At 67.6% G+C, this 215,449-nt stretch carries 232 protein-coding genes, 4 tRNA genes and 1 pseudogene (2 of these 237 cut by a window edge); 92 read left to right on the top strand and 145 right to left on the bottom strand.

The window, feature by feature from the left end; genetic code table 11:
- The 3 genes in view from MUG96_RS12415 to MUG96_RS12405 are tightly spaced (each overlapping or abutting the next) and all read right to left on the bottom strand, a layout consistent with a single transcriptional unit that may run on beyond the window.
- Positions 1 to 214 carry the 5' portion of a YeaH/YhbH family protein gene (locus MUG96_RS12415; protein WP_246983242.1) on the bottom strand. 1,100 nt of this gene lie to the left of the window's left edge, so 214 of the gene's 1,314 nt are visible here — the first part of the coding sequence; its start codon is at positions 212 to 214; its stop codon lies off the left edge, out of view.
- Entirely contained in the window at positions 205 to 2,487 is a 2,283-nt protein-coding gene (locus MUG96_RS12410; RefSeq protein WP_246983240.1) for a PrkA family serine protein kinase, read from the bottom strand. The genes MUG96_RS12415 and MUG96_RS12410 overlap by 10 nt, the downstream gene beginning before the upstream one ends.
- On the bottom strand, positions 2,487 to 4,556 hold the full coding sequence (locus tag MUG96_RS12405; RefSeq protein WP_246983238.1) for a PrkA family serine protein kinase: 2,070 nt from the start codon (positions 4,554 to 4,556) through the stop codon (positions 2,487 to 2,489). The genes MUG96_RS12410 and MUG96_RS12405 overlap by 1 nt, the downstream gene beginning before the upstream one ends.
- A 579-nt stretch (positions 4,557 to 5,135) precedes the next feature.
- On the opposite strand from MUG96_RS12405, the gene MUG96_RS12400 reads away from it, so the two are divergent.
- From MUG96_RS12400 to MUG96_RS12390, 3 genes are read left to right on the top strand one after another with little or no spacing between them, the layout of a single operon-like run.
- Positions 5,136 to 5,522, top strand: coding sequence for a DUF5820 family protein (locus MUG96_RS12400; protein WP_246983237.1), 387 nt, complete (start codon positions 5,136 to 5,138; stop codon positions 5,520 to 5,522).
- A 25-nt stretch (positions 5,523 to 5,547) separates the two neighbouring features.
- Positions 5,548 to 6,000 (top strand): UPF0179 family protein, encoded by a 453-nt coding sequence (locus MUG96_RS12395; RefSeq protein WP_246983235.1) that lies wholly within the window; start codon positions 5,548 to 5,550, stop codon positions 5,998 to 6,000.
- A 28-nt stretch (positions 6,001 to 6,028) separates the two neighbouring features.
- Positions 6,029 to 6,613 (top strand): cupin domain-containing protein, encoded by a 585-nt coding sequence (locus MUG96_RS12390; protein ID WP_246983234.1) that lies wholly within the window; start codon positions 6,029 to 6,031, stop codon positions 6,611 to 6,613.
- 41 nt (positions 6,614 to 6,654) lie between these two features.
- On the opposite strand, the gene MUG96_RS12385 is transcribed toward MUG96_RS12390, so the two are convergent.
- A complete protein-coding gene (locus MUG96_RS12385; RefSeq protein ID WP_246983233.1) occupies positions 6,655 to 7,443 on the bottom strand; it encodes a M14 family metallopeptidase in 789 nt (262 codons plus the stop codon).
- Between the two features lie 67 nt (positions 7,444 to 7,510).
- Positions 7,511 to 8,041, bottom strand: a complete 531-nt coding sequence (locus MUG96_RS12380; protein WP_246983232.1) for a DUF309 domain-containing protein — start codon at positions 8,039 to 8,041, stop codon at positions 7,511 to 7,513.
- Between the two features lie 347 nt (positions 8,042 to 8,388).
- On the opposite strand from MUG96_RS12380, the gene MUG96_RS12375 reads away from it, so the two are divergent.
- Positions 8,389 to 8,874 (top strand): hypothetical protein, encoded by a 486-nt coding sequence (locus tag MUG96_RS12375; protein WP_246983231.1) that lies wholly within the window; start codon positions 8,389 to 8,391, stop codon positions 8,872 to 8,874.
- Positions 8,875 to 8,888: 14 nt separating this feature from the next.
- Here MUG96_RS12375 and MUG96_RS12370 read toward each other — a convergent pair whose 3' ends face one another.
- The 5 genes from MUG96_RS12370 to MUG96_RS12350 form a co-directional block, all read right to left on the bottom strand.
- Positions 8,889 to 9,038, bottom strand: coding sequence for a hypothetical protein (locus tag MUG96_RS12370; RefSeq protein WP_246983230.1), 150 nt, complete (start codon positions 9,036 to 9,038; stop codon positions 8,889 to 8,891).
- On the bottom strand, positions 9,035 to 9,322 hold the full coding sequence (locus MUG96_RS12365) for a HalOD1 output domain-containing protein (protein WP_256465383.1): 288 nt from the start codon (positions 9,320 to 9,322) through the stop codon (positions 9,035 to 9,037). The genes MUG96_RS12370 and MUG96_RS12365 overlap by 4 nt, the downstream gene beginning before the upstream one ends.
- 99 nt (positions 9,323 to 9,421) lie before the next feature.
- Positions 9,422 to 13,093, bottom strand: a complete 3,672-nt coding sequence (locus tag MUG96_RS12360; protein WP_246983228.1) for a PAS domain S-box protein — start codon at positions 13,091 to 13,093, stop codon at positions 9,422 to 9,424.
- Between the two features lie 93 nt (positions 13,094 to 13,186).
- The gene (locus tag MUG96_RS12355; protein ID WP_246983226.1) at positions 13,187 to 13,345 is read right to left on the bottom strand and encodes a DUF7576 family protein; all 159 of its coding nucleotides are present in this window, start codon (positions 13,343 to 13,345) and stop codon (positions 13,187 to 13,189) included.
- Between the two features lie 9 nt (positions 13,346 to 13,354).
- Positions 13,355 to 13,966, bottom strand: coding sequence for a MaoC family dehydratase (locus MUG96_RS12350; RefSeq protein WP_246983224.1), 612 nt, complete (start codon positions 13,964 to 13,966; stop codon positions 13,355 to 13,357).
- Between the two features lie 252 nt (positions 13,967 to 14,218).
- Here MUG96_RS12350 and MUG96_RS12345 point away from each other — a divergent pair, with 252 nt between their 5' ends.
- Positions 14,219 to 15,112 (top strand): bifunctional methylenetetrahydrofolate dehydrogenase/methenyltetrahydrofolate cyclohydrolase, encoded by an 894-nt coding sequence (locus tag MUG96_RS12345; RefSeq protein ID WP_246983222.1) that lies wholly within the window; start codon positions 14,219 to 14,221, stop codon positions 15,110 to 15,112.
- Positions 15,113 to 15,625, top strand: a complete 513-nt coding sequence (locus MUG96_RS12340) for an NUDIX hydrolase (RefSeq protein ID WP_246983220.1) — start codon at positions 15,113 to 15,115, stop codon at positions 15,623 to 15,625.
- 147 nt (positions 15,626 to 15,772) lie between these two features.
- Here the strand turns inward: MUG96_RS12340 and MUG96_RS12335 are convergent, their stop codons facing one another.
- Both MUG96_RS12335 and MUG96_RS12330 read right to left on the bottom strand, forming a co-directional pair.
- Complete coding sequence (locus tag MUG96_RS12335; RefSeq protein WP_246983218.1) at positions 15,773 to 16,990, bottom strand: CaiB/BaiF CoA transferase family protein; 1,218 nt, start codon at positions 16,988 to 16,990, stop codon at positions 15,773 to 15,775.
- Between the two features lie 60 nt (positions 16,991 to 17,050).
- Positions 17,051 to 17,764, bottom strand: a complete 714-nt coding sequence (locus tag MUG96_RS12330) for a DUF7117 family protein (protein ID WP_246983216.1) — start codon at positions 17,762 to 17,764, stop codon at positions 17,051 to 17,053.
- 86 nt (positions 17,765 to 17,850) lie between these two features.
- On the opposite strand from MUG96_RS12330, the gene MUG96_RS12325 reads away from it, so the two are divergent.
- Positions 17,851 to 17,997 carry a DUF8555 family protein gene (locus tag MUG96_RS12325; RefSeq protein ID WP_246983215.1) on the top strand — a complete coding sequence of 49 codons (147 nt, stop codon included), beginning with the start codon at positions 17,851 to 17,853 and terminating at the stop codon, positions 17,995 to 17,997.
- A gap of 259 nt (positions 17,998 to 18,256) precedes the next feature.
- On the opposite strand, the gene MUG96_RS12320 is transcribed toward MUG96_RS12325, so the two are convergent.
- Positions 18,257 to 18,535, bottom strand: coding sequence for an amphi-Trp domain-containing protein (locus MUG96_RS12320; RefSeq protein WP_246983213.1), 279 nt, complete (start codon positions 18,533 to 18,535; stop codon positions 18,257 to 18,259).
- Between the two features lie 233 nt (positions 18,536 to 18,768).
- On the opposite strand from MUG96_RS12320, the gene MUG96_RS12315 reads away from it, so the two are divergent.
- Positions 18,769 to 19,044 (top strand): PadR family transcriptional regulator, encoded by a 276-nt coding sequence (locus tag MUG96_RS12315; RefSeq protein WP_246983210.1) that lies wholly within the window; start codon positions 18,769 to 18,771, stop codon positions 19,042 to 19,044.
- A 2-nt stretch (positions 19,045 to 19,046) separates the two neighbouring features.
- Complete coding sequence (locus MUG96_RS12310) at positions 19,047 to 19,277, top strand: hypothetical protein (RefSeq protein ID WP_246983208.1); 231 nt, start codon at positions 19,047 to 19,049, stop codon at positions 19,275 to 19,277.
- A 2-nt stretch (positions 19,278 to 19,279) separates the two neighbouring features.
- Here the strand turns inward: MUG96_RS12310 and MUG96_RS12305 are convergent, their stop codons facing one another.
- Positions 19,280 to 20,494 carry an AI-2E family transporter gene (locus tag MUG96_RS12305; RefSeq protein WP_246983207.1) on the bottom strand — a complete coding sequence of 405 codons (1,215 nt, stop codon included), beginning with the start codon at positions 20,492 to 20,494 and terminating at the stop codon, positions 19,280 to 19,282.
- Between the two features lie 178 nt (positions 20,495 to 20,672).
- Between MUG96_RS12305 and MUG96_RS12300 the strand changes: the two are divergent.
- Positions 20,673 to 21,938: pseudogene (locus MUG96_RS12300) on the top strand (MgtC/SapB family protein).
- Here the strand turns inward: MUG96_RS12300 and MUG96_RS12295 are convergent.
- From MUG96_RS12295 to tenA, 3 genes are read right to left on the bottom strand one after another with little or no spacing between them, the layout of a single operon-like run.
- Positions 21,935 to 22,264 carry a ribbon-helix-helix protein gene (locus tag MUG96_RS12295; RefSeq protein WP_246983205.1) on the bottom strand — a complete coding sequence of 110 codons (330 nt, stop codon included), beginning with the start codon at positions 22,262 to 22,264 and terminating at the stop codon, positions 21,935 to 21,937. The pseudogene MUG96_RS12300 and the gene MUG96_RS12295 sit on opposite strands and share 4 nt — an antisense overlap.
- 50 nt (positions 22,265 to 22,314) lie before the next feature.
- On the bottom strand, positions 22,315 to 22,995 hold the full coding sequence (locus tag MUG96_RS12290) for a TenA family protein (RefSeq protein WP_246983203.1): 681 nt from the start codon (positions 22,993 to 22,995) through the stop codon (positions 22,315 to 22,317).
- A complete protein-coding gene (gene tenA / locus MUG96_RS12285) occupies positions 22,992 to 23,657 on the bottom strand; it encodes a thiaminase II (RefSeq protein ID WP_246983201.1) in 666 nt (221 codons plus the stop codon). The genes MUG96_RS12290 and tenA overlap by 4 nt, the downstream gene beginning before the upstream one ends.
- 109 nt (positions 23,658 to 23,766) lie before the next feature.
- Between tenA and MUG96_RS12280 the strand changes: the two genes are divergently transcribed.
- On the top strand, positions 23,767 to 24,690 hold the full coding sequence (locus tag MUG96_RS12280; RefSeq protein WP_246983200.1) for an HhH-GPD family protein: 924 nt from the start codon (positions 23,767 to 23,769) through the stop codon (positions 24,688 to 24,690).
- Between the two features lie 51 nt (positions 24,691 to 24,741).
- On the opposite strand, the gene MUG96_RS12275 is transcribed toward MUG96_RS12280, so the two are convergent.
- The 4 genes from MUG96_RS12275 to MUG96_RS12260 all read right to left on the bottom strand — a co-directional run bounded on the left by MUG96_RS12275 (position 24,742) and on the right by MUG96_RS12260 (position 28,055).
- Positions 24,742 to 25,302: a winged helix-turn-helix domain-containing protein gene (locus MUG96_RS12275; RefSeq protein ID WP_246983199.1), complete on the bottom strand. Its 561-nt coding sequence runs from the start codon at positions 25,300 to 25,302 to the stop codon at positions 24,742 to 24,744.
- A 49-nt stretch (positions 25,303 to 25,351) separates the two neighbouring features.
- Positions 25,352 to 26,434 carry a glutamate--cysteine ligase gene (locus MUG96_RS12270; RefSeq protein ID WP_246983198.1) on the bottom strand — a complete coding sequence of 361 codons (1,083 nt, stop codon included), beginning with the start codon at positions 26,432 to 26,434 and terminating at the stop codon, positions 25,352 to 25,354.
- 93 nt (positions 26,435 to 26,527) lie between these two features.
- Complete coding sequence (locus tag MUG96_RS12265; RefSeq protein WP_373222113.1) at positions 26,528 to 27,163, bottom strand: fibrillarin-like rRNA/tRNA 2'-O-methyltransferase; 636 nt, start codon at positions 27,161 to 27,163, stop codon at positions 26,528 to 26,530.
- Positions 27,150 to 28,055 carry an NOP5/NOP56 family protein gene (locus MUG96_RS12260; protein WP_246983196.1) on the bottom strand — a complete coding sequence of 302 codons (906 nt, stop codon included), beginning with the start codon at positions 28,053 to 28,055 and terminating at the stop codon, positions 27,150 to 27,152. The genes MUG96_RS12265 and MUG96_RS12260 overlap by 14 nt, the downstream gene beginning before the upstream one ends.
- Positions 28,056 to 28,147: 92 nt before the next feature.
- Between MUG96_RS12260 and MUG96_RS12255 the strand changes: the two genes are divergently transcribed.
- Positions 28,148 to 28,519 carry a hypothetical protein gene (locus MUG96_RS12255; RefSeq protein ID WP_246983195.1) on the top strand — a complete coding sequence of 124 codons (372 nt, stop codon included), beginning with the start codon at positions 28,148 to 28,150 and terminating at the stop codon, positions 28,517 to 28,519.
- Between the two features lie 10 nt (positions 28,520 to 28,529).
- On the opposite strand, the gene MUG96_RS12250 is transcribed toward MUG96_RS12255, so the two are convergent.
- Complete coding sequence (locus tag MUG96_RS12250; RefSeq protein ID WP_246983194.1) at positions 28,530 to 29,159, bottom strand: hypothetical protein; 630 nt, start codon at positions 29,157 to 29,159, stop codon at positions 28,530 to 28,532.
- Positions 29,160 to 29,282: 123 nt separating this feature from the next.
- On the opposite strand from MUG96_RS12250, the gene MUG96_RS12245 reads away from it, so the two are divergent.
- From MUG96_RS12245 to MUG96_RS12235, 3 genes are all read left to right on the top strand, one after another.
- Complete coding sequence (locus tag MUG96_RS12245; RefSeq protein ID WP_246983192.1) at positions 29,283 to 30,143, top strand: DUF8054 domain-containing protein; 861 nt, start codon at positions 29,283 to 29,285, stop codon at positions 30,141 to 30,143.
- A 102-nt stretch (positions 30,144 to 30,245) separates the two neighbouring features.
- Positions 30,246 to 31,145 carry a 3-hydroxyacyl-CoA dehydrogenase family protein gene (locus tag MUG96_RS12240; RefSeq protein WP_246983190.1) on the top strand — a complete coding sequence of 300 codons (900 nt, stop codon included), beginning with the start codon at positions 30,246 to 30,248 and terminating at the stop codon, positions 31,143 to 31,145.
- Positions 31,146 to 31,709: a DUF2391 family protein gene (locus tag MUG96_RS12235; RefSeq protein WP_246983188.1), complete on the top strand. Its 564-nt coding sequence runs from the start codon at positions 31,146 to 31,148 to the stop codon at positions 31,707 to 31,709. It abuts the gene before it with no gap.
- Positions 31,710 to 31,727: 18 nt separating this feature from the next.
- Here the strand turns inward: MUG96_RS12235 and MUG96_RS12230 are convergent, their stop codons facing one another.
- The gene (locus MUG96_RS12230) at positions 31,728 to 33,233 is read right to left on the bottom strand and encodes a globin-coupled sensor protein (RefSeq protein ID WP_246983186.1); all 1,506 of its coding nucleotides are present in this window, start codon (positions 33,231 to 33,233) and stop codon (positions 31,728 to 31,730) included.
- Positions 33,234 to 33,413: 180 nt separating this feature from the next.
- Here MUG96_RS12230 and MUG96_RS12225 point away from each other — a divergent pair, with 180 nt between their 5' ends.
- Complete coding sequence (locus MUG96_RS12225; RefSeq protein ID WP_246983184.1) at positions 33,414 to 33,593, top strand: HVO_2753 family zinc finger protein; 180 nt, start codon at positions 33,414 to 33,416, stop codon at positions 33,591 to 33,593.
- Positions 33,594 to 33,631: 38 nt separating this feature from the next.
- Positions 33,632 to 33,898, top strand: a complete 267-nt coding sequence (locus MUG96_RS12220) for an elongation factor 1-beta (protein ID WP_246983182.1) — start codon at positions 33,632 to 33,634, stop codon at positions 33,896 to 33,898.
- Between the two features lie 70 nt (positions 33,899 to 33,968).
- On the opposite strand, the gene MUG96_RS12215 is transcribed toward MUG96_RS12220, so the two are convergent.
- Positions 33,969 to 34,109 (bottom strand): hypothetical protein, encoded by a 141-nt coding sequence (locus MUG96_RS12215; RefSeq protein ID WP_246983180.1) that lies wholly within the window; start codon positions 34,107 to 34,109, stop codon positions 33,969 to 33,971.
- 228 nt (positions 34,110 to 34,337) lie between these two features.
- On the opposite strand from MUG96_RS12215, the gene MUG96_RS12210 reads away from it, so the two are divergent.
- The 8 genes from MUG96_RS12210 to MUG96_RS12175 all read left to right on the top strand — a co-directional run bounded on the left by MUG96_RS12210 (position 34,338) and on the right by MUG96_RS12175 (position 40,514).
- Positions 34,338 to 34,628, top strand: coding sequence for a 50S ribosomal protein L21e (locus MUG96_RS12210; protein ID WP_246983178.1), 291 nt, complete (start codon positions 34,338 to 34,340; stop codon positions 34,626 to 34,628).
- Entirely contained in the window at positions 34,625 to 34,981 is a 357-nt protein-coding gene (locus MUG96_RS12205; RefSeq protein ID WP_246983172.1) for an RNA polymerase Rpb4 family protein, read from the top strand. The genes MUG96_RS12210 and MUG96_RS12205 overlap by 4 nt, the downstream gene beginning before the upstream one ends.
- 60 nt (positions 34,982 to 35,041) lie before the next feature.
- Positions 35,042 to 35,641, top strand: coding sequence for a DUF655 domain-containing protein (locus MUG96_RS12200; RefSeq protein WP_246983170.1), 600 nt, complete (start codon positions 35,042 to 35,044; stop codon positions 35,639 to 35,641).
- 34 nt (positions 35,642 to 35,675) lie between these two features.
- Positions 35,676 to 36,557 (top strand): 16S ribosomal RNA methyltransferase A, encoded by an 882-nt coding sequence (locus tag MUG96_RS12195; protein WP_246983168.1) that lies wholly within the window; start codon positions 35,676 to 35,678, stop codon positions 36,555 to 36,557.
- Entirely contained in the window at positions 36,554 to 37,798 is a 1,245-nt protein-coding gene (locus MUG96_RS12190; RefSeq protein ID WP_246983166.1) for a mechanosensitive ion channel family protein, read from the top strand. The genes MUG96_RS12195 and MUG96_RS12190 overlap by 4 nt, the downstream gene beginning before the upstream one ends.
- Positions 37,798 to 38,379, top strand: a complete 582-nt coding sequence (locus MUG96_RS12185; RefSeq protein ID WP_246983164.1) for a HemK2/MTQ2 family protein methyltransferase — start codon at positions 37,798 to 37,800, stop codon at positions 38,377 to 38,379. Before MUG96_RS12190 ends, MUG96_RS12185 begins: the two co-directional genes overlap by 1 nt.
- 73 nt (positions 38,380 to 38,452) lie before the next feature.
- On the top strand, positions 38,453 to 39,448 hold the full coding sequence (locus tag MUG96_RS12180; RefSeq protein ID WP_246983162.1) for a 5-methyltetrahydropteroyltriglutamate--homocysteine methyltransferase: 996 nt from the start codon (positions 38,453 to 38,455) through the stop codon (positions 39,446 to 39,448).
- A gap of 1 nt (position 39,449) precedes the next feature.
- Positions 39,450 to 40,514 carry a methionine synthase gene (locus MUG96_RS12175; protein WP_246983161.1) on the top strand — a complete coding sequence of 355 codons (1,065 nt, stop codon included), beginning with the start codon at positions 39,450 to 39,452 and terminating at the stop codon, positions 40,512 to 40,514.
- Between the two features lie 30 nt (positions 40,515 to 40,544).
- Here the strand turns inward: MUG96_RS12175 and MUG96_RS12170 are convergent, their stop codons facing one another.
- The 4 genes from MUG96_RS12170 to MUG96_RS12155 are packed head-to-tail and all read right to left on the bottom strand — an operon-like array spanning position 40,545 to position 44,440.
- Complete coding sequence (locus MUG96_RS12170) at positions 40,545 to 41,672, bottom strand: ABC transporter permease (RefSeq protein WP_246983160.1); 1,128 nt, start codon at positions 41,670 to 41,672, stop codon at positions 40,545 to 40,547.
- Positions 41,669 to 42,331 (bottom strand): ABC transporter ATP-binding protein, encoded by a 663-nt coding sequence (locus MUG96_RS12165; RefSeq protein ID WP_246983159.1) that lies wholly within the window; start codon positions 42,329 to 42,331, stop codon positions 41,669 to 41,671. The genes MUG96_RS12170 and MUG96_RS12165 overlap by 4 nt, the downstream gene beginning before the upstream one ends.
- Complete coding sequence (locus tag MUG96_RS12160; RefSeq protein WP_246983158.1) at positions 42,318 to 43,811, bottom strand: COG1361 family protein; 1,494 nt, start codon at positions 43,809 to 43,811, stop codon at positions 42,318 to 42,320. Before MUG96_RS12160 ends, MUG96_RS12165 begins: the two co-directional genes overlap by 14 nt.
- A gap of 5 nt (positions 43,812 to 43,816) precedes the next feature.
- Positions 43,817 to 44,440 carry a Yip1 family protein gene (locus MUG96_RS12155; RefSeq protein ID WP_246983157.1) on the bottom strand — a complete coding sequence of 208 codons (624 nt, stop codon included), beginning with the start codon at positions 44,438 to 44,440 and terminating at the stop codon, positions 43,817 to 43,819.
- Between the two features lie 208 nt (positions 44,441 to 44,648).
- On the opposite strand from MUG96_RS12155, the gene MUG96_RS12150 reads away from it, so the two are divergent.
- The 3 genes from MUG96_RS12150 to MUG96_RS12140 all read left to right on the top strand — a co-directional run bounded on the left by MUG96_RS12150 (position 44,649) and on the right by MUG96_RS12140 (position 46,780).
- On the top strand, positions 44,649 to 45,605 hold the full coding sequence (locus MUG96_RS12150; RefSeq protein WP_246983155.1) for a ribose 1,5-bisphosphate isomerase: 957 nt from the start codon (positions 44,649 to 44,651) through the stop codon (positions 45,603 to 45,605).
- Positions 45,602 to 46,489 carry an ATP-dependent ribose-1-phosphate kinase gene (locus MUG96_RS12145; RefSeq protein ID WP_308220106.1) on the top strand — a complete coding sequence of 296 codons (888 nt, stop codon included), beginning with the start codon at positions 45,602 to 45,604 and terminating at the stop codon, positions 46,487 to 46,489. Before MUG96_RS12150 ends, MUG96_RS12145 begins: the two co-directional genes overlap by 4 nt.
- Positions 46,490 to 46,552: 63 nt before the next feature.
- Complete coding sequence (locus MUG96_RS12140) at positions 46,553 to 46,780, top strand: hypothetical protein (protein WP_246983153.1); 228 nt, start codon at positions 46,553 to 46,555, stop codon at positions 46,778 to 46,780.
- Here MUG96_RS12140 and MUG96_RS12135 read toward each other — a convergent pair.
- The 6 genes from MUG96_RS12135 to MUG96_RS12110 all read right to left on the bottom strand — a co-directional run bounded on the left by MUG96_RS12135 (position 46,766) and on the right by MUG96_RS12110 (position 50,211).
- On the bottom strand, positions 46,766 to 47,158 hold the full coding sequence (locus tag MUG96_RS12135) for a hypothetical protein (RefSeq protein WP_246983151.1): 393 nt from the start codon (positions 47,156 to 47,158) through the stop codon (positions 46,766 to 46,768). The genes MUG96_RS12140 and MUG96_RS12135 overlap by 15 nt on opposite strands.
- A gap of 245 nt (positions 47,159 to 47,403) precedes the next feature.
- Positions 47,404 to 47,883, bottom strand: a complete 480-nt coding sequence (ndk, locus tag MUG96_RS12130) for a nucleoside-diphosphate kinase (protein WP_246983149.1) — start codon at positions 47,881 to 47,883, stop codon at positions 47,404 to 47,406.
- Positions 47,883 to 48,380, bottom strand: a complete 498-nt coding sequence (locus MUG96_RS12125) for a 50S ribosomal protein L24e (RefSeq protein WP_246983147.1) — start codon at positions 48,378 to 48,380, stop codon at positions 47,883 to 47,885. The genes ndk and MUG96_RS12125 overlap by 1 nt, the downstream gene beginning before the upstream one ends.
- Positions 48,380 to 48,610 (bottom strand): 30S ribosomal protein S28e, encoded by a 231-nt coding sequence (locus MUG96_RS12120; RefSeq protein ID WP_246983145.1) that lies wholly within the window; start codon positions 48,608 to 48,610, stop codon positions 48,380 to 48,382. The genes MUG96_RS12125 and MUG96_RS12120 overlap by 1 nt, the downstream gene beginning before the upstream one ends.
- A 6-nt stretch (positions 48,611 to 48,616) precedes the next feature.
- Entirely contained in the window at positions 48,617 to 48,979 is a 363-nt protein-coding gene (gene rpl7ae / locus MUG96_RS12115) for a 50S ribosomal protein L7Ae (RefSeq protein WP_246983144.1), read from the bottom strand.
- A gap of 197 nt (positions 48,980 to 49,176) precedes the next feature.
- On the bottom strand, positions 49,177 to 50,211 hold the full coding sequence (locus MUG96_RS12110) for an NAD(P)H-dependent flavin oxidoreductase (protein WP_246983143.1): 1,035 nt from the start codon (positions 50,209 to 50,211) through the stop codon (positions 49,177 to 49,179).
- 76 nt (positions 50,212 to 50,287) lie between these two features.
- Between MUG96_RS12110 and tmcA the strand changes: the two genes are divergently transcribed.
- The 3 genes from tmcA to MUG96_RS12095 are packed head-to-tail and all read left to right on the top strand — an operon-like array spanning position 50,288 to position 53,262.
- The gene (tmcA, locus tag MUG96_RS12105) at positions 50,288 to 52,525 is read left to right on the top strand and encodes a tRNA(Met) cytidine acetyltransferase TmcA (protein ID WP_246983141.1); all 2,238 of its coding nucleotides are present in this window, start codon (positions 50,288 to 50,290) and stop codon (positions 52,523 to 52,525) included.
- Entirely contained in the window at positions 52,522 to 53,049 is a 528-nt protein-coding gene (locus MUG96_RS12100) for a DUF456 family protein (protein WP_246983136.1), read from the top strand. Before tmcA ends, MUG96_RS12100 begins: the two co-directional genes overlap by 4 nt.
- 48 nt (positions 53,050 to 53,097) lie before the next feature.
- Positions 53,098 to 53,262 carry a DUF8014 family protein gene (locus MUG96_RS12095; protein WP_246983134.1) on the top strand — a complete coding sequence of 55 codons (165 nt, stop codon included), beginning with the start codon at positions 53,098 to 53,100 and terminating at the stop codon, positions 53,260 to 53,262.
- Here MUG96_RS12095 and MUG96_RS12090 read toward each other — a convergent pair.
- From MUG96_RS12090 to MUG96_RS12080, 3 genes are all read right to left on the bottom strand, one after another.
- On the bottom strand, positions 53,254 to 53,991 hold the full coding sequence (locus MUG96_RS12090) for a GNAT family N-acetyltransferase (protein WP_246983132.1): 738 nt from the start codon (positions 53,989 to 53,991) through the stop codon (positions 53,254 to 53,256). The genes MUG96_RS12095 and MUG96_RS12090 overlap by 9 nt on opposite strands.
- A gap of 119 nt (positions 53,992 to 54,110) precedes the next feature.
- Positions 54,111 to 54,545 carry a universal stress protein gene (locus MUG96_RS12085; RefSeq protein WP_246983128.1) on the bottom strand — a complete coding sequence of 145 codons (435 nt, stop codon included), beginning with the start codon at positions 54,543 to 54,545 and terminating at the stop codon, positions 54,111 to 54,113.
- 1 nt (position 54,546) lies between these two features.
- Positions 54,547 to 55,638 (bottom strand): sulfite exporter TauE/SafE family protein, encoded by a 1,092-nt coding sequence (locus MUG96_RS12080; protein WP_246983121.1) that lies wholly within the window; start codon positions 55,636 to 55,638, stop codon positions 54,547 to 54,549.
- A gap of 208 nt (positions 55,639 to 55,846) precedes the next feature.
- Between MUG96_RS12080 and MUG96_RS12075 the strand changes: the two genes are divergently transcribed.
- Positions 55,847 to 56,008 carry a hypothetical protein gene (locus MUG96_RS12075; protein WP_246983120.1) on the top strand — a complete coding sequence of 54 codons (162 nt, stop codon included), beginning with the start codon at positions 55,847 to 55,849 and terminating at the stop codon, positions 56,006 to 56,008.
- Positions 56,009 to 56,060: 52 nt separating this feature from the next.
- On the opposite strand, the gene MUG96_RS12070 is transcribed toward MUG96_RS12075, so the two are convergent.
- The 11 genes from MUG96_RS12070 to MUG96_RS12020 all read right to left on the bottom strand — a co-directional run bounded on the left by MUG96_RS12070 (position 56,061) and on the right by MUG96_RS12020 (position 70,214).
- Positions 56,061 to 57,545: a zinc ribbon domain-containing protein gene (locus MUG96_RS12070; RefSeq protein WP_246983119.1), complete on the bottom strand. Its 1,485-nt coding sequence runs from the start codon at positions 57,543 to 57,545 to the stop codon at positions 56,061 to 56,063.
- Positions 57,546 to 57,633: 88 nt separating this feature from the next.
- Positions 57,634 to 58,029, bottom strand: a complete 396-nt coding sequence (locus MUG96_RS12065) for a DUF8055 family protein (protein ID WP_246983117.1) — start codon at positions 58,027 to 58,029, stop codon at positions 57,634 to 57,636.
- Positions 58,030 to 58,034: 5 nt separating this feature from the next.
- Positions 58,035 to 59,702 carry an FAD-dependent monooxygenase gene (locus tag MUG96_RS12060; protein ID WP_246983114.1) on the bottom strand — a complete coding sequence of 556 codons (1,668 nt, stop codon included), beginning with the start codon at positions 59,700 to 59,702 and terminating at the stop codon, positions 58,035 to 58,037.
- Complete coding sequence (locus MUG96_RS12055) at positions 59,695 to 61,389, bottom strand: electron transfer flavoprotein subunit alpha/FixB family protein (RefSeq protein WP_246983111.1); 1,695 nt, start codon at positions 61,387 to 61,389, stop codon at positions 59,695 to 59,697. The genes MUG96_RS12060 and MUG96_RS12055 overlap by 8 nt, the downstream gene beginning before the upstream one ends.
- Before the next feature lie 2 nt (positions 61,390 to 61,391).
- Complete coding sequence (locus MUG96_RS12050) at positions 61,392 to 62,288, bottom strand: electron transfer flavoprotein subunit beta/FixA family protein (RefSeq protein WP_246983108.1); 897 nt, start codon at positions 62,286 to 62,288, stop codon at positions 61,392 to 61,394.
- 136 nt (positions 62,289 to 62,424) lie between these two features.
- Positions 62,425 to 62,754 carry a 4Fe-4S dicluster domain-containing protein gene (locus MUG96_RS12045; protein WP_246983105.1) on the bottom strand — a complete coding sequence of 110 codons (330 nt, stop codon included), beginning with the start codon at positions 62,752 to 62,754 and terminating at the stop codon, positions 62,425 to 62,427.
- Between the two features lie 92 nt (positions 62,755 to 62,846).
- Positions 62,847 to 65,231, bottom strand: a complete 2,385-nt coding sequence (locus MUG96_RS12040) for a VWA domain-containing protein (protein ID WP_246983103.1) — start codon at positions 65,229 to 65,231, stop codon at positions 62,847 to 62,849.
- 61 nt (positions 65,232 to 65,292) lie between these two features.
- Complete coding sequence (locus MUG96_RS12035) at positions 65,293 to 67,005, bottom strand: glutamate--tRNA ligase (protein ID WP_246983100.1); 1,713 nt, start codon at positions 67,003 to 67,005, stop codon at positions 65,293 to 65,295.
- A gap of 57 nt (positions 67,006 to 67,062) precedes the next feature.
- Positions 67,063 to 67,788, bottom strand: a complete 726-nt coding sequence (locus tag MUG96_RS12030) for an MBL fold metallo-hydrolase (protein WP_246983098.1) — start codon at positions 67,786 to 67,788, stop codon at positions 67,063 to 67,065.
- Between the two features lie 36 nt (positions 67,789 to 67,824).
- Positions 67,825 to 68,868 carry a geranylfarnesyl diphosphate synthase gene (gene idsA3, locus MUG96_RS12025; protein ID WP_246983095.1) on the bottom strand — a complete coding sequence of 348 codons (1,044 nt, stop codon included), beginning with the start codon at positions 68,866 to 68,868 and terminating at the stop codon, positions 67,825 to 67,827.
- On the bottom strand, positions 68,865 to 70,214 hold the full coding sequence (locus MUG96_RS12020; protein WP_246983092.1) for a ribonuclease J: 1,350 nt from the start codon (positions 70,212 to 70,214) through the stop codon (positions 68,865 to 68,867). Before MUG96_RS12020 ends, idsA3 begins: the two co-directional genes overlap by 4 nt.
- A 384-nt stretch (positions 70,215 to 70,598) precedes the next feature.
- Here MUG96_RS12020 and MUG96_RS12015 point away from each other — a divergent pair, with 384 nt between their 5' ends.
- Positions 70,599 to 72,074: a methyl-accepting chemotaxis protein gene (locus tag MUG96_RS12015; RefSeq protein ID WP_246983089.1), complete on the top strand. Its 1,476-nt coding sequence runs from the start codon at positions 70,599 to 70,601 to the stop codon at positions 72,072 to 72,074.
- A 14-nt stretch (positions 72,075 to 72,088) separates the two neighbouring features.
- On the opposite strand, the gene MUG96_RS12010 is transcribed toward MUG96_RS12015, so the two are convergent.
- Positions 72,089 to 72,898 carry an SDR family oxidoreductase gene (locus tag MUG96_RS12010; RefSeq protein ID WP_246983085.1) on the bottom strand — a complete coding sequence of 270 codons (810 nt, stop codon included), beginning with the start codon at positions 72,896 to 72,898 and terminating at the stop codon, positions 72,089 to 72,091.
- 68 nt (positions 72,899 to 72,966) lie between these two features.
- Positions 72,967 to 74,487 carry a class I adenylate-forming enzyme family protein gene (locus tag MUG96_RS12005; RefSeq protein WP_246983078.1) on the bottom strand — a complete coding sequence of 507 codons (1,521 nt, stop codon included), beginning with the start codon at positions 74,485 to 74,487 and terminating at the stop codon, positions 72,967 to 72,969.
- Between the two features lie 117 nt (positions 74,488 to 74,604).
- On the opposite strand from MUG96_RS12005, the gene MUG96_RS12000 reads away from it, so the two are divergent.
- Positions 74,605 to 75,738, top strand: coding sequence for an acyl-CoA dehydrogenase family protein (locus MUG96_RS12000; protein WP_246988678.1), 1,134 nt, complete (start codon positions 74,605 to 74,607; stop codon positions 75,736 to 75,738).
- Between the two features lie 43 nt (positions 75,739 to 75,781).
- Complete coding sequence (locus MUG96_RS11995; RefSeq protein WP_246983075.1) at positions 75,782 to 76,933, top strand: sensor histidine kinase; 1,152 nt, start codon at positions 75,782 to 75,784, stop codon at positions 76,931 to 76,933.
- 33 nt (positions 76,934 to 76,966) lie between these two features.
- Here the strand turns inward: MUG96_RS11995 and MUG96_RS11990 are convergent, their stop codons facing one another.
- From MUG96_RS11990 to moaA, 18 genes are all read right to left on the bottom strand, one after another.
- Positions 76,967 to 78,337, bottom strand: a complete 1,371-nt coding sequence (locus MUG96_RS11990) for a hypothetical protein (protein ID WP_246983072.1) — start codon at positions 78,335 to 78,337, stop codon at positions 76,967 to 76,969.
- Between the two features lie 91 nt (positions 78,338 to 78,428).
- Positions 78,429 to 79,184 carry an isopentenyl phosphate kinase gene (locus MUG96_RS11985; protein WP_246983070.1) on the bottom strand — a complete coding sequence of 252 codons (756 nt, stop codon included), beginning with the start codon at positions 79,182 to 79,184 and terminating at the stop codon, positions 78,429 to 78,431.
- Entirely contained in the window at positions 79,181 to 80,185 is a 1,005-nt protein-coding gene (mvk, locus tag MUG96_RS11980) for a mevalonate kinase (protein WP_246983067.1), read from the bottom strand. Before mvk ends, MUG96_RS11985 begins: the two co-directional genes overlap by 4 nt.
- 44 nt (positions 80,186 to 80,229) lie before the next feature.
- A complete protein-coding gene (locus MUG96_RS11975; protein WP_246983066.1) occupies positions 80,230 to 80,607 on the bottom strand; it encodes a DUF5518 domain-containing protein in 378 nt (125 codons plus the stop codon).
- Positions 80,608 to 80,685: 78 nt separating this feature from the next.
- The gene (rpsB, locus tag MUG96_RS11970; RefSeq protein WP_246983065.1) at positions 80,686 to 81,495 is read right to left on the bottom strand and encodes a 30S ribosomal protein S2; all 810 of its coding nucleotides are present in this window, start codon (positions 81,493 to 81,495) and stop codon (positions 80,686 to 80,688) included.
- Positions 81,492 to 82,745 carry a phosphopyruvate hydratase gene (eno, locus tag MUG96_RS11965; RefSeq protein ID WP_246983064.1) on the bottom strand — a complete coding sequence of 418 codons (1,254 nt, stop codon included), beginning with the start codon at positions 82,743 to 82,745 and terminating at the stop codon, positions 81,492 to 81,494. The genes rpsB and eno overlap by 4 nt, the downstream gene beginning before the upstream one ends.
- On the bottom strand, positions 82,742 to 82,918 hold the full coding sequence (locus tag MUG96_RS11960; protein ID WP_246983062.1) for a DNA-directed RNA polymerase subunit K: 177 nt from the start codon (positions 82,916 to 82,918) through the stop codon (positions 82,742 to 82,744). Before MUG96_RS11960 ends, eno begins: the two co-directional genes overlap by 4 nt.
- Before the next feature lies 1 nt (position 82,919).
- Positions 82,920 to 83,114: a DNA-directed RNA polymerase subunit N gene (locus MUG96_RS11955; RefSeq protein WP_246983060.1), complete on the bottom strand. Its 195-nt coding sequence runs from the start codon at positions 83,112 to 83,114 to the stop codon at positions 82,920 to 82,922.
- 12 nt (positions 83,115 to 83,126) lie between these two features.
- On the bottom strand, positions 83,127 to 83,525 hold the full coding sequence (locus tag MUG96_RS11950) for a 30S ribosomal protein S9 (RefSeq protein ID WP_246983057.1): 399 nt from the start codon (positions 83,523 to 83,525) through the stop codon (positions 83,127 to 83,129).
- A complete protein-coding gene (locus MUG96_RS11945) occupies positions 83,519 to 83,956 on the bottom strand; it encodes a 50S ribosomal protein L13 (protein WP_246983056.1) in 438 nt (145 codons plus the stop codon). Before MUG96_RS11945 ends, MUG96_RS11950 begins: the two co-directional genes overlap by 7 nt.
- On the bottom strand, positions 83,953 to 84,303 hold the full coding sequence (locus MUG96_RS11940; RefSeq protein ID WP_246983055.1) for a 50S ribosomal protein L18e: 351 nt from the start codon (positions 84,301 to 84,303) through the stop codon (positions 83,953 to 83,955). Before MUG96_RS11940 ends, MUG96_RS11945 begins: the two co-directional genes overlap by 4 nt.
- Before the next feature lie 132 nt (positions 84,304 to 84,435).
- A tRNA-Leu gene (locus tag MUG96_RS11935) sits at positions 84,436 to 84,520 on the bottom strand.
- Positions 84,521 to 84,637: 117 nt separating this feature from the next.
- Positions 84,638 to 85,399 (bottom strand): DNA-directed RNA polymerase subunit D, encoded by a 762-nt coding sequence (locus MUG96_RS11930; RefSeq protein WP_246983049.1) that lies wholly within the window; start codon positions 85,397 to 85,399, stop codon positions 84,638 to 84,640.
- Positions 85,400 to 85,402: 3 nt separating this feature from the next.
- Positions 85,403 to 85,792: a 30S ribosomal protein S11 gene (locus tag MUG96_RS11925; protein WP_246983046.1), complete on the bottom strand. Its 390-nt coding sequence runs from the start codon at positions 85,790 to 85,792 to the stop codon at positions 85,403 to 85,405.
- Between the two features lies 1 nt (position 85,793).
- Positions 85,794 to 86,318, bottom strand: coding sequence for a 30S ribosomal protein S4 (locus tag MUG96_RS11920; RefSeq protein ID WP_246983043.1), 525 nt, complete (start codon positions 86,316 to 86,318; stop codon positions 85,794 to 85,796).
- Positions 86,318 to 86,854: a 30S ribosomal protein S13 gene (locus MUG96_RS11915; protein WP_246983039.1), complete on the bottom strand. Its 537-nt coding sequence runs from the start codon at positions 86,852 to 86,854 to the stop codon at positions 86,318 to 86,320. Before MUG96_RS11915 ends, MUG96_RS11920 begins: the two co-directional genes overlap by 1 nt.
- An 18-nt stretch (positions 86,855 to 86,872) precedes the next feature.
- Positions 86,873 to 86,957, bottom strand: a tRNA-Ser gene (locus MUG96_RS11910).
- Between the two features lie 189 nt (positions 86,958 to 87,146).
- Entirely contained in the window at positions 87,147 to 88,223 is a 1,077-nt protein-coding gene (gene moaA, locus MUG96_RS11905) for a GTP 3',8-cyclase MoaA (RefSeq protein ID WP_246983037.1), read from the bottom strand.
- 195 nt (positions 88,224 to 88,418) lie between these two features.
- On the opposite strand from moaA, the gene MUG96_RS11900 reads away from it, so the two are divergent.
- Positions 88,419 to 89,507: an Mrp/NBP35 family ATP-binding protein gene (locus MUG96_RS11900; RefSeq protein WP_246983035.1), complete on the top strand. Its 1,089-nt coding sequence runs from the start codon at positions 88,419 to 88,421 to the stop codon at positions 89,505 to 89,507.
- A gap of 36 nt (positions 89,508 to 89,543) precedes the next feature.
- Here the strand turns inward: MUG96_RS11900 and MUG96_RS11895 are convergent, their stop codons facing one another.
- Both MUG96_RS11895 and dacZ read right to left on the bottom strand, forming a co-directional pair.
- Positions 89,544 to 90,323 carry a mechanosensitive ion channel domain-containing protein gene (locus MUG96_RS11895; RefSeq protein WP_246983032.1) on the bottom strand — a complete coding sequence of 260 codons (780 nt, stop codon included), beginning with the start codon at positions 90,321 to 90,323 and terminating at the stop codon, positions 89,544 to 89,546.
- The gene (gene dacZ, locus MUG96_RS11890; protein WP_246983030.1) at positions 90,323 to 91,135 is read right to left on the bottom strand and encodes a diadenylate cyclase DacZ; all 813 of its coding nucleotides are present in this window, start codon (positions 91,133 to 91,135) and stop codon (positions 90,323 to 90,325) included. The genes MUG96_RS11895 and dacZ overlap by 1 nt, the downstream gene beginning before the upstream one ends.
- A 151-nt stretch (positions 91,136 to 91,286) precedes the next feature.
- Here dacZ and MUG96_RS11885 point away from each other — a divergent pair, with 151 nt between their 5' ends.
- Positions 91,287 to 92,096, top strand: a complete 810-nt coding sequence (locus MUG96_RS11885) for an alpha/beta fold hydrolase (RefSeq protein WP_246983028.1) — start codon at positions 91,287 to 91,289, stop codon at positions 92,094 to 92,096.
- 27 nt (positions 92,097 to 92,123) lie between these two features.
- On the opposite strand, the gene MUG96_RS11880 is transcribed toward MUG96_RS11885, so the two are convergent.
- Together MUG96_RS11880 and MUG96_RS11875 are read right to left on the bottom strand one after the other, a co-directional pair.
- Positions 92,124 to 93,425, bottom strand: coding sequence for a cobyrinic acid a,c-diamide synthase (locus MUG96_RS11880; protein ID WP_246983025.1), 1,302 nt, complete (start codon positions 93,423 to 93,425; stop codon positions 92,124 to 92,126).
- Positions 93,426 to 93,432: 7 nt separating this feature from the next.
- Complete coding sequence (locus MUG96_RS11875; protein WP_246983022.1) at positions 93,433 to 94,473, bottom strand: nicotinate-nucleotide--dimethylbenzimidazole phosphoribosyltransferase; 1,041 nt, start codon at positions 94,471 to 94,473, stop codon at positions 93,433 to 93,435.
- Positions 94,474 to 94,590: 117 nt separating this feature from the next.
- On the opposite strand from MUG96_RS11875, the gene MUG96_RS11870 reads away from it, so the two are divergent.
- Positions 94,591 to 94,818, top strand: a complete 228-nt coding sequence (locus MUG96_RS11870; RefSeq protein ID WP_246983019.1) for a DUF7385 family protein — start codon at positions 94,591 to 94,593, stop codon at positions 94,816 to 94,818.
- A 24-nt stretch (positions 94,819 to 94,842) separates the two neighbouring features.
- Here MUG96_RS11870 and rqcH read toward each other — a convergent pair whose 3' ends face one another.
- Together rqcH and MUG96_RS11860 are read right to left on the bottom strand one after the other, a co-directional pair.
- Entirely contained in the window at positions 94,843 to 97,035 is a 2,193-nt protein-coding gene (gene rqcH, locus MUG96_RS11865) for a ribosome rescue protein RqcH (protein ID WP_246983016.1), read from the bottom strand.
- Positions 97,036 to 97,095: 60 nt separating this feature from the next.
- Complete coding sequence (locus tag MUG96_RS11860) at positions 97,096 to 97,860, bottom strand: MBL fold metallo-hydrolase (protein WP_246983013.1); 765 nt, start codon at positions 97,858 to 97,860, stop codon at positions 97,096 to 97,098.
- Between the two features lie 87 nt (positions 97,861 to 97,947).
- Between MUG96_RS11860 and MUG96_RS11855 the strand changes: the two genes are divergently transcribed.
- Complete coding sequence (locus MUG96_RS11855) at positions 97,948 to 98,331, top strand: DUF7994 family protein (protein ID WP_246983011.1); 384 nt, start codon at positions 97,948 to 97,950, stop codon at positions 98,329 to 98,331.
- 139 nt (positions 98,332 to 98,470) lie between these two features.
- On the opposite strand, the gene MUG96_RS11850 is transcribed toward MUG96_RS11855, so the two are convergent.
- The 4 genes from MUG96_RS11850 to MUG96_RS11835 all read right to left on the bottom strand — a co-directional run bounded on the left by MUG96_RS11850 (position 98,471) and on the right by MUG96_RS11835 (position 103,468).
- Positions 98,471 to 100,144: a tRNA uridine(34) 5-carboxymethylaminomethyl modification radical SAM/GNAT enzyme Elp3 gene (locus MUG96_RS11850; RefSeq protein WP_246983009.1), complete on the bottom strand. Its 1,674-nt coding sequence runs from the start codon at positions 100,142 to 100,144 to the stop codon at positions 98,471 to 98,473.
- An 81-nt stretch (positions 100,145 to 100,225) separates the two neighbouring features.
- The gene (locus MUG96_RS11845) at positions 100,226 to 102,385 is read right to left on the bottom strand and encodes a DHH family phosphoesterase (RefSeq protein WP_246982999.1); all 2,160 of its coding nucleotides are present in this window, start codon (positions 102,383 to 102,385) and stop codon (positions 100,226 to 100,228) included.
- Between the two features lie 125 nt (positions 102,386 to 102,510).
- A complete protein-coding gene (locus MUG96_RS11840) occupies positions 102,511 to 102,774 on the bottom strand; it encodes a hypothetical protein (RefSeq protein ID WP_246982996.1) in 264 nt (87 codons plus the stop codon).
- Between the two features lie 40 nt (positions 102,775 to 102,814).
- The gene (locus MUG96_RS11835; RefSeq protein WP_246982994.1) at positions 102,815 to 103,468 is read right to left on the bottom strand and encodes a YIP1 family protein; all 654 of its coding nucleotides are present in this window, start codon (positions 103,466 to 103,468) and stop codon (positions 102,815 to 102,817) included.
- Positions 103,469 to 103,571: 103 nt separating this feature from the next.
- Here MUG96_RS11835 and MUG96_RS11830 point away from each other — a divergent pair, with 103 nt between their 5' ends.
- Entirely contained in the window at positions 103,572 to 104,582 is a 1,011-nt protein-coding gene (locus MUG96_RS11830; RefSeq protein WP_246982990.1) for a hypothetical protein, read from the top strand.
- Positions 104,583 to 104,615: 33 nt separating this feature from the next.
- Here MUG96_RS11830 and MUG96_RS11825 read toward each other — a convergent pair whose 3' ends face one another.
- Entirely contained in the window at positions 104,616 to 105,206 is a 591-nt protein-coding gene (locus MUG96_RS11825) for an NADPH-dependent FMN reductase (protein WP_246982988.1), read from the bottom strand.
- 102 nt (positions 105,207 to 105,308) lie between these two features.
- Between MUG96_RS11825 and MUG96_RS11820 the strand changes: the two genes are divergently transcribed.
- Complete coding sequence (locus tag MUG96_RS11820; RefSeq protein ID WP_246982985.1) at positions 105,309 to 105,803, top strand: phosphopantetheine adenylyltransferase; 495 nt, start codon at positions 105,309 to 105,311, stop codon at positions 105,801 to 105,803.
- Positions 105,804 to 105,825: 22 nt separating this feature from the next.
- Here the strand turns inward: MUG96_RS11820 and MUG96_RS11815 are convergent, their stop codons facing one another.
- The gene (locus tag MUG96_RS11815) at positions 105,826 to 106,134 is read right to left on the bottom strand and encodes a transcription initiation factor IIB family protein (protein WP_246982977.1); all 309 of its coding nucleotides are present in this window, start codon (positions 106,132 to 106,134) and stop codon (positions 105,826 to 105,828) included.
- A gap of 108 nt (positions 106,135 to 106,242) precedes the next feature.
- On the opposite strand from MUG96_RS11815, the gene MUG96_RS11810 reads away from it, so the two are divergent.
- Entirely contained in the window at positions 106,243 to 106,758 is a 516-nt protein-coding gene (locus MUG96_RS11810; RefSeq protein ID WP_246982975.1) for an MOSC domain-containing protein, read from the top strand.
- A 3-nt stretch (positions 106,759 to 106,761) separates the two neighbouring features.
- Here MUG96_RS11810 and MUG96_RS11805 read toward each other — a convergent pair whose 3' ends face one another.
- Entirely contained in the window at positions 106,762 to 108,540 is a 1,779-nt protein-coding gene (locus MUG96_RS11805) for a hypothetical protein (protein ID WP_246982973.1), read from the bottom strand.
- A gap of 114 nt (positions 108,541 to 108,654) precedes the next feature.
- Between MUG96_RS11805 and MUG96_RS11800 the strand changes: the two genes are divergently transcribed.
- Positions 108,655 to 108,739: transfer RNA gene (locus MUG96_RS11800), tRNA-Leu, on the top strand.
- Between the two features lie 493 nt (positions 108,740 to 109,232).
- The gene (locus MUG96_RS11795; protein ID WP_246982970.1) at positions 109,233 to 109,946 is read left to right on the top strand and encodes a DUF502 domain-containing protein; all 714 of its coding nucleotides are present in this window, start codon (positions 109,233 to 109,235) and stop codon (positions 109,944 to 109,946) included.
- 182 nt (positions 109,947 to 110,128) lie between these two features.
- Here MUG96_RS11795 and MUG96_RS11790 read toward each other — a convergent pair whose 3' ends face one another.
- On the bottom strand, positions 110,129 to 110,587 hold the full coding sequence (locus MUG96_RS11790; RefSeq protein WP_246982968.1) for a DUF4870 domain-containing protein: 459 nt from the start codon (positions 110,585 to 110,587) through the stop codon (positions 110,129 to 110,131).
- Between the two features lie 174 nt (positions 110,588 to 110,761).
- Here MUG96_RS11790 and MUG96_RS11785 point away from each other — a divergent pair, with 174 nt between their 5' ends.
- Both MUG96_RS11785 and MUG96_RS11780 read left to right on the top strand, forming a co-directional pair.
- Complete coding sequence (locus MUG96_RS11785) at positions 110,762 to 111,826, top strand: mRNA surveillance protein pelota (protein WP_246982964.1); 1,065 nt, start codon at positions 110,762 to 110,764, stop codon at positions 111,824 to 111,826.
- A 112-nt stretch (positions 111,827 to 111,938) separates the two neighbouring features.
- The gene (locus MUG96_RS11780) at positions 111,939 to 113,093 is read left to right on the top strand and encodes a sensor histidine kinase (RefSeq protein ID WP_246982962.1); all 1,155 of its coding nucleotides are present in this window, start codon (positions 111,939 to 111,941) and stop codon (positions 113,091 to 113,093) included.
- Between the two features lie 27 nt (positions 113,094 to 113,120).
- Here the strand turns inward: MUG96_RS11780 and katG are convergent, their stop codons facing one another.
- Both katG and MUG96_RS11770 read right to left on the bottom strand, forming a co-directional pair.
- Positions 113,121 to 115,277, bottom strand: a complete 2,157-nt coding sequence (gene katG, locus MUG96_RS11775; protein WP_246982955.1) for a catalase/peroxidase HPI — start codon at positions 115,275 to 115,277, stop codon at positions 113,121 to 113,123.
- 146 nt (positions 115,278 to 115,423) lie between these two features.
- Positions 115,424 to 116,200 (bottom strand): MBL fold metallo-hydrolase, encoded by a 777-nt coding sequence (locus MUG96_RS11770; protein WP_246982949.1) that lies wholly within the window; start codon positions 116,198 to 116,200, stop codon positions 115,424 to 115,426.
- 109 nt (positions 116,201 to 116,309) lie between these two features.
- Here MUG96_RS11770 and MUG96_RS11765 point away from each other — a divergent pair, with 109 nt between their 5' ends.
- The 3 genes from MUG96_RS11765 to MUG96_RS24160 all read left to right on the top strand — a co-directional run bounded on the left by MUG96_RS11765 (position 116,310) and on the right by MUG96_RS24160 (position 120,413).
- The gene (locus MUG96_RS11765) at positions 116,310 to 119,054 is read left to right on the top strand and encodes an ATP-dependent helicase (RefSeq protein ID WP_246982947.1); all 2,745 of its coding nucleotides are present in this window, start codon (positions 116,310 to 116,312) and stop codon (positions 119,052 to 119,054) included.
- 156 nt (positions 119,055 to 119,210) lie between these two features.
- Entirely contained in the window at positions 119,211 to 120,143 is a 933-nt protein-coding gene (locus MUG96_RS11760; RefSeq protein ID WP_246982945.1) for a DUF8073 domain-containing protein, read from the top strand.
- Positions 120,144 to 120,284: 141 nt separating this feature from the next.
- Entirely contained in the window at positions 120,285 to 120,413 is a 129-nt protein-coding gene (locus MUG96_RS24160; RefSeq protein ID WP_256465381.1) for a DUF7331 family protein, read from the top strand.
- A gap of 42 nt (positions 120,414 to 120,455) precedes the next feature.
- On the opposite strand, the gene MUG96_RS11755 is transcribed toward MUG96_RS24160, so the two are convergent.
- Entirely contained in the window at positions 120,456 to 121,682 is a 1,227-nt protein-coding gene (locus MUG96_RS11755; protein ID WP_246982942.1) for a lactate racemase domain-containing protein, read from the bottom strand.
- 105 nt (positions 121,683 to 121,787) lie between these two features.
- Between MUG96_RS11755 and MUG96_RS11750 the strand changes: the two genes are divergently transcribed.
- The gene (locus tag MUG96_RS11750; protein ID WP_246982936.1) at positions 121,788 to 122,249 is read left to right on the top strand and encodes a hypothetical protein; all 462 of its coding nucleotides are present in this window, start codon (positions 121,788 to 121,790) and stop codon (positions 122,247 to 122,249) included.
- Here MUG96_RS11750 and MUG96_RS11745 read toward each other — a convergent pair.
- The 3 genes from MUG96_RS11745 to MUG96_RS11735 all read right to left on the bottom strand — a co-directional run bounded on the left by MUG96_RS11745 (position 122,246) and on the right by MUG96_RS11735 (position 126,053).
- Positions 122,246 to 122,821: a hypothetical protein gene (locus MUG96_RS11745; RefSeq protein ID WP_246982935.1), complete on the bottom strand. Its 576-nt coding sequence runs from the start codon at positions 122,819 to 122,821 to the stop codon at positions 122,246 to 122,248. The genes MUG96_RS11750 and MUG96_RS11745 overlap by 4 nt on opposite strands.
- Before the next feature lie 31 nt (positions 122,822 to 122,852).
- The gene (locus tag MUG96_RS11740; RefSeq protein ID WP_246982934.1) at positions 122,853 to 125,585 is read right to left on the bottom strand and encodes an AAA domain-containing protein; all 2,733 of its coding nucleotides are present in this window, start codon (positions 125,583 to 125,585) and stop codon (positions 122,853 to 122,855) included.
- A 72-nt stretch (positions 125,586 to 125,657) separates the two neighbouring features.
- Positions 125,658 to 126,053: a cupin domain-containing protein gene (locus MUG96_RS11735; RefSeq protein ID WP_246982933.1), complete on the bottom strand. Its 396-nt coding sequence runs from the start codon at positions 126,051 to 126,053 to the stop codon at positions 125,658 to 125,660.
- Positions 126,054 to 126,172: 119 nt separating this feature from the next.
- Here MUG96_RS11735 and MUG96_RS11730 point away from each other — a divergent pair, with 119 nt between their 5' ends.
- From MUG96_RS11730 to MUG96_RS11710, 5 genes are all read left to right on the top strand, one after another.
- Complete coding sequence (locus MUG96_RS11730; RefSeq protein WP_246982932.1) at positions 126,173 to 126,607, top strand: DoxX family protein; 435 nt, start codon at positions 126,173 to 126,175, stop codon at positions 126,605 to 126,607.
- A gap of 97 nt (positions 126,608 to 126,704) precedes the next feature.
- The gene (locus tag MUG96_RS11725) at positions 126,705 to 127,649 is read left to right on the top strand and encodes a DUF8159 domain-containing protein (RefSeq protein ID WP_246982926.1); all 945 of its coding nucleotides are present in this window, start codon (positions 126,705 to 126,707) and stop codon (positions 127,647 to 127,649) included.
- A 44-nt stretch (positions 127,650 to 127,693) separates the two neighbouring features.
- Positions 127,694 to 128,236: a hypothetical protein gene (locus MUG96_RS11720; RefSeq protein ID WP_246982924.1), complete on the top strand. Its 543-nt coding sequence runs from the start codon at positions 127,694 to 127,696 to the stop codon at positions 128,234 to 128,236.
- Between the two features lie 73 nt (positions 128,237 to 128,309).
- Complete coding sequence (locus tag MUG96_RS11715; RefSeq protein ID WP_246982923.1) at positions 128,310 to 128,720, top strand: nuclear transport factor 2 family protein; 411 nt, start codon at positions 128,310 to 128,312, stop codon at positions 128,718 to 128,720.
- The gene (locus MUG96_RS11710; protein ID WP_246982922.1) at positions 128,720 to 128,953 is read left to right on the top strand and encodes a DUF8527 family protein; all 234 of its coding nucleotides are present in this window, start codon (positions 128,720 to 128,722) and stop codon (positions 128,951 to 128,953) included. The genes MUG96_RS11715 and MUG96_RS11710 overlap by 1 nt, the downstream gene beginning before the upstream one ends.
- Positions 128,954 to 128,974: 21 nt before the next feature.
- Here MUG96_RS11710 and MUG96_RS11705 read toward each other — a convergent pair whose 3' ends face one another.
- On the bottom strand, positions 128,975 to 129,922 hold the full coding sequence (locus tag MUG96_RS11705) for an Rv3626c family coenzyme F420 biosynthesis-associated protein (protein WP_246982921.1): 948 nt from the start codon (positions 129,920 to 129,922) through the stop codon (positions 128,975 to 128,977).
- A 37-nt stretch (positions 129,923 to 129,959) separates the two neighbouring features.
- On the bottom strand, positions 129,960 to 130,322 hold the full coding sequence (locus MUG96_RS11700; protein WP_246982920.1) for a hypothetical protein: 363 nt from the start codon (positions 130,320 to 130,322) through the stop codon (positions 129,960 to 129,962).
- A gap of 116 nt (positions 130,323 to 130,438) precedes the next feature.
- Between MUG96_RS11700 and MUG96_RS11695 the strand changes: the two genes are divergently transcribed.
- The 4 genes from MUG96_RS11695 (at position 130,439) to purF (ending at position 133,389) form a co-directional block, all read left to right on the top strand.
- On the top strand, positions 130,439 to 131,497 hold the full coding sequence (locus MUG96_RS11695; RefSeq protein ID WP_246982918.1) for a M20/M25/M40 family metallo-hydrolase: 1,059 nt from the start codon (positions 130,439 to 130,441) through the stop codon (positions 131,495 to 131,497).
- An 89-nt stretch (positions 131,498 to 131,586) separates the two neighbouring features.
- Positions 131,587 to 131,772 carry an LSM domain-containing protein gene (locus tag MUG96_RS11690; RefSeq protein ID WP_246982908.1) on the top strand — a complete coding sequence of 62 codons (186 nt, stop codon included), beginning with the start codon at positions 131,587 to 131,589 and terminating at the stop codon, positions 131,770 to 131,772.
- Positions 131,769 to 131,942 (top strand): 50S ribosomal protein L37e, encoded by a 174-nt coding sequence (locus MUG96_RS11685; protein WP_246982907.1) that lies wholly within the window; start codon positions 131,769 to 131,771, stop codon positions 131,940 to 131,942. Before MUG96_RS11690 ends, MUG96_RS11685 begins: the two co-directional genes overlap by 4 nt.
- Position 131,943: 1 nt before the next feature.
- Complete coding sequence (gene purF, locus MUG96_RS11680) at positions 131,944 to 133,389, top strand: amidophosphoribosyltransferase (protein ID WP_246982906.1); 1,446 nt, start codon at positions 131,944 to 131,946, stop codon at positions 133,387 to 133,389.
- Between the two features lie 12 nt (positions 133,390 to 133,401).
- On the opposite strand, the gene MUG96_RS11675 is transcribed toward purF, so the two are convergent.
- Positions 133,402 to 133,962: a DUF420 domain-containing protein gene (locus MUG96_RS11675; RefSeq protein WP_246982899.1), complete on the bottom strand. Its 561-nt coding sequence runs from the start codon at positions 133,960 to 133,962 to the stop codon at positions 133,402 to 133,404.
- A 92-nt stretch (positions 133,963 to 134,054) separates the two neighbouring features.
- Positions 134,055 to 135,125, bottom strand: coding sequence for a S1C family serine protease (locus MUG96_RS11670; RefSeq protein ID WP_246982898.1), 1,071 nt, complete (start codon positions 135,123 to 135,125; stop codon positions 134,055 to 134,057).
- 425 nt (positions 135,126 to 135,550) lie between these two features.
- Between MUG96_RS11670 and MUG96_RS11665 the strand changes: the two genes are divergently transcribed.
- Positions 135,551 to 136,177 carry a response regulator gene (locus tag MUG96_RS11665; RefSeq protein WP_246982896.1) on the top strand — a complete coding sequence of 209 codons (627 nt, stop codon included), beginning with the start codon at positions 135,551 to 135,553 and terminating at the stop codon, positions 136,175 to 136,177.
- A 72-nt stretch (positions 136,178 to 136,249) separates the two neighbouring features.
- Here MUG96_RS11665 and MUG96_RS11660 read toward each other — a convergent pair whose 3' ends face one another.
- Positions 136,250 to 136,564: a HalOD1 output domain-containing protein gene (locus tag MUG96_RS11660; RefSeq protein WP_246982894.1), complete on the bottom strand. Its 315-nt coding sequence runs from the start codon at positions 136,562 to 136,564 to the stop codon at positions 136,250 to 136,252.
- 262 nt (positions 136,565 to 136,826) lie between these two features.
- Between MUG96_RS11660 and MUG96_RS11655 the strand changes: the two genes are divergently transcribed.
- The gene (locus MUG96_RS11655; protein ID WP_246982892.1) at positions 136,827 to 137,552 is read left to right on the top strand and encodes a bacterio-opsin activator domain-containing protein; all 726 of its coding nucleotides are present in this window, start codon (positions 136,827 to 136,829) and stop codon (positions 137,550 to 137,552) included.
- 489 nt (positions 137,553 to 138,041) lie between these two features.
- Here the strand turns inward: MUG96_RS11655 and MUG96_RS11650 are convergent.
- Positions 138,042 to 138,126 (bottom strand) — tRNA-Leu (locus MUG96_RS11650).
- Between the two features lie 158 nt (positions 138,127 to 138,284).
- Here MUG96_RS11650 and MUG96_RS11645 point away from each other — a divergent pair.
- From MUG96_RS11645 to MUG96_RS11635, 3 genes are read left to right on the top strand one after another with little or no spacing between them, the layout of a single operon-like run.
- Positions 138,285 to 138,791 carry a helix-turn-helix domain-containing protein gene (locus MUG96_RS11645; RefSeq protein WP_246982890.1) on the top strand — a complete coding sequence of 169 codons (507 nt, stop codon included), beginning with the start codon at positions 138,285 to 138,287 and terminating at the stop codon, positions 138,789 to 138,791.
- A 48-nt stretch (positions 138,792 to 138,839) separates the two neighbouring features.
- Complete coding sequence (locus MUG96_RS11640) at positions 138,840 to 139,970, top strand: acyl-CoA dehydrogenase family protein (protein WP_246982888.1); 1,131 nt, start codon at positions 138,840 to 138,842, stop codon at positions 139,968 to 139,970.
- 39 nt (positions 139,971 to 140,009) lie between these two features.
- Positions 140,010 to 140,549, top strand: a complete 540-nt coding sequence (locus MUG96_RS11635) for an HAD family hydrolase (RefSeq protein ID WP_246982887.1) — start codon at positions 140,010 to 140,012, stop codon at positions 140,547 to 140,549.
- Here the strand turns inward: MUG96_RS11635 and MUG96_RS11630 are convergent.
- Entirely contained in the window at positions 140,546 to 140,884 is a 339-nt protein-coding gene (locus MUG96_RS11630) for a DUF5822 domain-containing protein (RefSeq protein ID WP_373221703.1), read from the bottom strand. The two genes, MUG96_RS11635 and MUG96_RS11630, sit on opposite strands and share 4 nt — an antisense overlap.
- A 91-nt stretch (positions 140,885 to 140,975) precedes the next feature.
- Between MUG96_RS11630 and panB the strand changes: the two genes are divergently transcribed.
- Positions 140,976 to 141,788: a 3-methyl-2-oxobutanoate hydroxymethyltransferase gene (gene panB, locus MUG96_RS11625; protein ID WP_246982885.1), complete on the top strand. Its 813-nt coding sequence runs from the start codon at positions 140,976 to 140,978 to the stop codon at positions 141,786 to 141,788.
- Positions 141,789 to 141,832: 44 nt separating this feature from the next.
- On the opposite strand, the gene MUG96_RS11620 is transcribed toward panB, so the two are convergent.
- Positions 141,833 to 142,606: an alpha/beta fold hydrolase gene (locus MUG96_RS11620; protein ID WP_246982882.1), complete on the bottom strand. Its 774-nt coding sequence runs from the start codon at positions 142,604 to 142,606 to the stop codon at positions 141,833 to 141,835.
- A gap of 161 nt (positions 142,607 to 142,767) precedes the next feature.
- Between MUG96_RS11620 and MUG96_RS11615 the strand changes: the two genes are divergently transcribed.
- Both MUG96_RS11615 and MUG96_RS11610 read left to right on the top strand, forming a co-directional pair.
- Positions 142,768 to 143,004, top strand: coding sequence for a DUF7127 family protein (locus MUG96_RS11615; protein ID WP_246982881.1), 237 nt, complete (start codon positions 142,768 to 142,770; stop codon positions 143,002 to 143,004).
- Positions 143,001 to 145,274, top strand: a complete 2,274-nt coding sequence (locus MUG96_RS11610) for a CDC48 family AAA ATPase (RefSeq protein WP_246982879.1) — start codon at positions 143,001 to 143,003, stop codon at positions 145,272 to 145,274. The genes MUG96_RS11615 and MUG96_RS11610 overlap by 4 nt, the downstream gene beginning before the upstream one ends.
- A gap of 160 nt (positions 145,275 to 145,434) precedes the next feature.
- Here the strand turns inward: MUG96_RS11610 and MUG96_RS11605 are convergent, their stop codons facing one another.
- The 3 genes from MUG96_RS11605 to MUG96_RS11595 form a co-directional block, all read right to left on the bottom strand.
- Entirely contained in the window at positions 145,435 to 146,751 is a 1,317-nt protein-coding gene (locus MUG96_RS11605) for an MFS transporter (protein ID WP_246982877.1), read from the bottom strand.
- 357 nt (positions 146,752 to 147,108) lie between these two features.
- The gene (locus MUG96_RS11600; protein WP_246982875.1) at positions 147,109 to 148,350 is read right to left on the bottom strand and encodes an ABC transporter permease; all 1,242 of its coding nucleotides are present in this window, start codon (positions 148,348 to 148,350) and stop codon (positions 147,109 to 147,111) included.
- A complete protein-coding gene (locus MUG96_RS11595) occupies positions 148,350 to 149,168 on the bottom strand; it encodes an ABC transporter ATP-binding protein (protein ID WP_246982874.1) in 819 nt (272 codons plus the stop codon). The genes MUG96_RS11600 and MUG96_RS11595 overlap by 1 nt, the downstream gene beginning before the upstream one ends.
- A 153-nt stretch (positions 149,169 to 149,321) precedes the next feature.
- Between MUG96_RS11595 and MUG96_RS11590 the strand changes: the two genes are divergently transcribed.
- Positions 149,322 to 150,416, top strand: coding sequence for an outer membrane lipoprotein-sorting protein (locus MUG96_RS11590; protein ID WP_246982873.1), 1,095 nt, complete (start codon positions 149,322 to 149,324; stop codon positions 150,414 to 150,416).
- 23 nt (positions 150,417 to 150,439) lie between these two features.
- Here the strand turns inward: MUG96_RS11590 and MUG96_RS11585 are convergent, their stop codons facing one another.
- From MUG96_RS11585 to MUG96_RS11565, 5 genes are all read right to left on the bottom strand, one after another.
- Positions 150,440 to 152,080, bottom strand: coding sequence for a hypothetical protein (locus MUG96_RS11585; RefSeq protein WP_246982872.1), 1,641 nt, complete (start codon positions 152,078 to 152,080; stop codon positions 150,440 to 150,442).
- Between the two features lies 1 nt (position 152,081).
- Positions 152,082 to 152,852: an ABC transporter ATP-binding protein gene (locus MUG96_RS11580; RefSeq protein WP_246982870.1), complete on the bottom strand. Its 771-nt coding sequence runs from the start codon at positions 152,850 to 152,852 to the stop codon at positions 152,082 to 152,084.
- Between the two features lie 70 nt (positions 152,853 to 152,922).
- Positions 152,923 to 153,966 carry a DNA replication complex subunit Gins51 gene (locus tag MUG96_RS11575; protein ID WP_246982868.1) on the bottom strand — a complete coding sequence of 348 codons (1,044 nt, stop codon included), beginning with the start codon at positions 153,964 to 153,966 and terminating at the stop codon, positions 152,923 to 152,925.
- A gap of 4 nt (positions 153,967 to 153,970) precedes the next feature.
- Positions 153,971 to 155,131: a DNA primase small subunit PriS gene (gene priS, locus MUG96_RS11570; protein WP_246982866.1), complete on the bottom strand. Its 1,161-nt coding sequence runs from the start codon at positions 155,129 to 155,131 to the stop codon at positions 153,971 to 153,973.
- Between the two features lie 78 nt (positions 155,132 to 155,209).
- The gene (locus MUG96_RS11565) at positions 155,210 to 155,701 is read right to left on the bottom strand and encodes a GNAT family N-acetyltransferase (RefSeq protein WP_246982861.1); all 492 of its coding nucleotides are present in this window, start codon (positions 155,699 to 155,701) and stop codon (positions 155,210 to 155,212) included.
- 181 nt (positions 155,702 to 155,882) lie between these two features.
- Here MUG96_RS11565 and MUG96_RS11560 point away from each other — a divergent pair, with 181 nt between their 5' ends.
- From MUG96_RS11560 to MUG96_RS11540, 5 genes are all read left to right on the top strand, one after another.
- Positions 155,883 to 156,905, top strand: coding sequence for a DUF502 domain-containing protein (locus tag MUG96_RS11560; protein ID WP_246982859.1), 1,023 nt, complete (start codon positions 155,883 to 155,885; stop codon positions 156,903 to 156,905).
- Positions 156,902 to 157,312 carry an archease gene (locus MUG96_RS11555; RefSeq protein WP_246982857.1) on the top strand — a complete coding sequence of 137 codons (411 nt, stop codon included), beginning with the start codon at positions 156,902 to 156,904 and terminating at the stop codon, positions 157,310 to 157,312. Before MUG96_RS11560 ends, MUG96_RS11555 begins: the two co-directional genes overlap by 4 nt.
- 62 nt (positions 157,313 to 157,374) lie before the next feature.
- Positions 157,375 to 158,463 carry a DoxX family protein gene (locus tag MUG96_RS11550; protein WP_246982855.1) on the top strand — a complete coding sequence of 363 codons (1,089 nt, stop codon included), beginning with the start codon at positions 157,375 to 157,377 and terminating at the stop codon, positions 158,461 to 158,463.
- Positions 158,464 to 158,509: 46 nt separating this feature from the next.
- Positions 158,510 to 160,015: an RtcB family protein gene (locus tag MUG96_RS11545; RefSeq protein WP_246982853.1), complete on the top strand. Its 1,506-nt coding sequence runs from the start codon at positions 158,510 to 158,512 to the stop codon at positions 160,013 to 160,015.
- Between the two features lie 108 nt (positions 160,016 to 160,123).
- On the top strand, positions 160,124 to 160,360 hold the full coding sequence (locus MUG96_RS11540; protein WP_246982851.1) for a hypothetical protein: 237 nt from the start codon (positions 160,124 to 160,126) through the stop codon (positions 160,358 to 160,360).
- A 15-nt stretch (positions 160,361 to 160,375) separates the two neighbouring features.
- Here MUG96_RS11540 and MUG96_RS11535 read toward each other — a convergent pair whose 3' ends face one another.
- The gene (locus tag MUG96_RS11535) at positions 160,376 to 160,774 is read right to left on the bottom strand and encodes a DUF7969 family protein (protein ID WP_246982849.1); all 399 of its coding nucleotides are present in this window, start codon (positions 160,772 to 160,774) and stop codon (positions 160,376 to 160,378) included.
- 93 nt (positions 160,775 to 160,867) lie between these two features.
- Between MUG96_RS11535 and MUG96_RS11530 the strand changes: the two genes are divergently transcribed.
- Complete coding sequence (locus tag MUG96_RS11530) at positions 160,868 to 161,719, top strand: eIF2B alpha/beta/delta subunit family protein (RefSeq protein ID WP_246982847.1); 852 nt, start codon at positions 160,868 to 160,870, stop codon at positions 161,717 to 161,719.
- Here MUG96_RS11530 and MUG96_RS11525 read toward each other — a convergent pair whose 3' ends face one another.
- Complete coding sequence (locus MUG96_RS11525; RefSeq protein ID WP_246982845.1) at positions 161,720 to 162,079, bottom strand: DUF8106 domain-containing protein; 360 nt, start codon at positions 162,077 to 162,079, stop codon at positions 161,720 to 161,722.
- 270 nt (positions 162,080 to 162,349) lie between these two features.
- Here MUG96_RS11525 and MUG96_RS11520 point away from each other — a divergent pair, with 270 nt between their 5' ends.
- Complete coding sequence (locus MUG96_RS11520) at positions 162,350 to 163,399, top strand: mechanosensitive ion channel family protein (RefSeq protein WP_246982843.1); 1,050 nt, start codon at positions 162,350 to 162,352, stop codon at positions 163,397 to 163,399.
- Positions 163,400 to 163,415: 16 nt separating this feature from the next.
- Here the strand turns inward: MUG96_RS11520 and MUG96_RS11515 are convergent, their stop codons facing one another.
- Together MUG96_RS11515 and MUG96_RS11510 are read right to left on the bottom strand one after the other, a co-directional pair.
- Positions 163,416 to 163,817, bottom strand: a complete 402-nt coding sequence (locus MUG96_RS11515) for a universal stress protein (protein WP_246982841.1) — start codon at positions 163,815 to 163,817, stop codon at positions 163,416 to 163,418.
- A gap of 14 nt (positions 163,818 to 163,831) precedes the next feature.
- On the bottom strand, positions 163,832 to 165,220 hold the full coding sequence (locus tag MUG96_RS11510) for a bifunctional metallophosphatase/5'-nucleotidase (RefSeq protein ID WP_246982839.1): 1,389 nt from the start codon (positions 165,218 to 165,220) through the stop codon (positions 163,832 to 163,834).
- Between the two features lie 144 nt (positions 165,221 to 165,364).
- Here MUG96_RS11510 and MUG96_RS11505 point away from each other — a divergent pair, with 144 nt between their 5' ends.
- On the top strand, positions 165,365 to 165,604 hold the full coding sequence (locus MUG96_RS11505) for a DUF5816 domain-containing protein (RefSeq protein ID WP_246982838.1): 240 nt from the start codon (positions 165,365 to 165,367) through the stop codon (positions 165,602 to 165,604).
- 97 nt (positions 165,605 to 165,701) lie between these two features.
- Positions 165,702 to 166,013: a DUF7116 family protein gene (locus MUG96_RS11500; protein ID WP_246982837.1), complete on the top strand. Its 312-nt coding sequence runs from the start codon at positions 165,702 to 165,704 to the stop codon at positions 166,011 to 166,013.
- A gap of 12 nt (positions 166,014 to 166,025) precedes the next feature.
- On the opposite strand, the gene MUG96_RS11495 is transcribed toward MUG96_RS11500, so the two are convergent.
- Positions 166,026 to 167,210 carry a pyridoxal-phosphate-dependent aminotransferase family protein gene (locus MUG96_RS11495; protein WP_246982835.1) on the bottom strand — a complete coding sequence of 395 codons (1,185 nt, stop codon included), beginning with the start codon at positions 167,208 to 167,210 and terminating at the stop codon, positions 166,026 to 166,028.
- Between the two features lie 114 nt (positions 167,211 to 167,324).
- Between MUG96_RS11495 and MUG96_RS11490 the strand changes: the two genes are divergently transcribed.
- From MUG96_RS11490 to MUG96_RS11475, 4 genes are read left to right on the top strand one after another with little or no spacing between them, the layout of a single operon-like run.
- Positions 167,325 to 168,341: a metal-dependent hydrolase gene (locus MUG96_RS11490; RefSeq protein WP_246982833.1), complete on the top strand. Its 1,017-nt coding sequence runs from the start codon at positions 167,325 to 167,327 to the stop codon at positions 168,339 to 168,341.
- Between the two features lie 45 nt (positions 168,342 to 168,386).
- Positions 168,387 to 168,986, top strand: coding sequence for a hypothetical protein (locus tag MUG96_RS11485; protein WP_246982832.1), 600 nt, complete (start codon positions 168,387 to 168,389; stop codon positions 168,984 to 168,986).
- Positions 168,983 to 169,648 (top strand): DUF2238 domain-containing protein, encoded by a 666-nt coding sequence (locus tag MUG96_RS11480; protein ID WP_246982830.1) that lies wholly within the window; start codon positions 168,983 to 168,985, stop codon positions 169,646 to 169,648. The genes MUG96_RS11485 and MUG96_RS11480 overlap by 4 nt, the downstream gene beginning before the upstream one ends.
- A 54-nt stretch (positions 169,649 to 169,702) precedes the next feature.
- On the top strand, positions 169,703 to 169,903 hold the full coding sequence (locus MUG96_RS11475) for a dodecin (protein WP_246982828.1): 201 nt from the start codon (positions 169,703 to 169,705) through the stop codon (positions 169,901 to 169,903).
- Between the two features lie 61 nt (positions 169,904 to 169,964).
- Here MUG96_RS11475 and MUG96_RS11470 read toward each other — a convergent pair whose 3' ends face one another.
- The 4 genes from MUG96_RS11470 to MUG96_RS11455 all read right to left on the bottom strand — a co-directional run bounded on the left by MUG96_RS11470 (position 169,965) and on the right by MUG96_RS11455 (position 173,873).
- Positions 169,965 to 170,969, bottom strand: coding sequence for a DUF4870 domain-containing protein (locus MUG96_RS11470; RefSeq protein ID WP_246982826.1), 1,005 nt, complete (start codon positions 170,967 to 170,969; stop codon positions 169,965 to 169,967).
- 223 nt (positions 170,970 to 171,192) lie between these two features.
- On the bottom strand, positions 171,193 to 171,552 hold the full coding sequence (locus MUG96_RS11465) for a HesB/IscA family protein (RefSeq protein WP_246982824.1): 360 nt from the start codon (positions 171,550 to 171,552) through the stop codon (positions 171,193 to 171,195).
- Positions 171,553 to 171,666: 114 nt separating this feature from the next.
- Positions 171,667 to 172,944 carry a histidinol dehydrogenase gene (gene hisD, locus MUG96_RS11460; RefSeq protein ID WP_246982823.1) on the bottom strand — a complete coding sequence of 426 codons (1,278 nt, stop codon included), beginning with the start codon at positions 172,942 to 172,944 and terminating at the stop codon, positions 171,667 to 171,669.
- An 80-nt stretch (positions 172,945 to 173,024) separates the two neighbouring features.
- On the bottom strand, positions 173,025 to 173,873 hold the full coding sequence (locus MUG96_RS11455) for an alpha/beta hydrolase (protein WP_246982822.1): 849 nt from the start codon (positions 173,871 to 173,873) through the stop codon (positions 173,025 to 173,027).
- 153 nt (positions 173,874 to 174,026) lie between these two features.
- Here MUG96_RS11455 and MUG96_RS11450 point away from each other — a divergent pair, with 153 nt between their 5' ends.
- Positions 174,027 to 174,227 (top strand): hypothetical protein, encoded by a 201-nt coding sequence (locus MUG96_RS11450; protein WP_246982821.1) that lies wholly within the window; start codon positions 174,027 to 174,029, stop codon positions 174,225 to 174,227.
- Between the two features lie 8 nt (positions 174,228 to 174,235).
- Here the strand turns inward: MUG96_RS11450 and MUG96_RS11445 are convergent, their stop codons facing one another.
- Complete coding sequence (locus MUG96_RS11445; protein ID WP_246982820.1) at positions 174,236 to 175,141, bottom strand: J domain-containing protein; 906 nt, start codon at positions 175,139 to 175,141, stop codon at positions 174,236 to 174,238.
- 150 nt (positions 175,142 to 175,291) lie between these two features.
- Here MUG96_RS11445 and MUG96_RS11440 point away from each other — a divergent pair, with 150 nt between their 5' ends.
- Positions 175,292 to 175,690: a winged helix-turn-helix transcriptional regulator gene (locus MUG96_RS11440; RefSeq protein WP_246982819.1), complete on the top strand. Its 399-nt coding sequence runs from the start codon at positions 175,292 to 175,294 to the stop codon at positions 175,688 to 175,690.
- Between the two features lie 22 nt (positions 175,691 to 175,712).
- Here MUG96_RS11440 and MUG96_RS11435 read toward each other — a convergent pair whose 3' ends face one another.
- The 10 genes from MUG96_RS11435 to MUG96_RS11390 all read right to left on the bottom strand — a co-directional run bounded on the left by MUG96_RS11435 (position 175,713) and on the right by MUG96_RS11390 (position 188,627).
- A complete protein-coding gene (locus MUG96_RS11435) occupies positions 175,713 to 176,690 on the bottom strand; it encodes a hypothetical protein (RefSeq protein ID WP_246982818.1) in 978 nt (325 codons plus the stop codon).
- 386 nt (positions 176,691 to 177,076) lie between these two features.
- Positions 177,077 to 177,430 carry a HalOD1 output domain-containing protein gene (locus tag MUG96_RS11430; protein WP_246982817.1) on the bottom strand — a complete coding sequence of 118 codons (354 nt, stop codon included), beginning with the start codon at positions 177,428 to 177,430 and terminating at the stop codon, positions 177,077 to 177,079.
- Positions 177,431 to 177,523: 93 nt separating this feature from the next.
- A complete protein-coding gene (locus tag MUG96_RS11425; protein WP_246982816.1) occupies positions 177,524 to 180,010 on the bottom strand; it encodes a bacterio-opsin activator domain-containing protein in 2,487 nt (828 codons plus the stop codon).
- A gap of 415 nt (positions 180,011 to 180,425) precedes the next feature.
- Positions 180,426 to 180,755, bottom strand: a complete 330-nt coding sequence (locus tag MUG96_RS11420; protein ID WP_246982814.1) for a hypothetical protein — start codon at positions 180,753 to 180,755, stop codon at positions 180,426 to 180,428.
- A 45-nt stretch (positions 180,756 to 180,800) separates the two neighbouring features.
- A complete protein-coding gene (locus MUG96_RS11415; protein ID WP_246982811.1) occupies positions 180,801 to 182,810 on the bottom strand; it encodes an SLC13 family permease in 2,010 nt (669 codons plus the stop codon).
- Between the two features lie 193 nt (positions 182,811 to 183,003).
- Positions 183,004 to 184,356, bottom strand: coding sequence for an APC family permease (locus MUG96_RS11410; RefSeq protein WP_246982809.1), 1,353 nt, complete (start codon positions 184,354 to 184,356; stop codon positions 183,004 to 183,006).
- Between the two features lie 411 nt (positions 184,357 to 184,767).
- Complete coding sequence (locus tag MUG96_RS11405; RefSeq protein ID WP_246982807.1) at positions 184,768 to 184,908, bottom strand: hypothetical protein; 141 nt, start codon at positions 184,906 to 184,908, stop codon at positions 184,768 to 184,770.
- Positions 184,909 to 184,934: 26 nt separating this feature from the next.
- A complete protein-coding gene (locus MUG96_RS11400; protein WP_246982806.1) occupies positions 184,935 to 185,228 on the bottom strand; it encodes a type II toxin-antitoxin system death-on-curing family toxin in 294 nt (97 codons plus the stop codon).
- 1,322 nt (positions 185,229 to 186,550) lie between these two features.
- Positions 186,551 to 187,915, bottom strand: a complete 1,365-nt coding sequence (locus MUG96_RS11395) for an NAD(P)/FAD-dependent oxidoreductase (protein WP_246982805.1) — start codon at positions 187,913 to 187,915, stop codon at positions 186,551 to 186,553.
- A gap of 121 nt (positions 187,916 to 188,036) precedes the next feature.
- Positions 188,037 to 188,627 carry a response regulator gene (locus tag MUG96_RS11390; protein ID WP_246982804.1) on the bottom strand — a complete coding sequence of 197 codons (591 nt, stop codon included), beginning with the start codon at positions 188,625 to 188,627 and terminating at the stop codon, positions 188,037 to 188,039.
- A gap of 321 nt (positions 188,628 to 188,948) precedes the next feature.
- Between MUG96_RS11390 and MUG96_RS11385 the strand changes: the two genes are divergently transcribed.
- Positions 188,949 to 189,902: a D-2-hydroxyacid dehydrogenase gene (locus tag MUG96_RS11385; protein WP_246982801.1), complete on the top strand. Its 954-nt coding sequence runs from the start codon at positions 188,949 to 188,951 to the stop codon at positions 189,900 to 189,902.
- Here the strand turns inward: MUG96_RS11385 and MUG96_RS11380 are convergent.
- Both MUG96_RS11380 and MUG96_RS11375 read right to left on the bottom strand, forming a co-directional pair.
- Entirely contained in the window at positions 189,899 to 190,267 is a 369-nt protein-coding gene (locus MUG96_RS11380) for a VOC family protein (protein ID WP_246982797.1), read from the bottom strand. The genes MUG96_RS11385 and MUG96_RS11380 overlap by 4 nt on opposite strands.
- 66 nt (positions 190,268 to 190,333) lie before the next feature.
- Positions 190,334 to 190,768, bottom strand: a complete 435-nt coding sequence (locus MUG96_RS11375; protein WP_246982796.1) for a pyridoxamine 5'-phosphate oxidase family protein — start codon at positions 190,766 to 190,768, stop codon at positions 190,334 to 190,336.
- A gap of 162 nt (positions 190,769 to 190,930) precedes the next feature.
- Here MUG96_RS11375 and MUG96_RS11370 point away from each other — a divergent pair, with 162 nt between their 5' ends.
- The gene (locus MUG96_RS11370; protein ID WP_246982794.1) at positions 190,931 to 192,784 is read left to right on the top strand and encodes a bacteriohemerythrin; all 1,854 of its coding nucleotides are present in this window, start codon (positions 190,931 to 190,933) and stop codon (positions 192,782 to 192,784) included.
- A 36-nt stretch (positions 192,785 to 192,820) separates the two neighbouring features.
- Here the strand turns inward: MUG96_RS11370 and asd are convergent, their stop codons facing one another.
- The 8 genes from asd to MUG96_RS11330 all read right to left on the bottom strand — a co-directional run bounded on the left by asd (position 192,821) and on the right by MUG96_RS11330 (position 198,833).
- Positions 192,821 to 193,858: an aspartate-semialdehyde dehydrogenase gene (asd, locus tag MUG96_RS11365; protein WP_246982792.1), complete on the bottom strand. Its 1,038-nt coding sequence runs from the start codon at positions 193,856 to 193,858 to the stop codon at positions 192,821 to 192,823.
- A gap of 138 nt (positions 193,859 to 193,996) precedes the next feature.
- A complete protein-coding gene (locus MUG96_RS11360; RefSeq protein ID WP_246982790.1) occupies positions 193,997 to 194,188 on the bottom strand; it encodes a 30S ribosomal protein S17e in 192 nt (63 codons plus the stop codon).
- A 96-nt stretch (positions 194,189 to 194,284) separates the two neighbouring features.
- The gene (locus tag MUG96_RS11355) at positions 194,285 to 194,866 is read right to left on the bottom strand and encodes a DUF447 domain-containing protein (RefSeq protein ID WP_246982788.1); all 582 of its coding nucleotides are present in this window, start codon (positions 194,864 to 194,866) and stop codon (positions 194,285 to 194,287) included.
- A complete protein-coding gene (locus MUG96_RS11350; protein ID WP_246982779.1) occupies positions 194,859 to 195,287 on the bottom strand; it encodes a hypothetical protein in 429 nt (142 codons plus the stop codon). Before MUG96_RS11350 ends, MUG96_RS11355 begins: the two co-directional genes overlap by 8 nt.
- Positions 195,284 to 196,213 carry a triphosphoribosyl-dephospho-CoA synthase gene (locus tag MUG96_RS11345; protein WP_505465471.1) on the bottom strand — a complete coding sequence of 310 codons (930 nt, stop codon included), beginning with the start codon at positions 196,211 to 196,213 and terminating at the stop codon, positions 195,284 to 195,286. Before MUG96_RS11345 ends, MUG96_RS11350 begins: the two co-directional genes overlap by 4 nt.
- Positions 196,210 to 196,971, bottom strand: coding sequence for a tRNA-dihydrouridine synthase (locus MUG96_RS11340; RefSeq protein ID WP_246982777.1), 762 nt, complete (start codon positions 196,969 to 196,971; stop codon positions 196,210 to 196,212). The genes MUG96_RS11345 and MUG96_RS11340 overlap by 4 nt, the downstream gene beginning before the upstream one ends.
- Complete coding sequence (gene cofD, locus MUG96_RS11335; protein ID WP_246982775.1) at positions 196,968 to 197,960, bottom strand: 2-phospho-L-lactate transferase; 993 nt, start codon at positions 197,958 to 197,960, stop codon at positions 196,968 to 196,970. Before cofD ends, MUG96_RS11340 begins: the two co-directional genes overlap by 4 nt.
- Before the next feature lie 66 nt (positions 197,961 to 198,026).
- On the bottom strand, positions 198,027 to 198,833 hold the full coding sequence (locus tag MUG96_RS11330; RefSeq protein WP_246982773.1) for a DUF7537 family lipoprotein: 807 nt from the start codon (positions 198,831 to 198,833) through the stop codon (positions 198,027 to 198,029).
- A gap of 121 nt (positions 198,834 to 198,954) precedes the next feature.
- On the opposite strand from MUG96_RS11330, the gene MUG96_RS11325 reads away from it, so the two are divergent.
- Positions 198,955 to 200,187, top strand: a complete 1,233-nt coding sequence (locus MUG96_RS11325) for an HD domain-containing protein (protein WP_246982771.1) — start codon at positions 198,955 to 198,957, stop codon at positions 200,185 to 200,187.
- On the top strand, positions 200,184 to 201,212 hold the full coding sequence (locus MUG96_RS11320) for an amidohydrolase family protein (protein ID WP_246982769.1): 1,029 nt from the start codon (positions 200,184 to 200,186) through the stop codon (positions 201,210 to 201,212). Before MUG96_RS11325 ends, MUG96_RS11320 begins: the two co-directional genes overlap by 4 nt.
- On the opposite strand, the gene MUG96_RS24255 is transcribed toward MUG96_RS11320, so the two are convergent.
- On the bottom strand, positions 201,209 to 202,216 hold the full coding sequence (locus MUG96_RS24255) for a hypothetical protein (protein WP_373221693.1): 1,008 nt from the start codon (positions 202,214 to 202,216) through the stop codon (positions 201,209 to 201,211). The genes MUG96_RS11320 and MUG96_RS24255 overlap by 4 nt on opposite strands.
- Before the next feature lie 161 nt (positions 202,217 to 202,377).
- On the opposite strand from MUG96_RS24255, the gene MUG96_RS11310 reads away from it, so the two are divergent.
- Positions 202,378 to 202,911, top strand: a complete 534-nt coding sequence (locus MUG96_RS11310; protein ID WP_246982768.1) for a universal stress protein — start codon at positions 202,378 to 202,380, stop codon at positions 202,909 to 202,911.
- A gap of 8 nt (positions 202,912 to 202,919) precedes the next feature.
- Here MUG96_RS11310 and MUG96_RS11305 read toward each other — a convergent pair whose 3' ends face one another.
- On the bottom strand, positions 202,920 to 203,855 hold the full coding sequence (locus MUG96_RS11305) for a biotin--[acetyl-CoA-carboxylase] ligase (protein ID WP_246982767.1): 936 nt from the start codon (positions 203,853 to 203,855) through the stop codon (positions 202,920 to 202,922).
- Positions 203,856 to 203,977: 122 nt separating this feature from the next.
- Between MUG96_RS11305 and MUG96_RS11300 the strand changes: the two genes are divergently transcribed.
- On the top strand, positions 203,978 to 204,421 hold the full coding sequence (locus tag MUG96_RS11300; RefSeq protein ID WP_246982766.1) for a MaoC family dehydratase: 444 nt from the start codon (positions 203,978 to 203,980) through the stop codon (positions 204,419 to 204,421).
- Between the two features lie 21 nt (positions 204,422 to 204,442).
- On the opposite strand, the gene MUG96_RS11295 is transcribed toward MUG96_RS11300, so the two are convergent.
- From MUG96_RS11295 to MUG96_RS11285, 3 genes are all read right to left on the bottom strand, one after another.
- Positions 204,443 to 206,299: an acetyl-CoA carboxylase biotin carboxylase subunit gene (locus MUG96_RS11295; RefSeq protein ID WP_246982765.1), complete on the bottom strand. Its 1,857-nt coding sequence runs from the start codon at positions 206,297 to 206,299 to the stop codon at positions 204,443 to 204,445.
- Between the two features lie 85 nt (positions 206,300 to 206,384).
- Positions 206,385 to 206,693 carry a DUF8022 family protein gene (locus tag MUG96_RS11290; protein ID WP_246982763.1) on the bottom strand — a complete coding sequence of 103 codons (309 nt, stop codon included), beginning with the start codon at positions 206,691 to 206,693 and terminating at the stop codon, positions 206,385 to 206,387.
- Position 206,694: 1 nt separating this feature from the next.
- Positions 206,695 to 208,245: an acyl-CoA carboxylase subunit beta gene (locus tag MUG96_RS11285; RefSeq protein WP_246982757.1), complete on the bottom strand. Its 1,551-nt coding sequence runs from the start codon at positions 208,243 to 208,245 to the stop codon at positions 206,695 to 206,697.
- Between the two features lie 191 nt (positions 208,246 to 208,436).
- Here MUG96_RS11285 and MUG96_RS11280 point away from each other — a divergent pair, with 191 nt between their 5' ends.
- From MUG96_RS11280 to MUG96_RS11270, 3 genes are read left to right on the top strand one after another with little or no spacing between them, the layout of a single operon-like run.
- Complete coding sequence (locus MUG96_RS11280) at positions 208,437 to 209,342, top strand: isocitrate lyase/PEP mutase family protein (protein ID WP_246982756.1); 906 nt, start codon at positions 208,437 to 208,439, stop codon at positions 209,340 to 209,342.
- Between the two features lie 42 nt (positions 209,343 to 209,384).
- The gene (locus MUG96_RS11275) at positions 209,385 to 209,783 is read left to right on the top strand and encodes a universal stress protein (RefSeq protein ID WP_246982755.1); all 399 of its coding nucleotides are present in this window, start codon (positions 209,385 to 209,387) and stop codon (positions 209,781 to 209,783) included.
- Between the two features lie 47 nt (positions 209,784 to 209,830).
- Positions 209,831 to 210,670, top strand: coding sequence for a DUF7537 family lipoprotein (locus tag MUG96_RS11270; protein WP_246982754.1), 840 nt, complete (start codon positions 209,831 to 209,833; stop codon positions 210,668 to 210,670).
- Here MUG96_RS11270 and MUG96_RS11265 read toward each other — a convergent pair.
- The 6 genes from MUG96_RS11265 to MUG96_RS11240 form a co-directional block, all read right to left on the bottom strand.
- Positions 210,664 to 211,392 carry a thioredoxin family protein gene (locus MUG96_RS11265; protein WP_246982753.1) on the bottom strand — a complete coding sequence of 243 codons (729 nt, stop codon included), beginning with the start codon at positions 211,390 to 211,392 and terminating at the stop codon, positions 210,664 to 210,666. The two genes, MUG96_RS11270 and MUG96_RS11265, sit on opposite strands and share 7 nt — an antisense overlap.
- Before the next feature lie 3 nt (positions 211,393 to 211,395).
- Positions 211,396 to 212,190, bottom strand: coding sequence for an ABC transporter ATP-binding protein (locus MUG96_RS11260; RefSeq protein WP_246982752.1), 795 nt, complete (start codon positions 212,188 to 212,190; stop codon positions 211,396 to 211,398).
- Positions 212,187 to 212,945, bottom strand: coding sequence for an ABC transporter ATP-binding protein (locus MUG96_RS11255; protein WP_246982750.1), 759 nt, complete (start codon positions 212,943 to 212,945; stop codon positions 212,187 to 212,189). The genes MUG96_RS11260 and MUG96_RS11255 overlap by 4 nt, the downstream gene beginning before the upstream one ends.
- Positions 212,945 to 214,222 carry a branched-chain amino acid ABC transporter permease gene (locus MUG96_RS11250; RefSeq protein ID WP_246982747.1) on the bottom strand — a complete coding sequence of 426 codons (1,278 nt, stop codon included), beginning with the start codon at positions 214,220 to 214,222 and terminating at the stop codon, positions 212,945 to 212,947. The genes MUG96_RS11255 and MUG96_RS11250 overlap by 1 nt, the downstream gene beginning before the upstream one ends.
- A gap of 1 nt (position 214,223) precedes the next feature.
- On the bottom strand, positions 214,224 to 215,174 hold the full coding sequence (locus tag MUG96_RS11245; RefSeq protein ID WP_246982745.1) for a branched-chain amino acid ABC transporter permease: 951 nt from the start codon (positions 215,172 to 215,174) through the stop codon (positions 214,224 to 214,226).
- Positions 215,175 to 215,269: 95 nt separating this feature from the next.
- Positions 215,270 to 215,449, bottom strand: the 3' portion of a protein-coding gene (locus MUG96_RS11240; protein WP_246982743.1) for a substrate-binding protein. Its footprint extends 1,161 nt past the window's final position; only the last 180 of its 1,341 coding nucleotides appear in the window; its start codon lies beyond the right edge, outside the window; its stop codon occupies positions 215,270 to 215,272.

The raw sequence follows: 215,449 nt of genomic DNA, 5'->3' as shown, positions 1-215,449 counted from the left end.
CGACGGGCTGTCCTTCCTCGGCGTCGCCCTGCCCGACCCCGCCCATGTCGCGCTGGTCGTAGGCGAACTCGGGGAGGTCGACGATCTTGATGGGGATCTTCACCTCGTCCGGCCGGGACTGTCCGAGGTCGCCGTACTGGATGAACTCCGCGAGGTCCTGTCGGCGCTCCTCGCCGACCTCACGGTAGCGTTCGAGGTCGTCCTCTAGTCCCATTTGTAACTCACCTGGTTCATGACGTGCCGACTCGTGAGTTCGGCAGAGGCCGCGGTGTAGTCGAACATCTCACACATGTTCTCGATGGTCGTCTCCTTGACCGACGCCGTCTCCGTCCCCGACGGCGGTTCGTCCCACTGCCTGGGGTCGAAGTCCTCGAAGGTGCGTCGCACGTCCTCCCAGTCGTGGGAGCCGAGCACCGACTCGATGACCGGAATCTGCTTGACGTTCACGTCGGAGATGCGGAACTCGTCGTCCCGGTTGCGCCAGGCGTGGCGGTTGAGTGCGGTGATGATCTTGTCCGTGCGGAAGGCCTCGACGGCCTCGCTCGGCTCGTCGCCGTCGTAGCTGTCCTCCCCGAACCGCCCGAGGTGCTCGATCTCGAACACCTTCATCTTCAGCGGGTCCGGGTCGACGAGTTCGCCGCGCTCGTTCTCGATCTGCTCGTCGGCCTCCCACGCGTAGACGTGCTCGATGTACTCCTCGACCGTCGCCTCGTCGACCCGCTTGTCGCGCATGATCGCGCGCAACACGTCGTCTTCCTGCTGGCCGAACACGTGGTTTTTCACGGCGACCACCTGGTTCTCGAACTCGACGCGCTCGCTGCTGGAGAAGACCGGCGCGTCGCCGAGACCCTCGGCCATCGCGTTGAGGATATCCCGGGGCATGACGACGTGTTCGACGGGCAGGTCCGTGTGGTATCGGTCCTGCTCGACGTGGAGGAGGTCGGCGATCACGTCCCGCGTGTACGTCACGGGGATGCCGCCCTCGCCGTCGTCGGCGTCGTCGTTCCAGTCGAAATCGTCCATCTCGATTCGCTCGTCGCCCTCCTGGAGGTAGCCGCGGTCGAAGAGCAAAGCCTTGTCGACGAGGTCGAGGCCGCCGGGCACGTCCTCCCCGTCCAGCCGCGTGACGACGGCGTACAGCGCCGCCGCCTCGACGGCGTGGGGCGCGAGTTCCTTCTCGTTGACCGCCGTCTCGCTGTCGCGGACGTGGATGTGCAGCGGCTCCCTGATCCACCCCTCCAGTTCCTCCCAGGAGCGGGCGGTCCAGACCTCCGTCTCGTTCGTCAACTCCCGCCGGAGTAACTGGGCCTCCAGCGAGAGGTTCGTGAGGTAGGTGAACTCGTGTTTGTCGAGCCGTCGCTTCAGCGCCTTCAGCGGGTCCTGCCCCTCGCGGTCGGCGTGCTGATTGAGCCGCGCCTCCAGGTCCGGGTTCGAGATGATGATCATCTGGGTATCGATGTCCATCCCGATGCCCTTGTCCAACTTCACGCGACCCTCGTCGGGCACGTTCAGCAGCTTCTGGAGGAGGTCGGCGTGCTGTGCGGCGTCCTCGACGACGGTCAGCAGGCCGTTGCCCTGCGAGAGGACGCCGTCGTAGGAGAACGCCTGCGGATTTTTGCGGCCCCGGGAGTCCAGTTCCCGGAGCATCCCGGCCATCCACGAGCCGACGAGTCGCTCCTTGGGCGAGCCGTCGTCCTCGCTGTGGAGGACCCCGATGCCGCGGCCCACGTCGACGACGAAGTTCTTGACCCGGAGGTGTTTGGGGGCGGTGACCGCCGAGAAGAGGTCCTCGATGCCCTCACGGCGGTACTGTTCCTCGAGGAACTCGTAGGCCTCCCGGCAGAAGGGGTCGAGGTCGCTCTCGACGCGGATGTCGACGTGGTCGTCGTTGACGTCGTTGATCCGCCGGAGCAGGTCCCGCCGGACCTCCTCGGGGAAGACCGTGAGCGGGTGGGACTGGACGGGACTCTCGTACCAGTCGTCCTCGTCGGTCACGGGTTCGTCGCCGTAGGTCATCGCGCCCGATCCCTCGCCCGCGCCGGCGATGTTCCACTCGACGGTGTAGCGGCGGCCGGCGTCGGTCTTCGAGAACTCCCGGAGTCCGTTGATGAGACACCGCTTGAGTTCGGACTTGCCGGTGGCGGTCGGCCCGTCGAGCCAGATGATCTTCTCGCCTTTGCCCCGCGAGGCCGCGATGGAGCGGAGGTCGTCGACGAAGGTGTTGAGCGTGTCCGTGTTGCCCAGAATCGCGTGCTCGCCGTCGTTGTGCGGGTCGTCGAAGAAGCGGTAGCGCTCCTTCTCCTCGCCCTCCTCGATGACCGTCCTCGTTCCGGCGGCCTCGATGGCCGAGAGGAGGTACTTCGAGGCGTGGGCGGCGATTCCCGGCTTTTCGAGGACGAGGTCGACGTACTCCCCGAGGCTCATCGGGGCCTCGTAAGTCTCCTCCAGCGCGCGGTCGGCCGCGTCGATGAACTCGTTGCCGTCCATTACTCTTCCATCTCTGCTTTGGCGACCTCGGCGCCGGCGAACTCCAGCACCTCCTTGGCTCCTTCCTCGGAGTAGCCCTGCTCGATGAGCGCGTCGATCCACTGGTTGCGCTCGTCGTCGTCCATCTCGCCGCTGGAGACCAGCGCCGAGAAGTTGATGTTGTGCTTCTTGTCCTCCCAGAGCTTGCGCTCCAGGGCGCGGCGCAGGCGGTCGTTGTCCTGCGGATTGAACGTGTCTCCCTCGCGGGCGCGCCGGGAGACCCAGTTCGAGACCTCCTGGCGGAAGTCGTCCTTGCGGTCCTCCGGAACGTTCAGTTTCTCCTCGACCGAGCGCAGGAACGTCTCGTCGGGCTCCTGCTCGCGGCCGGTGATCTCGTCCTCGACGGTGTCGTCGTCGATGTAGGCCATGACGTGGTCCATGTACTTCTCGCCCTGGCGCTGGATCTCGTCGATGTCGTAGGCCAGCGCGTGGCGCACGTCCTCGATGGCCCGGTCCTTGTACTCCTCCCGGACGAGTTCGAGGTAGCGGTAGTAGGTCTCGAACCGGTCTTCCGGGATGGAGCCGTGGTTCTCGAGGTTCTCCTCGAAGTGGTTGAAGACGGTCAGCGGCGAGAGGAAGTCACGGCTCCGGTGCATGGAGTCCATGATGGCCTCGGCGATCTCGTCGCCGATGAACCGGGGCGAGATACCTTCCATCCCTTCGCCGATTTCGGCCATCTCTTCGGCCTCCTCGCGGAGTTTCTTCACGTCGACGTCCTCGGCCTCGTCGATCTCGCCGTTGTAGGCCTTGGACTTCTGGAGGAGGTCCACGGTGCCGGAGTCGGGCTCTTCGATGCGGGTGAGGACGCCGAAGAGGCCCGCCATCTGGAGGGTGTGGGGCTCGACCTGGATGTCCGGCAGGTCGGCGTTGCGGAGCATTTTCTCGTAGATGCGGGCTTCCTCCTCGTACTGGAGGACGTACGGGAAGTCGATCCGCTTGGTGCGGTCGTTGAACGCCTCCATCTTCTCGTCGCCTTTCTTGTCCTTGTACTCGGGCATGTTCGTCCGCCCGACGATGACCTGGTCGATGTCGATCCGGGGGTTGTTCTTGGGCTTGATCGTCTGTTCCTGGGTGGCGTGCAGGAAGTCATAGAGGAACTCCCGCTGGAGTTTCAGTAGCTCCTCGCCCGAGAAGATGCCGCGGTTGGCGTTACAGAAGGCCCCGGCGTAATCGAACGCCCGCGGGTCGGACTCGCCGTAGATGGCGATCTTCGAGTAGTTGACGTCCCCGGTGAGTTCGGTCTCGTCCTGGTTTTTCTTGTCCTTGGGCTCGAAGGTCTCGATGGCCTGCCGCTTGTTCTCGTTCGCCACGAGTCGGATGATCTCGACGTGGTTCTCCAGGACGGCCTGGAGGTCGTCGTCGTAGTGGCCCAACAGCCGGTCCATGTAGAACTCGCTGGCGGGGTCGAGCGCCTGTTCGTTGCGGATGGTGTAGGGGGCGTCGAGTTCCGCGTTGATGTCATCGATGACGGACTGGCGCTGTTCCTGCGGGAGGAGCACGAGCGGGTCCTGATTCATCGGGGACCGGACGGTGTCGTCCGCGGGGTCCTGATCGGGGATGATGTCACAGAGGTTCGTCCAGCGGAACGTGTACAGTCGGCCCTCGTCGGTGTGGGTGTAGTGTTCGTAGTAGCGCCGGATCTGCCGGTCGAAATCGGACTTCCCGGATCCGACCGGGCCCAGCAGGAGTTTGATGCGTTTCTCCGGCCCCAGCCCGCGGGCGCCGGACTTGACCTTGTTGACGAACTCGTGGATGGCCTCGTGGATGACCCGGCCGTAGAAGGTGTTCTCCCCCTCCTGGAGCGGGTCCTCGGAGGCGAGTTGATACTCCACGACACCGGCGTCTTCGTCGTACTCGGTGCCGTAGTAGTCGAACATGTCGGCAACGCGCTGGTGGGCGTTGCGAGCGATGCGCGGGTGGTCGTAGAGTTGGTCGAGATACCAGTCGAACGTCCGCGTCTCGCGGAGGTCCGCGGGGATCGAGTCCCGGTACGCCTGACTCAGCTCTGCGAGGGTGTCCTTTTCTGTCATGCTATCGTTGGTCTGTCGAGGCCGGAGTCGAGGGCGTCCCCGCTCCGACCGACGCGGGCTCGCGCCCGCGGTACTCGGTGGTGCCACCCGCTCCGCCGCCACGTCGCATCGGCACACCGCCGGCTCCACGCGCCCACGCGGACGCCGCGAGCCCGGGTCGGTGTCGAGCCGTCGTGTGTGCCATGAATATACATACCAACCTCACTTCCCGAGGACCCGTTGGCGAGTGAGCCTGAATAAACCACGGGACGCCGGTGGCGAGGACGGAGTGTCAGTGGCGGTCGGATATGGGTGGGGTAACCACCGATACTATTTATTATATGAGGACTGGTCGTACATAAGACTTCCTCCGATACCGCACGACGGGGGGCGCGGTAGTCGACACCTTCGCCTTCGAACTCCGGGACGGGGCCGCCGGGACCCTCCCGACTGGACGGCCGGTGACCGGACGGAACGAGGGGTTTAAATATTCCAGTTCCACGTCGGTCGTTTTGGACGGGTTTCGAGGGGGCGCCGGTGGCCCACCGCCGTCCGCCCCGAGACCACGACGTTCATGCCGGTCGTTGCACAAGCAGTGGCATGGCATTCGACGACCTCCCGGCGGGGTGGCAGGTCTGGAACAGCGAGGAGACGCGATCCATCCTCGCCTATCGCCCCGACGTGTTCGACAGCGAGTCGTTCCCAGCGCCCTGTCTACCGACGATCTATCTCAGTAAGGGACGGCGCGGCCGGCGCCCCGGTCAGCACCGACCGGCCCCGGAGGACCCCTGGTACGTCACGCTCTTTCTCGAACCCGACGTGAACCGCGACCCGGAGACGTTCGACTCCCGTGAGGCCGCCGTCGCCGGCGTACGGGACCTCGCTGCACGATTCGCCGCCGGCGAACTCGACTATCGCGCCCTCTACCAGGTCCCCCGCGAGGACTACCTCGACGAGCTCGACGAGCTGACGGGTCGGGGGACTTAACCGACCGGCAGGAGTACGGTCACGTATGGCGACGGTCACGCTCATCGGGACCCGGCTGGCCGAGGCGGGAACCGAGTTCGTCTATCAGGGGGAAGCGAGCGCCTGCGAGGGGTGTCCCTACCGGGACCAGTGTCTCAACCTCACTGTGGGCCGGCGCTACCGCGTGACAGAGGTCCGGGAGGGCGGGAGCACCCTCGACTGCGGCGTCCACGATACCGGCGTCACCGCCGTCGAGGTCGAACCCGCGCCGGTGCTGGCAAACGTCGACGCACAGTCCGCCTACGCCGGGAGCAAGGTCGCCCTCGAAGGCTCCTGTCCGTACACTGGCTGTCCCTCACACGAGTTCTGTGAGCCGGCGGGCGCCGAGTTCGACACCGAGTACCGCATCGACGACGTTCTCGGTGACCCACCGCACGACTACTGTATGCTGGACCGCGACCTGACGCTCGTGGAGTTCGCACCGCCCGAGGACGACTGACCGCACATCCGCGCCGACGCACGACGACATGGACATCGACGGCATCCGTCCGTACCGGGACGACGACGTCCTCACCAGCCCGCCGGCCGGCAAGACCATCCGATTCGACGGGAGACCCGACGACCCCGAGACCGACGCCCTCCAGTTCGATATGTGGCTGGCCGCGGACGGCTCGCGCGGCCCGATGTCTCACGTCCACCCGCGCCAGGACGAGGTGTTACGGGTCGTCGACGGTCGCCTCGGCATCGCTCACGAGGGCGACCGCCGCGTTCTCGGCCCGGACGAGGCGGTCACGATTCCGGCCGGCGACCGCCACCGTTTCTGGAACGCCGGCGACGACCGCCTCCATCTCCGGGGTGCGGTCGACCCTGGCCTCCGGACCGAGGCGTTCATGCGCATCACATACGGCATAGCCCGGGACGGCGCAGCCGTCACTCCCTCGGGGATGCCGCTCAACCTCTTGCGCCTCGCGGTCGTCCTCGACGAGTACGACGATATGCTCCTCCTGGCCGCGCTCCCCGGGTGGCTCCAGTTGCTCGGCGTCCGGGCGCTGGCGCCGCTCGGCCGGGCCCTCGGCTACGAGAACAGCTACCCGGAGTACCTGCCGCCGTAGCCACGCGAAGCGGGTCGCCGGCGGACGGCGCCCCGTGTCCGTCAGCCGTCGAGCGTCCCCACTTTATCCGCGGCGTAGCCGAACACGTCCTCGTAGCCGTACGGCGACATGAGGACGGGGTAGAACGACTCCTCGGCGACGTACTCCTCGTCGTCGGCAGCGGCGTAGACCTCGCCGGTCGTCACCCGCGTGAAGTTCGACGCGAACACCTCGTAGGCCTGTGCGGCGGCCTTCGGGACCGGTTCGGTCAGCCGGTAGACCGGCAGGTCCTGCCGGCGCTCCGTCCGTTCGGGGAGCGCGCCGGTCGCGCCGAGGAACTCCCTGGCGACCCTGAGGGCGTTCTCGGCCGCGGCGTCGCTGCCCTGATAGCCACACTCGACTTCGACCACTCGGCTCGTCACCTCGAACATCCGCCCCTCGGTGAAGTTGCAGGTCTCGACGATGCTGTCGACCGAGAGGTGGGGGCAGACCCTGCGTTCGTACTCGCCGACGCGGCTGACGAGCGCGAACCGGCCGCCGTAGGACTGTGTGGAGTGCATGGCGAGTACCTGACAGTCCGCGATCTCGCGGCCGAGTTCGTGGGCCAGCCGGCTCTCGTGGGTGCCGCCGTCGGGGTCGCCGGGGAAGGCACGGTTCAGGTCCTCTTCGACGTAGCGGGTGTCGGCGTCGATGGCTTCCTCGTTCGCGATGACGAACTTCACCGCGCGGTCGAGCGACGGTTCCTCGTCCAGCAACCGTTCGACGGCGTGGACGCCACACGGTTCGTCGCCGTGGATACCCCCGACGACCGCGATCTGTGCGGGCCCGTCACCCAGCGTCTCGACGCGCATTCGTTGTGTCCACAGTACCGCTCGGGACTTATTACTCGGTTGATTTCGACCGTAGGGCGATTGGCGGTCAGTGCTCGAGCGACTCGGCGTAGGCGAAGTCCGCGTCACGGGCCTCGGGCCGCTCGCCATCGAGAACGATCCGCCAGCCGTGGAGTTCGGTGGGGTCGTTCAGAGCGTTGGTCAGGGTCGTCCGCACGTCGAGCAGGTCGACCCCGTAGAAGTCGTTCGGGACGCCACGCAGGTACTGGAGGGCGGTCCGAAAGAGCGACCGCATCCCGTCGTCGTCGCCGGACTGCGTCCGGCTGCCAGAGGCGCTTCGCGCCTCGCTGTCCTCGAAATCGAAGTGCTTGTACGCGCCCGCGGCCACCTGGACCATCCCGTGGAGGAACTTGCTCTCCTGGCGGCCGCTGCCGTAGTTGTACCACTCGTCTTCGAAACAGTCGTGTGATTCGTGGAACTCGCCGCTGTTGAACAGGCGGACACCGTGAACCGTCGCGCGCCGGAGGGTGGCGTGTTCCCACTGCTCCCGGTCGGGGTGCCAGCCGGTCGGGTTGCCGGCAGGGGGCGCCACCGAGTCGTCGCGCGTGTGGTCGTCCATCGACTGGTCGTTGTGTGGCTGCCGTCGTCAATCCGTCGAAAAATGAGACACCCCGGCGGTTCCAACAGGGGCGGGGAACCGGTGGGTGCCGTTCTGGCGCGATGGCTCGGATCGGACCGGGGGGCGGTGGGTCCCCGGCCCGGGGCGAATCGGCGGCAGGTGTGACAGTGGTGCAGTCCGGACGGGCGATCCGGACGGCAGCTATCGGGTCTGGGACCCTGCCGACAGGGCGGCTGTCGGCACCTGAACGTACAGCGGGGGATGTAAAAACCGCGGCGAAGGGTCAAACCCTCGTTTAACCGAGCGGCCGGCCGAAGCTTTTGGTCATCGACACCGAACGCGACGCCATGCCACCGACCCGTCGGCGCACCGTTCTGGGCGCGCTCGCTACCCTGCTCGTCGCCGGCTGTTCGAGCCCCGGCGGGGGGACCGAAACCGGCGAGGGCGGAACGGTGACCGGGGACCTCGACCTCCGTGAGGCCAACGTCGTCGGCGTCGCGTACCGGACGGACGGCGGCGAGTACGAGTTCGACGTGACACTCCACCACGACGACGAGGGCGAGGACGGCTACGCCGACTGGTGGCAGATCGAACGGCTCGACGGCACGCAGCTCGCCCGCCGCGACCTCGCACACCCACACGCCACCCAGCCGTTCACGCGGTCGACACGCGTCTCGGTGCCCGAGGACGTGTCCTGTGTCGTCGTTCGCGGTCACGACCGGACCCACGGCTACGGCGGGGTCGCGATGGTCGTGAACCTCGACTCCGGTCGAATCACCGAACTCAGACAGGGAAGCGAGAAGGCGTCGGTCTCGGCGTCCGACTGTCCGTGACCCGACGGCCGGCGTCAGGGGTCGACCGTGACGACGGTGTCGGACTGCATCCAGGCCCGTTCGTTGTCGGTCTGCGTGAGCATGACGACGGTCTCGTCGCCCAGGTGGATCGATTCGAGCGTGACCGTCGGCTCGTCGACGCGCCCGTCGGCGGGGTCGCTCATGGTTCGACGAACGTCCCGCTCGCCGGGTCGAACCGCTCGCCGTCGATGTAGACCGTCCCGTCACCGTGGACCTGGACGCCGTTGCCGTCGAGCGTGAAGCCGACGTAAACGTCGTGGTTCGCGTCGTCGCGCCCGAGGAGGGCATCGAGTGCGTCCGGGTCGACTCCGTCGTACAGCGGCGTCTCCAACTCCATCGGGTCACACCCTCGTTTCGCTGCAATCGCCCTGAGGGCGGCACTACTCGGCGCCTGCACCTGTTCGTCCCCTGCGTTCGTCCGAGGCATCCCTACATCCCGTTCAACCGTTCTCCGAATGATTCTGATGTCGGTCTTGATGGACTCCCCCGCGAGAGCACAGCTATCATGATAGAACCGCCCCGCCGTTCACCGGTTCCCGAAGACGGTTTCGAGGAGTTTCCGCTGTGCCACCCGGAGGTGGTGGTTGAAAGTCGGCTGTGTGATGTCGAGCGAGGCCGCGATCTCGCGGCCGGTCTGTTCCTTGGGCGACTCGAAGAAGCCGCTCATGAACGCCGTTTTCAGCACCTCGAACTGCCGGTCGGTGAGGCGCTCGTCGAGTTTGCTCACCAGGCTCTCGGTCGTGAGTTCCGGCGTCGGGTTGTCCCGGCGGGCGAGGAGGTCGACTCCTGGGTACCGGGACTCCAGCTTCTCGATCAGGGGGCGGACGTCCGATTCGGAGGTGAGGCCGACGACGATCCGCGTCCGGTCCCCGTCGACCTCGATAGTCCGCGGACGTGCCCCCCACTCCAGCAGGGCTCCCGGCACGGTCTCGCCGGAGACCATCGCCCGGAACCTGCTCCCCTCGCTCCCCTCCGCCAGGAGCGAGACGTCGTCGACGGCGACGAGGTCCGACGCAGCCGAGAGGACCCGCTCGGAGTCGGGCGTGTCGGCGGTGAAAAAGACCGTCGTCGTCCCGCCCGCGCCCGGCACGAGTTCGGTGATCGAAAGCCGACACCCCACCTGTCTGGCGAGGCGGCCGAAGACGCCTTCGTCCTCGAGTTCCAGTTCGAGTTCGACCGCGCGGTCGGTCAGAAGGTCCTCGCGGGCTTTGATGGCGTTGATGGCGTGGCCGAGGGTCTCCCCGAGTTCTTCGAGGACGGTCCGGGACATCTCGTCCAGCGCCGCGGGGTCGGTCGCGTAGACCGTGAGCGCCCCGTAGACGACTTCGCCGTAGATCAGCGGGACGCTCACGGCGGCACGGTAGTCCCGTTTCAGCGCCTCCTTCCGCCAGGACCCCGAGCGGAGGTCCTTCGCGGCGTCCCCGACGTGAGTCGCCGCGCCGGTCTGCAGCGTCCGAACTGCCGGGAGGGAGTTCGATTCGGCCATCGACAGCGAGACGGCGTCGAGGTAGCCGTGGTCGTCACCGGCCCAGGTCCGCGGTGCCACCGACTCGCCGGCCCAGTCCTGGGTCCCGATCCAGACGAACGCGAACTGTTCGTAGCCTGCGAGGTGCTCACACACCGCCTGCTCGATCTCCTCTCGGGTCGAGGCCTGGATGACCGACTGGTCGAGTTCACGGATGATGTCGTTGATGCGTTTGAGGTGGGTGAGCTGGCGGTTGCGCTCCTTCAGGGTCCGGTCCTGTTCGCGGAGTTCCTGCTCGCCCTCGACCCGGTCGAGGGTGGCCTCCGCCGTCGCCGCGAACAGGTCGAGCACCCGCCGTATATCGGGCCCGAACGCCCGTTCTTCTGACGAGAGGGCGGCGAATACGCCGTGATCGCCCAGCGGCACGACGAGCCCGCTCTCCGCGCCCGCGTCGTGGAACTCGGACGGTTCGCCACGGTCGTCGAACGCGAGCGTCTCGTCGTCGAGGAACGCGGTCCAGACTGCCGCGTCGCGTCGCTCGAGGTCGGGCGGCCACTCGCCGTACAGTTCCTCGAAGGTCGGCGTCGCGGCACTGACCCGCAGTCTGCCGATTTCGGGATCGAACAGGAAAATCCCGACGCCCGCATCGAGCACGTCGCCCGCGGCGTCGACCACCCGCTCGCTGACTTCCGCCTTCGTCTCCGCGTTTATCAACTCCCGCGTCGACGCCTGGAGCGTCGTGAGGATGCGCTCCCGTTTCTCGCGCTCGATGGACGCGATGGCGTGGCCGAGGGTCTCCCCGAGTTCTTCGAGGACGGTCCGCTCGCGCTCGTCGAACGCCGACCCCCGGTCGGCGAACACGTGCACGACCCCGTAGGTCGTGCCCTCGTAGACTATCGGGATGGCGGCGACGGACTCGACGTCGTAGCCCGCCCTCCGCCAGGTGCGGAGCGTCTCCGAGGCCGACGAATCGTACGCGACCGCGCTCTCGGCGGTTTCGACCGCTTCGATGGCTTCGGGGCTCCCCGGCGCGGGGAAGAGACTCTCGACGGTCGCCGCCTCGACCCCGGAACTGACGCGAGTAGTGTAGTGACCGTCGGCGTCGAACCCCCCCAGCGTCGCGCAGTGATAGGCGTCGGCGGTCGCGAGACGGTCACAGACCGCCTGTTCGGCCTCCGCCCTGGTCGTCGCGTCGAGCAGGGCCTGGTCGATGTCCCGGATGACGGCGCTGATCCGGTTCAACTCCTCCAGCCGGCGTCGCTGCCGGTCGATCTGTCGCTCGCGCTCCACGTGGTCCGACACGTCCCGGCCGACGCCGGTCAGTGCGATCACGTCGCCGTCCTCGCCGATCACCGGGCCACCGCTGTAGTCGTACGGAATCCGCTCGCCGTCCTTGGTGAGCAGCGCCGACTCGACGTGGCTCACCGAGCGGTCCTTGATGACGTCGGCGATGGCCTCCTCGATGGCCGGTTTGTCCTCGTCGGGGACGAAATCGAGCGGCCCCATCTCGGCGATCTCCGCGTCGGTGTAGCCCGTCGCCTCGGCGAGCCGGTCGTTCCAGCGCAGGAAGTTCCCCTCGTCGTCGAACGTGTATATCACGTCGGGCACGGCGTTGAAGATGCCCTCCAGGAGCGCGGCCTGTTCGCGGAGTTCGCTCTCGCGTTCCCGGTCTTCGGTGACGTCCTCCATCGTGAGGACGACTCGTTCGACGGCGTCGTCGCCGGCGAACAGCGGAGCGGCGTTGAACCGGACCCACACCCGCTCGTCGTCCGGTCGTTCGACCTGCGCCACCCAGTCGTACACCGGCTCGCCGGTCGCGAACACCTGCGACGGCGGGAACGTTTCGGTCGGGATCGGGTTCCCGTCCTCGTCGTAGACGGACCAGACCGGGTCGTCGTACTCCCGCTCCTGCAATCCCGTCTCCGGAACCCCGAGGATGTCGGCGGCCCGCTCGTTCGCCCGCCGGATCTCGCCGTCGGCACCGACGACGCCGATCCCGATGGGGCTCGTATTGAGCAGTTGCTCGCGGAGATCCCGCTCCTGCTGGAACTGTCGTTCGCGCTCTTTCCTGTCGGAGATGTCCCTGACGACGCCGACGGTGCCCACGAACTCGTCGTCGACGAACAGGGGGGCGATCCGGCTCTCGCAGGGCACCGTCGTCCCGTCCGCCCGCTCGACGGTCAGTTCCATCGTCACCACCGACTCGGTGTCTTCCTCGACGAGGTCCTGCACGAGCTGGCTCCCTTTGTGCAGGTCGTCCTCGTCGATGATCGTCGAGACGTGCTCGCCGAGCAGTTCGTCGCGGCTGTAGCCACTGATGTCCTCGATTGCGTCGTTCAGGGCGACGAAACAGCCGTCCCGGTCGAACTGGTAGATACCGTCACGAACCGTGTTGACGATGGTGTCGTACCGTTGCCAGGGTTCCGATGCCGCGCCGCGTTCGAGGACGGCAGCCGCGCCCGCGTCTTTCAGTCGTTCCGGATCGTCCTCGCTGATGACGATTACCGGCGTCCCCGGTGCCGTCTCGCGGGCCTGCTCGACGAACGCCGCGACCGACATATCCGGGAGCTGTGAACCGACGACGAGGAAGTCCGGGGGCGACGAAGCGAGCCGATCGAGCCCCTCCTGTCCGGTCGTGACGACGGACTCGGCCGTCCCGCCGTCCCCGGCAGCCGCGGTCGCGTGCTGTACCCCCCGCGTCGCGACGAGGAGGACGTCTGCAGTGGATTCCATCCCGACCCCTCGGTTGTCGAATACCTCGCTCCCGGGGGGCAAAAGCCCGTCGCTCGTCGGCCTCCGTCCGGTCCAATCACTCGGGTTCGGCCGCTAATCGGTGCCGTCGGCCGCTTCCCAGGCGTCGCGGCACTCCGGGGAACAGAAGACGAAGAGCTCGACGCTCTCCCCGTCGTGGCGCGCGGCCGTCGGGTACCACTCGCTGGCGTCGAACTCCTCGCCACACCTGGCGCAGGTCTTCGAGTTCGTCACGGTTCGTCGTCAGCCCTCGATCAGGACAACCGCCTCGCCGTCGATACAGGTCTCGCCGTCGCTCTCGATGACGGTCGTCAGCCGGAACTGGCTGTCCCCGAGGTCCTCGACGATCCGGCAGGTCGCGGTCAGCTCCGAGTCCAGTTCGACCGGGGCCAGAAACTCCATGTCCTGGGAGAGGTAGACGACCGTCCCCGGCAGGCGCGCGAGCGCGGCACTGATGAGGCCGCCGACGAGTGTCCCGTGCGCGATTCGACCGCCGAAACGCGTCTCACTCGCTGCCGCCTCGTCGAGGTGAATGGGGTTCGTATCCCCGCTGGCGGCCGCAAACCGACGGACGTCCGCATCGTCCACCGACTTCGTGAACCGTACCTCGTCGCCCACGCCGAGTTCCGTGGCGTCCTCGACAGTCAGTTCCGTTTCCCAGCCGGGGCGGTCCTCGCCGGCTGAAATGTCCTCGCCGGTTCGTCGCTCGTCGGTTCCGGTGTCGGTGCCGGTCGGTTGGGACGCCGTGCTGAAGGCGGACATAGTCGCCTGTGACAGCGCCAGTGCATTCTTGAACATTCGTGACTGTGGCCACAGCATCGTACTGAGGAAGGTTTCTCGCCGTTCACTACTCATGATCTACCACTCCGGGTCGGTCGCCGGCGGCTGACGGTCCCGTCGGTCGGACCGCCCTACCTCCGCCCGCAACACTCGCCGTGCCGACGCCCATCGTATTTCGGCAGAGTGGACCATCCAGCAAATGGCTGATTGCGATATGGATAGCTCGGTGGAAACACGGACACTATCATGATAGCATTCTCGGAACTATCGTGTCGTGGTCGTCGCGAATCCGTGCGTTCAAGACCGTCGCAGTCCCGGCTATGCCTAATGACCGACGTCATCGACGGAAATGCGGTCGCCGAATCGGTCCGGGACGACCTCGGCGGCTGTATCGACACGCTCGCCGCTGCCGGCGTCACGCCGACGCTCGCGACGGTACTGATGAGCGACGACCCGGCCAGCGAGACGTACGTCTCGATGAAACAGCAGGACTGCGAGGAGGTCGGCATCGAGGCCCGGGACATCGAACTCGATCCGGACGCCCCAGCCGACCGGCTCTTCGAGACCATCGACGACCTGAACGCCGACCCCGATGTGAACGGGATTCTCGTCCAGATGCCGGTGCCGGACCACGTCGACGACCGGCGGGTTCTCAGGCGGATCGACCCCATGAAGGACGTCGACGGCTTCCACCCGGAGAACGTCGGCCGTCTCGTCGCCGGCAACGCCCGGTACAAACCCTGTACGCCCCACGGCGTCCAGAAGGTCCTGGCGGCCGCGGACGTCGAGACCGAAGGCGCCGACGCAGTCGTTGTCGGCCGGTCGGACATCGTCGGGAAGCCGATGGCGAACCTCCTGTTCCAGAAGGCCGAGGGTGGCAACGCGACGGTCACGGTGTGTCACTCCCGGACGGCGGACCTCGCGGCCAAGACCGGCGCGGCGGATATCGTCGTGGCTGCCGCCGGCGTCCCCGAGATGATCGATGGATCGATGCTCTCCGAGGGTGTGACGGTCATCGACGTCGGGATCAACCGCGTGGAGGCAGACACCGAGAAGGGGTACGAACTGGTCGGCGACGTGGACTTCGAGAGCGCGAAGGCGAAAGCCGGTGCCATCACGCCCGTTCCCGGCGGCGTCGGGCCGATGACCCGTGCGATGCTCCTCTACAACACGGTCAAGGCTGCGGGACTGCAGGCGGACGTCGACGTCTCCCTCCCCTGAATGACCGACCCGACGTTCGAGGACCTGGCCCGTCGGCCCGGCGTCGAGCGCCGCGAGACCGTCCACGAGGTCGGTCCCGACGCGTTCGCCGACACGCGCACGGACATCGATGCGGGGTTGACCTGGGCGGTCGGCGGCGTCGTCACCGACGCGCACGGTCGTATCCTCCTCGTGAAGGAGGGGGGCCGCTGGCTCGCACCGGGCGGCGAGGTCGAGGCCGGTGAGTCCCACGCAGAGGCGCTCGTCCGCGAGGTCCGCGAGGAGACCGGCGTCGACGCCACGGTCGAGGACCCTGTCGCGGCGACCGAAGTCACGTTCGTCGACGCGGAGAGCGACGACGAGGTCAGTTTCTACTTCGCCCACTACACCGCAACCGCGACGACGACGGCGCTCACGGACGACCCTGGCCTCGCGGACGAGGGAATCGAGCGCGTCGTCTGGGCCGACGAGGTGCCCGCCGAGACCGTCGACCGCGACGTGATCGTCGCGAACTCTCCAGCCGAACCCTTATAAGCGGTGACGGGACCAGTCGCGGCCGTGCCCTGACGAGTCGCCCGGCACGGTCGGGGCGAAAGCCCGAGGCGCCGCGCCGCGTGTCCCCACGCCTCGGCTGTTCGCCAGCGTGCACGAACAGGCCCAGCCCCGTCAGCCCCTGCGTCATCAAATCACGCCACTGTCCCGGAGGTCGGCGAACGTTTCCTCGTCGAGCCCGACCTCACCGACGTAGACGTTTCTGTTGTGTTCGCCGTGTCGGGGTCCGAGGCCGTCGACGGAGCCGGGCGTCCGCGAGAACCTCGGAAACGTCGCGCTCGTCTTCGTCGGCCCGAGGTCCGCGTCGTCGACCTCGACGAACGCGCCACGGGCCTGGTAGTGGTCGTCCGCGAGGATGTCGCCGATGTCGTAGATCGGGGCGACGACGGCGTCGCCAGCGCGTAGCTCGTCGAGCACCTCGTCAGTCGTGCGCTCGGCGATCCAGGGGGCGATGTAGCCGTCGAGTTCCTCGGCGTGTTCGACACGAGCGGCGTTGTCCGCGAAGCGAGGGTCCGCGACCAGTTCCGGGTGGCCGATGATCGCCGCGAGGTTCTCGAAGATGGACTGCTGGGACGCCGAGAGCGCGACGTAGCCGTCGGCGGTCTCGTAGACGTTTCGGGGCGCGGCGTTCTCGTGGCGGTTCCCCAGGCGTTCCCCGGTCTCGCCAGTCCGGTCGTACTTCGTCACCGCTGCCGGGAAGAAGCGGAACAACGATTCGAGGAGGCTCACGTCGACGACCTGTCCCTCGCCGCTTCCGGTTACGTCTCGCTCGAAGAGCGCCATCAGCAGGGCCTGGACGGCGGTCATTCCAGCGGCCATATCGGCGAGTGCGATGGGCGGAAGGAGCGGTTCCCGGTCCGTGAAACCGTTGACGTGGGCGAACCCGGACAGCGCCTCGGCGGCAGTCCCGAAGCCCGGCCGTTCGGCCTTCGGGCCGGTCTGTCCGTACCCCGAAATGCGGACGACGATCAGTTCCTCGTTCGCCTCCCGGAGCCGGTCGGGGCCGAGATTCCAGCCTTCGAGCGTCCCGGGACGGAAGTTCTCGACTACTGCGTCGGCGTCCGCGAGCAGTTCCAGCGCGAGGGCCTTCCCTTCGTCGCGCTTGAGATCGAGCGTCACGCATCGTTTGTTGCGCCCGAGGGACTTCCACCAGAGACTCGTTCCGTCCTCGATCGGCGTCCAGTCCCGCACGGGGTCGTGTCCGTCGGGATGTTCAACGGCGACGACGTCGGCGCCGAAGTCGGCGAGTGTCATCGTCGCGTAGCCGCCAGCGATCATGCCCGAGAAGTCGACGATGCGGAGGCCGTCCAGCGGGCCCGCCGACTCGGCGTCGGTGGTCGTGTTCATGCAGGACACGTCTTCCAGGCGACGGGAGAAACTGCCGAATCGCTGGCGGTCCGTGGCCCGTCAGGGGCCGAGGCCATCGAGCATAGCCCGCGCCTCCGCCAACGCATTCTCGTCGTCGTCGATTACGCCGCGCCCGAGTGCCCTGGCCGTCTTGACGAGTGCCTCGGCGTCTGATACCGGGACGTCACCGTCGAGAGCCTGTATCCGCTTGCGGTGTTCGCCGAGCATCGAGAGAAGGTCGGCAACCGCTGGATCAGGGTCGCCCTCGAACGCGGTCCGCAGATCACGGCAGTAGTCGTCCACTGCGCGGGCGTAGGCGAGTCCGCGCGCCGTCCGCACCGACTCCGGGACTTCCTCGACCGACGGACGGTCGCCCTGGTCGGCACCGCGCAGTAGGCTCAGTAGGTAGTACTCCTCGTCGCTGTCCGCTCGCAGCGACTGGTCGAACAAACGGGCGGCGTGTCTGAGTTCGGTCGCCGCGAGGTACGTCTCGTCGAGCGGTTGCAGGTCGCCCGCGTCGATGAACCCCTGTCGGCGGACGTACTCCCCGGCGACCGTCGCCGCCTCGTCGGCCAGTTCCCACAGCGGTTCGTCGCCGACCCGCGACCTGATGCACGTGAGATCGAGCTCGATCGGTGCTGTCGTGTGTTCTTTCCGGTCGTCGACGCCGATGCTCTGGAGGCTCCCACACTCCGGACAGGCGACACTCCCGGTGTCGTAGTAGGACCACCGGGTTCCACACGCCTTGCACTCGCGGTCCCCGCGAATCTTCATACACCGGGTACCGGCTCCGCGGACTAAACTCGTCCGCACCGAGTCGAGTGTCAAAATACTTCCCGCACATCTCCTAACGTGTACCTATGCGAGACGAAGAGGAAATCCGCGAGCAGTACGAGTTCCTGAAAGAGCAACTCGACGACGAGAATATGAACCACCAGGGTGTCAGACAGATGTTCACGTACTACAAGCGGGCGCTGGGGTGGGCCCTCGAAGAGGAATACATCTGATCGTCCAGCAGTATCGGCCGTAATTCGATTACTCCTACCTATTTCCGCTCAGCAGTGAGCGTTCATCCACGAATCTCGAATCGCCAGACAGTGTTGGCGGTGCCGGTAAGTTTAAGTAATCCTGGCTGCTTGTTTCAGGTGACGCTTCGCTTGGAGGGCCGAAGCGTCAGCGGGGACCAATTCAGGGCGGCAAGCGATCACGCGGGTATTTTCACCCCGCGTGATCTGCTTTCCATTCGGAAACAACGATACTGAGTGACTACTCGATGGAGAGCGAACCGACCTCGCCGCTCGCGTTTTCGTCCCACTCGAGCTCGAACTCGATACTGAGCTCGCCGGTGCCGTCGGTCGGCCCCTCGCGTTCCACTTTCACCTCGAACTCCACCTGCGACGGGGGGTCGACCGTCACCGATTGGCTCCCGGCGTTTAGCGTGATCGACTCCGTCCCGTCGAGTTTGTCCGCGACGGTTCGGAGGTACGACGCGACCTCGTTTCTGCTCTGCATCCGCTCGGTCTCGAAGAGAACTTCTTCGGGCATACCTTGAATCAGGTACCCGAACGTAATAAAGGACGATTGTCACGGCGACACACCCGTCGCGCTGCCGCAGAATTGACAGCACGCTGTTGAATCATGTTCGACATCTAGGGACGCATTCTTGAACAGGTGATACGACCGGATCGAGGGGCTATCCGGCCCATCGGGGCGGAGGACGGGTGGAAAGTCGATATATTTATGAGATTCCGACAGTAACTAACATGTAGACATTACCGATGTACGACCTGACAGGGTTCCAGCGGGACTTGCTGTATGTCATCGCAGGGAGGGACGAGCCACACGGGCTCGCGATCAAGGAGGAACTGGAGGACTACTACGAGAAGGAGATTCACCACGGTCGACTCTACCCCAACCTCGATACGCTCGTCGACAAAGGGCTGGTCGAGAAGGGGCAACGTGACCGTCGGACGAACTTCTACAGTCTGACCCGGCGGGGTCGTCGTGAGATCGAGGCGCGCCGCGACTGGGAAGAACAGTACGTCGACCTGTAACGGTGCGCGCACGGCTGGCGACGGCGGTGGTGGGACTCGTCGTCAGTGTCGGCCTCAGTATCGCCGTGTGGCAGTACTTCGGGTTCCCGGTCTTTCTCGTTTTTCTTCCGTTCGTCCCCTTCCTGTTCAGGAACCGCGAGAGCCGCTCGGTCCGGCGGTGTCCCGCCTGTGGCTTCCGCACCCGGCAAGAGGCCTACGAGTACTGCCCGCGGGACGGCGAACGACTGGAGTGAGGTCAGTCCTCGGGCGTCGTGTCCTCTCCGGGCGGGCCGCCTGGGGCTGACTCACCCCCGCCCACCGCAACGTCGCCGTCGTCGGGCGGTGGCGGGGCTTTCTCGCCGATCAGTGTTCCCGGGTCGACCGCGACGGGCCGGACCTGATTTCTGGTCAACAGCTCCGGGAGGATAATCCGGGCGAAGTGCATGACGAGCACGAGGATCATTGGGCCGAGGAAGATGCCGTACCAGCCAAACAGCAGGGGACCGAGGATGTAGGCGAACATCACCATCCCGACGTGGAGGTTCCGGCCCGAGACGTACGGTCGGAGGAAGAAGTCCGGCACCGAGTCGACGATGACGAACGACACGACGAAAAAGAGAAAGACGAAGGAGAACCCCGTCCCGCTGAGCGCGGCCTTGAACCCGAGATATCCCAGGACCGGGACGTACACCAGTTTCATACCGACGACCGGGATCAGGCTCGCGGCCCCGGCGAGCAGTCCCGTGAGCGCGGGATACGGGATCGCCAGCCCGGCTGGCGCGGTCAGATTCAGCAGGCTGTAGGAGATCGAACCGATAGCACCGGTGATGATGGCGTTGAGGATGTTTCCGAAGAAGATGCTCCTGAAGTCGGCGTCCACGGCGCGCGCGTAGGACCGCAGAACGCCCTGTTCGTCGCCGTAGCGGAGCGCCCACCGCGAGAACTTCGGGCCGTCCCGGAGGAGGTAGAACGCGAGCGCGAACATGACGAACAGGTGCAGGAGGCCGGTGCCGAGAATGCCGAGATACCCGAGTGCTGCCGTCCCGGTGCGCTGGATCGCCTCGACGCCGCCGTTTTGCTTGAGGATCTCCGCGGGGTTTTCGACGATCTCCGAGATGTTCACGTACGGGGTGATGAGGCCTTCGAGCGGCCCCAGGTCGACCTGCTGGAGGTTCGCGGCCTCCTGTAACGCGATGGCGACGGTGTACCCCAGGAGGGCGATGGCCGGCACCGCCAGGACCAGCAGGGCGAGTAGCGCGGCGATCGTCCGGCGCGGGTCACGCCCGACGATGGTTCGTTTCGGGAGTCGACGGTAAATACGATTGAACGCCGGGCGCGTGGCGTAGTAAATGAAGATTCCGAACACGAAGGTCCCGATGAACGAGTAGACGACGAAACCCACGACCGCGAACAACACGGCCGCCGTCGCCCACCACGCGGCGCGGACGCGGTCGATCTCAGGCCGAGACATGTCACCACAATGTAAACGCCCCCATATTAAGACTCCGGGGTGCCGGCTGACGCTTCCGGAGCCGTCTGCCGCGTCGACGATTCCGAATCACATACCAGAACTGCCGTCAATTCGCCTCTCGCGGCCGAGTACGGGTGCGCCCGAATTATTTATATTGCTCTATAAAGTACTATATAGGATGGATCCGGCCGCGGCGACGGTCCCCGGATCGCTCGACGCGGCAGTGACACGGCTCGTACTCGCCGGCGCGCTGGGGCTCTTTTTGGGGCTCGAACGGGAGTGGTCACAGAAGTCCGCGGGTATCAGGACGTTCTCCCTGATCTCGCTCGCCGGCGCGGTGTTTACCGTCATCGGGAACGAGGCCCTGCTCGTCGTCGGGGCGCTTCTGGTCGTCGTCCAGGGAACACTGTTGGCTATCGAGGGGGTCCTGCAGGAGGGAGGGCTGTCGCTCACCACGTCCATCTCGATGCTCGTCGCCTACGGTGTCGGGGCGCTCGTGGCCGCCGGCCTGATTCTGGAAGGCGTCACGGTCACCGTCGGGTCCTCGTTGTTGTTGGTCCTCAAACGGGAACTCCACGACTTCGCCGGCGGGCTCACGCGGGCGGAGCTCCGGTCGGCAAGCGAGTTCGCCATCCTCGCGTTCGTGATCTACCCGCTCTTGCCCGCCGGGTCTGTCACCGCGGGCGCCGCAGCCGGTACCGTTTAGCTGGAACCCCGGGTCGTCTGGTTGCTGGTGGTGACGGTCGCCGGCATCGGCATCGTCAACTACGCTATCGTCCAGACCTACGGCGGTCGCGGCATCGCTGTCACGGGGTTTTTCGGTGGCCTCGCTTCCTCGACGGCCGTCGTCGGGACGATGCTCGATCACGTCCGTCAGCGCCCGTCCGCGACCAGCTACGCGGTCGCCGCGGTCCTGCTCGCGGACGCCGCGATGGCGCTCCGGAACCTCGTCATCGCGCTCGTGTTCACGTTCCGGACCGGCCTTCTGGTCGGGGCGGTCGTCCCGCTCGGCGCGGTCATCCTCGGGAGCGTCCTCGTCGCCGCCGCCACCGCCGACTGGTCGGAAACTGTCGACATGAACCTCGCCAGCCCCTTCTCCCTGCGGCGGGCGCTGACCTTCGGTGGCGTGTTCCTGCTGGTCGTCGTCGCCGGGAGTCTCGCACAGCAGGCCCTTGGCACCGCCGGGTTCTACGCGACGGCCGCGCTCTCCGGCCTCGTCTCCCGCGCCGGCGCGACCACCTCCGCGGTCCTGCTCTACCGGGCCGGCGATATCGCGTCGGCGGAGGCCGTCCTCGCCGTGTTGCTCGCGACCGGCGCGAGCATCGTCGTGAAAGCGGGGCTCACGGTTGCCAGCCCGAACCGGACGTTCGCTACGCGCGTCGCACTCTGGAGCGGCGCGCTGCTGGCAGGCTCGACGGTCGTCACGCTTCTCCTGCTCGCCTAGAACTGGTACCGGCGGTCGTCGTTTTGTTGTTGCTGTGGGAACTGCCCCCCGCCGGTCATCTCGTCGAAGGTCATGCCCGACAGATACTCGTCGTAGGTCACGTCGTACTGGCTCCGGAGGTGGAAATCGAGGTTGCCGGTCTCGACGGCCGTCTGGAAGAGCATGTGGATGCCGCGGCGGACGAGTTCGTCCGGGTCGTCCGGCTCCAGCACCGTCGACAGCATGGCGAGTTCGTTGCGCGTCTCCCGGTCGAGGTCGACGGCGAGTGACCCGTCCAGGTCGTCGAACGTCTCGCCGAGGTCGTCTTCGAGGGTCTCCAGGCTCATGCTCGTCCGGACGGGCGCGTCCCGAAAACGACTTTCGCCTCGTCGCCGGCCTACTCGGCGGCGGCGTCGAAGAACGCGACCTCCAGTTCGACCGCGCGCTCGAAGTGCCGGGCGACGCGGGCCTGGCGGCGCGGGGACAGGTCCGGCCCGACGGCGTCCAGTTCCTCCCGGAGGAAGGCGACGGTCTCGCGGAACCCCTCGCCGGCGTGGAGGTCGATCCACTCGTCGAAGTAGAACGCGTCCGGTCGGTCCCCGTCGGCCGCGCGCTCGCCCCACTCCAGGTACACCCACTCGACGGGCACCAGCACCGACAGCGTCTCGGCGTACCCACCTTCGCGGGCCGCTCGACCGAGGAGGTCCGCGAACTGCTCCGTGACCGGCCAGCGGTCCGGGTCGGTCCGCTCGGCCGCGGGCACGTCCAGCGCGTCGAAGGCCCGCTCGAAGTAGTCGGTCTCGTCGGTCCCGACGAGCGTCAGGAACTCCGCGAGCGTGACGGCCGCGTCCGTCGAGTGGGCCTGCCCCGCGGCGTGGCCGATCACGCTCGTCAGGGCCTCGACGAACTGGATGTCCTGCACCAGATACGTGGCGAAGGCGTCCTCGCTCAGGGTGCCGGCCGCGAGCCGGTCGGTGAAGTCGTGTTCGGTCGCGGCGGTCCAGTCCGGCTCGCTGCGCTCCCGGAGCCATCCCGTGAACCGCGCGTGCTCGGCCGCCTCGAAGGTGTCGGCGCTCATACCGGCCACACCTCCTGTCGCCAGGCCGCGTCCCAGAACATGTACTCGTACCGCGAGGAGGTGACGAACAGCCGCTCGTAGCGGTCGCGCTCGGCGGTGGAGGCGTCGGCCGCCAGGTCGTCCATGAGGTCCCGGCACCACGCCGCCAGGTCGGTGAAATCCTCGCTCGAGTACATCTCGATCCAGTCGGCGTACCCGTCGTGGTCCGGGAGACCCTGCTCCGCCAGCCGGTTCCCGGTCTCGTTGAAGCCCCACATACAGGGGAGCAGAGCGGCGACGAGGTCGCCGAACGTCCCAGTCGCGGCGACGCGCACGAGGAAGTCGGTGTAGGCTCGCGTCGTCGGCGACGGCTCCGTCGCCTCCAGCGCTTCCTCGCTGATGCCGAAGTCGGCGGCGTACGACCGGTGGAGGTCCATCTCGGTGTTGATGGTCTCGTCGAGCAACTCCGCGAACGTGCCGATCCGCTCCAGCGTCGGCGCTTTCGCCGCGCCGTGAGCGAACACGCGCCCGTACTCGACGAGATACACGTAGTCCTGTCGCACCCAGTAGCGGAACGGCTCCTCGTCCAGCGTCCCGTCGCCGATGCCCCGAACCATCGGGTGGTCGTGAATCGCCTCCCAGACCGGATCGGCGGTCTCCCGGAGGTCGTCGGTGAACGCCATACGTTGCCGTGGACGCGCCAGCGTGAAAAACCATCGGATAGTACAACTCGGTTGTCACAGGCGACCGGAACCGTCATCCACAAGCGACGGTCGTCCCTACCGTGGGCCGATGACCGACGAGGGGGCCGACCCGTTCGCCGCAGTCGACATCGATGCCGTCCGGGAGGCGCTGGTCGAGTGGTACGAGGACGACCACCGCGCGTTCCCGTGGCGGGAGACCGACGACCCCTACGAGATTCTGGTCTCGGAGGTCATGAGCCAGCAGACCCAGCTCGGGCGTGTCGTCGAGGCCTGGGAAGCCTTCCTCGACCGGTGGCCGACGGCCGCCGATCTCGCCGCCGCCGACCGTGCCGACGTGGTCGGGTTCTGGACGAGCCACAGCCTCGGGTACAACAACCGCGCGAAGTACCTCCACGAGGCCGCCCGGCAGGTCCAGGGGGAGTTCGACGGCACGTTCCCCCGCGACCCCGAGGGACTGTCGGAGTTGATGGGCGTCGGCCCCTACACCGCAAACGCCGTCGCCTCCTTCGCGTTCAATAACGGCGACGCCGTGGTGGATACGAACGTCAAACGCGTCCTCCACCGCGCCTTCGGCGTGCCCGACGACGACGCTGCCTTCGAGCGTGCCGCCGCGACACTCATGCCCGAGGGCCGGTCCCGCGTCTGGAACAACGCCATCATGGAACTCGGCGGGGTAGCCTGCGAGAAGACGCCGGCCTGCGACGAGGCGGGCTGTCCCTGGCGGCGGTGGTGTCGGGCCTACGAGACGGGGGATTTCACCGCCCCGGACGTGCCGACCCAGCCCGCCTTCGAGGGGAGTCGGCGACAGATGCGCGGCCGCGTCGTCGACGCGCTCTCGGACCGTGACGGACTCCGACTGGACGAACTCGGGCCGAAAGTCCGCGTCGACTACGTCCCCGACGGCGAGTACGGGCGCGAGTGGCTCCGGGGACTGCTCGCCGACCTCGCGGACGACGGCCTGGTCGAGATCGAGGGGCGCGACGAGGACGCGGTCGCGCGCCTCAAGCGGTAAGTGGGGACGTGCTCGGGGGAGAGACGAGGCGGGCCCTCGACGGACGGCCGGTCACTCCTCGTCGGACGGCTCCCCGTCGGTGGATTCCTCGTCGACCGTGATCGTCACGGGCTCGTGGTCCGCTGCGGTCGCCGCCTCTTCGCCCTCGCCCTCGTCGTCCCCGTTCTCGCCGTTGAGGTGGTCGTCGAGGTTGAAGACGGTGTTGAGCTCGGACTGCACGTCGCCGGCGATTCCGGAGACGAGGTCGCTCGGCGCGATCGCCGTGTACTCGTACGGGTTGTTGCCCGCGCCCCCGCTTTGCCGTTTCCGACGCTCGACTTTCTCCTCCTCGTGGAGTTCCGCCAGCGCCTCGCGGACGGTGCTCGGGTACAGCCCCGTCCCCTCGGCGATCTCGTCGCTCGTGCTGTGGGGGTTCTGTCGCAGATAGACGTAGATTCGCGCTCGCGTTTCCGTGTCGAGAATCCAGGACAAGAGGTCGACGATGCTCTCGTCGAACCGCTCGACCGCGCGGTCGGCCTCCTCGCCGAGGCGGTCTCGGACGCCCTCGTCGTCCTCGGCAATTTCCACCTCACTCGACTCCTCGTGCTCCTCACTCCCGTTGTCAGTAGACATACGTCCTCTCTAGAACGACGGAAGGATAGGCCCGGGTAAAAATCCTTGGCTACAGCCGAAGGGCGGCACAGACGGTGTCCATCCCCGCTTCCTCGTGGAGTCTGCGCTGCTTCTCGGCACCGCTCTCGGCGTCGTACACGTCCCGGATGCCGTCGACGCCCAGCCGCTCGCACTCACGGTCGACGAGTTCGCCCAGGTCCACGGTGTCGTCCATCTCGCGGTCGAGCAGGGCCGTCTCCTGCCCGTACCTGAGCGCGCGCCACTTGTTTTCGTCGAGCAGTTCCCGGCGGTGACGGCGCCCGCTCTCCCCGTCCTCGTAGCGAGCGCCGAGGTCGGTCACGAGCGCGTGGACGTACTCGACGAAGGCCAACACGCGGTCGGGGTCGGCCTGTCCGTCGGGGGTCCGCACCTCCACCGTCCCGAGTCCGGTGTGGGGGCGCACGTCGTACCAGAGTTCGCCCCGGTCGTCGATGGAGTCGTTCTCGACCATCGTCCGCTCGAAGTCGTCGAAGTCGTCGAAGTCGTCGAAAGCGGTCGGCACGCCCGTATTGGGCAGTGCCTCGAAAATCTTCGCCCGGGCGGACTGGAGGCCGGTGTCCATGCGGTTCCAGTACGGCGAGTTCGCCGACAGCGCGAGGACGACCGAGAGATGCCAGCGAATCTCGTTCGCGATCCAGACTGCCTTGTCCGCGTCGTCGACGCCGACGTGGACGTGCAGTCCCGCCGTCGTGTTGCGGTGCTGTGGGTACTGGATGCGGTCAAGTTGCGCCCGGTAGCGGGGCTTCTCGGCGTGTTCGAGCTCCTGCCACTTCGCGGCCGGGTGCAGGCCCGCCGCCGCGATGCCGTAGCCGTGTGTCTCGGCGTGGTCGACGAGCGCCTCCCGGACCGCGAGGAGCTGTTCGCGGGCCTCGTCGAGGTCGTCGGCGCTGATCGTCGGCGTCTGCGTCTCGATGACGCACTTGAACAGTTCGTGGTCGAGGCGCCCGTCGAGAATCTCGGGCGGCTCGCTCCCGTAGACGAGGGTGTCGGTGCCACTGGTCGGACGCCCGTCCTCGTCGACGACGTAAAATTCCTCCTCGATACCGAGAGTGCCCATCCGCGCGAACGCGTCGGCGGAACCCCGCTCGTCCATCGCCCGCCGGTTGGTCGTCCCCCGGCTAAAACGTTCCCCTTACCCCCAGGAATCCCGCTCGCGCCGCCACCGCATCGCCACCGCTCGACCCGCTTACCGCGGCCGGGCGACGACCCCGAGGTGGTCGGCGTGGTACGGCTCCAGCCGCTCGTGTTCCAGCACATCGTACCCATCGCGCAGCGTCGCGAGCGCGTCATCGAAGACTGCCGCCGGTTCGTCGGTCACGTCCTCGCTGCGGGCCTTGACCGCCAGCAACAGGCGGCCGTTCGCTCGCAGGAACTCGCGGTTCGCCAGCGCGACGTCCGCCTGCCCCCGGGTCGCCACGTCCTGGACGATGGCGTCGACCGGCTCGACGACGTGCGCGTAGGTCTCGGGTTTCCGTGCGTCCTTCAGCAGGGGGAACAGCCGCGGGCGCCCCTCCGCGACGGTCACGAGGTCCCGCATCGGCCGGGCCGCGAACTCCACGGCGTAGGTGGGCCCCGCGAAGTCCGCGACGTGGCTGGCCGTCGTCCCCGCCGCGGCACCGAGATAGAGCACCGTCTCCCCCCCGTCGAGACCGGTGTCCATTCCGCTCGCGAGCATCGCCCCGAGCTTCGACCGGTGTGGGTCCCAGCGGCGCCACCCCTCGTCCGTCGGCTCGCCGTAGACCGGCTCGCCCGCCGTCGCCAGCGCCGTCTCGCCGTCGAAGTCGCGGCGCTCGACGCCCGTCGGCAGGTCACGCATCGTCATCCCCTCCGTCGCCACGACTGTCGTCTTCCGCTGCCGTGTCTCCAGCTGCCGCCGACGCGTCGTCGTCGGCACGGGCCTGAATCGCCTCGATGCGCTCGTCGAGTTCGGCCTGCAGTTCCGGCCGCCGGTCGCCGCTGTAGTGGTCGACTCGTGCGGCGATGGTGAGTTTCCCGGCGAGCGCCCGGGCCGCGGAGCCGCGGTCCTCGCGGCGGGTGCCCCGGACCGCCTCGTGCGTGAAGATGACGCCGTGTTTCGGCGACGGCGCGGAGCCGCTGAGGTGTGCAAAGAGGGCGTCTTCGGCGCCGAGGACCTGGACGGTGCCGCTCGGTTTCTTCGCCAGGTCGCCGAGGCCCCCAGCCAGCGCGATCAGGCGGGCGGCCAGTACGGGTCCCGCGAGCATCGAGAGGTTCGGCGCCACGTCCGCCGCGGTCCGCTCGACGAACGCACGCAGGTCGTCGGCCTCCTCGTCCAGTGCGACGGCGCGACGGGCGAGGCTCACCAGTCGCCGGTCGGCGGCCGTCGAAGGGTCCCGTGCAGCGACGTCTCGGGCGTACGCGAGGCCGGTACCGCCGTCGGTCTCCCTGGAGCCACCCCACTCGGCGACGCGCTCGGCGAGTTCGTTCGCCTGTCGCCGGGCGTCGTCCATCGCGCGAATGGCGTGAACGAGCTGCTGGTCGAGTGCCCCCGCAGCCTCGGCGGCGGCCGCCCGGGCGGCGTCGACCGTCGTCGCGTGGAGCCGGTCGTAGTAGTCCTCGGTGTCGGTGGCGTAGCCCGCGTCGACGGCCGCGGCCGGCCAGTCGGCCGGCTCCTCGGCACGCGCGTCCCTGATGCGCCCCCTCGCGGCCGCGTCGTCGTCCGGGTCCAGGCCAGCGAACCAGGCGTCGTCGGTCATGTCTCCCGTGTTTCCTGCCACGGCGGTAAAGGTTCGCGGTCCGTGCCGGACCAGTACGCTCTTGTCGGGAGACCCCAATAACACCGATAAGGATGGCGAATGCAGACCTGGAGGCCGTCGACCCGCTTCACCGGTTCGTTTTGCTCTCGGTCATCGAGTTGCGACACCGCGAAGACGTCCCGGCACACTCCTTCGACGTGACTCGCGTCTGTGAGGACATGCTCGACGAGTTCGACGAACTGGCCGCGGTGCTCCCCGGGGGGATCACCCGCCAGCGGACGATCACGGCACTGACCGAACTCGAAGAAGCCGACCTGCTCGACAAACAGAAGACCAAGTCACCGACCGGGAAGGGGCGACCGGCCTACGCCCTCGACATCGACGAGGTCGGTGTCCTCGCGGCCCTCGAAGACGACGACCGGTTCGCCGACGCCGTCGAACACGTTCGCGAGACGCGGAGCTGACCGTCCCGCCTCAGACGGGGGGGCCGGCCAGGATCGCTCCCACCATCAGGAGGATGAGCGTCAGGTTCGTCGCGAAGTGGGCCACGTAGGCCGTCTGCAGGCCGCGGCGGTCCCTGATCAGTTTGTACACCAGCCCGACCGCGAAGATGGGGATGACGGCGAAAATCGGGATTCCCATCACGAGGTGCAGCGCGGCCCAGACGACGACCTCGCGGAGCGAGTCGCGGTAGTACGCTTCCTCGTAGAAGTTGAACAGCAGGAGTGCGAGGATCATGATGGGCACGAAGATCGAAAGCGTCAGCCCCGCGCCGAGTTCCTGCCCGACGCCGACGTCGCCACCGGAGCCCGGTGTGGGGCCACCGCCCGGCGAACCGCCACCACTGCCCCCGGCGGGCAGGAGGTCCGAGATCGGGGCCGCGATGATGTTCTGCCCGAGCCAGCCCCACTGGAGGACGGTGATCTCACGCGCGAGGAGCCAGGCTCCGATGGCGACGGCGAACAGCACCACGACGACGGCCGGGACGTAGAGCAGGCCGCGGACACCGGCCCGGAGGTCGCGGAGTCGGGCGGGGACCTCCCGGATGTTGATCGCGACCGGGATCACGACCAGCACGAGAAAGACCGCCAGTTCGAGCAGCATGTCGGTCGTGGCTTGGGTCCCAGACGCGTTCAATGTTCGGTCCGGGATTCGTAGCCGTCCGTGCCCACACCGCGCTCGCTCCGCGCCGAAACCCTGATGACGGCGAGCGCGGATGGGGCGGGTATGGTAGATGCGCGGATCGAGGGGATCGTCGACCGGGTCCGACGGCCGGAGTACACGGGCGAGAACCGCTGTGTTCCCTGTACCGCGGCGAATCTCGTCATCGCGGCCGTCGCGTCGCTGTTCGCGGGTTGGCTGGCGTCCGTCCCCGGCGGACTCGTGGTCGGCGGGGCGGTCGGCGGCGTCGTCTTCGCGGCGAGCGTGGCCGCCATCACGCTCCGTGGCTACCTCGTTCCCGGGACGCCCGAACTGACGAAACGGTACCTCCCCGACCGCGTACTCGCGGCGTTCGGGAAGGCGCCGAGGTCGGCCGGCGAGGGACCGGCCGAATCGGTCGACGTCGAGGCCGCGCTCTGGGAGGCCGGCGTTCTCGAAGAACAGCCCCACGGCGACCTCGGACTGACGGACGCGTTCGCGACCGAGTGGCGACGGCGAATCGAGGATCAGCGGGAAGCGGGCACGGAGCGCGAGATGCTCGCCGAAATCGTCGGCGTCGACCCCGAAACGATCACGTTCGAGGAGTTCGGCGAGGTATCGTTCGTCGCGAAACACGAGAACCGGCGACTGGGGCGCTGGGAATCGCGGGCCGCGTTCCTGGCCGACGCGGCCGGCGGCGACCTGCTCCCCGAGTATTACGACGGGTGGGCGTCGGCGAGTCCCGCCGCTCGCGGCCAGTTGCTCGCCGGCCTCCGCCTGTTCATCGAACGGTGTCCGGCCTGCGACGGCGACGTGCGTTTCGGGCAGGAGGTCGTCGAGTCCTGCTGTCGGCGCGTTCCCGTCGTCGCCGTGACCTGCGAGGACTGCGACGCGCGGCTGTTCGAGGTCGACGCCCCGGAGGAGATGCGCGAGGCCGCGTCGGCCTGACTCGACGGTCGCCGTGTCTCTCACGGTCGCTCTGGCGCCGCTGGCCGGTCGCGGTGTGTAACACCTGGAAGTTTTAACCGCCAGGACCGCGGGGTAACGGGCATGGAAGTCGCAGTTATCGGTGCCGGGACGATGGGAATCGGGATCGCCCACGTGTCCGCGGCGGCCGGCCACAGCGTCAATCTCCGCGACCTCGAACCGAACATCGTGATGGACGCCATCGACACGATCAGCACGCGACTCGGCTCGGGTGTGGACCGCGGCGCGCTCTCCCAGTCCCAGGCCGACACCGCACTCGACCAACTCGACGGGACGACGGACCTCGAATCGGCCGTCTCGAGCGCCGATCTCGTCGTCGAGGCCATCCCCGAGGACCTCGAGAACAAGCGGGAACTGCTCGCTGACATCGAGGAGTTCGTCGACGAGGAGGCGGTCATCGCCACCAACACCTCCTCGCTGTCGGTGACGGCCATCGCGACGGCGCTGAAACACCCCGAACGCGCCGTCGGGCTCCACTTCTTCAACCCCCCACACAAGATGAAGCTCGTCGAGGTCGTCCTCGCCGAGCAGACGAGCGACGAGACCGCCGAGTTCGCCGAGGAGTTCGTCGCGGACCTCGAGAAGACGGCCGTCGTCGTGCAGGACGCCCCCGGGTTCGCGTCCTCGCGGCTCGGGCTGGCGCTCGGCGTCGAGGCGATGCGGATGGTCGAACAGGGCGTCGCGAGCGTCGAGGACATCGACGCGTCGATGGAACTCGGCTACAACCATCCCGTGGGACCGCTCGAACTCACCGACCGTGTGGGACTGGACGTGCGCCTCGATATCCTGGAGTACCTCCACGAGGAACTCGGGGACCGCTTCGAGCCGCCCGAAATACTGCGCAGAAAGGTCGAACAGGGCAACATCGGGAAGAAGGTCGGCCGCGGCTTCTACGTCTGGGAGGGCGGCGAGCCGAAGGACGTGGCCGACGACGAGGACTACGACATCGAGGACGTCATCTGAATGAGCGGGGGCCGGGACGACAGGCGACCGCCCACGCTCGGTGACCTGCTCGACGATCTCGACGAACTCGAGGACACCGTCGACGACCCCGACGAGCGCGAGCGGGTGCGCGAAGCCATCGAGACGGCACAGTCCGTCGAGGAACCGGCCGTGTTCGGCCGCACCGTGGTCGGGTTCGACAGCGGGGACGCCGCCGAGTCACTGCTCGGGGCGCTCGTGTTCGGCATTCCGATGCTCGTCGAGGGTGGGACGCTGGAGGTCGGCGAGTTCCTCGCCACCCGCCCGCTCTTCCTGCTGGCGACCCTCGTCGGCGGGCTCGGCGTCGTCGCGAGCATCATCTACATCGCGGACTTTCAGGACGTGCGGGTGGCGAAGTGGTACCTCGGCGTCATCCCGCGCCGGTTCGCGGGCGTCATCGGCGTCTCCCTGCTGACCGCACTCGTCATGATGACGCTCTGGGGGCGCGTCGACTGGGCGGCACCGACGGTGGCGCTCTCGCAGGTGATCGTCGCTTTCGTCCCGATGGCGGTCGGGGCGGCACTGGGCGATCTGCTGCCGGGGTAGGGTCAGGGCGGACGTGGTTCAGCGGGAACTGGCGCCGTCGTTGACGAGGCGGTCGGCGCTCTCCCGTAACTCGTCGATGCGGTCGCGCTGTCGTTCGGCTTCGGACGTGACCTCGTCGACGCCCGCGGACACCTGCTCGACGTCCTCGACCGCCTCGTCGACCATGCTGGCTACTTCCTCCGTACTGGCCGCTTGATCGTCGGCCGCGTGGGCGACCTGCTCGATCCCCTCGGCGGCCTCTTCGACGGCATCCACGATTCCGGCGAGGTTGCCGATGACTTCCTCCACGCCGTCGATACCGTCAGCCAGCTGGTCGATGGTGGTTTCGAGGTTGGCGGCGGTGTCGCTCGTGTCCCGCTTGATGTCGTCGACCATCCCCTCGATCTCGCCGGCCTGTTCCTGTGAGGCTTCCGCGAGCTGTTTGACCTCGTCGGCGACGACGGCGAACCCTTCGCCGGCCTCACCCGCGCGGGCGGCCTCGATGGAGGCGTTCAACGCGAGGATGTTCGTCCGCTCGGCGATATCGTTGATCACGTCCACGACCGAATCGATCTCGTCGACGCGGTCGTGGAGGGTCTCTACGTCGGTCGCCACGTCTGCCGCCGACTCGCTGATTCGGTCCATCGTGTCGAGCGCGTCGTCGGCGGCTTCCTCGCCCTTCGCTGCGAGGTCCTCGGCCTCCGAACTCCGCTCGTTTACCTGATTGGCCGTCGAGGCGACTTCTTCGATGGTGGCCGAGAGGTCCGAGACTTCGTTCGCGATAGCCCGCATCTTCTCGGACTGGTCGTCGGTGATCTCGTTGATCTCCGTGGCGCTCTCCGTGACCCGCTCGGCGGCGTCACTCGCCTCGGTGAGCGGTTCCTGCATCTCGGACTCGACGCTCCGCGTGAGTTCGCGCTTGTGCTCTAACTCCGCTTCGACCTGTTCGCTGTAGGAGTCGATGTAGGTGTCCATCGCCACCTGCTGGTCGATGTTGATGAGTTTGAGTACGGAGAGTGCGGTCTCGACCAGTCGATCCAGCGCCGCCGCGCCGTCGAGATCACCGCCGTTGGCGGCGAGATCGGGTTTGATGTCCTCTGCCAGTGCGGTCAGGATTCCCTCGTAGTAGACGCTGTACGCACCGAGATACGTTTTGGGCCCGAGATCCAGCATGTCGTGTACCTTGCCGACCCGGGCCCGCCGGTCGAAGTACCCCTGTCCGTACTCGCCACTCCCCAGTTCCCGGAGGTACCGCGCCTGGTCGCTTTTGAGCGCCTCGATGCCTTTCGAGGAGCGGCCGAAAATAGCCTGGCTCTCCGCGTGGGACCGGAGATGTGCATAGAAGTTGTCGGTCAACTCCGGGGCGATCTCGTCGAACAGGTCCGCCTTCGCTTCCAGTCGACGGGCGTCGTCCTCGTCGAACTGTGTGAACGATTTTCGCCTCTCGATCTCCGCCGTGTCGATCCCCAGCCGGTCCGTCAGTCGCGCACCGTCTACGCCGCGCCTTTCGGTATCGGTGACTTTCTTATCGGGGTTGAGACTCATACACCGGAGTGGCATTGACCGGCTTTTAGCGCTTCGGTGGCGTTTTTTGTCGTGATAATCAGGAGAGTGGGCGTCGAATAAAAACGCGAGTCGTCGGCCCTCGGGACCGCGTCATCACGACCACGGGACCACCGGCGGCATAAGTTAAGGGTTAAATGTCACGCTGTGTTCGGTGAGGGTATGAGCGACAGTCAGCAGAAACGAAAACAGAAGTGTATCTCCTGTGGGATCAACATCTCCGGGACGGACGCGGCGGGGTTCAAGTGTCCGGACTGTGGGCAGCAGATCTACCGCTGTGCCAAGTGCCGCAAGCAGAGCAACCTCTACGAGTGTCCGGACTGTGGATTCACCGGGCCCTGAACCGCAAACCAAATCACACCACACCCCAACCACCAGCCATGGGAAAAGTCGCAGCCCAGATCAAAGTCATGCCGCAGAGCCCGGACATCGATCTCGACGCGCTCCAGGAGCGCCTCGAACAGTCGTTGCCCGAAGGAGCCAAGATTCAGGGGATCGAGCGTGACGACGTGGCCTTCGGCCTCGTCGCCCTGTACCCGACGGTGATCGTCCCGGACGACACCGGCGGCACCGACGCCGTCGAAGAGGCCTTCGGCGACGTCGAGGGCGTCGAGAGCGTCTCCGTCGAATCGGTCGGCCGCCTGTAGCGCCGCTCCCTGTTCGTTCTCGCTGTCACGACACCCCGGCAGTGCCATCGGTCTCCGCCCCTGTCCGGCCTCACTGGTTGTATATCTGTGCCACCATCGGCAGGGTCGCGAGGCAGGCCGCGAAGCCCAGAATCCCCGATACCGCCAGCATGGCGGCGTCGATCCCGGTCACGACCCCCACCGCGAGCACCTTCTCCCCAGGCGTCATCATGCCTACCAGTCAGTTGTCGGCCACAATCTATAAACGAATGCTTCGGCTCCGGCCGCCGAACGGCCACAAGAAATATATACTGCATTGGTCGGTCGCCCGTTCGGGTGTGCCCGTGGCGGCGTGGGACCGCCTTTCGGTGACGCGGCACCGCCGTTCGGCGTGGTGGGTTCGACCCGCGGGTTCGGAACGCACGTTTTATAAGCCCGACCACACAACCGAAAGCCACGAATGCCCAACTCACACGGACCCCACAAAGGGACGCGGCACAAACTCTCGAACAAGCCACGCGAGCGCGGGACCTCCCCGCCCCAGCAGTCGGTCGCGGAGTACGAGCCGGGTCAGAAGGTCCATCTCAAGATCGACCCGAGCATCAACGAAGGGCGGTTCCACCCCAAGTTCAACGGGCTGACCGGAACGGTCGCCGGACCTCAGGGTGAGGCATACAAAGTCGAGATCGACGACCAGGGGAAAGACAAGACGGTCATCACCCTGCCAGCACACCTGCAGTCCCAGGAATGACGATCTTCAAAGAGAAGGTCGGCGAGGAGTACCTGACGCTGGCGGAAGCGAAAGAGATCCTCGGCGACCTCGAGCAGGAGCGGGCGGCCGACGAGGAGCGCGAGATGCGCTACGAACTCGCCCGGGCCGTCGAACACGTCAACCGCTTCGCCGTCCTCGACCCCGAGGAATCCCAGGCGTTCGTCGACGAACTCCTCGACCTGGAGAAAGTCGACGAGCCGACCGCGTACAAGATCGCGAACACGCTCCCGCGGGACCGCGACGAACTCCGAGCGCTGTACGCTCAGGAGCGGTTCACGCTCTCCGGCGATGAACTCGACGACATCCTCGACGTCGTCGCGAAATACGCCTGACCGCGGCCGGGTCCGGGTTCGGCTGGGGCTTTTATGTATCCCGTAACCGTACGACGCAGCATGAGCGACTCCGAGAGCGGGGGCGGTGAGGGTGACGCCGGGAACGACGGCGGGGAGACGGCGGCTGTCCTCGATTTCCTCCCGCACGGGCGCACGGAGGACGACCGTCCGCAGTACGAGAAGTCCCCACTGGCCTACGTGGTGACCGAAACGGAATTTCGGCTGGCGGAACTCGAACTCGACACCGACTCCGACATCGCCATCGGCGACCGGATCGACCTCACGGACGACGAGGAGATCATCCGGATTCGCGACATCGACTACGACGACCTGCCAAGCGGGGCCCAGTCGGAGATCGACTACGTCGTCGAGGAGATCGTCGTCTCGAACGAAAAGCGGTTCGTCGACTTCTACAACGAGGCCCAGCCCATCACGCTCCGGCTCCACCAGCTGAACCTCCTGCCAGGAATCGGCAAGAAACTCCGCAACAACCTCCTCGACGAGCGTGACCGGCGGCCGTTCCAGAGCTTCACCGATCTCGAATCCCGCGTCAGCGGCCTCCACAACCCCAAGGAAGTGCTCGTCGAGCGCATCCTCGAAGAACTTCGCGAGGACGACCTGAAATACCGGACGTTCGTCGAGCGCGACGACGCGGAGTGACACGTTTTTAGCGGTCCGCGACCGACCACCGGACATGACTGGCCGACCCGCGGGCGAAGACGAGCCGGGCGATAGCGACGCGAGCCGCGACCCCGACGCCCTGCTCTCGCGGGCCGGCGTCCGGGCCGACACCGACCAGGACCAGCACTTCCTCGTCGACGACCGCGTGCTCGACCGACTCCCCGGGTACGCGACGGCGGTCGGCGCCGACACGAGCCACGTGCTGGAGATCGGTGCCGGCACGGGCGCGCTCACCGACCGCCTGCTCGCCGTCGCGGAGCACGTCACCGCCGTCGAGCGCGACCCGGAACTGGCCGCCTTCCTCCGCGAGGAGTTCGCCGACGAGATCGCGGCGGACCGACTGACGGTGATCGAGGGGGACGCCCTCGACGTTGCCCTGCCGGATTTCTCGCTCTCGGTCTCGAACCTGCCCTACGGTGCCTCTAGCGAGATCGCGTTCCGGCTGTTGCCCCGCGGGCGCCCGCTCGTGTTGATGTTCCAGCGGGAGTTCGCCGACCGGATGGCGGCCGACCCCGCGACCGACGAGTACGGTCGGCTCTCGGTGACGGCGGGGCACTACGCCGACGTGGAGGTCGTCGAACCGGTGCCGAAAGGCGCGTTCAGCCCGCCGCCGGCGGTCGAGAGCGCGGTCGTGCGGACCCGGCCGCGTGACCCCGACTACGAGGTGCCCGACGAAGATTTCTTCCTTGACTTCGTGACGGCGCTTTTCACCCAGCGCCGGAAGACGATGCGCAACGCCGTGCGGAACACCGCGCATATCTCGGGGCTCGAAGACCCGGATGCCGTCGTCGCGGCCGCCGACGACGAACTCATGGGTCGGCGTGCGGGCAAAGTCTCCCCGGCCGAGTTCGCCGACCTGGCAGGCCTCGCGTGGGAGGTGGGCGAGCCGACATGACCGGCCCGCTCGCGGCTGTGGTCGGACCGCTCGCCACCCCCGTCGCGTGGCTGTTCGCCCCGCTCCAGGCCGGGACCGGTTTCCAGCAGTACTTCACGACGACGACGGCCAAGATTGCTGCCAGCGCGGCCGCGGTCTTGCTTCTGGTGCTCGTGGCGCTGTTCGTTCAGGCGGCCGGACCGCGGCTCAAGCAGCGGGTCCCCGACGACGACGTGGAGGCGGTGCAGGCGGTCGTCTTCAGTATCACCGCCGGGCTGACCGGCTGGTTTCTGGTGGTCGTCTGGCAGGCGGCCGACGAGGTCGTCGGCCGATTCGAGGTCATCCAGCTCGGCCCGCGGCAGGGCGCGCTCGCGCTGGTCGCGTTCCTGACGCTGGTGATCGCCTACACGCTCACGCGGGTCAGCAAGGGGCTCCTGGAGGGGGCGGACAACGACGTGATCACCGCCCACCGCCGCGAGGCGATCCACCACCTGCTCCAGATCGCCATCTACGTCGTCGCGGGGCTGTTCGTGCTGGCGCTGGCGGGCGTCGATCCGGGCGATCTCATCGTCGGGGCAGGGGCCATCGGGCTGGTCGTCGGCCTCGCGGCCCGACAGACCGTCGGCGCGATCCTCGCCGGTTTCGTCATCCTGCTCGCGCGCCCGTTCGCGGTGGGGGACTGGGTCGTCGTGGACGGCGAGGAGGGCGTCGTGACCGACGTGACGCTGTTCAACACCGAGTTGCGGACCTGGGACGACGAGCACGTGGTCATCCCGAACGACCAGGTCTCCTCGAGCAACATCGTCAACCGATCACGCTCGGGCCGACTGCGGCTCTCGGTCGACGTGGGTGTCGACTACGGCGCCGACGTGACCCGCGCGGCGGAGATCGCCGAGCAGGCGATGGTCGACTGCGAGACCGAGTACCTGCTCGACGACCCGGTGCCGACCGTCGTCGGCAAGTCGTTCGACGACTCGGCGGTCCTGCTCGAGTGTCGCTTCTGGATCGGCGACCCGTCGGCGCCGGCCAAGTGGGAGACCCAGACCGCCGTGATACGGGCGATCAAACACGCCTTCGAGGCCGAGGGCGTCAAGATACCCTTCCCACAGCGGGAACTCACGGGACGGGCGGAGACGGACGGCCTCCGTCTCGCCGGCGGTCCCGTGGCGGTCGGGGACGAGGAGAGAGGTGACAGGACCGACCGCCCGCGGGCGGACGGGGAGGGAACGGACGAGAGCGACGACCGAGAGGGAGCGAACTGATGCCGGACCTGGCCGACTGGCGCGACGAGGACGAGGTGTACCAGCCGGCCGAGGACACGCGACTCCTCGCCGAGGCCACGCAGGACACCGTCGAAGCGGACGACCGCGTCCTCGACGTCGGGACCGGGTCGGGGTTCGTCGGCGCCGTCGCGGCCGAGGCAGGGGCCCGCGTCGTCGGCGTCGATATCAACCCCCACGCCTGCCGGCAGGCCCGCGGACAGGGCCTCCCCGTCGTCAGGGGCGACCTCACCGACCCGTTCCACGACGGGACGTTCGACACCGTCCTGTTCAATCCGCCGTACCTGCCGACGCCGCCCGAGGTCGAGGGCGACGACTGGCAGGAGCGGGCGCTCTCCGGCGGCGAGGACGGCCGGCGCGTGATCGAGCCGTTCCTCGACGACGTGGGCCGGGTCCTCGCGCCCGGGGGCGTCGTCCTCCTGCTCGTCTCATCGCTGTCGGGAATCGAGGCCGTCACGGACTCCGCAGCTGACCGCGGCCTCCGCTCCACGGAAGTCGCCGCGGAGAAACACTCCTTCGAGCGGCTCGTCGTCCTCCGACTCACGCCCGAGCCGTCCGGATGAGTGCCGAAGGATTACTCTCGGACATCAAACCGATTAGCAAATATTAAAGGACGTCATTTCGTAGGGTGGTACAATGCCAGAGGTAGTTACGACGACGCCGGGACTGTTCCCCCTGCCCGACTGGGCGAAGGCGGAACTCTCGGACCTGAAGGGACACCAGAAAGGCGACCTCATCAGCGGTGACGAGGGCGCCGAGATCACGGACGCCTACGAGCGCGCCCGCTCCGAAGTGATCGAGCGCCAGCAGGCGGCCGGCCTCGACCGGATCGTCGAGGGCCAGCTCCGCTGGGACGACATGATCGCTCATCCGCTGGCGGTCGCCGACGCCGTCGAGACGCGCGGGATCGTCCGGTACTACGACAACAACAACTTCTATCGCGAGCCGGTCGTGTCCGGTGCGCTCTCGCCGACCGGCGACATCGGCGCGGAACTCGACGCCGCAACCGAACAGGTCGACGCCGGCCTGCAGGCGGTCCTGCCGGGCCCGTACTCGCTCGCCGATCTCGCGACCGACGAGCACTACGGCGACGATGCGGCTTTCCTCGACGCCATCACCAAGTTCCTCGTCGGCGAACTCGATCAGTTCCCCGAGGTCGAGACGCTGTTCTTGCTGGAACCCTCCCTCGTCGAGAACCCGCCGGGCGACGGCGCGGACGAGCGGGCGAGCGAAGCCATCGACGCCGTCGCGACCGCGACCGACGCCGAGGTCGTCGCCCACACCTACTGGGGCGCCCTGGAGGAGAAGGTCCACGCACACCTGCTCGACGCGGACGTGGACGCCGTCGGCTACGACTTCGTGAGCGACCACGAGGAGAACCTCTACAACATCAACGAGTACGGAACGAAGTCGGATATCGCGCTCGGCCTCGTCGACGGGCAGAACACGCTCGTCGAGGAGCCGGCCACGGTGTCCGAGCGCGTCGAGTGGGTGCAGGAGCAGGTGCCCGCGACCGACTTCGAGACGGTCTACGCGACGATCAACACCGAGACGTTCTACCTCCCGGTCAACAAGTTCGAGGCGAAACTCGACGCGCTCGCCGCGGTCGCCGGCGCGGAGGTGACTGCCTGATATGACGGACACGCGCGAACAGTTCCGACCCGAGGGACACGACAACGACCACTTCCTGCTGACGACCGTCGTCGGTTCGTACCCGAAGCCGACGTGGCTCAACCGGGCACAGGACCTGCTGGAGGACGACGAACACTCCTTCGACGCGGACGACTGGCAGGAGGCCGCCGACGACGCCGCCCGGCTCATCACGAACGAACACGAGCGCTCGGGGCTGGACGTGGTCGTCGACGGCGAGATGCGCCGCAACGAGATGGTGGAGTACTTCGCCCACCTCATCGACGGCTACGAGTTCAACGGCCGCGTCAAGGTCTGGGGGCACAACTACTTCGACAAGCCCTCCGTCGTCGACGACGTCGAGTACGGCGAGGAGTGGCTCGTCGACGAGTTCGAGTTCACCGACGCCGTCGCCGGCAAGCCGGTGAAGGTGCCAATCACCGGCCCCTACACGCTCGCGAACTGGTCGTTCAACGAGTGCTACGACGACGAGGAGGCGCTCGCCTACGACCTCGCGGACCTCGTGAACGCGGAGATCGAGAACCTGGTCGACGCCGGCGCGAAGTACATCCAGATCGACGAGCCCGCGCTGGCGACGACGCCGGACGACCACGCCATCGTCGGCGAGGCTCTGGAGCGCATCGTCGACGAGATTCCGAGCGACGTGCGCGTCGGCCTGCACGTCTGCTACGGCGACTACTCGCGTATCTACCCCGAAATCCTCGAGTACCCCGTCGACGAGTTCGATCTCGAACTCTGTAACGGCAACTACGAACAGCTCGACGTGTTCACCGAGACGGAGTTCACGAAGGACCTCGCGATGGGCGTCACCGACGCCCACGTCGCGGAGGTCGAGTCCGTCGCGGAGATCAAGCAGAACATCAAGAAGGGCTTCGAGATCGTCCCGCCCGAGCGACTGACGGTCTCGCCCGACTGCGGCCTGAAGCTTCTGCCCCGTGACGTGGCCTATGGCAAGATGGAGAACATGGTGCAGGCCGCCCGCGAGGTCGAGGCCGAACTCGACGCCGGCGAGATCAGCGTCGGCCACGCCGCACCGGCCGACGACTGAGCCGATTCGCGGTCCGACTTCTCCCGACCGTTACCCTCGCAGTGCCTCCACGGGGTGTTCGTTCGCCGCCTTCCAGGCCGGATAGAGCCCGCTCAGGACGCTCGTGACCAGCCCGAAGCCGACGCCGAGGACGACGAACTGGATGTTCTCGGGGATGAGGACTGCGGTCGGGTCCCCGAGCGCGAACTGTGCGACGAGCATCCCGACGCCGACGGCCAGGACGGCGCCGATAACGCCGCCGGCCAGTCCCAGCAGTGCGGCTTCCGTCAACATGATCTTCAGCACGTCTCGTTTCTGGAAGCCGACGGCCCGGAGGACGCCGATCTCCTCGCGACGCTCGACCGTGCTCATCAGCATGACGTTGAGAATGCTGACGCCGGCGACGAGCAGGGAGATCGACCCCAGCCCGATCAGGAAGGCGTTGATGAACCCGAAGAACTCGTTGATGTCCTCCGTGATGTCGGACAGTTCGCGGACGTTCACCTGCTCGCTCCGGCGGTCGTTGAGCGACTCGCGGAGCGCGACCGCGGTCGCGTTCGCCTCCGGTCCCGTGTCGGCGGTGATCACGACCTGTGAGATCTCGTCGCGGTTCCCGCGCGGCAGGACGACGGCGTTGTTGGGGTTGATGGGACTGAAGAAACTCCCGCTGCCCTCGACCGTGGCGCGAACGCGGTAGGAGGTCCCGTTCACCGTGATCGAGTTCCCCGGTTCGAGGTCGATCCGGTCGGCCAGGTCCGCGCCGACGAGTGCGCCACCCCGTAGCGGGTCCGGGATGTCCCCGTCGGTCGCCGTGTAACTGCTCGGGACCGACGAGAAGTAGTACACCTGGGTGGTCGTCTCCTCCCGTCCGAACTCGAGGTCCTCTATCCCCTCGACCATCGGCACCACCTCCTTCCCACGGGCCGTCCGTTCGATGTCCTGGAGCTGTCTGTCGGTGATGTGGTTCTCGTCGGCCTCCTGTGCGGGTGAGACGATCACCTGGTTGCCGATGTCGCCGAGGTTCTGGGTGGCCTGCTGGCGCAGGGTCGTCCCGAGCATTCCGAGCGACGCGATGGCGATGACGCCGATGACGATGCCCAGGGCGGCGAGGATCGACCGCACCTTCGTCCGCGTGAGGTTCCGCCGAGCCATCAACACCGCCGGCAGCAGGCGGCTCATTTCGTCATCACCCCGTCGACCAGTTCCACGGTGCGGTCCACGTACTCGTTGACGAGTTCGTCGTGCGTGACGGCGATGACCGCCACGTCCTCTCCCGTGATACGAGTGAACTCGTCGAGGATCTTCCGGCCGGTGTCCCGGTCCAGGTTCCCCGTCGGCTCGTCGGCCAGCACCACCCGCGGCTGATTGATCAACGCGCGGGCGATGGCGACGCGCTGTTTCTGACCGCCGCTGAGTTGGTCCGGACGGTGGTCCAGCCGGTCACCCAGGCCGACCCGCGTCAGGAGGTCTTTCGCCCGCGCACGGGTGTCGCTGTCACGGTCGAACATCTTCGGGACGGTGACGTTTTCGACCGCCGAGAGCGTCGGCAGGAGGTAGAACTGCTGGAAGACGAAGCCGATGGTCCGGTGGCGCTCGCGGGTCCGGCGCCGGTCCGAGAGGTCGGTCACGTCCTCGCCGTCGAGCAGGACCCGCCCCTCAGTGGGCACGTCGAGCAAACCGAGGATATTCAGCAGGGTGGACTTCCCGCTCCCGCTGGGGCCCATGATGGAGACGAAGTCCCCGGGCTCGACGGCGAAGTCGATCCCTTTCAGGGCCGTGAGGGTTCCCCCGCCGCTCTCGTAGCGTTTGACGACGCCCTGGGTCTCAAGTACCACCACGGTTCCTCCACCCGTAGACGATGGCACCGAGGACGCCGATGACGACGACTGCACCGATGGCAGGGACGAGCAGTCCGCCCGAGGAGCCGCCGTTCGGGCCGCGGTCGGCGGCCGGCGGCGGCCCGCCGTCACCGACCGCGGCCATCACGGTGCGGGTGTGGCGCTCGCCGTCGGCGAGGTAGGTCACTTCCAGCGGAATCTCCGAGACGTTCCCCTCGGTCCGGGCGAACACCTCGAACGTGACGAAGTCGCTGGCCGGGACGCGGCCGGCGAAGTACTCCCGCGGTGCAGCGGGCGTCACCCGCTCGGTGTCCTGGACGCGGACGGTGACGCTACTGGCCTCCGTCAAGCCGACGTTGCTCGCACTGCCGGTGATGGCGAGGCGACCACCCTCGGGCTGGACGGTCAGCCCGGTCAACTCGATCTCGCCGGGAGTCTGCGTCAGGCTGACGCCGTCGCTGGCGGTCCCGGACTCGTCGCCGATCTCGTAGGAGGCTCGCATCGTCACGTCCGCCACGCTCTCGTCCAGCGAGGCGTTGAGGCGGACCGACTCCGAGGACTGGGCCGGTATCTCCCCGAGATAGCGCTGTGGGATCGAGGCGTTCGTCGATTCCCCGAACACGGTGACGTTCTCTATCGGGACGTTCCCGCGGTTGAGGACGTCCACGCCGACGGTCGGGTCGTCGCTGTTACTGGTCGCGTCGAGGACGACGTTCCGTTCGAGCGGGTCGACCTGGACCGGGACGGTCGTCTCGGTCCGGCGTGTCTCCCCGCCGGGGACGTTGTACCGGAGCTGTGCGCGGACTCGATACGTGCCGGGCCTCGCTGCCTCGTAGCGGAACCGCGCGGTCGTCGTCTCGCCGCTCTCCAGCCGCGGTGTGACCGTCCGCGGATTGAACACAGTCAGGGCGTCTGACCCCGACAATGTGAGCGCGACGTTCTGGGCGTCGGTGTCGAGGCCGTTGGCGATTTCGACGGTGCCGCGTTTCTCGACGGACGCGACGGTGTCGTTCACGTCGATGTCGAGCTGGGGATGCGTTTCGGTGACTCTGATTATCACCGGGTAGGTCACGCGTATTCGCTGCTCCTGTTCGTTCACCACGTTTGCGACGACTCTGAGCCGCTTCGTTCCCGGTTCGTCGAACTGGACGCTCAGGGGGATGGTCGTGCTCGTACCCGGATTGAGCGCGCCGAGATTACGGAGCCTCGTGAGTTCTATTTGGCCTCCGTACTGCTGTCGCCGAACGTAGACCGAACTGATTTCGACGTTCGACTGGCTGCTTTCGAGGTTCTTGACTGTCGGCCTGATCGTCACGCTCTCGCCGGGGGCAACGTCATCGGGCGTCACCGAGACGTTCGTGATCGCCACCGACGAGGCCTGCTGTGTGGTTTCGTTCGCCTGCGCCCCGGCCACGGTGGCCGCGGGGAGCGACGAGAGAGCGATACTGACGACGACGAGGACTGCGAGCGTGCGTTGCATTGGTATCACAGGAGATTGAACAGTTGCCAGCCGGCCTGGAGAACGACCGGAATCGCGACGGTGATCGCCGCACCGCGGAGGTCCAGTCCGTGCGAGTGGCGGACCGCGAAGGTCCAGATGAACGCCTGCCAGGCCAGCACGACGAGGCCGACCAGGCTCGCGATCACGAACTCCGGTTGGTTCTGGAGGCTCCGCGTGAACGCCTGCATCTGCTGTGGGTCCGACGGCGGCGTCAGGTTCTGTGCGATGACGTAGTTGGTGGCGCCGCTGACGGCGACGCTGAGGATCGCCGGAACGTGTCCCCAGCCGACGTACGCGAGGAGTCTGCTGAGCGACCCCTCACCGCCGAAGGCGAGGACGGCGATGCCGTGGAACACCACCGCGTAAATCACCCAGAACAGGAACGTGCCGAGGAACGGACCGAGGAGGCCCGAGACCATCGCGATGCTCCCCGCCGGTCCCGCCTCCGCCGGGAGCGACTCCGCGATGACCTGTGTGATCGGAAACGACGCTGCTGCCGTAGCGAGTGCGACGACCAGCACGATCCCTGCCGGAGGCAGCAGGGACGGGTCGTCGCTCGCGCGGTCGAAGAACCCGTCGGGGTTCGTGAGTACGGTTACTGACGACATGGTTTCGGTTCGTGCGGCGAGGGCCCCGACAGCACCCACTCTCGGTGCTGGACCCCTCCCGCACCCCTGGTAGGCGTGCCTTCTCGGCGATTCCACATAACCACTCACCCCCGGTTTCCGACCCGGCAACGCTCCCGAACACTTAAATAACGGAACTGAACCGTCCCCACCCGACTCCTTTTGTCTGTGGCCGGCGTCGACTCTGCGTATGGACGGGGACGTACACCCCGAGGTCGCCGCCACGGCCGAGGCCATCGAGTCGATGGAGACCCGCGGGGCGGCGACCATCGCCGACGCCGTCGTGGACGCGCTCGCGACGCAGGCGACCGAGAGCGACGCAGACACGCCGGAAGCTCTCCGTGCCGAACTCCGGGCCGCCGCCCGTGAGCTGCACCGGACGCGCCCGACCGCCGTCTCCCTCCCAAACGCCCTGCGCTACGTCTTCAATCGCCTCGACGGGGAGTCCGTACTGGGGCTCCGGCAGTCGGTCGTCACCGCTGCCGAGACGTTTACGGCGCAACTCGACCGCGCACAGGCGGACCTCGGTCGCGTCGGCGCGAACCGGCTCCGGGACGGCGACACCGTGATGACACACTGCCACTCGACGGATGTGCTGGCCTGTATCGAGGCCGCCGTCGACCAGAGCAAGGAGCTCTCGGCTATCGTCAAGGAGACGCGGCCGCGCAACCAGGGCCACATCACGGCGGGCGAACTGCGGGACCTCGGCGTCCCCGTGACGCTGATCGTCGACAGCGCGGCCCGGCGGTTCCTCGACGAGGCCGACCACGTCCTCGTCGGCGCCGACAGCATCGCAGCGGATGGCTCCGTCGTCAACAAGATCGGCACGAGCGGGTTGGCAGTCTGTGCCCGCCAGCGGGACGTGCCGGTCGTGACCGCCGCACAGACGATCAAACTCAACCCAGATACGCTGACGGGCCACACGGTCGAGATCGAGACCCGCGACGAGGCGGAGGTTATCGACCCGGAGCGACGCGCCGATATCGGCGAGATAACTGTCGAGAACCCCGCGTTCGACGTGACCCCGCCCCGCTACGTGGACGCTATCGTGACCGAACACGGGCAGTTCCCGCCCGAGAGCATCGTGACGCTCATCCGCGACCTCTACGGCACCGGGACGGGGGCACCCTGGGACGAGGAGGCGTGACCGTGCCGACCGTCCTCTGTGCCGGCCACGTCAACTGGGACGTGACCCTGTGTCTCGACCGCTTGCCCGCCCCGGACGGCGAAGCACGCATCCTCGACCAGCAAAGCGCGGGCGGCGGGAGCGCGGCCAACGTCGCGACCGGCCTCGCGACACTCGGCGTCGAGACGGCCCTGTTCGGCAGCGTCGGCACCGACGAGAACGGCCACCTCGTCCGGCGGGCACTCGACGACGCCGGCGTCGACTGCGTCCCGCTGGTCACCGTCGACGCCGACACGACCGTCAAGTACCTGCTCGTCGGCACCGACGGCGAGGTGATGGTCCTCGGCAACGACGGCGCCAACGAGTCCTACGCCGCCACCGACCTCGCGGACGGGACGCTCTCGGCCACGGACCACCTCCACCTGACGAACCAGGACCCGGCAACGGCCCGACGACTGGCCGAGCGAGCGGTCGACGCCGGCGCGACGGTCAGCGTCGACCCCGGTCGCCGCGCCGGCGAGCGCGACTTCACCCCCACGCTGGCGCTGGCGGACGTGGTCTTCTACAACGAACGGGAGGCGCCGCGGGCCGCGGACCGACCGCCCCGCGACGACCCGCCGGGCTACATCCGCGTCGTCACCCGCGGCGCGGACGGTGCGGCCGTGGACACGCCCGACGGGAGCCACTGGTCCCGGGATGGCGTCGACGTGGACTCGGTCGACACGACGGGGGCCGGCGACGCATTCGCGGCGGGATTTCTCTCCGTCGTTCTCGGTACTGAGGACCCGGAATACGACCGGGCGCTGACAGTTGGGAACGCCTGTGGGGCGCTCGCGACCCGTGAACGGGGCGCTCGGGTCCGTCTCGACCCCGACGCTGTCCGGCGGCTGTCCGACGCGGACTGAGCGGGACGGAACACAACCCATTAGTGGCCGGTCTTTGACCGTTCAATCGAGATGCCCGCGGCGATGACTGCCAGACTGACCGAGTGCATCGAGGAGGCAGAGCATCCCGAGCGGGTACGTGTCCTGGGCACGCTCTGGGTCTGTTTTACCGCCGCGAGTATGCGCTACGACGTGCGCGAACTCCTCGCGCGCGCCGTGGCTTTCGGCCTCTGGCACCTCGCGTTCGCGCTCGTCGTCGCCTCGCGCGCCATCATTGCCTTTCTCGGCGCCATCGAATCAGACGGGGAGTGAGAACACCCCGGCCGTTCCGAGCAGGAGGACGACCCCCAGTGCAATCGGCGTCGCGTATATCGCGCCGGCGATCAGTAGGTCCACCCCGTCCTCGCGGAACCCCGAGACGTGCCCGCCGATAGCCGCCAGGATCGCCAGAATCGACAGGACCGTCCAGTGAGTCGCGAACCCGACCGTCCCGGTGAGCGCGAAGACCGCGACCAGCGCCCCCGCCGCGGCAACCGAGTACTGGAACCGGTGTTGCCGCCGGACACCCATCGCGACCGCGGCGACCAGCGGCGGCGTCCCGAGGACCACGATGACGAGCACCGTCACCGGTGCGAGGCCGGCCACCGATAGCGGCGCCGCCGCGCCGCCCCATCCGCCGGGGTCTATCATACCAGTCCCTCGGCCGCCCCGGCCAAATAACTCCCGTCGGTTTCACGGTCGAGGGCGGAGCGACGCGTGAACAGTGCGTCAGCTGGTCGTGTGAGAGAGCGACGCCAAAACCGGCGTCAGTGGTCGGTTCGGACGACGCCACGGCGACGCTCGCCAGTGGCGACCGACCGCCGCTCAGTGGCTGACGTCCTCACTCGAACGACGCCACGGCGACGGCACGCTCGCCGGTGGCGACCGACCGTCGCTCAGTGGCTTACGTCCTCGTAGACCCAGGGCTCGTCGGCGCGGTCCCAGTCGACGAGTTCGTCCTCGTCGAAGAACAGCTCGATCTCGCGCTCGTTCGCGCCGGGATCCTCGTGGTCGGAGCCGTGAATGACGTTCTGCCCGAGGTCCAGCCCGAGGTCACCGCGGATGGTGCCCGGCTGGGCCTCTTTGGGGTCGGTCGCGCCCATCATCCGACGGACCTGCTGGGTGGCGTCGGCGCCCTCCCAGACCATCGCCATGACGGGGCCGGAGGTGATGAACCCGACCAGTTCGTCGAAGAAGGGCTTGTCCTCGTGTTCGGCGTAGTGCTGGTGGGCGAGGTCCTCGTCGATCTGCATGAACTTCGCGCCGGCCAGCTTCAGCCCGCGTCCCTCCAGCCGGTCGATGATCTCGCCGATGAGACCGCGCTGGACGGCGTCGGGCTTCGCCATCACGAACGTTCGCTCGTCATGATGCGCCATTAAGCTTCAGCCTCCTCTTCCTCGTCCGCTTCGTCTTCGGTCTCGTCGTCCGTTGTCTCCGCCTCGACGGTCTCCTCGTCGGCCTCGTCGGCCTCGTCGGGTTCGGGGTCGGCGGCCGCTTCCTCGGCGCCCTCACCTTCGGGACCGGGCACGTCCTCGTCTTCCTCGACGGATTCGAGGTCGGGGGCGGCGTCGTCCGCGTCGACGTCCGGGCCCTGGTCTTCGAGGTCGGTTTCCTCGTGGTCGACCTCGGCGTCGGCGGCGGGCTCGGACGCCTCGTCGGCTGCTTCGTCCTCGGCTTCCTCGACCGCCGGGCCGCCGGCGGCGCGGCCCTCTTCCGTCCAGGAGAGGTCGCGCGGTTCGCGACCGAGGTCGGCGTTTTTCTCGCACTTCGAGGAGCAGTAGTACACGGTGGTACCGTCTTTGTGGACGAGCATCGTCCCGGTGCCGGGCTCGATGTCGTCGCCACAGAAGTCACACTCGCGGTTTCGTGGCATTATTGGCCTCCGATCTGGTCCGCTTCGCGAGCGGTCTCGCGGAGCTGAAGTACGTCACCTTCGCGGACGGGACCGAGGACGTTCCGGGTGATGATTCGCCCCTGGTTCTCACCTTCGCGGATGCGGCACTTGACCTGCATGGCCTCGCCGTGCATCCCGGTCCGGCCCACGACTTCGATGACCTCGGCGGGCGTGGAACCGCCGTCGTCGTCCGTTTCTTCTGCACTCATTGTTGATTACCGCAGTTCCTCGAGCTTCTCGGCGATGTCATCGACGTCGCCGCTGGCCTCGCCGGCCTGGACGATGGCGGCCGCCGCGCTGCCGACTTCGAGGCCGGCGGCGTGCCCGACGTCGTCCTGGGTCTCGACGAAGACGTACGGAACCTCCTTCTCGTCGGCCAGCTCGGGGAGATGCATGACGATCTCCTCGGGCTGGACGTCCTCGGCGATGAAGACGAGGTCGGCGTTGCCGCGCTCGACCGCTTTCGTCGTTTCGTTCGTTCCCTTCTTTACGCGTCCTGTGTCCCGGGCTACCTCGAGCGCCTCGAGGGCGTCGTCTGCGAGGTCGGCCGGCACGTCGAAATCAACGTACACTGGCATATGTATTGGTCACCTCCTGTGCGTGGGCTCGCGCTCCCCCGCCTGAGAGTCCTGAGAGGCTAGGAGCATCATCAACCCCGCACAGGCTGTATCCTGTCATTGACCTTCCCCTGCTAAAAGGGGTTTCGATGCCCGTTTCACCCTGTCAGAGCCACACATTCCGGATGTTCCCCACTCGCTTCACGGACGGTGACCGCTTACTCGCTGCTCGCCCTGGCACAGTCGTCGATCCGTGTCGTCGCTTCGTCGACGACATCGGCGACCACCGCGCCCGCAGGCCGCCGCTCGCCGGTGAGTCCCGCGCTCTGTCCGGCGTACAGCGCCATGTCTTCGACGTCGCCCGCCACCGTCGGCAGCGGCGGGTCGTCGTCGTAGCGCTCGACGGACTGGCCGCCGGGGTACGCCGCGACCGGGTCGCCCTCGCCCGGGCGCTCGCCGGGCCCCGGTTCGCCGGCCGCCTCCCACCGCTCGACGGTCCCGTTGCGGAGCGTCCGGTGTGGCTGGCCGGGCCAGCCGCCGTCGAACAACTCGGAATAGCGGGTCTCGTCGGCGTCCGCGTCGAGGACGCGGTGCTTGTACGCCTCGTGCGCGGCCGCCTCTTCCGTGGCGACGAACCGGGTCCCGAGCCAGACGCCGTCCCCGCCGAGCGCGAGCGTCGCCGCCAGCCCGCGCCCGTCAGCGATGCCGCCGGCGGAGACGACGGGGACGTCGGCACCCGCCTCGGCGACCACATCGACGACCCGGGGCACCAGCGGCATCGTCGCCACCTCGCTCTGGACGTGCCCGCCGGCCTCCCAGCCCTGTGCCACCAGCACGTCCGCGCCAGCGTCGAGGGCCCGTTCGGCCTCGTCGGCGCTCCCGACGGTCACCATCGCGACCGAACCCGAGTCCCGAACGCGGTCGACGTAGGGCCCCGCGTCGCCGAAGGAAAAGGAGACGGCGGCGACGCCCTCGCCGAGGACCGCATCGAGGTGTTCGTCGGTCGGCCGCTCGGTCGTCGCCTCGTCGAGGACGAGGTTCACGCCGAAGGGGTCGTCGGTCAGTTCCTGTGTCTCGCGGATGGCCGCACGTGTGCGGTCCAGATCGCGCCAGGTGACCGCGAGAGTGCCGAAGCCGCCGGCGTTCGAGACCGCGGCCGCCAGTTCGGGACAGGAGACGCTCCCGATCGGTGCCTGAATCACGGGGTGGGTGATGCCCAGGACGTCACAGAGCGGGGTGGAGAGCGACGACATGACCGACGCTTCGCCACGGCGTGACTAAACTATCCCGGACCGCCACGCACAAGCCCGCGGCCGGGCCAGTGGTAGTATGCTCGCGTCGCTCGCGTCACGACTCCGGACCGAGGCCCGGGAGTGTAACGAGCGGCGACTGCTCGTGCTCTCCGGTGTTCCGTCGGCGACGAGGGAGGCCGCCGCGACCGCGCTCGACGCCGCCGACGTGCCCCGCGGGGCGACCACGGTCGTCGGCCCCGGCTCTATCCTGGACTGCGAGCGCCTGCCAGTCCGTGACTCGGGCGCGCTCCTCGGTCGGACCCGGACCGCCGTCGTCTACGACGCCCACGCGGCCTGCGACCCGAACGCGCTCGGCCGGATGGTCGGCGCCGTCGACGGCGGTGGCCTCCTCGTTTTGCTGACGCCGCCCCTCGGCGAGTGGTCCGACCGCCGTGACGACTTCGACGAGGGACTCGCCGTCCCACCGGCGGACGTTTCCGCGGTGACGGGGAACTTCCGGTGGCGCCTCGTCGCGACCCTCCGGGCTCACCCCGGGATCGCCATCGTGGATGTCGACGAGGGGACCGTCGAACGTGACGGGCTCACCGATCCTGCGCCGCGACGCCCCCGGGGGCCGCCCGAACCCCCCACAGACCATCGGTTCCCGGCCGAGACCTACGAGGCCTGTCGCACGGCCGACCAGGTCAGCGCCGTCCACGCGCTCGAAGCGCTCGCGGCGTCCGACCATGCGCTCGTCGTCGAGGCCGACCGGGGGCGCGGGAAGTCGAGCGCCGCGGGGCTGGCGGCGGGCGCGCTCGCGGCCGACGGCGCCGACGTGCTGGTCGTCGCGCCGGCCTACCGCAACGCGGCCGAGGCCTTCGCGCGGGCCGCGGAACTTCTCGATACGACGGGTGACCTGACGGGGCGAGACTCGGACGCAGACCCGCGCCTGCTGGAGACGGCCACCGGCAGCGTCCGGTTCGAGCGGGCGGTCGATGCGACGGACCTGCCCGGCGACCCCGACGCCGTGATCGTCGACGAGGCGGCGGCGCTCCCGGTGTCCACGCTCGATTCCTTCCTCGCCGCGCCCGCGGTCGCCTTTGCCACCACCATCCACGGCTACGAGGGGGCCGGCCGGGGCTTCTCCGTCCGCTTCCGGGACCGCCTCGCCGAGAGCGAGCACGAGGTGGTCGAAGTGCCCCTGTCCGAGCCGATCCGGTACGCCGGCGGCGACCCGGTCGAGGTGTGGGCCTTCCGCGCGCTCCTGCTCGACGCCGGGCCGCCCGTCGACCCACTCGTCACGGACGCGCGGACCGACTCGGTGACCTACCGCGCGCTCGACCCTGCCGACCTGCTGGCCGACGAGCACCTGCTCCGCGAGGCGTTCGGCCTGCTCGTGCTGGCTCACTACCGGACGGAACCGGCCGATCTCGCGCGCCTGCTCGACGCCCCCAACGTCGCCGCCCGCGCGCTCGTCCACGACGGACACGTCGTCTCGGTCGCGCTGTTGGCCCGCGAGGGCGACCTCTCGGCGGCGACGCGGGCACACATGTACGACGGTGGCCGCGTCGCCGGGAACATGCTCCCCGACGTGCTCACGACACAGCTCCGCGACGAGGCCGCCGGCGCCCCGGTCGGCTGGCGCGTCCTCCGTATCGCGACCCACCACGCCGCCCGCTCGCGGGGTCTGGGTTCGCGTCTGCTCGACGACATCCGCACGGAGTTCGCGGACTCCGTGGACTGGCTCGGCGTCGGCTACGGAGCGACGCCCGACCTCCTGCGGTTCTGGGCCGCGAACGGCTACGAACCGGTACACCTTTCGACGACCCGCAACGACAGGAGCGGCGAGTACTCCGTACTCATGCTCGACCCCTGCTCGGCCGACGGCCGCGCCCTCGCCGACCGCCACGCCTCGCAGTTCCTCGCCCGCGTCGGCGGCGTTCTCGCGGACCCGCTGGCCGACTGCGACCCCGACGTGGCCCGTGCGACGCTGGCCGCGAGCGAGCGCGCCGTCGACCCCGACCTGCCCGACTGGGCCTGGCGCCAGGTCGCCAGCGCCGCCTTCGGCCCCGGCCTGTTCGACATGGCCCCCGGACCGTACCGCGACCTCGCCGTCGCCGCCTTCCCGGACGGTGTCGCCGCCGACCTGTCCGTCCGACAGCAGCGGCTGCTCGTCCTGAAGGCGCTCCAGGGACGGCCGTGGGACGCCGTTGCCGACCGGCTCGACTACCACTCCACGGCCGAGACGATGCGCGCGTTCGGCGACGTCATCGAGCCCCTCGTCGACCGCTTCGGGACCGAAGCCGCTCACGAGGAGGCTGATCGGTACCGATGATCGACCCCGTGGCGCTGGCGATTACGGAGTCGTCGGCTCTCGGCCTCGGCTTCTGGACGTGGGTGTCCATCGCGCTCGCCTTCCTGGGTGTCGTCGGCAGCGCCGTCCCGCTGATTCCGGGCTCCCTGCTCGCGCTCTCCGGGGTCTACCTCCACTGGTGGGCGACGGGCTACACCGACCCCACCCTCGTTCCGTTAGCGGCTCTCACGCTCCTCGGGCTGCTCATCCTCGCCATCGACTGGCTCGGCGGCGCGCTCTCGGCGAAGGTCAGCGGCGCCTCGAACCTCACGACTGCCCTCGCGGGCGTCGCCGGCTTCCTCCTGTTTTTCGTCGCCGGCCCGTTCGGCATCCTCTTCGGCGTCTCGGGTACCGTCTTCCTCTCGGAGTTTCGCCGCACCGGCGACGGCTCCGGGAGCGCGCGCACCGCCACCTACACGACTATCGCCATGCTCGCCTCGACCGTCGCACAGGTCGCGCTGACGGCGCTGCTGTTCCTGGGGCATCTGCTGGTGGTTCTGGTCTGACGGCGGGCAGAACACAAGAGTCGAGAGGGTGGCCGCCGATGGGTCGGTATGCCCACCTGTACGGAGGAGGGGTGTGACCGGCAGGCGACCGTGGAACTGCACATTCCCTGGGCGGCAAACAGGGTGGTCTGTCTGGCACACGCGCGGTCGTGGTCGCAGAAAGACGGGGTCGTCGCCGACCCGCTCGACGAGGCCGACGAGGAGTTACCCTAGGTCGATCTCCATCATCACTTCGTCGACGTACTCGCCGTCGATCTTGTAGTGATCGCGCCGGCGGGCCTCCTCCTCGAAATCGTGGCCCTTGAGGAACTCGATTGCGTTCTCGTTGGTCGAGGGGACGCTGTTGTATATCTTCTCGTGGCCCTGGCTGTTTGCCCACTCCAGGCCGCGCTGGAGGAGGTGGCTCCCGATACCGTGGCCGCGGTACTCCTCCAACACTCCGAGGGTCAACTCGGCGGTGTGGCTGAGTTTCTCCATCTCGGGGTGGGCGAGGTGGACCCAGCCGACGACGTCGTTGTCGACGCAGGCGACGAAGAAGATGCGTGACTCCAGTTCGTTGTGCCGGAGGAGCACTTCCTCGTGGTCGAGGAGATCCGCGACGCTCTCGGCGACGACGTACTTGCCGTTCTCGACCGCCGCCCGGATGGCACCGACCAGCCCCTGGATGTCCTCCTGACGGGCCTGCCGGATGGTGAACTCCACGTCGTCTTCTTCGTACTCCTCTTCCGCGGCCTCCTCGTAGGCGATACGCAGGTGACCGGCCGCCGTCTCCGTGAGGACGCCGTCGCGCTTCAGAATGGCCGCGTGGTGCCCGAACTCGCGTGGCTCCATGTGCAGCGCGTCCCGGGCCTGATCGGCCTTTACGTCGCCGTGACGCTCCACGTACTCGTAGAGGTCCTTTCGACCCGCGTGGTCGAACTCTATCTTGCCAGTCAGTTCCATGTTGGCTGTTACCGTGGCACGCTACTTAAGCGTTTGTCACGGCTAGCAGGCGGGAAAACCGCCAGAAAAGGCGGTGAAAGGCCGATATTAGCGATCCGGGGCGGTTCGATCCGTGCTGGTCAGTCGGGACTGCGAACTGTCACGACGGGAACAGGTGAGCGACGGACGACTTTCTCGGTCACACTGCCGATGAGATAGTGCTGGAGACCGGTTCGGCCGTGGGTCGCCATGACGATCATATCGACGTCGGATTCCTCGGCGTAGTCGACGATCACGTCGCGTGGGATTCCCTCGTCGGTGGCCGTCTCGACCGTGAGGTCGTCGGGAAGTGCGGCGACGGCCTCGGCCGCTGCCGTCTCCGCGCGGTCGTGTTCGGCCCGCAGCCAGGCGTCGGCCGAGATGCCACCCGTGGGACTCTCGAACCGGTTGCGCGTGTCCGCGACGGAGAGGACGTGGACGGTCGCGTCGAACCGGTCGGCGATGGTTGCGGCGTGCTCGGCGGCGGCCGCGACCGCATCACTGCCGTCCGTCGGGAGGAGGATGTCCTCGTACATACTAGACGACACCTGCAGCCATGGCGAAAAGAGCGGTGGCGACGATGGCGAAGAGGGCGCCGACGCCGGCTTTGATCGTCTCGGTGTCGAGTGCGGCCGCGACGTACGGTGCGACCTGTCCCCCCGTGACCGTCGCGGGGACGGTCCAGACGACCATGTTCCAGGGCGTCGACGCGATGTCGATGTTGTGTGCGCCCGGGACCAGACTGCCGCCGAAGACGTGGACCAGCGACGCGAGGACCGCAGTCGACGCCACGACGATGTGGTTCGTTCCGATGGCGACCCGGACCGGGATCTTCGAGCGCAGCATCGAAATGATCCCGAGTTCGCCGATCCCGAACCCGGCGAGACCCTGGAACGTACCGCCGATGCTGTAGTTGCCGAATCGCTCCAGGTAGCCACCGCGGTCGTAGGTGTAATCGTTGCCGTCGCGGTCGACTCTCGTGACGACCCCCTCGCCGTCGACCTCGACGCCCGCGGGGCCGAGTCGTCCGCTGTCGTCCGGGAGGTCGCGGCCACCGTCGGCTTCCGCCACGACGTCAGCGTCGGTGCTCGAATCCGATCCCGGCTCCTCGTGCCCCAGATCGGCTTTGAACAGGAGCACCGACGACGCTAGGAGGGCAAGCCCGAGCAGGGCGTGGAAGACCGCTTCGGGGATGAAAAACGAGAGGATCGCGCCCGCGACGACGAACGGGATCGCCCCGCCGACGAGCGTCAGCGCCAACCGCCGGTCGACGAGGTTGTACTGGACGAACGCGAGCGCGGAACTCGAGAGCCCGAACGACTCGCTGATCAGCCCGATCTTCACGATCGTCTCCGGTTTCATTGGGGAGGCAAGCAGGGGAAAGACGAAGATGAGAAACGGGACGAACAGCGCCGACCCGCTGATTCCGACGGTGTTGACGATTGTCGCCCCGAGGAGAAACGCCGGGAACAGCCACCAGAACTCCGTCCAGTAGGCGACACCGCCGGCGCCGCCGGTCGGTGCGTACAGAAACACCAGTGCGACGAACGCGAGTGGTGCGGTGAACACGAAAACGTGCTGATACCGGAGCAGCGTCTCGAGGAAGGTCCGATTCGACGACGTGGTCATTCGATTGCGCGCCGATTTGGAACCCGAACATAAGTATATTGCCTTCCCCGTGACACTTCGTGGGAGCTGTTCACACCTCACGGAAACGCCGTTTTCGCCAGCGAGAGAGCTACCTGTCGCTACCGCTTCGAGGGTAGCGGCGTACCTACCCGATCCTTGATTGTTTTACCCGATATTTATGATCCCGACAACCGTGGGTACTAGTATCATGAGTTTCGGAAAACCACCAGTCGACGGTGAGTCGGGTGACGACAGGGAACGGGACGCGACGGGTCGCTCCGGTCTGCTGGCCGCGTTCGAGCGCCACGTCGCCCGCTGGCAGCGGTTGCGTGTCGAGACCCGTTGCCAGGTGTTCGAGTCGAAGTCCTGAGCGGAAACTGTCGCAGACTGCTTCCCACCCCGCGAACGGGCTGCGATTGCTCCTATGCGCCCGCGCGGTTCGAGATGGTTCGCTGGATGAGGACGTGGAGGGCACCACCGATGCCGCCGATCACGAGGGGATAGAGAATCCCGACGACGACGAACCACTCGAGGAACTGTGGCGGTGTGAGTTGTGATTCGAGGGTGAGCTGTGACCCGACCTCGGCGACGACGAGCGGAAGCTCGCTGACCCCCAGTTCGGTCGCGATCTCCCCCCCGAAGTCGACGACGACGGCGGTCACGACGAGCGCGATCAGCGTGATGGGTGCGTAGCCGAACGCGAACGAACTCCCGGCACGGAGGCCGTCCACCCACTCTTCGGCACCCGAACGCCTGGCGCGGAGGTAGCCGACCGCGGCCACGAGCACCAGCGGGACGAGCATGACGAGAAACAGCGTCCCGTCCCCGTCGACGGCGAAGAGGTGGCCGGCGATGTAGGAAAAGCCCGTGGCGAGCGCGAGCGGGACCGGCTCCTGTACCGAGGAATCGACCGCCATGTAGGTCACGCCGAACGTGAGTAGGAACACGAACAGTGCGGTCAGGTTCCCCGAGACTCGCGCCCGGAGGCTTGCGTACTCGTCGAGGACGTACGTCACCAGTCCGCCGAACCCGCCACAGAGGACGGGATAGAGAATACCCGCGATGATGAGGACGCCGGCGTAGTTCGGCGGGAAGGTATCGGACCCGGGCGTGAGAAACGCCGTCCCGATGGCGACGGCCGGGAGATAGCCCACGACCACGGCGGCCCCGGCGAGCACCTGTTCCGGGAGTTCGATCCCCTCGTAGGAGTGCCAGCGGCCGAAGCGCGAGCCGGTGATGAACAGCATATATGGGATCGCCACGAACGCGATGCCGAGGGTGGCCGGGAACACCTCGTAGTTCGGGTCACTGCTGGTCAGCGTCGTGAAGTGAGCGTTGTAGAACGGCTCCGAGACTGCTTCGAGGTCGGCCGATCCGCCCGATGCCTCGATGACGATGGCTGCCACCGCCGCCGTGATCACGAACCCGACGACGTACACGAGAACGCCCGCGACGGCTCCCCCGGCAATCGGGAGGTCCGCAACGTACGCGTCGTAAAAATCCCTGAGACCGGTACCCGACCCGCCGCTCGGCTGCTGGTACTGCTGTTGCTGTTGTCCGCCACCGCCGACTGCCTGCTGGCCGCCCTGTACTGCCCCCTGGCCGCCACCGGCCTGGGGTCGGCCACCCTGTCCACCGGGACCGGCCTGGCCCGCCCCGCGAGTCGGCTGTGTCGGCTGGCCGCCGGCCCCTCCGGTCGGCTGTCCGCCGCCCGGTTGTCCACTGCCAGGCTGTCCGCCGCCCGATTGCCCTCCGGGCTGTCCACCCGGTTGTCCGCTCCCGGGCCGTCCGTCCGACTGTCCGTCACCGCCGTGCCCGCCGCCTGCCCCGTCGGCCAACCCCGCACCACAGGCCGGACAGGACGACCGATCGTCCGCGACCTCCGTGCCACACTGAGGACAATGCATACGTCGACCATCATAACACCGGACAAATAATCTTACTCCTCGGGATTTTCGAGATGGCCGACACGATGCGTGACCGTCCCCCGTTCCGTCACCGACTCTCGCCGCTGTCGGCGGGGACCTGCGTAAGCATCGCTGCGACGTCCCGGATGTTGTGGGTTTCGAGCAGGAGTTCGGCGGCCGCCCGGATGGCGAAGTCGGCGTCCAGTTCCACGCCGTAACACCGCGTGTAGAGTTCGAGGTAACCGTTCAGTGCTTCGTGGAGGGCGTCGAACTCGGCCTGTGAGAACTCGACGCCCCAGTCGTTCGCCCGGGCGTCGACGTAGACCATCACGACCGGGCCGAGTCCCTCCCGGAGGTAGCTCATCGCCTCGTCGGCGGCCGGCGGGTCGGTCGGCGCCTCGAACGCCTCGCGGTCCCGTCGGTACTGGGCCCGGAGGTCCTCGATGCGAGCGCCGTACTCGGCGTCGGTCGATTGCGGTGCCATCGTGATCAGCCCTGTTTGTACTCGACGCCCTTCCCGCCGGCGGGGTGGTCCCAGTCCGTGTCGGCGACGATGGCGCAGGTCCCACACTCGACGCAGGGCTGGGTGTCCAGGCTGACCAGGCGCTCCTCGTGGCCGTTGGTCTTCACCGTCTCGTCGCGGTAACAGCCGCCGCCGAAGTCCTTGGCGCTGACGGGACAGGCCGCCACCGCGGCGCCGCTGGCCGCGTAGGAGTTGTCCTGCAGTTCGATGTGCGGGTCGCCCACGTCGTAGGTCAGGTCGCCGATACGGTCGGCGAGGTCCGGCGGTTCGACCTCGCTCTCGTCGGTGATTCGCGTCCCGAGTTCCTCCGCGAGGACTTTCGGGACGGTCACGTACGGCAGTTTCGTGTCGGGCATAACCTGCATCACGAACGGGGAATTGAAGCCCAGCTCCAGCAGGCCGGCCTTGTCCGCGAGCTTCATGCCGGCCCGTCCCAGCGACGACTCGACCAGCCGCTCGCCGAGGTTCGTCACCGCCTCGTTCTCGCCGAGCAGTCGGCTCGCCTGGTAGGCCGGCGGCCTGAGCTTGTCCATCACGCCCTCGGCGCGGAGTTTCTCCTCGTAGTACTCGCCCGCCGCCTCGGGCTTGCCGCGCGACCGCGCCTCGACGAACGCCTCCGCGGCCAGCGCGCCCGCCGTCACGGCGTGGTTCATCCCCTTGATGATCGGGCCCTGTGCCTGCATCTGTCCGGCGGCGTCGCCCACGAGGACGAGTCGCCCCTCGTGTGGCGACGGATGCGCGACCTTCTTCGAGTCGGGCACGAGCTTCGCCGCGTACTCCCGTTCGTGGTACTCGTCGCCGATCCACTGCGCGAGCAGCGGGTGCGTGAGCAGGGCGTCCAGCAGTTCGTGGGGTTCGGCTTCCTCCTCCACCAGCGAGTCGAGGTGGAAGACCGTCCCGATGGACAGCGAGTCCTCGTTCGTGTACAACAAGCCGCCCCCGCGGACGCCCTCGAAGAGGTCGCCCGAGAACAGGTGGGCCTCCCCTTCGTCCTCGTCGATGCCGAACCGCTCCTCGACCGCGCCCTCCGGCATGTCGACGATGGCTTTCACGCCCTGGAACCACTCCTCGGGCTCCTCCCAGTCCATCAGCCCGGCGTCCCGTGCCAGTTCCGAATTGACGCCGTCGGCGGCGACGACGAGGTCGGCCTTGATGGGGTCGAGTTCGTCGCAGGTCACGCCGACGATCTCGCCGGCCTCCCGGAGCAGGCCGTTGACCCGGACCTCCGTCAGGAGGCCACCGCCGGTCTGCCGGGTCATCTCGTGGACGCGGTCCTCCAGCCAGCCGTCCATCTTCCGGCGCAACACGGAGTCACACCACTCCGTATCGTCGTGGTGGAGGTCGGTCATGTCGACCGTCTTCACCTGCCGGCCGGAGATGTTGTGCAGGTAGTACTCGTCGGCCGGCCGTTCCGTGGCCTCCTCGCGGAAGTCCGGGAACAGGCCGTCGATGGTATACGGCGCCGACTGCTCGGCGTAGATGAGGCCGCCGGAGACGTTCTTCGACCCCGCCTCGACCCCGCGTTCGAGCACGAGCGTCTCGACGCCGTTGTTCGCGAGCGTTGCCGCTGCCGCCGCGCCGCCGGGACCGGCCCCGACGACGACCGCCTCGTAGTGTTCGTAGTCGTCAGTCATCGGTTTCCTCCGCCTCCTCGGGTACCGTCCCGCCGTCGGCCACTGCTTTCAGCTCCAGTTCGCCCTGCTCCAGCGACTCCGTCAGCTCCGGGAGGATATCGAAGAGGTCCCCCTCGATGAAGTAGTCGGAGAAGTCCACGATGTCCGCCTCCGGGTCGGTGTTGATCGCGACGATGGTGTCCGACTCGTCCATCCCGACCTTGTGCTGGACCGCCCCGGAGATGCCCGCGGCGATGTACAGATCCGGCTCGACGACCTGCCCGGACTCGCCGATCTGGCGCTCCTCGGCCACGTAGTCCTCGACGTGGCCCTCGAACTGGTAGGAGGCCGTGATGACCCCCCGCGAGAGCCCGAGGTCGGCTTCCTCGAACTGGTCGACCAGGTCGAGGCCGAGTTCGATCCCCTCGGTCGGGTCGTCGCCGATACCGCGGCCCAGCGCGACGATGACCTCGTTGCCCGTGAGGTCGACGCCGCCCTCCAGTTGGTCGTAGTCGGTGACGTCGACCTGGAACCAGTCGTCGGGCAGGGGCAGTTCGTGTTCGACGATCTCGCCTTCGCGCCCGGTGTCGGGATCGGGCAGGTCGAAGCTCCCCGGGATGACCGAGGCTCCCTGCGGGTGGAACTCCCGGTCGGGCTTGTCCAGACAGAGGATCGTCGAGTACTCGAACCCGGAGAAGTCCGGGCGCTTCATGTGAAGCACGCGATCGAACTCCACCTTGTCGCCGGGCTTTCCGGTCTTGGCCGGGTTCGAGATCATCGCCTCGTCGATGTACAGATCCGAGCAGTCACTCGCCAGCCCGGAGTCGAGTTCGCCCTGGACGAGCGCCGAGAGGTCCCGGCCGTTGTTCGTCGCCGGGAAGACGGTGTACCGCGGTTCGTCGTAGTCCCGCCAGTCGTCCTCGTCTCGGTCCTCGCGGCCGTAGGGATGGCCTGCCGCGCGGCACATATCACAGAAAATCTCCGTGTACGGTTTGTGCCGGAACCGGGACAGGCGCTCGTCTTCCGTGTACAGCACACGGTCTGCGCCGTACTGGATACAGGTCTCGGCGTGGTCGGCCACGCCGTCGCCGATGAGCACCGCGATGACGTCTTCGCTTTCCCCGTAGTCGTCGTTGTACTCGTCCATCAGTTCCCGGGCCTTGCCGAGCATCTCCTTCGAGACGTCGATGAGTTGGCCCTGCTGGGTCTCGCAGTAGACCCACATGTCGCGGTAGTCGCCGTCCTCCAGCGCCTGGACCCACTGTTTGTCCGCTGTCGGGTGGTCGAGTTCGGGGTACTTCTCCTCGGGCGGGCGGAGGTCGATCTCCTGCTCGCTCTCGCCGTCAGACTCCTCGGTGCCGGCGACCGACTCGATGCGGTTCTCGATCTGGCTCTTCGCCGTCTTGCGGTCCTCGCCCTCCGTCTCGCGTTCCAGCATCTCCTCCAGAACGTCCACGTCGTCGACGTCCCGGACGAGGTTCGCGACCTCTGCGACGGTCAACTCGGAGAGGTCGACGTCGCTCGGGTCGGCGTCCTCGTCCTCGCCGGAGACTTTCTCGATGCGGTCCTCGATGAGCGTCTTGACCGGCGCTCGGTCTTCCCCCATCTCCTCGGCTTCGAGCATCTCCTCCAGCTCGTCGGGGTCGTCGATGTCCTTGATCTTCGGACCGAGCTCCGCGATGTCGTGGTCGTTGGGATCGAGTGCCATCGTCAGTCACCTCCCGCGTACGGTTTCATTTCATCGAACACGTCGGCCATCCCCTCGGCGTCGTCGGGCGTTACCATCGTGGCCTCCCGCTCCGACGGGGCCTTCGGGATCGGGTCGACGCCGGAGACGATGGTCGGCGAGCCGTCCAGCCCGATGTAGTCCGGGTCGAGATTGAGGGCTTCGTGATCCCACATCTCGAAGTGGTCCCAGTCGGTCGGTTCGGCGTCGCTTTCGTCGGCGAGGTACTCGCCGAACTCCGCGGCGCGCTCCTGGGTCTCCTCGCGGAGGTCCTTGTACCGGAGCCGGTGGTCGGCCTTGCGATAGGTCGGCTCGAACTCCGGGTCGGTCACGACCATGCAGGGCAGCGGCGCCTCGACGGTCTCGATCTCCTCGACGTCGCCCTCGACGAGCCGTTTGGCCCGGAGGACTCGCTCGTCGGTGTCGATGTCGAGGGCGACGACGTGCGTGACCAGCGGGAGGTCCAGGCACCACTCCGTCTGCGGGCCGGTGTGGCCGGTCTCCCCGTCCGCGGTTTTGAACCCCGCGAAGACCACGTCGGGTTCCTCCTCGAGGTGATCGATGCCAGTCGCGAGCGTCATCGCCGTTGCCCACGTGTCGGCCGCGCCCATCTCCCGGTCCGACAGCAGGTAGAGATCGTCGGCGTACACGTCTTCCATCCCCTCCTGAATGACTTCCGTGTACCCCGGCGGCCCCATGCTCATCAGCGACACCGTGCCCCCGTGACGGACCTTCGTCTGCAACGCCGCCTTCAGCGCGAACTTGTCGTTCGGATTCATCACCGTCGGGGTCTTCCCGCGCTCCAGGTGGCCGTCCTCGTCGAACGAGACCTGCCCCTCCCTGAAGTCCGGGACGCCCTTGGTCAACACTACTGTGTGCATAGATACCACTTCATTTGTGTGAACATCACTTACACCGAGTTCATCGTATTTTGTTATTGCGGTTATGAACTGTCGACTGTGGAGAAGGTCGAGGCTACGCGGCACTGACGAACGGGGCGAACCGGGGAAAGACGGCCTAGATGCGGCCGGCGCGGCCGGGGTCGACGTCGATGGCGTCGACCGGACAGACGTCGACACAGAGCATACAGTCGATGCACTGTTCCTCCTGTGCCGGGTCGGCCTTGATCTCGCTCTCGGGGTGGCCCGGCGTGTCGACCCACTCGAAGACGTCGACCGGGCAGTCCTCCAGGCAGGCACCGTCGGCGAGACAGATGTCGAAGTCCACCGCCACGTGGGTGCCGTGAATCCCTAGCTCCTCCGGTTCGTCGACCGGCCCCCACACCGCGTGGCCGTCGTGCTCCTCTACCTGTTCTCGATTCTTCTCGAACTCCGGATCGATCGCCATCTTAGTGAAGAAATCACATGATAGCCACTTAAGCTTTCCACCGAACCCGACCTCGGACCGTGGTCGATCCCGCGGCCTGCCGACAGCGGCCGTTACGCTTCGTCGCCGCCGCTCTCGTCGTCACCGCGTCCGAGTCTCCAGGCCACGCCGGCACCGGCGGCGAGGACGAGCGCCGCGCCGCCCGCGAGCGGCACCATCTCACCCACCCCGCCATCGGGGTCGGGCGTCGCGGCTTCCGTCTCCGCGGCCGTCGTGGTCGCCGTCGCCGCCGACCCGTCGCTCGCGCTCGCCGCCTCCCGATTCAGGTACGGGCGAATCGCCGTTTCCGTCGTCGCCTCGACCTGTAGCGTCCGGGATATCTCCCGCTGGAGATCGTCGACGGTGCCCCCCTCGATGGCGGCCCGGAGCGTCCACGTCCCGGTCGTCGGCGGGTGGAAGTAGCCGGTGTAGATGCCGTCGTCGGCGACCGGGTCGGGGCCGGTGCGGTCGTCCCGGAGCGTCACCCGTTCCGTCCGGTCGCCGTTCGTCGCGGTTAGCGTCGCGTCGGCACCCGTGTACCGACCCTCCCCGTCGGTCAGTTTCAGCTCTACGCGGTACATACCGGTCTGGTCGTAGTGGAGGTCCGAGATGAGGAGGCGGGCACGAACCGGCGATTCCGCGCTGACCTGGACGTTCGCGACCTCCGGTTGTGGGAGCTGTTCGCCAGTCACGGTGTAGCCCCACTCGCCCGTCGTCGGGTCCTCGATGGTCCAGACCTCGTTCGCCGCGCCGACCCGCCGCGTGACGCCCGCGTCCGACTGTGAGACCGCGGTGCCGTCCGGCCGCTCCGGCACGACCGTGATCTCGCTGCCCGGATAGATGAGCGAAAACTGCGCCGACTCGACGCTGCCGTCGACGACCGCAGTGCCGCTCGCGGTCTCGCCCTCCGCCAACCGATGGGCTCGGCGGGTCAGCGTCGCCCGCTGCTGGATCGACGTGGAGAAACTCTGGAACAGTTCGCGGACGTCACCCGGTTCCGGCCGGTACTGCATCTCCCCGCCGGTCTCCTCGGCGATGCGGCGCAACAGGGAGCGGTCGGCACCCGACCCCATCCCGATGGTGTAGACCGTGACGCCGAGGGACTTCAGGCGGGGCAACACCTCCTCCGGCGTCGGCGGCGTGTTCTGGACGCCGTCCGAGAGGAGGATGATCGACCGACGCCCCTCGGTTCCGTCGAGGAGCGTCACCGCCCGGAGCAGGCCGGCACCGACCGAGGTACTCCCCTCCGCGCGTATCCGTCCGATGGCGTCGTTGAGCCCGTTTCGCGACCCGGAGCCGAGCCGCGTGAGCGGGCTGACCACCCGGCTGTCGGAGGCGAAGGAGGTCACGCCCACGCGGTTGCCCGACTCGACGAAGTTGACCAGCGCCCGTGCGCTCTGTTTCGCCACCCGGAGTCGTGTCACGCCCGTCCGCGTATCCGTCGCGTCCATGCTCCCGGAGCGGTCGAGGACCGCAACGGTGTTCGACGCCGCCCGGTCCGCCTCGCCGTCGACCCGGGTGTCGCCCAGGAGGATCTCCTGGCTCGTCGTGTTCAGTTCGACGGCCGCGGGCTGGCTCTCGAAGTCCACCGACTCCGTCGTCCCGGTCTGGACGACGAGCGAACCCCCTTCGGCGCGGGGGAACTCCCCGTCCGCGTCGTACGACACCTCGACTCCCTCGGTCGTGAGGACGCGCTCGTCGTCGTGTTTGATACCGACGACCGTTACCGGCTGGCCCGCCTCGGTCGACGGCCGCAACGTCGACTGCGTCTCCCCTTCGGTCACCCCCTCGACCTCGAAGTACGCGCCCGCCGTCCCGTCGCCGCCGGCGTGACGCACCCGCCCGCTCACGTCGATGCGACCTCGCGGGCTCTCGATGGCCCCGGACTCGACCACCAGCCACAGCGTCGGCACGTAGTCGTACCGGCTGTAAAACAGCTGGTCCCGGTCGGTCAGGCCGACGACCCGGAGGAGGTCGTAGGACTCGAAAAAGGACGACGCCGAGTCAGCGTCCGACGCCAGCCCCGCGTAGTCGGGTTCGCCGCCCTCCAGCAGTGCCACCGGTTCGAGGAGGGACCGTAGCGTCGCACCGTCCCCGGGCCGGAACTCGCCGTAGTCGAACGACTCGGCGAACGCCGCCGCTTCTGCCTGGCTCTCGATGCGGTTCACGACGGTCCCGCCCAGTCGAGCGGTCTGGCCCACGACCGGATGGTCCGGGCTCGGGTACTCGATGAAATACTCCGCCAGCGCCGCGGCGGAGGCCTCCGTTCCGAGGTCGAGCGACCCGGAACCGGTCACCGCCGAGTCGGGGTCGACGTTGACGCCGTTCGAGCCGCCGTCGCCGGCCTCCTGTGCCGCGACGGTGCCGGTCGCCGCCAGCCCACCGGCCGCCGTCGCCGTGACCAGGAAGTCGCGTCTGTCCACGCGCCACTCACCCGTCCGCTGCCCATCGCCTGCCATGGGCATACTTCGAATTGCAGACAATCAAACTGTCGAGTTCCGGTCAGTTTCGCGCTCTCGGTCAGGGGTGTGCGAAGTACGCGACGGTCCGGTCGCCCTGGTCGTCGATGCGTGCGAAACCGATGCGCTCGAACTGGACCACTTCGTCGGGGTCGCGGTCCCCGATTCCCGGCTCGGCGTGGCCCTCCACGTCGCCGTCCATCGTCCGCAGGCGGAGCGGACGGTTCTCGTCGGCCGGTACCCAGTGGACCACGTCCACGTCGCCCGACCGAACCACCTCGATGTCGTCGTCGGTAAATTCGAGTCGGTCGCCGTCACGCCGGACCGGGCCGTATCCCTTGAGCCACACCCGCTCACCCGCTTCCGGCACGTCGTCCGGTTCCAGCAGGACGGCGTCACCGACCGGAATCTCGCGACGGCCACGGTCCTCGTGGTCGGGATGGACCGGCGGCGAACCGGCGTCGGGACCGCCCGAGAGCGGGAACCGGTCGCCGTCGCGGACGAAGAAGGCGCGGTCGGTCTCGTCGTCGATCAGGTCGCGGTTGGTGGCGTAGATAGACGAGAGCGCGAGGTCGACGTTGGAAGTGGAGGCACCGAGTTCGACCATCGCGTCGACGATGGCCTGGCCGCGGATGCCGCGCTTTCGCATACTCGCGATGGTCGGCGCCCGGGGGTCGTCCCATCCCGTCAGCTCGCCGGCCTCGATCTTCTCTTTGATGGTCGAGGTGCTCATCGACACGTCGTAGGCGTCGATCTGGACGTGGCCCCAGTGGATCACTTCGGGGTAGTCCCAGCCGAAGTAGTCGTAGACGAACTGCTGGCGCTTCGCGGAGTCCTGCAGGTCGATGCCGCGGATGATGTGTGTCACGCCGGTCAGGTGGTCGTCGACGCCGCTCTGGAAGTCGAGCATCGGCCAGCAGCGGTAGTCCGCGGCTTCCTCTCGGGGGTGTGGCGTATCGATCATCCGGAAGGCGACCCAGTCCCGGAGCGCGGGGTTCTTGTGCTCGATGTCGGTGCGTACCCTGAGGACCATCTCGCCGGCGCCGTACTCGCCGTCGATCATCGCCCCGAACTCCTCGTGGGTGGTCGCGGCGTCCTTGTCGCGGTGCGGGCAGGGCTCGCCCGCGTTCTTCATATCGGAGAACTCCCCCTGCGGACACGAGCACGTGTAAGCGCCGCCGGCGTCGATGAGGTCGCGGGCGTGCTCGTAGTACGTTTCGAGCCGGTCGCTGGCGAGGATCACGTCGTCGGGTTCGAAGCCGAGGTAGTCGATGGCGTCGAGGATCTCGTCGTAGGCGTCGAGGTCCGGCCGTTTGGTCTCGGGGTCGGTGTCGTCGAACCGGACCAGGAAGGACCCGTCGTACATCTCCTCGTAGGTGCCGATGACCGACGGCATCCGAGCGTGGCCGAGGTGCCACGGCCCGTTGGGATTGGGCGCCGCACGCATCCGCACCTCGTCGTACGCCTCGGCGTTGGGCAGGTCCGGGAGGGCCTGGTCGTCGCCCTCGTCCTCGGCGTCGAGTTCGGCCACGAGGGCCGGATCGAGTTCCTCCAGGCGCTCGCGTCGTTCTTCCGTCGACATCCCGCCGATCCGTCCGACCACCGGGCCGATGACTTCGGGAATCTCGTCGCCGTGTTCGCGGAACTCCGGGTTCTCCCCCATCAGCGGCCCCATGATGGCCCCCACCTGCGGATCGCTATCGTGTTTGAGCGCATTGAAGAGGGCGTTCTTCTCGGCCGCCTCTTTCACTCGCTCGCGTAGGTCCTCGTCCATTGGGCGTCGGTACTGGGTCCCGCCCCAAAACTGGTCCGCTTCGGACGCCGCCCCGCCTCAGAGCTCGACCGTCTCGCCGTCGGCCGGAATCGTCACGCCGTCGACGGCCGCCCGGAGGTCCTCGCGGTTCGACAGGCAGTGGTTGATGGAATCCATGTGGTCGGCGATCACGGGAACGCCGTCGCCGACGTGGTCGACGACCGCCTGCACGTCGTCACCGTCCATCGTGATCGGCTCGCCCTCGACGAACTGCGCCGCGCCGGCGTTGACCACCACCGCGTCCGGGTCGTACTCGTCGAGCGTCGTCGGCACCGCGTCGTACCAGACCGTATCGCCCGCGAGATAGAGGCGGGTGTCGGCGTCGAGGACGAACCCGGAGACCGGTGCCATCTGGTCGGCGAGGTCGCCGTGGCCGTGGCGGGCCGGCGTCCGTGCGACGTCGATACCCTCGAAGGTAACCCCGTCGTCGACCGGGCGAACGTCCTCGAAGCCTTCCTCGCGGAAGTCCTCGGCCTCGACCGGCTGGCAGAGGATGGGGGTGTCGTCCGGCACCCGCTCGCGAGCGGCGTCGTCGAAGTGGTCGCGGTGGCGGTGCGTGACGAGGACGGCGTCGTAATCGAGGGGCACGTCCGGCAGTTCGACGAGAGGGTTCTCTCGGTCGTTCGGGGAGTTCGGGATGGGTGGAATCTCGCCCGGCGCGCTGAGCATGGGGTCGACCAGGAGGGTGGTCTCGGCCGTCTCGACCAGCAGTGTCGCGTGCCGCAGGAGCGTGAGTCGTGCCATGACCGTACCGGGGGCGCCGGTGACAAAAAACCGCGGTCAGTACTCGCGCTCGACGAGGTAGTCGGCGATGCCGCCGAGCAGGTCGCGGGCCTCGTTGTCGGGGAGGATCTGGAGGTTGCGCTTCCCGCTGCGGATGAGGTCGTGGGCGGTCTCGCGGGCGTACTCGATGCTGCCGACGGCGCGCAACTCCGCGAGGGCCTCCTCGATGGCCGCCTCGTCGACGGCCTCCACCCCGTCGGCGTCCAGCAGGCCGTCCACGTCGACGCCGTTGTTCTCGGCGTGGAGCGTCACGAGCGTCTGTTTGCCCTCGACGAGGTCGCTCCCGCGCTGTTTCCCGAGCTTTTCGCTCGGCGTCGTCAGATCGAGCAGGTCGTCCTGGATCTGGAAGGCACGGCCCACGTCCAGCCCGTAGCCGTAGAGAGCGTCGACGGCGTCGTCGGCGCCGAGCAGGACGGCCGGAATCGACGCCGCGGCGGCGTACAGCACGGCCGTCTTCAGCTCGACCATGTCGAGGTACTCGTCGGGCTCGACGGCGTCGCGGGACTCGAAGTCGATATCGAAGGCCTGGCCCTCGCAGATCTTGGTGCAGGTCGTCGCGAGCTCCGACAGCGCCCGGACCGAACGGTCCGCGGGCGCGCCGGTCTCCAGCATCGACTCGAAGGCCTTCGAGTAGAGCGTGTCGCCGGCGAGGATGGCGGTTTCGAGGTCGTACTCCTGGTGGACGGCTGGCACGCCCCGGCGCATGTCGTCGTCGTCCATGATGTCGTCGTGGATCAGCGTGAACGACTGGATGATCTCGATGCTGACGGCGGCGGACATCACGTCGACCGGCGCGGGGTCGGCCGGGAACGACCGGTAGTCCTCGGCGAGCGGCTCCGTGTCGGCGAGCGCCTCGGCCGCGAGCAGGAGAATCGTCGGTCGCAGGCGCTTCCCGCCGGCGTCCAGCAGGTACCGGGACGCCTCGTAGAGCCGCTCCGGGCGGATGATCGGCAGTTCCTCGGTGATGGCGTCGTTGACTCGTTCGCGGCGGGCGTCGATGGCCCGCTCGACGGCCGCCGGGGCCGCGCCTGGCTCGGTCATTCCTCGACGAGCTGCACGAGGTTCCCGTTCCGGGTGACGTGGAGGTCACGACCCATCTTGTACCCCATGTTCTCCGCGAGGTCGACGTAGGGCGCGAACCCGCTCATGTCCTGGTGGGCGGGGATGACGTGCTGGGGCTGGAGGGCGTCGAGCATCTCGTAGTGACCCTCCTGGCGGAGGTGGCCCGAGACGTGGATGTCGTCGTAGATGCGGGCACCCTGCATACCCAAGAGCTTCTCGCTCTGGTAGCGCTGGCCCTCGTTGGTCGGCTCCGGAATCACGCGGGCGGAGAACAGCACTTTGTCACCGTCCTCCAGTTCGTAGGGCGTCTCGCCCCGGCCCATCCGCGTGAGCATCGCCCGCGGCTCTCCCTGGTGGCCCGTGACGATAGGCAGGTAGTCCTCTTTGCCCTCTTTCATGACCCGCTTGAACGTGCGGTCGACCGATTTCCGGTGGCCGTACATCCCGAGGTCCTCGGGGAAGTCCACGAAGTCCAGCCGTTCGGCGGTCCCGGAGTACTTCTCCATCGACCGACCGAGCAGCACCGGCTGGCGGCCGATGTCGTCGGCGAACTCGACGAGGCTCTTCACACGGGCGATGTGCGAGGAGAACGTCGTGGCGACGATGCCGCCGTCGTAGTCCTCGATACTGTACATAACGTCCTTGAGGTGACGGCGAGCGACGGCCTCGGAGGGCGTTCGGCCCTTCGAGCCGGCGTTGGTACAGTCCTCGATGTAACAGAGGACGCCGCCGTCCTCGCGGGCGATCTCGCGGAACCGCTGCATGTCGATGGGGTCGCCGATGACCGGCGAGTGGTCCATCCGCTTGTCCAGCCCGTAGACGATAGAGCCCTCGGGCGTGTGCAGGACGGGGTTGATGGCGTCGATGATGGAGTGGGTGACGTTCACGAACTCCAGTTCGTTGTGGTCGCCGATGCTCATCGTCGACCCCGCCTCCATCTTCTGGAGGTCGTTCTCGACGCCGAACTTCTCCTCGCCTTTGATCTGCTGTTTGACGAGTTCGATGGTGAACGGCGTCGCCACGATGGGTGCGTCGTAGCGGTGGGCGAGTTTGGAGATTGCGCCGATGTGATCGAGGTGGCCGTGGGTCGGCACGATGGCTTTCACGTCCCCCTCGAGTTCGGACATCACCCGGTCGTCCGGGATGGCGCCCATGTCGATCAGGTCGAGGCTGTGCATCCGCTCTGTCTCGACGTTGTCGTGGATGAGCACCTTCGACAGGTTCAGCCCCATGTCGAAGATGACGACGTCGTCACCGGCCCGTACTGCGGTCATCTGGCGGCCGACTTCCTCGTAGCCGCCGATCGTCGCGATTTCGATTTCCATGGTTGTGTCGCCGAGTCGACCCCCCAGGAAGACGGATCACTGCGACGACCGGCAAACACGTGCCGTCCAAATGGTCCGAAATCTAGCGACCGCCCCGCCGTCGTCACACCCTGACGATGCGATCCGAGGCCGTTGGAAGCCCCGGACACGCCGGTTGGCAGTCAATCCCGTTCGGACACACCGAACCGCTCGATGTGTTGCCGGCCGCCCCAACCGTCTCCGGGCGGCCGTGCGCTCGGTTACGCGGGCCTACGACACGCCAGTTAAAAAAGGTGGGGTTTGTCGCTCCGTCAGCAGCCTGGCTGGTTTTTAAATCCACTGGCCCATATTAGTCACTGATAATCGGCATACACGTTATTTACTGATGCAAGAGCGTACGTAGGTATGAGCGAAGCCATCGAAGGGAAGCCGTCCGTCGACTCCGAGTCACACGGCTTCGACCTCCAGTTGGTTCTCGACACGTTCGATATGCCAGCCTTCGCACTGGACGAGAACGGCGTCGTGATCGCGTGGGACGACCAGATAGCGGCCCTCCTGGGCGGGTCCAAAGAGGAGATCCTCGGCGTCGACAATCTCGGGCAGCAGTTCTACGGGTCCGACCAGCGAAACCTGACGCTGGCCGAGAAGGTGGTCGAAGAGCCCCGGAACGCACACAGAACTTTCTCGGACGTCGACCTGGCGAACGACCAGTACACGCTCCTGAGTGGCGACTACGTCTACGAGGACAAAAGCGTCATCGACGGGACCGAAATCTGGTTCATCTGTACGCCGGTCTACCGCGGCGACGAGTTCGTCGGCGTCATCGAGATCGTTCAGGACATCACCAGTTCAGCGCGCTACCAGGAGGAGCTCAGGCAACTGTTCACGGAACTCATCGACACCATCGCCCAGTACGAGGCAGGGAACTTCTCGGCCCGTGTCGAGTTCGACCGGGGAGACAGCCTCCTCGAAGACGACTTCCTCCGGATCGTCGCGAACTTGAACGAGATGGGCGAATCCATTCAGAACCTCGTCCGGGAGGTCCGCCAGGACTCACAGCAACTCCAGGAATCCGCCGACGACGTGGCGCGCAACTCCCAGGAGATCAACGACATCACGACCGAGCAGGCGACCAACATGGAGACCATCTCCTCGGAGGTGGCAAACCTCAGTGCGACCGTCGAGGAGATCGCCTCGACGACCGACAGCGTCGTCGAGACGAGCGACAGGGCCGCCGAACTCGCCGAGGCGGGTGACGAGGCGGCCAACGACGTCATCGGCGTGATGGAAGAGGTGTCGACGTCCGCCGACGCCGTCGCCGACGACGTGGACGCGCTGGCCGACCGCGTCGACGACATCGACGAGATCGTCGAGGTGATCAACGACATCGCCGAGCAGACGAACATCCTCGCGCTGAACGCCTCCATCGAGGCCGCCCGCGCGGGTGAGGCCGGCGAAGGGTTCGCCGTCGTCGCCGACGAGGTCAAGTCCCTCGCCGAGGAGTCACAGCAAAACGCCGGTCGGATCGAGGAGATGGTGTCGGAGATCCAGGCCGAAACCGACGATACGGTGGCGAACCTGACGGAGACGACCGACCAGATCGACGACGGAATCGCGCAGGTCGAGAGCGCGATGGACCGGTTCGACGCCATCGTCGAAGCCGTCAGCGAGGCCACCGAGGGTATCAGCCAGGTGTCCGATGCGACCGACGACCAGGCGGCCAGCGCCGAGGAGATCGCGAGCATGGTCGACGAGGCGGTCGATCAGGCCGAAACCATCTCCGGTGCCGTCGAGAACATCGTCGCGAACACCGAGAAGCAGGCCGCGATGGTCGACGAACTCAACGAGTCGGTGTCGGACCTGACCCACGAGGGTCGGTAACCCCCGCGTACCGCTCACTCGTACGGCGACTGCCGGAGCAGGTGCCCGCCGTCGACCGCGAAGTAGCTCCCGGTCACGTAGTTCGCCGCTGGACTCGCGAGAAAGAGCGTAATTGGCACGCAGTCGGCCGGCTGGCCGAACCGGTCCGCCGAGAGGTCCTCAAGGAGGACGTCCGGCAGGGCACCACCCGCCGCCTGGGTCACGCCTTCCGTCTCGATGATGCCCGGCGCGACCGTATTCGCCCGGATGCCGTATTTCGCCCACTCGCTCGCCAGCGACTGCATCAGATTGTGAACGCCGGCCTTCCCCGCCCCCGAGTGAGCGTGGTACGGGGCGCCGTCGACGGAGTTCGTCGCCCCCATCGAGATGATCGCCCCGCCGCCGTTGTCCATCATGTGCTCGCCGACCGAAAAGGAGCAGTAGGCCGTTCCGTCGAGGATCGTCCCGACGACGGCACGCCAGCCGTTCGCCGAGAGGTCCTCGGCCGGCGTCACGAAGTTCGCCCCCGCGTTGTTGACGAGGATCGTGATCTCGCCGAGTTCGTCGAGTACCGTCTCGGTCATCTCGTCGACCCGGTCCTCGTCTCTGACGTCGACGGTGGTCGCACAGGCGTCCTGGCCGCGCTCCCTGACGGCGTCCGCGACCGGTTCGAGGTGCTCCATCTCGCGGCTGGCGACGGCCACGTCCGCGCCGTGGTCCGCCATCGCCACCGCGATCTCCTCGCCGATTCCCGTCCCGCCCCCGGTTATCAGCGCCGTCTCGCCCGAAAGCAAGTCGTCCGCGAACAGTTCCGTACTCGGCGGCGTCGGCTCGAACCCTGTCATGTGGTCACTCCTGCCACACTGCGAGGAGGACGGTCAAATGCGTTTCCCCTCGGCGGCCATCGGACGAGTCACTCGGCGCCGAACTGATCGCGGAGGGACACCTTGTCGATCTTCCGGGTCGAGGTCTTCGGCAGTTCGTCGACGAACTCGATCCGGCGGGGGACCTTGTAGTCGGTCAGTTCCGCACGGCAGATCGACTCCACGTCGTCGGCCGTCACCGCGTCCTCGGAGCGGACGACGATGGCAGTAATCGTCTCCCCGAGACGTTCGTGTGGCGTGCCGATGACCGCCACCCCGGCGACGCCGTCGAGCCCGTAGACCACCTCCTCGACCTCGCGGGGATAGACGTTCTCCCCGCCGGTGATGATCATGTCGTCGATCCGGTCCTCGACGAACAGGTGGCCGTCCGCGTCCATCCGCCCGATGTCGCCCGACCGGAGCCACGTCTTCCCCTCCCGGTCGACCAGTGCTTCCTCGTTTTTCTCGGGCATCCGGAAGTAGCCGGGCGTGATCGTGTCGCCGTGCCAGAGGAACTCCCCTTTCTCGTTCGTCCCGACCTCCTCGCGGGTCTCCGGGTCCTCGATACGCACGTCGACGACTTCCTCGGCCGGCGGGCCGATACTGCCCGCTTTCCGCACCTCCTGGTCCGGCCGATTGATGGCCGCCAGCGGTGTCGTCTCGGTCATCCCGTACCCCTCCAGGAGCGTGCAGTCGAAGGTCTCCTCGACGGCCTCGATGCGCTCTTTCGGCATCGGCGACCCGCCGACGCCGATCACGTCCAGCGACGAGGTGTCGTACTCCGCGGCCAGCCCCGACTCCAGCAGGTCGATGACCATCGTCGGGATGAAGAAGGTGTAGGTGACGCCGCGTGCCGCGATGGTCTCGAGCGTCGTCTCGGGGTCCCACTCCGGGAGCAGGTGGTTCGTCGCCCCGGCGACGACGTACGGCGTGACCGTGATGTTCAGTCCGGAGACGTGAAAACAGGGACAGACCGTCAGCCCGATCTCTGCCGCCGACCAGTTCATGTACCGGATCAGCCCGCGCGCGTTCGCGTCGAGGTTGCCGTGCGTGTGTTTCACGCCCTTCGGCCGGCCCGTCGTCCCGCTCGTGTAGACAAGTTCCGCGAGTTCGCCGTCCTTCCGCGGATACACGTCGTAGGTGGGGCCGGCACCCTCGATCAGGGCCGCGTAGTCGTGGCCGCGCTCGCCGTCCCCCACGATCAGGTGCTCCAGTGCGTCGACGTCGAGGTCAGCGATGGCGTCCTCGAACTGGCCGGCCGTCACGACCGCCACGGCTCCCGAGTCCTCGAGGACGTACTCGATCTCGTGACCCTTGAACCGCATGTTGATCGGGAACGGGACCGCACCGCGTTTCATCGCGCCGAAGTACGCCGTCACGAACGTCACGCTGTTGGGCAGATACAGCGCGACGCGGTCGCCCGCCCCGATGCCGAGGTCCGCTAGCGCGTTCGCCACGGCGTTCGTCTCCCCCGCCAGTTCCCGGAAGGTGACCTCCCGCCGGTGGTCCGTCAGCGCGGTCCGGTCCGGTGCGTTCCGTGCAGCGACGTCGACGTAGTTCGCGAAGTTCATGGCACGGTAATCGGTATCAAATCACTTATTTTTGCCGGGGAACACGACCCGACAACAGCGTGTCCGTTCATGCCCATCGGAAACGATTAACACACCCGCTCCCGTCGGGGGTGTATGATCGACTTCTCGCTGACGGAGGAACAACGCGCGGTCAGGCAGACGGCCCGGGAGTTCGCCGAAAACGAGGTCGAGCCGGTCGCTCGCGAGCACGAGGAGAGCGGGGAGTGGCCCCGCGAAGTCTGGGAGAAGGCCGTCGACGCGGGTTTGATCGGTGTCTCGATCCCCGAGGAGTACGGCGGAGCCGGCATGGGACAGGTCGAGGCCTCGATCTTCGCCGAGGAGATAGCCTACGCCGACGCGGGAATGCTCGCGGCCATCGGCACCGAGTTCGGCACGCGGATGATCGCCGAGTACGGCACCGAGGAACAGAAGGAGTGGATTCTAGAGGGGGTCACCTCGGGCGACCTCATCGGCGCGCTCGGCAACACCGAACCGTCCCACGGGAGCGACGCCGCGAGCATCGAGACCACCGCGGAAAAAGGGGGTGACGAGTACGTCATCGACGGCGTCAAGACGTTCATCACCCACGGCACCATCGCCGACTACGTGCTGACGATGGCTCGCACCGGCGACGAGGGGCACGGCGGCATCTCGGCGTTCATCGTCGAGACCGACCGCGACGGCTTCGCGGTCGAGTCGGAAATCTCGAAGATGGGCTGGAACGCCTCCGAGACGGCCCAGCTCCGGTACGACGGCGTCCGCGTCCCCGAGGAGAACCTCGTCGGCTACGAGGACGCCGGCTTCTACCAGCTCATGGAGTTCTTCGAGGAGGAGCGGGTCGGTATCGCGGCCCAGGCGCTCGGCATCGCCCGTCGCTGTCTCGACGAGGCCGTCGCGTACGCGGGCGAGCGCGAACAGTTCGACCGGAAGATCGAGGAGTTCCAGGCCGTCCAGCACACACTCGCGGACATGGCCGTCCAGGTCGAGAACGCGAAACGGCTCACCTACGACGCCGCCGCCCGCATCGACCGCGGCGAGAAGCCGACGAAGCTCGCGAGCATGGCGAAACTCCACGCCTCGGAGGCCGCGGAGTCGGTCGCGAGCGACGCCATGCAACTCCACGGCGGCAACGGCTACACCCGCGAGTATCCCGTCGAGCGCCAGTACCGCCACGCGAAGATTTACCAGATCGGCGAGGGGACCAGCGAGATTCAGCGCAACATCATCGCCAAGGAGTTACTGGGCCTCTGAGAGAGCCAAAGAGCCTTTGACTACCTCGTCCGAAATCACACGAGTGGCACCGACCGTCTACGGACGGTGGCTCGGCCCAGTACTCGCCGGAAGCGGTGGCCTGCTCACCGCTGTTGCGGCCGCCGAGACGTGGGTACGGGTGGTCGGCCCGTACCCGGTCACCGTCCCGTTCGTGGCGGGCCTGGTGACGTGTCTCCCGTTCGCGGTCCTGCTCGTCGGCGGCGGCTACCGGCTCGGCCGGGGCGATCTCTCGGTCGAACGGTACCCACGAATCGCGGGCTGGACGGCCGCGGGGGCGGCCTTCTTCGGCGGGTTCTTCCTGCTCGTCGCGTGGTTCTTCTTCGAGGAACTGTGGAACGTCGTCGGCGTTGTCCGGTGGGGGGCGCTGGTCGGCGTCGGCGGCGGGTTCCTGATCGGTCTCACCAACGCCCGGAGCATCGACCGGGCGGTCACGGCGGAGCGCGCGGAGGTCCGCGCCGAGGAAGCGGAGGAGCGGCGTGAACTGCTCGAATACCTCAACGCACTCCTTCGTCACGAGGTCCTCAACTCCGTGACGGCCATCGACGGCCACGCGTCGATCCTCGAATCGGCCGTCGACAACGGTTCGGACCTCCAGGACCGCGTCGGCGTCATCCGCCGACAGACGAACGGGCTGACACGCGTCATCGAGGACGTGCGTTTCCTGCTCGACGTCACCGACGGCAAACGCGATCTCGAACCGGTCGACCTCGGTTACATCCTCCGCGACGAGGTCGAGCGTCTCCGGGACCGACACGCGGCCGCCGAGGTGGACCTCGACCTGTCGGACGAGACGACCGTCCGCGCCGACGACCTCGTCCGGCGGCTGTTCGCGAACCTGCTCGAGAACGCGGTCGAGCACAACGACAGCGAGCCGCCGCGCGTGTCCGTCACTGCCCGCTGTGACGGCGACTCCCTGACCGTCGACGTGGCCGACAACGGCCCCGGTCTCCCCGAGGACGTCCGGGAGAACGTACTCCGCCCGTCGGTCGACCTGCGGGCGGACCACGGGCTCGGGCTAGTTATCGTCGACCGCCTCGCGAAACGGTACGGGGGGCGGATGGAAATCGCGGAGACCGGGCCCGACGGGACCGTCATCACCGTCGCCCTCCCCCGGTCCGAAAAGCAGGCCACGACGGAGTCCACCGCCATCGGCGAGCGGTCACTGACTGACTGACGACCGGGCTCCGAACGCTACGGACCGACGCGGTCAGTCCTTCAGGTCGCTCTCGTCGAGCGGCTCCCAGTCGCCGGGCTCGTCCGTCGTGTCCTCGATGTCCTCGTCGTCGATGGGCTCGTCTAGCGGGACCGCCTCGTCGTCTTCCTCGTCCGCGTCCGTGATGGGTTCGTCCAGCGGGACCGCCTCGTCGTCTTCGCCCTCGTCGGTGATCGGCTCGTCCAGGGGCGTACTCGACGACCTCCCGGGCGGGGTGTCCTCGGGTTCGTCTTCCGTCAGCGGCTCGTCGAGAGGGACGGTGTCCGCTGTCGAGTCTTCGGTCCGCTCGACGAACTCGTCGCTCGGCTCCGGTGGGTCGGCCGGTTCGTTCAGCGGGTCCGCGCCGTCCGCCGGCTCCTCGACCTCCGCGCTGTCGTCGCCGGCCGAATCGCGCCGCGGGTAGCCCCGTTCGTCGTACTCCTCGGCACCGACTGTGTCCGACTCCTCGGCTCCGCCCGACGCACCCGGCTCGTCCTCGGGACTGTCCGTGGACTCCCCCGCGCTCTCGCGCTCGAAGTCCCGTTGCCGGTCGGACTGTAGCCCCTCGGCGGCTGGTTCGTCGACACGCTCGCTTTCGTCGCCCCGCCCGACGCCCGACTCCGTGGGTGTCGACTCGTCGTGGTTCGGGTCGGTCGCGTCCGAGCTACCGACAGTCGGGTCCGTGCCGGACTCGATGTCCGCGTCGACGACGCCCGAGCGCTGGCCGGGGCCGCGCCCGCCACTGCCGGTTGACGGTTCGTCCGCGCCGACGCGCTCGTCGGCCGAGAGCGGGTCCGTCGCTGGTGTCCGTCCCGAATTGCCTTCCGTACTACCGGCCGCCACGTCGCCCCGGTCCGCGCGGACACCGTCCGGCTCGTCCGCGTCGGCACCGGTCCTCGACTGCTCGCTGGCCCGCATCTTCGAGAGCACGTCGTCGTCCTCGCTGGCCGAGGTGGCTGCTGCCGGCGGTTCGCGGGCCGTTCCCTGGTCCGCGTCGTCCCCGTCGTCCGAGCTGCCTGCGAAGGTGTCGTCGGCTTCGTCACCCTCGTCTTCTGCGTCAGCGACAGCGGACCCAGTCCTGTGTGTCGAGAGGCCGACACCCGTCGAGACGGCGTCGGCGATCAGTTTATAGAGGAGTCCGAAGGAAAACGCCAGCCAGAGCAGCGCGCCGATGGCGACGACCGCGAACCCGCCCAGCACCGTCTGCGATGCCGCGGCGAGATTGGGAGTCAGGACCAGCGTCCCGCCTCGCAGGGACAACACCGGGTCGCCCGCGATGGCGAGTCCGCCGACCACGACGGCGCCGCTCACGAGCAGGAGTCCCAGATAGAGGCCCAGGAACCTGAACCCGTATTTCAGTCCGTCCACAATTCTGACGGTTGTCATGTCCCGAGTTTTGGCAACCGGGGACAAATAGATTACGGCGATATCTGCCGGTCAGACCGGCGCTGCATGGCGATTACGTGTGAAGCCCCTGTCAGGAGCCGTCGGCGTCGGCCCCGCCCGCGACGACCGTTCCCGGACGCTCCCCCGACACGAACGCGGCGAGGTCGTCGGGGCCGAAGATGGCGGCCGGTGCGGAGAGGTCCAGCAGCGCCCGGACCTTCGCCGCCATGCCCCCGGTCACGTCCGTCGCGTCGCTCTCGCCGAGCGCGTCCGCCACGTCCGCGAAGGCGTCGATGCGGTCGACGACCGCGCCCGACTCGTCCAGCACGCCCGGTACACCCGAACAGAGCCCGACGCGGTCGGCGTCCAGCCCCCGCGCCAGCGAGACCACGAGTTCGTCGCCGGAGAGGATGGTCGCGCCGCGGCCCGCGTGTGCGACCACGTCGCCGTGCAGGACCGGTGTGAACCCCTCTCCGAGCAGGGTTTGGACGCCGTCGGTCGGCAGGGTGAGTGCCCCCGCCTCGTCCCGCGCGGCCAGCGAGAACGGGTGGACGGGGACCGCCGCGACCCCCTCGGCCGCCAGCGCGTCGACGATGGCCCCGTTCAGGCGCTTCATCGCTCCGTGGATGTCGCGGACGGCCACCGCGTCGTCGGTCCCCTCGGTCGTCGAGACGCCGTGGCGGTCCGCGTGGTGGTGGCCGAAGCTCCCGCCGCCATGGACGACCACCAGGTCGTCCGTCGCGTCGGCCAGTGCCGACGCCGCGGCCGCGACCGCTTCCTCGTCGACGGTCTCGGGGGCCTCCTTGTCCGTCACGACGCTCCCACCGAGTTTGAGCACCGTGGTCATTGCGTCCCGTCGCCCCCCGATTCCGTGTGAACGCCGTCGGTGTCCAACTCCGCCCGGAAGACCTCCTCACAGCCCGGCGTGTACTTCAGGGCCGTCTCGGCCCCCTCGGTCTCGTCGAGGGCGACGATACACCCGCCCCCGCCGGCGCCGGTCAGCTTCGCCCCCAGGGCGTCGGCCTCGCGGGCGGCCCACACCAGCTCGTCGAGCGACCGCGCGGAGACGCCCAGCGCCTCCAGCAGGCCGTGATTGAAGTCCATCAAGCGTCCGAGTTCCTCGAGGTCGCCGTCGGAAAGCGCCCGTTCGCCCGCCCGGACGACGTCGCCGATGCTCTCGACGGTCGCCGCCGCGAAGTCGTACTCCTCGCGGAGCGCCCGGACGCCCGCGACGAGTTCGCCCGTATCGCCCGCCCCGCCGTCGTAGCCGATGACGAACGGGAGGTTCGGTACCTCCTCGATTGCCCTGCAGTCGTCACGTTCGACGCGGACGGCACCGCCGACCGCGGAACAGAAGGTGTCCGCCCGCGAGGCCTGTCCGTCCTGGACTTCGTACTCCACCTGGTAGGCGCGCTCGGCCACCTCGCGGGGCGTCAGTTCGACGCCGAGTTCCCGCGTCGCGGCGTCGATTCCGGCGACGACGACCGCGGCCGACGAACCCAACCCCGCCCCGAGCGGAATCTCGCTCTCGATCGTGATTTCGAACCCCGCGTCCGGGCGGTCGGCCGCGTCGCGCGCCTGTGCGACGGCCCCGTCGATGTACCCCACCGCTGCCTCGACGAGCGACTCCGACACGTCCACGTCGGGCGCGTCCGCGACGCCGGAGTACTCCACGGTGAACCCGTCCAGCGTGAGGTCTTCCGCGTGGACTCGTAGGGCGTCGCCGTCGCGTTCCTCGACCCGCACCCGCGCCCGTCGCTCGATGGCACAGGGGACCGCTGGCTCGCCGTACACCACCGCGTGCTCCCCGAAGAGGTACACCTTCCCGGGAGCGCTCGAAACGACCATACCCGCCTTTCTCCCCCCTCCGGTAAGTGGATTTCCGAACGCTCCTACAGGACGTCTTCCTCGTAGACGTACTGGCCGATGGCCCCCCCGAGCGCGCCCAGCGCGACGCCGTACAGGAGGACGACGAAGAACACGAAGACGGCGACGAGGACGCCGGCCAGCCCGAACATCATTCCGGACCCCGACATCATTTCCGGGCCGGCGAACGGCAGGAACACGAAGACGCTCCCGATCAGGAAGATGATCCCGAGCAGCGGGATGGACGCGATAACACCGGAGAGCGCACCGGCTCTCATGCCATCGCGCCGGTTCAGGTAGCCGGCGATGGCCCCGCCGAGGATCGGCGAGATGACTGTAAACGAGGTCACGACGGTCACGACCGCACCGATGAGTGCGTTGAACCAGGTATCGCCTGCGCCCATACCCGTCGTTCATCGGGTGGTGTAATAAATGTCAGCCGCACGGAACCGCCCGCGTCGACACGGAAAACAGTCGCCGAATCAGAGTTCGCTCTCGAAGTCCTCGAGGGCGTAGGCCGGCTCGGCGCCGCGCCGGTCGAGCGTCTCGTTCGCCAGCAGCCAGTAGACGACCGACAGGGCCTTGCGACCCTTGTTGTTCGTCGGGACGACCAGATCGACGTTGCTGATCTGGTTGTTGGAGTCACACATCGCGATGACCGGGATGCCGACCGTGATGGCCTCCTTGACGGCCTGGGAGTCGCCGATGGGGTCGGTCACGACGACCACGTCGGGTTCGATGTAGCCGTCATAGTCGGGGTTGGTCAGCGTGCCCGGGATGAACCGCCCGGTGCGAGCGCGGGCGCCGATGGCGTCCGCGAACTGCTCGGCCGGGAACCGGCCGTACTGGCGGCTAGAGGCCACCAAAATCTGCTCGGGGTCGTAGTTGGCGAGGAAGTCCGCCGCCGTCCGAATCCGCTTGTCGGTCATCGAGACGTCCAGCACGTACAGCCCGTCGGTCCGGACGCGGTGGATGAACCGCTCCATGTCGTTGGTCTTCTGCTGGGTCCCGATGTGGACACCGGCCGCGAGGTACTCCTCGACCGGGATGAGAAGGTCGGCCTCCTCGTCCGGCATGACGTCCTCGTCGAGCCGTCCGTCCGCTTCCTCTTCCTCGACCTCCTCGGCCGCCGTGTCTTCCGCCGACTCGTCGTCGGGGGTCTGTTCCTCGGTGTCAGCCTCGGCGACCGGTTCGTCGGGGTCGGGCTCCGGGTCCGCGCCGGCGTCGTCTGCCGGTTCCGGGTCCACGTCCGACTCGGCCGCGTCGAGGCCTTCCTCTTCGTTTCCGCTCATGCGTTGTCCTCGATTCGGATGAGTTCGTTCAGCTTGGCAGTGCGCTCGCCCGCGACCGCGCCCGTCTTGATGAAGGGGGCGTCAGTCGCCACGGCGAGGTGTGCGATCGTCGTGTCCTCCGTCTCTCCGCTCCGGTGGGAGATCACCGAGTCGTACCCGTTCTCGGTCGCCAGCTCGACGGCGTCGAAGGCGTCGGTCAGCGTCCCGATCTGGTTGGGCTTGATGAGGATGCTGTTGGCCGCACCCTGCTCGATGCCTTCGGCCAGCCGGTCGGTGTTCGTCACGAACAGGTCGTCGCCACAGATCAGCGTCTCGCCCGCTCGCGGGCGCCGCCCGCTCGCGCTGTCCGGGGCGCTCCGCGCCCCGCTACCCACTCGGTCCGTGAGTTCCGCGAACGCCTCGTAGTCGTCCTCGTCGAGCGGGTCCTCGACGTAGACGAGGTCGTACTCCGCGACCAGGTCCGCGACGTAGTCGATCTGCTCGGCCGTGTCCCGTTCGTGGTCGCCGTAGCGGTAGACACCCGCGTCGGCGTCGTACAGCTCCGCACCGGCCACGTCCAGGCCCATGCGAATCTCGAAGCCGACCTCCTCCTCGACGGCCGTGATGGCCTCGTCGACCACCTCGAACGCCTCGGCGTCGTCGATCGAGGGTGCCCACGCGCCCTCGTCGCCCTTGCCGGCCGCGATGCCGCGGTCGGCCAGGATGTCGCCGACGGCGCCGTGGACCGCCGCGTTGGCGAAGACGGCCTCGGTGACGCTCGGCGCGCCGACCGGCGCCGCCAGGAACTCCTGGATGTGGGTCGCGTCCGCGGCGTGTTCGCCGCCGCCGACGACGTTGCCCAGCGGCACCGGGAAGTTCCGGCCCCGGAACGCGCCGCCGAGGTGCTGGTACAGCGGAACGCCGAGCACGTCGGCGCCGGCTTTCGCCGCCGCCATCGAGATGGCGACCGCGCTGTTGGCCCCGATCTCCGAGAAGTCGTCGGTACCGTCGGCGCCGCGTAGCGTCTCGTCGACGCCGCGCTGGTCGCCGGCGTAGACCTCGCCGACCAGCCGCGGGACGGCGATCTCGCGGGCCTTCGCGATGGCCTCGTTCGGCGGGAGTTCGATTGCCTCGTACTCGCCAGTCGACGCGCCGCTCGGTGCGGCCGCGCGGCCGAATCCGCCGTTCTCGGTCGTCACTTCCGCCTCGACCGTCGGGTTCCCCCGGGAGTCGAGGACGCGGCGGAGCCGGACGTCGGCGACGAGCGTCATTTGTCACCCCGGCGGACGGTGAACGGGAGGACGCCAGCGTCGAACTCCTCGGCCGCGATGAGGATCGGCTGGGTCTGCTCCGTGTCGATGAGCACCGGCGCCCCGTAGGCTACCTGCAGGGCTCGCGCCCCGATGATGCGAGCCTTCTCGTAGCGGTTGTCCTGTCCCGCCATGTTACTGGTAGGGTGCCACGATGTCGACGAGGTCCTTGTGCGAGACGAGCATCCGACGACAGCAGTGTCGGTCCACGCCCAGTTCGTCGAGGACCTTCTCGGGGTCTTCGTCTTCCTCCTTCGTGCGGGCCTTGAACTCCTCCCAATGCTCGCCGACGACTGTGCCACAGGTGAAACACCGGACCGGGACCATCATACTTGGATCACCTCAGCGGTACGATTTCTGGTAGCGTGCCCGTGCACCCGGGCCGCCCCATTTCTTGGGTTCGCTCTGACGCACGTCGTTCACGAGGAGCGACCGGTCGAACTCCATGAAAGCGTCGCGCAACTCCGCGTCGTTGGTGTGCTGGACCAGTCCGCGGGCGATGGCCGTCCGCACCGCGTCGGCCTGTCCGCTCGTGCCGCCACCCTCGACCTGCACGTCGATGTCGACCGCCTCGCGGAGGTCGTCGTCGCCGATGCGGAAGGGTTCGAGCATCTTCAGCCGCGACAGCTCCGGTTCCACCAGCTCGACCGGCTGGGAGTTGACCCGGACGCGGCCCTGGCCGTCCGTGACCGTCGCTCGCGCGATGGCCGTCTTCTTCTTGCCTGAGGTGTTCGTTACCATGTGACGTTCGCTCCGAGTTTCTCGCTGATCTCGCCCAGCTGGACGAATTTGATGTTCGAGAGTCGATCCAGCGACGTCCCCTCGAGAACCTCGCCGTCCTCGTCGATGGGGTTGCCGATGTAGACGCGGACGTTCTCGAACGCCTCGCGCCCACGCGGCTTCTTGTACGGCAGCATGCCGCGGATCGACCGCTTCATGATCCGATCCGGCTGCTTGGGGTAGGCCGGCCCGCGGTCCGAGCCGAGTTCGCGGCGCGTCCGGTACGTGTCGAGCACGTCCTCGCGCCGGCCCGTGATGACCGCCTGCTCGGCGTTGACCACGGCCACGCTGTCCCCGTCGAGTGCGCGCTCGGCGACCTCGCTGGCGACGCGACCCATGATACAGTCACGGGCGTCGACCACGAGGTCGGCCTCGAAGTCCATCGCGCTCATCGGATCACCCGCACGTTCTCGCCGTCGGGGTTCTGTTCGAGTGCCTGTTCGAGTCGGATGCTCTCACCGACCTGATCGATCTTCGTCCGGGCCGTGCCGGAGAAGTCCACGGCGGCAACGGTCACGTCCGTCTGCAGGACGCCGCTACCGAGGACCTTTCCGGGCACCACGACCGTCTCGTCCTCCCGGGCGTACCGCTCGATGCGGCCCAGGTTGACTTCGGCGTGTGTGCGACGCGGCTTCTCCAACCGCTCTGCCACGTCGCCCCAGACGGCACCGCCCGAGTCGCGGGCGGTGGATTTCAGGTCAGCGATGAGACTACTGAGTCTCGGGTTCGTCTTACTCATAACCTTCCTCCAGAGAAATGCAGGGTACAGGATTCGAACCGCCGGGAGACGGTCGCTCGACCGCTCCGGCCCCCGGGGTTCGAATCCGCTCTGCTCGCTTTTACGGCTCGCCGAGTCTGGCGAGCCGGAGAATGCAGGGAGCAGGATTTGAACCTGCGGACCCCTACGGGACAGCGCCCTGAACGCTGCGCCGTTGGCCAAACTTGGCTATCCCTGCTCGCGTTGTTCGATTCAAACTGCCCCTTCAAACCGCTTTCGGTTACCGGCCCGTCGGCACCGCCGCTCTCCAGGGGAACGCGGGCGTCATCTCGGGTCCGGTGGGCAGTGAACATTGCTACAGTTGGACTGCGTCTTTCAGTTCCGCGGCGCGGTCGTGCAGTGAGTCGACCGCTTTCGCCGTCAGTTCCTCGACGGTCAGCGAGCCGTCCGTCTCGACGTGGAACACGAAGGCGTTCGGCACGTCGTGGACCTCGACTTCCTTGCCGGGGTACCGGCTCGTGAGGTCGTGGTCGAACTCCTCGGTCGGGATCAGCTCGCCGTCCTCCTGAATGACCCCGCGCAGGATGTGTGGGTCCCGCTCGCCGAACTCGTCGGCGTCGCCGACCACCTCGACCTCCTGCAGGTGCCGGTAGCCGACCGCGACCCCGCCCTGATGTTTGGCGTGTTCGCGGCCGCGGTCCAGCACCGCCTCGGCCTCGACCTCCAGTCGCTGGGGCGTCTCGGAGCCTTCGAGATCTTTCAGCTCGATGACGGGGATGTTGTTGTCCGCCGGCTCGACCTGGTCGTCGGTACTGACCAGATCGCCGGAGTAGGCCGTGCCCGGCCCCTCCACGTCCAGTGCCAGCGTGACCGTCTCGCCGATCTCGTAGTCGTCGGGCGTCGTCAGCGGGACGAGCCCGAGCCGGTGTGCGATCTGCTCGTCGAACATGACCGACGAGTTCTCGATGACTCGCACCTCGTCGACCGAGAGCGTCGGCACGTCCGCGATCATCGCACGCCGGATGCCGTTGGCGAAGGCCGGGGTCACGCCGCGCACGAGGAACCGTGCCTCGCGTTCGTCCCCGTCGATGAACTCTACGTCGTAGTCACCTGCCATGTGTCAGAACCCGCTGTTTTTCGGCCCGCGGGTCCCGTCGTGCGGGATCGGTGTCACGTCCTCGATACGGCCGATCTCCAGGCCGGCACGGGCCAGGGCACGGATGGTCGCCTGCGCGCCCGGGCCGGGATTTTTCTGCTGGTTCCCGCCGGGGCCACGCACGCGGACGTGGACGCCTTCCACGCCCTGTGCCTTGACCTCCTCGGCGACGACCTCGGCCATCTGCATGGCGGCGTACGGCGACGCCTCGTCGCGGTTCTGCTTCACGACCGTCCCGCCGGAGGACTTCGCCAGCGTCTCCGCGCCGGTCTGGTCGGTGATGGTGATGATCGTGTTGTTGAACGATGCGTGCACGTGGGCGATGCCCCAGATGTCGTCCTTTTCTTCGGGCATGTTACTGTTCCTCCGCTCGTTCCGGGTGGAGTTCGTCCGTCAGCGGGCTCGCGCTGTCGAAGCCCACGCCGTCTTCCTCCGCGACCAGCACTTTCGCCGACGGCTCCGTCACGCGGCGGTCCCCCATGACGATGTGACCGTGGCTGATGAACTGTCGGGCCTGCTCCGGGGTGTTCGCGTACCCCTTGCGGTAGACGACCGTCTGGAGCCGACGCTCCAGCACGTCCGTCACGTCCAGCGACAGGATGTCGTCCAGGCCGTCCTCCTCGTTGAGGATGCCGAGTCGCTGGAGCCGGGTGAGGAACTCGTCGCTCTCCGCCTCGGCGGCCTCGGCGTCACCCTGCGCGCGGCCGAGCAGTTCCCGGGCCTCGCGCCGGTAGGAGCGCAGTTCCGACTGGGCGCGCCAGAGTTCTTCCTTGTTCTTGAGCCCGTACTGCCCGAGCAGGCCGGACTCTTCGGAGATGCGTTCGCCCTGGAAGGGGTGGTTCGGCGTCTCGTAGAGTTTGGTGTTGCTACCGAGTGCCATTATTCCTCACTGTCCTCTTCTTCGGCGGCCTCCTCGGCCTGTTCTTCCTTGATCGCCTCGACGTTGACGCCGATGGTCCCCTCGGTACGGCCCGTGGACTTCGTCCGCTGACCGCGGACCTTCTGTCCGCGTTTGTGGCGAACGCCACGGTAGGAGTCGATCATCTTCATCCGGTTGATGTCCTGGCGGCGCGTCAGGCCGAGGTCGTTCCCCGTCTCGTGGGTCGTCTCCCCGCTGAAGAAGTCCGACTGGTGGTTCGTCATCCAGTCCGGAACCTCGTCGGCGAAGCCCTCGACCAGGTCGACGATCGTGTCGATCTCGTCGTCCTCGAGCTTCCCGAAGACGGCCCGGCGGTCGATGCCGGCTTCCTCGGCGATGATCCGGGCGGCCCGCGTGCCGATCCCGTTCATGTCTGTCAGTGATCGCTCGACGGATTTCGTCCCGTCGAGGTCCGTCTGTCCGATGCGGACGAAATAGCGGAGGTCCTCGTCCTCCTCCGCGTCCTCGTCCGGTTGTTCTGGGTCTTCTGCACTCATGGATACGCGTTGTGTGAGCGTCGTGGCGGGGATTCGAACCCCGGAGGCTTGACGCCACAGAGTTAGCAACCCTGCGCCTTGGGCCAGACTTGGCTACCACGACCCGCTTGCATTCTGTTTCTCGACGCCCTCGTCACCCAACGGGTGACTCGGTCACCGTTGCCGGCGGCCTCTCGGACTCGGGGCCGGAGCCCCTGCACGAGCGTACTGTCACGTACCGCCGTCACCGTATAAAAACGCAACGAAAGGGCCCGCGTCCGTTTCGGGAGTTTCGCTCCCGTGTGACGGTGTCTCAGTCGCTCTCGGCCGTCTCACGTCCGCCCTCGCTCGTCGGTGGCGTGCCGATGTACTCCTCGTTGATCGTCCATTCGCCGTCCTCCTTGACCATGTACTCGCCGTAGTAGGGGACCCGATTGTGGACCACCTCGCGGAACGCGTCGCGGATTTCTGGCTTCGTCATCTCGCCCATCGACCGCAGGTCGTCGTTGCGGTTGAGACAGCCTTTGAGATGTCCCTCGTGTGTGACGCGCACGCGGTGGCAGTTCGCACAGAAATCCTCGTTTTCCACGGGATCGACGATCTCGACCATTCCGACGCCCGAGCCGTCCGGTTCGCCGTCGGTATCGAACCGGTCCGTAGCCGTCTCGTCGGTCGCCGCCGCCACTGCGTCGGCCTCGACGAAGTAGCGCCGCCGGTCGTGCATCGACCGCTGCTCGACGCGGAGGGCGATGTCTTCGAGCCAGCCGTGGACGCGTTCGATGTCGATGGCCCACTCCGGCCGCCCCGCGAGTTCGGGCATATACTCGATGAGCTGGAGCTGGAGCCCCTCGCGCTCGGCGACGTGCTGGACCATCTCCGGGACGTACCCCGCAGTGGCCTCGAACACGACCATATTGAGCTTCACGGGGTCGAGACCGGCGTCCAGCGCGGCCAGCACGCCGTCGATGACGGCCTCGTACTCGCCGCTTTTCGTCACCTCGGCGAAGGCCTCCGGGTCCAGGGCGTCCTGCGAGACGTTCACCCGGTCCAGACCCGCGTCGACCAGTTCGGCGGCGCGGTCGGGCAGGTAGGTCCCGTTGGTCGTCAGCGAGGTCTCCATCCCGTCGGGCGTCCGGCGGACGATCTCCGCGAGGTCGTCACGGAGCATCGGCTCGCCGCCGGTGAACTTCACTGCCTCCACGTCGAACTCGTGGGCCACCTCCAGGAAGCGGACGACGTCGTCGGTGTCCATCTCGTCGTCCTGTGGCTCCATCGGCCCCCGCGTGTCGCCCAGCCCCTCGTTGTGGCAGTAGACGCAGTCGAAATTACACCGATCCGTCAGGGAAACTCGGACGCCGCTGACCTCGCGCCCGAACTGGTCGACCAGCATATCCCAGAATCCCAAGCGCACGTGCTTAAACCCAGTGTCGAAAGGCCGGTCCATGTAACTGAAACTGGTTACTCTGCTCGCACAGCACGCGTCCCTGTCGGCCCGGTTCGGAACCGCTCGCGGTCGGTTTCGCCGAGAACGGGCGTTCGGGGCGGGTCCACAACCCTTATCGCCGCGGCGGGGCCTACGACGGGTATGGACGAAACCGACGTACGAGAGCGTTTGCGGGCGGTCGAGGACCCCGACCTCGGCGACGACGTCGTGTCGCTGGGGCTGGTCAACGACGTGACCGTCGAGGGGGACACGATCCACATCTCGCTCGCGCTCGGCGCACCCTATTCGCCGAACGAGACGGCCATCGCGAACGACGTGCGTTCGGTGCTCGACGACGTCGACTACGAGATCGACCTCTCGGCCGACATCGAAACGGGCGTGAGCGACGACGAGGCGATCCTCCCCGGCGTGGAGAACATCATCGCCGTCGCCTCCGGGAAGGGCGGCGTCGGGAAGAGTACCGTCGCGGTCAACCTCGCGGCCGGACTGGCGGAGATGGGTGCCCGCGTCGGCCTCTTCGACGCCGACGTGTACGGCCCGAACGTGCCGCGGATGGTCGACGCCGACGAGCGCCCGCAGGCGACGAAAGACGAGAATCTCGTCCCCGTCGAGAAGTTCGGGATTAAGCTCATGAGCATGGACTTCCTCGTCGGCGAGGACGACCCCGTCATCTGGCGAGGGCCGATGGTCCACAAGGTCCTCACCCAGCTCTGGGAGGACGTCGAGTGGGGGGCACTCGACTACATGATCGTCGACCTCCCGCCGGGGACGGGCGACACACAGCTCTCGATGCTCCAGACCGTCCCCGTCTCGGGGGCCGTCATCGTCACCACGCCACAGGAGGTCGCCATCGACGACGCCCGCAAAGGCCTGGAGATGTTCGGCAAACACGAGACGCCCGTGCTCGGCATCGTCGAGAACATGGCCGGCTTCCGGTGTCCCGACTGTGGCTCGGAACACGCCATCTTCGGCGAGGGCGGCGGCGAGGACTTCGCCGACGAGTCGGACATGCCCTTCCTCGGGTCGATTCCGCTGGACCCCCGCGTCCGCGAGGGCGGCGACGGCGGCCGGCCGACGGTCCTCGACGACGATTCCGAGACCGCCGACGCACTCACCGAGTTCGCCCGCGAGACGGCGAACATGCAGGGGATCGTCCACCGGCGCGGGCTCTCGGCGACGCGGAGCGAGCCGGCCCACGATCACGACCACGAACACGGGCACGACCACTGACGCGGTCGCCCCGCCGCGGCGCCGGCCCGGCTCCCGTTACTCCCTGATTCTGATGACGCCCTCCCGGAAGACCTCGCGGTTCGGAACGATGTACTCCTCGCCGTTTTCCTCGACGTAGGTGACGAACAGGTCGACTTCCTGGACGATGCCCGACCGGTCGCCGACGCGAATCTCGTCGCCGATGCTGTAGGGTTCTTCGAGCAGGAGGTAGACCCCTGCGGCGCCGGTCGCCAGCAGGTCCCGGAAGGCCAGGCCGCCGAGGAAGATCAGGGCGAAGGTGTAGGCCGCGAGCAGGACGATGAGCGCGCCGGTCGCGACGCCCAGTTGGCCGAGCGCGATGAGGGCGGCGATGTAGAAGATGCTGTACCGGACGACTATCGGGAGGAGACCGACCTCCGGGAGCTTGATGCTTCGCAGTTTCTCCCCGACGAGCAGGGCGGCCTTGTCGCCGACGAGCAGGCCCGCGATGATCGCCAGCGTGGCGATGAACACCTTCGGGAAGAAGGCGGCGAGAAAGGGGACGACTGCCTGGGTGTTCAGCAGCCCTGCGATAAACAGACCCGAGAGGGCGGCCGCCGTGTAGATGCCGATGGCGACCAGCTGCGAGAGGACGCCGACAGTCGATGTCCCAAGTCCCTGTGCAGTCCGCTCGAAGGTCGTCCCTTCGGCGGTCGAGTCGAGGCCGATGGCGAGCAGGAGCCGCCTGATGATACCGCCGACGGCGTATCCGAGCAACAGGCCAGCGACGAAGATCGCGCTCCCGAGCAGGAAGCGGGAACTGGTCAGAAACTCGTTGAGCCCGCCGTGGAACGACATCAGTACTCCTCCGGATCGAGTTCGATGATCAGTTCACCGCCCGAGAACGCCCGCACGAGGCCGTCGCTCTCCGAGAGGACGATAGCCACCGCGTTCGTGTCCCGCGTGACCGCCCCGGCCGCCATATGTCGCGCGCCCAGCCCCTTCGGGATGTCGACGCCTTCGGCGGAGGGTTCGAGGTAGCGGTACGCCGAGACGATCTTCCCCGAATCCGAGATGACGAAGGCCCCGTCCAGCCGCGAGAACTCCTTGAGCATCACGTTGACGATGGGGTCGCCGACGTGGACGTGGGACTTCTCGAAGGGGTTGTACGACAGCGGGCGGGACTTGTTCATCACCTTCCCGGCGTCGCCGACGACGAACAACGCCCCCACCGGCTTCCCCTTCTGTCCCTTCTTCCCGAGTTCGATGGCGACCTCCAGCACGTCCCTGATGACGGCGGGGTCGGCCCGGGAGTTGGTAAAGAGGCTGTAGACGCCGGACGGCTGGAACTGGTTCGCCCGGACGCGCGTGATGGTGTCGATCTCGTCTTCGAACGTCTTCGCCGCACACGCGATGACGGCCCCCTCGTCGATCAGTTCCATGTCGAGCGCGCCCTCGATCCCGTACCGGATGCGACTGGACACGTCGTTGAACTCCAGCGGCAATTCGACGTATACCTCGGCATCGAGGTCGTTCTCGTCCGAGATGACGACCACCGACGCGTCCTCGACGTCCTCGAATCGGTCGTAGAAGGAAGCGCTCGGCGAGAACAGAAAGATCGCGTCGACGTCCGACACGATATCGGCGAGCAGCTCGTCAAGATCGGTCATTACCGAATCAACCCGGCAGGCACGAAAAAGCTTTATGGCGGTGTCGTACGGCCGTCCGGCGCTCGTCATACCCGTGTCGGCCAATTATAGCCTTCGAAGGAAATATCGGCCCACGCACACCTATTTAGTCCCCCCACCCGTGGGGTGGGCCATGGCAGAAGACCCGGCAACTGCGATGTATCGCCACCGAACGGAGACGCTGTCCGTCGACGAGGGCTCGGGGGACCCCATCGTCTTCGCCCACGGGACGCTGATGGACCGGACGATGTTCACGCCGCAGATCGAGGCCCTGTCCGGGGACTACCGCACGATCGCGTACAACCTCCGGGCACGGACCGACAACTCCCACGACCCCTACGACCTCGACGACCTCGTCGAGGACTGCAAGGCGCTCCTCGAAGCAAAGGACATCGACTCGACGGTCCTCGCCGGGATGTCGATGGGCGGGTTCATGGCGCTGCGGTTCGCGCTGGAGTATCCGGATGCCCTCGACGGCATCGTCCTCATCGACAGCATGGCACAACCGCACGACGAGAGCGACCAAGACCAGTACGAGGAGATGATCGAGAACGCCCGCGACGCCGGGGACGTCCCCGAACCGATGGCCGACATCGTCGCGAACCTCCTCTTCGGCCGGACCTCGAACGAGGAGCGGACCGACCTCGTCGAGCACTGGAAGGACCGCTGGCTCACCTACCCCGGCAAGGCCGTCTACAACGAGACGAAGTCCTGGCTCCACCGGCCCGGCGTCGAGGACCGACTCGACGAGATCGAGGTCCCCGTCCTCATCGTCCACGGCGAGGAGGACATCTCCATCGAACCGGAGATGTCGGAACCGATGCTCGACCAGCTGCCGGACGCCCGCATGGAACTGATTCCGGAAGCGGGCCACTCCTCCAACACGGAGAACCCCGAACCGGTCAACGACGCCATCCGCGAGTTCCTGGCGGACGTGTACTGAGGGACGAGTGACGGGGCGACTCGTTTCTCAGAGCGCGTCGACGAACCGGTCGAACGCGCCGCTCTCGGCGTGGACGTGGGCGTAGGTCCCCAGCGTCTCGTACTCGGTGAGGCCGTCGTGGTCGCCGTCGATGCCGTCCCCGCGCACGGTCTCGAAGGCGAAGCGGGCGTCGCTGTCGACCGTCGCCTCGCTGTAGTGGAACTCGTGGCCGCGGACGGATGCCCCCGCGCCCGCCGTGAGCGTGTCCCCCGTCGCCCGGAGTTCGACGTGGTCGAGCGCCTGGTAGCGGTCGTGCATCTCGACCTCGGCGGGGAGCACGCCGGCCATCTCGCCGCGTTCGCCGTCGGCGGTCGTCAGCGACTCGGCCAGCGCCATCAGCCCGCCACACTCCCCCAGCACGGGCAGCCCCTCGGCCGCGCGGTCCCCGAGCGTGTCGAGCGCCGGACTGTCGGCCAGTTCCGGGACGTGGAGTTCCGGGTAGCCGCCGGGGAGGTAGACGCCGTCGCACTCGGGGAGGTCGTCCCCAGCCACGGGTGCGAAGGTGGCCACCTCGGCCCGCTCCCGGAGCCGTTCGAGCGTCGCCGGATACCGGAAGCAAAATGCCGCATCCTCCGCGACCGCGACGGTCGAATCCCGGGGTTTCGGGGACGTTGCCGGCCCGTCGGCCGCTGGCGGTTCCCGGGCCGTCGCCAGCAGTCGGTCGAGTTCGACGTGTTCGGCCGCGGCGGCCAGCGTCTCGTCGTCCAGGGGTGCCTCCTCGCCCATGTGGAGGCCGAGGTGTCGCTCCGGTATCTCCAGGTCCGGCGTCGGCGGAATCCGACCGAAGTAGGTCATGCCGTCGGGGAGGGCGTCCCGGATGCCCTCGGCGTGACGGCCGCCGTGGGCGCGTTGAGCGAGTACTCCCACGACCTCGATGTCACGGTCCGCGGTCGCGGCGTACTCCCGAAAGCCGAGCGCGGTCGCGGCGACGCTCTCCATGCCGGCCTTCGCGTCGACGACGAGGACGACCGGCAGGTCGAGCGCGTCGGCGACCATCGCCGTACTCGACCCGTCGCCGTCGTACAGACCCATGACCCCCTCGACGACACAGAAGTCGCCCTCGCCGCGGTGGTAGTTCCGCCGGATACCGTCATCGCCTTCGAGCCACGTGTCGAGCGTCCGCGAGGGGCGGTCCGCGACGACGGCGTGGTGGCTCGGGTCGATGAAGTCCGGTCCCGCTTTCGCGGGCTGAACGGAGTGGCCCGCGTCCGCGGCCGCCCGAAGAACCGCGAGCGTCGCGACGGTCTTGCCCACGCCCGAACTCGTGCCCGCGAGTACCAGTCCTCTCATCGGTCGCTCACGACCGCGAGGCCCCCTCGTCGGCGTCGGTCGCCCCCTCGCCGGGCGCGTCCTCGTCGAACAGTCGGTCGTAGACGGACAGCACTCGCTCGCGAACGTCGGCCATCGGGACGGCCGCGGCGGCTGCGAGTGCGAGCGCGCCACCCATACCCACCCCTTCCTTGGCTTCGCCGGCGACGAACCGGCTCAGGGCGGGATGGTCGACGCCGTCGAACCCCGGGTCGGTGACCGTCAAATCCACGTTGAGGTCGGCCGCGAGGTCACGGACGCTGGCGCTCTCGTCTGCCGCGAGGAAGGTCGTCGTCGCCGCGGGAAGGGTCGTCTCGACGCCGGTGTGCCGGACCAGCGCGGCGGCGGCGAGCAACTGCGTCCCGCCCGCCAGCGTGACCGCCGTGTCCGTCTCGGTACAGCCGACGACGAAACCCGCGACAGTGGCGAGGACCGGGTCGCCCATCCGCCGGACAGCGACTTTCGGCTCGCCCGCGGCGCCGCCGGGCGAGAGACTGCTGGCCGCCAATCCCTCGCTCACGACCTCCTCTTTCAGCGCCAGCGGGTTGTCGGGGAGCGACGAGGAGACCGCGCCGTCCTCACCGAGCGCACGCAGGACGCCCAGCGCGGTCGTCGTCCCGCCGGGAATCGTCTCGGCGACGTACACCTCGTCGTCGGGAATCGCGCGTCCGAACTCCCGGGCCGCGGCGAAGACGCCCGGCGCGGTCGGCACCGGGTCCTGCTCGCGGATGTCTCCACCGGCGCTCGCGCCGACCGTGACCGTCGGCGCACCGGTCGGCTCAGCGAGCCCGCCGTCGACGACGGTCACGTCGAACCCGACCAGCTCGCGGACGGCCCGCGTCACGACTGCCGGCGTCGGACACCCGCTCGGACTCACCGGGACCACCGGCGCGCGGATCGGCTCGCCGTACGTCACTATCTCCGCGTCCGCGCTCGGCGTGTGGACCATCACGTCGGGGTCGGCACCCGCCGCGCTGATTCCGTCGATGGCCGCCGTTCGCGTCGTTCCCGCCACGAGTATCAGTCGCATCCGACCACCGCCGTCGGTCGTCGTTCCATATTCGTGTGATTACTCCAAGCTAACTTTAATTCATGGTTCCGCCCGTCGGCGGATGGTTTAATAGGGACGCCGGTCAGTACGGGGAGTATGGACGACTACGACGAACTCGTCTCGTCGCTGACGCCCAGGCAGGAGAGCGATTCCGTGAAGATCTACCAGAACACCGTCGGACTGGCGTGTCCGGCCTGCGACGATTCGTTCGACAACCTCATCGTCTGCCAGGACGAGTTCAACACCCTCGGACTGGACTTCGCCATGGACATCTGCACCCACGTCCACGAGGGCGACGCACTGCTTTTCACCCACAAGCACTGACCCTGGCAGTCGCCGAGGCGCCGCTCAGTCCTCGATCATCCGACTGCCGCCCGGCGGCAGAAACTCCTGGACGCGGTCCGGCGAGGCCACCTTTCTGACGAACGATTCGTCGGCGAACCGCGATTTGAGTTCCCGGTAGCACTTCTTCGCCATGTCGTTCTGTGCGTAGCGCCCGGGTTCGAGCCGGATGCTCGTCTCCGTTCGTGGCTCGATAGCTGACGGCGGGCCGCCGATCACCCGCGTCTCCGGCTCGCAGGTGACCCCGACGGCGACTTCGGCGCGGACGTTCTCGAAGTAGGTCCGGTCGCCGCGGATGGCGAAGCCGCCCTTTTCGAGGTACTCGCCGGACTCGGGGGTCTTCGAGACCTGGTCGCGCTCGACCATGTACACGTCGTCGGCGAACTTCCCTTCCTTCCAGACCGACGAGTACGAGAGGGCGAACTGTGCGGCCTCGTCGAGTGTCGTCTCCGGGAAGTCCACGTCTTTGGCGGGTTCGCTCGGCCCCGTGGCCTTCAGGATCGTGACGGGGCCGCCGTGGGCCTGTGCGTGGAAGAAGCGGTCGTGGCGGTCGAGGTACTTCTCGACCAGCTCCTCGTTCTGGTCGGCGTTTCGCCCGCCGATGACCAGGAAGTCGTCGCTGGTGTGGAACCAGCGGTACTCCTCGAACCACGATTCGGACTGGCGGACGGGGATGGACGGCTTCGACAGCCAGTCGACGTCCTCGGCCTCGTCGCCCGCTCCCTCACCGTCGCCCTCGGCCGCTCCCCTCTCCTCGCTCTCGTCCTCTGCCTCCCACTCCTCGCGGCGCTCTTTCACGGCTTCGAGTTCCTCGCGGGTGTTCTCGATGGCCGCCTCGGCGCCCTCCTTCTTCTCCTCGACGCGTTTGGCCTCGTTGTAGTGGCGGTCGGCGTTCTTCTCGACGCCCATCGACGCGTCGACGGTCACGCGGTGGTCGCCGAGTTCGACCGTGACGGTCCCCTCGCTGCCGTCCACGTCGGCGACCGCCTCCGCCTCGGGGATGCCCTGTTCCGCGCCCTGCTCGAACTTCGCGGCGATGTCCGCCCAGGGAACGTCGTCCTCGCGAGCGCGCTGGACCGTCGAGAGGATATCGTCGACGAGATCGTACTCGGCGTAGAGGAGTTCCGCCTTCTCGCGTTCGGCCTCGGCCTGGGCCTCGAAATCCTCGATGGCACCACGCTGTTGCTCGATGATGCGCTCTTTTTTCTCGATCTCGCTCTCGAAGTCCGGGCGGTCGCGGCCACCGCCGCTGCCGCCCTCGCTCGCGTCACCGCTGGCTTTCCGCTCGTCGGCGCCGAAGTGCGTGAAGTAGTCGTCCAGCGCCGCTGTGAACGTCTCGAAGGGCTCGCTCGGGGCTGCACCGTGTTCTTCGAGGGGGAACGGCGTCACGTCCACGCGCGGACCGGGGTCGCCTTCCTCCGCCCCGTCGTCGTCGCCTTCGCCCCAGTCCTCGGGGTAGTACACCTGCGGGTCGAGGTCGCTGGCATCGATCCGGTCCCGCAGGCGCTCGATCTCGTGGAAGATCGCCTCGTAGTCGTCCTCGGTCGCCTCGTCGATGTCTTTCGTCTTTTCGATGCCGGCCCGGGTACACAGCTCCTCACCCCAGAGGCCGCCGAAGTCCAACTGCGTCGCGATGGTCCGCACGAGATCGGTGTCCGAATCGTCGAGTCGCGCCGCGACCGCCTCGTAGTCCGCGGACAGGGGGTCGAACCGCGCCGACGGGAACTCGTACTGGGAGCCGGGGGCGACGGTGCGGGACTTCAGTCGGACGGTGTCGAGACAGTCGACGACCTCGCCGGTCCCGTCGAGGACGGCGGCGTTCCCGTCGCCGAACAACTCGACGACGACCGTCGTCGAGTCGTCGCCGCGGTCGAACTCGATCTCCACGATGCGGTCGAACTCGTACTGGCGCACGTCCACGAGGTCCGCCCCCGAGAGGCGGTTGCGGAGCATCATCGCGAAGTTCGGGGGTCGGCCCGGCGCGTCGGGGACGTTGTCGGGGTCGGCGACGCGGAGGTGTTTGGTTTCGCCGGTGTCGACGAGCAGTTCGACGCGGCCGCGGTCGAAATCCCGCATCTTGAATCGGAGAAGTCCGTCGTCGTAGAGGTACGCCTTGTCGACTTTCGCACCCTCGTAGGCGCGCAGTTCGCCGACCAGCGCCGCCAGGTCCACGCTGGTCAGCTCCCGCTTGCGATCCATACTCCCACCTCCGCCGGGCGCACAAAGAGGGTGTCGTTCGGCGGTCGCGCGGCCGCCGGCTCACAGCTTCGCGACCAGCCGCTCCAGGGCGTCGGACCCGCCCGACGTGAGCGGTGTTCCGTGGCCCATGCAGGCCACCTCGAAGGCCGGCGCCCCGTCAGCGAAGCGACGGATGCTCTCCCGCACGTCCCGCATATCGTAGGAGTCGAGCCAGAACGGTGGCGTCAGTTCGCCTTCCTCCTCCCAGACGAGGTCGCCGAGGAAGGCCACGCCGCTGTTGTGAACGTAGACCGTGTGCCCGGGATTGTGGCCCGGCGTGTGATAGGCGGTGAACCGTCCGATGCCGTCGCCGTTGCGGACGTGCCGGACCTCGGCCGTGTCCGGGAGCGGAAAGAGTCGACGGACGATCCGGTGAAAGAGGCCCTTGTGGTGGAAGGCGTTGGGCTGGTTCTCACCGGCGACCAGCCGCCCGTCGGCCTCGCCGATGTAGACCGGGCCCGAGAGCTCCGCGGCGATGTCCCGCAGGCCGCCGGTGTGGTCGAGGTCGTAATGCGTGAGGAGCACGCGGTCGATGTCCGCGACCGCGTAGCCCGCCGCCGCGAGTTCCTCCCGCAACGAGTTCAGGTTCCAGAAAAGCCCCGTGTCGATCAGCGTCACGTCGCTGGCCGTTCCGTCGGTCGCGGACTCGTCTCCCTCGTCGGCGGTTTCGGCATCGGTCGACGGGACCTCTCTCCGTGCGTCGTCGATGAGAAAGCCGTTGGTAGCGAGCGGCGGCACGAGGCCCAGGTCGAGTAGCCACACCCCCTCTGCGAGCTGGTCGGCCATACTGCACGTTTCTCGTTCGAGGCGCTAAAACCGACCGGTCCGTCAGCCTGCCGGTACCTTCTTTTCGCGACCAGCGGAACCTCGTCCATGCGCCGCCTCCTGTTCGTGTTCGGGCTCTTCCTCCTCGCGATCCCGGCCGCCCTCGTTGCCAGCTTCGGGATTCCCGCCCCCAGAACCGCCGTACAGATCGCGCTCCTGGCCGTCGCTGGCGGCTTCGTCGTCGCCGGGGCACTCCGTGACGAGGTCAAGGTCGCCGGCGCGACAGTCCCCTGGTACACGCTCGTCGGGACCGCCTACGTCCTGGTCGGTCTCGGTCTCCGCCCCGGCGCGGCCGCCGCGCTCGACGGCGGTGCGGCGACGCCCGAAACAGCGGCCCGGATCGCCGCAGCTCTCGGCGGCCTCGTCCTGTGTTTCATCGGCTACGACTTCGCCCGCGGCGGCAAACACTTCGACGTGTCGCGGCTGGAGTGATGCCTCCCGGTCTGCCGCAGGATAGCCGCTTGCTCACGTACGGCCCAGTCCCACCTTTTGCGTCGTCGGGGTCGCTCCCGCTGGTCGCGACCCCCTCCGCGCAAAAGATGGGGCAAAACCACGCTCGCGTCGCTCGCGCTCAGGACAGCCGCTTGCTCACGTACGGTCCGTCCTGGTAGTACTCCAACTTCTTCCGGTAGTACTGCCGGACGCCGATGCCCGAGAGCACCGAAAGCTTCTCGAATCCCGCGTCCGCGGCCCGCCGCTCGGCCTCCGCGAGCAGGCGGCGGCCGTAGCCCCTGTGCTGTTGCTGGTCGTCGTCACTCTGCTGACCGACGCCGACCTGACTGCCGTAGACGTGGAGTTCGCGGACCAGCGCGGCGTTGTCCAGTTCCCGCCGTACTGGATCGTTCGGGAAGCGAAGCCGGCAGAACCCGACCAGCAGGTCGCGCTCGCGGTCCTCGAAGGAGATGAACTGCTCGGTGCCGCCGCCGGCCTCGTACTCGATGGTGTCGAGGGTCACGTCCCCCGGCTCCTCGTCGTTCATGCCGACCTCGCGACAGCGGATGCAGTCGCAGGTCCAGCCGTGCTCGTCCATCCGCTTGCGGGCCAGTTGCCGGAGGTTCGACTTCCAGACGCCGCCCTCGATGAAGTCGGCGGGGATGTCCCGCTGGACGCGCTGGAGGCGCGTGTACTCGGGAATCATCGACTTGATCTCGGCGACCAGTTCCGCGGCCCGCTCGTTGTCGAGCGGTTCGAACTCGTCTCGGTGCATCATGTCGTAGGTCGCGGTCCCCTCGACGACGAGCGTCGGGTAAATCTTCAGGTAGTCCGGCCGCCAGTCCGTGCGCTCGAAGATGCGCCGGAAGTCCTCCAGGCACATCTCCTCGCTCATGCCCGGCTGACCGGGCATCATGTGGAACCCGACTTTGAACCCGGCGTCCCGGAGACGGCGGTTGGCGTCGATGGCGTCCTGGACCCCGTGGCCGCGGTGCATCTCGCGGTTGATCCGCTCGAAGGTGGTCTGGACGCCCACCTCGACTTTCGTCCCCCCGAGGTTCAACATCCGGTCGATCTGTTCCGGGTCACACCAGTCGGGCTTGGTCTCGAACGTCGTCGCGACGTTGCGTACGTCCGCGGTCTCGTTCTCGGCGATGACGTCCTCCAGATAGCGGAATTCGTAATCCGCTTCGTCCTGCGCGAAACTCACACCCTCGGCGGGCTCGGGCTGGGCCGTCGCGTCGAAGTCGTTCAGCGCCTCGATGGCCCGCTTGACGAACCACTCTTGATAGTCGTGGCTCCGGGCGGTCATCGTCCCGCCCATCAGGATGAGTTCCACCTTGTCGACGGGGTGGCCGATCTCGCGCAACTGGTTCAGGCGCAGGCGGACCTGGCCGTAGGGGTCGTAGTCGTTCTGCTCGCCGCGGGCGGCCGCGGGCTCGTGGCCCGTGTAGCTCTGGGCGCTGGAGAACTCCGAGTCCGGCCCGCCGGGACAGTAGAGGCACTTCCCGTGTGGACACCGGTGGGGCGAGGTCATGATCGCCACCGGGGAGACGCCCGACGCGGTCCGCACGGGCTTGCGCTGGAGCACCTCTTCCAGTTCCTCCCGGCGTTCGAGGGGCGCGTAGTCCAGCAGCTCCGAGTTCTTGGGGACCTTCGGCGAGGAGTACTCCGAGCAGACGTCGAGCTTGGCGCTCTCGACATCGTCGCGTTCGAGGTCGCCCGCGAGGATGCGGTCGATCAGCTCCTCGCAGACCTGCTCGAAGGCCTCGGTCTCGGTCGGGTCCTCGCTCTCGGGTGTGTCCGTACTCATGGGCCGCTGTCGTTGCCCACACTCGTCGCGTGGCGCGAATAAGCGTGTCGCTGTCGGACCGGGGGCGGGCGGCGGCCGTTCTCAGAGCCGGTCGGCGACTGTCTCGACGACCGCTTCGAGGACGGCGTCACGCTCGCCGGAGAGGAACTCCAGCCGGCCGTCGCGGGCGCTCTTTGCGGCGAGGCCGGCCTCGGGGACTGCCTCGCCGGCCGCTTCGGCGATGGCGTGGACGTCGAGCGGGTCGTGACTGCGGAGGATGAGTTCGTCCGACTCCAGGCCCAGGACGGCGTCGACCTCGTCGCGGTGCTCGCGGAACAGCTCGTCGAGCAGGAGGCTCTTCGGCGGGAACTCGTAGCGGTGGGTGTAGGAATCCGTATCCAGGACTGCGAGGGTCGCGTCGCCGACCTCGCGGGTTTCGAGGTTGGCGTTCGCGGTGTCGACCTCCGCACTCAGTTTCGTGCGGAACTGCTCGCTGACGTGGCCCGCGAGGCCGCGCTCGGCCTCGTCCTCGGGGAACAGGAGATCGGTGATGAGTTCGCGCTTGTCCTCGTAGGACTGGTAGTAGGCTTCGAGTGCGATGGCCTCCCGAATCTCCCGGGTTTCGTCCGCGTCGTAGCCGGCTTCGGCGGCGGTCTCGACGTACACCTCGGGGGCGTCCTCCCAGAAACTCACGGCGGGGAGGTGTGCGAGGTCGTCGCGCGCGTCGTCGTCGACGTGGACGGCGACGTTGGCGGCCAGCGCGCTCGCGGTCGTCGTCGCGTCGGTGTCCGCGAGCGACGGCGAGACGATGGTTTCGACGGTCTCCGCGACCTCGTCGTCGGCCTCGGCGGCGTCGACGACGATCCGTTCGGCGCCGTAGACGTCCAGCAGGTCGAAGCCGTCGAGGGATTCACGGGTCGCGCCGGCGGCGGTGAACACGAACAGCGGGAGCTTCTCGTCGTGGCGTTCGCGGTTGTCGAGCATCCCCGTCACGTCCTTGGTCGCATCGCCCATGTCGTAGACGCCGTCTTCGAGCGGGCGGCGGTCGAAGTAGTGGTACTCCGCGTCGGCACCGCTGTGCTGTTCGCGGACCAGCGGGAGCGTCGCCCGCTCGATGGCGACGCCGGCCACGTAGCCGTCCGCAGTCGCGGTGTGGCGGACGACGACCGGTCGGTCCTCGAGTACCGCACGCCGGATCGCGGTCGCGGCCTCGCGGACCTCGTCGAGCACCGCGTCGACGGCGTCGTCGACGGCCAGCGGGTCGACGTCCTCGGGCGTCGCTCGCTCGGTCAGGGCATCGGCCATCCGCTGGGTGACTGCCTCCCGCTCCTCGTCTTCGAGGACGAGCAGCGCCTCCGTCTCGACCTGGAGTTCGCCCCGTCGCTCGCGGACTTCGCCGTCGAGGCGGACCACGTCGCCGTTCTCGACGCCGGGATAGGCGCGGACGCCCGCTTCCTCGAAGGCCGCGCAGTCGACTGCGCCGGACTCGTCACGAATCTCGAACACCGTCGGGCCGCTGGTCTGTCGGATGTCGATGATCTCGCCTTCGATACGAACGTCGTCGCCGACGAGATCGTCGAGCGTGCCGATTTCGACCTGGGTCAGTTCGACCTCCTCGGCCTCGGGTGACTCTTCGACGACTGCCTGTCCGGCGCTGCCGCCGGCCGAACCGCCGTCGCCGCTGCCGGCTTCGGTGGCTTCCGTCGTCACGTCGTCGTCCTCGCCGTCGGATTCCGTGGCGGCGTCCGTGCCACCGCCGTCCGTTGGTGTCCCGGTATCACCGGCCGAGCGGCGGTCGGCCGAGCCGGCAGAGTCGGGGACCTCGCCGACTTCGTGGCGGATCGGTTCGTCGTCGTCCTCGCCGTCGTTCTCGACTTCCTCCTTCAGCAGTTCGTGATCCTCGTCGGGGTCGTCGATGAGCGTGCCACGGAACTCCCGCTCGGCCTGGCGGATGGACCAACCGAGGTCGATGTTGCCGTTGTCGCGGACGTTCTTGACCTGGACGAACACGGTGTCACCGGCATCCCAGTCGAGCGATTCGAGACGCTGATCGAGCTCGCTTCGGTGGAGCAGGCCGGTCACGCGGTCGCCGATGTCGACGAACACGCCGAACTCGGCGTAGCCGTCGACCGTGCCGCGGTAGAACCGCCCCGGCGTCAGCTGGTCGGGCTGTGTCCCGCGGAACTCGAAGACCGCGTCTTGCTGATGCGTCTCGCAGATGTGACCGTCGACGTCCGTACCGCAAATGATACAGCTTCCCATTAGCGTCCACAAGCGGACCCGCCCTAAAACGGTTGTCGAATCGAAGCGCCCGCCGGTTACCTTCGACGGTCCCGTGATTCCCCCGGCACAGTGGTCCTGGGGCAGTCTCCGGGTGGGCCGGCCCGTCAGTCGTACACCTCGCTCCCGTCTTCGAGCGCCTCGATACCGCGGGCGACCTCGCTGGCCTGTTCGGGGAACAGCGCGATCTCGACCTCGTTCCCCTCGTCGTCCGCGAAGGTCAGTTTCACCCGCTCGTCGCCGAACTCCCTGACCTCCAGCCCGTCGATGTCGTAGAGCTTGACCGTCGCGGCCTTGTTCGTCGGCCCGACGTGCTTGAGCGACCCCTCCTTGAGTTCGACCATGAACTCCTCCAGGTTCAGCGTGAGCATGGTTGGCGATACGCCGCCCGCCCGCTAAAGACTCCCGCCGTCAGGCCGGCACGCCGCCGGCCGCGAACGCCATCAGCAACCCGTCCAGTAGCGAGCCGTAGCCGAGGTCCGCGAGCAGGGCGGCTCCCGCGCCGAACCCGCGGAAGCCGTAGCCGAAGACGATGGCCGCCGGGACCGCGACGAGCGGGACCGTCTTCGGGACGCTCGTCCCGTGGACGACGGACGTACCGACGACGAGCAGAACGACGCCGTAGAGAGCGCCGACGAACCGGACTGCCGGAACGGGGACGCCGACGATCACACAGGGCGCGGTGGCGTACGCGAGCACCTGGACGGTCTCGCTGACGCCGCCGCGGTCCGGCGCGGTCGCCATCAGGATGAGCGTCTGGAGCGCGGCGGTCAGGTGGAGGGTCGCGGGCATCACGAGGACGACCGCGAGCGCGAGAAAGAGCGCGGTCGATGCGGCGGGCTGTCCCCCGACGGTCGGGTAGATGCCGCCGACGAGCGCGAGCCGCGTCAGTTCCTCGACGAGGACGACGACGGCGGCGAACACCAGCCCCGGCGCCTGGTCGCCCGGCGCGACGCCGCCCCGGAAGAACCGGCGCGGTCGCACGAGGACCTCGGCCCAGGCGCGGAGGATGGCTACGGGGCCGCGGTCGCGCCCCCCGGTCGGATTCTCGACCCACTGCGTCACGGAAGACCCTAGGGCCGAGTCCGGTATGACCGTTGCGGGTTCGCTTTCCGGCCCGGAAACCGACGGCCACGATTTATACCAGATGACCGACAACGGGGCCAGTATGGTCCGCCGCCGACGGTTCCTGCTCGGCCTCGCGGCCGCCGCCACGGTCGCAGGCTGTACGGACGCATCGAACGAATCGACCGCCGCTCCCGACACCGGCGACGCCAGTCCGACGACCGGGACCGGCACGAACACCCCCAGCCCGACCCCCAGCGGCGACGACCTCGTCGCCGAAAACGGGAGATACACCGTCGACGTGGCCGCGGTCAGCGACGGCTCGGTGTCCGTCTCCGACACCGAAATCTCGTTCACGGCCCCGGTCGAGATGACCTGGGCGCTTCGCGGTATCCACGACGGCGTCCCCGTCAACGGCGGTGGCGAGAGTGGTGGCAGTTCTTCCCCGACGCCGACGCCCTCGGGACCCCCACTCGAAGTCGGACCGACGCTCGACCCGACGGACGGCGCCCAGCACGCGTTCGCGACGCCGGTCTACGACGAGGCGGCCGACCGGTTCGAGCTGTGGTTCTACGTCGACGAGACCTACCGGAACGCCCACGACAGTCACTACGTCGTCTGGGGCGGCGGGCGACAGATGGACCTCGACAGCCGCGAGGCCTCGTTCACCGAGCGCGCCGAGGGGGTCTACCGGGCGACGGTCACGTACGACGTGCCCGTGAGCGGGGACATGGAGTTCCCGTTCGGGTCGCTCCTCGACAGACCGTTCTCCGAGGTCACGCCCGTTCGCGGCCGCCCGGAATACACCGCAGTCGGCGTCTCACCGCAGACGACCGGCACGGTCGCCGAGACGCCACGGATCTCCTTCGCCTTCGAGTACGACGCGAACGCGGAGACGGTCACGATCACCCACCAGGCCGGCGACACCGCCGACGGCTCGAACCTGACGGTCCTCGTCGATGGGGAACCGGCGAACGCGACGTTCGAAGGCGAGATCGCTGCCGGCGACAGCGTCACCGTGGACGTCTCCGGCCTCGAGAGCGGTTCACAGGTCCGCGTCGTCTGGGACTCCGGCGACCGGTCCGCGACGCTCGGGCTGTTAACGCTCCCCTGAACCGGTGGCACCGGTCGGCCGCCGGCTGACGGGTCAGTCGTCCGCGCCGACGTTCTCCCGGCTCTCCAGACAGGGCGGGTCGGGTTCGATGTTCGCGTACTGGACGACCCGCTCGCCCAGGACGGCGACCCGCTCGGCCACCTCCTCGTCGGCCCAGGTCCAGTCGTCGGGCCCGCCGTCGAAGGCGTTCCGGGCCTTCGGGACGGCCGCCTGGTGGGGGAGAACCCAGGCGTTTAGCGCGCGACAGACCGAACGGAGGTGGTCGAGCGCTGTGATCGGGAAGGCGCCGCCCGCGACCGACAGGAGGCCGACCGTCGTCCCGTCGAACTCGTCGAACCCGCAGTAGTCGAGCGCGTTCTTCAGCGGTGTGGCGTAGGAGCCGTGGTAGACCGGCGTCCCGAGCAGGACGGCATCGGCCGCCCGGACCCGCTCGGTGAAGGCCGCGGCGTCGCCGGCGTCGCTGGCGTCGGCGTCGTAGACTGGCAGGTCCCACTCCCGGAGGTCGAGCAGTTCCGTGCCGCCGCCCGCGTCCTCGGCGGCGTCGAGGGCGTACGACAGTGCTTTGCGAGTGTGGCTGGCGTCCCGGAGGCTCCCGGGAATCGCGACGACGTGTGGGTGTGCCATGCCCGACTCGACGACGGGCGACCCCTTAGAAGTGGGAGCCAAACCGCGGTCGCCGCTGTGAATCCGACACCACTAAACCACGAGGGTTCCATCCCGGGAGATATGAAGGTCGCGCTGGGCGGGACGTTCGACCCCGTACACGACGGGCACCGCGCGCTGTTCGACCGCGCGTTCGAACTGGGTGACGTGACGGTCGGGCTGACGAGCGACGACCTCGCGCCGAAGACGCGCGACGAGGACCGCTACGTCCGTTCCTTCGCCGACCGACGGCGCGACCTCGAAAACGAACTCGCGGCGTTCGCCGACGAGTACGACCGGGACTACGAGATCCGCGAACTCGAGGAGCCAACCGGGATCGCGACCGAGGAGCAGTTCGACGTGCTCGTCGTCTCCCCCGAGACCGAGACCGGCGGCCGCCGCGTCAACGAAATCCGGCGCGAGCGCGGGATGGACCCCCTCGACATCGAGGTCGTCGACCACGTCTACGCCGAGGACGGCGATATCATCTCCTCGACGCGGATCGTCAGCGGTGAGATCGACGAACACGGCAATCTCACGCCGGACCGGGACGGGCGGTCGCGCCACCCCGATACCTGATTCTCGGCGTTCGCGCCCGGCCTCACCACTCCGGCGCGTCCAGCCCGGCGGTCTCGAGCAACTCCTTCCAGCGCTGCTGAATCGTCAGGCGAGCGACGCCCGTCGCCTCCGCGACCGCCGACTGCGAGCGCCGGTCGCCGGCGATCAGCGCCCCGACGTAGAGGCTCGTCGCGAGCGTCGCGCGCTTCGAGCGGTCCGCGTCCGGGACCGTCGAGAGGAACAGATCGGTCGCGCGACTCCGCGCGTCGTCGTCGAGGTCGAGGCGGTCGGCCGCCTCGTCGAGGTCACCGAGCCACTCCTCGTTCGCTACTTCGTCGCTCGCGCGGTACACACACGCCCTTCTCCCCGAATCGTTGTAAACCCTGCCGGTGCCCAGGACTCGCCACGACCGACGGCCCGTCGACGAGTCGCTTTTGCTCGTGGCACCCCCAGTCGAGGTATGGGAACCGTCACCCGGCTCTGGTTGGCCGCGGCCGAATCCGAACCCATGGCTCCCGTGGAGTCGGTCCGGGCCGTCGCCGACCGCGGGCTCGAAGGCGACCGCTACTACCGCGGCACTGGCTACTACTCGGGGTTCGACGAGTGCGAGGTCACGCTCGTCGACTCGGCTGCCCTGGCGACGATTCTCGACGAGACCGGCATCGACCTCACCGACGGCCGCCACCGCCGGAACGTCGTCACCGAGGGGGTCGAACTTCGCGACCTGCTCGATACCCGGTTCCGAATCGGGGACGCAGCACTCGTGGGGACGCGCCCGCGCCCACCCTGTGCGCACGTCGAAGACGTGGCCGACGAGGAGGGGGTCGCGGCGGCGCTCGGTGGCGACCGCGGCGGCATCTGTGCCCGCGTCGAGACTGGCGGCGAAATTACAGTCGGCGACGAGATAGGGATCGGCGAGTCCGTGACGACGGACCCTGACGACCTCGCGGCCGCCATCAGGGAGCGGTACGACTGAGACTCAGACCCGGGTCAGTTTGATCCAGACGTAGTAGCCGCCACCGACCAGCACGACGGCCAGCGCCGCGAGGACCGGCAGCGACGTGAGGCCGGCGAGGAGCCCGCCGCCACCGGCGGCGGGACCACCGCTCGGCGTGGCGGTGGCCGCTTCACCGCTGTCGGTTCCGCCCTCACTTCCGTCCGCGGTCGCCGTCCCGTCGCCCTCTGGTGTCCCCTCGGTCATCGGTGCGTCCGTGGTCGGCCGGTCGGGCGTGGCCGTCGTCGGACCGTCCGGGAGTGACGGGTCGACGGTGCCGTCGTCGGTGTCGTTCGCGACGTCCTCGTAGCCCGGCGGCGGGTCCTGAGTCTGCCGCCCGGCGCGCGTGTCGATGTAGAGGTGTTCCGTCGTCAGGTTCCGCTCCCCGTCGATAGCCGTGATCTGGACTTCGCTGACGCCCGGCGCGATGTCGAGCGACCGCTCGAACAGGAACGTCGACTCGTTGTCGAGCCGGTAGGACTCCACGTCGGTCAACTGTCGCCGGTCGAGGTTCTCGACTTCCACGATCACGCGTCGGAGGTCGCTGTTCGCGTCGGTCACGACCGCCGAGACGAACGCCGATTCGTTGCCCTCGATCCGTGTCGCGTTCCGGAGGAAGGAGACTGCTGGCGGTCGCTCGCGCTCGGGGTAGTAGTCCACCTCGAAGGTCCGAACCGTCTCCTGTCCGAGGTGGTCGACGGCCGTCACGGAGACGATGTTCCGCCCCGTCAGGAGTCGCACGCCCTGCTCGAACGACACCGACCGCCGTTCCCCGGAGTGTCTGTATCGCTCGCGCTCGACCGGCTCGTAGTGACGGCCGTACTCCTGGTACGGGGTCCGCCCCAGGTACAACACGTCGACGGAGACGTTCTGAACCCAGACGTTGTCCGAGACGGCCGCGCTGACGTTGTACCAGGGGGATTCGAGCGGCGTCTCGTCGATGCCGAGGTCGATAGACGGGCCGCGCTCGTCTATCACACGCGTGGTGAACGTCGTGATGTGGCGGTTCCCGAGCGTGTCCGTGGAGACGACGCGGACGTCCGTGCGCCCGTAGCGGAGGAGGACCTCCTTGTCGAACGATGGGTCGGGCCCGACGCTGAACGTCCGGTACACGTCACCTGAACCGGGGTGTGCGAACGACACCGTCGCGTCCCGGAAGCCGGTCAAATCCCGGAAGCGCCCGCTCCAGTTCGTCAGCGTCCTGTTCGTGACCACGTTCTCGTACTGGTAGGGGTCGGGGACGGTGTCAACCGGCGTTTCGAGGTCCATCGCCGGCGGGACTCGTTCGAGGTAGAGCAGGAAGCGCGTGGAGGTGAGCTGATCCTGGTCGTCCTCCGCGACGACCCTGATGGTGTTGTTGCCGGCGCCGATGGGGAGCGTGCGGTTGATCGTGACGCTGTCGCCGGGGTCGTCGGGGTCCACTACGATCTCGTCGCCGACCTGCACGAGGACGGTGTCCAGCGAGCGGCCGCTGTCGGCCTCGATCCGTGCACGGAGCACGGCCGTCGTCTCGTCCCTGAGGACGCGGAACTCGCCGTCCGAGACGGATTCACCGTTGACGCTGACGTTGACGGTCGGCGGTGTCGTGGCCGTTGCGTTGCCAGCCGTCCCGGTGTCGGCCGCTGTGGTCGTGGAGGCCGTCGCGTTGCTAGCCGGAGCCGTCGAGGTCGGTGCGGACTGTGGCGCGGCAGTCGCGGTCGAGACGACGGTACCGCCGGCGAGGGCGAGGAGGGCGATAGCGAGTGCGGCGACACCTCGTCTCATGAACTCGTCGTCGGTACGGAACCTCTACGTATGTCTCTTGTCCCGGTATCGACGGGCGAACCGCCGGCCGAGAGCGACACGTTCTTGTGCGCGTCTGCACGTATCGCCGGACGCGCGCGGGTTGCCGAGCCAGGCCAAAGGCGCAGCGCTTAGGACGCTGTCCCATAGGGGTCCGCCGGTTCGAATCCGGTCCCGCGCAGTGAGGAGCGAAGCGACGAACGAGCAGGGCCGATTGGAACCCTTGGAGTCGCAGCGCGAACGGACGTGAGCGACCGTCTCCCTCCGGTTCGAATCCGGTCCCGCGCATTCTGCTGCGAGCAAACCGCGAGCAGCAGAATCGCCAGCGGATTCGAGCCCTGGACACCGAGCGGAGCGAGGTTTCATCCGGTTCGAATCCGGTCCCGCGTTCTGATCGGGCGGTAGGGCACGAGTGGTGGATGCTCTCGCCATACCACACTGTGTAGCCCACCTCCGAGCGAGGGTGGTACCGGGACCGTCCAGCGTCGATTCGCGCTCGCATCGACCGAAAGTGGGATGCCCGGACACGGAAAGCCCGTCAAACCGTGGTGAGGGTCGTTCGAGGAAGAGCGACCCGGACCAGCAGCCCCGACGGACACGAGGATGCGAACATCCGTGTCAAGAAACAGCAAAATCTGCCTGCTTTTATCCACCTCCGGTCACAAGAGTGGCGCATGGTGGATGACGATGGGTCGCGTTACAATGTGAAGACCAGTGTCGACGATTACCTCCGGACGACACTTCTCACCGGAACTGCCATCGTGTTGCCGGTGTTGATAACCGCGTTTCTGTTTCTATTCATCGTCAAATTCCTTTCGGGCTTGTTGAATCCGCTCGTGATCCCGATTCAGGAGGGATTGGGGATGGGATCGCGCCTCGTCCCCCAGCTCATCTCCCTGATCGTGCTGGTCCTGACTATCTTTTTCGTCGGCGTGATCACCGAAAGTCGCTTCGGCGGTGACCGTCTGAAGGACGGCTTGGACGCCACGATTGCACACATCCCCGGAATCAGGTCTATCTACGGACCCCTCGATCAGATAAGCAAGATGCTGGTAGAGGGGGACACCCGGAACTTCCAGGAGGTCGTCCTCGTCGAATACCCGAAAGAGGGGACGTACTCACTCGCGTTCCAGACGTCGCATCCCCCGGAGAAGATCGAAACGGCGGCCGGAGAAGACGACATGATGACCGTCTTCATGCCGATGGGACCGAACCCGTTCATGGGTGGGTTCATCCTCCACCTCTCCGAGAGCGAGGTCCATTCGGTCGATCTCTCCGTGGAAGAGGGAATCTCCTCGATCGTCTCGTTCGGTGTCGCAGTCGAGAAGGACCCACACGACCCGGACGTTCCCCTGGACCTGCGTACTCCCGACCAGGACGACTCCTGAGGGGGTGCCTGCCGCTGGACTGCGTTTCGAATTTAGACTAGTCGTGCATCGCACAGGGCGCGACCGGGGGCTCTCGTATCTCGCTGTCGCCGGTTCGATGCAGGATACACACCCCGTATACGGGCGGCCGGTCGAAACTGAGACCGCCGTCGGGTTTCGCCGAGACAGGAACGACGGAGCTTTTAGTTCACGAACCTGTCTGCGATGCCGGCGGCCACTGGCACGCGCGGCGTCTCGCCGTTGTACGCTTTGTACATGAGGTAGAGCCAGATCACGAGCGACCCGACGCCTACGACCAGCCAGACGACGAGGAGCACGAGCGACAGGAGCCCACCGACGATGGCGCCGCCGATGCCCCCGGTGAACGCGATGGCGCTCACGATGCCGCCGATAACGCTGAGCACGATAGTCGCGACGAACAGTCCGCCGAAGACGACCATGCTCTGTGCCGCGTGGAAGCGGACGAACGGCCGGTCGCCGTCGACGACGAAGAACAACACGCCGGTCAGGACGCCGAGCAGGTACGAGAGCGCCCCCGCGACGTTCTCGTCGAGGCCCGTCCCGGACTCACGGTCGGCCACTTCGGTCCCGCCGGGTTCGTCCGCAGCCACTCCCTCACCAGCGACGGTTTCGTTTGCCATGATTATCAGTAATACTAACGCCGCTATAGTATATAAGTATATCTAGGTGTTCGGCGGCGGTGGCGGGTACAGGCCCCATTCGTGAGTCCTTCGAGGCGTAGCGGTGGCCTCGGGTCCGCCCGTTCGACGGCCGAAACCGGAGGACTCTTTCCCGACACCGTCCGACCGTGGGGTATGCGAATCGCCGACCGACACCAGGTCGAGGGGGGCCGCGAGCGGATCACGGTGGTCCCGGAGACGCTCGACGACCTCTGGCACCTGACCTACATCATCGAACCCGGCGACGAGGTCGGCGGCGACACGACCCGCCGCATCCAGCGCAACGACGACCAGATGCGCGACACGGGCGGCGAGCGCGAGCACATGTACGTCACGCTCGCCGTCGACGACGTGGAGTTCGCCCGTTTCGCCAACCGCCTGCGAGTCGGCGGCGAGATCGTCGACTGCTCCCGCGAGGACCAACTGGGCCACCACCACACCATCAACGTCGAGGAGCGCGAGGAACTGGAGATCACGAAGCACTGGAAATCCGACCAGCTGGACCGTCTGAACGAGGCCGTCGAGGCGACCGAGAACGCCGACGTGGCCGTCGCGACAGTCGAGGAGGGGCAGGCCCACGTCCACACGGTCGCGCAGTTCGGGACCGAGGAACGCGCCTCGATCACCGCGCCGACGGGGAAAGGCGAGTACGCACGCCCTCGCGAGGAACTGTTCCAGGAGTTGACGGACGTGCTCTCGCGGCTCGACGTGGACGCGATCATCCTCGCCGGGCCGGGGTTCACGAAGCAGGACGCGCTGGACTACATCGCCGACGAGGCGCCCGACCTGCCCGAGATGATCACGACCGTCGATACGAGCGCGGTCGGGGACCGCGGCGTCCACGAGGTGCTCAAACGCGGCGCGGTCGACGAGGTCCAGGCCGAGACACGCATCGCCGAGGAGGCGGACCTGATCGACGAACTCATGGCCGAAATCGGCGGCGGCGAGAAGGCAGTCTACGGCCCGGACGCGGTCGCGGAGGCGGCGGACTTCGGCGCGGTCGAGCACCTGCTCGTCCTCGACCAGGCCCTGCGGCGGGAGCGGGGCGACGGCGATTGGGACGTCGACGTCGACGACATCGTCGAGACGACCGAGCAGAAAGGCGGCGAGGTGACGGTGTTCTCGAGCGAGTTTGACCCCGGGCGACAGCTGGCGAACCTCGGGGAGATCGCCGCGATCCTTCGGTATCGCCTGGAGTGACCGGTCGACGGCGACCCGGGAGCCACCACCAGTCAGTCGACTTTCCAGTTCGTTTCCTCCACAACCGTTTTGTTGTGGTACCGTTATAGTCAGGTAGTTGACTGACACTCCGATGTCTTTCGAGGAGCAACCGGACTTCGCCCGACAGGTCGCCGACCTCAACAAGTACGGACAGACGCTGAACAACTGCGAGTCCGTCGAGGAGGTCGTCTCCCTGTCCATCGAGGCGCTCCAGTACCTCTTCGAGTTCCCGTACGCCACGTTCGTCGAGGTCGTCGACGGCGACCTCCGCGTCGTCCACAGCACCTACCCCGGCGTCTCGCCGGACGACGAACCGGGGGCGGTCGCGCGGGAGGCCTACGAGGCCAAGGAGACCGTCATGCTCACCGGCGACGAGGCCGGCACCGACGACGAGATCGACGTGGGCGCGACGCTGGCTGTCCCGGCGACCATCGTCGACGAGGTCGTCGCGATCATCATCACCCGGACCGTCGAGGAGGCGACGTTCGGGGACGAGGTCGTCCGGCCACTGGAGATACTGGCCTCCCACGCCGCGACCGCGATCAGCAACATCCGCTCCCGGAAACGCCTGGAGCGTGCCCGGCAGGACCTCGCCAAGCGAAAGGAGATGGTCGAACTCTACGACCGACTGCTGCGCCACGACCTCGGGAACGACCTCCAGGTCGTGGCGGCGTTCGCCGGGGAGATCGGCAAACGCGTCGAGGGCGAACCCGCGGAGTACGCCGAGCGCATCGAGACGACCGCCCGGAGTTCGGCTGACCTCATCGAGCGCGTCGGCGACCTCGTCTCCACGCTCGAACAGCAGGACGAACCCGACGCCCGGTCGCTCCGCGCGATCCTCGACGACGTCGTCACGACCGCTCGGGAGCAGTACGAGCCCCTCACGGTCGAGTACGACCCCGAGGCCTTCGAGTACCGCGTCTTCGGCGGTGACCTCCTCGACTCGGTGTTCACGAACGTCATCTCGAACGCCGCCGTCCACAACGACGGCGAGGTGCACGTCCGCGTCTCGGTCACCGAAAGCACCGACCGCGTGACGGTCCACATCGCCGACGACGGGAGCGGTATCCCCGATGCCATCACGGACCGGCTCTTCGAGATGGGGGCGAAAGGCCCCGATAGCGACGGGACCGGGTTCGGGCTCGGGTTCGCGAAGGCACTCACCGAGTCCTACGGCGGCGATATCAGCGTGCAGGAAAGCGAGTACGGCGGCGCAGAATTTCGGATTTCGCTCGAACGAGTCTGAAAACCCGTTCCGGACGGGCGAGGTGAGTTACTCCAGGTCGAATCGGTCGAGCGTCATGACCTTGCTCCAGGCGTCGACGAAGTCCTGGACGAACTCCTCCTCGCCGTCCTCGGCCGCGTAGACCTCCGAGAGGGCGCGGAGCCGTGAGTTCGAGCCGAAGACGAGATCGAAGCGAGTCGCCTCCCACGCGACGTCGCCGGTCTCGCGGTCGTAGCCCTCGTAGACGGTCGTGTTCCCGTCCTCGCCGGCTTCCTCCCACTCGTACCCCATGTCGAGCACGTTCACGAAGAAGTCGTTGTCCAGCGAGTCCGGATCGTCGGTGAGGACGCCGCGGTCGGAGTCGCCGTAGGTCGCGCCGAGCGTGCGCAGGCCGCCGACCAGCGCCGTCATCTCGTCGGGCGTGAGGTCGAGGAGGTCGGCCCTGTCGACCAGTTGCTCCTCGGGCTTGCGGTCGAGTTCCGCGAACTCCTCGCCGACGTAGTTCCGGAAGCCGTCGGCTGTCGGCTTGAGCGCCTCGAAGGACTCCTCGTCGGTCCACTCTTCCTCGGCGTCGACGCGACCCGGCTCGAACGGCACGTCGACGTCGTAGCCGGCCTCCGCCGCGGCCTGCTCGACGGCCGCGTGACCGCCAAGGACGATGAGGTCGGCCAGCGAGACGGCCGTCCCGTCCGAGCGCGAGTCGTTGAACTCCGCCTTGATGTCTTCGAGGGTCGAGAGCACCGTCTCCAGTTCGGCGGGCTCGTTGACCTCCCAGCTACGCTGGGGCTCGAACCGGATGCGAGCGCCGTTGGCGCCGCCGCGTTTGTCGCTGTCGCGGTAGGTCGAGGCGGCGGCCCAGGCGGTCTTGACCAGCTGCTGGGTCGTCAGGTCCGAGTCCAGCAGTTCCGTTTTGAGCTGTTCGGCCGCGTCGTCACCGATAGGCTCGAAGTCCCGCTCCGGGAGGGGGTCCTGCCAGATCATCGTCTCCTCGGGGACTTCCGGGCCGAGGAACCGCTCGGGCGGCCCCATGTCACGGTGGATGAGCTTGTACCAGGCCTTCGAGAAGGCGTCGAGGAACTCCATCGGATCGTTCTGGAACTCCTCGATGATCTCCCGATAATCGGGGTCCTTCTTGAGGGCGACGTCCGTCGTCAGCATCATCGGCGTCTGTTCGCCCTCGGGGTCGTGGGCGGCCGGCGCGTTCTCGACTTCGTCCTCGTCCACGGGCGTCCACTGCCAGGCGCCGCCGGGACCCTTCTCCGGTTCCCACTCGTGGTTGAGCAGGTTGTCGAGGTAGGAGGTGTCCCACATCGTCGGCGTGGAGTTCCAGGGGCCCTCGATGCCGCTGGTGATGGTGTCGTCGCCCATGCCGGAGCCGTAGTCGCTCTCCCAGCCGAGGCCCATGTCCTCGATGGGGGCGGCCGCGGGCTCCGGGCCGACGTGTTCGTCGGGGTCGTCGGCGCCGTGGACCTTCCCGAACGTGTGTCCGCCGGCGATGAGTGCGGCGGTCTCCTTGTCGTTCATCGCCATGCGGCTGAACGACGTCCGGATACGTTCGGCCGACCACTCGGGGTCCGGTTCGCCTTCCGGGCCCTCGGGGTTCACGTAGATGAGCCCCATCACCGTCGCGCCGAGGTGGTCCATCAGGTCGTCGGTCTCGTCGAAGCGGTCCCAGGACTCCATCTCGTGTTCTGGGCCCCAGTCGACGGACTCGTCGGGCTGGAACGCGTCCTCGCGGCCGCCGGCGAAGCCGAACGTCTCGAAGCCCATCGACTCCATCGCCACGTTCCCGGCCAGGACGATCAGGTCGGCCCACGAGAGGTTCTTCCCGTACTTCTGCTTGATCGGCCAGAGGAGGCGGCGAGCCTTGTCGAGGTTGGCGTTGTCGGGCCAACTGCCGAGGGGCTCGAACCGCTGGGTGCCGCCGGCCGCGCCACCGCGGCCGTCCGTCGTCCGGTACGTGCCGGCACTGTGCCAGGCCATCCGAATAAAGAGCGGCCCGTAGTGTCCGTAGTCCGCCGGCCACCAGTCCTTCGATTCCGTCATCAGGTCTTCGAGGTCGGCTTTCACCTGCTCGAAGTCGAGCTCCTGGAACGCGTCCGCGTAGTCGAAGTCCTCGTCCATCGGCCCCGTCTTCTGGGCGTTCTGGTCGAGAGCCGATAGATCGAGCAACTCCGGCCACCAGTCTTGGTTGGATTTACTCATCATCGGATACTGTCGCTTTGGGATATTAGGGTTGTCGGAGTCGGTAGGGAATCTTCGCTTCCGACCAAGAAATCTATGTGACGTCTTAACTGCCCCGAATCATCGGTCCTGTGTGGACCACGACGATCCCGTCGCTCCCGACGCACTTACTCGATTTCGACCGACAGGCCGTCGCTGGCGAACCGTACGTCCCCGTCGTAGTGGTCGGCGATGGAGTCGAGCATCTCCTCGTGGACGCCTTCGGTGTGTGGGTAGAGGTGTGTGAGGTAGACCCGGCCGACGTCGGCGTCGGCTTCGGCGAGCGCCCGGCCGAGCGAGGCCGGTGTCGGGTGGTTCGACACGTCCACGCCGTCCGGGAACGAGCAGTCGTGAGCGAGGACGGCGGTCTCGTCGAAGAAGTCGATCAGTTCGGGGAACGCCTCGGAGTCGCCGCTGTAACCGACGGTCGGCGGGTCCTGCCCTCCGTCACCGTCCCCGGGATGCGTGAGCCGGTAGGCGAGACAGTCCATCGAGTGTCTGGTCGCCATCGAGTCCCCCTCGAAGCCCGCCAGCGAGAACGAACTGCCGGGGTCGAGTTCGCGGAGCGTCAGGTCGAGGCGGCCTCGCATATACTCGTGGACGTCGAGCAGGTCCTCGACGAGGTCGGCGGTCCCGGGCGGCCCGGCTATCGTCAGCGTCTCCTCGCCTGCGAGCCAGCGGGCCTTCAGCAGGACCAGCAGGTCGGAGACGTGGTCGAGGTGGTGATGTGTGAGGAGGACGGTGTCGACACCCTCGTAGCCGACGTTCGTTCGCTCGAGGGCGTGGAGGACGCCGCTGCCGCAGTCGACGAGGAGGCTGTCGCCGCCCGTATTGAGGAGGAGGCCGGTCTGGACGCGCTCGCCGGTCGGCATCGCGCTCCCGGTGCCGAGGAAAGTGACGTGCATACAGGCGAGCCGACCGCCGTGGCCTTCAACCCTCGGTCACCCGTTCACGTCGCGAGCATCCCCCGCGGTCGGAACCGACTTTGGGAACCCGCCCTAACGCGTGGTCAGCATGGGTGGACGAGACCTGCTCGCCGAGCAGGACGTGGCCTTCGACCCCGCCACGGTCGACATCGACGACGCCGACGTGCTCGACCGCCTGGAGCCGGTAGTACAGGAGTGGTGGGTCGAACAGTTCGGCGAGTTCGTCCCCGGCAACGACGGCTTCTTCACGCCGCCACAGAAGGAGGCCATCCCGCTCATCCACGAGGGGACGAACGCGCTCGTGGCGTCGCCGACCGGCAGCGGGAAGACGCTCTCGGCATTTACCGCCGTCATCGACGAGCTGTTCCGCCGGGACCGCGAGAACGGTCTCGACAACAGCGTCTACTGCCTCTACGTCTCGCCGCTGAAGTCGCTGGCAAACGACATCCACCGGAACCTGGAGGTACCACTGGAGGGCATCACGGGGAAACTGGCCGACCGCGGCGAGGACGTGGAGCTCAGACACGCGATCCGCCACGGCGACACGAGCGACAGCGAGCGCCAGCGGATGCTCGACGAGACACCACATATCCTCAACACGACGCCGGAGACGCTCGCGATCCTCCTGAACTCCCCGAAATTCAAGGAGAAGCTCCGGACCGTCGAGTACGTCGTCGTCGACGAGATTCACAGTCTCGCGGCGAACAAGCGCGGGACTCACCTCTCGGTGTCGCTAGAGCGGCTGGAGGCGATGGCCGAGACCTCGCCGACCCGCATCGGCTGTTCGGCGACGGTCGAACCGCTCGATACGATGGCGGAGTTCCTCGTCGGCCGCGCGGAGCCGGGCGGCCCGCCGCGGGAGTACGAACTCGTCGACACGCGGTTCGTCCGGGAGTTCGACATCGAACTGGCCTGTCCGACGGACGACCTCATCAACACGCCGCGGGACCTCGTGAACGACCGCTTCTACGACCAGCTCCACTCGCTGGTGGGCGAGCACACCAACACGCTCGTGTTCACGAACACCCGGTCGGGCGCCGAGCGCGTCCTGCAGAACCTCCGGGAGCGCTACGACGGCTACGACGAGGACAACTCCGGCTGTCACCACGGGAGCCTCGCGAAAGACGAGCGCCAACGAATCGAGGAAGGGCTGAAGGAGGGGTCGCTGGACGTGGTGACGACCTCGACGAGTCTCGAACTGGGCATCGACATGCCTCATATCGACCTCGTGGTGCAGGTGGGGTCGCCCAAATCCGTCGCGTCGCTGCTGCAGCGCGTCGGCCGCGCGGGCCACCAGCTCGGCGAGACCGTCACGGGCCGCGTGATCGCGCTCGACCGGGACGAACTCGTCGAGTGTGCGGTGATGCTCAAGAAGGCCGAGGAGGGGTTCGTCGACCGCGTGTTCGTCCCGGAGAACGCCCAGGACGTGGCCGCCCAGCACGTCTACGGCATGGCGATCAACGCCGTGCGACCCGAATCCGAAGTCCGCGGCATCCTCCGGCGGGCCTACCCCTACCGGAACTACGACGACGACTGGGAGCAGTTGTTGCGATACCTCACCGCCGACTACGAGGGCCTGGAAGACAAGAACGTCTACGCGAAGGTCTGGCGTGATACGAACGACCCGCCGGACGGCGAGCACCACTACCCGGACTTTTCGGTCGGCGCGGACCTCCTCGGCAAGCGGGGCCGCCTCGCCCGGGTCATCTACATGACGAACATCGGCACCATCCCGGACTCGTTCACTTGCGACGTGATCACCCGGAGCGGCGACGAGTGGGTGGGGAACCTCGACGAGGAGTACCTCGACACGCTCGAACCGGGCGACGTGTTCGTCCTCGGCGGCTCGAACTTCGCGTTCCGGTACCGGCGGGGCTCGAAGGTGTACGTCGACCGGACGAGCGCGCGCCCGACGGTCCCCTCGTGGTTCTCGGAGCGCCTGCCGCTGTCCTACGACCTCGGGCGGGAGATACTGGCCTTCCAGCGGGACCTCCTCGACCGCTTCGATGCTGGCGGCCCGCCGGCGGTCCGGGCCTGGCTCCGGGAGTTGCCGCTGGACGACGACAGCGTGCGGGCGGTCACGCGGATGTTCACCGAGCAGATACGCTTCGCCGGCCCGGAGAGCGTCAGCACTGACGAGCGGCTGGTCGTCGAGGAGGAGCTGGACCGCGGCGAGTACGAACGCAGATACTACGTTCACTCGAACTACGGGCGGCGGTTCAACGACGGCTTCTCGCGGCTCCTGGCCTACCGCGTGGCACAGGAAGCGAACGCCAACGTCGGGGTGGCTGTCGCGGACCACGGCTTCACGCTCTCGATGCCGCTCAACCGGAAGGTCGACCTCGTCGGCGTCGTCGAGGATATCGACCCGTCGGCCGTCCGAGCGGACCTCAGGGCGTCACTGTCCGGGACTGACCTCCTCAAGCGGTACTTCCGCATCAACGCCACGCGGGCGCTGATGATCCTCAAACGCTACAAGGGGACCGAGAAGTCCGCGAGTCAACAACAGGTCTCGAGCGATATGCTGCTCGGGTTCGCCGAGGGCCTCGACGACTTCGCGGTCATCGAGGAGACCTACCGGGAACTCCTCGAGGACAAACTCAACGTCGGCGGCATCGAGTCGGTACTCTCGAAGGTCGAGACGGGCGACGTCACGGTGACGGCCCGCCGCGTCGAGACACCCTCGCCGCGCGCGTTCGGACTCGCGACGCTGATGGCGAGCGACGTGGTCCTCGCCGAGGACGAGAGCCGTGTCCTTCAGGAGTTCCACGAGCGCGTCCTCGACGAAATCGAGGACGAGGACGGCGCGGGCCCGGTCGTCTCCGGTAGCTGATTCGACGATTGCCGATCACTTACCAGTTTGTCGTTACATCGAACGCTAAACCCTCGAAACGAGCTGCTCGAAGCGTGGAAACGACGTTTTCGAGGCCGATAACGGGCCGGGAGACATATATTCGTCAATCGTCTACATCCGCCGAGCGGAACAGGCATGACACTCAGCAGTGGACTCAGACGGTTGGCGGACGTGGTCGACGAGCTAGAGCGGGCGGACGTCGAGGTACGGGACGCGACTATCGACTCCGACTCGGCTGGTGACCGAGTGGACGCGACGGTCGAACTCTCGATCGCGGTCGAACCGGCAGTACAGGGCACGGACATCACGGTCGACGGGACGCTCGAGGACCCAGAGGGGAGCGTTCCCGACCCCGACGGATCGGCGGAGGACGAGGCTGGCGCTGCCGATACGGGGACGGGATCGACCGACGTCGAACCCGCGCCGGACTCGGAACCGGCGGCGGTATCGGACGCCGAGACGAACGATGACGGCGTGGTCGAATGTCCCGAACCCGACTGTGCGGCGACCTTCGAGAGCGAACCGGGGATGAAGGTCCACCGGACGAAGGTCCACCGGAGCGCAGCCGAGAACGGCGAGGACGGCCCGCCGGCTTACAGGGATCCCGAGCAACTGACGAGCGTCTACGAGTCGGAGGACACGTTCCCGGCGATGCGGGACGCGCTCGACGCGGACGTGTCCGCACAGACCGTTCGCAGGCACATGATTCGCCACGGGATTCACGACCCCGTGACCGGGGAGGCGTCGGCCGACGAGTCCGCGGACGAGGAAACGCCGTCGGTCCTGACCGACGGGGCTGCCCTCCAGGACCTCGTCCCCGCCGATCTGTCGCTCCCGGACGACCTCCGACTGGGCGACCTTCGGGACTGCGTCGAGACGGCGGACACTCTCTACGACGTGCAACAACGGTTCGACCTCGACCGCGAATCGGCCCGGGAACTGCTCGCCGCCTTCGACCTGCTCGAACTCGTCCACGGCCGCGTCGCGACCAAACACGAGCGCGACCAGTCCAAAGACGAGATCGACCGCCGCATCCGAGCGAACATCGCCGACGCCCCCTCCGCCTGAGCTACGAACGTCGTTGGCCCGACAGGTTCTTTCAGTTACTATCGTTAAGGAAATCAGCGTCGGACGTTAGTTTCGTACATATTAAACCGGAACGAAGGGGTAGATTGATATGTTCTCACATACCGTATATCATCGAACGCAATGCCACGCGAGGAATCGGCGGACGGCCGGTACGTCGGTCGCGAGACCGGTGACGGCGACGTCGTCATCTACGATTCACGGAACGAGCAGGCCTGGATTCAGTCGGACACGACCGTCGACATGGACTGAGCGGGCCGGTCCTGCGCCACCGAAGCCACCCCTTTCTCCCTCTCACGGCTCGACGAGGAGCGTATCGAGCGCCTCGGGGACGACCAGCACGTCGCTGCCCGGCTCCACGGCCTCGGAGACCGTCGGCGCGGCGTCCATCTGACACTCCTCGACGACCTCGGGATGGTCGCTGTTCGTAACGGTGATTCCGTACTCGCGGAGGACGCGCGCGACGACGAAGGCCCGCTGTGCGCCGGGTTCGTAGCCCGCTCGCATCTCCTCGTAGAGCGTTTCCGTGTCGGTCGCTGTCGACAACCGCTCGTAGAAGCGCCGTTCGCCCGCCCCCTCACCGGCGCCCTCCGGCAGGCGAGCGGGGACGACGATGTCGCCGCCCGGCGCGAGCGGGTCCCGGTCTCCCAGCGCGACGTAGGTCGCGGCCCGCGTCGATTGGTAGAGGTTGGCATCTTTCGGCGCGCCGACGCCCGCGACCACGGTGTCGTACTCCCGGTCGACGGGCACGGAGAGCGCGTCGCGGGCCGTCGCCGCGAGGTCGCGGACGACGACGCGGGGCTGACCCGCGCTCGCACCGAAAAACCCCGCCGGGCCGTGGGTGACGTTGAGACAGAAGTCCAGTCCGACCTCGTCGCCGGCGCGGTCGACCGCGTCGCGGAAGGGGTTGCCGTCGACGCGGCCCAGCCTGACGCCCTCCCGGGACAGCATCTCGGGGCCGTGCGTGTAGCGGATCAGCGGCTCGCCGCCCGCGCCGATGGCGACCGTCTTCGCCCCGCCGGAAAAGCCCGCGTACTGGTGGGGTTCGACCATCCCCGTCGAGACGACGAGGTCGGCGTCGGCCACCCGCTCGTGGACCAGGACGGGGGTCCCGTCGACCCGACCGACCTCGACGGTCTCCTCGGGGTCGTGGTTCCGGGCGAGGTCGGCGTGCTCGCCGAGTCCCGCCGCGATTTCGTCGTCGGTCATCGGCCGGTGGAGGCCCAGCCCCAGCAGTACCGTCACCTGCTCGCGGGGGACGCCGGCGCGTTCGAGATCGGCCAGCAGGGCGTCGAGGAGCACGTCGTCCGGCGTCGCGCGGGTCACGTCGGTGACGACGACCGTCACGAGGTCGTCGGGGTCGGCGAGTTCGGCCAGCGCGGGACCGTGTGGGTCCGCGACCGCGCGCTCGGCCGCCGCGCCGACGTCGACGGACTCCCCACCAGGCGGTTCGGCCACCGTCACGTCGCAGTCGGGGAGCGAGACCGCGATCCGGTCGTCCCCGAGCGGGAGTTCGACCATGTGCCTCTTTCGGCCGCGCCCCGGGAGAGCGTATCGGTCCTGGGTCAAACGGATGTTTGAACCTCCGGAAGCCGTTCAAATCCCCGTCTCGAACCCATTGGCGAGATGGGACGATACGCGTTCACCCTCCTCGCCGTGGCGCTGTGTCTCGGTGCCGGCTGTCTGTCCGGCCCGCCCGCGACGGCGCCGCCCGGTGACAGGACGACCGAGGTCCGGACGACGACCGCCCCGACGACCACCGAACCGACCACGACGGCGGCACCGACGCCGGACCCGCTCGTGATGGACGAGATCGTCGAGGTGCAGTCCGACAGCGACGAGCCACACGAGGTCTCCGTCGCCGTCCTCGACCTGAACGACGGCTCGGCCGTTCGGACCGTGAACGAAACGCTCGAACCGGACGCGGAGTTCGACGTCCCGCGCGAGCGACCGAACGCGGAACACCGCCGGGTCGTCGTCCGCGTCGACGGGACCGTGGTCTTCGACCGGACCGTCTACACGGCCGAACAGTACTGGGTCACCGTCCACTCGGCGACGAACGCCTCCGTCAGCATGGCCGTCGCCTAGCCCGTTGCGTTGGCCCACGTCCGGTCGACCGAGTCGGTCATGAACCGATTACACTCGGCGTCGAGTGGACTCGTCACCGAGGAGGAACAGCCGTCGACCGCGCCGTTCTGGAGCCAGAGGATGCGCGTGCCGTGTGCGTCGGGCAGGAACCCCTCCGGCGATCCGCCGCTCGTCTCGACCTCGATCCGGTAGAGGACACCTGTCTCACAGCTCTCGTTCGCCGGGCCGTCGGCGTGGGACTCGACGTGGACCCGGAACGTGCTCAGGTCCGTCCCTGCGGGTGAGGTCCGCTCGACCCGCGCCGAGAGGTCGGCGTCGGTCCGGGCTGTTTCGACGAACGTGACCTTCTCGTAGTTGCCGCCGGTGAGAGAGGTCGACCCACGGGTCGCGATCTCGTCCGCACAGCCCGTCTCGATGCGTTCGAGGTTCGTCACGCTGGCTTCGGTCGGACCGGTGTGGTCGGAGAAGCCGGGGAGGTCGTTGACCGACGGCTGGGCGAGGCCGACGAACGCGGCCGCGATCACGACGAGTGCGAGTCCGACACGTCTGGAGGGGGTGGCGAAGGGGACCATACTCGCCGCTCGCGTCGCCACCCTGAAAAACTCACCGTGCCCACTCGACCATCCGGTCGTAGACGGGATCGGTCCCGAGCGCGTCCGCGTCACCGACGAGGACGAGCGACTTCTTCGCCCGCGTGAGCGCGACGTTGATCCGCCGGTAGTCCTCGAAGATGGGGCCGTCGAGGTCTTCCGTGGCGACGAACGAGACGACGATGACCTCCTTCGAGGAGCCCTGGAAGCGGTCGACGGTGTCGACGGTCACGCCGTCGGGTGCTCGTGAGCCGATCTCTGCGACCTGTGCGCGGTACGGGGCGATGACGCCGACGTCCTCGGGAGCGACCCCTGCGTCGAGGTACGACTGGACGGTCTCGACGACGGCCGCCGCTTCTTCGGGGTTCGTGTTGCCGTGGGCAGTCCCGTCGGGGTCGACGAACGCCACCGAGTCCCGGAGGTGAGCGGGGAGGGCGTCGAGCGTCACGCCGCCGAGGTCGTCGATCCGCTGCCCCGCGACCGCCGCCGTCGCCGGCCGCAATTGGCCGTCGTAGAACTCCCGGGACGCGAACGCCTGGATGCGCTGGGCCATCCGGTACTGGCGGTCGAGCATCACCGACGCTTCTGGGTGGTCGTCGATGAGGCGCTCGAACAGCGAGCGCGTGAGGTCGGCGGTCGCGTCGTCGTCCGGGTCCGCCTCCGCCTGGACGACCGGCGGGAGTTGCTGGTGGTCGCCGACGAGCACGAATCGGTCGGCGATATTGAGGGCGCCCAGCGTCCCCGGTTCGGTGAGCTGGCCCGCCTCGTCGACGATGGCAACGTCGAACTCCTGTTCGCGCATCACCGTCGACCCACAGGAGGCCGTCGTCGCCGCCACCACAGGCGTCTCCCGCAGTTCCGTCGCGAGTTCGTCCGGGTCGCCCCGTTCCGCCAGCCTGGCGTCGAGCATATCCGAGCGAACGCCCGTCTCGGTCCCGACCCGCAGGAAGTCCTCGAACCCCTGCTCGCGGAGGGCTTCGAGCGCGTTGTCGACAGCCCGATTGGTGAACGCCGTCAGGAGGACGCGCTCGCCCCGCTCGACCAGCGCCCGCACCGTCCGGGCGAGCGTGTAGGTCTTCCCCGTCCCGGGGGGGCCGTGAATCAGCGCGAAGTCCTCCGCACGAGTCGCTAGCGATACGGCCTCGTTCTGGGCGTCGTTGTTGTCGATGTAGACCGTGTCGTCCGTCCCGAACGCAGGGTCCCGCCGACCGAACAGCACGTCCTTCTGCTCCGGGGGCTGTTTGAGCACGGCGTCGTGGAGCGCGGTGAGCATCCGGTCGGCGCCGATCTCGGAGGGGTACACGTCCAGCCGCCGGAGGTCGACCGGCTCGTCCGACGTGACGACGATCTCGTCGCCTAACTGCTGTACGCGGGCCAGCTCCGCCGTCCCTCGGACCGGGTGGCCGTCGCTGGCGAGTACCACGTCACCCTCTCGTATCTTCGAGACGGCGCCGGTGCCGCGTGCCCGCAGTTCCCAGCGGCCCCCCTCGATCTGCTGGTGGCCGAGCGGTTCGAGGTCGATCAGCGCGCGGTCGTCGTTCGCCCGCTCCCGGCCGCTCTGTCGCCAGAGCTTCGCGTACTCGCGGTGGATCGCCCGCCGTTCGGCCTCGATGGCGCGGTAGAAGCGGTCGAAGTACTCGCGTTCCGCCTCGGGAACCGGACTGCCGACCTGTCCGGCCTTGGACTCCTGGTCGAGTCGCCCGGAGACGGCCATGCAGGTGTCCTGCTCGAAACAGTACTCGCACTTGGCGTCGGCCTCGTAGCCCGTCGGGACGCCCGAATCGAACTCCATCGCGGCGATTTCGTTGCGCTGGCGCAGGACGTACGCGAGGAAGCCGCCGCCGATGGAGAAGTCCTTGGCCGGCGAGAGGTCGCCGGTCTCCTCGGTCCGCTCGACGGCCGCGTTCTTGGTGTACAGCAGGGTCCCCGTGTCCGGCGGCGTATCGCCGTGTTCCCCGAGGACGAGGGCGTAACACGCCGCCTGCACTTTATCGTGGAAGCGGGGCTCTCGCTTCGTGTTCTTCCCGGTCTTGAGTTCGACCGGCGACCCGCGGCGGACGGCGTCGGCGCGGCCCTTGATTCCGTAGGTCTCGGAGACGAGCGTCTGCTCGGAGCGCCAGTCGCTCTCCGCGGGGCCGAAGTCCTCTTCCGAACTGTTCGCGGCTGCAGCCGCTCCGTCGCCTTCGGTCAGCGTCCCCTGGTTCAACCAGCCCTCGATGGCGCTGGCGTTCGCCCGCACCTCCTCGGCCACCTCGTCGGGATCGCGGCCGAGAATCCCGAGTTCGAGGCCGGCTTCGGCCACCTGGTCCGCGACGGCCTCGTCCAGGTCCCGGCCCCGCAGGAGGTCACCGAAGACCTCGTGGACGATGGTCCCCTTCACGACGGGGTATGCCAGCGGCACCCCGCCGAGTTTGTTGAGGTAGTACATCCGCGGGCACTGCACCCACGACCGCACGTCGGTCACGTCCACGAGGAAATCGGGTTCGACGACGACCATAGACTCGCGCTGGGTCGAGTACTGCACCTCCCCGCGGAACTCGTCGCGCTCGGGGTCGGTGACGAGCAGTTCCATCCCCGGTTCGAGCACGGCTGCCGTCTCGGTCCACTTCCCCCACAGCGTCACGGTCACGGGGTCGCCACGTCCCTCGTCGGGCCGCATACTGACCTCCGCCAGGTCGGTCTGCCCGTTGCTCGTCTCGACCGTCCGCTGGTCGTCCACGTCGACGACCGGGCCGCGCAAATGCACACCCACTCGCAGACGCGCCGGCGGAAAAACGCTGTCGGTGCCCGCGGACGTCGCCGGGTCGTGCTGTCGCTCTCACTCCCCCAGCGACGCTGGGTCCCTGAACGTGTCGTCGACCGGTGGCGCGCCGATTGCGAGCACGACCCCGCGGTCGTCGCCGACGTATTCGTGCCCGTGTCCGACCTCCGGTCCCGCCGCGTAGACGGTCCCCGGTCCGACTCGCTTCGTCTCCGTCTCCTCGGGTGGGCCGAGCGTCAGTTCGAACTCCCCTTCGAGGATGTAGAACACTTCTTCCTGTTCGAGGTGGGCGTGGTACGCCGTGCGGTCGCCGGGCTCGTAGTACCAGACGTTGAGGTGGGACTCCTCCAGCCCGAGCGCGGCGGTGAGCTGTTTGTGACCCTGTGGGAACTCGTCGAGGGCGTTCATGTCGATCGTTTCCACCTCGGCCACGTCGACGACCTCGTACTCCATAGGGACCGCTCGTGAGCCGTGCACAAAACTGTCGGTCCCGCGGCAACGCCGCGACTACCGTCCGTCCAGCCCGATCCGTCGACAACGCTTTCTCCGCCCGGCCCCGACGCCTCGACGACATGACCGACGGGGTCGAACGGAGCGACGGCACACTCGCTCGGTACAAGCGACCGCTCCTGTACGTGATGGGGCCACTCTACGTGGTTGCCGGTGTGTTGCACTTCCTCGTCCCGGAGACCTACGCCGGCGTCGTTCCGCCCGCGTTCCCCGAGCCAATCGCGCTCGCGTACCTCTCCGGGCTGGCGGAGATCGCGCTCGGTCTGGGCGTCCTCGTCCCGCGCACGCGTCGCCTGTCGGCCTGGGGCCTCGTTGCACTCCTGCTCGCTATCTTTCCGGCGAACGTCTACATGGCGACCAGTGACGTCGTCGTCGGCCAGGTAACCGGATCGACACGGGTGCTCGCCAGCCTGGCTGTCTGGGCACGTCTCCCGCTCCAGGCGGTCTTGGTCCTCTGGGCGTGGTGGTACACGCGTCCGGTGGAGGGGTCCGGGTGAGCGTGACCACCCACTACGTGGCAGGTACCATAGCCCTGTCACGATCGCCGGCGCGAGCCAACTAGCTTATACCGCGTGGGTTTCCATGGCCGGACACATGCGAACGAACGTGCTTCGCGCTGCCCTCCTCGCCGCCCTCCTCGTGCTCGCCGGCTGCAACGGGGGCGGCGGAACCACGACCACGGCGCCACAGCAGACGCTCGCGTCCGACCAGTCTCCCGAGCCCACCACCGACACCGGCGGGACGGCGACCCCGCCGGGTTCCGCCGGGTCGAGCGGCGTCGACCCGCGGACCGCCCAGGACCGGCGGTTCCTCGAACTCGCCGAGGCAAACGACGTGCCGGTCAGGGTCGCGGCTACCCGAAACGGGACGTTCAACGTCGTCTACGAGGTCCAGAACGACGGGTCGGGTGTGAGTCGCCGCGGATTCCGCGTCGCGCAGGCGTACGCGACGCTGGTCAACGACACCTGGCACTCGAACGCGTCGTGGAACGCGACCGCGATGGAGGCGACGGCGGTCACCGAGGACGGCACCCCGGTGTCGAGCTACCGGATGCCGGCCTACTGGGGCTACCGCCTCCGGACACAGGAGGTGTTCACCGACTCCTGGCTCGGGACCCGACTCGACGGTGCGAGCGCCCGCGTGTACGCGAACGGATCCATCGCGAACATCAGCGACAACCTCACCCAGTTCGGAGCGGGCCTCGGTAGCGTCCAGAACGGGACCGTCACGCAACTCACGCGCCGTGGCGGGACGGTCTTCGTGACCCTGGAGACCGAAACCGAGAACCGGACGCTGCTGGAGCAGCGGTTCGCGCGAACCGTCGTGACCTACGGTGCCTTCGCCTACCGCGACTGGGACCCGGAGCGGGTCGAACTGGAAGTGGTCCGTCCCGACGGCGACACCTACGGCTGGTACCACATCAAGCGCATCCGCGCGCTCAACGCCTACCGCAACCAGGCGACCCAGCCGATCATCTTCGCGCGCGAGACGTTCGAGCCGGAGAACGACGCCCTCGACGGTCGGAACGCCTCCGGCTGAGTACCGACACGTTCTTTCCGCTCCCACACCAATCGCTGTATAGCATGCGCGTCAGGGACTGGCAGGACATCCTCGAAGACGTCGTCGAGAGCGACGCGGACCCCGCCGGCTGGCGCGCGGTCGGCGGCGACCGCGCGAACGGGATCGGCGAGGACCTCTACATCGGCCACCCGAAGGCGGGGGTCTTCCAGCTGAAGACCTACGCAAAGAACCCCTTCCAGGTGGAGGGCGTCGGGGGCCAGGTCGCCCGCAAAATCGACGACGACCTCGACTCCCTCTTCCCCGAGGACGGGGACGGCCACTTCGGCGTCCAGTCGCCGGTGCCCGAGGACGAGGCCGAGGACACGGCCCGCGAACTCGGCGAGGTCGTGCAGGCCCACGCCGACGCACCGACGAGTCCGGACGACCTGTTCGAGGACGTGATGGAGACGCTGGACAGCCCCGCGTACGGGCCGGCGGAGATCGACCTGTACGACCGCCCGGAGCAGGTCGACGACCTCTCCGACACGTTCGAGGAGGCCGAGGAACTGCTGGACGCGGAGCTCGACGACCTCGTCGACGAGAGCGTCGACCGCGGCTTCCAGTGAGCAGCGCCGCCCGACGCGACCGGGGTGACGACGAACCGCATTCGGTAAGTTCCCCGGGAGCGTCCGGCCGCGTATGGACGCCGAGGCGACGATTCGGGAGTACTACGCCGCGCTCCGTGCCGGCGAGCCCCTCGCCCCCTTCTTCGCCCCCGATGCGGGCGTGAAGTTTGGGGTTTCCGAACGGCTCGTCGGGGCCGAGGAGATCGCGGCCGGGCTCCGAGCACAGACCGAGACGACCAGCGACTGGCGCGTCGAGAGCGACGCGCTGCGCGTGACGGCGCGGGACTGCCACGCCTGGTTCGCGGACGAGGTCCGGTTGGCCTGGACCGACACCGAGCGCGACCGCCGACTGGAGTTCGACACGCGCTGGAGCGGCACGCTCGAAGCCCGCGGCGCCGGGAGCGGCCAGGAATCGACGACGGAAAACCGCACGCCCGACCCCAGATTCGTCGGGATGCACGTCAGCACCGCACGGGCCATCTGATGGTCGGCCCGATCTCCGACGAGGAGCGCTCCTCGTTCGCGTTCCGCGTGAAAGTCGGCATCACCGTGCTGATCGGTGTTTCGGCGGGCCTGATCACGCTTCAGGGCGACCCGTCGCTCCCCATCATCGCCGGCGCGGTCGTCGGCGGCCTCGTGGTCGGCGGCCTCCTCGTCTGGTACCTCTTCCCCGAAGGGACCGCGATGACCGGGAACCAGGGCGGCCGCCGTCGCTGAGCGGTCCGTCTCTCGACGGCGCTACTGCACCCGCGCGAGCCACTGCTTCGGGTCGTCGAGTTCGGCGTCGGTCGGGAGGTTCTCCGGGCGGTCCCAGACGGCGCCTGCGGCCTCGACGCCGCGCTCCGCGGCGACGGCCTCGAAGAACTCCTTGCCGCGTTCGTACTGGCGGCGCTTCATCCCGAGGCCGAGCAGTCGCCGGACGAGTTTGGCGACCGGCCCCCGTCCGCTCCGGCGTTCGTCGAGCTTCCGGCGCAGGTCGGCGTACTCCCCGTCGAAGGCCTCGTCCATGAGTAACTCGGCGTAACCCTCGACCGCGGTCATCGTGGTGTCGAGGCTCGCGAGCGCGTCACGGTCGAGCCGACCGTCCGTCAGCGCGGCGATGGCCGTCTCCAGATCCGATTCGAGTTCGTCGGCGAGCCACGGCGCGGCGCCGAACTCGGCTGCGTGGGTCACCTCGTGGAAGGCGATCCAGCGGCGGAAGCGCGGCTCCTCGACGTTCAGCATCCCGGCCACCTTGCCGATGTTGGGGTGGACGAAGTAGAGCGCGTGGTCGTCGGTGTCGGCGAGCAAGAGCGGGTCGTACTGCCCGAGGACGTTGTTCCCGAGGAAGGCGAGCGCCAGCGACATCGAGCCGGTGTTGGCGACGCGGGCCAGCCCCGGCATGAGGCCGACCTGCTCCTCGAGGGGCGCCATAACCCGGCCGAAGGTGTCGATGTTAGCGTCGATCCAGTGGTGTCGGTTCTGTATCTCGACGGTCTCGGGCACGTCGAACTCGACGCCAGCGACTTCGCGGACGCGAGCGCGAGCGTCGCGAACGTCGGAAGCGTAGCCCTCCCGTTGTGCCGCCGAGAGGTCGAGGTCGCCCGGTTCCGTCGACGCTTTGGCGGCCTCGGCGACCGCGGTCCAGTCGACTGGGCCGTCCCCGGACGCCCCCGTCACTGCCCGCATACTGCGATAGAGACCCATACAGGTCGGAGGCGGGCGCCGCTCAAATGTCTTCTCCCTATTCGCCCACGTCTATCTCGGCGATCTCGGGTTCCTCGTCCTCGGCGACGGCTGTCTCGTCGCCGCCGCCACCGACGACGCGTCGCGCGACGACCGCCGCCACCGCGAGCGCCACGACGAGCAGGAGGAGTTTCCCGACGCTCGGCCCTGGTCGGCCGCCCGACGCCGCGGTCTCCTCCTCCGCGGCCGCACCCGACGGCGCGTCGCTCGTTTCGGTCGGTGGCTCGCTCTCGTCGTCCTCTTCGCTATCGCGCCCCAGCAGGCTCGCCAGCCCGCTCAGCGGCGCGTTCGCGATGGCTTCGGCGTTCGCGTCGAACGATGCGTCATCGACGTGGACCTCGAACAGCGTTATTTCGACCATGCAACAGCTTCGGCGCCCCGGTGTTTAGTGGTTCGGGGGAACGGACCCGGTACCGACGCCGACCCGTCTTCGCGGCACGGGACCACCTTCATGTCGCTGCCGCCGGACACTCCGGCATGGACGAGCGCGCACGAGAATTTCTGACCGAGTTGCTCGAAACGCAGGCACCGACGGGCTTCGAGGCGGCCGCCCAGCGGGTCTGGGTCGACTACGTGGCGTCGTTCGCCGACGAGGTCCGGACGGACGCCTACGGCAACGCCGTCGCGGTCCACGAGGGGGGCGACACGGAGGTCGCGGTGGTTGGTCACGGCGACGAGATCGGGTTCGTCGTCCGCCGTATCGACGACGACGGCTACCTCCACCTCGCGCGGGCCGGCGGCACCGACCGGACGGTCTCGCGGGGCCAGCACGTCACCGTCCTCGGCGACGAGGGGCCGGTCCACGGCGTCATCGGACAGACCGCCATCCACCTCCGGGACGGGGACGAGGACGAGGTCGCGGAGATCAGCGAACAGTACGTCGATATCGGGGTCGACGACCGGGACGCGGCTGCCGCCCTCGTGGACTTCGGCGACCCGATCGCGGTCGCGAGTACGGTCCACGACCTCCAGGGCTCGCGGCTGACGGGGCGAGCGATGGACAATCGGACGGGCGTCTGGACGGCCGCGGAGACGCTCCGCCGCGCGGCCGAGCGGGACGTCGACGCGACGGTGTACGCCGTGAGTACCGTCCAGGAGGAGGTCGGCGCGAACGGCGCGCAGATGGTGGGCTTCGACCTGGACCCGGACGCCGCCGTGGTGGTCGACGTGACTCACGCGACGGACACGCCCGGCCTGCCGGGGAAGATGGACACGGGCGTCGAACTCGGCGGCGGGCCGTCCGTGCGGCGCGGGCGCCCCGACCACCCCGAACTGGTCGCGGCGCTCCGGGCGGCGGCCGACGAGGGCGACATCGACGTCCAGATGGAGGCCGCGAGCAACAGCACGCTGACGGACGCGAACGCCATCTTCGTCCAGCAGGGCGGCATCCCCTCGGTCAACGTCGGGGTGCCGACGCGGTATATGCACACGCCGGTCGAGGTAATCGACACCGAGGACCTGACCGCGGGCGTCGACCTCGTGACGACGTTCGCGGACGGAGCGGCCGACCTGGCGCCGTTCGAGGTGTCGCTGTAGGTCTTAGCCCTGGCCCCGTCCCCCGAACCAGTCCGGGATCGCGAGACTGGAGCGGTACGTTTATAGGTGCGTCGATAGCTCTTTCGCCTATGACTGGACGACCGCTCGACGTGCTGGAGGAATCGCTCGGCGACGTGGTGACGGTGCAGTTGAAAGGCGGCGAAGTCTACGAGGGGGAACTCAGCGGCTACGACCAGCATATGAACCTGGTCATCGACGAGGGGGAAGACACAACGATTATACGCGGCGACAACGTCGTCTCGATTAGTCCATGACTGGCGCAGGAACTCCGAGCCAGGGCAAGAAGAACACGACCACCCACGTACCGTGTCGACGGTGCGGCGAGAAATCCTACCACACGAAAAAGAAGGTCTGCTCTTCGTGTGGCTTCGGGAAATCGGCGAAGCGTCGTGACTACGCCTGGCAGGACAAGGCCGGCGAATAGAATGCAAGAGAAGTGCGGCGTCGTCGGAATCTCTCTGGAGGACCGAGCCGCCGCCCGACCTCTCTACTACTCCCTTTATGCCCTCCAGCACCGCGGCCAGGAATCGGCCGGGATCGTCACCCACGATGGCTTCCAGCAACACTCCCACGTGGGGATGGGGCTCGTCGGTGACGCCTTCGGTCCCGAGGACCTCCAGCAGTTGAACGGCACGCAGGGCATCGGGCACGTCCGCTATCCGACCGCCGGCAGCGTCAACGCCCCCTGTGCACAGCCGTTCTCCGTGTCGTTCAAGAGCGGTTCGCTCGGCCTGAGCCACAACGGTAACCTCGTCAACGCCGACGAGGTGGGCGATCAGCTCGCGAATCTCGGCCACGCGTTCACTTCGGACGGCGACACGGAGGTCATCGCGCACGACCTGGCGCGGAACCTCCTCGAAGAGGACCTCGTGCGCGCGGTCAAACGCACGATGTCGCGCATCCACGGATCGTACTCGCTGACGATCATGCACGACGACACCGTGCTCGGCGTGCGCGACCCCGAGGGCAATCGGCCGCTCTGTATCGGCGAACTCGAAGACGGCTACGCCCTGGCCTCCGAATCGGCGGCCATCGACACGCTGGACGGCGAACTTATTCGGGACGTAAAGCCCGGCGAACTCGTCGTTCTCCACGCCGACGGGACCGGCTACGACACCTACCAGCTCGTCCAGGCCGAGAACACGGCCCACTGTTTCTTCGAGCACGTCTACTTCGCGCGGCCGGACTCGATCATCAACGAGGAACTCGTCTACGAGGTCCGGCGGGAACTCGGCCGACAGCTCTGGGACGAGAGCGGCATCGACAGTGACGTGGTGATGCCCGTTCCCGACTCCGGCCGGTCGTTCGCTTCGGGCTACGCCGAGGCGGCCAACGAGGACCCCAACGCCGACGGCGTGGAGTTCGCCGAGGGGCTGATGAAAAATCGGTACGTCGGCCGGACGTTCATCATGCCGACCCAGGACGAGCGCGAGCGGGCCGTCCGGATGAAGCTCAATCCCATCAAATCGACCGTCGAGGGCAAGACGGTCACGCTGATCGACGACTCCATCGTCCGCGGGACCACCTCGACCCAGCTCGTCGAGCTGATGCGCGACGCCGGCGCCGAGGCAGTTCACGTCCGGATCGGCGCACCACAGATTATCGCCCCGTGCTACATGGGGATCGACATGGCCTCCCGTGACGAACTGATCGCCGCCGACCGGAGCGTCGAGGAGATACGCGACGAGATCGAGGCCGACAGCCTCTCCTATCTCTCCATCGACGCCGTCGCGGCGGCCCTGAACCAGTCCAAGGCCGACCTCTGTCTCGGCTGTGTGACCGGCGAGTACCCCTACGACATCGAGGGCGAGACCACCGACCGCGAGGTGGACCGCCCGTCTATCGGCGACCCACAGCTCGCCGACGACTGAGCGCCCCCGTTTTCAGAAGAGCACGTACAGTAGCAGGTAGACGACGGTGCCGAGCGCGAAGGAGACGAGCCACAGCGCCGCGGCGACGCGGCCGATCCGGGGGTGGAGCGACTCCCGTATCTCGGCGACGGGACGGGTGAGCGCGACCAACAGGACGTAGTACAGAAGCGGGATGCAGACGATGGCGAGCAGAACGTGGACGACGAGCAGCGGGACGTAGACGAACTGATCGATTACGGCGGGGCCCTCGAAGGGGGTCGGCCCCTTCACCGCGACCTTGTAGAGATAGAGGACGAGAAAGCCGGCGAAGAGGCCGAGCGTGGTGAGCATGGCCCGGCGGTGGCGGGCCACGTTCCCGCGGCGGATCGCACGGACGCCGAGGACGATGGTGCCGATGGCGGTGACGCTGAGGACGGCGTTGACGTGGGGGATGGCGGCGAACACCCAGTCGGGCGCGTCGGGGAGGGCGGCGGCTGGAATGAGGTTCAGCGCCGCGCCGAACACGAGCGCGAGCGACACGACGGACAACAGGCCGGTCAGTTCCGGCACACGGTCCCGCGCCTGCAGTTGCATACTCGACGGTCGGGACTGGACGGATATGTTCGTTGCGTCATCGGTGCGACGGTACGGGAGATGGGAAATGACAGTCGGACGACGGCCGTTGGTCAGGGGTCGGGTCGACTGCCGAGCGTGAGCTGGACGGTGGTGCGGGAGCCGTCGCGGATCACCTCGACGGGAATGGTGTCGCCGGGGCTGGTCGAGAGCGCGAGGTACGTCGAGAGGACCTGCTGGGAGCGGATCGGCTCGCCGCCCATGCGGACGACCACGTCGCCGCCGACCGGTGCCTCGGTACCGTTGATGCGCTCCGTCCCGGTCGAGCCCTGGAGGACGCCGTCGGCGGGGCCGTCGTCGACGATCTCGTCCATGTAGACGCCACGTGCGTTCGAGAGGTCGTTCGCCTCGGCGATCAGCGGTGTCACGTCCGTCAGTCGAACACCCATGTAGGCGTGTTCGTACTCGCCGTCGCTGATGAGCGCGGGCACGACCCGGCGCATCAGCGCGGCCGAGATGGCGAAGCCGATGTTGTCCCCGGACCCGGAGTTGATGATGCCGGCGACGCGGCCGTCGAGGGTCATCAGCGGGCCGCCGCTGTTGCCGGGGTTGACCGCGGCGTCGGTCTGGATGGCGTCGGGGATGGAGAAGTTGTTGGCCGCCGGAAGGGTTCGGTCGACGCCGCTGACGATGCCCGAGGAGATCGACCCGGAGAGCCCCAGGGGGTTGCCGATGGCGACGACCTCCTGGCCGATGGCGACCTCGCCCTCGATAAGCTCGAGCGGCGTCGCGCGACTCGGTTTCTCGTCGATTTGCACCACTGCGAGGTCGCTGTAGACGTCCTTACCGACGACGTCGGCGGCTTGCCAGCTCCCGTCGGTGAACCGGACCTGCACCTCGCTGGCGTCGGCGACGACGTGTTCGTTCGTCACGATATGCTGGCCGTCGTAGACGAACCCGGACCCCTGTCCGCTCCGACCCCCCTCGGTGAAGACGCGGACGAGGACGACCGAGTCGATGGTGTCCCTGTACACGTCGGCGTACACGGACGGCGACTCCGGCGTGGAGTTGACGAGGTCCGTTCGCCCCTCGGGCCCGCTGTTCGGCGCGTTACAGCCGGCTACCCCGGCCGCCAGGCCCGCAGCGGCGAGGAATCGACGACGTGTCGGCCGCTCGAATCCCATACGAACCCCTACGGTTGCGGGAATAAATGGCCGACGGTATCACCGAGCTATCGACCGGACTCTGCATCGCGTCGCCACTCGTGGAAGTGAGGAAAGGTAAAGGGGTGGGGGTGGGGTGGGGGTATGGCACCGCTGTGCCAGCGATTAGAATGTGCGACTGGTGGTATAAAAAAGTACCCTTCGAATTATCAATTTAGATATTTGGATACCTCGCACACTCGACTCGTCTCGCTCGTCGTCGGTGCCAATGCCGAGTGGCCTTTCTTCACGACCGGGTTCGGTCGATAGTTACCTCCGGGAGAGAGGATGCGGACTGAGTGGCGGGGAACGCCCCCAACCTATTTCTTTGCTTACGGTCAACGTTGCGGTAACGATGGTTCGCGATACAGTTGTGTTGCCGGGGGCCACTCCGGGCGGGGTGAGGGATGAGTAGTGAATCGCCGGTGGTACTCGTCGTCGACGACAATCGAGCTATCGCGAACACGTACACTGCCTTTCTCTCCGACGAGTACACCGTGCGGACGGCCTACGACGGGAAGGAGGCGCTGGCGGAACTCGATCCATCGGTGGACGTGGTGCTACTCGACCGACGGATGCCGGAAGTCTCCGGCGACGCGGTGCTCGAAGAGATCGAGTCCCGGCAACTCGACTGTCGCGTCGTGATGCTCACCGCCGTCGATCCCGATTTCGACATCATCGATATGGGGTTCGACGAGTACCTCGTCAAACCTATCGAACGGGAGGAACTCAACGAAGTCGTCAGGGAGATGCTGGAACGGGCCACCTACGACGACGACTTCCGCCGCTTTCTCGCCCTGGTCTCGAAGAAAGCCACCCTCGAAGCGGAGAAATCCAGCGCCGAACTCGAAGCGAGCGACGAGTACGCCCGCATCCGCGACCGGATCGACGAACGCCGCGAACAGGTGGGCATCGACCTCTCCGAACTGGAGAACGACTTCGCTGCTGTCTCCGGCAGCGTCCGCCTCTCCGACAACGGCGGCGGTGACCAGGACATCCCCGACATTCCCGGTGCCGACGACGGCGAGAGCTGAGCGGTTCCGGGTGACTCTCTCCGGACTGCCAGTCGATCCCGTCACCCGATACCGGCGTCACGCGGACAGACGCTACTCGACCGGTGAGAGTTCCACGCGACCGTTCTCCTGTACGGTCACCGCGTATCCGGCGTACTCGAACGTCAGGCACCACTGTTCGTCCGCCGGGAACGAGTCCACCGTCCGGTCCAGGGCGTCGGGATCGACGGTCTCCGCCAGCGGAACCATTTCTATCGGATCGGTATCAGAAACCGTCGCCACGGCCCGGATGACGGTTTCGGCGAGCGATTCCTCGGGGTCGCGGTGGGTATAGTGTGTCTCGGCGGACGCGTCGTACTCGACGGCGATGTACCTGCGCTCCGTGCCCCTGTCCCGACTCGCCGTCATCGTGGTTCACCCCGTCCCATCGGCACGCGCGATGGCTCAGACCGAATGGGCCACGTTCCACGCCCCGCTGGAACGCTCTCCCGCCGACCGCTGAATCCGGACTGGGTGGCTGACGGGGACGCCCATCTCGAATTCCCCTCGGACTCCGACTGGGATACTTCCATGTATCATATACAGAAAGATGACGGGATACTGATTTTGGCGTATTACTTTGATTGACGGAGTGGACATTTTAATTGCCCCCGTCGTCTACGGCCCGCTAATGGGCGACTCTCAGTCCCCGTCCGGTTCACCCTCCGGCCCGGGGACCGTCGTCGAGACCACGTTCGAGGTATCAAACCAGGCGTATCCGTTCATCGGCGTGACCGAAGAGATGGACTGCCGGGCCGAACTCGAACGGATGCTGCCCCGCGGGGCAGACCGCTACGCCGAGTTCTTCACGTTCGTCGGCGTCGACCCCGCTCGTGTCCTCCAGTCCGCGGACGGTCGGGGAATGGTGGAGCCCCGGCTCGTCGCCGAGTACGAGAGTGGCGGCCTGTTCGAGTTCGTGGTCTCCGACTCCTGCCCCGCGTGGAAACTGGCACAACTCGGTGCCGTCCCCCAGACCGTCGTGGGCGAGGACGGCACGGGCCGCATCACCGCGGAGATTCCTCGGGACACGGACCCGTCGGCGGTCGTCTCGGAGTTCGTCGAGGCCTATCCCACGGCGGAACTCCTGGTGAAGCGGCGGTCCGACGAGATTACGCCGCTTTTCACGATGGAACAACTCGAACTGGCGGTCGAGGAGGCGCTCACGGACCGGCAGCAGGAACTCCTCCTCGGTGCGTACGAGGCCGGCTACTACGACCGGACCAGCGACGTCACCGGCGAGGAGATCGCCGCCGAGTTCGACATCAGTTCCACGACGCTCTCACAGCACCTCGCCGCTGCCGAGCGGAAACTCGTCTCCGTCTTCGTCGACGACGTTATCGACTCCCGCTCTACTTGAGGCTTCACGGCTCCCTTCACGTCTACACGGTCGCATAGCTCGTCGGTTTGCTTCGGAAGGATGTTGCGTGGGTGCAGTTCCGATGACACGGGTTCGCGGTGCTCACCGTGTCATCGACGTCACGCTCACTGTGTTCACGTGACCCTCAAGGGGAGTGCACCTGCACTCGCCTCGGCGGCTTCAGCCGCTTCGGTTCGCGGGCAACGCCCGCACTGAGTGCGTGGGGCCTGTTTTGAACTTCCGTTACTTCGCTTCGTCGTCGGCCTGCGGCCGACTGCCTGCGAGACCGGTGGTCTCGCATCGCTCGTGACAGCGTTCGCGGTCTGCTCTGCAGACCGCTCACTCCTGACCCCGACGGAACAGCGCTACTGCCGTCGCTCGTGGATTTGCTCCGGTAGGATGTTGCGTGGGTGCAGTCCCAAGGGGAATGCACCTGCACTCGCCTCGGCGGCGTCGCCGCCTCGGTTCGCGGGCAACGCCCGCACTGAGTGCGTGGGACCGGATTTGAACCGGCGGACCCCTACGGGACAGCGCCCTCAACGCTGCGCCGTTGGCCTGGCTTGGCTACCCACGCACTGCGTCTCTGTGTCCGCATTGAATCGATTTCCCTTGGTGGGTAAAAGGGCTTTCCTTTGGCGCCGACGGGGTCGGAAAACGGCCCACGGGTGGCAGCTCCCAGTCAGCTCCAACGGAAGCGGGTCTTTGAAATACCAGGCAGCTACTACCGGTCATATGCCCAAATACTCGACCGGCGGTGCGGGTGGCGGCGCCGGTGGCAGTTGCGAACTCTGTGGCGCGGACGTCGACGACCTGCGAACGGCCAACGTCGCCGGGGCACAGCTCGAGGTCTGCTCGGACTGTGCCCGCCACGACGAGACGGCTGGCGGGTCCAGCGACGAGAGTTCCGACCGGGACGAGACCGACCGCAAGCGCCGCGCGGCACAGAACACTGCCCGCGTCAACGACGCGCGGACCGGCGATTCGTCACACTGGGAGGAGGACGGCACGAACTACGAGGACGACCAGCTCCCCTATCTGGTGCCCGACTACGGGAAAGTGCTCACGGCGGCCCGACAGGACGAGGGGCTCCAGATCGAAGAGCTCGCGAACGAACTCGACATCGAGGAGTCGGACCTGCTCGCCATCGAACAGGGCCGCGCGACGCAGGCGGGCGTCGGCGGCTCCGTCGTCGCGAAGCTCGAAGACCACCTCGACATCGAACTCTCCGAATCCTCCTGACCGACGAAGTCCCTGCTCTTTTTGCCGCGGGCGAGCCGACATACGTCCATGGAACTCTCCGCCGAACAGGCGGCGATCCGCGACACAGTCCGGGAGTTCGCCGTCGAGGAGATCAGACCGACCGCTGCCGAAACCGACGCCGCGCAGTCGTTCCCCGAGGACGTCTGGGACGGCCTCGCCGAACTCGACCTGACGGGACTGACCGTCCCGGAGGAGTACGGCGGCTTCGACGCGGGCCGGCTCACCTACGCCATCGTGAACGAGGAGGTCGCCTACGGCGCGCTCTCGGTCGCGACGGCGCTGTCGGTGCACTGCCTCGCGACCTCCTGTATCCGCCAGTTCGGGAGCGAATCGCTCCGCGAGGAGTGGCTCCCGGAGATGGTCGACGGCCGGCCGGTCGGGGCGTTCGCGCTCTCGGAACCACACGCCGGCTCGAACCCCGCGGAGATGACGACCCACGCCCGCCGCGAGGGCGACGAGTACGTCATCGACGGCACGAAACAGTGGATCACGAACGGCGAGCGCTCCGGCGTCGTCGTCCTCTTCGCCAGGACTGACCCCGAGGACCCGGGCTCGGTCACGCAGTTTCTCGTCCCGAAGGACACGCCCGGACTGGAGGTGGGGAAAAAGGAGGACAAACTCGGCCTGCGTGCGAGCGACACGACGACGCTCGTCTTCGAGGGCGCGCGAATCCCCGCCGAGTACCGGCTGACCGAGGAGGGCCGGGGCCTCGCGGCAGCGCTGTCCATCCTGACCGGCGGCCGCATCGGCATCGCGGCCCAGTCCGTCGGGCTGGCGCAGGCGGCACTCGACGAGGCGACAGCTTACGCCGCCGAGCGCGAGCAGTTCGGTCAGCCGATCGCCGAGTTCCAGGCCATCCAGCACAAACTGGCGGAGATGGCGACGACGGTGAAGGCGGCGCGGCTGCTGACCCGGGACGCTGCGCGGCGGGACGACGCCGGCGAGAGCGTCCGGATGGCCGCGAGCATGGCGAAGTACTTCGCCAGCGAGGGCGCGGTGGACGTCACGAACGAGGCCGTCCAGATTCACGGCGGCTACGGCTACACCACGGACTTCGACGTGGAGCGGTTCTTCCGTGACGCGAAGATCACGACCATCTACGAGGGGACGACGGAGATTCAGAAGGGCGTCATCGCCGACGAACTCCTCGACGGCTAACAGGTGACCAGTAGGGCTAATTGGGACCCCGTCTTACCGATGGCCGTGACCGACTACGATGCGTACGTCTACGATCTCGACGGGACGCTCGTGGAGCTGGCCGTGGACTGGGACGAGGTAGCGACGGACGTGGCCGCCGTCCTGCGGGCCCGCGGGGTCGACGTGTCCGACGCGACCCTCTGGGATATGCTCGAACTGTCGGACGAGACCGGCTACCGGCGGCCGGTCGAGGAGGCTATCGCCGAGCACGAGCGCGAGGGCGCGCGAACGGCTCGCCGGCTCGCGCTGGCCGACGAACTCCCCCGGGACCGTCCCGTCGGGGTCTGCTCGCTGAACTGCGAGGCCGCCTGCCGGATCGCGCTGGAGCGGTACGGCCTCGACGGTTCCGTATCCGCTATCGTCGGCCGCGACTCCGTGGCGACGCAAAAGCCCGACCCGGAACCGTTGCTGGCGACCATCGAGGCACTCGGTGCGATGCCGGAACGGACGCTCTTCATCGGTGACTCGCCGCGGGACGAACGGACCGCGGAGCGCGCGGGGTCGGCTTTCGTCTACGCGACCGAGTGGCTCGACCGCTAACTCTCGCCGCGTGTCCCTTCGTCGCGTGCTCGGTCCGTGGTTTCGCGCTCGCTCTCACTGTCGGTCGTCGTGTCTTCGTCTCCGTCTCTCGCCCGTCGCGCGTAGAGGAAGACGGACAGTGCCGTCAGGAACCAGACGATAGCGCCGACGCGGACGGCGAAACTGACCCGTGCCTCCCAGGTGGGAAGCGGGGTGGTGGCCGAGAGGACGGCGACGACGGGCGCGCCGACGATGATGGTGCAGACGAACGTGACCTGCATCACCCAGCCGTAGTCGACGCCCGCTCCGTCGACCGGCCCCGCGGCTTCCTCGCCGTCGTCGACACGATGTGGCACGTCCGACGGTCGGGACGGCGTCGACAAGCCTCTTGCGAACGCGTCGGGCCGTTCGGATACGTTTACAGTACTGGGCTGTCAGGTGACCGGTATGCCCACGGTCGCGGAGATTCGCGAGATGGCGGGCGAGGAGCCGATCACGATGCTGACGGCCTACGACGCCGTCACGGCGGAAGTCGTGGACGAGGCCGGCGTCGATATCACCCTCGTCGGTGACAGCATGGGGAACGCGGTGCTGGGCTACGACTCGACGCTCCCGGTCACCGTCGACGAGGTGGCGAGCCGGACCGGGGCGGTCGCACGCGGCACCGAGGAGGCACTCGTCGTCGCCGATATGCCCTTCCTCTCGGTCGGTGTCGACGAGGCCGAGAGCATCGAACACTGCGGGCGGATGCTCAAGGAGGAGGGGGCCCAAGCGGTGAAAATCGAGAGCGGCCCCCACACCGTCGAACTGACCGAGCGGCTCGTGAACCTCGGGATTCCGGTGATGGCACACCTCGGGCTGACGCCGCAGTCGGTCAACCAGGTCGGCGGCTACACGAGACAGGGGACGAGCGAAGAGGCCGCCCGCGAAATCGTCGACCTGGCCGAGCGCCACGAGGCGGCCGGCGCGTTCTCGCTCGTCCTCGAACACGTCCCGGCGAACCTCGCCGAGGCCGTCACGGAGTCGCTCGACATCCCCACCATCGGTATCGGCGCCGGGCCTGACTGCGACGGGCAGGTGCTCGTCATCAACGACGTGGTGGGGCTGAGCGACTGGGTCCCGCCGTTCGCCGACGAGTTCGGGGACGTCCGAAGCGAGATGGAGGCCGCGGTCGACGAGTACCTCGACGCCGTCGAGGGCGGGCAGTTCCCGGCTGCGGAACACAGCCACCACGAGGACGACCTGGACGAACTGTACTGAGCGGTCGAGCGTGAGTCGCCGGGGAGAGCGACATCGCGGCCGACTCAGAGTCGGTTCAGGAAGATATCGAGCGCGCCGTTGAACGCGTCGGGCTGTTCGAGCATGGCGAGGTGGGCGGCGTCGGTGATCGTGACGACACCCGCATCGGGGATCTGTTCCGCGAGGTACTCGTGGAACTTCGGCGGCGTCAGCGAGTCGTGTTCGCCGACGACGGCGAGTGCCGGTGTCTCGAGTTCGTCGAGGCGGTCCCGCACGTCGAACGCGTGACAGGAGAGGAAATCCCGCTCGGTGACGGCCCGACCGACCGCACGCATCGCCTCGGTCGACTGGGCGACGGTCTCCTCGTCCGGGTCGTGAAAGAGGAAGTCCTCGCCGTGCAGGAAATCGATGGCGCGCTCGAAGTCATCGGCGAGCCACTCGCGGAGGTCACCGTGGACCGAGAGCTTCGCGCCCGTGCCCGCGAGGACGACCCCGACAGGGTCGATGCCGTCGGTGAGCAGGAGGTGGAGGAGGACGGCCCCGCCGAGCGAGTTCCCGACGAAGACCTGCGCGCCCGTGTCGCGGGCCACCGCTCGCACGTCCTCGGCGTAGGCGTCGAGCGTCTCGATTCCGGCCTCCGTGTCGATGTCGTCGGACTCGCCGTGCCCGCTGAGGTCGAGGGCGACGGCTGGGTAGTCGTTCTCCCGCCGCCCGTACTGCTCCGCCCAGATTTCGTGGGTCCCGCCGCTCCCGTGGACGAACAGTACCGGCGGGGCCTCGTTCCCGAAGTCGGTCCGTCGATACGCCGTCTCCCTTCCGTCGTGGTGTACCGTCTGCATACCCCCGCATTCCGGTGAGAGGCGGATAAACCCCGGGTGTGGCCCGTGCCCGCAAGGAGCAACCTCGAACCGCATTACGACCTGAAATCCACCGTACCGACGCCGTTTGCCGGTTTCTGGGCGATAGGTTTAAATAGTAGCACGACTAACTTGGAGTTAGTATGACTGAAAGACAGCAGTTCGTCGACGAGCAAGGGCCGGTGGCCCGTATGGAGTACGCGGACGACACGACCGTGCTCGCGGCGGACGTCGGTCCCGGCCGTGACGCGACCGTCGACCTCGTGGGCGACACCGCCATCGTGGTCGTCGGCGACGAGCAGTACGAGTTCGCGGTCCCCGACGGGGACGCGCAAGCGTTTATCAGAAACGGCGTGCTCACTGTCGAGGTGGAAGGATGAAACTCACCGTCAAGCCCCTGAAACAGAAGGACGCGGGCCGCGGCCTCGCCGCCGTCGACCGCGCAGCGATGCGCGAACTCGACCTCGAGAACGGCGATTACGTGGTCATCGAGGGCAAACAGAACGGCCGCGCAGTCGCGCGGGTCTGGCCCGGCTACCCCGAGGACGAGGGGCAGGGCGTCATCCGGATCGACGGCCAGCTCCGCCAGGAGGCCAACGTCGGTATCGACGATACCGTGACCATCGAGGCGGCAGACGTCCAGCCCGCCACGTCGGTCACCGTTGCACTGCCCCAGAACCTCCGCGTGCGGGGCAACGTCGGCCCCCACATTCGGAACAAACTCTCCGGGCAGGCCATCACGAAGGGACAGACCGTCCCCTTCTCGCTCGGTCTCGGCCCGCTCTCGTCGATGTCCGGGCAGAAGATTCCACTGAAGATCGCGGACACCGACCCCGAGGGGACGGTCGTCGTCACCGACTCGACGGACATCCAGGTGAGCGAGAAACCCGCAGAGCAGATCGCGGGCGAGGGCGCGGCCGGCGCGGCCAGCCCCGACACGCCGAACGTCACCTACGAGGACATCGGCGGCCTCGACGACGAGCTCGAGCAGGTCCGCGAGATGATCGAGCTGCCGATGCGCCACCCCGAGCTGTTCCAGCAGCTCGGCATCGAGCCGCCGAAAGGCGTCCTCCTCCACGGGCCGCCGGGCACCGGGAAGACGCTGATGGCGAAAGCCGTCGCCAACGAGATCGACGCCTACTTCACCAACATCTCGGGCCCCGAGATCATGTCGAAGTACTACGGGGAGTCCGAAGAGCAACTGCGTGAGGTCTTCGAGGAGGCCGAGGAGAACTCCCCGGCTATCGTCTTCATCGACGAGATCGACTCCATCGCTCCAAAGCGCGGCGAGACCTCCGGCGACGTGGAACGCCGCGTCGTCGCCCAACTGCTCTCGCTGATGGACGGCCTCGACGAACGCGGCGAGGTCGTCGTCATCGGCGCGACCAACAGGCTCGACGCACTGGACCCCGCGCTGCGCCGTGGCGGTCGCTTCGACCGCGAGATCGAGATCGGCGTCCCGGACAAGGACGGCCGCAAGGAAATCCTGCAGGTCCACACCCGCGGGATGCCGCTGGTCGACGAGATCGACCTCGAATCGTACGCCGAGAGCACGCACGGCTTCGTCGGCGCGGACCTCGAATCGCTGACCAAGGAGTCCGCGATGAACGCGCTCCGGCGCATCCGGCCCGAACTGGACCTCGAATCCGACGAGATCGACGCCGAGGTGCTGGAGCGCCTGACCGTCACCGAACGGGACTTCAAGGAGGCGCTGAAGGGCATCGAGCCCTCGGCGCTCCGCGAGGTCTTCGTCGAAGTCCCGGACATCTCCTGGGACCAGGTCGGCGGACTGGAAGGGACCAAAGAACGGCTCCGGGAGACCATCCAGTGGCCCCTGGAGTACCCCGAGGTGTTCGAGACGATGGACATGGAGTCGCCGCGGGGCGTCCTCCTCTACGGCCCGCCGGGGACGGGGAAGACCCTGCTCGCGAAGGCCGTCGCCAACGAGGCCCAGTCCAACTTCATCTCGGTGAAGGGACCGGAACTGCTGAACAAGTACGTCGGCGAGTCCGAGAAGGGCGTCCGTGAAGTGTTCGAGAAGGCACGGTCGAACGCACCGACCGTCGTCTTCTTCGACGAGATCGACTCCATCGCGGGCGAACGCGGCCGCAACGCCAGCGACTCCGGCGTCGGCGAGCGCGTGGTCTCGCAGCTACTCACGGAACTCGACGGCATCGAGGACCTGGAGGACGTGGTCGTCATCGCGACCTCGAACCGCCCGGACCTCATCGACTCCGCACTCCTGCGCCCCGGTCGCCTGGACCGGCACGTCCACGTGCCCGTGCCCGACGAGGAGGCCCGCCGCGCCATCCTCGAGGTCCACACCCGCAACAAGCCGCTCGCGGACGACGTGGATCTCGACAAGATCGCCCGCACGACCGAGGGCTACGTCGGTGCCGACCTCGAAGCGGTCGCCCGCGAAGCCTCGATGGCCGCCTCCCGGGAGTTCATCAACAGTGTCTCCCCGGAGGAGGTCGGCGAGAGCGTCGGGAACGTCCGCGTGACGATGGCCCACTTCGAGGACGCCCTCGAAGAGATCAACCCCAGCGTCACCGAAGAGACGCGGGAGGAGTACGAACAGATCGAGGAACGCTTCGAGCGCACCGAGGCCGGCGTCGACGAAGACCCGGTCAGCCGGACGTTCCAGTAGAAGTACCTTTTTTCGCCTCGGGTGCGCGAAGCGCACCGCTCGGCGAAAAAATCTACGCTAAAAAAGCGGAACTCGCGCTCCGCGCGAGTTCCGTGACTCTTACTTGTAACCGCACGGCACTGCACCGACTCAAACCCCGCTCCCGAAACCCGCCCGGTAATCAGTCGTCGTCGGCCGTCGGCGTCGCCGTGTCGGGTCCGCTCTCGGTGAAACCGGCCTCGCTGGCGACGGCCGCACGCGCGGGCTGGAAGACCCAGGCGGCCAGCAGGACGATGGGAATCATCGTGACCGCGACCACCGAGTAGCCGGTGTGGAGGTTCGGCAGGAACGGCGCCGAGTAGATCAGCGGGTAGACGATCCCGCCGACCGTACCGATTCCACCGACGACGCCGGCGACGGCCCCGGAACTGTTCGGGAACATCGCCGGCACCTGCGCGAAGATCGCGCCCTCCGAGAACGCACAGCCCATCCCGACGAGGAAGCCAGCGCCCACCGCGATCATGACCTGCCCCGAGAGACCGGCCAGCGTCATCCCGAGCATCGTCAGGACGACGAAACACAGCGACACGAACGTCCACTGCTCGCGGTACCGCCCCGTGAAGAACGGAATGATGTTCGTCTCCTTCCGCGCGACGAGGTCACTGACGTAGCCGCCGATGGGCCGCAGCAGGCCAGCGGCCACCGAGAACGTCGCGGCGAACGTACTCGCCAGCACGAGGTTCTGCGTGTTGAACCCCTCGCGGTAGTAGGTCGCCAGCCAGCCGTTCATCGACAGTTCCAATCCGAACGTCATCACGTACGCCAGCGCCAGCACGACCGTCCCGTAGCGGGTCGCGGTGTAGAACCACCCTCTGAAACTGGCGCTCTCCTTGGTCGCCTGCCGCTTCGCTGACGATTTCGCTGCCTCACCGAGCGTGTAGTAAGCAATGGCGAGGAAGATGGCGACGACGCCCGTGTAAAAAAAGGCGGCCCGCCAGTTCGTCGAGAACAGCGGCCCGTTCCACCCGGTGCCGAACACCCGCGGGAGGATGAGGGCACCGCCGGCAGCGCCGGCGTTCCCGATGCCGGCGTAGATGCCCTCCGCGAGGCCCAGTTCTTCCTCTTCGAACCACTCCGAGACGTGCTGGATGCCGATGACGAACGTGATCCCTGCGGTGGCGACGATGAGCCGCTCGATGAAGAACACGGTGTAGCTCTGGGCGAACGCCGAGGCCATCGAGAAGACCCCGACGTACGTCAGGACGATGGCGAAGACGGTCGGTGCGCCGTATCTATCGGAGAGCCAGCCCGTCAGGATGCGGCCGAACGGCGCCAGCCAGATCGCCGCGCTCGCCAGGATGCCGATCTCGGCCAGCGACAGCCCGAACTCCTCGGCCATCGGCCCCGTGAACGGCGCAAACGAGAACCAGATCAGAAACGAGAAATTGAACCCGACTGTCGCCAGCACCAGCGTCCGCCACTTCGTCATCCGAATCATGCGTCCACCTCCGCCTCGCTCCGCCAATCGGGACGGTCACTGGCCCGGCTTCTGTCCACCGTTTCGCTACCATTCTGAATGCACGGCCACGTCATTACAGATAATATGGACGTGAGGGTTTCCAATAACCATATTCGTTTACGAAAACCAAAATTATTGCGGACGCGGTGGACGACCGACCAGTCCTTCGTCTGGTACCGTCTCCTTAAGGGTTTTGTACGTTTGCGTTTGCGCGGCTTTATTCTCCGATTGTGCAGTTTTGACTGGGAAGGTGCCGTCGCTCGAACCCCCATTTCGCGAAAATCCCTGTCAGTTCCCGCCGATCCGTGGGACCCGGTGCGCGGCGCGCTCTGTCGCTTATTCGTACCGGAGTGCCTCGATAGGGTCCACTCGCGTCGCGCTCCAGGCCGGGTAGACGCCGGCGAGGACGCCGACGAGGAGGCCGATTCCGATGGCGACGCCGACCCAGACCAGCGGGAGCGCGAGCGGGAGATCGGCGTAGACCGTCGCGGCGTACCCGCCGGCCACACCGAGCGGGACACCGACAACGGCACCGAGCAGGCCGAGCAGGACCGATTCGACGAGGAACAACTGGAGCACGTCGCGGTCGGTCGCGCCGACGGCCTTCATGATGCCGATCTGCTTGGTCCGCTCGCGCACGGAGACGAGCATGATGTTCGCGATACCGATGGCCCCGACGATGAGGGAGATGACGGCGATGCCGGTGACGAACTGTGTCAGGCGGTTCACGACGTTCCGGATGCGCTGGACGATGTCCTCGTTCGTCCGGGCGCCCACCGTGTAGGACTCCGGAGCGAGCCGTCGCGCGTCGCTGTCCGCGCTGTCGAGGTACTGCTGTGCGCGTTCCTTGACTGCCTGTGTCTCGGTGGGGTCCTCGGCGACGACGGTCACCTGGGGATAGACCCGCTGGGTGACGCCCTGTGTCGGGCTCTCGACGACGGTGTCGTAGGACTCGGTGCTGACGTAGAACCGCGGCTGTGCGCCGAACCCGGAGAGGGGGTTGACCGACGCGTTCGCGGCGAGAATCCCGACGACGGTGACGTTCGCCGAGGCGCCCTGCTGTCTCGTTACCGTCACGCGGTCACCGACCGAGAGGTTCTCGGCGAACAGCCGTGCGGCGGGTTCGTTGACCACCAGTTCGCTCTCGTTCGCGCCGAACGGCCCGCCCGCGACGAACGTCGTGCCCTCGAACAGTGCCGGCGAGGTGGCGACGAGTTCGTCACGTGCGATGGTCTGCCCGTTCGCTTCGAGCGCCGAGATGCCGACGGTCCCGCGGGGGATGACCCGCTCGACGCCCTCCAACCGTTGCAACTGGGAGACGTCCCACTCGGTGAACACGGGCTGTGAGAGCGCCGCTGGCGGCCCCCCTTCGTCCTCGGGTTCGGCGACGAGGAAGACCCGGTTCGCGGGCGAATCGCCGAACTGCCCGACGACTTCGGCCTTGACGCTCGCGCCGAGCGTGACGAACGTGATGACCGCGGCGATGCCGATGACGATGCCAAGCGTCGTCAGCGCCGACCGGAGCTTGTGGCCGCGGATGGTTCGGAGTGACATCCGCAGGCTCTCACCGAAATCCATCAGCGATCCCCCACCTGCTCCTCGCCCGCGGCGTCGGTGGTCGGCCCCGCGTCGGCGACGGACTCGATCTCCCTGACCGTCCCGTCCCTGATGTGGACGATGCGGTCGGCGCGCTCCGCGATGCGGCGCTCGTGGGTGACGAGCAGGATGGTGTTGCCCTCGGCGTGGAGCTCGCCGAACAGGTCCATGATGGTCGCGCCGGTCTCGGAGTCGACGTTCCCGGTCGGCTCGTCCGCGAGGACGATGGCGGGATCGGTCGCGAGCGCGCGGGCGATGGCGACCCGCTGGCGCTGACCGCCCGAGAGTTCCGCGGGCCGGTGGTCGGTACGGTCGGCGAGGCCGACACGACCCAGCAGGTCGCGGGCGTGGTCGAGCCGGTCGGCGCGGTCCCGGCCCTGGAACACCAGGGGGAGTGCGACGTTCTCCTCGGCGGTCAGCCGTGGCATGAGGTTGAACGTCTGGAAGACGAAGCCCACGGCACGCCCGCGGAGTGTGGCTCGCTCGCGACCCGAGAGCGTCGACACCTCGCGGCCCTCGACGCGAACGGCGCCGGCCGTCGGTGTGTCGAGACAGCCGACGAGATTGAGGAGCGTGCTCTTCCCGGAGCCGCTCGGCCCCATGACTGCCGTATATGACCCCTCGGGGAAGGTGAGGGAGACGTCTTCGAGGGCGTAGACCGGTTCGCCGCGACGGTAGACCCGGCTGACCCCGCGGAGCGAGACGGCTGTATCGTCCGCCTCGGGGCTTCGGACGTCCGTCCCGGCGCCGGCCACGTCCGCTCCAGCGGTCCTACCGCCGTCGTCCGCCGTGTCTGTCATTGTGGAAGCCAGGGGTTCCAGCGGAATGAACGTACCGCGATGGCAGTCCGGCCGACGGGGAAGGGTCGGTCGCCCGTCGACGGTCGACGCCAGTACAGGCCCGCCGGTGCTCACGACAGAACCGTTAAGGTCGCGCTTCCCTTGACTCTGGACGTGACAGACGCATCCGACAGCGGGCTTCGCGGCCTCGTCTCGGTTCGGCTGGTCGCCATCGTGAGCGTCCTCCTGCTCGCCGGCGTCGGCGTCGGCATGGCGTTCACCGCGCCAGCCGAACCGACTGCCGACGGGATCGTGACCGGCGTCGAAGAGCGGTACGACGATGCCGACAGCTACGTCGGGACGGTCGAAATCTCGGCCACCTACGAGAACGAGAGCGGGACCTACGACCGCTCCGCGACGGCACGCGTCCAGTCCCTCGCGCCGGACCGCCACCGCGTCGAGGTCCTCGCGCCCGAGCGGTACAACGGCACGGTCGCCGCGACGAACGGCTCCGCGGTCTGGGTCGCCCGCGGCGCGGGCACGGCCGCCGTCCAGCCGCTGAACGCCACCCAGCAGGACTGGCTCTCGCGGGCCAACGTCAGCGCCGCCGTCGATCGCCTCCGCGAGAACGCGACGGTCGAGAAGACCGGCACGGCGACCGTCGACGGCCACGAGACCTACGTCCTCGCGGTCACCCCGGACAACGAGAGCTACGACGCGAACGCCACGGTTTACGTCGACACGGACGACTACCGCGTCCGGAAGGTCGAGGCCGTCGCGTCCCACGACGGCGAGACGGTCCGTACGACGATGCACTTCCGTGACTTCACGTTCGGCGTCGACATCCACGAGAGCACGTTCCAGCCGCCGACCGACCGGAGCGTGGTCGTCGCCTCGCTCGACCGCACCAGCTACGACTCGCTCGACGCGGCGGCCGCCGACCTGAACTTCTCGGTCGCGACCCCGACGGTGCCGGCCGACTTCGCGGCGGATCGAGTCGTCGTCTCGCGCTACGGCGAGGACGCCACGCTGACCAGCACCTACACCAACGGCTCCGACACCATCGCCGTCATCCAGTCCGAACGCAACCCACTCTCGCGACTGGACACCGACGGCGAAACCGTCACCGTCGGCTCCGTCGAGGCGACGTACGTCGAGGTCCGTGACGCCGGCGTCGTCTTCTGGGAGGCCGACGGTCGGACCTACGCCGTCGCCGGCTCGGTGGACCGTTCGACCCTCGTCGGGGTCGCTGACTCGGTTGCCGAGTAGCGACGCCGAGCCCGCCTTTGCGCTCACTCGTAGACGAACGTGTTCAGTCGCCCGACAGCGTACCGATAACAGCCGAACGAGACGGCGAGGAGGACGGCGCTCCAGAGTCCGAGTCCGGCCAGTTGCGCGGTGAGCGCCGAGCCGCCGGTGACCGGGTCGCCGGCGAGCAGGACCGGGAGCAAGACGGCGAGGAAGCCGCCCACCGCGACGACGGTCGTCAGGAACGAGTGCCCGAGCAGGGCGACGGTCGTCGGCGTCGGCGCTTCGACCCCGCCGAAGGCACGGACGGTCTCGAAGCGTGGCGAGAACGCGCCGAGCGCCAAGGCGAGCGTACAGCTGAACGCCGTCAGGACGACCGTGGCGACGACGAGGAGGCCCACCGTCGCGGTGGGGAGTCTGCCGGGGAGACCGAACCCGACGACGCCGAGGACGGCGAGCGGGAGCCACACCAGCGCGCCGGCGAGGATTCGCGCCCGGACGAGCGTTCGCCCCGGCGAGGGCGTCGTCAACACGGCGGGGAGCATCGACCCCTCCATGCCGAGCGGGTTCAGGCCGAACGTGCCGCCGGCGACCATGGCGCCGAGGACGCCGACGAACGCCGGCGCGACCGCCCCGCCAGGGTCGGTGACCGCGATCTGGAGGATTGGGAAGGTCATGAAGAGGAAGTAGGTGAGGTGGACGAACTGCGAGGGCGCACGGAGGCCGCGGAGCCACTGCCACCATACCAGCCGCAGGGTCCGGGTGCGCGCGAGCAGGCCCGGGACAGTCGTCGTCCCGAACCGCGCTTCGCGCTCGCCCGAATCCGCGCCCGCGTCGGCGGCCGGGTCCCCGTACCAGACCCGAGGAGCGAGCCACCAGATCGCGCCGAATAGCGGCGGAATCGCCCCGAAGACCACGGCGGCCGCGAGGACCGACGCGGCCCCGGGCGTCGCGCCGAACGGCGGCACGGCGAGCAGGAAGTCGGCGTACGGGCCGACCGGAACCGCGCCGAGCGGTGCCAGCGCTCGGAGCGCCGACACCGGGTCCTCGGGGAGGAAGTAGGTGATCCCCAGGACGACGAAAATCATCAGCCCTCCGTTGAGCACTGCTTTCGAGAGGCCGCCAGCGCCGCCGACGCGCCGCAGGAGCAGTCGGCCGGCGTACCCGAGCGTGAAGCCACCGAGCAGGCCCACCGCCAGCACCGGGAGGGCACCGCTCAGGACAGTCGCCAGGAGGAGTGGCGTCCCCGCCCCGAGGGCGAACGCGGCGACCAGCAGTGCGAGGGGGGTGCCGAATATCGCGAGCACGCGGACGTACTCGGCGAGGACGAGTCCCGTCGCGACCGCCCGCGGCGAGACGGTCGTCAGGAGGAGGTCCGCGTGGTCGGCGTCACCGGAGCGGTCGATGACGCGGAGCGCGAGCAGGACCGACAGCGACCCGATCCAGGCCGTGATCTGTGCCCGGGCCAGCGGCACGACCGCGAACTCGACGCCCGTAGAGAACCGCCCGCCGGCGGTGTAGGCGCTCCCGAGAACGAGTACTGCGACCGGTGAGAGCATGGCGAGGACGAGCGCGAGCGCCGTCAGCTGCCGCGTGTCGGCGAATATCGCGCGGACGCTCCTGCGGACCTCGACGCGGGCGATCCGCACGGCCTGTCTCCCCTCCGTCGCCGGCCCGTGGGCCATCTCACTCACCCGTATCCGCGACGGCCGGCGGCTCCCACGCGCTCTCGTCGGTCACGTCGAGGAAGACGTCTTCGAGCGTCCGCTCCGTGCCGGCCGCGGCCCGGCGTTTCAGCTCCTCGGGCGCCCCCTCCGCGACGAGTCGACCCTCGTTCATCATCCCGACCGTGTCCGCCAGCTCCTCGACGACGGGGAGGATGTGTGTCGAGAGAAAGACCGTCCGCCCCTCCGCCGCGAGGTCGGCGATCAGGTCCCGGACTGTCCGCGCCGCCCGGGGGTCCAGCCCGCTCGTCGGTTCGTCGAGGAAGACCACGTCCGGGTCCTGCAGGACAGTGCCCGCCAGCGCGGTCTTCTGTCGCATCCCCTTCGAGTAGGTGCGGATGGCGTCGTCGGCGGCGTCGGTGAGAGCGAACCGCTCCAGGAGGGGTTCGATCCGCTCGCGCTCGCCCGCCGGCAGTCCCCGCAGGTCCGCGAGGTAGGCGAGTTGCTCCCGGGCCGTGAGTTCGTCGTACACCGGCGGTGTCTCGGGCAGGTATCCCACGCGGGACACGACTGCGTTGCGGTCGGTGATGGGGTCGCCCATCACCCACGCCTCACCGCTCGTGGGTTTCGAGAGCGTCGTCAACAGCCGCATCGTGGTGGTCTTTCCGGCACCGTTCGGGCCGAGAAAGCCGTAGACGGAGCCGGTGGGGATCGACAGCGAGAGGTCGGCGAGGGCGGTCGTCCCGCCGTAGGTCTTCGAGAGCGACGCCGTCTCAATCGCGAGCCCCGACATATCCTGAGTCTAACGGGCCCGAGACTCATCAATCACCCGTCCGGTTCGGCACTCGACCGCGCGGTCCCGCTCACTCGAGGCGTTCGGCCACGTCGCGTTCGACCAGCGGCGCCGCGTTCTCGGCCGGCAGGGTCACCACGTCCTCCCGCGAGAGGTCGTACTCGCGTTCGTCGACGCCGAAAATCTGCCCGACGTCGTCGGTGATTCGAACCGTCTCGCGGTCGACCGCCCGCGTCCCGCCGTCGTGGCGCGCCGGGTTCGACCGCTCGTCCTCGCCTGTCCCGTCCGTCGCGCCGGCGACCGGTCCCGTCTCGCCGTCGGTCCCGTCGCGCGGCGCGTCGGCTCGCTCCGCGTCTGCCCCGGTGGGCGACCCTCTCGCGGGGTCGTTCGGCTCCGGTTCGCCCGACCGCCCCGACGGACCCGTCGTGGAGTCGGTCTCGGCCGTCACGTCCGCGGTGCCCTCGGGCGGTGTCGGCGACGCGGCGTCCGCGGCGGCTTCGTCTTCCGGTCCCGACCCGGCCATCAGGTCGGCCGCGTCGACGCCGCCGTCGTCGGCCCGCGGTTCGGCGTCGGTCGGAGGCACTGGCTCCGCGTCCGCGGGCTCGCGGCCGTCGCGCGCCCCCGGCTCGGGCGTGCCGGATCGCGGCTCCGGGGCCGTCGTGTCGCTCGGCGGTTCCGTGTCGGTCGCCGTGCCGGATTCGGCTCTCGCCGGGGTCGCGGGCGGGTCCTCGCCGTCGACGACGCTCATGACGGTCTCGCGATTCCCCTCGATGGCCGCGACCATGCGCTCGAACAGTTCCCGTTCCTCGGCTGTCAGCCCCTCGTCCTGGGTGGGCATATCCGCGGCCGCGAAGGAAGCCATCTTGACGAGCTTCCCGACACGGCGCTCGTAGATGGCCTCGACGGTCTGTTCGGCCGTTTTGATGTCGTCGGTCAGCCGGTTCACTTCGGGCGCGTCGAACGGGTCGTCGGCCCGCTCGGCCGCGGCCTCGCGCTCGTCGCGGAGTTCCTGGACGAACTCGCCGACCTCGACGTAGAAGTCCTCGCGCAACTGCTGGAGGCTGTCGCTCTGCCGTTCGCGGTCCCGGATCGACTGGAGTTCGTCGAGATTCATCGGCTCACTCGGGCCCCTTCTCGGCGCGCCCCCTCGTCATCAGGAACACGCCGAGGTACTCTGGTACGGATTGCACTTCCTCCGGGAGTGTAAAACTATCGCCGTTCAGCTCGACCTCGCCGCCGTCGGTCACTTCCACCGTGATCTCGTGGCCGACGAACGTCTCGGGGACGGCGTCGACCAGCGGGTCGAAGGCCGCGAGTTCGTCCCGGTCGAGCCGTCGAACCGCGAGCCCGCTCCCGCCGTGGAGCGTCCCCGGCAGGCGAATCAGCCGGTTCGTGTCCGTCGTCACCGGCTCGTCGATGGGGGCGTTCTCTTTGGCGACGGTCTCGTGGACCAGCGTCTCCACGAGCGTCCGGATGCCGACCCCGCCGGCTTCGAGGTTGCCGGCCTCGATAGCCGCGCGGTTCTCCCGGATGGCGCCGTAGATGGTCGACGCGCGCCCCTCGCCGATGCCCTCCAGTTCCTGCAACCGTTCGATGGCCGCCTCGTCGTCCAGCGCCTCGATCTCCGAGACGAACTCCAGCAGACGCCGGTGGACGCGCCGCCCCCACCCGCCCTCGGTCGGGATGACCCGTGCCGTCGCGTTCCCGCGCATCTCCGTCGTCTGGAGCGTGTCGGCGTCGAGGCCGATCCCGCGCACGTAATCGACGATTTCCCGGCGGGATTCGCGGTCGAGTTCCTGGATCCCCTCGTCGCGGACGTGGACGTGGTAGCCGCGACCGCCCGAGAAGGCGACGGTCGTGTCCTCGAAGCCGAAGTCGTCGTCGAGGAAATCCAGCAGGCGCATCAGGGCGCCCTTGCACTTTTCGAGCATCTCGGCGTAGGAGTCCTCGCCGAGCGTGACGGAGGGGAGGTGGTCGGCGTCGAGGTCGAACACGAGGTCGGAGGACCGCCAGTTCTTCTCGCTCATGCTCTTCGCGCTCGGGGACTCGTAGCGGCCGGCCGAGAAGTAGACGTGGCGCGGTCGCTCGCGGGCGAGGAAGTCCTCCAGCGCGCCCAGATCGAGCAGGGACTCGTGGCGAACCATCGTCGTCCCCGGCCCCGAGGTCCAGGGGATGTAGCCCCACTCGCGCTCGTTTGCGTCGGGCGGCGGCGTGATCTCGGCGCGCCGGTAGTAGTCGCCGAACCGCCCCCGCAGGTAGGCCCGCGTTCGCTCCTCCATACTACACTGTCGGTGGACGACCGCACTCAAATGGATTGCGCTCGGGACCGATTTCGGGGCGTGCTGACACGGCGCCGGTCACCCCAGCAACCGGGAGAGCTTGTCGGTGATCCCGCTCCCGCCGGAGCCGAGTTTGAGGTAGTAGGCGTCGCCGCCGTCCTCGTAGTAGCTGTCGATCCGGCGCTCGATCTCGAAGCCGAGGTTCTCGTAGAAGCCGATGGCCTCCTCGTTGGTCGTCCGCGCGTGACAGGTGACCGAGGAGTAGTCCTCGGCGACGCGGGCGATGAGGCGTTTGCCGAACCCCTCCGAGCGATGTGCGGGCGCGACGGCGAGAAAGAGCACGTACCCGTCCCGGCGGACGGCGGCGAACCCGATCAGCTGGTCGTCCCCGACGGGGTCACGCTCCAGATAGCAGTAGACGGTCGAGCGACGGTACGCGTCCTTGAAGAAGCCGCGACGCTGCCGGAGGACGCCCTCCGCACGCCTGATCTTCTCTTTCAGAGACCAGGCCTGCTCCACGAAGTCGTCGTCCCCCGAATCGACGACCCGGCTCTCGATAGTGGCGCTCACTACCGCCGTGTTACGTGTTCAGAATCTTAACTCCACCGCCCGCGGCCACCGTCGCTGCTGTGTGAGTCGGGAGCGCGACTCGACGACACGGGAGTGCGACCGGGAACTGACTGCCGAACGACCGCCGACCGACCGACGACCGTGCCGCAACTATTTCGGTCACAGGGTGACAGGTACGCACATGCCCCTGCTGGTCCAGGACGGTCCCTCGCTGGGCGGGCGTCTCGCCGCCCGACTCCGGGACGCACTCATCACCGGCGCGGCCATCACGATCCCGCTGGTCGTGACGCTGATCGTCGTCGGGTTCGTGGTCAACTTCGTCTCGAACGCCCTCAATCCGCTCGTCACGGTCGTCTATCAGGGCCTCGGGCTCTCGACGCTCCCGCGGTACGGCGTCAAGGTCGCGGCCGGCATCACGCTGCTCGGGCTGATGATCGCCATCGGCCTCGTCGCCCAACGCCGCCCGGAAGACGACTCCTTCGAGAGCTCGTTCGACCAGATGATGGCCCGGATTCCCGGTGTCGGGTCCATCTACACCAGTTTCAACGAGATGAGCGAACTGTTGCTCGACTCCGACACCGACTCATTCCGGGACGTCAAACTCGTCGAGTTCCCCGTCGAGGGGTCCTACTCCATCGCATTTCTCACCGCCGACACGCCGGACCGGGTGGAGGACGCCGCCGGCCAGGAAGAGATGCAGACGGTGTTCCTCCCGATGGCGCCGAACCCGGTGATGGGTGGCTACGTGATCCACGTCCCCGCGGACCGGGTCGTCGACGTGGACATGACCGTTCAGGAGGGCATCCGCTCCATCGTCACCAGCGGTGTCGCTATCGACGACGGCGAGGCCCCCGCCCTCTCCGCCAGAGAAATGCAGGAACTGAGTGCCGATCCGCTGGTGAAAGAAGTGGCGGGCACGGAACCGCCGGGTGCGGGGGACCCGAGCGAGGGCGACGCCGACCAATCGGAGACGCGACAGGACCGATACGACGACGCCGTCGACCCCGAGCACGCGAGTCGGGCCGACGGGATCGCCCGCCGCGGGCGCACCGACCCGGACGACGGCACCGTCGCCGACGGCGCGCCGCGGACGCCACACGACCTCGAACGCGCCGGCGACGACACGCCCCGCGGTGACGGCCCGGAGTCGGCGGAGACGGAAACGGGGAAGGCGGCGGACGACGACAGGTCGGACACGACATGACCTTCCACCTCCGGGAACACACGGCCGACGTGGCCGTCGAGGCAACGGGCTCCGACCTCGATTCGGTGTTCGCGGCCGTCGCGGACGGCCTCGCGTCGGCCCACGTCGAATCGGTGCCGGACACGGGCGACCGCTTCTCGCTCTCCGTGACTGCCGAGGGGCGTGAGGCGCTCCTGTTCGACTACCTCGACCAACTCATCTACGAACGCGACGTGCGTGGCGTCCTCCCCGTCGACAACGACGCGACGGTGACCCGTGACGGCGACGAGTGGACCTGCGAGGCCAGCGCCCGCGGCGTCCCGCTGGCAGCCATCAGCGCCCGCGAGGTCAAGGCCGTCACCTACTCGGAGATGGACCTCTCCGAGACTGAGACGGGGTGGCACGCCTACGTCGTTCTCGACATGTGAGTGTCGCCAGGGTCGTCGGCTCCGACCACGCGATTTAGGTCCGTAGAACCGCTAGAAAACCCATGTTCAGTATTCGGCCGGGTGTGGTGGGGACTTTCTCCGGTTTCGAGGTCGCGTCGATTGTCGACGCCGTGGCACACATCCAGTACGTCACGGACGACGCCGGTGCCCCGGTCAGGGCAATCGAGTTCGCACTCCGCGTCCTCTCACAGCCCGCGAACGCCCTGCTGTTCGGTGGTGTCGCCGTACTCGGGACGCTCGGGCTGCTCGGTTACCTCTGGGTCCGGCCGACGATCCCCGACGTGGAAGTGCTCAAATCGACGCTCGACGGCTACCGGGACCTGGTCCCCTGGATGCTCAGGCTGGCGATGGGCCTCCCGCTGGTCGGTGCCGGCTTCGCCGATTACTACTTCAGCCCCGCCGTCCCGGGGTCGCCGCGCCTCCTGCTCATCGGACTCGGCTTCTGCATCCTCTTCGGCCTCGCGACCCGTCTCGCGGCCGGCGTCGGGCTCGTGGCCTACCTCGTCGGGCTCGCAGGGAACCCCGCGATGCTGCTCGCGATGGAGTACGTCCCCGGACTGCTGGCGATCCTCCTCGTCGGTCCCGGGCGACCCAGCGCCGACCACATGCTCGCTCGGATACTCGTCGCCGACGGGACGCTGCTTGGACGGTTCGGTCTCGTCTCGAAGCCGATGGGCATCGCCGAATCGGCCATCGCGCCGCTCGCAGCGTACGCCGCGACCGTCGCCCGCGTCGGCCTGGGCGTCGTCTTCGTCTATCTCGGTCTGTTCGAGAAGCTCGCGAACCCCGGCCGAGCCCTGCTCGTCGTCCAGAAATACGACCTGACGGCGATCGTTCCCGTCGATCCGGGCGCGTGGGTCCTCGGCGCCGGGCTCGCCGAGATCGCCCTGGGCACCCTCCTCATCGGCGGCCTGTTGACCCGGGCCGTCGCCGCGGGCGCGTTCGTCGTCTTCACGCTGACGATGTTCGGCCTGCCGGACGACCCCGTGCTGGCCCACGTCACCATGTTCGGCCTCGCGTCGGCCGTGTTCACGCTCGGCTCCGGCCCGCTGGCACTCGACCGGGTCCTCTCGGCGGCCGGCGACCGTCCCGACGCCGGCGACGAACTGGCCGCTGGCTCCGACGACTGACCCCCGGAGCGAAACCTATTCCGGCGTGCCCGTTCGATTCTCGGGTATGACTACCTACGATGCTAACGGCATCACCCTGGAGAAAGTCAGGGACTACGTCTGGGAGATTCCACAGGAAGGCGGCATGAACGCCCCCGCCCGCGTCCTCGCCAGCGAGGCGCTCCTGGAGGAGATTCAGGAGGACAAGACGCTCCAGCAACTGAAAAACAGCGCCCACCTCCCGGGCGTCCGCAAACACGCCCTCTGTATGCCCGACGGCCACCAGGGGTACGGCTTCCCCGTCGGCGGCGTCGCGGGCATCGACGCCGAAAACGGCTGTATTTCGCCGGGAGCGGTCGGCTACGACATCAATTGCGGGGTAAGAATGATGCGGACGAATTTGTCATACAGGGACGTTAAGGGTCGTGAAGAAGAATTAGTAACTAATCTATTTGACAACATTCCGTCCGGCCTCGGCGGGGGTGGCGTCGTCGAGACCGGCATGGACACCATCGAGGCCATCCTGGAGCGCGGGATGGACTGGGCCCTGGAGGAGGGGTGGGCCGTCGAGGACGACCTCGCCCACTGCGAGGACGAGGGCTACCGCCCGGAAGCGAACGCCGACCGCGTCTCGAAGAAAGCGAAAGACCGGGGGAAGAACCAGGTGGGGAGCCTCGGGAGCGGCAACCACTTCCTCGAAGTCCAGCGCGTGACGGACGTGTTCCGCGAGGACGTGGGCGAGGCGTTCGGTCTCGAAGAGGACCAGATCGTGGTACTCATCCACTGTGGCTCGCGGGGCCTGGGGCACCAGGTGTGTACGGACTACCTGCGGGAGATCGAGCAGGCCCATCAGGGACTGCTGAACCGCCTGCCCGACAAGGAGCTCGCGGCGGCACCGGCCGGCTCACAGTTGGCCGAGGACTACTACGAGGCGATGTGTGCGGCGATCAACTTCGCGTGGGTCAACCGCCAACTCATCATGCACCGGACGCGCGAGGTGTTCGAGCGCGTGTTCGACCGCGACTGGGAGGCGATGGACATGCACCTGCTGTACGACGTGGCTCACAACATCGCGAAGAAGGAGGTTCACGAGGTCGGGGTTGGCCCGGAGGGACAACCGACAGGCGACGGCGAAGCCGTAGACAGCGAGGAACGCGAACTGTTCGTCCACCGCAAGGGCGCGACGCGAGCCTTCCCCGCGGGGCGGCCCGAGGTGCCTGCCGCGTACAGCGACGTGGGCCAGCCGATCATCATCCCCGGGAGTATGGGGACGGGGAGCTACGTCCTGCGCGGCGGTGAGGAGTCGCTGGCGGAGACGTTCGGCTCGACCGCCCACGGTGCGGGCCGGCTGATGTCGCGGACACAGGCGAAAAACGAGTTCTGGGGCGAGGACGTCCAGGACGACCTGCGCGAGCAGAACGAGGTCTACGTCAAAGCTCAGTCCGGCGCGACCGTTGCCGAGGAGGCGCCCGGCGTCTACAAGGACGTGGACGAGGTGGTCCGGGTCTCCGACGCGCTGGGCATCGGCGACAAGGTCGCGCGGACGTTCCCCGTCTGTAATATCAAGGGCTAGCGGTCCTCGGGCCGTCCCGGACTGCGTGCAGACGATATCGAGGTGTCGGAAGCCGCAAAATCCAGGGTGTCCCGTGGCTTTTTGCTAGCAGGAGTGAATTTCCGGACGATGGTCACGGTGGAAGGGACTCGCGACCGGTTACGCTACTCGCTCGAGCAGGCACTCGAAGCGGCCGACGACGAACAGGCACGCTACCACATCAGGATCGCGGCCCAGCGCCTCGTCGTACTCCAGTGGCTCGGCGGACCCGAGGGGGAGCCGACAGTCGACGGCCTCCTCGACGAACCGGTGTCGGACGACGAGGCGACGCTCGACCGGACGCCGGAGTGCTCGACCGAGGAGTGACCCGGCAGCGCTTCGTCAGGGTCGGAAGTCGAACCGCGGGCGGTCGATGTCCGGGGTGCGGTGCTCGACGGGACTGCCGTCCTCGTATCTACGGAAACTGAGATAGAACGTCCGGCCACAGCCGTCTTTGGTCGGATCGGGGTCGTTCGCGCCGCCGTCACCGACGGGGCCGGGGTCGGGGCGTCCGTCGCCTCCCTCGGCGGCAGCGGTATCGGTCGAACCGGCGCCCTCGCTCCCGCCGTCGCCGAGGCAGACGAACTCGATGCCGTCGGCGGATTCGAAGTCGCCGGTGGTGTCGGCGTACGTCCAGCCGTCCAGGGGCTCCCGCGTGACACACTCGTCGTCGAGGTACCCCTCGCGGTCGACGCTCGTGACGGCTCCGCAGTACGGGCAGTGATACGACACTTCGACCATACGGTCCGTTGGGGACCGAGGGGTATAGCTCCCGTGACCGACCCCGTTGCCCATCCCAGAAGGTACTTCCTGCGAGGCCCCGAGAGTGGAGATATGATAGACGAGACGGTCGAGGAGATCGAGCAGATGCAGACCCACTCCTCGTCGGTCGTGGCGGTGAAGGCGGCCGAGGCGCTCCGGGAACTCGCCGACGCGGAGTTCCCGACGGTCGAGGAGTTCGTCCAGTCGCTCGAACGCAACAGCAGCGCACTCAGGCGTGCGAACCCGTCGCACGCCTCCCTGCACAACGCACAGCGTGACATCGTCGAGTCGGTCACCGACGCCGACCCCGACTCGGTCGCGGCGGCACAGGCGGAACTACGCGCCGCCATCGACAGGGTGGTCGAACGCGTCCAGCAGGGCAAGAGTCGCGCCGCGGAGAACGCCGTCTCGCTGTTTTCCGACGGCACGACGGTCCTGACCCACGACTACTCCTCGACGGTGCTGGAGGCAATCGAACGCGCGGCACAGGAGGGTACGCACCTCGAAGTCTACGTCACGGAGGCCCGCCCACGGTACCTCGGCCGGAAGACGGCGCGTGTGCTCTCGGGAATCGACCGCATCGAGACACACCTCGTCGTCGACAGCGCCGCTGGACACTTCCTCCCGGAGTGTGACCGCGTGGTGACGGGCATGGACTGCATCGTCGAGGACACGCTGTACAACCGCATCGGCACCTACCCTATCGCGACGACGGCCAACGACGTGGGCGTCCCGGTCACCGTCGTCGGAAACGGCGCGAAGGTCATCGAGTCGGGCTTCGCCTTCGAGAACGAGATTCGGTCGCCCAGCGAGGTGATGCGGGAGCCGGCGGAAGGGTTCACAGTCGAGAATCCTGCCTACGACGCGACGCCGACCCGACTGCTTGACTCGGTCGTCACCGACGAGGGGACCGTCGAGTACTGACTAACAGCGGGCGTTTCGCGGCCAGTGCGCGAGCAGTGCGACCGAGGACCGATAGAGGTCGCGCCAGGTCTCCCAGGGCGTCCGGCTTCCGGCGTCGGCCCACTCTCCCTGGGTGCCCGCGGCCGTGCCCGCGTTTCTCGACCGGTTCGGCAGAGGACGCTCCGTCACGGCCGTCGAACACTCCGGGCAGACGATGGCACGCCGGCCCGCGACGTAGTCGTCTTTCGTCTTCCAGTCGCCCGCGGCGTGGCCCTCGTGTCCACAGTCCGGACAGAACAGCACAGCCTTCGGCCGCTCCGGGGGCGGTTCCTGCTGGTGTGACGCTTCGGGGAGGGTTGCGGACGTTTCAACGGGATTCATACATAACGGTAGGTGTTCGACGGTAAAAGACCTGTTGGGTATCTGTTCCTATCTTTCGGGAACGACTCCTCCGCCGAGGCACGTGATACATAAATAACCGTATTTAGCCGGCTCAAAACCCGGTTTTCCACTTGCGTCCCGTGCAGTCAAACGACCGCCACTATCGTGACCGAAATCCGAAATATCCGGGCGCTCGCCCGGTCGCCTGTGGCTCGTCCCGGCTGCGCGTTCCCAACCCTTTTTTAAACGGCGGAGCGAGGGAGTAGCAAGATGGTTTCGCCCGGTGCCGGTGTGTCGGTCGTGTTGCAGGCTGGGACCCCGACCCCGACCCCGACGACGGGGACCGAACAATCGACCGTCGCGGAGGCAGTTCCCGGGACCGGGCTGTTGCCGGGATGGATACCGAGCTGGGCGCTCGACCTGGGTGCGACGGCCCTCGTGATACTGCTGGCGTGGGTGGTTTCGCAGTTGCTCGTCCAGTTGATCAGCCGCCGTGTCGCCCGCCGTTTCCGGCGGCCGAGCCTGACTCGGACCGTTCTCCGTGGTGTCCGGACTGGCGTCTACATCTTCGCGATCCTGACGATCATGCGTATCTACGGCCTCGGACTGGGTAACATCGCGCTCTCGGTCGGTGTGTTCACGGCCGTGCTGGGTGTGATCCTCGCGCCCGTCGTCGGCAGCATCATCAGCGGGGTGTTCCTGCTGGCCGACCAGCCCTACGAGATCGGCGACATGATCGAGATCGTCGACAGTGACACCCGGGGCTTCGTCGACGACATCACGCTCCGGTACACGAAGATATTCACGATGGACAACACGTTCGTCGTCATCCCGAACGGCGAAATCCGGAAACGGGACATCGCGAACTACTCCGCCGAGGATCCACGCACGCGACTCGTACTCGACGTGGTCGTCACCTACGAGGGCGACCTGGAGGAGGCGCGCAAACTCATCGAGAAGGCCGCGCGGGAGGTCGATGTCGTCATCGATGGCGGGCCGGACATTCGCGTCGGCAACGCCCGTTATCCGGCCGCCCCCACCTGTTACATCGACACGTTCGGCGACCACGGCGTCCACCTCCGGCTTCGCTACTGGGTCAAGGAGCCGTACAAACTGCTCGCGGCGCGGTCGAACGTCCAGACGAACGTCTGGAACAAGCTCGCGGACGCGGACGTGGAAATCGCCTACCCGCACCAGCACGTGGTCTTCGACGAGACGAGCGGACAGATGCAGGTCGGCGTCCAGCGACGCGAGGGCCGGATCGACGACGTCCCGCCCGAGGCCGGCGACGAGGACGGAGATATGGATCGGCGGCGCTGAATCGAGAGTCCGCCGGTCAGGCGGAGGCAGTGACGACTTTCGCGTCGACTTCCCCGTCGAGGTACTGTTCGATATCGGGGTCGTCCGCGATGCGGCGAATCATCCGCCGCCAACGGGGCGCCTGCTTCCGGCCGATCACGACGATGTCCGCGTCCTGTTCGACCACCTCGTCGAGGATGGTCTCCTCGACGAGCAGTCCCCGCCGGACGACGTATCTCGTGTCCGGGAGGTCGTCGATTGCCTCCTCGACGGCCGACCTGAGGTCGGCACGTGAGATGCGGTCGTTCTCGTGGTAGAGATTGACGTGGAGAACGGTCAATTCTGCGTTTTCCTCCTCCGCGATGGACACAGCCTTCCGGAGCGTCGCTTCGGAGTGAGAAGAGAGCGGATAGCGAACGGGGACGACGACCTGCGTCATTAGTTGCACCAACGCTACCCTTCGGTGTCAATGTTACTATTGGCGTCCCCCACTGGAAGGGTGGCCGGCTCGATGCGGCCCTCGATCTCCGGGTCGATGCCTTCTTCGCGGGCGTATGCCGCCAACACCTCGTACTGCGTGTCGAGCGTGTCGACGCGATGCGCCTCGGCGAGCGACGGGAACTCGTGGTCGGTGTGCAGGACGTAATCGGACGTCGCGACGGTGTAGGTCGCATCGGGGTCGAGCGGCCCGCCGTCGTAGCGGACGGTCACCTCACCGTCGGTCGTCTGTGTGAGCGAGAGGCCGCTGACGTGGGCGTGCCAGCTATCGGAGAGCGCGGGGAGTCGCCGCCCGTCCGCCTGGCGGCACGCGGCCAGTAGCTCCGCGCCCGTGACCTCGGCGACGGCCACAGGCTCGTCGAAGGGGATCACGCCCACGAGGTCGGCGACGGTCACCGCCCCCGAGAGCGGCGGCCCCTCGCGGATGCCGCCGCTGTTCTGGAGGCCCACGTCGGCCCCGGCCGCCCAGCGGTAGGCGTCCGCGACGAAGTTCCCGATTCGACACTCCCCGCTGCGGGTCCTGGCGAGGTCGCGCTCGATGGGGCGGTCGACGTGTCCGACGACAGCGTCGAGGCCGGTGGTTTCGCGCCGATCACGGAGGGCCGACGTCACCGCCTCGTCGAGCGGTCCGTCGGCGACGGCGTGGCGCTCCACCGCGCCGCTTCCCAGGTCGACTTCGAACACCCGGTGGCCGTTCGCGCCGGGGCGGGTACAGAGCGTGCCGTCGATGCGGGTCACACGCTCGTCGTGGACGTGGCCGCCGAGAATGGCGTCGGCGTCGGTCGCGCGGGCCAGTTCGTCGTCGCCGTTCCCGAGGTGCGAGCAGACGACGACGGCGTCGACGCCGCGCTCGCGCAACCGCCCGACCTCGCGCTCGGCGGCGGCGACGGGGTCGGTAAACCTCAGGTCGGTCGCGCCGGGACACATCGATGCCGTTCGCGGCTCGGTGACGCCAGTGAAGCCGACCCGTGCCCCGTCGGTTTCGACGACGGTCGCGGGGACCACGCCAGCGTCCGCGCCGAAGACCTCGCCTTCGTAGCGAACGTTGGCGCTGAGCCATGTCTGGGGGGACTCACGGACGATTTCGCGAGTCGCGTCGAGGCCGTAGTCGAAGTCGTGGTTGCCGAAGGTGTCCACGTCGGGCTCGACGGCGGCGAAGAAATCGAGCGCCTGTCGCCCCTCGGTGACCATCGAGAGGATTCCCGGCGCGGTGTTGTCGCCGGTGCCGACGACGACGGCGTCCGACCCGTCGCGGTCGGCGAGGCGGCCGGCGAGTCGCCCCGCTCGCTCGGGCGTGTCGTAGACGTTTTCGAGGTCGGAATAGTGGAGGAGACGGACGGCCATCGCCCGAACGTAGGCCGTCTGCGCGCAAATCCCCTTCGGCTCGTGGGCGGGTCTGTGGCCCGGGCCCGCCAGCGATCCGAACGCCAGGTCGCCTGTCCGAGTTCGAGAGCCAGGGATTTAGGCAAGGGACGCCGTATCGTGCGTATGGACGCCGCGACGACCGACAACGGGCAAACGCTGTACATCGACCGCACTGACGGCAAGAAGGGCTCGAAAGCACCGTTCTACGTCGTCTACGCCGGGGAAGAGGCCGAAAACCGCTGGGGCTACTACTGCGGACACTGCGAGACGTTCGACACCGCCATGGATTCCATGGGCAGGGTCCAGTGCAACCGCTGTGCGAACATTACGAAAGCCGACGAGTGGGACGCCGCCCACGAGTGACACGCCGGGCCGTCCGCGTTCTCCGAATGCTCCCCAACGAGTTAGTTGTCTATCACGTAGATAGGCTTAAGACCGCGGGGGTGATACACAGTACCAGATGGCGACTGTTACCACGCCACTCGCTGAACAGGCGGAGTCGATTTTTACCAACCTCGGGTACTCGGTCTCGAACGAAGGGCCGAAATTACGAGCCGAACGGAAGTGGCGCGTCGTCCACGTACGGGTGGGGGAGGACCCCGCCGGCGAGACGGACGGCGAACTCCAGTGTTTCGTCACGTGGGACGACCGTGCTGGCGAGGTGTACGACACGCTGGTGACCCGTGACCCCGAGTACGAGTGGGCCGTCCTCGGCGTCTCCGAGGACGGCGAGTACGAGTGTTACCGCCAACGAGGGACAGCGCCGAACTGAGCAGTCGCCGATTCACTCCGCCAGTCGTCGACGGGCCGCCGCCAGCCCCGCGTCCGCGTCGACTTCCGCGCCGACCGTCTCGAGCGCGTCGCCGAGGGCCGCGACGAGCGTCAGGACGTTGCCCGGTTGCGCGCTGTGGCCCATACAGCCGATTCGCAGGACGTCGCCCGCGAGATCGCCCAGCCCGCCCGCGACCTCGATGCCGTGCTCGTCGAGCAGGTGCGAGATCACGGCGTCGTCGTCGACGCCGGCCGGCAGGCGGACGGCGTTGAGGCTCGGGAGCCACCAGTCCTCTTCGGGGTTGAGCGCCAGCCCCATCGACTCGACGCCGGCCTTGAGCGCGCCCGCGACCCGGCGGTGGCGCTCCCAGCGCGCCTCGATGCCCTCCTCGGCGACCAGCCTGAGTGCCTCCCGCAGGGCGTAGACGTTCGTGATCGGCGCGGTGTGGTGGTACGCTCGCTTCTCGCCCCAGTAGTCCTGCAACTGCGAGAGGTCGAGATACCACGACCGGACCGGCGACTCGCGGGCGAGCACCTTCTCCATGGCGCGGTCCGAGAGGGTGAGCGGGCTCGCCCCCGGCGGACAGGAGAGACACTTCTGGGCCGCGCTGTAGGCGGCGTCGATGCCCCACTCGTCGACGCGAAACTCCACGCCGCCCAGCGAGGTCACGCAGTCCGCGATGACCAGCGCGTCGTGCTCGTGGGCGATGGCGGTCAGTTCGGGCACGTTCGGCTGTCGCGTCCCCGTGCTCGTCTCCGCGTGGACGAAGCCGAACACGTCCGGGTCGTGCTCGGCGAACGCCGCGGCCACGTCGTCGGGGTCGAGCGGCTCACCCCACGGCGCGTCGACGAAGACCGGGTCCCCGCCGGCGCGCTCGACCATCGACGCCATCCGTTCGCCGAAGTAGCCGTTGCCGGGGACGAGGACGGTCTCGCCCGGCTCAGTCAGGTTCCCGACCGCGGCCTCCATCGACGCTGAGCCGGTTCCGCTGACCGGGATCGTCCACTCGTTGTCGGTGCGAAAGACGTAGCGCAGGAGGTCCTGTACCTCGTCCATGAGGTCGACGAAGGTCGGATCGAGATGGCCGACCAGCGGCGTACTCATCGACCGGAGCACGCGCGGGTGGACTTCGCTCGGGCCCGGCCCCATCAGCAACCTGTCCGGCGGCTGTAACTCTCCAACCTTCGGTCTGTTCATACCGGTACTGTCCAGCACCTCCCTCAAAAGTCGTTCGAGTTAGCAGATCACATACGCCACGCGATAGCGCCCCACTCGCGAGCGACTTATATCGCCAGGCCGCCAACACGAAGCGTGTTCGTCGGTCACGGACTGCTCGCGTTCGCCCTGGTGGTCCTCGCGGCTCGTCGAGCGGCGTGGCCGCGCGACCGTATCCTCGCCGTCGGCGCGCTCGCGTTCGCGTTCGGCACCCTGCCCGACATCGACATCGTCTACGCCGTGTTCGGCCTCTTCGGCGACCTCAGCGGCCCCTTCGCGGCCGCGAGTGCGTTCTGGGAGGCCAGTACGGTCGTTCACCGGACGGTCACACACTCCCTCGTCGTCGGCGCCCTCGCGGCCGTCGCGTTCGCCTGCTGGCACGGGGCACGAACGCGGACGTGGGCGACGTCCCGGCGACTCGGCAGTGGCGCCGTCGCGGGCACTGCCCTCGTCGCCCTCGTCGTCGTTGCGTTCGTCGCCTCCGGACCGCTCGCTGGGGCGGTGATTTCAGTCTTCTGTCTCGCCGGCGTCGGCCTCACGTCAGTCGCCGACCGACGCCTCCCGTGGCTGACGCCGCGGACCGTCGCCGCTGTGGCACTCGTTGGCCTGCTCACGCACCCGTTCGGCGACCTGCTCACCGGGGAGCCGCCCGCGATGCTCTACCCGTTCGCGGTGACGCTCGTCCCCGAGCGGCTGGTCGTCCACCCCGACAGGACGCTGCACCTCCTGGCCGCGTTCGGTCTGGAACTGTCGGCGATCTGGGCGGCCGTCGCAGCGTACCTCTCGCTCTCGAACCGTCGGATCCGCGCGTACGTCCAGCCGCGTGCCGGGCTCGGACTCGGCTACGCCAGTGCCGTGCTCCTGGTCCCCGCGCCGACAGTCGACGCGTCGTACCAGTTCGTGTTCAGCATCCTCGCCGTCGGCGTCCTCGGCGTTATCGAACTCCGCCGTGGCGCGTTCGGCCGCCCGCTACTGGGGGACGGCGGCTCGCCGTCCCGTGCCGACGGCGGGCGGTTCGTCGGCCTCGCCGACCCGATGACGACCGTCGTGACTGCGCTCACAGCCGTCACCCTCGCCGCCGGCGGGTACGCTATCGCGTACATCTTCCTCTAGCAGGGAGCCGTCACCGTTTCATCCCTGGCCGGCTAACTGATGCGTATGGAACGTGAGGGGTTGGAGCGGATCATCAGGAGTCGGCGTACGAACGCCGTTCTGTCGTGGCTGCTTGTCGGCCTGGTCGCCCTCGTGAGTCTCGCGAGCATCGTCCGCGGCGAACTGCTGTGGGCGCTCTTCTCGGCGACGCTGGTGGCTCTCGCGGTGCATCCGGCACTCGTGCTCGGGACGCCGGAAGCGATGCCGCCGTGGGAGGTCGTCCTCTTCGCCGCTTTGCCGACGCTCGCACACCTGTTCGCGACGACGCTGGTCGGCGGGCAGATCACGACGTACCTCTCGGTGGCGGCGCTGGCCCTGCTGGTCGCGGTCGACCTCGACGCGTTCACGCCGGTCGACATGAACGACAGTTTCGCCGTGCTGTTCGTCGTGATCACGACGATGGCGACTGCAGGCGTCTGGGCCGTCGTCCGCTGGCTGGCGGACCTGTACCTGGCGACTGGGTTCATCGAGAGCGAACACGCGCTGATGGTGGAGTTCGTCGCGTCGGCTATCGCGGGCGTCGTCGCGGGGATCGTGTTCGTCTTCTACTTCCGACAGCGTGCGAAGCCGGACCTGCGCGTCCCCGAGGAGGTCGAACTGCCGTGAGAATCCGTGACTACGTGGGGATTTCGTCGGCCTGGCAGCGCCGCATCGCCTACGGGATGGAACTCGTCCTCGTCGGCCTCCTCTTTATCGGCATCGAACGCGGGAGCACCGGCATCATCGTCAACACCGGTGTCGGTCTCCTCGTCACACAGCTCCCGCCGATACTCAGACGGGACTTCGACGTTCCCATGGACCCTGCGCTGACACTGTGGATCACCTCTGCTGTCTTCCTCCACGCCCTCGGGACGGTGGGCCTCCCCGGGAGTGAGGCGAACTTCTACCGCACGATTCCGTGGTGGGACAACGTGACGCACGCCCTCTCGTCGTCCGTCGTCGCCGCCGCGGGGTACGCCACCGCCCGCTCGTTCGACGAACACGCGGAGGGCGTCTCGCTTCCGCCGCGGTTCATGTTCGTGTTCATCCTCCTGTTCGTCCTCGCCTTCGGGGTCCTGTGGGAGGTCATCGAGTTCGTCCTCGCCGAAGCCGCCGCGCTCCTCGGCACGGGGGCCATCCTCACGCAGTACGGCCTCGAGGACACGATGGTCGACCTCATCTTCGACACCGTCGGTGCCGTCATCGTCGCCATCTGGGGGACCGCCCACCTCTCCGACGTCGTCGACGCCATCGGCGAGTACGTCACGAACCGCCGAACTGCGGACTGAAACCGTCAGCGCGGGCGGAGTTTTATATTCCCTTGCGATGGAGTACCACGGGCAATGGTATTCAAGAAAATCACGCTGATCGGAACGAGCACGGAGAGCTTCGACGATGCGGTCGACGACGCGCTGGAGCGCGCGGAGGCGACGCTGGACAACGTCTACTGGGCCGAGGTCGACGAGATGGGAGTCGAGATAGCCAACGCGGAGAACCGCGAGTACCAGGCGGAAGTGGAGGTCGCCTTCGAACTGGCCGACTGAGCGACTCCCGGCTTTTATGCGTGCCGGACAACGGGCGGGTCTCCGACGCCGACGGTAACGGCTACCGCCCGCCCTGTCCGCCCTGCTGACCACCTTGTCCGCCCTGCTGACCACCTTGTCCGCCCTGCTGACCACCGTGTCCGCCCTGCTGACCACCGTGTCCGCCCTGCTGACCACCGTGTCCGCCCTGCTGACCACCGTGTCCGCCCTGCTGACCACCGCGGTGACTGCCGTGGCCGCTCCCAGCACCCCGCTGGTCGCCCTGGCCGTGCTGTCCACCGTGTTGGCCTGTTCCGGCCTGCTGCCCTCTGTGCTGGCTCCGCTGTCGACGCTGTCCGCCGGCCTGATTCCGCTGACCACGCGGCCCGCCCCCGGCGGCCGGGCCGGGGCCGCCGGTACCGGACGGGGTTGCCTTCTGTCGGGCTATCTCTCCTATCACGGGGTACTCGTACCACCGGTGGTTGTACGCCTGGTACATCGAGAATAGCCAGACGCCGAACGCCGTGAGGCCCACGAGCGGCCACAGTAGGGCGACGAGGAGGCCGAGTCCGATGGCGCCCAGGACGATAGAGAAGATCGTGAGCGCGAAGTAGACGGCGACGAACGCGATACTGAGCAGGATGCTCTGGATCGCGTGGAAGCGAACGAACTCGTCGCGATCCTCGATCAGGTAGAACACGATGCCCGTCACCCACCCGAGGAGGTAGGCCAGCGCGCCGCTGAGGTTCGAGTCGAGCCCCGTCGAGACATCCGACACGCCGCCGCCCTGCTGGACACCCGCCCGCTGTCCGCCGGGCTGTCCGGCCGCCCGCTGTCCGCCACCCTGAGCTGCCTGTCCGGGCTGTCCGCTTTGCCCGCCGTGTCCCTGTTGGCTGCCCCGACCGGGCTGACCCGGCTGCCCACCCTGGCCGGGTTGTCCGCCCTGCCCACCTTGTCCCGGTTGTCCGCCCTGCGGTTGCCCGTCGGAGTTCACCACGGTATCCGAGTCGTCCTGTGCCGTCGACTCGCCGCCGGAGCCGTTTTCGCTGCCGTCGTGGGTGGTGTCGTCGGTTGGATCGTCTGTCATGTGTACTCCTCACGGATCGGTTTCGCTCGACCAGCGGCGGTCACCGTCCGCGCCGACGGTCGGACACGGCCGGACCGATCCGGGCCACCCGTGTCACTGCCGTTCAGAGGGATGGCAATCGTATGAATATGGAGCCTAGATACGTAGCTGTGGCTGCGTGGTGATCGTGACGACGGAAAGTCGGCTTCGCTCCGGACGCGACGACGGGGAGGCGGGACCGGAATCAGGTCCGGAAGGACTCGCCACAGCCACACTCGGAGACCACGTTGGGGTTCTCGACGTGGAACCCCTCGCCTTGGAGGCCGTCCTCGAACTCGAGGCGACTCCCCTCGATGTAGTTCATGCTCGCCGGGTCGACGAACACCCGGAGGCCGTGGTGTTCGAACACGGTGTCGTCCTCCTCGGGCTCGAAGTCGAAGCGCATCCCGTAGGAGAGGCCCGCACAGCCGCCTTGCTGGACGAACAGCCGAAGGCCGGCCTCGTCAGTGTCCATGCCCTCGCCCTCCAGGAGCCGAAGCGCCTCGTCGGCGGCCCCCTCCGTGACGCTGATGACGTCGTTCTCGACCGCGGTCGCAGTGCTCATACACGTCACCACGGTACCGGTCCTGTTAACAGTGTTGCCATCCCGACCCCCCGCTGCTAGCGACGAACGGTTACGGACGGCCCTGCCGGCCGACTCGTTCTCGACCCCACGGACTCACTCGTCGAACCGTTTCCGAACGCTCTCGGCGTGGGCCTCCAGGCCTTCCGCCTCCGCGAGCGTCGTAATCGTCTCCGCGAGGTCGTCGAGTGCCGCTTCATCGAGGCGCTGGACGGTCGTCGACCGGAGGAAAGTGTCGACCGAGAGGCCGCCGTACCGCTTCGCGCCGCCGCCGGTCGGGAGGACGTGGTTCGGACCGCTGGCGTAGTCGCCCGCAGCGACCGGCGAGTGCGGGCCGAGGAAGACACTGCCCGCGCTGTCGATGCGGTCGAGCAGTTCCTCGTCGTTCTCCGCGACGATGGCTAGGTGTTCGGCGGCGTACTCCTCGACGAACAGCACCGCCTCCGGCATCGACCGCGCGAGGAACACGCCGCTTTCGTCGTTCTCCAGCGCGCCCTCGATGATGTCCGCCCGCTCGCGCTCGGGGGCCTGTCGCTCGACGGCGTCGGCGACCGCCGCCGCGAGAGCGGCGTCGTCCGTCACCGCCACGACCGACGCCTGCGTATCGTGTTCGGCCTGGGCAACCAGGTCGGCGGCAACGAGTTCCGGGTCCGCTGTCTCGTCGGCGAGGACCGCGATCTCGCTGGGGCCGGCGAGGAAGTCGATCTCGACCTCGCCGCGGACCTCGGCCTTGGCGGCGGTGACCCAGCGGTTGCCGGGACCGACGACCGTCTGCACGCGGTCGACGGTTTCGGTCCCGTGGGCGAGCGCGCCGATGGCCTGGGCGCCCCCGACCTGGTAGACGGCGTCGGCCCCTGCGATGTGGACGGCCGCGAGCGTGACGGGATTGATTTCGTCGGCCGGCGGCGTCGCGACCGCGACGTGTTCCACGCCGGCGACCTTGGCGGGGATGACGCCCATCAGCGCGCTGGAGGGGTACGCGGCGGTCCCGCCGGGGACGTAGACGCCGGCGCGTTCGACGGGGCGGTACCGGCGGCCGAGTTCGCGCCCCTCGAAGTCCTCGCGCCAGTCCGCCGGGGCGCTCCGCTCGTGGAAGGCTCTGACGTTGTCGGCTGCCGTCTCGATTGCCTCGCGCACGTCGTCGTCGAGCTCCTCGACGGCGTCCGCGGCGGCGTCTGTCACGTCGAGGTTCCCCACCGCTACGTCGTCGAACTCGCTCGTGAACTCGCGGACGGCCACGTCGCCCTCCTCGCGGACGCGGCCGACGATCTCGCGAACGTCCTCGCGTATCTCCTCGATATCGGCGTCCCGGTCGAACACGGCGGCGCGCTCGTCCGGCGGGAGGTCACCGATCTCGCGGACGGAACAGTTCATGCCCGCTGGTTCGCGGGCGAGGAAAAAACGGGTGTCGGTTCCGGGCTCCCCAGTCGTGGCTCCCCATCGCCGTCACCCCGTCAACCCCACTGCTCGACGACCGTCGGCATCACGCCGGTGTCGGGCCGGTAGTAGGAGTCGTGGTTGTCCGGCGAAACCTCGATGTCCTCGTAGTTCCCCGGCGCGGTCCCCTCACAGCCCGCGGTCCCGACGGGCGTGTCGAACTCGGCCCACCGATAGTCCCACTCGAAGTCGTCGTCGTCCGGCCAGTAGTAGTTCCGGAAGGTCCCGGTGTGCTCTGCGATGGGGCTGCCGTACTCCCCGTCCGTGGCGACCTCGTCGTCGTCGATGGCACCCCCCAGCGGCGCGGTCGACGTGACGGTGGTGTCGTAGCCACGGTCGTAGAAGAACTCCAGTGTCTCCGCGAGCGTCTTCGCGGCGAGGCAGTACCCCACGAGCCGGACGTCCGTGTCCGGGCTCGCGTCCGTGTAGTCGCGGATGAAGGTACCGAGTTTGTCGGCGTTGCGGTCCGCGATGGTCCGGGCGTCGTCCCACTGGTCTTCGCCCCAGTCGGAGTCCCAGGAGAAGCCCACGACGGGCTGCTCGTAGCCGTTCGCCCGGAGCGCCGCCGTCACGTCACTGAAGTCACGGCGAGCCTCCGCGGGCGTCCGCTGGAAGCCGTGAACGAACACCACGAGTTCGTCCGGCGACGAGTCGTCCGTCAGGCCGGGAATCTCCCCCGTGGTGTCGTAGTTCGTCCGTGTGTTCCCGTCTATCAGCTCCGGGTCGCCGAACGTCTGGAGCCCGAAGTGCCCGCGCGTGACGACGACACCCGAGTACGAGCCGGGTGCCGCCGACGCCGCGCCAGTCGCGAACGGAAGTGCTGTACACGCTGCTGTCGTCTTGAGAAAGGTTCGTCTCGTTGGCATCGCGAGTCCCCCCGACGGTCTCACCAGTTTCCTTCGTGTTAATAATTGTGGAAACAACGGGAAATTGGCATCCGGTTTCCCCCTCGACACTGTCCATTGCCGTCAGACGGGTGTCTGCCGGGGGATTTTGTCCGTTGCCGGCCGAGTGCCGTTATGGTACCCGGGTTCGACATGGCCGCGACGAAGGTCTGGCACTGTAGCCAGTGTGGGTCCCGCAACGTCACGGCCGCCTCGGACACCTTCAGCGACCAGTGCCGGTACTGCACGGAGTACAACGAGGTCGACTGGAGCGAGACGGCCGACCTGTCCCTCTCGGAAGCCAGGCGGGCGGCCCGGCGCGCCGAGGCGGAGTGACCGCTCGGCTACGAGTATATCCGCGAGACCATGTGTAGCACCGAGAAGAAGATCGCGACCCCGAGAAGCAGCAGGGAGCCGAACATCGCGGGCACCGTCGGCCACGAACTGAGAAGCAGGTAGACCGTCACGAACGCACTGACGAGAAAGACGAAGTGGAAGACGATCCAGGGGCCGACCCCTTTCGCCAACCGGGCGAACCGGCTCGACTCGCCGTTGCGCCCGACCCCGGCGTCGCGTCCCGTCGGGCTGTACACGTTCGACGCCGCGTGCTGTTTCTGCCAGTCTTCCGCGCGTGTCCCACGGCTGCTGCCCGAAGCCGTCGCCGTCGCGTCGCCCGACGTGGACCAGCCGTCCTCGCCCATCCACGCCGCCCTGTCTCCCGTGCCGTGTCCGGTCGACGCGTCGCTCGCCGCCGAGCGCGGATCCGACCGTCGGTCGCCTGTCGCGTTCCGTGTCCGATCCCCCGTTTCGCGAGTGGTACCGTCGCCCGAGCGGTCGGCGTTCGAGCCGGACCCGGAGCGGTCCCGCGTTCCGCGTCCCGACCGACGTCGCTCGGCTCCCGTCGACTCGCCGCCGCCGTTCGCCCGCCCGGACCGGCCGGAGCGGTTCCGGCGGTCCGTGCCGTCCCCCCTGCGGGTTCGTCCCGCGTTCGTATCCGGCGCCGACCACGCCGTGCTATCGAGGTGGCGTCGCACGTAGGCGTCGTGACCCATGCGGTCGTACCGCTTCCGGTCGCCGTCGTCGACGAGCACGTCACGCGCCTCCGTGATCCGCTGGAACCGCTCCGCGGCGTCGCTCTCGTCGCTCACGTCCGGGTGGTGAGTCTTCACCTTCTCCCGGTACGCCGCCCTGATCGTCGCCGTGTCGGCGTCCGGAGACACCCCGAGAACGCTGTAGAACGTCTCTCCCATGCGGGTCTATACCACGTCGTGGTTGTGGCCGCTGGTGTTTAAGTGTTGTAGCCGGGTCAGCCGCCCGAACCGGGCACGGGCAGCGACGGGAGCCGAACCTGTCAGGGCGCCGAGCGGAGTTGTTTTGGTCCGTCACACGCTACTGGTAGTATGGGCGAGCCACCGGAGACTCCCGAGTTACGCTCGGGGGTGGCCCGTGAACGGGCACGAACGCTGCGGGCGTCGCTCGACCGTGAGCAGCGTGACCGCGCCGAGGGGACGCTGACCGACTTGCTCGAACTGCTCGGAACGGCTCACGCGATGGCGGTGCTCCGGACCTTCGCGGCGGCCGAGGGGTCGCTCCGCTTCGGCGAAATCGAGGACGCACTCGACATCGCGCCGAACACCCTCTCGGCGCGCCTCTCCGATCTGACCGACGCCGGCCTGCTCGACCGCGAGGCCTACGACGAGAACCCGCCCCGGGTGGAGTACCGGCCCACGGACGCCGCGGACGACCTCTTTCCCGTCTTCGACCACCTCTACGCGTGGGCGGTCGCACACGACCTGTGAGCGTCGACCGCCAGTGGGGCTGTCACTTCAGCCCCCGACTGGCGAGGTGGTACTCGAAGACGGTCTCCATGCCGTCGACGAGGCGGTCCAGGTCCACGGTCTCGGCGTCGAACTCCCGCTCTTCGAGGGCACGGTACTGTGACTGCCACCGCTTCCGGAACCGTTGTTCCACGTCGTGGGCCTTGATCCGTTCGACGACCTCCTCATCGTCGGCCGATTCCAGTTCGGCGGGCGTGACGATTCCCTCCTCTACCGCGAAGACGACGATTCCAGCAGTGTAGTCGCCCTCGCCGATCTCGCGTTCCCACGTCGTGAGCCAGTTCCCGATGCGGGCCATCTCCTGGAGGTCCCACAGGAGATCGCGGACGCGACCGAAGTCAGCGCTCGCGAACGATGGCGAGTACATCAGGTCTACGTCCGCGTAAGGGAACATTACCATGTTGTGCGCGCCGTAGCGTCGTGCCCCAGTCAGGTTCGCGACCCGCGGGTTCTCGTTGACGACCGCGCTGTAAGCGATGGCGTTCATCGTCTGTTCGAGGTCGTACTCGAACACGTCACGGAAGTCGTCGGTCCGCGGCGCGTCCGCGATGCCGTCACTGAACTGCCGCCACAGCCGGTCGACGAACGCGAGCGTGTCGCTGTCGACTGCCGGGCCATCCGCAGCGGCCGGGTCGTCGTGCCCGCCGCGCCGGAGTCGCTGTGCCGCCTCGAAGGTCTCCCGGTCACCGTCGTGTTCGACTACGTCGTCGAGAACCGTCACGTACATCGTCAACAACGTCTTCTGCGTCCTGACCCGGGCGGTGTGTTCCGGCGCGACGGACGAGAGCCTGAACGACGGGAACAGCGAGTAAATCCACTTCCAGAGAAACCGGTCACGATGTCCCAGCAGGCGGTCGTACTCGTCGATGAGCGTCTTCACCGTCGGCGGGAGTTCCGTCGCTCTGATCTCGTCCGCGTACGTCGTCTCGTCTCCGTGCGTCGTGGCTTCTTCAATCGACATGGTTGGGTTCGTCGGTCGGCGACCCGTCGGGGGTGACCCCTTCTCGTCGTCCGCGACCAGTCATCCGGCCGCGTTCCCGGCAGGCGGCCGCATCGTGCCGGGTAGGACACGACTACGGCCGAACCGGGCCGCGAACGCGGGCGACGCGTCACGACCGCATTCCGGAATGAAGTACCTACCGATAAAACGGTTATTTCGAGGTGGAACCACGATAGCTGTGACTCCTAACACTATCTTTCACTTTGGTATCGTCGTGTGTACCAGGTCGGGTCCGATCTCTCACTGGCCGCACGAAGCACTGGGCTGCACGTATGAATGTGATTACCGGGTTTGCGCCGGCAGTAGGAAGGGTATACTAAGAGCGTCGATTCGGGGTCGTGGGTGATTCAGAAGTCGCCGACGACGAGCCGCCAGGGAGATCCTGACCCGCGGAGAACGGCGGGGTTCGGCCCCGTCGGTGGGGAGGCACCCTCCGTGGTTTCCTGTTCGGTGACGAAGACGGTCCGGGACTCGTCGACGGCGACTCGATAGCCGTCGAAGGTGAACGAGACCCGGCGTTCACCGTCGGTCGTGTCGCGGTCCGCAAAGACCGTGTCGAGGGCGTGTGGGTCGATCACGTCGTAGAGACACGCGTCCATCGTGACCGGATCGACGCCCTGTTCGTTCGCGACGGCCCTGACGACCGCCTCGCTCACTGTCTCGCCAACTTCCACGTCGTACGTTTCTGGTGCTTTGACCATCCCTGTTGACCTCGTCGTTGCTTGTCCGGCCCCTCCCATAGGACTCATCGCTATACCTATACCCCTCCTGACCAGCGGAGCTTATACATATAATCAGTCGCCGTAGAGCAATTGGAGGTGCTTCCGGAGCGCCACCCGGAGGTGTCGATTGACGGTCGGCTGTGACACGTCGAAGGAGTCGGCCACCTCCTGCCCGGTCGTGGTGCGCGGCCACTCGAAGTAGCCGCTGAAATACGCCGCCCGGAGCACGTCGCGCTGTCGCTCCGTGAGCCGGTCGGCGAGCGCCGCCCGGAGCCCGTCGGTCCCGTGAGTGGGGTCCGTTCGAGTTCGGCGACTCCGAAGCTCGGCGTCCCCGTGAGCACGGGCGAGCGCGTCGACGAACTCGCGGACGCTCGCGGTCGTCGGCAGTTCCGCCTCCAGGGTGGCAGTCGAGCCGGTAACCGTGAGCGCGGTCAGGCGCCCACCGCAGTCGACGACCGTCCCGGCGACCGTCGGCGCCGTCAGAACCACCTCGAACAGGTCGACGCCCACGTCGCCGAGCGAGCGGACGGACTCGATGCCCGTGATGCCGTCCGCGACCGACTCCACAGCCGGGTCGTCGCCGTCGCCCCTCACGAAGGCCCACCGTTCGTCACCCCGCGTGACCGTCCCCTCGACCGTCAGGTTCGCGTTCGTCCCCGCTGCGAGCCGCGAGAGCGGGTCGTCGGGAGCGGTCACTTCCAGTCCCACGTCGATGACGCTGTCGGCGGCGAGCCACTCCCGCGTCTCGACGGCCCGGAAGGCGTTGCCGATGGTCTCGCCGAGTTCGGCGAACACCGACTGCATCGACTCGTCGAACGTCGACGGGTCCGTCCCAAACACCGTCAACACGCCGTAGAGACCTTCCTCGGCGGGCAGCGGGACGCTGATGACCGACCCGAATCCGCGCCTGACGGCCGCCATCCGCCACGTCTCGTTGCGGAGGTCCGTCGCCACCGAGGAGACCGTCACCACCTCCCCGGAGCGTGCCGACCGGACGCTCGGTGGTTCGTCACCGGTCGATAACGACAGGTCCATGTCGTCGAGGTACCCGGTCGCGTCGCCGGCCCAGGCGTACGGCGTGAGGTCGCCGTCCTCGACGCGCCCGACCCAGGCCGCGGCGAAAGCGCCGGATTCGACCAGTTCCTCACAGACCGCGGCTTCGATTTCGGTCCGGGAGTCGGCATCGACCATGGCGCCGTCGATGCGCCGGATGATCTCGTTCGTCCGTTTGAGCTGTCGCAATCGCTCGTTTCGCTCCCGACGCTCGCGGTCGCGGACCCGGAGTTGCTCCTCGCGGGCGACACGCTTGAGGCCCGATTCGGCGCTCGCCACGAGCAGATCGACGAGCTCGGCGGTCCCGGCGCCCGCCCAGTCTTCGTCGGTCATCGCGACGACGAATACGCCGTACTCGTCGAGCGGGATGAACGTCGCGTTCGTCGCCGGAACGGTCGTCCGCGGCGTCAGCTCGATGGGCTCGCCGCTCCGGTCGGTCAGTCGTTCGCCGTCGCCGAACGCGGTCCAGAGCGGGCCGTCGTCGGGCGCCACCGGCGAGTGGTCCGTGGTAGTGTCGCCTACATTAGCCGTCGCTGCCGGCCGCAATCGGTTCGACTCGGCGTCGTAGAGGTACATCGCGGCCATCGACACGTCGAGCACGTCCCGCGCCGTCTCGACGATTTGCTCCGCGACGGCGTCCCTGGATTCGACGTGGAGCAGTTCCCGCGTCGAGTCGTGCAGTGCCGTCAGCGTCTCCTGGTAGCGGACGCGGTTCGAGATGTCACGCAGGACGCCGACCTGTCCCCAGCTCCCGTCGGCGAACTGGTAGACGGAGAACCGTGTCTCGATGGGCAGCACGGTCCCGTCCGCCCGCTCGATTTCGGTCGTGATGGTCGCCGCGCTGCTGTCGCTCTCGATCAGGCTGTCGCTCACTGCCGCGGCCTTCCGGAGCGTCTCCTCGCTCGCGAGTTTGCTCGCGTTGGCGCCGACCAGTTCCTCGCGGTCGTAGCCAGTCATCGCCTCCACCGCGTCGTTGACCATCGTGATGTCGAACGTGTCGTCGAGGACGTACACGCCGTCGTCGATGGTCTGGACGATGCGCTCGAACTGCTCACGTCGGCGCTCGGCCGCCACGTGACCCGTTACGTCGTGGATGACTGCGGCGTAGGCGGTCCGTCCGTCGACCGTCACGGTGTCCACATCGAACGTCAGACTGTTTCCATCGCGATCCATCCAGACCCCGTGGTCCGAGTCGGACCCGATACCGCCGACGTCGGCCAGGTCCTGTAGCTCGTCAACGCGTACCGTCGGCCAGATCCGTTCGACCAACTGTCCGCACACCGCCGAACCGTACTCGAAGCGCGTTTCGACTGCCTCGTTCGCGCGGACTATCCGCCCGTCCGCGTCGAAGACGACGACCGGTGTCGGGACCCCGCGCGCGAAGTCGGCAAACGTCTCCCGCAATGCACTGTCCTTAGCGCCGTCGTTCGGTCCGGTCTCTTCCGACGACCCATCGGTACCGTCCCCACCACCCGCTGGTGGTTCCCCGTCGGCGACGCGATCCATGTGTTCCCGTTCCCACATCCAACTGAAAAGCGTACTTTCGAGATGTTTGCCGGTCGATTGTGAACCACGGCGGCCACAGAGCTGTTCGCCAGTAGCGCGGCCACTCGGAACACCGCCGGGCGCGGACTTCCCAGCGGACTCGGTGACTGTGAGAATCGCGGCTAACGCACCGCTATACTACGGTCACCCTCCCGCCGGATTCTGCCTCCCGAGCGGCTATCCAATCTCCTCCAACGAGATGATGATTTCCAGTATCGACGGGGCCGGACTCGGCGGCAGGTCGTCGAACGCTGACGGGGTGTCCACTACGAAGACGGGCCATACGGTCGGGACGTGGGTCGCGTCGATGGTCGGCGGTGGTGTGATCAGCTTCGCTCTCTTCCACGCGCTCGCCGCACTCCCGGGCCGGGGATGATCAGACGTTCTGGAGTGTGACGAGTTCTTCGACCGCTGCGGTCTGTTTCATGTCCGACCACGTCTCGAAGTCGGTCGCCCGCGCCACGAACGTATCGCGCTCGTCCGCCGAGAGTCGCTGGACGCCCCCGATACTGTCATCGCTGGACGGGCTGGCTGCACAGAACTCGGCCACCGATTCGAACTGCGTGTGGCGACGGATGAACGACTCTGTGGCGACGTGCTCGCGGGAACTCGACACCCACGTCTCGAGGGTAAGTGCCCGCTCGATCGCCGTGGTCAGACTGCCCTGTAGTGAGTCCGGGGTCTTGACTCCGGAGTCAAGAACCATACGTGGCCTCCGTCTCTCCAGCCACGTAAGTCCGGTGGCGGGGAATCATAGACCCCAGAAGAACACGATGCCGAGCGTCGTGACGCCAGTCAGGATCAATTGGAGGGGTGCACCGACGCGTGCGAAATCAGTGAACTTGTACCCGCCCGGTCCGTAGACCATCAGGTTCGTCTGGTAGCCGACGGGGGTCAAAAGGGGCGTGCTGGCGGCGAAGGTCACGGCCATCGCGAACGCGAACGGGTTGGCACCGAGTTGGCCGGCGACCTCGACCCCGATTGGCAACATCAACACGACGCTCGCGGAGTTGCTGATCATCTCGGTGATCACCGCGGTCCCCAGGTAGAACAGTCCGAGGACCACGATGACGGGGAGGAGGACGCCCGCGGAAACGACGAGGTCGGCGATGACGTCCGACGTGCCGGATGCCTCGACCGCGATGCCGAGCGGAATGACGCCCGCCACCATGAAGATCACTTCCCAGTCGATCGCACCGTACGCTTCCTCCGGTGTGAGGATGCCGGTAAAGAACATCGCTGCGACCCCCGTCAGCGCACTTATTACGAGCGTGAAAACCTCGAATGCCGCGAGGCCGAGGACGCCGGCGAGGATTCCGAGTGCGACGGGAATCTTCGACCGGTCGAAGTCCTCCCACCGATCGTCAGTGGAGACGGCGACGTTCGCGTCCCGTGCGATGTGATCGAGCACCTGGTCGGCCGCCTGGACCAGGATGACGTCGCCGGCTTGCAACCGGACCTCCCGGAGGCGCTGGCGGATTACCTCGTCGCCGCGCCGGATCGCCAGGACCGTCACGTCGTAGTCGCGCTCGAAGTCCGTGACACCGCTGCGCCGACTCGACCAGGGCCCGGGCAACAGCACGACTTCGGTGAGTTCGATCTTCTCGTCCTCGCCCTCCTCCTCGTTAGTCTCGTCGCCGTCCGTCTCCGTACTTTCGCTGGCCGTCTCGTCCGCGGCGGACGTGCCACTGGACTCGGCGTCGATACCCCCCCAGTCGTGACGCTGCGGCGAGAAGCCGGGCGGGAGGGGCTCTTCGTCCTCCGCCGCCGATTCCATGACCTCCGGGAGGAGTTGGAGGTGCTCCTGCTCGAGGACTTCCTGGAGAGTCTCCTGGTCGGCTCTGACGGAGAGGACGTCGCCGGACTGAATCCGTTCCGAGCCGAGTCCCCGTGTCAGCGTCCGGTTGCCACGGACGATCTGGAAGACGTCGACGTCGAGGTCCCGGTCGTGCAGTTCGGTGACCCGGGACCCGACGAGCGGCGAGTCTTCCATGACGACCACGTCGGTGAGGTAATCGGCCATGCCGAACGAGTCGGTGGGGGACTCCGCCGGCTGTATCCGTGCCGGGGTGAGGTATCGGCCGACGGTGAGGAGGTACACGATTCCCACGAGCAAGACGACGGCGCCCAGTTGGGTGAACTCGAGCAGCGAGAACGGTTGCGCGTCGGGACCGCCCACCTGGACCCACACCTCGCTCGCGAGGAGATTCGTTATCGTCCCGATGACGGTGAGCATGCCGCCGAGCATCGACGCGAAGGACAGCGGAATCAGGAGTTTCGAGGGCGACCGCTTCGTTTTTCGAGCGAGGTTCATTACCGCCGGTATCAACACTGCTACGATGGAGACGTTGCTGACGACCCCGGCCGTCGGCCCGGAGAGCGTGACCGTCGCGAGCAGTTGTCGGAACTCGTTGTCCCCGGCGAAGGCGACCAGTTTCCGCGTGAGTATCTGGATAACGCCGGTCCGTCGGACGCCCTCGCTCAACACGAACATCGCCAGCACCGTGAGCGTCGCCGGATTCGAGAACCCCGAAACGGCCTCCGCCGGTGACACGCCGGTCCACTCCCCCAGAATTGCGAGGACAACGACGAGCGCGACTGCGGTGGCGTCGATCGGGACCGGCTGGGTGAAGAAGAGGACGAAGACGGCGGCGACGATGACGAGGACAACGACCACGTCGAACGAGACCGGCAGTTCGACGGGCAGTTGCTGGAGCGGGACCCCGTCACCCCACAACAAATGACCGGACGGAGGACTCATCTGCTCACCCTTCTCCGGCGGTTGTTCGACTGATCACATAGGATTTATGCTATGCCGAGCACGGACAGTCACCCCCGCTGGTATGAGCTGTCAACCCGGAACACGACCGCGTGAGAACCTCGTTCGGGAGGGACGTACGGGTGGGTGTATGCCGGACGAGATCGAATCGAATTTTGACATGTCGTCGTCTGGATCACCCTGTCTCCCCACTGTCTACGTCGGGGGTAAACGAACTCCGTTCGACGTAGAGGTACTCGATGAGAAAGACTACCGCGAAGATTCCCACGATCCAGAGCAGGATCTCCACGTCGGTCCGATAGAGGTGATAGAGAACGACCGGAAGTGCAACTCCGGTGCCGACCAGACCGAGCAGCGGAATGAAGCGGTTCGACCCCGTCTCGTCGGCGAGCACGATGTTCGTGTAATTCGTGACAGCAAACGAGATCAGAAACGCCACTGATCCGAACTCGGTAATCTGTTTGAGCGTGCCAAGGGCTGCGAATGCTGCCGTCAGACTACCGATAATCAGCAACGAGTAGACGGGGATTCCGTCCCGGTTCCGGAACGAGAACACGCGCGGGAGTGCACCTTCTGTCGCGATCTTGTGGACGAGCCGCGAGGTACCGAACAGGGTCGCGTTGATTCCCGACGAGGTACTTTTCATTGCCGAAAGGATGACGAGAACGAATCCAGCACCGCCGAGAGCGGGGATGTTGGAGACGGCCTCGGCGAGTGCGACCTCCTGATGGGCGAGCAGTTGCTCCGGCGTGAGATGGAGCGTTGCCATGAACGACACCGAGACGTAGATCAGAATCGCAATCGCGATGGCGACGTACATCCCGATTGGTAACACCCGTTCCACGTTCTCGATGTCTTCGTAGTCATAGACGAGGAGTTGAAACCCCTCGTAGGAGACGAAGATGATGGCGAATCCGGCGATGGGGCTGACGACGCCTTTGCTGAAGAAGTCGAGTGCTGTCACACTCCCATCGTAAAAAACCACTCCGAGGGTCGCGAGCGACAGCAAGACGACGATCTTGATGTACACTGCGATATCTTCGAACAGGCCGGTCTCGTGGACGCCCCGGAGGTTGAGACCGACGAACGCAGCGACGACCACGGTCGAGATAAGCGGTCGCAGGAGTTGCGGGAGTGCGATCCCTGCGATGGCTCGCGCGGCAGTAAGCGTGTACGCACCGAATGCGAACGCGTACATCGCAATCACACCCACGTATCCGACGACGAGAACCCATCCGACGTATGCGGCGACGGTCGGACTGGCGACGATGTGCTCGACGAAGGAAAAGACGCCACCGTGTTCGCCGAAGTGCAGCGTGAGTTCGAGATAGGAATAGGCGGTAAGGAGGGTGATGATTCCCGCAACGAGATACGACAATGGGACTGCATTACCGGCTTGCTGCATTGCGACGCCGAGGACGGCGTAAATCCCACCGGAAACCATTCCGCCCACACCCATCGCGACGACCTCGGCGAGGCCGAGTTTCCCGGGACGGCTGCGAGTCAGGAGAGAGCGGAGTGATTTCATAGCGGTCACGACCCCGCTCGAGACGGACAGTTGGCTCGTAACGAGCGTACTAGCGGAAAGCTTGTGAAGCAGTCAGTGGTACTGCACATGGCGTTCTGCATCAACATACAGCAATATGCTTCGACTTGTGCATTCCGCTTCGTATGCAGCATGCAGTTCCGACCTGGTGGATTCGAGTACTCCCGGCAACCCTCGTCCCGGGTTCGTCGTCATCGATCAGGTCCCAAACCCGGCGACAAGGAGGCGTCGATACGGAAGATTCTCGTTCGACGATGGGCAGTGGCTGAAGTACTGTGACGTCTCTGTAAATGTGGGTGGTGGAATACGTGAAATGGACACCCGGAACACTATCGGGCGAAGATCTACTAGTAGCGGTAATGGAACGGTAAAATCGCGTGATCGGTCGCTAACTCACTCATCTTCGAGCGCGTCGAAGATTTCGCGGTGTTCGTCGCGATCTGCCTCTGCTGCTCGGCGGACCAGTTCACTTCGGATGTCCGCCATTATCTCGTCGAGCGGCGTTCCGTCGCTCGCGTCTCCTTCCGTCGCCATATCTGTTATTTTGCTCCGCTGGTTGGTTAATCGTTCGGGTCCGAGGATTCGTCCGATAGCTGGTCGAGGCCGTGCTGGACAAGATCCGCTCGCCACTCCGAAATTGCGTCCGCCAGATCAATCTCGGTTGTGTGCGTTCTGAGGTAATCAGGCGTCTGCTCCTCGTCGACAGTCTCCTCGCCCGTGGCGAAGCGCTTGAGAATCGATCTGATTTCGTTGTCGTACTCGAATCGGTAGCCGTTGAGAAGGTAGAACACGGAGACGGTGTTAAGAGCGGTCCGTTTGTTCCCGTCGACGAACGGGTGGTTGGCAACGAGCAACCGGAGCAGTGGAACGCCTTCTCGTGGATCGTCTCCGAGACCGATCCGAATTCCCCCTCCTGTACGTAGTCGAGCGCGAATTCGACATCCCCGCGATTCCTGATGCCAGCACTTGTATCGGGATACTCCGAGACGATATCCTCGTGAATCGCGAGCATGTCCTCGACCGCTGGATACCAGAACTGGTCCGCCATTCGTGTAGCTACCCACTCCGAACTGTGGTAGTAGTTTCTATCGTGGGGCTGAAATGTGCACCTGGAAACACTCCGGCCGAGGATCTGATTCAGATAGATGGGAAGACACTCATTTATGGCTTAACCTGACGAATTCGGGGGAACTGTGACTGATTTGACCGCACAACCAGATTATGTAGCTGGTGATACATTTTGCGAGCAGTGATAGATATAGAGCATGAGTCCAGCAGAGCACCGTCGTTTCTTCCGGATAACTGCTGCTGGGTCAACTTCTCAGTGTGCGTATTAATCAGGCGAGAATTATCGGGGCCAATAGCGTCATCCCGAGATAGAAGTGGGGCCGTCACTCGTGGACAGAATCAATCCACTCCCGACAGCGGTGAGTCCAATTGGAATGAGGATTGCCGGAAGCGGAATACTACACTCATTCGCTCCATCGGGTGTATACAGAAGGTTCGAATTCTGTACCCCGATAATGCCGACTCCCTGCCCCTCTCCCTCTGGGACACCGACATCAGTACAGCCACCGAACAGCATCCCGGGAAAGGTACCAATCTGTGCAAGAATAATACTCAATCCGACAATAAACAAAACGCTACCCAGGAGTTTTTTTTTGATTCTGGCATGGCAGACATCACTACTGGATTTTCACTGGCCGGTGATAACAACAAGGAAAGCTCAAAGAGTTTTAATACCCATCTCAGACACTATACCGACTGATTCGAGTCAGTGAAATCGTGTGCCGAGTTGATGACCGATATGTGCCCTCTATTCAGCAATCCAAACGTGATGAATTTTGAACACGCCACACAAGGGAACGCGGTCGTTATGGATTATTTGAGAATGATATGTGTAACTTCTGGAAATGTGCACCCGGAACACTAACGACCGACATCATCCGGGGCGGTGTGCCCTGTCAGCCGGGAAACCCTCGTGCCGGGTGGACGGTTCCGCCAGGAACCGTCGAACGGGTCCGCTGAGCGGACCGGTCAGCAGTGTCGCGTGCCCGGGTTCTCCGCGCTGTCATCGCACCCTATCGGGACCGCTCGGGCGGGGACTGAAGGCACGCAACGGGGAGTAACGGACCGCCGGAGAAAAGCGTGTCGCGGCGTCCGCCACGCGTCTCGCTCAGAGCGTGTAGTCGGACTCTCGCAACTGGCAGTAGCGGCCGCCTCGCAGGAACAGCTTCCGTCCGTAGTACTCCGCGAGGAGTCGCAGGCCGGTCGCGCCCGCGGTGACGGCCTTCGTCGGGCGGTAGCGGCCGTCGTCCATCATGCTGCTGACGGCGCCGAACGTGCGGTTCCAGTCGTCGGGATGCCAGTCTCGAACCATGTCCGCGAGTGAGACGTTCCGACGGACCTCGTCGCCGATGGCACGCTGCCAGGCGCCGTTGTACTCGGTCAGTCGGCCCTTGCCGGCCAGTTCGCCGGCGATTTTCCCCGTGCGGACGGCGACGTGGTCGCCCCCTTCGTGGAACGCGGAGGTCGCCCCCATCGCGCCGCCGACGACGGCGATGCCGGCCTCGGTGGGGGACTCGACCGGCCGGGTCGAGGAGATGGGATACGCCTCGGTGCCATGGCTCTTCCCGCGGTCTTCGACGAGCGGGAAGTCCTCGTCCACGTCGTACTCGGGGTACTCGCGTTCGAGCAGTCGGCGGATGTAGGTCGCACCCGACGGAATCTGCTCGTCGGTGGGGTCGAGGAGTGCGTACTCGGCACGCTCCTCGATGTCGGCGAGGTCGAGACCGATGGGCATCGTCAGGCCGATCCGCGCGACGTTGTCGTCGTTCGGGAAGACCCACGGATAGGCCGTGTGGCCGGGCATCACGCCCCACCAGAACTTCAGGAGGCCGTCGTCGAGCAGTTCCTCGGGGACCCGCCGGTGTTCCTGGTACGCGATGTGGTTCGCCGTGTTCGGTCCGAGGTACTCACCGACCGAGTCGCCGGTCGGCATGAACTGGTCGAGCGCGCCCGTCGTGACCGTCCGCTGTGGGCCGTCCGCGAGAATGCAGTAGCGAGCCGTGACGTTCTCGCCGTCGGCGAGTTCGACCTCGTGGGTGTGGCCGCCGGTCATGTCGGTCGTGACGGACTTGACGGAGACGCCGATACGGAACTCCGCGCCGGCGTCCGCGGCGCGCTCGTGGAGCCAGTCGTCGAACCGCGCCCGGTGGAAAGCGAAGCCGAAGTCCGGGTACGACGACGGCAGGCCGGTACTCCTGATGGTGACCGACTCGTCGGGACCGTAGAACGTCGCACCCTCGAGCGGCGAGAGGATCACGTCGTCGGGAATCTCGTTGGGTCGGAAGTCCATGATGTCGACCCAGTAGTCGAGCATCCCCGCTGCGTCGGTCGAATCCGGGCCGAGCCCCTCGCGGTCGGCACGCGGAACGCCCTTCTCGAAGACGACGGTGTCGGCGCCCTGCGCGGCCGCCTCCCGGGCCGCCGCGGCTCCGGCGGGGCCACCGCCGACGATTGCCACGTCCACCTGTTCCATACCCGTACCTGCGCCGTCGGGGATTAAATTCCTCCCCTTCGAAGGCCACGAATCTACCCGGTCGACTCGGTCACGCGAGGCGCTCTACGAGGGCGGAACGCGGGTTCGGTGTGTCCCCGGACTACGCGAGTCCAAACGAGTTCGTGCCCCCGTCCGTTCCACAGGTCTCGAAGGCCTCGCCCCAGTCCATATCGGCGGTCGCGTGGGCGGCGGAGACGCGCGCTCTGGTCTCGTCCAGTTGGCGACAGAGCTCCGTGTACTCCGGATCGTCCGTGAGGGCACCGGGATGGCGCTCGGTCTCCAGGGTCGCCTTGATCGACGCCAGCGCGAACAGTTCCTCCATCTCCTCGTGGAACGCCGTCCTGGCGAGCATCCGCTCCACCACGGCCCGCAGACGCGGCCCCCGGATCGGCTTGCTGACGTAGTCGTCGATGTCCATGCCGACGATGTCCGTCCCCGGCTCGACGGCAGTGACCATCACGACGTGACAGTCCGAGACACGGCGACGGATCGCCGCGGCCGTCCGCGCCCCGGACAGGCCCCTCATCCGCCGGTCCAGCAGCACCACGTCGACGGCGGGGTCGAGTTCCCGTAGCGCCTCCCGACCACACCCGGCCGTCCGGACCCGGTACTCACCGGCGAGCCAGTTCTTGTACATCTCCCGACAATTCTCTTCGTCCTCGACGATCAGGATCGTGGGTTCCCCCCGCATCTGTGCTGTCCACTCCTTCAGATAGGATCCCCTTCAACCGACACCACCGTTCCCGACCGTTCGCCACCTTTTATTCGGTTCACCGACACTGCAATTACGTCACTGAAACCGTATCATAATCGAACTGCACTATTCTGCTGTGGCTCGGCCATATTGCTCTGCCACCGACCTCCTGGTGCAGGTTGTGCCGGCATCGGCGTGGACGGGCACCTCCCCTTCAGCTTATTTGTCTGGTATCGTATGGGACGGCAGCCTTTTGACACCGGGCGCCGCGGAGTAGGATATGCGACAGGGTCACACCGTTCCGACGGAGGGGTGGGCGTGACGGCGTCCGTCGACATCGTCGTCCTCGGGCAGAAGTTCCACGGGCTCGCGCCGGAGTCCTACGCGGCCGCGCTCCGCGAACGAGTGCCCGACCACGACGTGCGCGTGGCGCGAACGCCGGCACGCGAGCGCTCGCTCGCCGAGCAGGCCACAGTCCTGACCGGGGCCGACGTCGACCCGGAACTGCTCGACCACGCCGAGAGCCTCCGTCTGTTCGCCTGTGCGTACGCCGGCTACGACCACCTCCCGATGGACGCGCTCGCGGACCGCGACGTGGCGGTCACCACGGCCTCCGGCGTCCACGGCCCGAACGTCGCCGAGCAGGCAATCGGGTTCACGCTCGCGTTCGCCCGCCGCCTGCAGGAGGGATGGCGACGGAAACACCGCCGCGAGTGGCGCTCCTATCCGACGTTCGACCTCGCCGGCAGCACCGTCACGGTGGTCGGACTGGGTGCGATCGGCGAGGCCATCGCCACCAGGCTCGACGGGTTCGACGTGGACACCATCGGCGTCCGCCACTCGCCGGCGAAGGGTGGGCCGACCGACAAGGTCCTCGGCTACGACGACTTCGACGAGGCGCTGGCCCGGAGCGACTACCTCCTGCTCACCTGCCCGCTCACCGATACCACCCGCGGCCTCGTCGACGAGACGGCGCTCGGTATCCTCCCGCCCGAGGCCGTCGTCGTCAACGTCGCCCGCGGCGAAGTCGTCGACACCGACGCGCTCGTCGCGGCCCTCCGTGGCGCTCGTATTCGCGGCGCAGCCCTCGACGTGACCGATCCCGAACCGCTCCCCGAGGACCACCCGCTGTGGACCTTCGAGAACGTCATGATCACGCCGCACAACGCTGGCTTCACGCCGGAGTACCACGAGCGCCTGGCCGACATCGTCGCCGAGAACGTCGAGAAACTGGTCGCCGGCGACGACGACCTGCGGAATCTGGTCGGCTAGTCGTCCAACGGCTCGATGAGTTCCACGACGTGGCCGTCCGGGTCCTTGACGAAGGCCGTTCGCGCGCCGGCTTCGGGCTGGTCGCCCGGTTCCTGGACGACGCCGTGGTGGTCGATTTCCTCGAACGTCTCGTCGACGCTCTCGACGCCGAGGGCGAGGTGGTCCCAGCCGTCGCCCATGTCGAACTCGTCGTCGCCGTCGGTGTCCGAGAGCTGGATTTCGACGCCTGACTCGTCGGCGACGTAGACGTTGCGCGTGTCGCCGCTCGTGAACTCCCAGGAGCGCTCGAAGCCCAGTTGCTCGACGTACCAGTCCGCGAGTTCGTCCGCGTCCGAGACGTTCATGCAGGTGTGCAGGATGTCCATCGCAATAGAGTGTCCACGGACACGAATAAAGGAGTTGTTACTGCGGCCGGTGTCCTCCGACGTCCGCTACTCGATGTCGAACGCCCGCCCGCTCCACTCGTCGATGTCGAGTTCGAAGGGCGTGACCGTCGAGGAGTCACCCCATCGAACCGGATTGGGGGCCGACGTGGTGTTCTGTGCGAGCACCGCGAGCGCCGGCTCGGCGTCCCCGTAGTCGATGTCGACGAGCTCTCCTTTGACGATCGCGCTTCGCCACAGCTCGCCCGGCTCCGTCTCCTCGTAGACGGTGAACGCGACGTTGCGGTCCCGCTGGAGACACCGTTTCTTGTGACTCGTGTCGTCGCCCTCGAGTTGCACCACGAACAGGTCCTGCTCGTCCTGGTAGCCGTACGCCACCGGAAACGGGTGCGGAGTTTGGCCGTTCCAGTCGTTGACAGCCAGGACTCCGGTGCCGTTGCTCAGGAGGAGGTCGACGACCTCGTCGTCAGTGAGTTGCCTCATTGGTCCGAGCTATCGCGTTGCAGAACAAGATAGTTACGTTGGGCCGGCGCGGGAGCACCGAACCCGGGACCGTCACGCATAAATCCAACGAGCATCGCTGGTCGTTTTCAGTAGCTGGGAACGCGATCACCCTCTTATAGACGGACTCGCCGAACTACGTATATGGGTCAGTCCGCCCAGGATATATTTGCGGAGTGGGACGACGACCGGTACAGTGTCGACATCGACCGCTTCGACGAACAACACAAGCGGCTGTTCGGGCTGCTGAACGACCTCCACACGGCGATGAACGAGGGACACTCCGAGGAGAAAGTCGGCGACATCCTTCGCGAACTCGAACGGTACACGGACTATCACTTCGGCGACGAGGAGGAGTTCATGCAGGACTGCGGCTACGCGATGGACTGTGCTGACTGTTTCTACAACCACCGCGAAGCCCACGAGGAGTTCGCCGAGCGCGTGAGCGAACTCCGCGAGAAACACGAGAACGGCGAGTACATCACGATGGAAGTCCTGACGTTCGTCAGGGACTGGCTGGACTCCCACATCGCTGCCAGCGACGTGGACCAGAACTACAGCGACTACTACCTGGAGGAAGTCGAGGACTACGAGTACAACCCGGGCCAGCTGAAGAGCTACCGCAACGAGGGCGGGGACAGCGTCACCGAACGGGCACCCGACCAGTCGGAGTCGACCCCGGCGGAGTACTCGCTCACCGTCGCGAGCGAGACCGTCGACGGAGGCGACCTCGTCGTTCCCGACGAGTCGATGGCGTCCTGGTTCGAGGGAGTCGCCGAGACACACGGCGACCGGACGGCCGCACTCGTCGAGGTAGAGGGACAGTACGCGGCACGGACGTTCGCGGACCTCTACGACCGGGCTCGCGACGTCGCGGGCGGCCTGCTCGCGGACGCGTTCAAGCCCGGTGACCGCGTCGCTATCGTCGCCGCCTCGAACTACGAGTGGTCGGTCGTCGACCTCGCCTGTCACCTCGCGGGCTTCGTCTCCGTGCCGATCTACCCGTCGCTCTCGGACGAGCGTATCGTCGAGATCATCGAGGATGCAGCCGTCGACGGTCTCGTCTCGGAGGTCGGGACGGCCGTCGAAATCGAGGAGGCCGCCGAAACGGTCGTTCAGATCGAGAGCCTCCCGACCCAGGAGCCGCGAACGCTCCCCGGGTTCGAGGCCGCTCCCGACGACGTGGCGACGATCGTCTTCGACGCCGGCCGGACCGACGACCACCCGGGCTGTACGCTCACTCACCGGAACCTCCTGGCTGCGGTCGCCACCCTCGGCGAGGAACTGCCGCTCGGCGCGGGGCGGACCGGGACCTGCTTCCTGCCGCTCTCGCACGTCTACCAGCGCGTGTTGACCTACTACCTCTGGGCGTCGGGCAGCGCCGTCGCCTACATGGACACCGGGAACTTCCCCCGGAACCTGGCCGTGGTCGAACCCGACGTGCTGGTCGGCACGCCCAAACTGTATCAGGAACTCTACGGCACCCTCCAGGACCGGATCGGCGATCTCGGGTGGATGAAGCGGAAGCTCGCCGGTCGCGTCACCGCGTACGGACGAGGCATCGTCGACGGGAGCGGCACGCCGCTGAAGTACCGCGCGGCGAAGCGGCTCGTGTTCGGCCCGCTCCGCGAGCAGTTCGGGCTGGATTCGCTCGACTACGCCCTCTCCGGTGCCGGTCGCCTCGACGACCACCTGGTGTACTTCTTCCGCGGCTTCGGCGTCCCGGTCACCGAACTCCACGGCCCCATCGAGGCCGCCGGCGTCGCGACACTGAACCCCGCCACGGCGTACGAACCCGGCGCCGTCGGGCGGCCGGTGGCGGGCACCGAGCTCGCCGTCTCCGAGGACGGTGACGTCGTGATGCAAGGGCCAAGCGTCATGGAGGGGTACCTCGACGAGGGGGCAACGGCGTACGCGCTCCGCGACGACTGGCTCCTGACCGGCGATTCGGGCCGGTTCGACGCGGACGGGTACCTCCGACGCGAGACGGACGAGTAAGACGCGGCGAGCAACAGCGGTAGTCGCGGGCCCGTTTCAGAGGTACCCTTCTTCGAGCAGGAGTTCCCCGTTCAGAAGCGATGCGCCGGCCGCGCCCCGCAGGGTGTTGTGGGCGAGACAGTTGAACTGGACGCCGTCGGTGGTCTCTCGGAGGCCGCCGGCCGAGACCTGCATCCCGTTTTCGGCCATCCGGTCCATCCGTGGCTGTGGTCGGTCGGGTTCCTCGAAGACCTTGATGAGCTGGTCGGGCGACGAGTGGAGGTCGAGACTCGGGTACTCGCCCATTGCCTCGGCGGCGGCTTCCGGAGTCACGTCCGCCTCGGTGTCGGTCCAGACGTTCTCCAGGTGGCCGTCGAGGGTCGGAATGCGGTTGCAGGAGGCAGCAACGTCGGCGTCGTGCCACTGGACCTCGGCGCCGTCGAACTCGCCGAGCAGTTTCTGACTCTCGGTCTCCATCTTCTGCTCCTCGCCGCCGATGTGCGGGATGGCGTTGTCGATGATCTCCATCGAGGTGACGCCGGAGTAGCCGGCGCCGGAGACGGCCTGGAGCGTCGAGACGCGCACGTCGGTCAGGCCGAACTCGTCGTTCAGCGCGGCCAGCGGCGGGACCATCGTGATGGTCGAGCAGTTCGGGTTCTTGACGAGGGCGCCGTCCCAGCCGCGCTCGTCGCGCTGGACCTCGATGAGGCCGAGGTGGTCGGCGTTGACCTCGGGGATGGTCAGCGGGATATCGTCGTCGGTGCGGAAGTTCGAGGAGTTCGAGGACACGACGTATCCGGCTTCCACGAACGCCGGTTCGACGGCCTCGCCGACCGAGGAGGGCAGCGAGGAAAAGAGGAGGTCCACGTCCGAGGGCACGTCCTCGGGGTCGGTCTCGTGGACAGTCATCTCGGCCACGTCGGCCGGAATGGGGCTCTCGACGCGCCACTTAGCGGCCTCGCGGTAGCTCTTTCCCTCCGAGTCCGAACTCGCGGTGACGGTAGCCAGCTCGAAGTCGGGGTGTGGGTCGATCAGCTGAATGAGTCGCTGTCCGACGGCGCCTGTCGCGCCGAGAACGCCGACACGTACTGTCATAGGTACCTCCCGATAGGTGTGGCGCCGTGCAAAACAGTTTGGATATGCCTGCTGTCTACCCGGCGGCGGTCCGTCGGTTCGTCGGGTGTCGACGAACGCCGTCGCTCGACGGGGTGGAGTGCGACGGGAGAAGAGAGATTACGCTGGCTGGGCGGCGCCTTTCTTGCGGGTGATGTAGCCCGCGATGCGGTTGCGGACGCCCTTGGACTCGATGTCGGTCAGTTCGGTGACGACGTCCTTGTTGTGCTCGAAGTCGTGTCCGAACGCGTCCGGGTATCGCTCCAGCAGTATCTTGCCCGTCTTCTTCACGTAGGCCGGTTTGATCGCCATGTTGTCCCTATATGCATGGCAGTCACTGAAAAAGGGTTCGAAAGGCAGGGACCGAGGTTGACTGCGGACTCGCGACGGGTCGTCGCCTCGGCACCGTCAGACCTCGGCGTCGACCGCGTCGCGCACGACCTCGAACGCGGCCCGCTCGCGCTCGCCGCCACAGCGCTCGACCACCTCCGCGAAGTACCGCAGGCGGCCCAGCAGTGCCTCGCGGTCGTAGGCGTCGACGTCCAGCCGCGAGGCCGCGACGGTTGCCTCGACGACGGCGTAGTAGCCCCGGTTCGTGGTCGGCACGCACTCGTGCTCGACGGCGGTCTCGACCGGTTCCAGGCCCCACTCGACCCACTGTGTGCCACCGTCCTCGCCCTCCTCTCGGCGGTCGACCGTGACCCGCGCCCAGGCGTCGGCGCTGTCGAGGACGGGGTCGGCCTCCTCACGGACCGTCAGCGCCGCCTCGGCGAAGTCCAGGGCGTCGACGGTGAACTGGACGTACCCCTCGCCGCGCTCGCCGAAGTTCCGCCACGTCCGGGTCCGGCCCCAGGTGGTGGCGGTGACGGCCTGTTCCTCCGTGTCGGGCGCGTGCAAACCGAGCGCAGCGACGTTCCAGCGGTCGTTCGGCCCCAGGGTCGTCACGACGGATTCGGTGACGCCCCGGAGGGAAACGGGCCAGTCAGACATCGACCTCCACCTCGGGGTCCCGTTCGAGCCGGTGCCGGAGCCCGGCCCCGGCGGCCCCGACCAGCGTCGCGGGGAGCGCGTACAGCAGCGCGGTCCCCATCAACCCGAGCAGGAGGAAGTTCAGCGGCGCGTCGGCGGTGACAAAGAGCGCCCCCTGCGCGATGGCGGTGGCGACGAAGCCGACGCGGAATCCGGTGTCGGCGGCACGGCGGAGCGATCCCCCGTCGAGCCAGCCGGCGAGCGCCACGCCGGGATAGAGGCCGAGCGCGCCCGGGCGGAGGAGGGTCGAGAGGGTCGCCGAAGACTCGATTCCCGTCGCCAGCGCCACGGCACCGTAGCCGAGCACCGCGACGGCGACGCCGGCGCCCACCGCGAGCGCGCCGCCTTCCTGCCACACCGGCAGGCGGTCGTCGTCGCTCACAGCTCTAGTCCCCGCCGGAGCGCGACGAACAGCCCGGCAGCCACGAGGTCCGCCGTCGTGCCGGGATTGACTCCTTCGGCGACGAGCTCGTCCGCGAGCGCCCACGGGTCCCGCTCGCCGTCGAGCGCGTCCGCCGCCTGTGCGGTCACGCGCTCGGCCGTCGCCTCCCCGTGATTGACGGCGACGAACGTGTCCGGCTCGTCGGCCAGCAGTTCGAGAAATACTCGCGCCGCGCGGTCGGGAACCGGGCCCTCCGTGTCGCGCAGGCGGTCGGCGGCGTGGAACGAGCGTTCGAACCCGCCGACCCACTCGCGGGCCAGCCCGTCCCTGTCAGCGCTTCGCTCCATCACGTCGAACAGCGTCAACCCACGCTCGCGGAGGGCGGGGACGGCCGCCGCACCGCGGCGCACGTCCAGCGGCTCCATCCCGTCGGGCGGGTCCTCGACCGCCACGTCGACGTGCTCGAACGCGCGGTAGAAGTCCGCGGCGTCCTCGACCGTCGTCGCCGTCGCGACTGCCTCCACGCCCGCGGGTGAGAGGTCGCCGTCGGCTGCGGCCCGGACCAGCGGGACCACGGCGAGCAAGGCCCCGAACTGCGTGTTACCGCCCGCCTGCTGGCTCATCCCGGCGACGGCACGCTCGAACGCGTTTCCGACGTTCGCCCGGTCGTCACCGTCGCGCTCACCGTCGCTCCCGGCCGCCAGCCGGAGACCGGGGAGCGCGCCGACCGCTCCGGTCACGAAGTGCTCGAAGCGGAGGTCGTCGTGGTCGTGCGCCCGGTCGACGTTCCCCGGCTTCGGCGTCCCCGTGACTTCGAGCAGGAGCGCCAGCTGTCCGTCCCGAGCGAGGCTTCGTTCCGGCGGCGGGCGGACGCCGGTCGCGTCCCGTGTGGCCCCGTCATCCTCCGCGTCCGTCCCGTCGCTCACGACTCGACCACCGTCCCGAACCAGGCGTCGGTCGCCTCGCGCACCCGTTCGAGGACCGCGGGGTCGTCGCTCGGGCGGCCGACGCTGACCGCATCGGCGCCGTACTCCAGGTACTCCCGGACGGTCGCCGCGTCGCGGACGCCGTTGTTCGCGATCACGAACGCGCCGGGGGCCGCCTCGACGACGCCGTTGACCGTCGCTTCCGAGTCCATCGCGTCGACGTGGAGGACGTCCGCGCCCGCCGCGTCGAGCCGTCCCGAAAGCGCCGGCAGGTCCACGCCGTCGACCTCCGTGCGGAGCTTCACGCTCACCGTCGCGCCCGTCGCGGCGGCCGCCCGGACCTGCTCGGCCAGTCGCTCGCCGGCCCGCAGGAGCGACTCTCCGGCCCCGGCCGCACACATCTCGTCCTGGCGGCAGTGGGCGTTGATTTCGAGGACGGCTCCGCGGTCGCGACAGACTCGCGCGACGCGCCGGAGCGGGTCGAGCGTCGTCGTCCGGACGTTGAAGCCCGCCCGGAGCGGCAGGTCCGACACGGCCGCGAGCTGGTCGTCGACGAACGCCACGGGGTCGTCGGGGAGGAACTCCTCGCGGTCCCGGTCGACCATCGACCGGGCGGCTTCTCTCGTGGGTTCGTCCAGCGCGATCCCGCCGAGGAACGCCGCGCCGGCGTACTCGGCCCCCTGCTCGGCCCACGCGGCGTCCGCCTCCCCGCTCAGGCTCGCGAGCGCGACCCGCGGCCGGAAGTCGACGCCGCTCACGCCACCACCTCCAGCGCCTCCTCGACGGCCCGCGCGACTCGCTCGGCGTCGTCGGGTGTATCCAGCGTCGTGTCGGTTCTGACGACGGGCCGGTCGAGGTCGGTCCCGTCGGCGTCGTCGAGGACGAACGCGTCGGCGAAGGGGTACGCTTCGGCGACGCCGGCCGTCGACGGGTCGTAGCCCACGGCGTCCATGAGTTTCGCTGCCGGCCCCGAGAACACCTCGTCCTCGACGAACGGGGAGACTGCGACCACCGGCGTCTCCCGGAGGGCCGGCTCGATACCCTCGACGGCAATCAGCGGTCCGATGCTCGTGACGGGATTTGAGGGACCGATCACGACCGGCTCGGACAGCGCGGTCAGGACGGCGTCGGTCGCCGTCGCCGTCGAGGCGCCGCGGAACTCCACGTCCTCGACCGCCGGCTCGCCGTCGTTCGCGACCCAGAACTCCTGGAAGTGCATCGGACCGTCGGGCGTGTGGACGATGCTCGCCACGGGGTCGTCGCTCATGGGCAGCAGGTCCCAGGGGAGGTCGAACGCGTCGGCGAGGGTCCGGGTGACCTCGGTCAGCGTAGCGCCCTCGTCGAGGAGACTCGTTCGCGTGATGTGGACCGCGCGGTCGCGGTCGCCGATGAGCATGAACTCGGCGACCCCGGAGAAGCGCCGCCAGTCCGCGATGTCGCGGCCGGCGGTCTGTCGCTCGTCGGGGAGATAGCGCGGCCCGCTCGCCAACCCGGCGTCGTCGGCGAGGGCCCGCAGTTCGTCGTGGGTCGTCGTCGGGTCGTCGGCGATGCCCCACCAGGTGTCGAGATCGAGGACGTCGCCGCCGAGAAAGAGCACGGTGTCCAGGTCGGGGCAGACGAGGTGGCCGCCGAGTTCCACGTCGTCGCCCGTGTTCGCGACGACCGTGGTCTCGGCGGGCGGGAAGACGGCGTCGGCTCCCCGGAGGAGTTTCGGCGTGCCCGTCCCGCCGGAGAGCAACGTCACCATATCGGGGACCGGGGAGCGCGGGGCTAAACCCTTTCGCCAGCGGCGACTGCTGTTGCCCCACTCACCTCAGCCGCTGGTGGCGTTCCGGGCGTCGGCGACCCAGGCCGGTTCCGAGACCGTCGTCGAGCCGACGCCGCCCCAGGCCACCGAGACGGCGTAGCTCCGCTCCCGGCCGTCGACCGTGCCGCTGGCCCGGTACTCGAAGGCGACGATTCGACCGTCCTCACGGACCGCGAGGCGACTGTTCACGGCAGTCACGTTCTCCGGTGGAATCACGCCGAGGCCGTGCTCGGCCGGGGTGAGTTCGTCGGTCCCGTCGACGGCGTAGGTGAACACCGTCTCGCCGTCTCGCGTCTCGGCACCCTGGTACGTGTAGTTCAGCCCTCGAAGGAGGCGGTCGATTGGCGGGCGCGCGTAGAAGGCCGGGTTCGTCACGTTCTCCGACGCACTGCGGTAGCGCGGCCCGTCGCCGGTCCCGAACCGCTCGTAGCCCACCGTCGCGTTCCCGTATGCGACTGTCTCACCCTGGAGGCTGACGTTCTGGAAGACCAGCGCCCGGTCGCCGTCGAGGTCGACCGCGGCGGAAACGTTCGTCACCTGCGCGAGGCGGCCCGCAGCGCCCGCGCGAAGCGTCGAGTTCTGCTGGTAGGCGAAGGTTCCGCCGTCCGCGAGTGCGGCCTCGTGTTCGTCGAGGACCGTCGACGGCGAGAGCGGCGGGCGGTAGATCGGGTCCGGCGTGCCGCCGTTCGCGGTCGTGGCCGTCGAGTTCGCGTCGGGCGGCCCGTCGGTCGTCGCGGGGCCGGTCGCACCGTTACACCCGGCGAGCACGAGGAGACAGGCGAGCGCGAGGTATCCGAGCGTCCGGCGTGTCATCGTCGGAGTGGATTCGTGGCCGCCAGTTCAACGTTGCGGGTCGCGGTCGAGAAGCAGTGACGACCGAGACGGGTTACAGCGTGGCGACAGTATTTGTACCGGCCGGCCCAACCCGCGGGCAATGACTACCATCAAGGACAGCGTCCACGACCACGTCGCGGTCGAGGGCGTCGCCCGGGACCTGCTGGACACGCCGCCCCTCCAGCGGCTCCGGCACGTCAAACAGCTCGGCACGGTGACGCTCGTCTACCCCTCCGCGAACCACACGCGCTTCGAGCACAGCCTCGGCGTCCACCACCTCGCGGACGAGGCCCTCTCGCATCTCGGCATCGAGGGAAAGCAGGCAGAACGCGTCCGCGCGGCAGCGCTGCTCCACGACGTGGGTCACGGCCCCTACAGCCACAACCTCGAGCACCTGCTCTACCGCGAGACCGGCAAGTGGCACGACGACGTCCACGGACTCCTCGGGGAGGGGGCGGTCGCGCGGGTCCTGTCCGACCACGGCCTGAACCCCGACACCGTCGCCGATCTGGTCGCGGGCGACGGGAAGCTCGGCCAGCTCGTCTCCGGCGAACTCGACGTGGACCGCATGGATTACCTCGTCCGTGACGCCCACCACACCGGCGTCCCCTACGGCACCATCGACCACGAGCGGCTCGTCCGAGAGCTTCGCTTTGTCGACGACGAGCTCGTTCTCGCCGAGGGGAACGTCCAGACGGCAGAGAGCCTTCTCGTCGCGCGGGCGCTGATGACGCCGACGGTCTACGGTCACCACACCGCTCGCATCGCCAAGTCGATGCTCCGCCGGGCGGCCGAGCGCCTGCTCGACACGGGGGTGACCGACGCGGAGACGATGCGACGCTGGGACGACCACGACCTGATCGCCGCCCTGCGCGCCGCGGACGCGACCGCGGAGACGGCCGCCCGGCTGGACCGCCGTGACCTCTTCAAACGCGCCGTCTGGGCGGAGATGGGCGACGTGCCCGAGTCGCTCATCGACGCCGATCACGACCAGGTCCGGGAGGCCGAGCGCGAGGTGGCCGACGACGCCGAGGTCGACCCCGCAGACGTGGTCCTCGACGTGCCCGGCCGCCCGGAGATGGCCGAATCGACCAGCCGCGTCGTCGTCAACGGCGAGGGGCGGCCCCTCGGCGACCAGTCGACGCTCGTGTCGGCACTCCGGGCGGTCCAGCGCGACCAGTGGCGCCTCGGCGTCTACGCGCCAGCCGACGCCAGCGAGCGCGTCGGCCACGCGGCGAGCCGGGTCCTCGGCCTCGACATCGACGGGAGCCTCGTGAGCGACACGCGGCCCGGCGTCCACGCCACGCTCGACGACTTCGGGGGCCAGTCGTGATCCTCGAAGGCACCGTCCTCCGCGGCCCCGACTTCGAACCGGTCGAGGGCCGCGTCGTCGTCGAGGACGGCGAGATCGCGGCGATCGAGGAGGGAGAGGCCCGCAGCGACGACATCGTTCTCCCCGCCTTCGTGAACGCCCACACCCACCTCGGCGACTCCATCGCCAAGGAGGCGGGCGGCGGGCTCTCGCTCGACGACCTCGTCGCGCCCCCGGACGGCCTGAAACACCGCCTGCTCCGGGAAGCCAGCCGCGAGGAGACGGTCGAGGCGATGCACCGCTCGCTCCGGTACATGCAGTCGGGCGGGACCGCACACTGCATCGAGTTCCGGGAGGGGGGCGTCGAGGGCGTCTCCGCGATCCGGGAGGCGGCCGACGGTCTCGACGTCGAGCCCGTGGTCCTCGGCCGGGAGGAGATCGAGGCGATGGAGGCGAGCGACGGCTTCGGCGCGAGCGGCGCGCGCGACGCCGACTTCGATCACGAGCGGACCGCGACGCGGGACGCGGGCAAACTCTTCGGCATCCACGCGGGCGAGCGCGACAGCCACGACGTGAACGCCGCGCTCGACCTCGATCCGGACTTCCTCGTCCACATGGTCCACACCGAACCGCTCCACCGCGAGCGGGTCGCGGACTGGGAAATCCCCATCGTTGTCTGCCCGCGCTCGAACCTCGTCACCGGCGTCGGCGTCCCCGACATGGACGAACTCGCCGAACACACGACGCTCGCGCTCGGGACGGACAACGTGATGCTCAACAGTCCCTCCATGTTCCGCGAGATGGAGTTCGCGGCCAAGCTCTCCGACCGGTCCGCGGCGGACGTCCTCCGCATGGCGACGAAACACGGCGCGGACATCGCCGGCCTGAACTGCGGCGTGGTCGAACCCGGCCGCGACGCGAAACTGCTCGTCCTCGACGGTGACTCGGACAACCTCGACGGCGCACGGGACACCGTCAGGGCGGTCGTCCGCCGGGCCGGCGTCGCGGACGTGCGCGACGTGGTGCTCGGGTCGGCGGACGGCTAGAGACAGCCGACGCTCGCCGAGAGCACGCGCTTCCCGCCTGCCGCCTGACTCGCGTTCTCGTCGTCCACGGCGGGGAAGGAGTCGTCGTACCCCGCCCAGCCGTGACACGAGGCGATGGCGCGCCAGTCGTCGAAGTCGGCGGCCCCCTCGGAGCCGTCGGAGAACCGGAAGCGGTCGCCGGGTGCGCGGTAGTTCATCGCGCTCGGGTAGGCCTCGAAGGGAATCCGACGGCTATCGATGCCGGGGTGGCGCCACGGCCCCAGTCCGGCGACGTGTCCGAGTTCGTGCATAACGACGTTGTCCTGCACGCCGGGCGCGGCGGGGTTCTCGCTGACGAAGAAGTCCCCGAGGGCGTACCCCTGGAGGTCGCGGACGGAGGCGTTCGGGTACTCCAGGGAGTCGACGACGAGCCCGTAGAAGTGCCCACGCCGGTCCAGTTGGGAGTAGCGCCGCCGGTAGTCGAAGATGTCGTCCAGTTCCCCGGGCCGGTTCGCGGCGAGGATGGGTTCCTGTGCCGGGACTTCCTCGTCGACCCGGAGGTGGAGGTCGATGCCGTCCTCGCCGTCGGGATTCGAGATCGGCGCCGACGCGAACCGCTCCTCGATGCGGTCCAGCATCGCCTCCTCCGGCCGCTCGCCCGCCATGTAGTCGATTTCGACGAAGATGTCCCGGTGGAGCGGGTCCGCACCCGGCAGTGTCTCCGTCGCCAGCATCTCCGCCCCGTCCCCGAGGCCGTCGTCGTCGGTGTCCGCTATCGTCGGGTCGGTCCCCAGTTCGAGTTCGCGGCCGTCGTCCAGCCCGTCGGAATCTGTGTCCGCCACGGAGGCGTTCGTCCCCAGTTCCCGCTCCCGGCTGTCGTTCAGGCCGTCCCCGTCAGTGTCGACCGGCCCCGTCGGCGTGGCGGTAGCGGTCGCCGTGGGCGCCGGCGTGTCGGTCTGGGCCCGCTCCGTGGTCGCGTCCGGAGCCGACTCGGACGCCTGCTCGGTCGTCGCCGTCGCGTCCACTGGGCCCGATCCGGACGGGGACCCTCCGCAACCGGCCAACAGGAGGAGGGCCACGAGTCCGACTGCCAGCGTTCTCGGCGTCACTTCTCGACCGTTGTACCCCCAGTGGCCTAAAGCGAAGGGTTATACCCGTCGCCACGCAAGTATGATATACGGTAACAATGTACAGTAACATCCTGGTGCCGACTGATGGCTCGGCGGGGATGGAGCGCGTCGTGGAGCACGCGCTGAAGACGGCGCGCCGGCACGACGGTACCGTGCACGCGCTCTACGTCGTCGATTCGGGCAGCGTGACGGGAGTGCCGATGGAGGCGAGTTGGAGCGGGATCGCGGAGACCCTGGAGCGAGAGGGCGAACTCGCCCTGAAGCGGGTCGAGCGGCTGGTGGACGACGATCTGGGGTTCGAGCGTGCGATCAGGGAGGGCGACCCGAGCAGGGAAATCGTCGCCTACACCGTCGACAACGACATCGACCAGGTGGTGATGGGCACCCACGGGCGGGGCGGCCTCGACAGACTCCTCCTCGGGAGCGTCGCCGAGCGCGTCGTCCGGGCAGCGTCGATCCCGGTCACGACGGTCCGCCTGGACACGAGCGAACGGGCCGCCGGCGATTCCCTGATGGGACGCGACACGGACCGTGGCCCCGACGAGCGGCGCGACGATCACACCCCCGAGCCCGAACCCGGCGCGCGCTGACTGGCCGCTCAGGCCGGGCGGAGGTGTTCGCAGTCCCCCGCCGAGACCCGTCGCCGCTCGCCGTCGTCGGTCTCGACGACGAGGGTGCCGGGAAACTCCACGTCGACTGCCTCGCCGACGACTTCGCCGCCGGGCGTCTCGACCCGGACCCGCTGGCCGAGCGTCGCCGCGTGTTCCCGCCAGGCCGGAAGCACGGCGTCGCGGTCGGTCCGGAGCGCGTCGAACTCCTCCAGGACGCGCTGTGTGAACGGCCGCCGGTCCACGTTGCCACACTCCTCGCGGAGGCTCGTCGCGCCCTCGACGAGGTCGGCCACGTCCACGTTAGCGTTGATGCCGATCCCGACGACGACCCACGAGACGCGGTCCGCCTCGCCCTCCATTTCGGTGAGGATGCCCACGAGCTTCCGGTCGCCGTCCTCGCCGGGCACGAGCACGTCGTTGGGCCACTTGATGCGTGCGTCGACCCCCGCCTCGCGTGCCGCGCGCGTGACGGCCACCGCCGCCGCGAGGGTGAAAATCGGGGCCTGCGCCGGCGGAACGTCCGGCCGGAAGACGACCGACAGCCAGATACCGCCGCTCGGGGCCGCCCACGCTCGGTCGAGTCGCCCCTTGCCGCCGGTCTGCTCGTCCGCGAGGACGACCACGTCAGCCGCGCCGTTTCCCGCGAGTTCGCGCGCTCTCGCGTTCGTGCTCCCGATGCTCTCGTGGTACTCGACCTCGAATGGGGCATCGAGGCCGTACTCGACCGCCGCACCCCCGAACTCGGGGACGCCGGTGAGTTCGTAGCCCGCATCACCGCTCTCGATGTCGAAGCCCGCCTCGCGGAGCGCCTCGACGTGTTTCCAGACCGCGGACCGCGACACGTCGAGCCGGTCGGCAAGGGCCGGCCCCGAGACCGGGCCGGCGGCGATGGTGTCGAGTATCCGGTGGCGCGTCTCCTGCATACGCACGCTTCGACCGGCGGCGTCGTAAAACGACCGGCCCGAGCGGCCCGCACCTCATCGCACCACGAGCCTTTGTTTGCCCGGACCACGGATTTAATCGGGGAGGCCCGCCATCGAGGGCCATGCGCTACTTCGAGGACATCCCCGTCGGCGAGGAAGTCGAGTTCGGCGAGTGGACGCTCACCGAGGACGAAATCATCGAGTTCGCCGAGCAGTGGGACCCCCAGCCCATCCACGTCGACCCCGAGGCCGCGGCGGAGTCGGTCCACGGCGGCATCATCGCCAGCGGCCTCCACACCGTCGCCATCGCCATGCGACTGTGGGTGCTGGAGTGGTTGCAGGACGTGTCGAACCTCGGCGCGCGCGGCCTCTCGGAACTCACCTGGCACGACCCGGTTCGACCGGGCGAGACGCTCACCGTCACCGGGTGTGCCACCGAGAAGACAGTCCCCGACGAATCGAGAGACCACGGCTGGGTCAGCTACGAACTCGCGGTCTACGACGCGGACGGCGACCGGCGGATGACGATGGTCAGCGACATGGCCGTGGTCCGCCGCGACGCTTGAATCCGGCGACGACTGCCCCGCCTACTCCAGCGCGATCAGCACGTCGCCCATGTCGACGGAGTCGCCCTCGCCGATGGCGACCTCCGAGACGGTGCCGCCGCGGGGCGCGACCACGTCGTTTTCCATCTTCATCGCCTCCAGCACGCAGATCACGTCGCCGGCGGCCACTTCGTCGCCCTCGGCGACGTTGACCTCGAGAATCGTCCCCTGCATCTCGGCCGTGACGGTTTCGCCCTCGACGGCAGCAGCGGCGTCGCCGCCACCGCCGCCGCTTCCGCCTCCGCCGCCACCGCCGCCGCCACCACCGGCGGGGCGCTGGCCCCCACCGCCGCCGTTGCTCGCGCTGGTCTGGATCGGCGGCGCGCCGCGTTCTTCGAGTTCCACCTGGAAGCGCTTGCCGTTGACCTCGACGGTGAACTCGCGTTCGACGACCTCGTCGCCGTCGCTTTCCGTCGTCGTGTCGCCGCCCCACTTCTCCTGGGCCTCGTCGATGCGCTCGGGGTCGAGTTCGTCGTCGAGGTACTTCGTGTGGTGCTTGCCGTTCACGAACGCCTCGTCGGTAAGCATCAACCGGTGGAACGGGATGATCGTCGGGATGCCCTCGATGTCGTACTCGGCGAGCGCGCGCTGCGAGCGGGCGATACACTCCTCGCGGTCCGAGGCGTAGACGATGAGCTTCGCGATCATCGAGTCGTAGTCGGTCACGAGGTCGTCGCCCTGTCGGAGCGCGTCGTCCATCCGCACGCCGATGCCCCCTGGCGGGTCGTAGATTTCGAGTTCGCCGCCGGTGGCCGGCGCGAAGTCGTCGGCCGCGTTCTCGGCGTTGATGCGGAACTCCATCGCGTGGCCGTCGATCTCCACGTCGTCCTGCGCGAAGGTGATCTCCTCGCCCGCGGCGACCCGGAGCTGCCACTTCACGATGTCGATGCCCGTGATCTCCTCCGTCACCGTGTGTTCGACCTGGATGCGCGTGTTCACTTCGAGGAAGTAGAAGCTCGCGTCCGCCCCCAGCGGCTCGTCGGGGTCACGCTCGGGGTCCTCCTCGACGAGGAACTCGACGGTCCCCGCGTTGTAGTAGTTCGCGGCGTCGACACCGCGGCGGGCGGCTTCCCCGATCCGCTCGCGAAGTTCGTCGTTCAGCGCCGGGCTCGGTCCCTCCTCGATGACCTTCTGGTGGCGGCGCTGGAGCGAACAGTCACGCTCGCCCAGGTGTCGAACGTTGCCGTGGTGGTCGGCGATGATCTGCACCTCGATATGCCGGGGGTCTTCGAGGTACCGTTCGAGGAAGACGGAGTCGTTGTCGAAGTAGGCCTCGCCCTCGCGCTTGGCGCTCTCGAGTTGCTCCTCGATCTCGCTTTCCTCGCGGACGATCTTCATCCCGCGGCCGCCGCCGCCTCCTTCGGCCTTTATGGCGATGGGGTAGCCGTGTTCGTCCGCGAACTCCCGGACGGCCTCGGGCTCCTCGATGGGCTCGGTCCCGGGGACGATGGGCACGTCGGCGTCGCTCATCACGTTCCTGGCCTTGGTCTTCTCGCCGAGGCGCTCCATCGCGTCGCCGGCGGGACCGACCCACGTCACGTCGTCGGCCTCCTCGACCTTTCGGGCGAAGGTGGCGTTCTCCGCGAGGAAGCCGTAGCCGGGGTGGATGGCGTCGGCGTCGGCCTTCTGCGCGGCGTCGATGACGGCGTCGTGGTCGAGGTAGGAGTCGGCGGCCCGCGCGGGACCGACGTTGTAGGCCTCGTCGGCGTAGCGAACGTGGCCGGAGTGCTTGTCGGCCTCGGAGTAGACGGCGACAGTCTCGATACCCAGTTCCTCACAGGCTCGCATGACCCTGACCGCGATCTCCCCGCGGTTGGCGACGAGCACCTTGTCGAACATATCCACCTGTACCGAGAGTCGGGGCATAAAAGTATGCGCAACCGGCAGAGCGCGGATCGGGGGATCTGGAGCAGGTGCTATCGCCCTAGAGCCGGTCGGCCCGGCCAGCGGTCGCCCAGGCATCGTCCGGTGCGCCGTCCGGGACGCGGACGTAACGGCGCTGACTCCGGCCCACGCGCCCGGAGAACGCCCAGCGGCGCCCCGCCCAGGGTTGCCCGTCGTCCTCGCTCGCTGCCGCGGCGGCCGCGGCGGCCTCCTGGTCCCTGATGTGTGCGCCGATGGCGACTGCGATGGCCGCCGCCTCGGACTCGTCTGCGGTCTCGACTGCCGCGGCGACGGCCGCGAACAGGTCCCCATCGACAGTTGCCGACGGTGCTGTGTCGCTGTCAGTCATCTCAGAGCGGGATGTTGCCGTGTTTGCGGTCCGGGTGGTCCTTCCGTTTGCTGCTGACGACCTCCAGGTCGCTGATGAGGCGTTTGCGGGTCTCTTGTGGTTCGAGTACGTCGTCGACGAAGCCACGCTCCGCGGCCGTGTAGGGGTTCGCGAAGGCGTCGCGGTACTCGTCGATGAGTTCCTGCCGCCGGGCCTCCACGTCCTCGGCGTCTTCGAGTTCGTCGTCGTAGAGGACGTTCACCGCGCCCTGTGGCCCCATCACCGCGATTTCGGCCGTCGGCCAGGCGTAGTTCATGTCCGCGCCGACGTGTTTCGAGGCCATCACGTCGTAGGCCCCGCCGTAGGCCTTCCGCGTGATGACAGTCAACAGCGGGACCGTCGCCTCCGAGAAGGCGTAGAGCAGTTTCGCGCCGTGTTTGATGATGCCGTTGTGCTCCTGGTCGGTGCCGGGCATGAACCCGGGCACGTCGACGAGCGTCAGGATCGGGATGTTGAACGCGTCACAGAAGCGGACGAACCGCGCGCCCTTCATCGAGGCGTCGATGTCGAGCGTCCCCGCGTTGTATTTGGGGTTGTTGCCGACGATACCGATGGGTCGTCCGTCGAGGCGCGCGAACCCGGTCGTCAGGTTCCGGGCGTACCCCTCTGCCACCTCGAAGAAGGAGTTCTCGTCGACGATGCGCTCGGTCACGTCCCGCATGTCGTAGGGCTTCTGTGGCACCTCGGGGACGATGTCGAGCAGGTCTTCCGGCTCCCGGTCTGGGTCGTCCCACGGCTCGACCCGCGGCGGGTCCTCGACGTTGTTCTGCGGGAGGAACGAGAGGAGGTACTTGATGTCGTCCAGGGCCTCCTCCTCGGCAGCGGCGGTGAACTGGGAGACGCCGGACTCGGTGGCGTGGGTCTGGGCGCCGCCGAGTTCCTCGAACCCGACTTCCTCGCCCGTGACCGTCTCGATGACGTCCGGGCCCGTGATGAACATGTGGCTCGTGTCCTGGACCATGAAGATGAAGTCCGTGATCGCCGGGGAGTAGACCGCGCCGCCGGCGCAGGGACCCATGATGGCCGAAATCTGGGGCACGACCCCCGACGCCAGCTGATTGCGGTGGAAGATGTCCGCATAGCCCGCGAGCGAGTCGATGCCCTCCTGGATGCGCGCGCCCGCGGAGTCGTTGAGGCCGATGATGGGACAGCCGGTCTCGACTGCCTTGTCCATGACTTTGCAGACCTTCTGGGCGAACACCTCGCCCAGCGAGCCGCCCATGACGGTGAAGTCGTGGGCGAAGACGAACACCTTTCGGCCGTCGACCTCGCCGTAGCCCGTCACGACGCCGTCGCCGGGCATCTCCCGCTCGTCCATGTCGAAGTTGGTCGAGCGGTGCTCCCGGAGCATGTCCACCTCGTTGAACGTCCCGTCGTCGAGGAAGTAGTCGATGCGCTCCCGGGCCGTCTTCTTGCCGCGGTCGTGCTGGGCCTCGATGCGGTCCTCGCCGCCGCCTTTCGCGGCTTCGGCTTTCTTCTCCCGCAGCTCTTCCACGCGCTCCTCCATCGTCATACCGTATCACCGCGGCTACGCGGATGGCCGTCCATGGACGAGGAACACGAAGTACCGCGAAAAAGGTTTTCCGAACTGGGCCGGCTTCCACCACGCCGCTTACACGTCTGCAGGGGTACCAAACCGATTCGTCGGGAGTCCCCCGCGGCCGGAGTGCCAAGGCTTACGCCACAGGTCACGATTGACGAACCATGACCGACGCCACGCCACCGGAGCGATTGCGAACGCTTCTGGACCAGCACGACCCGCTCGCGATGCCGACCGTCTTCGACGGCCTCTCGGCACGGTTGGCCGAGCAGGCGGGGTTCGAGGCGGTCTTCACGTCCGGGTTCGGCATCGCCGCCTCGACGCTCGGGATGCCCGACATGGGTCTCCTGACGATGCGCGAGAACGTCGACCGCGTCGACGCCATCGACAACGCCGTGGACGTGCCGGTGATCGCCGACATGGACACCGGGTACGGGTCGGCGCTGAACGTCCGCCGCACCGTTACGGAAGCCATCGACGCCGGCGTCGCGGGCCTCATCATCGAGGACCAGGAGTGGCCCAAGAAGTGCGGCCACATGGACGAGAAACGCGTCGTCACGCCGGCGGAGGGCCGGAGACGGATCGCGGCGGCGGCCGACGTCCGGGACGAGACCGGTCGGAACGTCGTCATCGTCGGCCGGACGGATGCCCGCGAACCGCACGGCCTCGACGAGGCTATCGAGCGCGGCCGCGCCTACGCCGCGGCCGGCGCGGACGTGGTGTTCGTCGAAGCCCCCGCGTCCCGCGCAGAACTGGAGCGTATCGCGACCGAAATCGACGCGCGCACGTTCGCGAACGTCGTGGCCGACGGGAAGACCCCGGAACTCGGTGCCGACGAACTCGGCGACATCGGGTTCGACGTCGTCGCACACACCCTCCCGGCACTGTTCGCGGCGACCGAGGCCATGCGCGACGCCTACGAGACGCTCGCTGCCGAGGGAACGAGCGAATCGCTCTCCGGTGTCTCCTTCGAGGCGTTCGAGGAGATCGTCGGCGCGCCGGCACTGCGCGAGCAGGAACTGCGGTACGCCGAGGACGGCCGTTCCTCGGTCCCGGACGACGGGAGTTAGCCCCCAGAATAATAAAGACGGGGTGTGCTGTAGTACGCAGGTATGTACGAAATCCTGGCAGCCATCGACGAGAACGAAGCACGCGCCCGGTCACAGGCGGAATCCATCGTCGGCATGCCGATGACGGACGAGGACGTCCGCGTCACGCTCCTCCACGACTTCACCGAGAACCCCTCCGGTGCCTCCGTCACACAGGTCGCCTCCGTCCGGCGCGCGAAAGATATCCTCGAAGACGAAGGCATCGAGGTCGTCCTCGAGGAGTCGAGCGGCCGGCCGGTGGAGGCCATCCTGGAGATCTCCGAGGAGATCGACGCCGACATGATCGTCATCGCGGGCCGCAAGCGGACGCCGACCGGGAAGGTCCTGTTCGGCAGCGTCACCCAGGGCGTCATCCTCGACACCGACCGTCCGGTGCTGGTCTGCTCCGCCAAGGAGGACTGAGGCCACACGCGCGCCGGGCTTATCGGGACGCACGACCAACGGCCAGTGTGCGCGGTGGCATACTCGTCGTGGCGCTCGTGGCGCTGCTCGCCGGCTGTAGCGGTTTCTCTGGCGGGAGCGAGGCGACGCCCACGCTGACACCGGGGAACGCCCCGACACCGACGAAAGCGTACCCGCCCGGCGTCGACGACAGCGGCGTCGTCGCACCCGGCGCGCTCGCCGAGGCACACACCGCCCGCGACGACGGGCGTTCGTACACGCTGGTCTCGAACCGGACCGTCAGATACGCCAACGGAACGGTGCGCTCCGATCTCTCGGTACGCATCGAACTCGCGACCAATCGCTCATTCTTCGCGACAGTCTCGACCGACGGAGCCCACGGGCCGCTCCTCCTCGGCGAGCCGCCCGCGTCAGCGGCCTACTGGTCGAACGGGTCCACGTACGCCCGGGCGCTCACGCGTGACGGCGGGACGACCTACAATACGTTCACGCCACCGGACCAGTACACGGGGACCTGGCGATACTGGACCCAGACCGTCGCCTTCGGCGGCCGCTCGGGGTACTCGGGACGGACGATCCGTGAGGTCTTCACGTCGATCCCCACCGAGGTCGTCGGTCGAGAGACGCGAACGGGGACGACCGTCGTCGTACTCGCCGGGACGGCGGCGGAGACGACCGACTTCACCGCCCCCGAGATCGACACCGTCGAGAACCTCTCGCTCCGGGCAGCCGTCGACACCGAGGGGCTGGTTCGGCTGGTCCGGTACCGCTTCGACGGGACCGTCGACGGCGAACCAGTCGTCGTCGAGCGGACCATCAGGTACGAGGATGTCGGTTCGACGAGCGTCGAGAAGCCGCAGTGGCTGGACCGCGCGGTCGGTCAGTGACCGGCCGCCGTGATGGTCTCGTCGACGAGGTCGACCAGGTCCTCTGCCGCGCAGTACCCTTCGCGTTCCTCGACGCGGTCGCCGTCGACGAACAACAGCGTCGTCGGCGCCACCGTGATCTCGAACTCCCGGCGGAACTCCGGCACTTCGTCGCCGTCGAGGCCCGCGAAAGCCACGTCGTCGGCCACCGACTCGCGGACCGCGTCCAGTTCTGCCTTCATCGCGTCGCAGGGGTCACAGCCCTGCTGGAAGACGAACAGGACGGCGTGATCGTGGTCGTCGAGGAAGGCGCGGTACTCGTCGTCGCCGAGGTCCGGAAGCGACGGGGGAACCGGCGATGCCTCGCCGACGGCCGCGACCATCTCGGCGAGTTGCAGTTCCAGATCGGTCGGGAGGTCGACGTCGAGGGCCCCACGGAGCGCGAGGAACGAGGCGATCTCCCAGCGCGTCAGTTCGAGGTCCTGGATTCGCTTCTCGGCCCTCGCCGGGGTGAGGCCGAACAGCGACGCGACCGTCTCCCGGAACTCCTCGTCGGAGCTGTCCTTGTAGCTGTCCACGTACACCGCGCGCTCGTCCTCGAACGCCGACGTCGCGTCGACGGTCCCGTCGTCGCGCTCGACGATGACGCCGCGGTCGACGAGGAACTCGAACCGCGCTTCCGGGTCGTCCGTCAGTTCCCGAATGCGCTCGTCGCTGAGGGGGTCCGTGTTCGCGTTCGCCACGGTTCACACCCCCAGATACCGCTGTCTCGTCTCGTCGTCCTCGCGGAGCTCGTCGGCCGTTCCGTCGAAGACGATCCCTCCCTGGTCGACGATGTAACTCCGGTCCGAGATACTCAGCGCCGCGGCCGCGTTCTGCTCGACCAGCAGGATCGTCGTCCCTTCGTCGTTGATACGCCGGATCGCGTCCTCCACGTCCTCGATGATCTGTGGTGCGAGCCCCTCGTAGGGCTCGTCGAGCATGAGCAGGTCCGGGTTCTGCCGGAGCGCCCGCGCGATGGCGAGCATCTGCTGTTCACCGCCCGAGAGGGTCCCCGCGTCCTGTCCGCGTCGCTCGTCGAGGCGCGGGAAGGCGTCGTACAGTTCACCGAGCGGGCGCGTGTCGCGCACCTCGCCGAGGTTGCGCCCGAACAGGTTCGAAGAGTTGCGGGACACCTGCGCCAGGTGGAGGTTCTCTTCGACGGTCAGGTTGGGGAAGACGCGGCGTTCCTCCGGGACGACCGCGATGCCCTTCATCGCGATGTCCTCCGTGTCGAGGGCGGTGATGTCGTCCCCGTTGAATCTGACGCTCCCCTGCCGGATGTTCGGTGGGCGCGCCCCCGAAATGGAGCGCAGGGTGGTCGTCTTTCCGGCCCCGTTCCGGCCGAGGAGCGCACAGATTTCGCCGGTCTGGACTTCCAGCGAGAGGCTCCTGAGGATGTGGCTCTCGCCGTAGTAGGCGTCGACGTTCTCGACCGAGAGCAGCGACGCGTCGCCGCTCGCGGTGCTCGTTGCTGCCGTGGTCTCGTCGTCAGTGCTCATAGCTCGACACCTCCGAGGTACGCCTCCTGCACGTCGGGGTCGCCCTGTACCTCCTCGGGCGTCCCGTCGGCGATAATCTCGCCGCGGTTCAGGACCGCGATGCGGTCCGCGACGCGGAAGATGATCTCCATGTCGTGCTCGACGAGCACGATGGTCAGGCCGAGTTCCTCCTGCACGTCCTCGATGAGGTCGACCGTCTCGTCGGTCTCCTCCGGGGACATCCCGGCCGTCGGCTCGTCCATGAACATGAGGTCCGGCTCAGCCGTGAGCGCGATAGCGATTTCGAGCCGTCGCTTGTCACCGTAGGGGAGGTCCGCTGCCTGCATGTCGGCCGAGCCGAGGATGTTGACCGCGTCGAGCATCTCCGCTGCCTTGTCGCTCACGTCGCCGTAGCCGTTGCGGTGTTTGAGGAAGTTGACGCTGAACGACCCGTGTGCGGTCGCGAACGCCGCTACTTCGACGTTCTCCCGGACGGTCATGCCCGGGAAGATCGAAGCCGTCTGGAACGACTTGGAGACGCCGCGCTGGACGATCTGGTGGGGTTCCAGCCCGGTGATATCCTCGCCCGCGAACTCGATGCTTCCCTCGGTGGGTTCGAGCATTCCCGTCACGAGGTTGATGAACGTCGACTTGCCGGCCCCGTTGGGGCCGATGACGGCACGCGTCTCCCCTTCCTCGACGGTGAGATCGACCTTGTCGACCGCCGTGAGGCCCGCGAACCGCTTGGTGAGTCCGTCGGTCTGCAGGATGGACATCAGTCGTCACCTCCCCGGCCCTGGGTTCCGTCCTCGACGTCCACGTCGCCCCTGGCCGCAGGCGTGTCGGTCGCGTCGAAGACGGAGCGTTCGACGGCGTGCACCAGTCTGACCAGTCCGGCACGAATGCCGGCCCAGAGACCCTCCGGGAACAGCCAGACGATGATGACGAAGGTCCCGCCGAGGACCAGCCGCCACAGCGAGCCGACCGAGCCGATGACCGGGAGCGAGATGCCCGAGATGACGTTGCTGATGTACTCGAAGACGAGGGCGCCGAGCAGCGGACCGGCGAGCGTGCCGACGCCGCCGACGACGTTCATGATGACGAAGTCGCCGGACGTGATCCAGTACAGCGCCGTGTTCGGGTGGATGTACGCTTCGTGGATCGAGAACAGCGCTCCCGCGACACCCGCGAAGGCGCCGCTGATGATGAACGCCATCAGCTTGTAGCGAAAGACGTTGAACCCGACGAACTCGACGCGTTGCTCGTTCTCACCCAGGGCCTCGAAGACGAGGCCGTACGGCGAGTTGATGATGCGGTAGGCGACCGCGACGGCGATCACCGTGATCGCCGCGATGAACACGTATATCCAGTTCGCCGCGATTACCGGCGACGGCAGTTCCAGGTGGATGACGCCGAGCAGTTGGCTCACCTCGAAGCCCGTCTGCCCGGTCCCGAAGCCGTTGTCACCGCCGGTCATCCACGAGCCCGGTGCGAGCGCGAAGAAGTACAGCATCTGCCCGAACGTGAGCGTCAGGACGGCGAAGTAGACGCCCGACCGCCGGATGGAGAGGAAGCCGATGGGCCAGGCGAGCAGTGTCGCCATGATCGCGCCGACGAGTACCATCAGTACCGGCGACCCGATTCCAGGCATGGTGACGGTCGTCCCGACCCCCGGAATCGTGATCGGCGCCTCCGACGCGAGTAACGCCGACGCGTACGCGGCCATCCCGAAGAAGGCCGCGTGGCCGAACGAGAGCAGACCGACGTAGCCGAGCAGGAGGTTGTAACCGACGACCGCGATAGCGAAGATGAGCACCAGCGACGCCAGTCCCTGGTAGCCGCCGACGCTGGTCCCGATGAGGTTGGCGATGACGCCGAGGATTTCGACGAGGAAGACCGGCAGGAAGAGCAGCGAGATGCCGATTCCGGCGATGACGACCCACTCCTTGTCCTTGTGCTGTCGAATCTTGTCGATGGGGTTCGATCCTGACCCGCTACTGCCGTCGTCGGTGACCACCGTGCCGCCGTCGGTCCGTGGTTCGTCCTCGGACACGTCAGTTCACCCCCGTACTCCCGAGAATCCCTTCGGGGCGAACCAGCAGGACGACCGCCGCGACGGCGTAGAGGACGATCTGCGCCCACTGGGAGGCGATGACCGTCATCGCCGAGACGGTGATTCCGAGGATGATGCCGCCGACGATGGCCCCGAGGACGTTCCCCGCACCACCGACGACGATGGTGAGGAAGGCCGGGATCAGCGCCCGTTCGGTCCCGATCTGGGGGCTGATGGTCTGGAACGTGATGCCGATGAACCCAGCCAGCGCGGCCAGCGCCGCGCCGAGCGCGAACACGATGCTGTACGAGCGGGTGATCTTGATGCCGAGCAGGCGGACCATCTCGGAGTCGACGGTCCCGGCCTGGACGACCAGCCCGAAGTCGGTCCGCTCGATGATGAAGTACGTGATGCCGATGATCGCCAGCACGATGCCGATGATCCAGAGCCGCCAGGCGGAGTACTGCCCGACCAGCGGGAGGCTCACCGTGCCACCGACGCTGAGACCGAGGATGTCCGACGGCGCCGTGGGCTGGAACGTCGCCCCGCTCATGATCTGTTTGATGACCTCCTGGACGACCAGCGCGAGACCGAACGTGACGAGCAGTTGGTCGGTTTCGGGTCTATCGTAGAACGGTGCCGCGACCCACCGTTCCATCGCGATACCGACGAGGATGCCGATGATCGGAACGACGATGATCGCAGTGATGAACCCGCCGTCGACCCCGACGACCGTGAAGCCGTTGTCGTAGAGGACGCCACCCGAGAGCTCCGTCGTCCTGAAGACGATCAGGCCCGTGTACGCGCCGATGAGGTACAGCGCACCGTGGGCGAGGTTCAGGAAGTCCATCGTGCCGAGGATTATCGTCAGTCCGATACCTAGAAGCGCGAAGATAGCGCCCTGTTGGAGGCCGTTGAGGAGTATCTCTGCGACCGTGTTCGCTATTGCCATATTTGTGTGCGTTGATTGAATCGTATCCGCAGTCGTCTGCCCTGGCCGGTGCCACCTGAGAGAGCGGTGACGCCCGTGTTCAGCCGACGAAACCGTTACTCGTCACCGTACTCGCCGAGTTCACACTCCGCGGCCGGGCCGGCGTCGCAGGCGTAGCCGAGCTGGTCCTGCGAGGTCTGGTTGACGATGTTCAGCAGCTTCTGGTCGGTCTGTTCCTCCTGGGAGGCGCCCTGCACGACCAGCACGTCGCGCTGTGCCTGGTGGTCGCACTTCCG

This window comes from Halorientalis marina, from assembly GCF_023028345.1.
Classification (GTDB): Archaea; Halobacteriota; Halobacteria; order Halobacteriales; family Haloarculaceae; genus Halorientalis; species Halorientalis marina.
The sequence above is the reverse complement of the archived record's forward strand: the minus strand, read 5'-3'. Positions and strand labels throughout refer to the sequence as shown.

What these genes read in the sequence shown, in the direction of transcription:
- MUG96_RS11685 (WP_246982907.1), top strand. Translation starts at nt 131,769, where the DNA reads ATGACTGGCGCAGGAACTCCGAGCCAGGGCAAGAAGAACACGACCACC.
- tenA (WP_246983201.1), bottom strand. Translation starts at nt 23,657, where the DNA reads ATGGCGTTCACCGACGACCTCCGGGAGACCGCCGATCCGGTCTGGGAG.
- MUG96_RS12010 (WP_246983085.1), bottom strand. Translation starts at nt 72,898, where the DNA reads ATGACAGGGTTCGAGCCGACGCCGCCGAGTACGGAACTGTTCGCGGAC.
- MUG96_RS12245 (WP_246983192.1), top strand. Translation starts at nt 29,283, where the DNA reads ATGGTAGATGCGCGGATCGAGGGGATCGTCGACCGGGTCCGACGGCCG.
- MUG96_RS11500 (WP_246982837.1), top strand. Translation starts at nt 165,702, where the DNA reads ATGGCGACTGTTACCACGCCACTCGCTGAACAGGCGGAGTCGATTTTT.
- MUG96_RS11380 (WP_246982797.1), bottom strand. Translation starts at nt 190,267, where the DNA reads ATGGACATCCTGCACACCTGCATGAACGTCTCGGACGCGGACGAACTC.
- MUG96_RS11810 (WP_246982975.1), top strand. Translation starts at nt 106,243, where the DNA reads ATGGGAACCGTCACCCGGCTCTGGTTGGCCGCGGCCGAATCCGAACCC.
- MUG96_RS11985 (WP_246983070.1), bottom strand. Translation starts at nt 79,184, where the DNA reads ATGACCACGGTGCTCAAACTCGGTGGGAGCGTCGTGACGGACAAGGAG.
- MUG96_RS12140 (WP_246983153.1), top strand. Translation starts at nt 46,553, where the DNA reads ATGACTGCCAGACTGACCGAGTGCATCGAGGAGGCAGAGCATCCCGAG.
- MUG96_RS12200 (WP_246983170.1), top strand. Translation starts at nt 35,042, where the DNA reads ATGAGCGACTCCGAGAGCGGGGGCGGTGAGGGTGACGCCGGGAACGAC.
- MUG96_RS12220 (WP_246983182.1), top strand. Translation starts at nt 33,632, where the DNA reads ATGGGAAAAGTCGCAGCCCAGATCAAAGTCATGCCGCAGAGCCCGGAC.
- MUG96_RS11595 (WP_246982874.1), bottom strand. Translation starts at nt 149,168, where the DNA reads ATGACAGACACGGCGGACGACGGCGGTAGGACCGCTGGAGCGGACGTG.
- MUG96_RS11695 (WP_246982918.1), top strand. Translation starts at nt 130,439, where the DNA reads ATGGACGAGCGCGCACGAGAATTTCTGACCGAGTTGCTCGAAACGCAG.
- MUG96_RS12125 (WP_246983147.1), bottom strand. Translation starts at nt 48,380, where the DNA reads ATGCCACGAAACCGCGAGTGTGACTTCTGTGGCGACGACATCGAGCCC.
- cofD (WP_246982775.1), bottom strand. Translation starts at nt 197,960, where the DNA reads ATGGTGACGTTGCTCTCCGGCGGGACGGGCACGCCGAAACTCCTCCGG.
- MUG96_RS11830 (WP_246982990.1), top strand. Translation starts at nt 103,572, where the DNA reads ATGGTCCGCCGCCGACGGTTCCTGCTCGGCCTCGCGGCCGCCGCCACG.
- MUG96_RS12350 (WP_246983224.1), bottom strand. Translation starts at nt 13,966, where the DNA reads ATGAGTAGTGAACGGCGAGAAACCTTCCTCAGTACGATGCTGTGGCCA.
- MUG96_RS11670 (WP_246982898.1), bottom strand. Translation starts at nt 135,125, where the DNA reads ATGGGATTCGAGCGGCCGACACGTCGTCGATTCCTCGCCGCTGCGGGC.
- MUG96_RS12155 (WP_246983157.1), bottom strand. Translation starts at nt 44,440, where the DNA reads ATGTCGTCAGTAACCGTACTCACGAACCCCGACGGGTTCTTCGACCGC.
- MUG96_RS11825 (WP_246982988.1), bottom strand. Translation starts at nt 105,206, where the DNA reads ATGGCACACCCACACGTCGTCGCGATTCCCGGGAGCCTCCGGGACGCC.
- MUG96_RS11260 (WP_246982752.1), bottom strand. Translation starts at nt 212,190, where the DNA reads ATGAGCACTGACGACGAGACCACGGCAGCAACGAGCACCGCGAGCGGC.
- MUG96_RS12150 (WP_246983155.1), top strand. Translation starts at nt 44,649, where the DNA reads ATGGACGGGGACGTACACCCCGAGGTCGCCGCCACGGCCGAGGCCATC.
- MUG96_RS12035 (WP_246983100.1), bottom strand. Translation starts at nt 67,005, where the DNA reads ATGGACGAGGACCTACGCGAGCGAGTGAAAGAGGCGGCCGAGAAGAAC.
- MUG96_RS11505 (WP_246982838.1), top strand. Translation starts at nt 165,365, where the DNA reads ATGGACGCCGCGACGACCGACAACGGGCAAACGCTGTACATCGACCGC.
- MUG96_RS11375 (WP_246982796.1), bottom strand. Translation starts at nt 190,768, where the DNA reads ATGAGGCAACTCACTGACGACGAGGTCGTCGACCTCCTCCTGAGCAAC.
- MUG96_RS12280 (WP_246983200.1), top strand. Translation starts at nt 23,767, where the DNA reads ATGACCGACGAGGGGGCCGACCCGTTCGCCGCAGTCGACATCGATGCC.
- MUG96_RS12160 (WP_246983158.1), bottom strand. Translation starts at nt 43,811, where the DNA reads ATGCAACGCACGCTCGCAGTCCTCGTCGTCGTCAGTATCGCTCTCTCG.
- MUG96_RS11715 (WP_246982923.1), top strand. Translation starts at nt 128,310, where the DNA reads ATGGACGCCGAGGCGACGATTCGGGAGTACTACGCCGCGCTCCGTGCC.
- dacZ (WP_246983030.1), bottom strand. Translation starts at nt 91,135, where the DNA reads ATGACCGATCTTGACGAGCTGCTCGCCGATATCGTGTCGGACGTCGAC.
- MUG96_RS12410 (WP_246983240.1), bottom strand. Translation starts at nt 2,487, where the DNA reads ATGGACGGCAACGAGTTCATCGACGCGGCCGACCGCGCGCTGGAGGAG.
- MUG96_RS11245 (WP_246982745.1), bottom strand. Translation starts at nt 215,174, where the DNA reads ATGGCAATAGCGAACACGGTCGCAGAGATACTCCTCAACGGCCTCCAA.
- hisD (WP_246982823.1), bottom strand. Translation starts at nt 172,944, where the DNA reads ATGAACTGTTCCGTCCGCGAGATCGGTGACCTCCCGCCGGACGAGCGC.
- panB (WP_246982885.1), top strand. Translation starts at nt 140,976, where the DNA reads ATGCCCACGGTCGCGGAGATTCGCGAGATGGCGGGCGAGGAGCCGATC.
- MUG96_RS12015 (WP_246983089.1), top strand. Translation starts at nt 70,599, where the DNA reads ATGAGCGAAGCCATCGAAGGGAAGCCGTCCGTCGACTCCGAGTCACAC.
- MUG96_RS12315 (WP_246983210.1), top strand. Translation starts at nt 18,769, where the DNA reads ATGTACGACCTGACAGGGTTCCAGCGGGACTTGCTGTATGTCATCGCA.
- MUG96_RS11475 (WP_246982828.1), top strand. Translation starts at nt 169,703, where the DNA reads ATGGTATTCAAGAAAATCACGCTGATCGGAACGAGCACGGAGAGCTTC.
- MUG96_RS11515 (WP_246982841.1), bottom strand. Translation starts at nt 163,817, where the DNA reads ATGACGCAGGTCGTCGTCCCCGTTCGCTATCCGCTCTCTTCTCACTCC.
- MUG96_RS12330 (WP_246983216.1), bottom strand. Translation starts at nt 17,764, where the DNA reads ATGAAGATTCGCGGGGACCGCGAGTGCAAGGCGTGTGGAACCCGGTGG.
- MUG96_RS12040 (WP_246983103.1), bottom strand. Translation starts at nt 65,231, where the DNA reads ATGGCAGGCGATGGGCAGCGGACGGGTGAGTGGCGCGTGGACAGACGC.
- MUG96_RS12055 (WP_246983111.1), bottom strand. Translation starts at nt 61,389, where the DNA reads ATGGCACTCGATCCCAACGACCACGACATCGCGGAGCTCGGTCCGAAG.
- MUG96_RS12335 (WP_246983218.1), bottom strand. Translation starts at nt 16,990, where the DNA reads ATGAACACGACCACCGACGCCGAGTCGGCGGGCCCGCTGGACGGCCTC.
- MUG96_RS12360 (WP_246983228.1), bottom strand. Translation starts at nt 13,093, where the DNA reads ATGGAATCCACTGCAGACGTCCTCCTCGTCGCGACGCGGGGGGTACAG.
- MUG96_RS12095 (WP_246983134.1), top strand. Translation starts at nt 53,098, where the DNA reads ATGCCCACCTGTACGGAGGAGGGGTGTGACCGGCAGGCGACCGTGGAA.
- rpsB (WP_246983065.1), bottom strand. Translation starts at nt 81,495, where the DNA reads ATGAGCGGAAACGAAGAGGAAGGCCTCGACGCGGCCGAGTCGGACGTG.
- MUG96_RS11780 (WP_246982962.1), top strand. Translation starts at nt 111,939, where the DNA reads ATGTCTTTCGAGGAGCAACCGGACTTCGCCCGACAGGTCGCCGACCTC.
- MUG96_RS12265 (WP_373222113.1), bottom strand. Translation starts at nt 27,163, where the DNA reads ATGACGATGCGTGACCTGCCGACGGGCGTCGAGCGCCGCGACTTCGAC.
- MUG96_RS11620 (WP_246982882.1), bottom strand. Translation starts at nt 142,606, where the DNA reads ATGCAGACGGTACACCACGACGGAAGGGAGACGGCGTATCGACGGACC.
- MUG96_RS11950 (WP_246983057.1), bottom strand. Translation starts at nt 83,525, where the DNA reads ATGGTAACGAACACCTCAGGCAAGAAGAAGACGGCCATCGCGCGAGCG.
- MUG96_RS12295 (WP_246983205.1), bottom strand. Translation starts at nt 22,264, where the DNA reads ATGAGCCTGGAGACCCTCGAAGACGACCTCGGCGAGACGTTCGACGAC.
- MUG96_RS11860 (WP_246983013.1), bottom strand. Translation starts at nt 97,860, where the DNA reads ATGGCCGACCAGCTCGCAGAGGGGGTGTGGCTACTCGACCTGGGCCTC.
- MUG96_RS12400 (WP_246983237.1), top strand. Translation starts at nt 5,136, where the DNA reads ATGGCATTCGACGACCTCCCGGCGGGGTGGCAGGTCTGGAACAGCGAG.
- MUG96_RS12305 (WP_246983207.1), bottom strand. Translation starts at nt 20,494, where the DNA reads ATGTCTCGGCCTGAGATCGACCGCGTCCGCGCCGCGTGGTGGGCGACG.
- MUG96_RS12215 (WP_246983180.1), bottom strand. Translation starts at nt 34,109, where the DNA reads ATGATGACGCCTGGGGAGAAGGTGCTCGCGGTGGGGGTCGTGACCGGG.
- MUG96_RS12045 (WP_246983105.1), bottom strand. Translation starts at nt 62,754, where the DNA reads ATGGCGATCGATCCGGAGTTCGAGAAGAATCGAGAACAGGTAGAGGAG.
- ndk (WP_246983149.1), bottom strand. Translation starts at nt 47,883, where the DNA reads ATGGCGCATCATGACGAGCGAACGTTCGTGATGGCGAAGCCCGACGCC.
- MUG96_RS12375 (WP_246983231.1), top strand. Translation starts at nt 8,389, where the DNA reads ATGCCACCGACCCGTCGGCGCACCGTTCTGGGCGCGCTCGCTACCCTG.
- MUG96_RS11535 (WP_246982849.1), bottom strand. Translation starts at nt 160,774, where the DNA reads ATGGTCGAAGTGTCGTATCACTGCCCGTACTGCGGAGCCGTCACGAGC.
- moaA (WP_246983037.1), bottom strand. Translation starts at nt 88,223, where the DNA reads ATGCTGGTCGACCAGTTCGGGCGCGAGGTCAGCGGCGTCCGAGTTTCC.
- MUG96_RS11425 (WP_246982816.1), bottom strand. Translation starts at nt 180,010, where the DNA reads ATGGATCGCGTCGCCGACGGGGAACCACCAGCGGGTGGTGGGGACGGT.
- MUG96_RS11305 (WP_246982767.1), bottom strand. Translation starts at nt 203,855, where the DNA reads ATGCAGGAGACGCGCCACCGGATACTCGACACCATCGCCGCCGGCCCG.
- MUG96_RS11930 (WP_246983049.1), bottom strand. Translation starts at nt 85,399, where the DNA reads ATGGCAGGTGACTACGACGTAGAGTTCATCGACGGGGACGAACGCGAG.
- MUG96_RS11605 (WP_246982877.1), bottom strand. Translation starts at nt 146,751, where the DNA reads ATGATTCGGATGACGAAGTGGCGGACGCTGGTGCTGGCGACAGTCGGG.
- MUG96_RS11900 (WP_246983035.1), top strand. Translation starts at nt 88,419, where the DNA reads ATGGACGAAACCGACGTACGAGAGCGTTTGCGGGCGGTCGAGGACCCC.
- MUG96_RS11430 (WP_246982817.1), bottom strand. Translation starts at nt 177,430, where the DNA reads ATGGTCAAAGCACCAGAAACGTACGACGTGGAAGTTGGCGAGACAGTG.
- katG (WP_246982955.1), bottom strand. Translation starts at nt 115,277, where the DNA reads ATGAGTAAATCCAACCAAGACTGGTGGCCGGAGTTGCTCGATCTATCG.
- MUG96_RS11945 (WP_246983056.1), bottom strand. Translation starts at nt 83,956, where the DNA reads ATGAGCGCGATGGACTTCGAGGCCGACCTCGTGGTCGACGCCCGTGAC.
- MUG96_RS11255 (WP_246982750.1), bottom strand. Translation starts at nt 212,945, where the DNA reads ATGTCCATCCTGCAGACCGACGGACTCACCAAGCGGTTCGCGGGCCTC.
- MUG96_RS11880 (WP_246983025.1), bottom strand. Translation starts at nt 93,425, where the DNA reads ATGAGAGGACTGGTACTCGCGGGCACGAGTTCGGGCGTGGGCAAGACC.
- MUG96_RS11410 (WP_246982809.1), bottom strand. Translation starts at nt 184,356, where the DNA reads ATGAAATCACTCCGCTCTCTCCTGACTCGCAGCCGTCCCGGGAAACTC.
- MUG96_RS11875 (WP_246983022.1), bottom strand. Translation starts at nt 94,473, where the DNA reads ATGCGACTGATACTCGTGGCGGGAACGACGCGAACGGCGGCCATCGAC.
- MUG96_RS11600 (WP_246982875.1), bottom strand. Translation starts at nt 148,350, where the DNA reads ATGGATTTCGGTGAGAGCCTGCGGATGTCACTCCGAACCATCCGCGGC.
- MUG96_RS11530 (WP_246982847.1), top strand. Translation starts at nt 160,868, where the DNA reads ATGATAGACGAGACGGTCGAGGAGATCGAGCAGATGCAGACCCACTCC.
- MUG96_RS12020 (WP_246983092.1), bottom strand. Translation starts at nt 70,214, where the DNA reads ATGGAAATCGAAATCGCGACGATCGGCGGCTACGAGGAAGTCGGCCGC.
- MUG96_RS12385 (WP_246983233.1), bottom strand. Translation starts at nt 7,443, where the DNA reads ATGCGCGTCGAGACGCTGGGTGACGGGCCCGCACAGATCGCGGTCGTC.
- idsA3 (WP_246983095.1), bottom strand. Translation starts at nt 68,868, where the DNA reads ATGACCGAGCCAGGCGCGGCCCCGGCGGCCGTCGAGCGGGCCATCGAC.
- MUG96_RS11635 (WP_246982887.1), top strand. Translation starts at nt 140,010, where the DNA reads ATGGCCGTGACCGACTACGATGCGTACGTCTACGATCTCGACGGGACG.
- MUG96_RS12260 (WP_246983196.1), bottom strand. Translation starts at nt 28,055, where the DNA reads ATGACCGACGACGCCTGGTTCGCTGGCCTGGACCCGGACGACGACGCG.
- MUG96_RS11675 (WP_246982899.1), bottom strand. Translation starts at nt 133,962, where the DNA reads ATGCAACTGCAGGCGCGGGACCGTGTGCCGGAACTGACCGGCCTGTTG.
- MUG96_RS11700 (WP_246982920.1), bottom strand. Translation starts at nt 130,322, where the DNA reads ATGGTCGAAATAACGCTGTTCGAGGTCCACGTCGATGACGCATCGTTC.
- MUG96_RS12170 (WP_246983160.1), bottom strand. Translation starts at nt 41,672, where the DNA reads ATGAGCCGCCTGCTGCCGGCGGTGTTGATGGCTCGGCGGAACCTCACG.
- MUG96_RS11545 (WP_246982853.1), top strand. Translation starts at nt 158,510, where the DNA reads ATGACTACCTACGATGCTAACGGCATCACCCTGGAGAAAGTCAGGGAC.
- MUG96_RS11360 (WP_246982790.1), bottom strand. Translation starts at nt 194,188, where the DNA reads ATGGCGATCAAACCGGCCTACGTGAAGAAGACGGGCAAGATACTGCTG.
- MUG96_RS11285 (WP_246982757.1), bottom strand. Translation starts at nt 208,245, where the DNA reads ATGACGATGGAGGAGCGCGTGGAAGAGCTGCGGGAGAAGAAAGCCGAA.
- MUG96_RS12380 (WP_246983232.1), bottom strand. Translation starts at nt 8,041, where the DNA reads ATGGACGACCACACGCGCGACGACTCGGTGGCGCCCCCTGCCGGCAAC.
- eno (WP_246983064.1), bottom strand. Translation starts at nt 82,745, where the DNA reads ATGACGCTCGTCGCCGACGTCCGGCTCCGCCGCGTCCTCGACTCCCGG.
- MUG96_RS12175 (WP_246983161.1), top strand. Translation starts at nt 39,450, where the DNA reads ATGACGGACACGCGCGAACAGTTCCGACCCGAGGGACACGACAACGAC.
- MUG96_RS11785 (WP_246982964.1), top strand. Translation starts at nt 110,762, where the DNA reads ATGCGAATCGCCGACCGACACCAGGTCGAGGGGGGCCGCGAGCGGATC.
- MUG96_RS12230 (WP_246983186.1), bottom strand. Translation starts at nt 33,233, where the DNA reads ATGAGTCTCAACCCCGATAAGAAAGTCACCGATACCGAAAGGCGCGGC.
- MUG96_RS11450 (WP_246982821.1), top strand. Translation starts at nt 174,027, where the DNA reads ATGGTACCCGGGTTCGACATGGCCGCGACGAAGGTCTGGCACTGTAGC.
- MUG96_RS11420 (WP_246982814.1), bottom strand. Translation starts at nt 180,755, where the DNA reads ATGGTTCTTGACTCCGGAGTCAAGACCCCGGACTCACTACAGGGCAGT.
- MUG96_RS11640 (WP_246982888.1), top strand. Translation starts at nt 138,840, where the DNA reads ATGGAACTCTCCGCCGAACAGGCGGCGATCCGCGACACAGTCCGGGAG.
- MUG96_RS12185 (WP_246983164.1), top strand. Translation starts at nt 37,798, where the DNA reads ATGCCGGACCTGGCCGACTGGCGCGACGAGGACGAGGTGTACCAGCCG.
- MUG96_RS11725 (WP_246982926.1), top strand. Translation starts at nt 126,705, where the DNA reads ATGCGAACGAACGTGCTTCGCGCTGCCCTCCTCGCCGCCCTCCTCGTG.
- MUG96_RS12225 (WP_246983184.1), top strand. Translation starts at nt 33,414, where the DNA reads ATGAGCGACAGTCAGCAGAAACGAAAACAGAAGTGTATCTCCTGTGGG.
- asd (WP_246982792.1), bottom strand. Translation starts at nt 193,858, where the DNA reads ATGACAGTACGTGTCGGCGTTCTCGGCGCGACAGGCGCCGTCGGACAG.
- MUG96_RS11745 (WP_246982935.1), bottom strand. Translation starts at nt 122,821, where the DNA reads ATGGTCCCCTTCGCCACCCCCTCCAGACGTGTCGGACTCGCACTCGTC.
- MUG96_RS11280 (WP_246982756.1), top strand. Translation starts at nt 208,437, where the DNA reads ATGACCGACGCCACGCCACCGGAGCGATTGCGAACGCTTCTGGACCAG.
- MUG96_RS12365 (WP_256465383.1), bottom strand. Translation starts at nt 9,322, where the DNA reads ATGCCTCGGACGAACGCAGGGGACGAACAGGTGCAGGCGCCGAGTAGT.
- MUG96_RS11795 (WP_246982970.1), top strand. Translation starts at nt 109,233, where the DNA reads ATGGTGGATGACGATGGGTCGCGTTACAATGTGAAGACCAGTGTCGAC.
- MUG96_RS12005 (WP_246983078.1), bottom strand. Translation starts at nt 74,487, where the DNA reads ATGAACTTCGCGAACTACGTCGACGTCGCTGCACGGAACGCACCGGAC.
- MUG96_RS11855 (WP_246983011.1), top strand. Translation starts at nt 97,948, where the DNA reads ATGCGCCGCCTCCTGTTCGTGTTCGGGCTCTTCCTCCTCGCGATCCCG.
- MUG96_RS11665 (WP_246982896.1), top strand. Translation starts at nt 135,551, where the DNA reads ATGAGTAGTGAATCGCCGGTGGTACTCGTCGTCGACGACAATCGAGCT.
- MUG96_RS11300 (WP_246982766.1), top strand. Translation starts at nt 203,978, where the DNA reads ATGCGCTACTTCGAGGACATCCCCGTCGGCGAGGAAGTCGAGTTCGGC.
- MUG96_RS12395 (WP_246983235.1), top strand. Translation starts at nt 5,548, where the DNA reads ATGGCGACGGTCACGCTCATCGGGACCCGGCTGGCCGAGGCGGGAACC.
- MUG96_RS12180 (WP_246983162.1), top strand. Translation starts at nt 38,453, where the DNA reads ATGCCAGAGGTAGTTACGACGACGCCGGGACTGTTCCCCCTGCCCGAC.
- MUG96_RS12250 (WP_246983194.1), bottom strand. Translation starts at nt 29,159, where the DNA reads ATGCTGCTCGAACTGGCGGTCTTTCTCGTGCTGGTCGTGATCCCGGTC.
- MUG96_RS12110 (WP_246983143.1), bottom strand. Translation starts at nt 50,211, where the DNA reads ATGTCGTCGCTCTCCACCCCGCTCTGTGACGTCCTGGGCATCACCCAC.
- MUG96_RS12370 (WP_246983230.1), bottom strand. Translation starts at nt 9,038, where the DNA reads ATGAGCGACCCCGCCGACGGGCGCGTCGACGAGCCGACGGTCACGCTC.
- MUG96_RS11645 (WP_246982890.1), top strand. Translation starts at nt 138,285, where the DNA reads ATGCCCAAATACTCGACCGGCGGTGCGGGTGGCGGCGCCGGTGGCAGT.
- MUG96_RS11770 (WP_246982949.1), bottom strand. Translation starts at nt 116,200, where the DNA reads ATGCACGTCACTTTCCTCGGCACCGGGAGCGCGATGCCGACCGGCGAG.
- MUG96_RS11885 (WP_246983028.1), top strand. Translation starts at nt 91,287, where the DNA reads ATGGCAGAAGACCCGGCAACTGCGATGTATCGCCACCGAACGGAGACG.
- MUG96_RS12070 (WP_246983119.1), bottom strand. Translation starts at nt 57,545, where the DNA reads ATGCATTGTCCTCAGTGTGGCACGGAGGTCGCGGACGATCGGTCGTCC.
- MUG96_RS11660 (WP_246982894.1), bottom strand. Translation starts at nt 136,564, where the DNA reads ATGACGGCGAGTCGGGACAGGGGCACGGAGCGCAGGTACATCGCCGTC.
- MUG96_RS12030 (WP_246983098.1), bottom strand. Translation starts at nt 67,788, where the DNA reads ATGGCACGACTCACGCTCCTGCGGCACGCGACACTGCTGGTCGAGACG.
- mvk (WP_246983067.1), bottom strand. Translation starts at nt 80,185, where the DNA reads ATGGTCGTTTCGAGCGCTCCCGGGAAGGTGTACCTCTTCGGGGAGCAC.
- MUG96_RS11435 (WP_246982818.1), bottom strand. Translation starts at nt 176,690, where the DNA reads ATGTCGATTGAAGAAGCCACGACGCACGGAGACGAGACGACGTACGCG.
- MUG96_RS11840 (WP_246982996.1), bottom strand. Translation starts at nt 102,774, where the DNA reads ATGCTCACGCTGAACCTGGAGGAGTTCATGGTCGAACTCAAGGAGGGG.
- MUG96_RS11610 (WP_246982879.1), top strand. Translation starts at nt 143,001, where the DNA reads ATGAAACTCACCGTCAAGCCCCTGAAACAGAAGGACGCGGGCCGCGGC.
- MUG96_RS12050 (WP_246983108.1), bottom strand. Translation starts at nt 62,288, where the DNA reads ATGCACACAGTAGTGTTGACCAAGGGCGTCCCGGACTTCAGGGAGGGG.
- MUG96_RS11585 (WP_246982872.1), bottom strand. Translation starts at nt 152,080, where the DNA reads ATGGCCCACGGGCCGGCGACGGAGGGGAGACAGGCCGTGCGGATCGCC.
- MUG96_RS11555 (WP_246982857.1), top strand. Translation starts at nt 156,902, where the DNA reads ATGACCTTCCACCTCCGGGAACACACGGCCGACGTGGCCGTCGAGGCA.
- MUG96_RS11330 (WP_246982773.1), bottom strand. Translation starts at nt 198,833, where the DNA reads ATGACACGCCGGACGCTCGGATACCTCGCGCTCGCCTGTCTCCTCGTG.
- MUG96_RS11290 (WP_246982763.1), bottom strand. Translation starts at nt 206,693, where the DNA reads ATGACTGACAGCGACACAGCACCGTCGGCAACTGTCGATGGGGACCTG.
- MUG96_RS11520 (WP_246982843.1), top strand. Translation starts at nt 162,350, where the DNA reads ATGGTTTCGCCCGGTGCCGGTGTGTCGGTCGTGTTGCAGGCTGGGACC.
- MUG96_RS12085 (WP_246983128.1), bottom strand. Translation starts at nt 54,545, where the DNA reads ATGTACGAGGACATCCTCCTCCCGACGGACGGCAGTGATGCGGTCGCG.
- MUG96_RS11720 (WP_246982924.1), top strand. Translation starts at nt 127,694, where the DNA reads ATGCGCGTCAGGGACTGGCAGGACATCCTCGAAGACGTCGTCGAGAGC.
- MUG96_RS11750 (WP_246982936.1), top strand. Translation starts at nt 121,788, where the DNA reads ATGGGACGATACGCGTTCACCCTCCTCGCCGTGGCGCTGTGTCTCGGT.
- MUG96_RS12275 (WP_246983199.1), bottom strand. Translation starts at nt 25,302, where the DNA reads ATGTCTACTGACAACGGGAGTGAGGAGCACGAGGAGTCGAGTGAGGTG.
- MUG96_RS11455 (WP_246982822.1), bottom strand. Translation starts at nt 173,873, where the DNA reads ATGCCAACGAGACGAACCTTTCTCAAGACGACAGCAGCGTGTACAGCA.
- MUG96_RS12320 (WP_246983213.1), bottom strand. Translation starts at nt 18,535, where the DNA reads ATGCCCGAAGAAGTTCTCTTCGAGACCGAGCGGATGCAGAGCAGAAAC.
- MUG96_RS11495 (WP_246982835.1), bottom strand. Translation starts at nt 167,210, where the DNA reads ATGAACAGACCGAAGGTTGGAGAGTTACAGCCGCCGGACAGGTTGCTG.
- MUG96_RS12100 (WP_246983136.1), top strand. Translation starts at nt 52,522, where the DNA reads ATGATCGACCCCGTGGCGCTGGCGATTACGGAGTCGTCGGCTCTCGGC.
- MUG96_RS11325 (WP_246982771.1), top strand. Translation starts at nt 198,955, where the DNA reads ATGACTACCATCAAGGACAGCGTCCACGACCACGTCGCGGTCGAGGGC.
- MUG96_RS12340 (WP_246983220.1), top strand. Translation starts at nt 15,113, where the DNA reads ATGACCGACCCGACGTTCGAGGACCTGGCCCGTCGGCCCGGCGTCGAG.
- MUG96_RS11295 (WP_246982765.1), bottom strand. Translation starts at nt 206,299, where the DNA reads ATGTTCGACAAGGTGCTCGTCGCCAACCGCGGGGAGATCGCGGTCAGG.
- MUG96_RS11405 (WP_246982807.1), bottom strand. Translation starts at nt 184,908, where the DNA reads ATGGCGACGGAAGGAGACGCGAGCGACGGAACGCCGCTCGACGAGATA.
- MUG96_RS11790 (WP_246982968.1), bottom strand. Translation starts at nt 110,587, where the DNA reads ATGGCAAACGAAACCGTCGCTGGTGAGGGAGTGGCTGCGGACGAACCC.
- MUG96_RS11540 (WP_246982851.1), top strand. Translation starts at nt 160,124, where the DNA reads ATGGTCACGGTGGAAGGGACTCGCGACCGGTTACGCTACTCGCTCGAG.
- MUG96_RS12255 (WP_246983195.1), top strand. Translation starts at nt 28,148, where the DNA reads ATGGCGAATGCAGACCTGGAGGCCGTCGACCCGCTTCACCGGTTCGTT.
- MUG96_RS11710 (WP_246982922.1), top strand. Translation starts at nt 128,720, where the DNA reads ATGGTCGGCCCGATCTCCGACGAGGAGCGCTCCTCGTTCGCGTTCCGC.
- MUG96_RS12290 (WP_246983203.1), bottom strand. Translation starts at nt 22,995, where the DNA reads ATGAGCGCCGACACCTTCGAGGCGGCCGAGCACGCGCGGTTCACGGGA.
- MUG96_RS11805 (WP_246982973.1), bottom strand. Translation starts at nt 108,540, where the DNA reads ATGAGACGAGGTGTCGCCGCACTCGCTATCGCCCTCCTCGCCCTCGCC.
- MUG96_RS12135 (WP_246983151.1), bottom strand. Translation starts at nt 47,158, where the DNA reads ATGATAGACCCCGGCGGATGGGGCGGCGCGGCGGCGCCGCTATCGGTG.
- rqcH (WP_246983016.1), bottom strand. Translation starts at nt 97,035, where the DNA reads ATGGATCGCAAGCGGGAGCTGACCAGCGTGGACCTGGCGGCGCTGGTC.
- MUG96_RS11940 (WP_246983055.1), bottom strand. Translation starts at nt 84,303, where the DNA reads ATGAGTAAGACGAACCCGAGACTCAGTAGTCTCATCGCTGACCTGAAA.
- MUG96_RS11465 (WP_246982824.1), bottom strand. Translation starts at nt 171,552, where the DNA reads ATGAGCACTGCGACCGCGGTCGAGAACGACGTCATCAGCGTCACGGAG.
- MUG96_RS11870 (WP_246983019.1), top strand. Translation starts at nt 94,591, where the DNA reads ATGGACGACTACGACGAACTCGTCTCGTCGCTGACGCCCAGGCAGGAG.
- MUG96_RS12060 (WP_246983114.1), bottom strand. Translation starts at nt 59,702, where the DNA reads ATGACTGACGACTACGAACACTACGAGGCGGTCGTCGTCGGGGCCGGT.
- MUG96_RS11560 (WP_246982859.1), top strand. Translation starts at nt 155,883, where the DNA reads ATGCCCCTGCTGGTCCAGGACGGTCCCTCGCTGGGCGGGCGTCTCGCC.
- MUG96_RS12090 (WP_246983132.1), bottom strand. Translation starts at nt 53,991, where the DNA reads ATGGAACTGACTGGCAAGATAGAGTTCGACCACGCGGGTCGAAAGGAC.
- priS (WP_246982866.1), bottom strand. Translation starts at nt 155,131, where the DNA reads ATGGAGGAGCGAACGCGGGCCTACCTGCGGGGGCGGTTCGGCGACTAC.
- MUG96_RS12235 (WP_246983188.1), top strand. Translation starts at nt 31,146, where the DNA reads ATGAGCGGGGGCCGGGACGACAGGCGACCGCCCACGCTCGGTGACCTG.
- MUG96_RS11955 (WP_246983060.1), bottom strand. Translation starts at nt 83,114, where the DNA reads ATGATGGTCCCGGTCCGGTGTTTCACCTGTGGCACAGTCGTCGGCGAG.
- MUG96_RS12210 (WP_246983178.1), top strand. Translation starts at nt 34,338, where the DNA reads ATGCCCAACTCACACGGACCCCACAAAGGGACGCGGCACAAACTCTCG.
- MUG96_RS11445 (WP_246982820.1), bottom strand. Translation starts at nt 175,141, where the DNA reads ATGGGAGAGACGTTCTACAGCGTTCTCGGGGTGTCTCCGGACGCCGAC.
- MUG96_RS12190 (WP_246983166.1), top strand. Translation starts at nt 36,554, where the DNA reads ATGACCGGCCCGCTCGCGGCTGTGGTCGGACCGCTCGCCACCCCCGTC.
- MUG96_RS11415 (WP_246982811.1), bottom strand. Translation starts at nt 182,810, where the DNA reads ATGAGTCCTCCGTCCGGTCATTTGTTGTGGGGTGACGGGGTCCCGCTC.
- MUG96_RS11845 (WP_246982999.1), bottom strand. Translation starts at nt 102,385, where the DNA reads ATGGGAAGCTGTATCATTTGCGGTACGGACGTCGACGGTCACATCTGC.
- MUG96_RS11925 (WP_246983046.1), bottom strand. Translation starts at nt 85,792, where the DNA reads ATGCCCGAAGAAAAGGACGACATCTGGGGCATCGCCCACGTGCACGCA.
- MUG96_RS11735 (WP_246982933.1), bottom strand. Translation starts at nt 126,053, where the DNA reads ATGGAGTACGAGGTCGTCGACGTGGCCGAGGTGGAAACGATCGACATG.
- MUG96_RS11580 (WP_246982870.1), bottom strand. Translation starts at nt 152,852, where the DNA reads ATGTCGGGGCTCGCGATTGAGACGGCGTCGCTCTCGAAGACCTACGGC.
- MUG96_RS11525 (WP_246982845.1), bottom strand. Translation starts at nt 162,079, where the DNA reads ATGAATCCCGTTGAAACGTCCGCAACCCTCCCCGAAGCGTCACACCAG.
- MUG96_RS11485 (WP_246982832.1), top strand. Translation starts at nt 168,387, where the DNA reads ATGGAACGTGAGGGGTTGGAGCGGATCATCAGGAGTCGGCGTACGAAC.
- MUG96_RS12345 (WP_246983222.1), top strand. Translation starts at nt 14,219, where the DNA reads ATGACCGACGTCATCGACGGAAATGCGGTCGCCGAATCGGTCCGGGAC.
- MUG96_RS11510 (WP_246982839.1), bottom strand. Translation starts at nt 165,220, where the DNA reads ATGGCCGTCCGTCTCCTCCACTATTCCGACCTCGAAAACGTCTACGAC.
- MUG96_RS12270 (WP_246983198.1), bottom strand. Translation starts at nt 26,434, where the DNA reads ATGGACGAGCGGGGTTCCGCCGACGCGTTCGCGCGGATGGGCACTCTC.
- MUG96_RS11990 (WP_246983072.1), bottom strand. Translation starts at nt 78,337, where the DNA reads ATGACAACCGTCAGAATTGTGGACGGACTGAAATACGGGTTCAGGTTC.
- MUG96_RS11690 (WP_246982908.1), top strand. Translation starts at nt 131,587, where the DNA reads ATGACTGGACGACCGCTCGACGTGCTGGAGGAATCGCTCGGCGACGTG.
- MUG96_RS12390 (WP_246983234.1), top strand. Translation starts at nt 6,029, where the DNA reads ATGGACATCGACGGCATCCGTCCGTACCGGGACGACGACGTCCTCACC.
- MUG96_RS11705 (WP_246982921.1), bottom strand. Translation starts at nt 129,922, where the DNA reads ATGGGTCTCTATCGCAGTATGCGGGCAGTGACGGGGGCGTCCGGGGAC.
- MUG96_RS11920 (WP_246983043.1), bottom strand. Translation starts at nt 86,318, where the DNA reads ATGGCACTCGGTAGCAACACCAAACTCTACGAGACGCCGAACCACCCC.
- MUG96_RS12195 (WP_246983168.1), top strand. Translation starts at nt 35,676, where the DNA reads ATGACTGGCCGACCCGCGGGCGAAGACGAGCCGGGCGATAGCGACGCG.
- MUG96_RS11960 (WP_246983062.1), bottom strand. Translation starts at nt 82,918, where the DNA reads ATGGCGGGACAGGACAACCGCTACGAGAAGGCTCGCATCATCGGGGCG.
- MUG96_RS11390 (WP_246982804.1), bottom strand. Translation starts at nt 188,627, where the DNA reads ATGCGGGGGGAACCCACGATCCTGATCGTCGAGGACGAAGAGAATTGT.
- MUG96_RS11395 (WP_246982805.1), bottom strand. Translation starts at nt 187,915, where the DNA reads ATGGAACAGGTGGACGTGGCAATCGTCGGCGGTGGCCCCGCCGGAGCC.
- MUG96_RS11470 (WP_246982826.1), bottom strand. Translation starts at nt 170,969, where the DNA reads ATGACAGACGATCCAACCGACGACACCACCCACGACGGCAGCGAAAAC.
- MUG96_RS11355 (WP_246982788.1), bottom strand. Translation starts at nt 194,866, where the DNA reads ATGTCTGACTGGCCCGTTTCCCTCCGGGGCGTCACCGAATCCGTCGTG.
- MUG96_RS11370 (WP_246982794.1), top strand. Translation starts at nt 190,931, where the DNA reads ATGGGTCAGTCCGCCCAGGATATATTTGCGGAGTGGGACGACGACCGG.
- MUG96_RS12240 (WP_246983190.1), top strand. Translation starts at nt 30,246, where the DNA reads ATGGAAGTCGCAGTTATCGGTGCCGGGACGATGGGAATCGGGATCGCC.
- MUG96_RS11895 (WP_246983032.1), bottom strand. Translation starts at nt 90,323, where the DNA reads ATGTCGTTCCACGGCGGGCTCAACGAGTTTCTGACCAGTTCCCGCTTC.
- MUG96_RS11975 (WP_246983066.1), bottom strand. Translation starts at nt 80,607, where the DNA reads ATGGGCGCAGGCGATACCTGGTTCAACGCACTCATCGGTGCGGTCGTG.
- MUG96_RS11615 (WP_246982881.1), top strand. Translation starts at nt 142,768, where the DNA reads ATGACTGAAAGACAGCAGTTCGTCGACGAGCAAGGGCCGGTGGCCCGT.
- rpl7ae (WP_246983144.1), bottom strand. Translation starts at nt 48,979, where the DNA reads ATGCCAGTGTACGTTGATTTCGACGTGCCGGCCGACCTCGCAGACGAC.
- MUG96_RS11550 (WP_246982855.1), top strand. Translation starts at nt 157,375, where the DNA reads ATGTTCAGTATTCGGCCGGGTGTGGTGGGGACTTTCTCCGGTTTCGAG.
- MUG96_RS12120 (WP_246983145.1), bottom strand. Translation starts at nt 48,610, where the DNA reads ATGAGTGCAGAAGAAACGGACGACGACGGCGGTTCCACGCCCGCCGAG.
- MUG96_RS11655 (WP_246982892.1), top strand. Translation starts at nt 136,827, where the DNA reads ATGGGCGACTCTCAGTCCCCGTCCGGTTCACCCTCCGGCCCGGGGACC.
- MUG96_RS11755 (WP_246982942.1), bottom strand. Translation starts at nt 121,682, where the DNA reads ATGGTCGAACTCCCGCTCGGGGACGACCGGATCGCGGTCTCGCTCCCC.
- purF (WP_246982906.1), top strand. Translation starts at nt 131,944, where the DNA reads ATGCAAGAGAAGTGCGGCGTCGTCGGAATCTCTCTGGAGGACCGAGCC.
- MUG96_RS12065 (WP_246983117.1), bottom strand. Translation starts at nt 58,029, where the DNA reads ATGGCACCGCAATCGACCGACGCCGAGTACGGCGCTCGCATCGAGGAC.
- MUG96_RS11765 (WP_246982947.1), top strand. Translation starts at nt 116,310, where the DNA reads ATGGGTGGACGAGACCTGCTCGCCGAGCAGGACGTGGCCTTCGACCCC.
- MUG96_RS12205 (WP_246983172.1), top strand. Translation starts at nt 34,625, where the DNA reads ATGACGATCTTCAAAGAGAAGGTCGGCGAGGAGTACCTGACGCTGGCG.
- MUG96_RS11575 (WP_246982868.1), bottom strand. Translation starts at nt 153,966, where the DNA reads ATGAATCTCGACGAACTCCAGTCGATCCGGGACCGCGAACGGCAGAGC.
- MUG96_RS11275 (WP_246982755.1), top strand. Translation starts at nt 209,385, where the DNA reads ATGTACGAAATCCTGGCAGCCATCGACGAGAACGAAGCACGCGCCCGG.
- tmcA (WP_246983141.1), top strand. Translation starts at nt 50,288, where the DNA reads ATGCTCGCGTCGCTCGCGTCACGACTCCGGACCGAGGCCCGGGAGTGT.
- MUG96_RS11850 (WP_246983009.1), bottom strand. Translation starts at nt 100,144, where the DNA reads ATGAGTACGGACACACCCGAGAGCGAGGACCCGACCGAGACCGAGGCC.
- MUG96_RS12405 (WP_246983238.1), bottom strand. Translation starts at nt 4,556, where the DNA reads ATGACAGAAAAGGACACCCTCGCAGAGCTGAGTCAGGCGTACCGGGAC.
- MUG96_RS24160 (WP_256465381.1), top strand. Translation starts at nt 120,285, where the DNA reads ATGCCACGCGAGGAATCGGCGGACGGCCGGTACGTCGGTCGCGAGACC.
- MUG96_RS11440 (WP_246982819.1), top strand. Translation starts at nt 175,292, where the DNA reads ATGGGCGAGCCACCGGAGACTCCCGAGTTACGCTCGGGGGTGGCCCGT.
- MUG96_RS11760 (WP_246982945.1), top strand. Translation starts at nt 119,211, where the DNA reads ATGACACTCAGCAGTGGACTCAGACGGTTGGCGGACGTGGTCGACGAG.
- MUG96_RS12325 (WP_246983215.1), top strand. Translation starts at nt 17,851, where the DNA reads ATGCGAGACGAAGAGGAAATCCGCGAGCAGTACGAGTTCCTGAAAGAG.
- MUG96_RS11730 (WP_246982932.1), top strand. Translation starts at nt 126,173, where the DNA reads ATGACCGACGGGGTCGAACGGAGCGACGGCACACTCGCTCGGTACAAG.
- MUG96_RS12075 (WP_246983120.1), top strand. Translation starts at nt 55,847, where the DNA reads ATGAGTTTCGGAAAACCACCAGTCGACGGTGAGTCGGGTGACGACAGG.
- MUG96_RS12080 (WP_246983121.1), bottom strand. Translation starts at nt 55,638, where the DNA reads ATGACCACGTCGTCGAATCGGACCTTCCTCGAGACGCTGCTCCGGTAT.
- MUG96_RS11915 (WP_246983039.1), bottom strand. Translation starts at nt 86,854, where the DNA reads ATGAGTGCAGAAGACCCAGAACAACCGGACGAGGACGCGGAGGAGGAC.
- MUG96_RS11820 (WP_246982985.1), top strand. Translation starts at nt 105,309, where the DNA reads ATGAAGGTCGCGCTGGGCGGGACGTTCGACCCCGTACACGACGGGCAC.
- MUG96_RS11310 (WP_246982768.1), top strand. Translation starts at nt 202,378, where the DNA reads ATGTACAGTAACATCCTGGTGCCGACTGATGGCTCGGCGGGGATGGAG.